General features: G+C 49.9%; 203 protein-coding genes and 3 tRNA genes (1 of these 206 cut by a window edge). 112 read left to right on the plus strand and 94 right to left on the minus strand.

All coding sequences use genetic code 11. The features are described 5' to 3' along the window. Positions 1–100: 100 nt before the first annotated feature. Positions 101–1,462: a chromosomal replication initiator protein DnaA gene (gene dnaA / locus SYK_RS00005; RefSeq protein ID WP_281761578.1), complete on the plus strand. Its 1,362-nt coding sequence runs from the start codon at positions 101–103 to the stop codon at positions 1,460–1,462. Between the two features lie 175 nt (positions 1,463–1,637). On the opposite strand, the gene tsaB is transcribed toward dnaA, so the two are convergent. From tsaB to SYK_RS00060, 11 genes are all read right to left on the minus strand, one after another. Then, entirely contained in the window at positions 1,638–2,426 is a 789-nt protein-coding gene (gene tsaB, locus SYK_RS00010; protein ID WP_281761579.1) for a tRNA (adenosine(37)-N6)-threonylcarbamoyltransferase complex dimerization subunit type 1 TsaB, read from the minus strand. A 14-nt stretch (positions 2,427–2,440) separates the two neighbouring features. Beyond that, positions 2,441–3,499, minus strand: a complete 1,059-nt coding sequence (gene rseP / locus SYK_RS00015; RefSeq protein WP_281761580.1) for an RIP metalloprotease RseP — start codon at positions 3,497–3,499, stop codon at positions 2,441–2,443. Positions 3,500–3,565: 66 nt separating this feature from the next. Beyond that, a complete protein-coding gene (gene dxr, locus SYK_RS00020; protein WP_281761581.1) occupies positions 3,566–4,774 on the minus strand; it encodes a 1-deoxy-D-xylulose-5-phosphate reductoisomerase in 1,209 nt (402 codons plus the stop codon). A 19-nt stretch (positions 4,775–4,793) separates the two neighbouring features. Further along, positions 4,794–5,597, minus strand: a complete 804-nt coding sequence (locus SYK_RS00025; RefSeq protein ID WP_281761582.1) for a phosphatidate cytidylyltransferase — start codon at positions 5,595–5,597, stop codon at positions 4,794–4,796. A 117-nt stretch (positions 5,598–5,714) separates the two neighbouring features. Then, the gene (uppS, locus tag SYK_RS00030; protein WP_281761583.1) at positions 5,715–6,431 is read right to left on the minus strand and encodes an undecaprenyl pyrophosphate synthase; all 717 of its coding nucleotides are present in this window, start codon (positions 6,429–6,431) and stop codon (positions 5,715–5,717) included. A gap of 12 nt (positions 6,432–6,443) precedes the next feature. Next, the gene (frr, locus tag SYK_RS00035; RefSeq protein ID WP_281761584.1) at positions 6,444–6,998 is read right to left on the minus strand and encodes a ribosome recycling factor; all 555 of its coding nucleotides are present in this window, start codon (positions 6,996–6,998) and stop codon (positions 6,444–6,446) included. A gap of 1 nt (position 6,999) precedes the next feature. Next, positions 7,000–7,719 carry a UMP kinase gene (gene pyrH / locus SYK_RS00040; protein WP_281761585.1) on the minus strand — a complete coding sequence of 240 codons (720 nt, stop codon included), beginning with the start codon at positions 7,717–7,719 and terminating at the stop codon, positions 7,000–7,002. 116 nt (positions 7,720–7,835) lie between these two features. Next, a complete protein-coding gene (tsf, locus tag SYK_RS00045; protein WP_281761586.1) occupies positions 7,836–8,645 on the minus strand; it encodes a translation elongation factor Ts in 810 nt (269 codons plus the stop codon). Between the two features lie 2 nt (positions 8,646–8,647). After that, entirely contained in the window at positions 8,648–9,523 is an 876-nt protein-coding gene (gene rpsB / locus SYK_RS00050; RefSeq protein WP_281761587.1) for a 30S ribosomal protein S2, read from the minus strand. A gap of 170 nt (positions 9,524–9,693) precedes the next feature. After that, positions 9,694–10,806 carry an SPL family radical SAM protein gene (locus tag SYK_RS00055; protein ID WP_281761588.1) on the minus strand — a complete coding sequence of 371 codons (1,113 nt, stop codon included), beginning with the start codon at positions 10,804–10,806 and terminating at the stop codon, positions 9,694–9,696. Next, positions 10,799–11,761 (minus strand): ParB/RepB/Spo0J family partition protein, encoded by a 963-nt coding sequence (locus SYK_RS00060; RefSeq protein ID WP_281761589.1) that lies wholly within the window; start codon positions 11,759–11,761, stop codon positions 10,799–10,801. Before SYK_RS00060 ends, SYK_RS00055 begins: the two co-directional genes overlap by 8 nt. A gap of 265 nt (positions 11,762–12,026) precedes the next feature. Between SYK_RS00060 and SYK_RS00065 the strand changes: the two genes are divergently transcribed. From SYK_RS00065 to SYK_RS00085, 5 genes are all read left to right on the plus strand, one after another. Further along, on the plus strand, positions 12,027–14,087 hold the full coding sequence (locus tag SYK_RS00065) for an elongation factor G (protein WP_281761590.1): 2,061 nt from the start codon (positions 12,027–12,029) through the stop codon (positions 14,085–14,087). Positions 14,088–14,203: 116 nt separating this feature from the next. Then, positions 14,204–14,926 (plus strand): lysophospholipid acyltransferase family protein, encoded by a 723-nt coding sequence (locus SYK_RS00070; RefSeq protein WP_281761591.1) that lies wholly within the window; start codon positions 14,204–14,206, stop codon positions 14,924–14,926. A 3-nt stretch (positions 14,927–14,929) separates the two neighbouring features. After that, positions 14,930–16,600 (plus strand): ribonuclease J, encoded by a 1,671-nt coding sequence (locus tag SYK_RS00075; RefSeq protein WP_281761592.1) that lies wholly within the window; start codon positions 14,930–14,932, stop codon positions 16,598–16,600. Positions 16,601–16,674: 74 nt separating this feature from the next. Next, positions 16,675–17,145: an outer membrane protein assembly factor BamD gene (locus SYK_RS00080; protein ID WP_281761593.1), complete on the plus strand. Its 471-nt coding sequence runs from the start codon at positions 16,675–16,677 to the stop codon at positions 17,143–17,145. A 66-nt stretch (positions 17,146–17,211) separates the two neighbouring features. Next, positions 17,212–17,679 carry a hypothetical protein gene (locus SYK_RS00085; RefSeq protein ID WP_281761594.1) on the plus strand — a complete coding sequence of 156 codons (468 nt, stop codon included), beginning with the start codon at positions 17,212–17,214 and terminating at the stop codon, positions 17,677–17,679. Between the two features lie 169 nt (positions 17,680–17,848). Here SYK_RS00085 and SYK_RS00090 read toward each other — a convergent pair whose 3' ends face one another. Both SYK_RS00090 and SYK_RS00095 read right to left on the minus strand, forming a co-directional pair. After that, positions 17,849–19,165, minus strand: coding sequence for an L-cysteine desulfidase family protein (locus SYK_RS00090; RefSeq protein WP_281761595.1), 1,317 nt, complete (start codon positions 19,163–19,165; stop codon positions 17,849–17,851). Positions 19,166–19,170: 5 nt separating this feature from the next. Continuing rightward, the gene (locus SYK_RS00095) at positions 19,171–19,692 is read right to left on the minus strand and encodes a hypothetical protein (RefSeq protein ID WP_281761596.1); all 522 of its coding nucleotides are present in this window, start codon (positions 19,690–19,692) and stop codon (positions 19,171–19,173) included. Positions 19,693–19,879: 187 nt separating this feature from the next. Here SYK_RS00095 and SYK_RS00100 point away from each other — a divergent pair, with 187 nt between their 5' ends. From SYK_RS00100 to SYK_RS00110, 3 genes are all read left to right on the plus strand, one after another. After that, entirely contained in the window at positions 19,880–21,631 is a 1,752-nt protein-coding gene (locus SYK_RS00100) for a chloride channel protein (protein WP_281761597.1), read from the plus strand. 88 nt (positions 21,632–21,719) lie between these two features. Continuing rightward, positions 21,720–22,241: a hypothetical protein gene (locus SYK_RS00105; protein ID WP_281761598.1), complete on the plus strand. Its 522-nt coding sequence runs from the start codon at positions 21,720–21,722 to the stop codon at positions 22,239–22,241. A 266-nt stretch (positions 22,242–22,507) separates the two neighbouring features. Continuing rightward, the gene (locus tag SYK_RS00110; RefSeq protein ID WP_281761599.1) at positions 22,508–23,056 is read left to right on the plus strand and encodes a hypothetical protein; all 549 of its coding nucleotides are present in this window, start codon (positions 22,508–22,510) and stop codon (positions 23,054–23,056) included. Between the two features lie 70 nt (positions 23,057–23,126). On the opposite strand, the gene SYK_RS00115 is transcribed toward SYK_RS00110, so the two are convergent. From SYK_RS00115 to SYK_RS00140, 6 genes are all read right to left on the minus strand, one after another. Next, the gene (locus SYK_RS00115; RefSeq protein ID WP_281761600.1) at positions 23,127–23,573 is read right to left on the minus strand and encodes a NanQ anomerase/TabA/YiaL family protein; all 447 of its coding nucleotides are present in this window, start codon (positions 23,571–23,573) and stop codon (positions 23,127–23,129) included. Further along, a complete protein-coding gene (locus SYK_RS00120) occupies positions 23,570–24,934 on the minus strand; it encodes a dihydrolipoyl dehydrogenase family protein (protein ID WP_281761601.1) in 1,365 nt (454 codons plus the stop codon). Before SYK_RS00120 ends, SYK_RS00115 begins: the two co-directional genes overlap by 4 nt. Further along, positions 24,924–26,366 carry an aminomethyl-transferring glycine dehydrogenase subunit GcvPB gene (gene gcvPB / locus SYK_RS00125; protein ID WP_281761602.1) on the minus strand — a complete coding sequence of 481 codons (1,443 nt, stop codon included), beginning with the start codon at positions 26,364–26,366 and terminating at the stop codon, positions 24,924–24,926. The genes SYK_RS00120 and gcvPB overlap by 11 nt, the downstream gene beginning before the upstream one ends. Continuing rightward, positions 26,363–27,697, minus strand: coding sequence for an aminomethyl-transferring glycine dehydrogenase subunit GcvPA (gene gcvPA / locus SYK_RS00130; protein ID WP_281763293.1), 1,335 nt, complete (start codon positions 27,695–27,697; stop codon positions 26,363–26,365). Before gcvPA ends, gcvPB begins: the two co-directional genes overlap by 4 nt. Positions 27,698–27,772: 75 nt before the next feature. Next, entirely contained in the window at positions 27,773–28,153 is a 381-nt protein-coding gene (gene gcvH / locus SYK_RS00135) for a glycine cleavage system protein GcvH (RefSeq protein ID WP_281761603.1), read from the minus strand. Positions 28,154–28,331: 178 nt separating this feature from the next. After that, the gene (locus SYK_RS00140) at positions 28,332–28,898 is read right to left on the minus strand and encodes a flavodoxin family protein (RefSeq protein ID WP_281761604.1); all 567 of its coding nucleotides are present in this window, start codon (positions 28,896–28,898) and stop codon (positions 28,332–28,334) included. Positions 28,899–29,077: 179 nt separating this feature from the next. Here SYK_RS00140 and SYK_RS00145 point away from each other — a divergent pair, with 179 nt between their 5' ends. The 9 genes from SYK_RS00145 to amrB all read left to right on the plus strand — a co-directional run bounded on the left by SYK_RS00145 (position 29,078) and on the right by amrB (position 39,203). Then, complete coding sequence (locus SYK_RS00145; protein ID WP_281761605.1) at positions 29,078–29,773, plus strand: class I SAM-dependent methyltransferase; 696 nt, start codon at positions 29,078–29,080, stop codon at positions 29,771–29,773. Positions 29,774–29,785: 12 nt separating this feature from the next. Next, positions 29,786–30,205 carry a nickel-responsive transcriptional regulator NikR gene (gene nikR / locus SYK_RS00150; RefSeq protein WP_281761606.1) on the plus strand — a complete coding sequence of 140 codons (420 nt, stop codon included), beginning with the start codon at positions 29,786–29,788 and terminating at the stop codon, positions 30,203–30,205. Between the two features lie 130 nt (positions 30,206–30,335). Continuing rightward, positions 30,336–31,112, plus strand: coding sequence for a GTP cyclohydrolase FolE2 (gene folE2, locus SYK_RS00155; protein ID WP_281761607.1), 777 nt, complete (start codon positions 30,336–30,338; stop codon positions 31,110–31,112). A 23-nt stretch (positions 31,113–31,135) separates the two neighbouring features. Next, positions 31,136–31,510, plus strand: a complete 375-nt coding sequence (locus SYK_RS00160; RefSeq protein ID WP_281761608.1) for a hypothetical protein — start codon at positions 31,136–31,138, stop codon at positions 31,508–31,510. A gap of 76 nt (positions 31,511–31,586) precedes the next feature. After that, positions 31,587–31,913 carry a flagellar basal body rod C-terminal domain-containing protein gene (locus tag SYK_RS00165; protein ID WP_281761609.1) on the plus strand — a complete coding sequence of 109 codons (327 nt, stop codon included), beginning with the start codon at positions 31,587–31,589 and terminating at the stop codon, positions 31,911–31,913. Between the two features lie 358 nt (positions 31,914–32,271). Then, positions 32,272–33,693, plus strand: coding sequence for an NAD(P)/FAD-dependent oxidoreductase (locus SYK_RS00170; protein WP_281763294.1), 1,422 nt, complete (start codon positions 32,272–32,274; stop codon positions 33,691–33,693). Between the two features lie 215 nt (positions 33,694–33,908). Continuing rightward, positions 33,909–34,925, plus strand: a complete 1,017-nt coding sequence (locus tag SYK_RS00175) for a sigma-54 interaction domain-containing protein (protein WP_281761610.1) — start codon at positions 33,909–33,911, stop codon at positions 34,923–34,925. 63 nt (positions 34,926–34,988) lie between these two features. Next, positions 34,989–38,243 (plus strand): tetratricopeptide repeat protein, encoded by a 3,255-nt coding sequence (locus SYK_RS00180; RefSeq protein WP_281761611.1) that lies wholly within the window; start codon positions 34,989–34,991, stop codon positions 38,241–38,243. A 150-nt stretch (positions 38,244–38,393) separates the two neighbouring features. Next, positions 38,394–39,203, plus strand: coding sequence for an AmmeMemoRadiSam system protein B (gene amrB, locus SYK_RS00185; protein ID WP_281761612.1), 810 nt, complete (start codon positions 38,394–38,396; stop codon positions 39,201–39,203). A 191-nt stretch (positions 39,204–39,394) separates the two neighbouring features. Here the strand turns inward: amrB and uxx1 are convergent, their stop codons facing one another. The 12 genes from uxx1 to SYK_RS00245 form a co-directional block, all read right to left on the minus strand. Then, positions 39,395–39,598, minus strand: coding sequence for a UXX-star selenoprotein family 1 (uxx1, locus tag SYK_RS00190; RefSeq protein WP_281761613.1), 204 nt, complete (start codon positions 39,596–39,598; stop codon positions 39,395–39,397). Positions 39,599–39,810: 212 nt separating this feature from the next. Continuing rightward, a complete protein-coding gene (gene pnp, locus SYK_RS00195; RefSeq protein ID WP_281761614.1) occupies positions 39,811–42,045 on the minus strand; it encodes a polyribonucleotide nucleotidyltransferase in 2,235 nt (744 codons plus the stop codon). Positions 42,046–42,288: 243 nt separating this feature from the next. After that, positions 42,289–42,558 carry a 30S ribosomal protein S15 gene (gene rpsO / locus SYK_RS00200; protein ID WP_281761615.1) on the minus strand — a complete coding sequence of 90 codons (270 nt, stop codon included), beginning with the start codon at positions 42,556–42,558 and terminating at the stop codon, positions 42,289–42,291. 62 nt (positions 42,559–42,620) lie between these two features. Next, entirely contained in the window at positions 42,621–43,562 is a 942-nt protein-coding gene (truB, locus tag SYK_RS00205) for a tRNA pseudouridine(55) synthase TruB (RefSeq protein ID WP_281761616.1), read from the minus strand. Next, the gene (locus SYK_RS00210; protein ID WP_281761617.1) at positions 43,563–44,519 is read right to left on the minus strand and encodes a DHH family phosphoesterase; all 957 of its coding nucleotides are present in this window, start codon (positions 44,517–44,519) and stop codon (positions 43,563–43,565) included. Next, on the minus strand, positions 44,512–44,847 hold the full coding sequence (gene rbfA, locus SYK_RS00215) for a 30S ribosome-binding factor RbfA (RefSeq protein WP_281761618.1): 336 nt from the start codon (positions 44,845–44,847) through the stop codon (positions 44,512–44,514). Before rbfA ends, SYK_RS00210 begins: the two co-directional genes overlap by 8 nt. Before the next feature lie 11 nt (positions 44,848–44,858). Continuing rightward, positions 44,859–45,152, minus strand: coding sequence for a DUF503 domain-containing protein (locus SYK_RS00220; RefSeq protein ID WP_281761619.1), 294 nt, complete (start codon positions 45,150–45,152; stop codon positions 44,859–44,861). Between the two features lie 74 nt (positions 45,153–45,226). Then, positions 45,227–48,187 (minus strand): translation initiation factor IF-2, encoded by a 2,961-nt coding sequence (gene infB / locus SYK_RS00225; protein WP_281761620.1) that lies wholly within the window; start codon positions 48,185–48,187, stop codon positions 45,227–45,229. Beyond that, complete coding sequence (locus SYK_RS00230) at positions 48,188–48,439, minus strand: YlxR family protein (protein ID WP_281761621.1); 252 nt, start codon at positions 48,437–48,439, stop codon at positions 48,188–48,190. Between the two features lie 20 nt (positions 48,440–48,459). Beyond that, on the minus strand, positions 48,460–49,881 hold the full coding sequence (gene nusA, locus SYK_RS00235) for a transcription termination factor NusA (protein ID WP_281761622.1): 1,422 nt from the start codon (positions 49,879–49,881) through the stop codon (positions 48,460–48,462). Positions 49,882–49,942: 61 nt separating this feature from the next. After that, positions 49,943–50,401 carry a ribosome maturation factor RimP gene (gene rimP / locus SYK_RS00240; protein ID WP_281761623.1) on the minus strand — a complete coding sequence of 153 codons (459 nt, stop codon included), beginning with the start codon at positions 50,399–50,401 and terminating at the stop codon, positions 49,943–49,945. 116 nt (positions 50,402–50,517) lie between these two features. Beyond that, a tRNA-Gly gene (locus SYK_RS00245) sits at positions 50,518–50,593 on the minus strand. Between the two features lie 136 nt (positions 50,594–50,729). Here SYK_RS00245 and SYK_RS00250 point away from each other — a divergent pair. The 11 genes from SYK_RS00250 (at position 50,730) to fliW (ending at position 61,168) form a co-directional block, all read left to right on the plus strand. Beyond that, complete coding sequence (locus tag SYK_RS00250) at positions 50,730–51,509, plus strand: flagellar hook-basal body protein (protein ID WP_281761624.1); 780 nt, start codon at positions 50,730–50,732, stop codon at positions 51,507–51,509. A gap of 17 nt (positions 51,510–51,526) precedes the next feature. Continuing rightward, complete coding sequence (gene flgG, locus SYK_RS00255; protein WP_281761625.1) at positions 51,527–52,309, plus strand: flagellar basal-body rod protein FlgG; 783 nt, start codon at positions 51,527–51,529, stop codon at positions 52,307–52,309. A 36-nt stretch (positions 52,310–52,345) separates the two neighbouring features. Further along, entirely contained in the window at positions 52,346–53,359 is a 1,014-nt protein-coding gene (gene flgA / locus SYK_RS00260) for a flagellar basal body P-ring formation chaperone FlgA (protein ID WP_281761626.1), read from the plus strand. Positions 53,360–53,374: 15 nt separating this feature from the next. Continuing rightward, positions 53,375–54,070 carry a flagellar basal body L-ring protein FlgH gene (locus tag SYK_RS00265; protein WP_281761627.1) on the plus strand — a complete coding sequence of 232 codons (696 nt, stop codon included), beginning with the start codon at positions 53,375–53,377 and terminating at the stop codon, positions 54,068–54,070. A 47-nt stretch (positions 54,071–54,117) separates the two neighbouring features. Beyond that, positions 54,118–55,275 carry a flagellar basal body P-ring protein FlgI gene (locus SYK_RS00270; RefSeq protein WP_431194117.1) on the plus strand — a complete coding sequence of 386 codons (1,158 nt, stop codon included), beginning with the start codon at positions 54,118–54,120 and terminating at the stop codon, positions 55,273–55,275. 1 nt (position 55,276) lies between these two features. Beyond that, on the plus strand, positions 55,277–56,050 hold the full coding sequence (locus SYK_RS00275; protein ID WP_281761628.1) for a rod-binding protein: 774 nt from the start codon (positions 55,277–55,279) through the stop codon (positions 56,048–56,050). A gap of 72 nt (positions 56,051–56,122) precedes the next feature. Then, positions 56,123–56,605, plus strand: coding sequence for a flagellar export chaperone FlgN (gene flgN / locus SYK_RS00280; protein WP_281761629.1), 483 nt, complete (start codon positions 56,123–56,125; stop codon positions 56,603–56,605). After that, positions 56,606–58,744: a flagellar hook-associated protein FlgK gene (flgK, locus tag SYK_RS00285; protein WP_281761630.1), complete on the plus strand. Its 2,139-nt coding sequence runs from the start codon at positions 56,606–56,608 to the stop codon at positions 58,742–58,744. Positions 58,745–58,759: 15 nt separating this feature from the next. Then, positions 58,760–60,415 carry a flagellar hook-associated protein FlgL gene (flgL, locus tag SYK_RS00290; RefSeq protein ID WP_281761631.1) on the plus strand — a complete coding sequence of 552 codons (1,656 nt, stop codon included), beginning with the start codon at positions 58,760–58,762 and terminating at the stop codon, positions 60,413–60,415. 91 nt (positions 60,416–60,506) lie between these two features. After that, a complete protein-coding gene (csrA, locus tag SYK_RS00295) occupies positions 60,507–60,749 on the plus strand; it encodes a carbon storage regulator CsrA (RefSeq protein ID WP_281761632.1) in 243 nt (80 codons plus the stop codon). After that, positions 60,749–61,168, plus strand: coding sequence for a flagellar assembly protein FliW (gene fliW / locus SYK_RS00300; protein WP_281761633.1), 420 nt, complete (start codon positions 60,749–60,751; stop codon positions 61,166–61,168). Before csrA ends, fliW begins: the two co-directional genes overlap by 1 nt. Before the next feature lie 25 nt (positions 61,169–61,193). On the opposite strand, the gene flgM is transcribed toward fliW, so the two are convergent. Beyond that, complete coding sequence (gene flgM / locus SYK_RS00305) at positions 61,194–61,502, minus strand: flagellar biosynthesis anti-sigma factor FlgM (RefSeq protein WP_281761634.1); 309 nt, start codon at positions 61,500–61,502, stop codon at positions 61,194–61,196. Positions 61,503–61,529: 27 nt separating this feature from the next. After that, entirely contained in the window at positions 61,530–61,940 is a 411-nt protein-coding gene (locus tag SYK_RS00310) for a DVU0524 family FlgM-associated protein (protein WP_281761635.1), read from the minus strand. Between the two features lie 348 nt (positions 61,941–62,288). Between SYK_RS00310 and SYK_RS00315 the strand changes: the two genes are divergently transcribed. The 9 genes from SYK_RS00315 (at position 62,289) to SYK_RS00355 (ending at position 72,664) form a co-directional block, all read left to right on the plus strand. Further along, the gene (locus SYK_RS00315) at positions 62,289–64,052 is read left to right on the plus strand and encodes an ARMT1-like domain-containing protein (protein ID WP_281763296.1); all 1,764 of its coding nucleotides are present in this window, start codon (positions 62,289–62,291) and stop codon (positions 64,050–64,052) included. Positions 64,053–64,086: 34 nt separating this feature from the next. Further along, on the plus strand, positions 64,087–65,436 hold the full coding sequence (locus tag SYK_RS00320) for an MltA domain-containing protein (protein WP_281761636.1): 1,350 nt from the start codon (positions 64,087–64,089) through the stop codon (positions 65,434–65,436). After that, complete coding sequence (locus SYK_RS00325; protein ID WP_281761637.1) at positions 65,429–66,073, plus strand: DUF4254 domain-containing protein; 645 nt, start codon at positions 65,429–65,431, stop codon at positions 66,071–66,073. The genes SYK_RS00320 and SYK_RS00325 overlap by 8 nt, the downstream gene beginning before the upstream one ends. Before the next feature lie 9 nt (positions 66,074–66,082). Continuing rightward, positions 66,083–67,516, plus strand: a complete 1,434-nt coding sequence (gene gatB, locus SYK_RS00330; RefSeq protein ID WP_281761638.1) for an Asp-tRNA(Asn)/Glu-tRNA(Gln) amidotransferase subunit GatB — start codon at positions 66,083–66,085, stop codon at positions 67,514–67,516. Between the two features lie 169 nt (positions 67,517–67,685). Continuing rightward, on the plus strand, positions 67,686–68,738 hold the full coding sequence (mtnA, locus tag SYK_RS00335) for an S-methyl-5-thioribose-1-phosphate isomerase (RefSeq protein ID WP_281761639.1): 1,053 nt from the start codon (positions 67,686–67,688) through the stop codon (positions 68,736–68,738). Between the two features lie 101 nt (positions 68,739–68,839). Next, positions 68,840–70,351, plus strand: a complete 1,512-nt coding sequence (der, locus tag SYK_RS00340) for a ribosome biogenesis GTPase Der (protein WP_281761640.1) — start codon at positions 68,840–68,842, stop codon at positions 70,349–70,351. An 87-nt stretch (positions 70,352–70,438) separates the two neighbouring features. Beyond that, positions 70,439–70,532 (plus strand) — tRNA-Ser (locus SYK_RS00345). 327 nt (positions 70,533–70,859) lie between these two features. Continuing rightward, on the plus strand, positions 70,860–71,720 hold the full coding sequence (locus SYK_RS00350) for a hypothetical protein (protein WP_281761641.1): 861 nt from the start codon (positions 70,860–70,862) through the stop codon (positions 71,718–71,720). A 2-nt stretch (positions 71,721–71,722) separates the two neighbouring features. Further along, complete coding sequence (locus SYK_RS00355) at positions 71,723–72,664, plus strand: DNA-processing protein DprA (protein WP_281761642.1); 942 nt, start codon at positions 71,723–71,725, stop codon at positions 72,662–72,664. Between the two features lie 121 nt (positions 72,665–72,785). Here SYK_RS00355 and SYK_RS00360 read toward each other — a convergent pair whose 3' ends face one another. The 4 genes from SYK_RS00360 to SYK_RS00375 form a co-directional block, all read right to left on the minus strand. Then, a complete protein-coding gene (locus SYK_RS00360; RefSeq protein ID WP_281761643.1) occupies positions 72,786–73,736 on the minus strand; it encodes an ABC transporter substrate-binding protein in 951 nt (316 codons plus the stop codon). A gap of 84 nt (positions 73,737–73,820) precedes the next feature. Continuing rightward, complete coding sequence (gene betB, locus SYK_RS00365) at positions 73,821–75,296, minus strand: betaine-aldehyde dehydrogenase (RefSeq protein ID WP_281761644.1); 1,476 nt, start codon at positions 75,294–75,296, stop codon at positions 73,821–73,823. 15 nt (positions 75,297–75,311) lie between these two features. Next, positions 75,312–76,949, minus strand: a complete 1,638-nt coding sequence (gene betA / locus SYK_RS00370) for a choline dehydrogenase (protein ID WP_281761645.1) — start codon at positions 76,947–76,949, stop codon at positions 75,312–75,314. An 18-nt stretch (positions 76,950–76,967) separates the two neighbouring features. Next, complete coding sequence (locus SYK_RS00375; RefSeq protein WP_281761646.1) at positions 76,968–77,723, minus strand: FadR/GntR family transcriptional regulator; 756 nt, start codon at positions 77,721–77,723, stop codon at positions 76,968–76,970. Positions 77,724–77,980: 257 nt separating this feature from the next. On the opposite strand from SYK_RS00375, the gene SYK_RS00380 reads away from it, so the two are divergent. Together SYK_RS00380 and SYK_RS00385 are read left to right on the plus strand one after the other, a co-directional pair. Next, on the plus strand, positions 77,981–79,534 hold the full coding sequence (locus SYK_RS00380; protein WP_281761647.1) for a sigma-54 interaction domain-containing protein: 1,554 nt from the start codon (positions 77,981–77,983) through the stop codon (positions 79,532–79,534). Between the two features lie 438 nt (positions 79,535–79,972). Next, entirely contained in the window at positions 79,973–80,866 is an 894-nt protein-coding gene (locus SYK_RS00385) for a sugar phosphate isomerase/epimerase family protein (protein WP_281761648.1), read from the plus strand. Positions 80,867–81,003: 137 nt separating this feature from the next. On the opposite strand, the gene SYK_RS00390 is transcribed toward SYK_RS00385, so the two are convergent. From SYK_RS00390 to SYK_RS00420, 7 genes are all read right to left on the minus strand, one after another. Next, positions 81,004–82,731 (minus strand): ABC transporter substrate-binding protein, encoded by a 1,728-nt coding sequence (locus tag SYK_RS00390; protein WP_281761649.1) that lies wholly within the window; start codon positions 82,729–82,731, stop codon positions 81,004–81,006. Positions 82,732–82,834: 103 nt separating this feature from the next. Continuing rightward, positions 82,835–83,113, minus strand: a complete 279-nt coding sequence (locus tag SYK_RS00395) for a DUF2160 domain-containing protein (RefSeq protein WP_281761650.1) — start codon at positions 83,111–83,113, stop codon at positions 82,835–82,837. 15 nt (positions 83,114–83,128) lie between these two features. Beyond that, positions 83,129–83,932: a carbohydrate ABC transporter permease gene (locus SYK_RS00400; RefSeq protein ID WP_281761651.1), complete on the minus strand. Its 804-nt coding sequence runs from the start codon at positions 83,930–83,932 to the stop codon at positions 83,129–83,131. Further along, positions 83,929–84,801 carry a carbohydrate ABC transporter permease gene (locus SYK_RS00405; protein ID WP_281761652.1) on the minus strand — a complete coding sequence of 291 codons (873 nt, stop codon included), beginning with the start codon at positions 84,799–84,801 and terminating at the stop codon, positions 83,929–83,931. The genes SYK_RS00400 and SYK_RS00405 overlap by 4 nt, the downstream gene beginning before the upstream one ends. A 12-nt stretch (positions 84,802–84,813) precedes the next feature. Continuing rightward, entirely contained in the window at positions 84,814–85,899 is a 1,086-nt protein-coding gene (locus tag SYK_RS00410) for an ABC transporter ATP-binding protein (RefSeq protein ID WP_281761653.1), read from the minus strand. A gap of 12 nt (positions 85,900–85,911) precedes the next feature. Continuing rightward, a complete protein-coding gene (locus SYK_RS00415; protein WP_281761654.1) occupies positions 85,912–86,991 on the minus strand; it encodes an ABC transporter ATP-binding protein in 1,080 nt (359 codons plus the stop codon). A 147-nt stretch (positions 86,992–87,138) separates the two neighbouring features. Further along, complete coding sequence (locus SYK_RS00420) at positions 87,139–87,948, minus strand: DeoR family transcriptional regulator (protein WP_281761655.1); 810 nt, start codon at positions 87,946–87,948, stop codon at positions 87,139–87,141. Positions 87,949–88,203: 255 nt separating this feature from the next. Here SYK_RS00420 and glpA point away from each other — a divergent pair, with 255 nt between their 5' ends. The 6 genes from glpA (at position 88,204) to SYK_RS00450 (ending at position 96,370) form a co-directional block, all read left to right on the plus strand. After that, positions 88,204–89,793: an anaerobic glycerol-3-phosphate dehydrogenase subunit GlpA gene (gene glpA / locus SYK_RS00425; RefSeq protein ID WP_281761656.1), complete on the plus strand. Its 1,590-nt coding sequence runs from the start codon at positions 88,204–88,206 to the stop codon at positions 89,791–89,793. Then, positions 89,790–91,058 carry a glycerol-3-phosphate dehydrogenase subunit GlpB gene (glpB, locus tag SYK_RS00430; RefSeq protein WP_281761657.1) on the plus strand — a complete coding sequence of 423 codons (1,269 nt, stop codon included), beginning with the start codon at positions 89,790–89,792 and terminating at the stop codon, positions 91,056–91,058. Before glpA ends, glpB begins: the two co-directional genes overlap by 4 nt. Before the next feature lie 34 nt (positions 91,059–91,092). Next, the gene (locus SYK_RS00435) at positions 91,093–92,736 is read left to right on the plus strand and encodes a 4Fe-4S dicluster domain-containing protein (RefSeq protein ID WP_281761658.1); all 1,644 of its coding nucleotides are present in this window, start codon (positions 91,093–91,095) and stop codon (positions 92,734–92,736) included. Continuing rightward, positions 92,733–93,590 carry a CoB--CoM heterodisulfide reductase iron-sulfur subunit B family protein gene (locus SYK_RS00440; RefSeq protein WP_281761659.1) on the plus strand — a complete coding sequence of 286 codons (858 nt, stop codon included), beginning with the start codon at positions 92,733–92,735 and terminating at the stop codon, positions 93,588–93,590. Before SYK_RS00435 ends, SYK_RS00440 begins: the two co-directional genes overlap by 4 nt. A 72-nt stretch (positions 93,591–93,662) precedes the next feature. After that, positions 93,663–95,174, plus strand: coding sequence for a glycerol kinase GlpK (glpK, locus tag SYK_RS00445; protein WP_281761660.1), 1,512 nt, complete (start codon positions 93,663–93,665; stop codon positions 95,172–95,174). A 77-nt stretch (positions 95,175–95,251) separates the two neighbouring features. After that, positions 95,252–96,370, plus strand: a complete 1,119-nt coding sequence (locus tag SYK_RS00450; protein WP_281761661.1) for an acyltransferase family protein — start codon at positions 95,252–95,254, stop codon at positions 96,368–96,370. Between the two features lie 4 nt (positions 96,371–96,374). Here the strand turns inward: SYK_RS00450 and SYK_RS00455 are convergent, their stop codons facing one another. Together SYK_RS00455 and SYK_RS00460 are read right to left on the minus strand one after the other, a co-directional pair. Then, a complete protein-coding gene (locus SYK_RS00455) occupies positions 96,375–97,529 on the minus strand; it encodes an iron-containing alcohol dehydrogenase (protein ID WP_281761662.1) in 1,155 nt (384 codons plus the stop codon). 312 nt (positions 97,530–97,841) lie between these two features. Further along, entirely contained in the window at positions 97,842–99,152 is a 1,311-nt protein-coding gene (locus tag SYK_RS00460) for a (Fe-S)-binding protein (RefSeq protein ID WP_281761663.1), read from the minus strand. A gap of 457 nt (positions 99,153–99,609) precedes the next feature. Here SYK_RS00460 and SYK_RS00465 point away from each other — a divergent pair, with 457 nt between their 5' ends. From SYK_RS00465 to creD, 15 genes are all read left to right on the plus strand, one after another. After that, positions 99,610–101,280 (plus strand): FmdE family protein, encoded by a 1,671-nt coding sequence (locus SYK_RS00465; RefSeq protein ID WP_281761664.1) that lies wholly within the window; start codon positions 99,610–99,612, stop codon positions 101,278–101,280. 16 nt (positions 101,281–101,296) lie between these two features. Continuing rightward, positions 101,297–103,897, plus strand: coding sequence for a response regulator (locus SYK_RS00470; protein ID WP_281761665.1), 2,601 nt, complete (start codon positions 101,297–101,299; stop codon positions 103,895–103,897). Between the two features lie 10 nt (positions 103,898–103,907). Next, complete coding sequence (locus SYK_RS00475) at positions 103,908–105,326, plus strand: sigma-54-dependent transcriptional regulator (RefSeq protein WP_281761666.1); 1,419 nt, start codon at positions 103,908–103,910, stop codon at positions 105,324–105,326. 204 nt (positions 105,327–105,530) lie between these two features. Then, on the plus strand, positions 105,531–107,969 hold the full coding sequence (locus tag SYK_RS00480) for a DMSO/selenate family reductase complex A subunit (RefSeq protein WP_281761667.1): 2,439 nt from the start codon (positions 105,531–105,533) through the stop codon (positions 107,967–107,969). Between the two features lie 13 nt (positions 107,970–107,982). Next, positions 107,983–108,603 (plus strand): DMSO/selenate family reductase complex B subunit, encoded by a 621-nt coding sequence (locus SYK_RS00485; RefSeq protein ID WP_281761668.1) that lies wholly within the window; start codon positions 107,983–107,985, stop codon positions 108,601–108,603. Between the two features lie 2 nt (positions 108,604–108,605). Further along, a complete protein-coding gene (locus tag SYK_RS00490; protein WP_281761669.1) occupies positions 108,606–109,481 on the plus strand; it encodes a dimethyl sulfoxide reductase anchor subunit family protein in 876 nt (291 codons plus the stop codon). Positions 109,482–109,529: 48 nt separating this feature from the next. After that, entirely contained in the window at positions 109,530–110,168 is a 639-nt protein-coding gene (locus SYK_RS00495) for a TorD/DmsD family molecular chaperone (RefSeq protein ID WP_281761670.1), read from the plus strand. A gap of 82 nt (positions 110,169–110,250) precedes the next feature. Next, positions 110,251–111,210, plus strand: coding sequence for a 4Fe-4S dicluster domain-containing protein (locus SYK_RS00500; RefSeq protein ID WP_281761671.1), 960 nt, complete (start codon positions 110,251–110,253; stop codon positions 111,208–111,210). Positions 111,211–111,504: 294 nt separating this feature from the next. Beyond that, entirely contained in the window at positions 111,505–112,662 is a 1,158-nt protein-coding gene (locus SYK_RS00505; RefSeq protein ID WP_281761672.1) for a NapC/NirT family cytochrome c, read from the plus strand. A gap of 11 nt (positions 112,663–112,673) precedes the next feature. Continuing rightward, entirely contained in the window at positions 112,674–113,336 is a 663-nt protein-coding gene (locus tag SYK_RS00510) for a TorD/DmsD family molecular chaperone (RefSeq protein WP_281761673.1), read from the plus strand. 57 nt (positions 113,337–113,393) lie between these two features. Further along, complete coding sequence (locus SYK_RS00515; protein WP_281761674.1) at positions 113,394–115,811, plus strand: molybdopterin guanine dinucleotide-containing S/N-oxide reductase; 2,418 nt, start codon at positions 113,394–113,396, stop codon at positions 115,809–115,811. A gap of 200 nt (positions 115,812–116,011) precedes the next feature. Next, positions 116,012–116,530: a thiol peroxidase gene (gene tpx / locus SYK_RS00520; RefSeq protein WP_281761675.1), complete on the plus strand. Its 519-nt coding sequence runs from the start codon at positions 116,012–116,014 to the stop codon at positions 116,528–116,530. Between the two features lie 124 nt (positions 116,531–116,654). Further along, positions 116,655–117,359, plus strand: a complete 705-nt coding sequence (gene creB / locus SYK_RS00525; protein ID WP_281761676.1) for a two-component system response regulator CreB — start codon at positions 116,655–116,657, stop codon at positions 117,357–117,359. After that, positions 117,356–118,780, plus strand: a complete 1,425-nt coding sequence (gene creC, locus SYK_RS00530; RefSeq protein ID WP_281761677.1) for a two-component system sensor histidine kinase CreC — start codon at positions 117,356–117,358, stop codon at positions 118,778–118,780. The genes creB and creC overlap by 4 nt, the downstream gene beginning before the upstream one ends. Before the next feature lie 113 nt (positions 118,781–118,893). Beyond that, complete coding sequence (gene creD / locus SYK_RS00535) at positions 118,894–120,276, plus strand: cell envelope integrity protein CreD (protein ID WP_281761678.1); 1,383 nt, start codon at positions 118,894–118,896, stop codon at positions 120,274–120,276. A gap of 81 nt (positions 120,277–120,357) precedes the next feature. Here creD and SYK_RS17735 read toward each other — a convergent pair whose 3' ends face one another. The 4 genes from SYK_RS17735 to SYK_RS00555 all read right to left on the minus strand — a co-directional run bounded on the left by SYK_RS17735 (position 120,358) and on the right by SYK_RS00555 (position 124,720). After that, entirely contained in the window at positions 120,358–120,525 is a 168-nt protein-coding gene (locus SYK_RS17735) for a hypothetical protein (protein ID WP_281761679.1), read from the minus strand. Positions 120,526–120,674: 149 nt separating this feature from the next. Further along, positions 120,675–121,217: a C-GCAxxG-C-C family protein gene (locus SYK_RS00545; protein ID WP_281761680.1), complete on the minus strand. Its 543-nt coding sequence runs from the start codon at positions 121,215–121,217 to the stop codon at positions 120,675–120,677. A 20-nt stretch (positions 121,218–121,237) separates the two neighbouring features. Next, positions 121,238–122,131 carry a glycyl-radical enzyme activating protein gene (locus tag SYK_RS00550; protein ID WP_281761681.1) on the minus strand — a complete coding sequence of 298 codons (894 nt, stop codon included), beginning with the start codon at positions 122,129–122,131 and terminating at the stop codon, positions 121,238–121,240. 135 nt (positions 122,132–122,266) lie between these two features. Beyond that, positions 122,267–124,720 carry a glycyl radical protein gene (locus SYK_RS00555; protein WP_281761682.1) on the minus strand — a complete coding sequence of 818 codons (2,454 nt, stop codon included), beginning with the start codon at positions 124,718–124,720 and terminating at the stop codon, positions 122,267–122,269. 302 nt (positions 124,721–125,022) lie between these two features. Between SYK_RS00555 and SYK_RS00560 the strand changes: the two genes are divergently transcribed. Beyond that, entirely contained in the window at positions 125,023–126,519 is a 1,497-nt protein-coding gene (locus tag SYK_RS00560) for a sigma-54 interaction domain-containing protein (protein WP_281761683.1), read from the plus strand. A gap of 67 nt (positions 126,520–126,586) precedes the next feature. Here the strand turns inward: SYK_RS00560 and SYK_RS00565 are convergent, their stop codons facing one another. The 3 genes from SYK_RS00565 to SYK_RS00575 form a co-directional block, all read right to left on the minus strand. Beyond that, positions 126,587–127,321 carry a sulfite exporter TauE/SafE family protein gene (locus SYK_RS00565; protein ID WP_281761684.1) on the minus strand — a complete coding sequence of 245 codons (735 nt, stop codon included), beginning with the start codon at positions 127,319–127,321 and terminating at the stop codon, positions 126,587–126,589. Further along, on the minus strand, positions 127,314–127,901 hold the full coding sequence (locus SYK_RS00570) for a DUF4125 family protein (protein ID WP_281761685.1): 588 nt from the start codon (positions 127,899–127,901) through the stop codon (positions 127,314–127,316). The genes SYK_RS00565 and SYK_RS00570 overlap by 8 nt, the downstream gene beginning before the upstream one ends. A gap of 575 nt (positions 127,902–128,476) precedes the next feature. Then, on the minus strand, positions 128,477–128,614 hold the full coding sequence (locus SYK_RS00575; protein WP_281761686.1) for a hypothetical protein: 138 nt from the start codon (positions 128,612–128,614) through the stop codon (positions 128,477–128,479). Positions 128,615–128,648: 34 nt separating this feature from the next. Between SYK_RS00575 and SYK_RS00580 the strand changes: the two genes are divergently transcribed. Continuing rightward, positions 128,649–130,172, plus strand: coding sequence for an APC family permease (locus SYK_RS00580; protein ID WP_281761687.1), 1,524 nt, complete (start codon positions 128,649–128,651; stop codon positions 130,170–130,172). 121 nt (positions 130,173–130,293) lie between these two features. On the opposite strand, the gene SYK_RS00585 is transcribed toward SYK_RS00580, so the two are convergent. From SYK_RS00585 to SYK_RS00615, 7 genes are all read right to left on the minus strand, one after another. After that, positions 130,294–132,117 (minus strand): CobW family GTP-binding protein, encoded by a 1,824-nt coding sequence (locus SYK_RS00585; RefSeq protein ID WP_281761688.1) that lies wholly within the window; start codon positions 132,115–132,117, stop codon positions 130,294–130,296. Positions 132,118–132,177: 60 nt separating this feature from the next. Then, positions 132,178–133,335, minus strand: coding sequence for an MBL fold metallo-hydrolase (locus SYK_RS00590; protein ID WP_281761689.1), 1,158 nt, complete (start codon positions 133,333–133,335; stop codon positions 132,178–132,180). Between the two features lie 18 nt (positions 133,336–133,353). Next, complete coding sequence (locus tag SYK_RS00595; RefSeq protein WP_281761690.1) at positions 133,354–134,772, minus strand: hypothetical protein; 1,419 nt, start codon at positions 134,770–134,772, stop codon at positions 133,354–133,356. A 61-nt stretch (positions 134,773–134,833) separates the two neighbouring features. Further along, complete coding sequence (locus tag SYK_RS00600) at positions 134,834–135,112, minus strand: hypothetical protein (protein WP_281761691.1); 279 nt, start codon at positions 135,110–135,112, stop codon at positions 134,834–134,836. Further along, on the minus strand, positions 135,100–135,855 hold the full coding sequence (locus tag SYK_RS00605) for a FadR/GntR family transcriptional regulator (protein WP_281761692.1): 756 nt from the start codon (positions 135,853–135,855) through the stop codon (positions 135,100–135,102). Before SYK_RS00605 ends, SYK_RS00600 begins: the two co-directional genes overlap by 13 nt. 268 nt (positions 135,856–136,123) lie before the next feature. Continuing rightward, a complete protein-coding gene (locus SYK_RS00610; RefSeq protein ID WP_281761693.1) occupies positions 136,124–137,389 on the minus strand; it encodes a PAS domain-containing protein in 1,266 nt (421 codons plus the stop codon). A gap of 159 nt (positions 137,390–137,548) precedes the next feature. Beyond that, positions 137,549–138,217, minus strand: a complete 669-nt coding sequence (locus SYK_RS00615; RefSeq protein WP_281761694.1) for an HAD family hydrolase — start codon at positions 138,215–138,217, stop codon at positions 137,549–137,551. A gap of 372 nt (positions 138,218–138,589) precedes the next feature. Here SYK_RS00615 and SYK_RS00620 point away from each other — a divergent pair, with 372 nt between their 5' ends. Both SYK_RS00620 and SYK_RS00625 read left to right on the plus strand, forming a co-directional pair. Continuing rightward, positions 138,590–139,267 (plus strand): flagellar brake protein, encoded by a 678-nt coding sequence (locus tag SYK_RS00620; protein ID WP_281761695.1) that lies wholly within the window; start codon positions 138,590–138,592, stop codon positions 139,265–139,267. 150 nt (positions 139,268–139,417) lie between these two features. After that, the gene (locus SYK_RS00625) at positions 139,418–140,404 is read left to right on the plus strand and encodes a PilZ domain-containing protein (RefSeq protein ID WP_281761696.1); all 987 of its coding nucleotides are present in this window, start codon (positions 139,418–139,420) and stop codon (positions 140,402–140,404) included. A 21-nt stretch (positions 140,405–140,425) separates the two neighbouring features. Here the strand turns inward: SYK_RS00625 and SYK_RS00630 are convergent, their stop codons facing one another. Further along, a complete protein-coding gene (locus SYK_RS00630) occupies positions 140,426–140,854 on the minus strand; it encodes a Fur family transcriptional regulator (protein ID WP_281761697.1) in 429 nt (142 codons plus the stop codon). A 208-nt stretch (positions 140,855–141,062) separates the two neighbouring features. Between SYK_RS00630 and SYK_RS00635 the strand changes: the two genes are divergently transcribed. Next, a tRNA-Ser gene (locus SYK_RS00635) sits at positions 141,063–141,154 on the plus strand. 114 nt (positions 141,155–141,268) lie between these two features. On the opposite strand, the gene SYK_RS00640 is transcribed toward SYK_RS00635, so the two are convergent. The 3 genes from SYK_RS00640 to SYK_RS00650 all read right to left on the minus strand — a co-directional run bounded on the left by SYK_RS00640 (position 141,269) and on the right by SYK_RS00650 (position 145,506). Then, entirely contained in the window at positions 141,269–141,547 is a 279-nt protein-coding gene (locus SYK_RS00640) for a hypothetical protein (protein ID WP_281761698.1), read from the minus strand. Between the two features lie 61 nt (positions 141,548–141,608). Next, the gene (locus SYK_RS00645) at positions 141,609–141,830 is read right to left on the minus strand and encodes a hypothetical protein (protein ID WP_281761699.1); all 222 of its coding nucleotides are present in this window, start codon (positions 141,828–141,830) and stop codon (positions 141,609–141,611) included. 343 nt (positions 141,831–142,173) lie between these two features. Then, positions 142,174–145,506, minus strand: a complete 3,333-nt coding sequence (locus tag SYK_RS00650) for a response regulator (protein ID WP_281761700.1) — start codon at positions 145,504–145,506, stop codon at positions 142,174–142,176. A gap of 562 nt (positions 145,507–146,068) precedes the next feature. On the opposite strand from SYK_RS00650, the gene SYK_RS00655 reads away from it, so the two are divergent. Further along, positions 146,069–147,649 (plus strand): methyl-accepting chemotaxis protein, encoded by a 1,581-nt coding sequence (locus tag SYK_RS00655; protein WP_281761701.1) that lies wholly within the window; start codon positions 146,069–146,071, stop codon positions 147,647–147,649. Between the two features lie 148 nt (positions 147,650–147,797). Here SYK_RS00655 and SYK_RS00660 read toward each other — a convergent pair whose 3' ends face one another. The 8 genes from SYK_RS00660 to SYK_RS00695 form a co-directional block, all read right to left on the minus strand. After that, entirely contained in the window at positions 147,798–148,277 is a 480-nt protein-coding gene (locus SYK_RS00660; protein WP_281761702.1) for a methylated-DNA--[protein]-cysteine S-methyltransferase, read from the minus strand. Position 148,278: 1 nt separating this feature from the next. Beyond that, positions 148,279–149,724, minus strand: a complete 1,446-nt coding sequence (locus SYK_RS00665; protein ID WP_281761703.1) for a DNA-3-methyladenine glycosylase 2 family protein — start codon at positions 149,722–149,724, stop codon at positions 148,279–148,281. Between the two features lie 98 nt (positions 149,725–149,822). After that, the gene (locus SYK_RS00670) at positions 149,823–151,040 is read right to left on the minus strand and encodes an ROK family protein (protein ID WP_281761704.1); all 1,218 of its coding nucleotides are present in this window, start codon (positions 151,038–151,040) and stop codon (positions 149,823–149,825) included. Between the two features lie 133 nt (positions 151,041–151,173). Then, the gene (locus SYK_RS00675) at positions 151,174–152,253 is read right to left on the minus strand and encodes an ABC transporter ATP-binding protein (protein ID WP_281761705.1); all 1,080 of its coding nucleotides are present in this window, start codon (positions 152,251–152,253) and stop codon (positions 151,174–151,176) included. Between the two features lie 9 nt (positions 152,254–152,262). Beyond that, entirely contained in the window at positions 152,263–153,099 is an 837-nt protein-coding gene (locus tag SYK_RS00680; RefSeq protein WP_281761706.1) for a carbohydrate ABC transporter permease, read from the minus strand. A 9-nt stretch (positions 153,100–153,108) separates the two neighbouring features. Then, a complete protein-coding gene (locus SYK_RS00685; protein ID WP_281761707.1) occupies positions 153,109–154,041 on the minus strand; it encodes a carbohydrate ABC transporter permease in 933 nt (310 codons plus the stop codon). A gap of 64 nt (positions 154,042–154,105) precedes the next feature. Beyond that, positions 154,106–155,365: an ABC transporter substrate-binding protein gene (locus SYK_RS00690; RefSeq protein WP_281761708.1), complete on the minus strand. Its 1,260-nt coding sequence runs from the start codon at positions 155,363–155,365 to the stop codon at positions 154,106–154,108. A gap of 46 nt (positions 155,366–155,411) precedes the next feature. Then, on the minus strand, positions 155,412–156,329 hold the full coding sequence (locus SYK_RS00695) for an N-acetylmuramic acid 6-phosphate etherase (RefSeq protein WP_281761709.1): 918 nt from the start codon (positions 156,327–156,329) through the stop codon (positions 155,412–155,414). Between the two features lie 125 nt (positions 156,330–156,454). Between SYK_RS00695 and SYK_RS00700 the strand changes: the two genes are divergently transcribed. The 16 genes from SYK_RS00700 (at position 156,455) to SYK_RS00775 (ending at position 174,133) form a co-directional block, all read left to right on the plus strand. Further along, positions 156,455–157,339, plus strand: a complete 885-nt coding sequence (locus SYK_RS00700) for a glucosamine kinase nucleotide-binding domain-containing protein (RefSeq protein ID WP_281761710.1) — start codon at positions 156,455–156,457, stop codon at positions 157,337–157,339. A 3-nt stretch (positions 157,340–157,342) separates the two neighbouring features. Continuing rightward, positions 157,343–158,386, plus strand: coding sequence for an SIS domain-containing protein (locus SYK_RS00705; RefSeq protein WP_281761711.1), 1,044 nt, complete (start codon positions 157,343–157,345; stop codon positions 158,384–158,386). Beyond that, the gene (gene nagA / locus SYK_RS00710; protein ID WP_281761712.1) at positions 158,386–159,525 is read left to right on the plus strand and encodes an N-acetylglucosamine-6-phosphate deacetylase; all 1,140 of its coding nucleotides are present in this window, start codon (positions 158,386–158,388) and stop codon (positions 159,523–159,525) included. Before SYK_RS00705 ends, nagA begins: the two co-directional genes overlap by 1 nt. Positions 159,526–159,542: 17 nt before the next feature. Then, complete coding sequence (locus SYK_RS00715) at positions 159,543–160,625, plus strand: Gfo/Idh/MocA family protein (RefSeq protein WP_281761713.1); 1,083 nt, start codon at positions 159,543–159,545, stop codon at positions 160,623–160,625. A 573-nt stretch (positions 160,626–161,198) separates the two neighbouring features. Beyond that, complete coding sequence (gene hmcA / locus SYK_RS00720; protein ID WP_281761714.1) at positions 161,199–162,806, plus strand: sulfate respiration complex hexadecaheme cytochrome HmcA; 1,608 nt, start codon at positions 161,199–161,201, stop codon at positions 162,804–162,806. A 17-nt stretch (positions 162,807–162,823) separates the two neighbouring features. Then, positions 162,824–163,879 (plus strand): sulfate respiration complex iron-sulfur protein HmcB, encoded by a 1,056-nt coding sequence (gene hmcB / locus SYK_RS00725; protein ID WP_281761715.1) that lies wholly within the window; start codon positions 162,824–162,826, stop codon positions 163,877–163,879. Beyond that, a complete protein-coding gene (gene hmcC / locus SYK_RS00730) occupies positions 163,880–165,055 on the plus strand; it encodes a sulfate respiration complex protein HmcC (protein WP_281761716.1) in 1,176 nt (391 codons plus the stop codon). Positions 165,056–165,072: 17 nt separating this feature from the next. Further along, entirely contained in the window at positions 165,073–165,204 is a 132-nt protein-coding gene (gene hmcD, locus SYK_RS00735; protein ID WP_281761717.1) for a sulfate respiration complex protein HmcD, read from the plus strand. Between the two features lie 54 nt (positions 165,205–165,258). Beyond that, positions 165,259–165,936, plus strand: a complete 678-nt coding sequence (gene hmcE / locus SYK_RS00740) for a sulfate respiration complex protein HmcE (RefSeq protein WP_281761718.1) — start codon at positions 165,259–165,261, stop codon at positions 165,934–165,936. 39 nt (positions 165,937–165,975) lie between these two features. Beyond that, positions 165,976–167,367 (plus strand): sulfate respiration complex iron-sulfur protein HmcF, encoded by a 1,392-nt coding sequence (gene hmcF, locus SYK_RS00745; RefSeq protein WP_281761719.1) that lies wholly within the window; start codon positions 165,976–165,978, stop codon positions 167,365–167,367. Between the two features lie 19 nt (positions 167,368–167,386). Further along, complete coding sequence (locus tag SYK_RS00750) at positions 167,387–168,280, plus strand: universal stress protein (RefSeq protein WP_281761720.1); 894 nt, start codon at positions 167,387–167,389, stop codon at positions 168,278–168,280. A 130-nt stretch (positions 168,281–168,410) separates the two neighbouring features. Beyond that, complete coding sequence (divK, locus tag SYK_RS00755; protein WP_281761721.1) at positions 168,411–168,764, plus strand: DVU0259 family response regulator domain-containing protein; 354 nt, start codon at positions 168,411–168,413, stop codon at positions 168,762–168,764. A 139-nt stretch (positions 168,765–168,903) separates the two neighbouring features. Then, positions 168,904–169,266 carry a DVU0259 family response regulator domain-containing protein gene (gene divK, locus SYK_RS00760; RefSeq protein ID WP_281761722.1) on the plus strand — a complete coding sequence of 121 codons (363 nt, stop codon included), beginning with the start codon at positions 168,904–168,906 and terminating at the stop codon, positions 169,264–169,266. A 31-nt stretch (positions 169,267–169,297) separates the two neighbouring features. Next, a complete protein-coding gene (locus tag SYK_RS00765) occupies positions 169,298–171,271 on the plus strand; it encodes a hybrid sensor histidine kinase/response regulator (RefSeq protein ID WP_353618256.1) in 1,974 nt (657 codons plus the stop codon). Between the two features lie 106 nt (positions 171,272–171,377). After that, the gene (locus tag SYK_RS00770; RefSeq protein WP_281761723.1) at positions 171,378–171,818 is read left to right on the plus strand and encodes an RrF2 family transcriptional regulator; all 441 of its coding nucleotides are present in this window, start codon (positions 171,378–171,380) and stop codon (positions 171,816–171,818) included. Between the two features lie 41 nt (positions 171,819–171,859). Continuing rightward, positions 171,860–174,133, plus strand: coding sequence for a PAS domain-containing protein (locus SYK_RS00775; RefSeq protein WP_281761724.1), 2,274 nt, complete (start codon positions 171,860–171,862; stop codon positions 174,131–174,133). Positions 174,134–174,211: 78 nt separating this feature from the next. Here SYK_RS00775 and SYK_RS00780 read toward each other — a convergent pair whose 3' ends face one another. The 3 genes from SYK_RS00780 to SYK_RS00790 form a co-directional block, all read right to left on the minus strand. Then, positions 174,212–174,502, minus strand: a complete 291-nt coding sequence (locus tag SYK_RS00780; RefSeq protein ID WP_281761725.1) for a hypothetical protein — start codon at positions 174,500–174,502, stop codon at positions 174,212–174,214. A 530-nt stretch (positions 174,503–175,032) separates the two neighbouring features. Continuing rightward, positions 175,033–175,839: a nucleoside triphosphate pyrophosphohydrolase gene (mazG, locus tag SYK_RS00785; RefSeq protein WP_281761726.1), complete on the minus strand. Its 807-nt coding sequence runs from the start codon at positions 175,837–175,839 to the stop codon at positions 175,033–175,035. Positions 175,840–175,879: 40 nt separating this feature from the next. Then, complete coding sequence (locus tag SYK_RS00790) at positions 175,880–176,407, minus strand: CvpA family protein (RefSeq protein ID WP_281761727.1); 528 nt, start codon at positions 176,405–176,407, stop codon at positions 175,880–175,882. Between the two features lie 195 nt (positions 176,408–176,602). On the opposite strand from SYK_RS00790, the gene rfbC reads away from it, so the two are divergent. The 6 genes from rfbC to qrcD all read left to right on the plus strand — a co-directional run bounded on the left by rfbC (position 176,603) and on the right by qrcD (position 183,548). Next, positions 176,603–177,172 carry a dTDP-4-dehydrorhamnose 3,5-epimerase gene (gene rfbC, locus SYK_RS00795; RefSeq protein ID WP_281761728.1) on the plus strand — a complete coding sequence of 190 codons (570 nt, stop codon included), beginning with the start codon at positions 176,603–176,605 and terminating at the stop codon, positions 177,170–177,172. A gap of 4 nt (positions 177,173–177,176) precedes the next feature. After that, positions 177,177–178,607 carry a mannose-1-phosphate guanylyltransferase/mannose-6-phosphate isomerase gene (locus SYK_RS00800; protein WP_281761729.1) on the plus strand — a complete coding sequence of 477 codons (1,431 nt, stop codon included), beginning with the start codon at positions 177,177–177,179 and terminating at the stop codon, positions 178,605–178,607. Positions 178,608–178,779: 172 nt separating this feature from the next. Beyond that, the gene (locus tag SYK_RS00805) at positions 178,780–179,529 is read left to right on the plus strand and encodes a cytochrome c3 family protein (protein WP_281761730.1); all 750 of its coding nucleotides are present in this window, start codon (positions 178,780–178,782) and stop codon (positions 179,527–179,529) included. Between the two features lie 13 nt (positions 179,530–179,542). Further along, positions 179,543–181,489: a menaquinone reductase molybdopterin-binding-like subunit QrcB gene (gene qrcB, locus SYK_RS00810; RefSeq protein WP_281761731.1), complete on the plus strand. Its 1,947-nt coding sequence runs from the start codon at positions 179,543–179,545 to the stop codon at positions 181,487–181,489. A gap of 11 nt (positions 181,490–181,500) precedes the next feature. Beyond that, complete coding sequence (qrcC, locus tag SYK_RS00815; RefSeq protein ID WP_281761732.1) at positions 181,501–182,310, plus strand: menaquinone reductase iron-sulfur cluster-binding subunit QrcC; 810 nt, start codon at positions 181,501–181,503, stop codon at positions 182,308–182,310. Between the two features lie 11 nt (positions 182,311–182,321). Further along, on the plus strand, positions 182,322–183,548 hold the full coding sequence (qrcD, locus tag SYK_RS00820) for a menaquinone reductase integral membrane subunit QrcD (protein ID WP_281761733.1): 1,227 nt from the start codon (positions 182,322–182,324) through the stop codon (positions 183,546–183,548). A 464-nt stretch (positions 183,549–184,012) separates the two neighbouring features. Here the strand turns inward: qrcD and SYK_RS00825 are convergent, their stop codons facing one another. The 3 genes from SYK_RS00825 to SYK_RS00835 are packed head-to-tail and all read right to left on the minus strand — an operon-like array spanning position 184,013 to position 188,119. After that, a complete protein-coding gene (locus tag SYK_RS00825; protein WP_281761734.1) occupies positions 184,013–185,167 on the minus strand; it encodes a M20 family metallopeptidase in 1,155 nt (384 codons plus the stop codon). Next, the gene (locus tag SYK_RS00830; protein ID WP_281761735.1) at positions 185,167–186,717 is read right to left on the minus strand and encodes a KamA family radical SAM protein; all 1,551 of its coding nucleotides are present in this window, start codon (positions 186,715–186,717) and stop codon (positions 185,167–185,169) included. The genes SYK_RS00825 and SYK_RS00830 overlap by 1 nt, the downstream gene beginning before the upstream one ends. A 1-nt stretch (position 186,718) precedes the next feature. After that, positions 186,719–188,119 carry an ATP-grasp domain-containing protein gene (locus tag SYK_RS00835; protein ID WP_281761736.1) on the minus strand — a complete coding sequence of 467 codons (1,401 nt, stop codon included), beginning with the start codon at positions 188,117–188,119 and terminating at the stop codon, positions 186,719–186,721. Between the two features lie 304 nt (positions 188,120–188,423). On the opposite strand from SYK_RS00835, the gene SYK_RS00840 reads away from it, so the two are divergent. The 12 genes from SYK_RS00840 (at position 188,424) to SYK_RS00895 (ending at position 199,349) form a co-directional block, all read left to right on the plus strand. Next, positions 188,424–189,392, plus strand: coding sequence for a TAXI family TRAP transporter solute-binding subunit (locus SYK_RS00840; protein ID WP_281761737.1), 969 nt, complete (start codon positions 188,424–188,426; stop codon positions 189,390–189,392). Positions 189,393–189,540: 148 nt separating this feature from the next. Next, positions 189,541–191,622 (plus strand): TRAP transporter permease, encoded by a 2,082-nt coding sequence (locus SYK_RS00845; protein ID WP_281761738.1) that lies wholly within the window; start codon positions 189,541–189,543, stop codon positions 191,620–191,622. A gap of 18 nt (positions 191,623–191,640) precedes the next feature. Next, positions 191,641–192,039 carry a hypothetical protein gene (locus SYK_RS00850; RefSeq protein ID WP_281761739.1) on the plus strand — a complete coding sequence of 133 codons (399 nt, stop codon included), beginning with the start codon at positions 191,641–191,643 and terminating at the stop codon, positions 192,037–192,039. A 257-nt stretch (positions 192,040–192,296) separates the two neighbouring features. Next, positions 192,297–193,025 (plus strand): amino acid ABC transporter ATP-binding protein, encoded by a 729-nt coding sequence (locus tag SYK_RS00855; protein WP_281761740.1) that lies wholly within the window; start codon positions 192,297–192,299, stop codon positions 193,023–193,025. 41 nt (positions 193,026–193,066) lie between these two features. Continuing rightward, a complete protein-coding gene (locus tag SYK_RS00860) occupies positions 193,067–193,873 on the plus strand; it encodes an ABC transporter substrate-binding protein (protein WP_281761741.1) in 807 nt (268 codons plus the stop codon). 81 nt (positions 193,874–193,954) lie between these two features. Beyond that, positions 193,955–194,722, plus strand: coding sequence for an amino acid ABC transporter permease (locus tag SYK_RS00865; protein ID WP_281763298.1), 768 nt, complete (start codon positions 193,955–193,957; stop codon positions 194,720–194,722). Between the two features lie 9 nt (positions 194,723–194,731). After that, on the plus strand, positions 194,732–195,448 hold the full coding sequence (locus SYK_RS00870) for an amino acid ABC transporter permease (RefSeq protein ID WP_281761742.1): 717 nt from the start codon (positions 194,732–194,734) through the stop codon (positions 195,446–195,448). 109 nt (positions 195,449–195,557) lie between these two features. Then, the gene (locus SYK_RS00875) at positions 195,558–196,229 is read left to right on the plus strand and encodes a precorrin-8X methylmutase (RefSeq protein WP_431194138.1); all 672 of its coding nucleotides are present in this window, start codon (positions 195,558–195,560) and stop codon (positions 196,227–196,229) included. A 240-nt stretch (positions 196,230–196,469) separates the two neighbouring features. After that, entirely contained in the window at positions 196,470–196,757 is a 288-nt protein-coding gene (locus SYK_RS00880) for a 4Fe-4S dicluster domain-containing protein (protein ID WP_281761743.1), read from the plus strand. Positions 196,758–196,760: 3 nt separating this feature from the next. Then, a complete protein-coding gene (locus SYK_RS00885) occupies positions 196,761–197,906 on the plus strand; it encodes a 2-oxoacid:acceptor oxidoreductase subunit alpha (RefSeq protein ID WP_281761744.1) in 1,146 nt (381 codons plus the stop codon). A gap of 4 nt (positions 197,907–197,910) precedes the next feature. Next, complete coding sequence (locus tag SYK_RS00890) at positions 197,911–198,762, plus strand: 2-oxoacid:ferredoxin oxidoreductase subunit beta (protein ID WP_281761745.1); 852 nt, start codon at positions 197,911–197,913, stop codon at positions 198,760–198,762. Then, positions 198,762–199,349 (plus strand): 2-oxoacid:acceptor oxidoreductase family protein, encoded by a 588-nt coding sequence (locus SYK_RS00895; RefSeq protein ID WP_281761746.1) that lies wholly within the window; start codon positions 198,762–198,764, stop codon positions 199,347–199,349. The genes SYK_RS00890 and SYK_RS00895 overlap by 1 nt, the downstream gene beginning before the upstream one ends. A 79-nt stretch (positions 199,350–199,428) precedes the next feature. On the opposite strand, the gene SYK_RS00900 is transcribed toward SYK_RS00895, so the two are convergent. Together SYK_RS00900 and SYK_RS00905 are read right to left on the minus strand one after the other, a co-directional pair. Continuing rightward, positions 199,429–200,136 carry a FlgO family outer membrane protein gene (locus tag SYK_RS00900; RefSeq protein WP_281761747.1) on the minus strand — a complete coding sequence of 236 codons (708 nt, stop codon included), beginning with the start codon at positions 200,134–200,136 and terminating at the stop codon, positions 199,429–199,431. Positions 200,137–200,152: 16 nt separating this feature from the next. Continuing rightward, the gene (locus tag SYK_RS00905; RefSeq protein ID WP_281761748.1) at positions 200,153–200,992 is read right to left on the minus strand and encodes a purine-nucleoside phosphorylase; all 840 of its coding nucleotides are present in this window, start codon (positions 200,990–200,992) and stop codon (positions 200,153–200,155) included. A gap of 92 nt (positions 200,993–201,084) precedes the next feature. Between SYK_RS00905 and SYK_RS00910 the strand changes: the two genes are divergently transcribed. The 8 genes from SYK_RS00910 to SYK_RS00945 all read left to right on the plus strand — a co-directional run bounded on the left by SYK_RS00910 (position 201,085) and on the right by SYK_RS00945 (position 208,384). Further along, positions 201,085–201,840 (plus strand): motility protein A, encoded by a 756-nt coding sequence (locus SYK_RS00910; protein ID WP_281761749.1) that lies wholly within the window; start codon positions 201,085–201,087, stop codon positions 201,838–201,840. Further along, the gene (locus SYK_RS00915) at positions 201,837–202,577 is read left to right on the plus strand and encodes an OmpA/MotB family protein (RefSeq protein WP_281761750.1); all 741 of its coding nucleotides are present in this window, start codon (positions 201,837–201,839) and stop codon (positions 202,575–202,577) included. Before SYK_RS00910 ends, SYK_RS00915 begins: the two co-directional genes overlap by 4 nt. A gap of 40 nt (positions 202,578–202,617) precedes the next feature. Next, the gene (locus tag SYK_RS00920) at positions 202,618–202,998 is read left to right on the plus strand and encodes a PilZ domain-containing protein (protein WP_281761751.1); all 381 of its coding nucleotides are present in this window, start codon (positions 202,618–202,620) and stop codon (positions 202,996–202,998) included. 2 nt (positions 202,999–203,000) lie between these two features. Beyond that, a complete protein-coding gene (locus tag SYK_RS00925) occupies positions 203,001–204,428 on the plus strand; it encodes an ATP-binding protein (RefSeq protein ID WP_281761752.1) in 1,428 nt (475 codons plus the stop codon). After that, complete coding sequence (locus SYK_RS00930; RefSeq protein ID WP_281761753.1) at positions 204,429–206,696, plus strand: carboxyl transferase domain-containing protein; 2,268 nt, start codon at positions 204,429–204,431, stop codon at positions 206,694–206,696. Between the two features lie 85 nt (positions 206,697–206,781). After that, positions 206,782–207,432, plus strand: coding sequence for a biotin/lipoyl-containing protein (locus SYK_RS00935; RefSeq protein WP_281761754.1), 651 nt, complete (start codon positions 206,782–206,784; stop codon positions 207,430–207,432). A 6-nt stretch (positions 207,433–207,438) separates the two neighbouring features. Beyond that, positions 207,439–207,780: a hypothetical protein gene (locus SYK_RS00940; protein ID WP_281761755.1), complete on the plus strand. Its 342-nt coding sequence runs from the start codon at positions 207,439–207,441 to the stop codon at positions 207,778–207,780. A 34-nt stretch (positions 207,781–207,814) separates the two neighbouring features. After that, a complete protein-coding gene (locus tag SYK_RS00945; protein ID WP_281761756.1) occupies positions 207,815–208,384 on the plus strand; it encodes a single-stranded DNA-binding protein in 570 nt (189 codons plus the stop codon). Positions 208,385–208,804: 420 nt separating this feature from the next. Here SYK_RS00945 and SYK_RS00950 read toward each other — a convergent pair whose 3' ends face one another. The 7 genes from SYK_RS00950 to SYK_RS00980 form a co-directional block, all read right to left on the minus strand. Further along, complete coding sequence (locus tag SYK_RS00950) at positions 208,805–209,551, minus strand: amino acid ABC transporter ATP-binding protein (RefSeq protein ID WP_281761757.1); 747 nt, start codon at positions 209,549–209,551, stop codon at positions 208,805–208,807. Positions 209,552–209,563: 12 nt separating this feature from the next. Continuing rightward, positions 209,564–210,667, minus strand: coding sequence for an amino acid ABC transporter permease (locus SYK_RS00955; RefSeq protein ID WP_281761758.1), 1,104 nt, complete (start codon positions 210,665–210,667; stop codon positions 209,564–209,566). Beyond that, complete coding sequence (locus tag SYK_RS00960) at positions 210,664–211,818, minus strand: amino acid ABC transporter permease (RefSeq protein ID WP_281761759.1); 1,155 nt, start codon at positions 211,816–211,818, stop codon at positions 210,664–210,666. The genes SYK_RS00955 and SYK_RS00960 overlap by 4 nt, the downstream gene beginning before the upstream one ends. Before the next feature lie 93 nt (positions 211,819–211,911). Then, positions 211,912–212,928: an amino acid ABC transporter substrate-binding protein gene (locus SYK_RS00965; protein ID WP_281761760.1), complete on the minus strand. Its 1,017-nt coding sequence runs from the start codon at positions 212,926–212,928 to the stop codon at positions 211,912–211,914. A gap of 161 nt (positions 212,929–213,089) precedes the next feature. Then, positions 213,090–213,800: an SIMPL domain-containing protein gene (locus SYK_RS00970; RefSeq protein ID WP_281761761.1), complete on the minus strand. Its 711-nt coding sequence runs from the start codon at positions 213,798–213,800 to the stop codon at positions 213,090–213,092. 36 nt (positions 213,801–213,836) lie between these two features. Then, positions 213,837–214,718, minus strand: a complete 882-nt coding sequence (locus tag SYK_RS00975) for a hypothetical protein (protein WP_281761762.1) — start codon at positions 214,716–214,718, stop codon at positions 213,837–213,839. Positions 214,719–214,804: 86 nt separating this feature from the next. Further along, entirely contained in the window at positions 214,805–218,014 is a 3,210-nt protein-coding gene (locus SYK_RS00980) for a DEAD/DEAH box helicase (RefSeq protein ID WP_281761763.1), read from the minus strand. 198 nt (positions 218,015–218,212) lie between these two features. On the opposite strand from SYK_RS00980, the gene SYK_RS00985 reads away from it, so the two are divergent. Beyond that, positions 218,213–219,850 (plus strand): peptide-binding protein, encoded by a 1,638-nt coding sequence (locus tag SYK_RS00985; protein WP_281761764.1) that lies wholly within the window; start codon positions 218,213–218,215, stop codon positions 219,848–219,850. A gap of 15 nt (positions 219,851–219,865) precedes the next feature. Continuing rightward, on the plus strand, positions 219,866–222,034 hold the full coding sequence (locus SYK_RS00990) for a RelA/SpoT family protein (protein ID WP_281761765.1): 2,169 nt from the start codon (positions 219,866–219,868) through the stop codon (positions 222,032–222,034). A gap of 91 nt (positions 222,035–222,125) precedes the next feature. Here the strand turns inward: SYK_RS00990 and SYK_RS00995 are convergent, their stop codons facing one another. The 5 genes from SYK_RS00995 to SYK_RS01015 form a co-directional block, all read right to left on the minus strand. After that, entirely contained in the window at positions 222,126–222,521 is a 396-nt protein-coding gene (locus tag SYK_RS00995; RefSeq protein ID WP_281761766.1) for a cytochrome c3 family protein, read from the minus strand. A gap of 231 nt (positions 222,522–222,752) precedes the next feature. Then, positions 222,753–224,516: an amino acid ABC transporter permease gene (locus tag SYK_RS01000; RefSeq protein ID WP_281761767.1), complete on the minus strand. Its 1,764-nt coding sequence runs from the start codon at positions 224,514–224,516 to the stop codon at positions 222,753–222,755. Positions 224,517–224,587: 71 nt separating this feature from the next. Then, positions 224,588–225,412: an ABC transporter substrate-binding protein gene (locus SYK_RS01005; RefSeq protein ID WP_281761768.1), complete on the minus strand. Its 825-nt coding sequence runs from the start codon at positions 225,410–225,412 to the stop codon at positions 224,588–224,590. Positions 225,413–225,488: 76 nt separating this feature from the next. Further along, entirely contained in the window at positions 225,489–226,217 is a 729-nt protein-coding gene (locus tag SYK_RS01010) for an amino acid ABC transporter ATP-binding protein (RefSeq protein WP_281761769.1), read from the minus strand. Positions 226,218–226,362: 145 nt separating this feature from the next. Beyond that, positions 226,363–227,724 (minus strand): L-serine ammonia-lyase, encoded by a 1,362-nt coding sequence (locus SYK_RS01015; RefSeq protein WP_281761770.1) that lies wholly within the window; start codon positions 227,722–227,724, stop codon positions 226,363–226,365. A 158-nt stretch (positions 227,725–227,882) separates the two neighbouring features. On the opposite strand from SYK_RS01015, the gene SYK_RS01020 reads away from it, so the two are divergent. Further along, positions 227,883–229,511, plus strand: coding sequence for a glycosyltransferase (locus SYK_RS01020; RefSeq protein ID WP_281761771.1), 1,629 nt, complete (start codon positions 227,883–227,885; stop codon positions 229,509–229,511). A 104-nt stretch (positions 229,512–229,615) separates the two neighbouring features. On the opposite strand, the gene SYK_RS01025 is transcribed toward SYK_RS01020, so the two are convergent. After that, positions 229,616–230,647: a peptidoglycan-binding domain-containing protein gene (locus SYK_RS01025; RefSeq protein WP_281761772.1), complete on the minus strand. Its 1,032-nt coding sequence runs from the start codon at positions 230,645–230,647 to the stop codon at positions 229,616–229,618. Between the two features lie 13 nt (positions 230,648–230,660). Then, on the minus strand, positions 230,661–230,686 hold the end of the coding sequence (locus tag SYK_RS01030; RefSeq protein ID WP_281761773.1) for a hypothetical protein. Its footprint extends 472 nt past the window's final position; only the last 26 of its 498 coding nucleotides appear in the window; its start codon lies off the right edge, out of view; the stop codon is at positions 230,661–230,663.

Consider the following 230,686-nt stretch of genomic DNA (forward strand, 5'->3'; position numbering starts at 1 on the left):
ATACGCGTCGGTAGCCTTGTCGATAACCTGAGCCGATCTTCGGCCTCACATAGAATTACGAGAATTGTCTCTCGGACGGTGATAAACTATTTCCATCTGCATGCTCAATACTGCCTGGAAGCAAATTCTGCTCTCTCTTGAAAAGAGCCTTACCTCGAGTCTCTACTCTGTATGGATTAAACCATTACAGGGGAGTGTCGACGGGAGCAGGCTTACCCTGACAGCACCCAACGAATTCGTTGCCAACTGGGTGCGTGACCGCTTGCTTCGGGTCATTAGGGAATCTGCGGCTGAGGTGATGGGCGGAGACCCCCGCATTACCATCAAGGTTGGCGCGAAGAAACCTGTTACCCGAAAACCCCGTTCCGCTGCTCGGAAACCGGGGAAACGAGCCGAGGGTGCTCAGCATCTCGGTTTGCCATTGGATCAGTCGCCGCGTCCTTTGACTGTACCTAGTTGGCGTTTTAATTTTGATGATTTTATTGTCGGTCCTTCCAACGAACTTGCCTGCGCAGCGAGCAAATCCATTGGGCAGACCGCGTTTAATTCCGATCATCTTTTTCTGAGTTCCGGTCCGGGACTCGGAAAGACTCATTTGCTTCAGTCCGTGGGCCAGCATTTGTGTAAGTCGGCTCATCGCAAAAATCTTCGGGTTGCTTGTCTGTCCTCTGAAGAATTTGCTACACGGATGGTTCTGGCTTTCAAGTCTCGCCAGATCGATCAGTTCAAGACGCAATTCCGTGAAGGTCTTGATGTACTCCTGCTTGAGGACGTTCATTTCTTTCAGGGAAAGGAAAAGATGCAGGATGAATTGTTGTGTACCATGACCGCTTTGCGTGAACGTGGTTGCAAGGTTGTCCTGACAAGTTCTTTTATGCCGAAAGAGTTCAAGGGTGTTGATGACCGCTTGGTCTCTCGTTTTTGCTCTGGCTTTTTGGCGCACATCAATCGTCCTGATATGGAAACCCGATTGCGTATTGTGCAGGAAAAGGCGCGTAAGCTTCAGGTGGATGTGCCAGTGGCTGTCACTGAATTATTGGCAGAAAGGATCACCACGGATATTCGCCAGTTGGAAAGTTGCTTGAATAACCTTGTTCTCAAGGCTCGACTGCTCAATCGTGCTGTGACCATGAACTTGGCTTGGGAAGTGCTTGAAAATTACGCTATTCATAATTCTACTCCCGACTTTGCGCATATTATTGAGTTTGTATGCAAGAGTTACAGCTTGTCCGAGGACGAGTTGAAATCCAAAAGTCGTAAACGGCAGGTAGTTTTGGCTCGTAACACAGCCTTTTTTCTGGCCCGCAAACATACGGAGTTGTCGTTGAAAGCTATTGGCGAACGCCTTGGCCGGAGACATTCCACTGTACTCAAGGGAATTACCAAATTGGAGAGAGAAATCTCCATGCAGACACCGCTGGGTCGGCAGATAGAAAATACTGCCCAGAGGCTTACGCCTTAACAACGCCCCCCAATGTTCTCCCGGAATCGTTCAGGCATCAGTCACGTGACGTCCCTCGATTCCGGGAGAAATTTTATGCCGACCTCGTGTCGGTTTTTTTGTGACTGATGAAAGAGTGAGGCAATGCAGACAGCGAGATGTTTCTTGCTGCCGTGGTGGTTTCAGAGCGAATCGACTACTGCTTGCGCAGTTCTTCTAATCTTTTTTTCGCTTCTATCGGGTCCAAGCCGCGTTTTGCCGCTATGGTACCTAAGTTGTCTTCGGCATCCGTAGGACGTACATAAACAGGTTCAATGGACTCCTGCGTGAAGTCTGCCGCGTATGCAGCAGCAAGAAGAACTTCTGGTGACGGAGTATCCCATTCTTTGGCAAGCAGGGTGTAGCCCTGATTGGCAGCGGCGAGGGCTGTGAAAAAATCGGGATTCTTGCGCAGTCCACTCCCCATGAGGTGTGCTGTATCGCCGAACTCAGCCATGCGCGTAGCTGCCTCATCCAGAGAAAGCGATTCAAGCGGAGCATGTTCTTTCAGGCTGGGGGCGTCAAAGGATTGCAGGTACACCAAGCCACGTCGTGCGTAAGTCAACACGTGTAGAGGACCTGAAATGAGTGCACCAGGACCTGAGGCGAGGAGGGGCAGGTAGTCCAGACCGGCCAGAGGAAGTCCTTGCCCGGCTGCCAGACCTTCGGCAGCGGCCAGAATGAGTCTCAGTCCGGTAAAGCTACCAGGACCGCGTACGCAAGCGATTCTGGCGATAATATCGATCCCCAGCCCAAAGCTATCCAACGCTTGTTTGAGGCCGGGAATGAGAAATCGGATGGATTGTCCTGGAACAGTCCATTGGCGGGAGGTCAGCAGGGTGCAACCCTCTAGGCCGGGTTGTCCCAGCACTAGTTGCAAACGTTCTTCCGTCCCGCCTATGGCGAGAAGGAGATCATGCGGTACAATTCTTTTGGGGGCAGCCATACGTCGTCTCCGCTCTATGAAAGCAATCTGCGAACGTCATTGAAGATAGCCAGCCCCATGAGCAACAGCAGAACGAGCAGGCCCATGCGCATGGACATGGCCTTCCACTTTTCGTTAAGCGGGCGGCGGAAGACGATTTCCAGAGTGAAAAACAGAATGTGACCGCCGTCCAATACCGGGATCGGCAGCAGGTTTATGATGGCGAGGTTGATGGAAATAACCGCCATCATGCCGAGCAGATCATATACGCCACTCTGGGCGCTTTTACTGACCATCTGGGCGAGCATGATCGGTCCCCCCACCATTTCCACCGGAATAAGGCGTTCGATGATGGAGACAAAACCTTTGATCACCACTTGAGACATGTTCCAAGTGTGTACGAGAGCTGTTTGGAGACCTATACCTTCCACCGGTTCAAAGCGAACTTGTCCGCTTTGGTTGATTCCAACCATGGGGACGGTCACGGATTCACCAAAAATATTCTTGTGTGTCTGTACTTCGGGGGTGACATGCAGGGTTAGCTGTTCACCACTGCGATCCACACCAATCGTCAGGCTTTTGCCTTCAGCGGCTCGGATGGCATCCACCATCTGGGACCAGGATTTGATGGATTCGGTTTCGATGCTGGTGATCATGTCGTCTTTTTGGAATCCGGCCATAGCAGCAGGGCTATCAGGCATCACGCCGCCGACTAGAGGCAGAATTATAGCCTGTCCTTGAGCCATTGCCAGGAACCAGTAAATGATAAAAGCGAGCAGAAAGTTGAAGAAAGGACCTGCTGCCACGACGCAAAGACGCTGCCATGCCGGTCTATTGGAAAAGAGTTCTTCGTCAGCGAAGTCAGTCTCTTCCTCTCCTTGTTCTCCAGCAAGCGCGACATATCCACCCAAGGGGATGGCCGCGAGTTTGTAATCGGTTTTCCCTGAAGTGAATCCGGCAAGTTTCGGCCCGAAGCCGAGGGAAAAGGCTTTTACCCCCATGCCGAACATTCGGGCAACAGTGAAGTGACCCAGTTCGTGAAAGAATATTAGTCCGCCGAGAACCAGTACGATGGCGATGACGCTTGTAATCATAGTTTCCTCATAGGCCGTATGTTTTGATTACGGCTCGAATCAGTATAAGCATTCTTGGAAATTTGGCTAGAGGCTGGCGTGCGCTTCTTCTCGAATGACGTGGTCCAGAGCAAGGACGGCGTCAGGCGTGGAAACGTCTACCGGTTTGTGTCGGCCCAGAGCTGATTCGATCATGGCTGGGATGTCAAGGAATCGAATCTTTTCGTCGAGGAAAGCAGCCACGGCAACTTCGTTGGCCGCATTGAGCACGATGGGATGGCTGGGGCTGGCATCAAATGCCTCGCGAGCGAGTCGTAGGCAAGGGAAAGCTTTAAGATCAGGTTCGTTGAATGTCAGGCTTCCGACCTGTGCGAGGTTGAGTTGCGGTACATCTACGGTTACGCGGTGCGGAAAACAGAGGCAGTGAGCGATAGGTATTTGCATGTCCGGTGTGCCAAGGTGCGCCAATTGCGAACCGTCCACATATTCTACCAATGAGTGGATAATGGATTGGGGATGGACCACTACGTCCACATTGGACGGCGGTACTCCATAGAGGTGGCAAGCCTCGATCAGTTCCAGCCCTTTGTTCATAAGTGTTGCGGAATCAATAGAAATTTTTGCGCCCATGTCCCAATTGGGGTGATTTAAAGCCTGTTCGCGGGTGACGGTTTCGAGAAACGTGCTGTCCTTGCCGCAAAAAGGACCGCCAGAGGCTGTCAGAATGAGGCGTTTGAGTTCCTGTTCGCAGTTTTTACTATGGCCCATCAATCCTTGGAATAAGGCGTTGTGTTCCGAATCCACCGGCAGAATGGTGGCCCCGGAGGCATGGCATGCGGCACGGATGATGTGGCCGCCGAGAACAAGTGATTCCTTGTTGGCCAAACCGATCATTTTGCCGGCTTTGGCAGCTGCCAGAGTCGGTTCGAAACCGGCGGCTCCGACGATACTGGACAGAACAAGATCGATTTCTTCAATACGGGCAAGTTCAACGTATGCCTTGGGGCCGACAAATATTTCCGGGGTGTAGCCAGCGGGCAGATTGACGGTGAAGTCTTTGAGCGCTGTGTCGTTGAGTACTGCGGCGTATTTCGGTCGAAATTCAGCACAGAGTTGTGCCAGTTTGGCACCGTTGCGTCCACCGGCCAATGCCGTAACAGTGAACATCTCTGGGTGTTTTCGTATAACCTTGAGGGCAGAATCTCCAATTGAACCGGTAGCACCAAGGATGCTTATGGTTCGAGGGAAATCAGGTAAGGCAGCCGTCTCAGGCCAGGGAGAAATATAGGATTTCACGAGAGTCCTCGTTCGACCTTTATTTGAAGAAGGGGTGGAACATAGCGATTAAGCCGTAAGTGGGAATTGCCAACAAGAGGCTGTCCACACGGTCAAGCAGGCCGCCATGACCCGGCAGGATGACACCGGAGTCTTTGATATCTAGGGTACGCTTTAGAGCAGACTCGAAGAAATCGCCGAATTGGGCCGCGATGTTCAAGGCTATACCGAGGAGTATCCATTGCCACCAATGGGCTGAACCCAAACTCATACCATACACTGTTATGGCGATGGTACAGGCTGTTAGACCGGCAAGTGATCCTACCCAAGACTTTTTGGGACTGACGCGGGGCCATATCTTTTTCTTTCCCCACATGGTGCCGGCGTAGAAGGCGGTTGTATCCGATATGGTTGCTGCCCCTAGTACCAGAATGATTTCGAGCGGCTGCATGGTCAGAACAAAGTGAAAATTTAAGGGAATGTAGATCAATCCGGCCAGAAAAATTGCGGCATGGCGATATGAGGCCGTCACGTCTTTGTTGTACCGGAGGAGAAAAACAAATCCTGAAGCCCAGAAGGCAATAAGCAAGACTGCGGCCGGATAGTTCGTGTTCCCTGTGGTGAATGCGCCCAGCAACAAAAAGGTGAAAGCAGCACCAAGGGATTTGAAGGCAGTCATGGACTGCACTGGGCGAAACATGGAGTAGAACTCCCACAGCGTCAGGACGCAGAAAAGGGCGAGAACTGTGAACAGAACCCAACCCTGAAAGATGAGGGCCATGGCTGGAAGGATGGCCAGCCCTATGCTTGTGGCAATTCGTTGTTTGTGTGGGGAGATATCCATAGATGATTTCAATGGTTACATGTGTTGCCGCGTTGAATGCGAGTCCTGCTTATCTACGCTATTTGAAAGACGGGGGCAATAAGTCAAGTAAAACAATCATTGGGATGATCAAATGCTTTATTGGTCAGCGAGTTGATCAGATGTTTTGCCGAAGCGGCGTTGCCGGTGATTCAGTTCTTTAATGGCCTTGTCCAGTTCATCCGGGGTGAAATCCGGCCAGTAAATGTCCGTAAAGTAGAGTTCTGAATAGGCACATTGGAACAGAAGGTAATTGGACAGCCGAAGTTCGCCGCTGGTGCGGATGATTAAATCAGGGTCTGGTTGGCCCGCAGTCCACAACTCATTGGCAAAAGTTTCTTCGTTGATTGCGTCGGGAGCAATCCCTTTGGAAACCATTGCTCGTGTTGCCCGGAGAATGTCTTCTCTTCCCGAATAGTTCAGGGCGAGGTTCAGGGTTATGTTTGTGCAGTTTTTTGTTTGGCGCATGACGTGTTTAAGCAGTTGACGAACTGCCAATGGCATATCGTCAAGTTCACCCAGTACCTTGAGTCGAATCCCCTGTTCCTTGAGACTCTTTTCTTCTTTGGTCAGGAAAGAAGTAAGCAGTTCAAACAGGGTTTTGATCTCAGCTTTTGGGCGCGACCAGTTTTCTTTGGAAAAGGTGTAGAGCGTGAGGTGCTTCACACCCAATTCTCGGCAGCGAGTGACCACGGCGCGAACTGCCTCGGTTCCGGCCTTATGCCCGTTGGTCCGATTCAGTCCGCGCTGTTTGGCCCACCTGCCGTTGCCATCCATTATGATGGCTATATGGGCGGGAATATGTACGTTCTTCAAGTGGATGCCCTACTAAATCTCGAGAATTTCCTTTTCTTTTCCGGCAAGGACTTCCTCAGTCTGCTTGACGAAATCGTCAGTCATTTTCTGGACATTAGTTTCGCCGTGCTTTTTGTCATCTTCGCTGATGTCTTTATCTTTTTCCATTTTCTTAAGTATGTCGTTCATGTCACGACGTACGTTACGGATGGCGATCTTGGCATCTTCAGAATATTTTTTGGCGATTTTGACCAGATCCTTGCGGCGTTCCTCGGTCAAAGGCGGAATGCTGATACGGATGATTTTTCCGTCATTGACCGGGTTGAGGCCGAGGTCGGAGTTTTGGATGGCTTTTTCCACCGCACCGAAAGCTCCTTTGTCCCAAGGCTGAATGGTGAGGGTCTTGGAGTCGGGTACGGACACCGAGGAAAGTTGGTTGATGAGCGTGGGGGTGCCGTAGTAATCCACGATAATTCCGTCCACCAGAGCTGTGGTCGCACGGCCTGTGCGCAGCTTGCTGAATTCCTTATCAAGGGCAGCTATGGCCCCGGCCATTCTTTTTTTCCCATCATCAAGTACGGATTGCATCTTAGTCTCCTTGGACAGTCGTTCCTATGTTTTCGCCGTTGGCGGCCCTGCGAATGTTGCCTTCGGTATGCAGATTGAAGACGATGATCGGCAGATCATTGTCGCGTGCCATGGAAATGGCGGTGGAGTCCATGACGCCGAGCCGTTTTTCCAGGGTTTCCATGTACGAGACCGTTTCGTATTTGACCGCGTCATCGAATTTGGCGGGGTCTTTGTCATACACGCCATCCACCTTGGTGGCCTTGAAAATTGCGTCACACTTGAGTTCAAGTGCACGCAAAGCTGCGGCTGAATCGGTGGTGAAGTAGGGGTTACCGGTTCCGGCTGCACAGATGACCACGCGGCCTTTATCCATGTGCCGGAGTGCGCGTCTGCGAATGTACGGCTCGGCCACATCTGCCATGGAGAGGGCGGTCATGACACGGGTGTCGCAACCATTCTTTTCCAGAGCGTCCTGTACGGCCAAGGCGTTCATGATCGTGGCAAGCATTCCCATGTAATCACCCTGAGCGCGGTCCATGCCCTTGGCACTAGCTGCCATACCGCGGAAGATATTTCCGCCGCCGATGACGAGTGCGATCTGGAGCCCCGTGGATGCCACTTCGGCAATTTCCTTGGCAAACTGACCGATGGCCTCCGGCTGAATACCGAATTGTTGATCCCCGGCCAGAGCTTCGCCACTGAGTTTCAGAAGAATTCGCGAGTACCGCGCTTTTTCCATTGTTACCTCTTCATGTATGGAAAGTTCATAAAATAGTCTCGCCCAAAGGCGATAGCATGTTTTTCAGACAAAAAAAACGGGCCGTGCGGCCCGTTTTCATTTTTTTAGAGCATCAACTACTCGGCCTTTTCTCCAAGGGCGAGTCGCTGGAAGCTGGCGACGGTGGCGTCACCAAGGATCTGTTTGATGGTCTGCTTGTCGTCCTTAATGAAGGCCTGCTCAACGAGACAGACTTCTTTGTAGAACTTATTCAGACGACCTGTAACGATCTTTTCGGCGATGTTTTCGGGCTTGCCTTCGTCCATGGCCTGCTTCAAATAGAGAGCTTTTTCCTTTTCCAGGACGTCCTGAGACAGCTCGTCAGAAGTTTTGCAGGAGGGGTTCATGGCGGCCACGTGCATGGCAATATCTTTGGCCATGTTGACGTCGTCGGTACCGGTCAGCTCGACAATGGAGGCGAGCTTGTTGTTGGAGTGCAGGTAGATGCCCAGCACGCCTTCGGTGGTGATTTTGGCAAAACGGCCAACACCCATGTTTTCGCCAAGCTTGGCGATGAGGTCGGTGACGTCAGCTACTTCGGCAGGCAGATCGTCTGCTGCGCCAGTGGTCACATCCAGGCCGGCGATTTTTTCGGACAGAGCAGATGCAAAGGAAGTGAAGTCATCGCCTTTGGCAACAAAGTCAGTTTCGCAGAGCAGTTCGGCGATGACAGCTGTTTTGCCATCTTCAGAGATATAAGGAGTAACGAGACCTTCTGAAGTAGCGCGTCCAGCCTTTTTGGCGGCTTTGGACAGGCCCTTCTCACGAAGGTACATGACTGCTTTTTCTTCGTCGCCTTCGGATTCAACCAAGGCTTTTTTGCAATCCATCATGCCTGCGCCGGTCTTTTCGCGCAGCTCTTTAACTTGTGCAGCTGTGATAGCCATTGTTATTTCTCCTCCGCGGGAGCCTCAGCAGGAGCTTCAGCCTTCTCTTCGATTTTTACTTCTTTTTTAGGAGCAGCCTTCTGCTTTTTTTCTACCTTGGGGCCGTCTTTCTTGGCCTCTTTCTTGGGAGCCTCGGCGGCTTTTGCAGCCTTGGCAGCTTTGGCTTCAGCTTCAGCTTTAGCAGTGTAGTCCTTCTGCATGGCTGCGCCTTCGAGGCAAGCATCGGCCATGTGGGTAGCAAAAAGCTTGATGGCGCGGATAGCGTCGTCGTTACCGGGGATGATGTAATCAACCATGTCGGGATCGCAGTTGGAGTCGACAACGGCTACTACGGGGATACCGAGTTTGCGGCATTCCTGAATGGCGATCTGCTCGCGCTTGGGATCGATGACGAAAGCGGCGCGGGGTGCTTCGTTCAGGTCTTTGATACCGCCCAGAGCCAGGTTCAGCTTCTTAACCTCGCGGTTCATGCCCACTGCTTCCTTTTTGGTGTAGCGGGAGATGGAACCGTCTTCGAACATCTGTTCGAGGTTCTTGAGGCGATCGATGGAACGTTTGATGGTCTGGAAGTTGGTCAGGGTGCCGCCCATCCAGCGATGAGTGACGAAGAACATGCCAGCACGTTCAGCTTCCGCCTTGACGGATTCCTGAGCCTGACGCTTGGTGCCGATGAACAGCACTTTGCCGCCTTTGGCAACGGTGTCGACAATGAAGTCGTGAGCGGTAGCAAACATTTTGACAGTCTGCTGCAAGTCCATGATGTGGATGCCATTGCGGGCGCCGAAGATGTAAGGGCGCATTTTGGGGTTCCAACGGCGGGTCTGGTGGCCGAAGTGGACACCGGTCTCCAGCATCTGCTTCATAGTAACATAAGCCATGATAATCTCCTGGGTTTTTCGTCCATCCTGCAGTCCATTAAGGAGTCCGTGACATCACGGACCACCCGGAGTTATGGGCAGGATGTGTGAATTTGAAGTCGGGGGTATTTAGCCTGATATAGTATGGTTGGCAAGGGGAAAATGCACAATACTATTAAATGATGTGCAAATTATTCTCCAAATGCCTGAGCCATCAACCGGTTGCCTAATCCGCCGAAATCTTTGGGGGCGTATCCGAAGACTTCGTTCCAGACTTCGGTGGATTCCATGCAGAAGTAAAGTTGCTTATCCATTCCGTGTTTGCGCAGGCGGTCGACCATGAAGGTGAACTGTTCAACACGCAGCGGGCGGAGTAGTCGAGCTTTACCATCAAGGCCGGGGATGAATTCATTATAAATATATGTTGTATCAGGAAAATGGTCCGCAATAATCGGGTTGAGCTGGGGCATACAACGGAACGAACCGAGAGACATATAGGCAATGTTTTCGGGGCGCACATAATCAAAAATCATGTCGATGATTTCGGCGTAACCTTCACGCCAGCCGGGGTAATGGATGATCGGGTCGAAATGGAGGCATACTTTGAATCCGGCCTCGGCACAGGTGCGGGCTGCTTCAAGACGTTCTTTCAGTGTGGAAACGTCGAATTCTTCATGTTCATTGATGAATGGTGCGTTGAGTGACCATGCCGGAAGAACTCGGTCTGTGCGAGTGGTTGCTTCCATCCACGTCAGGTCCACGACTTTGGACTTTAATTCCAGCACTACGTTGTCGTAATCTTGAAGAAATCCAATGAGATTGTTGGAATAGCCGGTCAGATGTTCTAGGGCCAGCGAGTCAGTGAACTCGCCGGTACCAACGCGGTAACGGGTATTTGGATCTGCTCCGAAGGCGTTGCCCAGTTCGGTGAACAGGGCGTCCTGATTGGCCCAGATTTTCAGCACGCGGTCCTGAAAGTATGCCTGCAAAATACAATAGGAGCAGGCCATGGGACAGTTCTCGCCGATGTGAATGATGCGGTATCCGCAGCAATGGTAGGCACGGGTCCCGGGGCAAAATCGGAGGAATTTGCCTTTGTATTCCTTGAGATACAATGCCTGCGTGTCGCCTTCGTCAAACTCTATGCGGTCTTGTTCGGGGGGGACCACAGTCCACGGAATATTTGCCTGATCGGTCCCGGCCAGTTTGTTGCGTACCCGATTCGCGATGGGTGAATTCTGCATGGATTCATCCACGAACACATGACCGATTTTATGAAGATGGGAGGGGAGTTGCTTAGTCATTGCCACTTCCCAGCTTCCAGAGTTTTTCCCATGCCGGGGCGTCGGCGAGGTCTGTCATTTCTGCAACAGCCCGTTTGAGCTGTGCGGCATCCTTGATTTGGACGGTTAATTCGGCTCCGCCTGTTTCAAAATTATTGGGCTGAATCATACGCCAGCGGGTTCCGCCGGTGATTTCTCCGGCTGCGGCAGTGAACCGGTCCTGAAGTTTGGTCAGTTCAGGGTAACGTGCCAGTCGGGCCGCATTGGCGAGACGTGCAATGGTGTCCTTGGGAGAAAGCCCCTGCGAAAGAATTTTGATCATGCCCGCGGTGTGCATGACTTCCTGCACGGATTGATCGTTCATCTTAGCGGTTTCGAACAGCCAGTTCAAGACGTTGACCGCATTGGAGCGAGACCATGAGAATCCGGTGAACAGTGGTTCTGCTGCCTGACGGTCTTCACTGGTCATGCGAGAAAGAGGCGTGGCTGAGGCCAGAGGAATGTTGCCTTGTTTGAGCAGGTCGCGCCATGTTTGATCCATGGTGAGCCAGCCCACCAGAAGTTTGGCGTCCTTGGATTTAGGCTTTATGCCAAGACGGGGCAGGATGTTCGACTTGAGGGATTTTTCTTCCATGAGCGGCGCGAAAAACTCAAGAGCCTTGAGGCGCATGCCATCGTCCATGGGGCGTTGCAGGTTGTCGGTCAGATAAAGCAATCCTTTGTCGGTTTCATTTATATCTTCAACCATTCTGGCAAGAACCGGACGACCAAGGTTATGGAGAGCGCTCACGCGTGCGTGTCCGGCGACGAGATTCAGGCCGTTTTGGGATTCGTAGACTAGTACCGGTGTGGATTGGCCGAATTCTTCAATGGAATCTGCCAATGATGTGTCCGGGGTGTCGGCCCAGAACAGATGTGCGCCTGAATTGTTTATATTGTCGGCAGGGGCCGTGAAGATCTCGTTGGATAGATGCAAAATCCACTCCTGAAAGTTTCTGTCTAAAATGAGGTAACTGGTTGCAATTACGTTTAATCTGTGTTGAAATCACAAGTGTCTATCAAAAATGTTCAACAATTATTGATGGATATGTCGTTGATGTTCATAGCGTAGTAACTTGACAAGCTCGCGTTGGTCTTCCTATAGGACTAAACCTGTGAAAAACCAAGTGCTGTGATTTTCACGGGAGCCTAAGGCTTCCGAGACAATAGGGATAACCTGAAAAAAGTACGTGGAGTGAAGTATGCCTGATTTGAAAACTCAAAGAACTTATGCACTCGTCGGTCATGGCGGTAGCGGGAAAACTTCCGTCGCCGAGATGTTGCTTTTCAATGCCGGAGTTGTAAACCGCCTCGGCAAGGTCGAAGACGGAAGCACCGTTCTCGATTACGAACCCGAGGAAATCAAGCGTCGAGGTTCTGTTCAGCCTGGTTTTGCCAGCTACAAGTGGAAAAAGAACGACCATTTTCTCATCGACACTCCCGGTGATTCCAACTTCGCAGGTGATCTTTCCTACAGCCTGACCGCTACAGATGGCGTGGTCATGGTTATTGACGCTGTTGATGGTGTTAAGCCACTGACTCGCAAGATTTGGGCACGGGTTCAGGAGAAGGGGCTGCCTTCTATGATCGTCATCAACAAGATGGATCGTGATAGGGCCGAATTCGATACCGCATTCAACGGTATTTCCGAGGCTCTCGGTGCTCGTCCTGCTTTGTTGTACTATCCCATCGGCTCCAAAGAAGATTTCAAGGGCGTGGTGGACATGATGTCCGGCAAGGCTTTGATATTCGGCGCTGACGGCGCAGTCGAAGAAGGGGATATTCCCGGCGACATCGCAGATGAAGTCGAAATGTTGCGTGAAACCATGATTGAGAACATCGCTGAAAGTGATGAAGATCTCATGGAAAAATATTTTGAAGACGGAGAATTATCTCCCGAAGATATTACCAAGGGCCTTCAGGGCGGCGTCGCTTCCGGCGAACTCGTTCCCGTGGTCGTATCCGCAGCCCTGAATTGTCAGGGTGGCCAGATGATTCTGGACACTATACAGAATCTGTTGCCCGGTCCTTTGACCCATCCCGTATGGGAAGGCGAAGAAGGCGAACGGGCCAGTTCACCGGACGAGCCTTTGGCTTGTTTCGTGTTTAAGACCCAGGCCGACCCATTTGCCGGTCAGCTTACTGTGGTTCGTGTTTTGTCTGGAGAACTCAAGTCCGATTTCCATCTGCTCAATGCGTCCAATGGCGAAAAAGAGCGTGTGGGACAGTTGTTGGTTATGAACGGCAAGGAACAGGCTCAGGTAAAGGATCCTATGGGTCCCGGTTCTATTGCTGTGCTGGCAAAGCTCAAAAACACCCATACCGGCGACACCTTGGTTGAGAAAGATGATTTCAAGTTGATCAAGCCTGAAATCGCACCACAACTGATCACCTTCGCTTTGGCTCCGGCCGAAAAGGGTGACGAAGACAAGGTATACTCAGCGGTTGCCAAGCTGCTTGAGGAAGATATTACCCTGACTTTGGCTCGAGACGAAGAGTCCGGTGACATCTTGCTGTCAGGTATGGGACAGAATCATATTGAAATCTCGGTTGAGAAGGCCAGACGCCGCTACAAGGCTGATATCGTTTTGAAAACACCCAAGGTCCCGTATCGAGAGACTTTCAAGACCGGTGCCAAGGAAGTGCAGGGGCGTCACAAGAAACAGTCAGGTGGTCGTGGTCAGTTTGGCGATTGCTGGATTAACGTGACTCCCAAAGTGTCCGGTGCAGGCTATGAATTCGAAGACAAGATCGTCGGTGGTTCCATCCCCCGTCAGTTCATTCCCGCTGTTGACAAGGGCGTTCAGGAAGTTGCTGCTCGCGGTGTGTTGGCCGGTTACCCGGTTATCGACTTTCAGGTGACGTTGTATGACGGCAGTTACCATAACGTCGACTCCTCGGAGATGGCGTTCAAAGTCGCAGGTTCCATTGCCTTCAAGAAAGCCTGCGAAAAGGCCAAGATGGCTTTACTGGAGCCGGTCATGCTCGTGACCGTGGCTGTACCTGATTCCTTTATGGGCGACGTTATCGGCGACCTGTCCTCCCGTCGAGGCAAGGTATTGGGTTCCGATTCCCAGACAGGTCTGACTGAGGTCAAGGCGCATGTGCCCATGGCTGAAATGCTTAAGTATGCCCCGGATTTGAACTCCATGACCGGTGGGCAGGGAACTTTCTTCATGGAATTTGCTTCCTACGAGGAATGCCCGCCTCAGGAAACAGAAAAGGTCATTGCCGCCAACAAGAGGGCGGATGAAGCCGTGTAAGTTCCCATCAGATAACTATAAAAGGGCGGCGGGATTACCTGCTGCCCTTTTTCTTTCACTTGTTTGATGGGGCGAATTGGTTTACTCACTGATGAAATAAGCAATAAGGAAAGCGAATGTTTCGACGTATATTTTTTGTCCTTAACCTGTGGATTGTAACTGTCTACTATAGCTGGAAGACCATGAAGGTTGATCCAGCCAACTCCACTCCTGAGGAATATGACCAGTGGGGATTAGCTTGGGGCCATGCCGCGATTAAGTTATCCGGTATGAAGATTGAGGCTGACATGGGGGATGTAGACCCTCAAGGACATTACGTTTTTATCTGCAACCATCAATCAAATCTTGACATTCCCGTGCTGTTCGACGTGCTTAAAGGCAACCGTATTCGTTATGTTGCCAAGAAGAGCCTGTTTGATATTCCCATTTATGGAAAGGCTCTGGCCTATTCCGGGCATATCTGCATTGATCGGGAAAATCGTCGTTCAGCCATGAAGTCTTTGAACGAAGCCGTGGAAATAGCCAAGAACGGGTTTTCTCCAGTTGTTTTCCCTGAAGGGACTCGGAATCTGCATCTTGAAGATCTCATGGAATTTAAGATTGGTGGTATGATCATTGCTCTCAAATCCGGGTTGCCTGTGGTGCCTATCGTCATGACCAATACGGGGCTTGTTATGGGCAAAGGCCAGATGATTATCGATAACCGGCCTGTGGTTCGGGTAAAGGCTTTGCCAATTATTGACCCGTCTGAATATACCATCAAGGATCGTGAAAAGTTCAAGGACGATCTGCGCGCGAAGATGAGCGCGGCATACAAGGAACTGTTGGCGCAAGGATAGATTATGGGAGACGTACCAACACCTACATCCGCATTGAGCCTGTATCCTCTAGGGGGGCTTGGCGAAATTGGTATGAACTGCATGCTGTATAGGACGCAATCATCCATGGTTATGGTAGATTGTGGCCTTATGTTTCCCGAGGATTATCACTTCGGCGTGGACGTGGTCATTCCTTGTTTCGACTATGTGCTCAAGAATAAGCGTATTTTGCACGGTATAGTGCTGACCCATGGCCATGAAGATCACATTGGTGCATTGCCGTGGTTGCTTCAGAATGTTGACGTGCCAGTTTACGGTTCCGAATTTACCCTCGGTTTGGTCGAGAACAAACTCAAGGAACATGATCTGGATCGTTGGGCGGACCTGCGACCCGTCAGACCGTATGATCGTGTTTTGTTGGGTGATTTTCGATTCAATTTTATTCCGGTTTGTCATTCCATCATTGAAGGATTCGGGTTGGGTATTGAGACTCCAGTCGGGCGGGTTGTCCATACTGGTGATTTCAAAATTGATCGAAATCCTTTGGGTGGACATGCCACGGATCTAGCAGCATTTCGTAAGTTTTCCGAAGATGGCGTCCTTCTTATGCTGTCTGATTCCACCAACGTGGAGACCGAAGGGTTCGCCTTGACAGAGCGTGAGATCAAGGTTTCGTTGCGCGAAATATTTTCTAAGGCCAAAGGGCGTATTCTTGTTTCGCTTTTTTCCAGCCATATTCAGCGGATGCAGGAAGTTTTTGATCTTGCAAATGCTGAGGGTCGCAAGGTGGCTGTATCTGGCAAGTCATTACATCGTAATATCGAATTGGCACGAGAATTGGGATATCTGAAGGTACCCAAACGGACGCTTATTGATTTGGACCGTCTTGATGAATATGGTGACTCCGAGCTTGTTTTGCTTGTTACCGGATCGCAGGGTGAACCGTTGGCCGCACTTTCCCGTATGTCTATGGGGGAGCATCGTCAATTGTCCGTGAAGCCTGATGATCTTGTCATTCTTTCTTCTCGATTTATTCCGGGCAACGTCAAGGCGATCAATCGGGTTATCAATAACCTGTACCGACTTGGCGCCGAGGTCCTGTATGAGAAGATGCACGGTATCCATGCGTCGGGACATGCTCATGCTGGTGAATTGACGCTTATGCTGGAGACTGTGCGGCCTGAATATTTTATTCCCGTGCATGGCGAGTATCGTCATCTGGTCAAACACCGTCGTTTGGCTGTGGAGTGCGGGGTCACGGATGAAAAATCTATGGTCGTGGAGAACGGTCAGCCTTTGACGTTTTTTGAAGATGGTTCCATGGTGTTTGAGCCTAGGATCTCCGCTGAGAAAATTTTGGTTGACGGCAAAGGTGTTGGCGACGTGGGGCAGAGCGTTCTCAAGGAACGTCATCTGTTGGCTGGTGAAGGTATGGTCATCGTGGTGATGGTGGTGGATGAAGCTACCGGTGAAATTTCCATGGGCCCAGACATCATGAGCAAGGGATTTGTGTTCGAGCAGCAGTATATGCATCTTCTTGAAGATGCCAAATGCATTATTTTTGACGTGCATGAAAATATTGCTCCCGGTGATACAGCCAAACTCAAGGAACGTATTCGTTCCGCGCTGCGCCGTTTCTTCCGAAAAGTTTTGGGGCGTGATCCGGTTGTGGTCCCGTTGGTTATTTCCATATAGGTGTCTGGACTTCAAGCCGATGTTGCGCTAGTTATTTCGGCACGATGAGAATTTTTTTTGTGAGGATAAATGAGATGAAGAAAATCATGTGTGCATTGGTGATGGTAACCATGACGTTCATGCTGGCCGCGTGTGGAGCGCAGAAGAATGATCTCGACGCCGGGTACGCCCTTATCAAGAAGGGTGATTGCGCTGGTGCCGAGACGTATTTGGATTCGACAATAGCCGCGCCTGATCATCTCATGGATTTGGCTTATGCTTATTTCCTTAAGGGGCAGTGCGCGGAAAAAGCTGGTGACGCCACCGCAGCATATGAAAATTTCTATGCATCCAAGGTCGTGACTTGCTACGCTGTTGGTGAAGAAACGCATGTTAACCTGAATACATATGGGCGCAGTGAATTTTGTGAACGAATTATTCCTGCTCGACTTGCAAAACTGGAACCCGAAGTCGGGGATAAAGCCAAGGTCGAAGCCATTGAGGATAAGGTGGACGGGATATTGACGACTCGCTATCTGCAACGATTTCAGAAACGTCTCAATTAGTTATCATGAACGCCTCGGATTTTCCGGGGCGTTTTTCTTTGTGAACGGTGAACACAGGGAGTGAACATGCCACTGAAAGATTACACCGAAATTGTTGAGCGACTTCAGCAGACATTGGGCAAAGGATTTGCCGAAGAACCATGGGTGCTGAATATGCCGGGCAAGTCCATTGCCTGCAAGATCGATCAACATTATTACCTCGCAGTCATGCCCGCTTTCCTTGAAACCTTGGGCCGATTGGGTGGCATATTCCCGGATCAGGTCCTTGAAGCACTCGTCAAAACCGGGAATCTCATCACCAAAGCCCCTGATCGCAATCCGCTTTTGCCTTTAACTGTCTCCTGGGGCGGCAGAGGTGTAACCATCAAGGGCGCATTCGTGGACGCGGATTTTATTGATCGTGCGGTCAAAACCTATGGCGGTTATTCCTCCATTCTGACCGTCTCCGACCTCAAAATAAGCGAAGAAAACAAACCGCGCATTGAAGAATTTTTTACTGACAAAACACCACCACAAGCTCTTGCCTATTATTAACGACGTTTCAAACGTTATCCTCAATCTAAAAAATAAAAATCTCCTCAATGCACGTTGTGACGTTGGGGAGGTTTTTATTTTTTAGATCGCTATGAGATTTCAAAGGGGGTTGCCCTTTGGCAGGTCCAGGACAGAGTTTAGGTCTCCCCGAAGGGGGGCTTCGCATAGGTTATACGTCGCTGAACTGTTTCTCCAGCATGATGGCCAAAATGGTTTTGTCGGTTTGGATCATGCCGTCCACGGCCAACGTGCCGACGTTGCGCATGGTGTCCTCGGGCGATTGACCTATGATGCCGTCCGTGTGGTGTACGTTGACACCTTGGAGCGAAAATAAAGCGGCTTGAACAGCTGTGCCGGCGGCCGTGGCGAGCTTGAGTGCGCACCCGGTTTTGGCTCCGTCGCAGATGATGCCTGCCAAGTCTTCAAGGAGATTTTTGATAGCCCCGGCAATATGCTTTGCGTCTCCGCCGAGAAGGAATGTGATACCTGCGGTTGCTCCGGCCCCTGCGGCTACAGAACAGCCACAGATGGCGGATAACCGGCCTGTATGTGCTTTGACGTAGGCCGTAATGATATGGGAGAGGGCAATGGCTTCCAGTACAGATTTGATCTCAATGTCGTCCACGTAATCCTTGATGGCCCAAATGGGCAGGATGGCGGTCAAGCCGTGGTTGCCGGAACCGGCAGAACTCATGGCAGGCAATGGTGCGCCGGACATACGAGCGTCGGCAGCGCCGGAAGCGAGAATACGTGCTGCCAGCATCATGTCTTTTTTAATGAGTCCTTGACGCACAAGGCGTTCCAGGGTTTTTCCCACGCCGAGGCCGAGACCATACTTGAGGCCTTGTTCGGCCAGACGCATGTTGACGTCCACGCCTTCCTGTAGAAATGCGAAGTCGTCATCATCCAACTGGTCGGTCATGGCGATGAGGTCGTTGAGAGACAGACCCTTGAGCCATTCTTCCATGGCGGCCACGGGCGATGGAGTGCCTTCGGGGCGAACCTCGATAAGCGGGCTTTCAACGGGGGAGCCGTTGAGGGTTAGCGACGTGATGTTGTCGTGTAATCCTTCAATAACGGATTCAACAACGTTGTTGCCGGATATCACCTTGGTGCGAATGAGTAACCCCTGCTGGTCTCTGAGCAGCGTAACGGTCACCTTGTTGTCGGCAATGGCTTTTTTTGCATCGGCCACGAATTCGTCGTTAATCGGTTGCAGTACTTCCAGACGCAGAGCGGGGTCGCCGCCGACAGCGCCGAGAGCTGCTGCCATATCCAGACCGGAGAGACCTTTGGCTCCCGGGATGGAAACGGCCAGACCGTTTTTATATACATTGGGGTCCACGGCGATTTCGAGGGAATCGAAATCCTTGGACGGGAGCAGGGACATGGCAGAGGCCGCGCCGAGAGCAATGGCGACCGGCTCGGTACAGCCAAGGGCTGGGGCGACTTGAATGCTGAGAACGTCTTTAACCGTGAATTTCATGATGTCTACTTTTTTACAGTGCTTTTGGGACAGGTGTCGCTCATGTAGCAGACTTCGCAGCCACCTGCATATGGGTAAGGAGTGAGAACGGCATATTTACGATTGACGGTGCCTTCATCATTCCAGGTCAGACCAAGTTCCTTGAATGCGCCGAGAACGCCTTCACCCGGACGGGGCAACGGGGCACATTTGCCAGTCTGTAATTCGGGGATGAATCCTTGAGCGGAACTCATGACCATGGTGATGGCCAGTGCATGAAAGAGAAGGCCGTGTGTGGGGGAATCCTGCCAGATTCCTTCGATGTTATCTTCTACCGCTTCATCGAGAAAAATGAGAATGAATTTGCCTTCTCCTTCAGCGTTGGACAATTCGTACGCCTTGAGGCTTTCTGTGGCCCATTTGTCCCAGAAGGTTTCGAAATCTTCAAGGAGGTCGCCTTCGATGCGGGTTTCTCCCGCCACTTCCATGAAATACATCATGTCGAATTCCGGCTGTGGGGTCAGGGGCTTTATGTCGAATTTGGGCATGTATCTTCTCCTGAAAAGGTATCGTTGTTGTGAGGAGGCTCTGATTACCTCTTTTCTCGATTCCTCTCAAGTTTTACGACTATGCGTTGCACTTGGGAGGTAAGTCGGGTTATATATCAATCAACTTGAAGTATATACGGCGCATGCTTTGTCAACACCTCATGAAAACGCGAACACTGGAGATTGAATGCCTGCAGAACGAGGTGAACCGCTCTTTCAGAAGTTGAAAAGACCGAATATCAGGTATCTCCTTCTCGCCATACTTATTGGCGTACTCGCCGGGTACGGCGCAGTCCTTTTTAAGTTCGTCCTCAAATTCATGCAATGGGTGTTTTATCAGGACACCAATGATTTCATGACCTTTGCCAAGACCATTCCGGTTTGGGTGAAAATTGTCATGCCTGCCGCGGGTGGCCTGGTGGTCGGGCTTGTCGTTACAAACTTTGCGGCAGAGGCAAAGGGCCACGGGGTGCCTGAAGTCATGCAGGCTATCGCTCTTCGGGGCGGACGTATTCGAAAGAGGGTCGCAGCGGCCAAGATTTTTGCGTCAGCCGTGACCATTGGTTCAGGTGGCTCTGTGGGCCGAGAAGGTCCCATGGTGCAGATCGGCGCGTCCATCGGGTCTTCTATTGGGCAGATGTTCAAGACACCCAGTGTGCATATGAAAACCATGGTTGGATGTGGTGCGGCAGCCGGTATTGCGGCGACCTTTAATGCGCCCATTGCGGGTGTGTTGTTCGCTCTTGAAATTATTATTGGCGATTTTGGGGTCATGCAGTTTTCCCCGGTGGTTTTGTCATCGGTCACGGCCACGGCCATTTCCAGATATTATTTTGGTGATTTTCCTCATTTCGACATCCCGGAATATTCCATTGTCACTTTGTGGGAATATTTGTTTTATCCCGTGCTCGGTGTTGTTTCGGGGCTTGTCGGTTTGTCGTTCACCAAAATTTTATATTGGTTTGAGGATGGGTTCGACGCCATAGCAATTCCCGAGTGGATTAAGCCTGCTATCGGCGGTGCATTGCTCGGCGTTGTCTTCGCCGTATTTCCGCAGGTTTTTGGCGTCGGATATGGGGCCATGAATGTGGCGCTGGTCAATCAGATGGAATTTCAACTCCTGTTTGTTTTGATTTTTGTGAAGATACTAGCTTCATCAATTACATTAGGATCAGGCGGATCGGGTGGTATCTTCGCACCATCATTGTTTCTTGGGTGCATGACCGGCGGGGCCTTTGGATTCGTGGTTCATTTTTTGTTTCCGGCACATACGGCCATGCCCGGCGCGTACGCTCTTGTTGCCATGGGCGGTGTTGTGGCTGGAACAACCTATGCGCCCATTACCGCTATTTTGATTATTTTCGAGATGACTTCGGATTATTCGATCATCCTTCCGCTTATGCTGACCTGTATTACGGCCACAGTTATGAATTCCACTATTGAGCGGGCGTCTATCTATACGACCAAGTTGCTTCGGCGTGGTATCGATATCGAGGCTGGTCGAGAACGACACCTTCTCGACCATATTGTGGTGAAAGAGGTCATGACGCATGAGTTTGTGACCATTCCGGCGTCGGCTCCCTTGTCTCAGATCATCTGGACCTTCAAGACCGAGAATGCTCCCTATCTGCATGTCGTGGATGGCGAAGGGCGATTGACTGGTATTATTTCCTTCCGTGATATTCGGGCGGTCCTGAATGAAGAGGGGTTGCTTGAATTGATCATCGCCCATGATCTCGCTACCCGTGATTTGGTCACTGTGACCACGGACGATACATTGCAGGAAGCCTTGGACAAGATCACGGACAGAGGGGTGTCTCAGGTGCCTGTGTTGACTTCTGGCAGGGAGCAGAGGTTGGCCGGAACGCTGACTGAATCGGCGATCAACGGAGCCTATAATTCTGCCATCGTCAAAGCAGAGCTTGCCGGGGGACGCTAATCCGGTTTTCATTGAGAGGCAAAAGGGTTTGTGCTAAATCCCGGTCATCGGCCGTGCTGGTCGAAATGATTTTCGAGGAATGACGAATATGAGTGAGATCAGGATATCCGTGACTCTGTCCCTGGATGAAAAACATCCCGAGGACGGTTATATTGACTTCAATCTGTCTGTGGACGGGCAGTATCTGCATGAGGTTGGCGTCTATATCGACCCTGTGAATTTGGTCACCTCAGCCTCTATTTTCGGTGAGTTTTTCATCTACACCTGCGACTGTGGCAACCCTGCCTGTCAGGGCATTGAAGAAGGCGTCAATGTCTCCCATACTCCGGAAACAGTTGTTTGGCGGCTCAAGAATCCTATTTCCTGGCCCCCTGACGAATCTAGACCGGAATGGGCACACGATGCGGAGTTTGTTTTTCCGAAAGATATGTATCTTCAACAGATTTCCATTGCGTTGGATCATGCAAAGCGATTGGCGCGAGGCTTCAATCTTTCCGGCAAACTCTGGGTTGGTCCAGATTTGACTATTGAAGCATTGATGGCTCTGGAAGTTCCCCAGCAAGAGAGCGAATTCTTTGCCATTGAGCCGGAAGGTCGCGCTGTTCACTAAAGATTTGCCTTCGGTCTAAAAGTTCACTATAGTTTTCATACTTGCTCAGGCTGCTTTTCCGGAACCCCGGAGGAGCAGATATGTCTGTTTATATCCCCAATCAGAGTCGTTCAGTTCGTGCTCGCTTTTTGCGTGCACCGCCTTTTTGCGTGGTGCTGCGGGGGGCGCGGCATTGACTTTTGATAGTGTCAGGGCTTGGGTCGTCTTTGCGACCCGCGGGAGGAGTGCCTGGTTTCGCAGTATCTTTTACGAAACAGGTTACACCTATGTTGTATGTACCAATCAAAATCTATCCTAATCGGCGGAGTGTCCGAGGGTGCATCGTGTGTGCAGCCCTGTGGCTGGGACTGGCCTTGGCCGGATTCCATTTCATTAACGTTATTGATGCGAAAGTGGCGGTATATTCTCTCTGTATGGTGGGATTCGCGGTGTGTGTGATTAATGGTATCGCAGCCATGACACATCAGCCCATGATCAAGATACTCGATGACCGTTTCTCGGTGTATACGCCTTTTGGTTACGCCATGATCCGGTTTGGAGAAGTCTTGATTTTTAAGCGAGGGCGGGTGCCTTTTATGGGAACGTTGCGCGTGGAAATCAATAAATCCGCGCGTGCTAAATTCCCTTCGGCGTTCGGTAAACTCTTGTATTCCGTGGTGGGGTTACGATTCACCAATACGGTGTCCATTCCGGGCTTCATGCTTGGGGCAAATCCGGAGTCTGTTGTCCAAATGTTGGAGAAGCGTCGGTTGGCCGCAATTCGATTGGAAGCCATCGGCGATTATAACCCCACGGCATTGACATCAGTCGTCTGATTACAATGGAAAACCGGGAAACCCTTTGTTACAGGGCTTCCCGGTTCTATTTTTGTTGTCGTCAAACGTTCTAAATCTCAATCTTGACGATGACCTTGTGCAGTATACCGTCAGAAATCGTGGGCAGGTGTGCGTCTTCCGGGAAGAAGATGGCAAACATACCGGGTGTAACATCTGCACAGACTGTGGGAGCGTCTTCGTAAAAAGCCAGATCCTTGGTATCATCAGATTCTTCAGTTTTCGAGCCGAGATCTTTACGAGCTTTCCATCCCATGGTGTCCACACCTTCAACTACATATTGAATGTCGATGTGGGTGTCGTGTGTCTCAATGGCAGCCTCGGCAGCCTTGCGGCCCGGGCCTTTTGCAACCCATGCGTAGGAGGCGTCGCCGTCGATGTCATGACGTCCTTCGGGCAGGGAGGCCAAATCTTCCCGGCGTAACAGGGCAAACGCCGCTGCAAAGGCCGGATGAAGGTTAGCGTAGAGGTCCGCGTTTTCCAGTGTATCCAGAATCATTGTATATCCTTTCGTTCTGCCTTGAGAGCCATGAGCAGCGCTTCGTCTAGAGATGGGTGTGAGAAGATGATGGAATGTATGTCTTCGGCAGTCCAGTCTTGCTGGATGATCATGGTTGCCGCCGTGGTCAGTCGGGAGACTTCATGGCCGACAGCGGTGATACCGACGACCTTGCCGCCTGACCAGACTACTTTGACGAACCCCTGAGTGAAGGCGTGGGCTTGTGCCATGGGATTGGCAGCCAACTGGGCACGAGAGGTCTGGCAGGTGTCAAAATCGGTCAGGAAGGCCTCATTTTCCATGGCACCTACACGCATGGCTTCGGGGGCGCCGTATAAGACACTTGGCACCGGGCCGGATGTGTAGGGCGTGTCGATTTTACCAGCAGCGTGTGCGGCGACATAATGCGCCTGATGCGCGGCTGCGTGGGCCAACTGAATCTGGCCGTTGGCATCACCTATGGCGTAGATGTTTGGTGCGGCAATGAAATGCTCGTCCACCTGAATCTGGTTGAACTGCAACGTAATGCCTGCTTCTTCAAGGCCGATATCCTGTGTGACGGGACCTCGTCCGACAGCAACCAAAGCCTTGTCAGCCGTGATTTGTTCGCCGGATTCCAAGGTAAGCAAAGCTTTGCCGTCCACGGTGCGCACACCGGAAACACGTTTTTCCAGCAAGATGTCCCACTTCCACCGTTTGAAGGTGGAACGCAGTGCTTTTGAGACTTCCGGGTCTTCCAACGGAGCAACGCGATCCATGGCATCCACCACGGTGATTTTCGCGCCGAATCGGTGGGCGACTTGAGCCATTTCCAATCCGATGAAGCCAGCGCCAACCACGATGAGAGATTCGGGCATGGTTTCCATGGAAAGAAACATGTCTGAGTCCAGTACGCAGTCATTGTCTGGTTCAAGGCCCGGAAAGAAAATGGGCTTTGAACCGGTTGCGACAACCAGTTTCTTATATTCAATCTTTTGCTCGCCATCGGCTGTTGCGATAGAGACGGTGCCTTCACCGGACAGCGAACCAAGTCCTTCGACAAGGTCGATACCGAGCTTTTTGAGTTGCATACCCATGGCTTTGCGTGTGCCGGTCAGGTGTTTTTGCACCCGGCCCTGCAACGCGGCGAAATCGATATGTATTTCGCCGGTCGCAATTTTCATTTTGGCCTGATTATGCAGTTCCTCGATGGCAGAAGTCGCGCCGAGCCAGAGTTTGGTCGGGATACATCCTCGGTTCAGGCAGGTGCCTCCCAGGAAGTCCTTTTCCACCAGCGCGACCGAAAGTCCGAGACCGGCGGCTTCAACGGCGCAGTCAAACCCTCCGGGGCCTGAGCCGATTACCACGAGATCATAAGTCATCAGTAAGCTCCATGGCGCGTGCGGCCGTGGTTTCATCCAGTCGGGTCACGGGCAGGGTCACGGGTGCGGAGGTCAAGGCCTCGGGGTTGGTGTCTACCAGTTCAGCCAATTCGATGAGATCGTCGATGAATCCGTCAAGCGTTGCCTTGTTCTCGGTTTCAGTCGGTTCGATCATGATTGCTTCCGGCACGATGAGCGGGAAGTATATGGTCGGTGCGTGATGTCCTTTGTCGAGCAGCCCCTTGGCGAAGTCCAGAGCGCGAACGCCTTTCTTGGCCTGCGGGGACGCGCTGGCAACGAATTCATGCATGCAAATGCGGTCGTAGGGGACCTCGAAATGGTCGTCCAGACGTTTTCGCATGTAGTTTGCGGCCAGCACTGCGTTTTCGGAGGCGCGGGTCAGGCCGACACCGCCAAGGCGCAGGATGTAGGCATATGCCTTCAGGTATACGCCAAAGTTGCCGTAAAACGGAGCGACGTAGCCGATGGATTTTGGATAATTGTAATCGAGGAAGAACTGGCCGTCCTCCTGCTTCGCCACGCGGGAGATGGGCAGGAAGGGAACCAGTCGTTCGGAGACGCCGACCGGACCGGAACCGGGACCGCCGCCGCCGTGCGGAGTAGCCATGGTTTTGTGCAGGTTCCAGTGAACGATGTCGAAACCAACATCGCCCACGCGCATTTTGCCCATGATCGCGTTGAGGTTCGCTCCATCGTAGTAGAGGAGTGCGTCCACCTTTCTGAGCATCTTGACGATCTCGGGCAGGTGTTTTTCGAACAGTCCCAATGTGTTGGGACAGGTCATCATCATACCAGCCACTTCGTCGTCCAGTACTGCGGCCAGAGCTTCGGGATCAACAATGCCGTCTTTGGATTCGATGGACACGATTTCGTAACCAGCGATGGTGGCGGATGCCGGATTTGTTCCGTGGGCGGAGTCGGGGATGATGATTTTTGTTTTCTTGTTGCCCTTGTCCTTGTGATAGGCGGCAATGAGCATGACACCTGTTAGCTCGCCGTGGGCGCCAGCCATGGGGTGCATGGTGTAGGCGGCCATGCCGGTGATTTCAGCCAGCATGTTTTCGGTTTCGTACATGACTTCAAGTGCGCCCTGACAGAGTCCGCCCGCGCCTTGCAACTGCGGTAGTACCGGATGCAGACGGGTGAATCCGGGCATGGCGGCTACGACTTCCGTGAATTTGGGGTTGTACTTCATGGTACATGAACCCAAGGGATAGAAGTTGCCGTCCACGCCGTAGTTGCGTTGGGAGAGCTTGGTGAAGTGGCGAACCACATCCAGTTCACTGGCGGAAGGCAGGCCGATGTCGCCATCACGCAGTAGTTCTGAAGGAATGTATGCCTCTTCGGCAACGCCTTCGCAGGGCCAACATCCTTCGCGTCCGGCTACGGATTTTTCGAATATGGTTTTCATTTGAGTGCTCCCTTGAGCATTTCGGCAAAGATGCCAATCTGTTCTTCACTGGTTTTTTCGGTACATGCTACCAGCAGTCCGTTTTCCAGACCGTCGTAGTAACGGCCCAGCGGGAAGCCGGGGACAAAGCCGCGGGCTGTCAGCTTGGCGATGGCATCAAAGGCATTTGTGGGCAGGGAGATGGCAAATTCATTGCCGAAAGGTCCTTGTGTGAGCATGCTGACACCGTCGATGGCGGTGAGGCGCTCTGCGCAGACATGGGCGCGCTCGATGGAAACCCGTGCCGCCCGTTTCATGCCCAATTCTCCCAGAGCACACATGTGCACCAATGCACGCAGGGCGCACAGGGATTGGTTGGAACATATGTTGGACGTGGCCTTCTGGCGGCGAATGTGCTGTTCGCGAGCCTGAAGGGTCAGTACGTAACCGGTGCGGCCTTCGGAGTCCTTGGTGCGGCCAACCATGCGACCAGGCATCTGGCGGACCATTTTCTTGGTGCAGGTCATTATGCCGAGGTACGGGCCGCCGAAAGAGAGTGGCAGGCCAAGGGACTGACCTTCGGCAACAGCGATGTCTGCGCCCATTTCGCCGGGTGTTTTCAGCAAAGTCTGGAGCACTGGGTAGGTGGAAATGATGGAAACGGCTTTCTTGCTCTTGGCCGTTGCGCACAGTTCCGTAAAATCGTTAATGGATCCGAAGAAGTTCGGATTTTGTACCAACAGGGCCGCGGTATCGTCGTCAATGGCACTCTTCAATCCTTCGATGTCGGTCATGCCGTTTTTGTGGGGTACGGTGACCAATTTGACATCAAGATTGGACGTGTATGAGTCGAGCATGACCCTGTAGATGGGGTTCAGTGCTTCGGAAACCACAATCTTGCGGCGTTTTGTTTTGCGCACAGCCATCATCAGGCCTTCATAAAGCGCGGTGCCTCCATCATAGACGGAAGCATTGGCGTATTCCATGCCGAGCAGGCGGGTTACGGCGGTCTGGTATTCGAAGATCGCCTGGAGTGTACCCTGTGATGCTTCGGGCTGGTACGGCGTGTACGCAGTGTAGAATTCGCCACGCATGGTCAGCGCGTCCACTGCCGCCGGAATGTAGTGGTCGTAGAAACCGGCACCCAGAAAACTCACCCTGTCGGTGGCGTTTTTTGTGGCCATGGCTTCAAGTTTGGAGAGAACCTCCATTTCGCTCAACCCCTCGGGCAGATCAAAGCTCTTGGGGCGCATGTCTTCCGTTATCTCGGCAAAAAGATCGTCCACGGAATTCACGCCGATAGTGGCGAGCATCTCCCGGACTTCATCTTCAGTATGAGGAACATACGGCATAGTATTACCTACTGGTGTAATAAATGGTGATAAAGAAGAAGGCCGAGACATGTGCCCCGGCCTTGAAAGTTCCCGTTAGTGGGCTTCGGATTCGACGACCGAGGTATATGCCTCAGCGTCCAGCAACCCCTCAGGGTCGCCCTTTATTTTAAACTTGAGCAGCCAGCCTTCGCCATATGGCTCTTCATTGACTTTTTCGGGGGCGTCTTCGAGGGCCTCGTTGACTTCAACGACTTCGCCAGTCACCGGGGCGTATATTTCGCTGGCGGCCTTGACGGATTCGACAGAACCCATTTCGGAACCGGCTTCAAAGGTGTCGCCGACTTCAGGCAGTTCGATAAAAGTCAGGTCGCCCAGTTGTTCCTGGGCAAACTGAGAGATGCCAACAGTGGCGATGTCACCTTCAACCATGACCCATTCGTGGGATTTGGCGTACAAAAGATCAGTGGGAATCATATCGTGCTCCTTTCTGGAAAAGTGGCTTTATAGTATTTTTAGATGGCTGTCCTTACCATGGGATTCATACTTTGGAAATTGTAAAAAAAATGACACTTTTGCTATTATTATCCCTTGTCACCAGATGAGAACCTCAAATCGCCAAAAAGCTGACGTTTCGGATCGTTTTCATTATTTTTTAACTGACAAGTGAGTGCGCTAAGAATCGTGCTCTTTCAGTGGTTTTATTCGGTAAATCAGAAGGGATAAGGCAATTGCCTACATACAAAGTGCCTGTGTTTTTAGCCTGAAGGAAGTGGGTAAACCGGTCAAAGGCTGTGAAGACGCCTTCGGCATTATTTTCAAAAGAATCTGCGCCTGTCGCCAGCAATCCAATTCGTTTCCCTTGTAAAAGTGATGTGTGCCCCGGTTTGAAGCACTGCGTTACAAAGGCGTTGCTTCGATCAATGAGAGTCTTGATTTGTGCAGAGAATCCCCAAAAGTAGACGGGAGTGGTAAACAGGATGACATCTGCCATAAGCATTTTCTGCATGATTTCATCGGCATCATCCTGCTGCACACAGGCTATTTCATTGGGGTACGCCAAGCACTTAAGACAACCGCGACAGCCTTTGATGGTTTTGTCATGGAGTGTGATTCGTTCGACGGTGTTCTTTAATGTATGCAATTCCTTTTCGATCAGCGTGAGGACAGTCGCCGTATTTCCTTTCTTTCTTGCGCTTCCAAGGAGGGTGAGTACCTTCATTCTTTATCCTTTCTGCATGCGGTTTCAAATGACTCTATTTTAATTTCATACACATTTTGTATGCATTATGAAATAGCAATGAGCCGCAGAACATATCACTTCTTTCTGTGAAAAGGCGTGGATAGTGTTACGAATTTTATTGACGATGCCACTGAGCAGTTGTAACTTGGCTCTCGAATATGAGCACAAACAAGATTATCACTCCGTTGAATAAACAATTTTCTCTCCTTGACCCAGGCTCCCGTGTAGACGTGGAAGTGGAAGGGACTCTCTGGCATCTTGATCGGGCCGCTGATCTGGAGGCCCTGTGGGACCAGATGGACGAGGCCGATCTCGGCGATGACGAACGATTACCGTATTGGGCTGAAGTATGGCCCGCCAGCGTTCTGCTTGGGCGACACATCCAGCGCAACGCGGATCGTTTGTGCGGCAAGGCATGCCTTGACCTCGGTTGTGGCCTCGGCCTGACTGGCATGATCGCCAGCTCCATAGGTGCTCAGGTGGTCGCGTTTGACTATGAATGGCCAGCGGTCCGTTTTGCCCGACATAACGCCGAATTGAATAACGTTCCCCAACCTCTCTGGATGGTCATGGACTGGCGGCAGCTTGCCGTACAACCATCGTCGTTTGATTTTATTTGGGGTGGCGACGTACTTTATGAAAAACGATTTTTTGAGCCTTTGATTCAACTTTTCCGTCACGCGCTCAAGCCCGTCGGCAAAATTTGGATCGGTGAGCCGGTGCGCACGGTATCCCGTCCCGTCTGGGATGAATTGCGAGAACGGGGTTTTGCGCCGGAAAAGTTGACAGTGGAAAAAGTGGCCCTGTGCGGCCAGAACCCGACAGTGAACCTGTGGGAAATTACGATCATTTGATCGGAGGACATTATGGGCAAGACAATACGATTTGGCGTTTCGCTTGATTCGGATTTGTTGGACAAGTTCGACAGTCATTGTGAGGAGCGGAGTTATCAGACGCGGTCCGAGGCCATTCGTGACCTTATCCGTAACACATTGGTACAGCGGGAGTGGGAACAGGCTGAGGGCGACCTCGCCGGGACATTGACTCTGGTCTACGATCATCATAAATCCGGGCTGTCTCAGCGACTGACCGAGATTCAGCACGATCATCACGATGTCATCCAGTCATCTCTGCATGTACATCTGGATCATCACAACTGCCTTGAGGTTATTATTCTCAAGGGTGATGCCGATATCATTAAGGCTCTGGGTCAAAAGTTGATTTCCACAAAGGGCGTCAAGCACGGCAACCTCGCGCTGACAACCACTGGCAAGGACTTGATCTAAGTATTTAATTTCCCCTCTCACAAAAGAGCGGAATATAACTTTCCCCCTCTCCACCCCGCGAAGCGGTAATAAAAAGTCTAGGAAAGGAGATGGGATGGGGGGCTGGGGGAAGGGAAGAGGCATTATCTTTATGGAAGACGTTCAGAAGCAGCAGGCAAAAATAGCCATGCCCATTGACAGGGTAGGAGTTAAAGGCCTGCGTCAGCCTATTATTGTCCGGGATCGTGAATCCGGCATACAACATACTGTTGCCGATGTTTCACTGTCCGTGGATCTGCCAGCCGAATTCAAAGGTACCCATATGAGCCGGTTTGTTGAGGCGCTGGAGCACTGGTCCGGCGATCTTGATTATACCTCATTTCGGACATTGCTTGATGATATCGTCGTGCGACTTCAGGCTCGGAGTGCGCATGTCCGGTTTGTGTTTCCGTATTTTCTGCGTCGTAAATCGCCCAAGAGCGGAGCGTCCTGCCTGATGGATTATACCTGTCGCGTGGATGGCTACCTCAAGGATGGCAAATTGCGTTTTACACTGGGCGCGGATGTGCCAGTGATGACAGTCTGCCCATGTTCGTTGGCCATTTCTGATTACGGCGCACATTCTCAACGTGCCGAGATTCGTATTCGTACGCGTTTTCATGGTTTTTTGTGGTTGGAAGATCTTATTGAGATCGGTGAATCTGCCGGGTCTAGCCCCGTGTACTCCTTGCTGAAACGTGAGGATGAAAAACATGTGACTGAATCTTCTTTTTCCAACCCGACCTTTGTTGAGGACGTGGTTCGTGCGGTGGGTAAAGGTCTTGCCGATCACCCACAGGTGGATTGGTATACGGTTGAGGTGGAGAGTTTTGAATCCATCCATAACCATTCGGCGTTTGCTGTGATGGAAAGTCAGGATATTGAATAAATGTAAGTGGTGAGGATTGACTGATGAAACGCTTTTCTCCAATTCTGTTGGCCTTGATTTTGAGTGTGGTTTGTGTCGCCAATGCGTCTGCTTCGGAGCCTGCGCCTGTCTATGTACACATGGTCGTTGTGTCGGCAACATTGACGGATGGTTCCAGTTCTGCGGACGCAGTGCTCGCTTTTGAGAAGGCTGTTATCGAGATGGCCGGAGGTTTTACGAGACTCGGTTCGTCGAGCGGCGGTATACTGAAGGGTGACACCGTGGAACATCAGCAGAACGTTACTTTCATGGTCGCAGGTCAAAAAGATCTGAGCGAAGAGTTGAAGGCATTGACTTTGAAGTTATTTGGTGGTGATGGCGGTTTTATTCTGGCCTGGCCGGGAACCATGACTTACTAGCCATATTTGCAGAGTCCTGTGAAAGGGCGTAGGATCAGAACTAGCTGCTTCCCTGACTGCAAGGGAGTCTTTATTTATGTCCGATGTTAATATCTCGGCTTTGTCCGCTCTGGGAACTGTTCAGGAAGTCTCGGCTAACAATATTGCAAATGTGAGTAGCGAAGGCTTTAGAGCTAGTTCGGTTGCGCTCGAAACCGGCCCGGAAGGGCAGGGTGTGCAAGTTGCCGCGATTCAAGAATCCACCAACGCCGGGCCTATGATTGAAGGCATGGAAATGTCCAACACGGATATTGGGACTGAGATGGTGGACATGATTAAGACATCCCACGCCTTTTCCGCCAATACCGCCGTCATTCGTGCCTCCGAAGAAATGACCGGTCACCTATTGAATATGATTGCCTGATTCATGTTTCAGCTTTTGATAGCGGGTTATCTGCCTTTTTTAAGGCGGGATAGTCGAATGATTTCGTCTCCGACGACTTAAGGCCGAGGGCCTTAAGGATCCTATGTCGCCTTCGGCGAAGTTGTTTATAAAAAAAATCATTGTTTACGTTCCTCCCTCTTTCGCGAAGCGACACAAAAAGTTTAGGAGAGTCCAGAGAACCCTTTTCAAAGGGTTCTCTGGTCCCGCTGAAAGCGACCTCCGGTAAGGCCGCCGGAGGCATCTTCTAGAGGGGTTGACACCTTCCTAAATCCTATCATACGGTCGATCATGGCCCGTTTGCGCGCGCTCCATTTTGCGGAGTAGCCCAGAGCGGGCCATACTTGCGAGATACAGAGAGGGTATTATGACCAAGACAAAGAAGACCGAATTTGACGTTATCATCGTTGGTGGAGGCCCTGCCGGGCTGTTTGCCGCGTATTATTTGGCTGAACACTCCGATTTGGAGGTGTTGCTGATAGACAAGGGCAAGCTTTCATTGAAACGGGATTGTCCCTTGTCCGGCGATCAGGAATGCATCAAGTGCCGTCCTTGCAACATTTTGTGTGGTGTGGGCGGAGCTGGCTTGTTCTCAGATGGTAAACTGAATTTTATTCATAAGCTCGGTAAGACAGATCTGACACAGTTCGTCGGTATTACCGAAGCACACGCCCTGATCGAAGAGACCGAAGATATATTTAATCGATTCGGTATGGATGGTCAGGTTTTTCCCACTGACATGGATATGGCCAAGGAAATCCGTAAGGATGCTCGTAAACATGGCATCGATCTGCTGGTCATAAAGCAGAAGCATTTGGGCAGCGATAATCTGCCTGGGCATATCGCGGGGATGGCTGATTATATTCAGGATAAGGGAGTCACTTTTCATACGTCCGAGAACGTCAAGGACGTCACTGTGGATAAGGGGCGTGTCACTGGTGTGATCACCAACCGTGGCGAGTATAAGGCCAAGAATGTCATTCTGGCCCCGGGACGTGTCGGCGCGGAATGGGTCGGCCATGTCGTGCAAAGCCATGGCATTGAGGTGTCCCAGCGCGGTATTGAAGTGGGCGTGCGCGTCGAGGTCCATAATGAGATCATGCAGGACCTGTGTTCCGTGATTTATGATCCGACTTTTTTTGTGCGTACCAATAAATATGACGACCAGACCCGCACGTTCTGCACCAATTACGGTGGATTCGTGGCCCTGGAAAATTATCAGGACTTTGTCTGCGTAAACGGTCATGCTCTCATGAATACTAAGTCCGAGAATACCAACTTCGCCTTTTTGTCCAAGGTAGTGCTGAATGATCCTGTCGAGGACAATCAGGCCTATGGTGAATCCATCGGACGACTGGCGACCTTGATTGGTGGTGGCAAGCCCATCCTGCAACGGTTTGGCGATCTGCGTCGCGGACGCCGTTCCACATGGGACCGTATCGGTAATGGCTACATCGAGCCGACCATGAAAAATGTGGTGCCGGGTGATATCGCCATGGCTTTGCCCGAGCGTATTTTGACGAACCTTATGGATGGTTTGGAACAGCTCAATAATGTGGTACCCGGCGTGTCCAACGATGAGACGTTGCTGTATGCACCTGAGATCAAATTCTTTGCTACACAGGTGGATACCCGAGAGCATCTGGAGACAAGCGTTAACGGTTTGTTCGTGGCCGGAGATGGTCCCGGTGTGGCGGGTAATATTGTTGGTGCCTCAGCAACTGCGCTTATTCCTGCCAAGGAAATCATCAAACGTAGCTAAAACGGTTTTGTTTGTATTCATGGCCCGGCATTTGTGTCGGGCTTTTTTTTTAGACTATTCGTCGAATTTTGTGATTTTCTGAATATTTTCCGGTAAATATGATCGAATATATTGACATACTGTCATTTTGTTGACAGGGAAGATGTATATTAAAGAAATAGCTGCGGGTGGTCCATGACCCGTTTGACGCATAGTCATGTGTATTTGGAGGAGAGATGGTACTCAACCTGACCGGTATAATCGGAAACAGTCCTGCCCTTGCCGAAGTGTTCAAGGTACTGGGAAAGGTTGCTCCCACAGATAGTACGGTGTTGGTCACCGGTGAATCCGGTACCGGCAAGGAACTTCTTGTTCGGGCACTGCATCAAAACAGCGATCGCCATAATAAGCCGTTTGTTCCCATCAATTGTGGAGCCATTCCCAAAGAACTGCTCGAATCTGAACTGTTCGGACATGAGAAAGGTGCGTTTACGCACGCAATCCGTTCCCGCCCCGGCCGATTTGAATTGGCTGATGGCGGAACTATTTTTCTCGATGAAATTGGCGAGATGGATTTGTCACTTCAGGTCAAGATTCTTCGTGCGCTTCAGGAGAAGGAAATCGAACGTGTGGGCGGCACCAGTATCAAGAAAGTCGACGTCCGCGTCGTCGCCGCTACGAACCGCGATCTTGAGGGAGAAGTGGCGGCAGGCCGGTTTCGTGAGGACTTATTCTATCGGCTGAACGTCATTCCTCTGCGTTTGCCGGCTCTGAGAAAGCGCGGGAATGATATCCTGCTGCTCGCAGAGCATTTTTTGTGCGATCATTGTTCGAGCAAGGCACGAAAGAAACTCAAACTTTCCGAGAAAGCTCAGGAGATGCTCCTGACGTATTCCTGGCCCGGGAATGTTCGCGAGTTGGAAAATTTTATGGAACGACTTTCCATCCTGTGTGATGGAATGGAAATATTGCCAGAAGATCTTCCTGCCAAGATTTTTGAGGATATCGGTGAGCGACCGTTGCGAAAGGTTGAAGTTATTCAACCAGTCGCACCCATCGGTTTTGCGTGGCCGATGCTTAAGGATATGAAGGACAAGGACCTCAAGCTGAAGGAATTTCTGGAGGCCATTGAAGGTCGTTTGCTGGCCGAGGCTTTGGAACTGGCGGATGGAGTGAAGAATAAAGCTGCGGAATTGGTCGGCATCAAGCGGACTACATTGATCGAGAAGCTGAAAAAACGGAATTTGCTGTAAATCTGGAGTGCCTGGCCTAGTGTTGGCTGGCCGGGTTGCATGACAATTGCATAACTGGCTGACGTGACAGTGAAAAGCGCCAAAAAAATAATTTGGTCCGTTACAGCGACCCTTATCACCGGATTGATTCTCGTCAATCCTGCTCAAGCTTTGCGCGTGAATTTTCAGTCCCTTGGAGATTCGGATAAACTTACTTTTTCATTTGATTCAGGCGCTTTACCAAAGGCATCGGTGACACGTGTCGGTGCGAAAGAGCTGACTATTTCTTTGCCTTCCGGTACCTGGGATAAGGAAGCTAAACCAAGTGCCAAGTCTTTCCCCGGTAAGTTGGTGGAATCCATCACTACCACCGACAAAGGAGTGACACTCAAGACCAGAACCAACGCGTTCGGGTATATCCGTCTCCCCATCCCCGGCAAGTCTGCATTCATGGTGCAACTTTTTCGAGATCCTATCGGAGCTCGCTGGAAACCTGCGGGGGTCAAACCCAAAGTTGCACCAAAACCAGCACCTAAGCCGGCACAGAAATTTGCGCCCGAGCCAAAAACTGTGACAAAACCTAAACCGGTTTCCGCTGCACCCAAGCCGATTGCCACAACTTCCGCGCCAGTTTCCACGGTTGAAGCTTCGCAGGCAATTCCCAATGCGAATGGTGAGAAAAAACCGTTTTTTGCTGTCCCGTATTCCGTAAGAAACGAGGTGGCCGCATCAGATGCGCCAGCCTCTCAAGTCTCAGAGAAGTCTCAAGCCATTACGCCCACCGAGGCCACGCTTCCTGCCGAGCCAATGCAGCGGATTCAGCCTGTTGCGCTTCCTCGTGAAGTTGAGACTGGTGTTTATCCGCCATCCAATGAATTGCGTTTCAAGGTGGCGAATCAGACCGCAGAGCAAGTGAAATTTGCCGAATTGGCTGGTGGCACCGCAGGACGTTCCCCGGTGGTTGGCGAAGGACAGGGGGCAGGGGCTTCGCAACCAGCACAAGTTGGTGGCGCAGTTGCATCGCCTCCGGTTGAAATGTCAGGTCAAGGGCAGACTGGTGGGGCAGTGTCTCCGCCGCCGACACCTGTGCGCCCAGTGGAAGTGTCTGGTCAGGGACAGGCCGGTGGAGCGGTGAGTCCGCCACCGACCGTTGTTGAGGGCGCTCCTCCGCCGGCTCCTACGCCGGAAGAAACCGCTCAGGTTGAGCAGACTTTGGCAGCTTCGCAGGCTGAGATCCAAAAGGTCGAGGAAGCTCCTGTTGAAGCCGCACAGGCTGAACAACCTGTAGCTGAGGTGGAAGAAGAACAGGCTCAGCCCGGTGTTGAAGGTGAACAACAGCCTGAATTAACGCCCGAAGAGCAGGCCAAGGCACATGAAGAAGAGATCAGGAATCAGCTCTATGAAGCGCAGTCCCTGATGTTTAACGGTTCATTGGCCGCAGCTCTGCCCTTGTACGAAGATATTTTAAAGCAACCTGATGTGCCGGATGACGTGCGCGAAGAAACGCTTTATGCCGTGGCCGACATCAAGAAGCAGCTCAATTCCGATAATCTTTCTGGTAAGTTTGATGAGACAGCTCAGGCTTTTATCGAGGCCATGAACGCGAACTTGCGTTCCAATAGAGTGCCTCGTGCGTTACTTAATCTTGGTTTATTGAATTTGCAGGTTGGGAACTTTCCGGAAGCTCGAGCCTATTTTAAAATTTTGCAGGAAAAGTATCCTGACGACGATAATATCCCGTCCATCAGCTACTACTGGGGCGAGTATTTTTATAAGAAAGGCGAGTTTAGAAAAGCCGCTGATCAGTTCCAATATCTCATTCAAACCTACCCTGAACATCAATTGGTGAAACAGGCTGCCTATTATTTAGCAGACTCCCTTAACCGAACCGGATTTCTTGAACAGGCTTTTCAGATCGTCGATTACATCGACAAGAGGTGGCCGGATTACTACATGGAAAACATGGAGTTTCTGCGTCTTGCGGGTTCCGTGGAAATGGAACTCAAGAAGTGGCAGGCTGCCAAGAATCATTATTTCACGTACTATAATCTCAATCCTGACGCTGAAGGTGCCGATGTCGTTCTGGCGCGGATTGGTGATATCTACATTCGTCTTGGGTTGAAGAAGCCTGCCAAGCAGATTTATGAAAAAGTGGTTACCAACTACCCGGAAGAAGAGGGTGGATTGATAGCCAAGATGCGTTTGGCTGAAGAAGGTATTTACGACGATCCGGCCATGCATGAAATGGTGGATGTCTTTGATAGGCCTTACAATCTCAACCCGCAGCGGGTGTATAAAGAGATTGTTGCCAAGCACCCCGACAGTCCTTTGGCACCCATCGCTCAGCTCAAGCTGGCCATGTGGTACGCATTTAACAAAAAGTATCCCGAGGCGTTGACTGCTGCTCAGGATCTTATCGAAAATTACCCGGACAGCCCGCTCGTGGAAAAGACCAAGGTTCTTGGCGATTCCGTGTTTGTTCTGGCCGTTCCAGGTATGATCGGCGAAGAGCGGTATGGTCGTGTGGTCCGGTACTGGGAAACATATGATTTTATCGGCAAGGAAGGTTCCAAGGTTGATGACAAGACCAAGATTGCCATTGCCACCAGCTATTGGAAAATTGGTCAGCCAGAGAAAGCATTGGAATTGATTGAGCCATACCTCCAGAAAAAGCAGGTTCCGGGTGTGTCCGATGATGCCCTTGGTCTTGCTGTGAATATTCATCTCGACCAGTTGAACTGGAAGAAAATTGCGGATCTCGTTTCCATGGCTAAGAAGAATTGGACGCTCAAACCGGCTCAGCAGAAACAACTTGAGTATGCACGGGCCATGTCTTTGCAGAATCTTGGTGATGCCAAGGAAGCTATGCCCATGTGGGCCGAGCTTGCCAAGGATGCTTCCGTGGATCCGGCATTTCGAGCATACGCAATGTATTATATGGCCAAAGACGCTATGCAGCGGCAGGATTTGCGTCGGGTATTCGTCTATGCCCAAGAAGCATTGGCCTTGTTACTTCAGACCAACGGTGATCCTGAAAAGATTAAGGATACCGTGCTGATGTCCATTTATGCCACTGAGCGGTCAGGCCGATATGATGAAGCGCTCAAGTGGGCCAAAGAATATGACCGTTACATTGAAGTGGATAATCCTGAATGGGCATCCACACGGTTCAAGCTTGCTCGTATTTATCGCAAGGCCGGAGCTATGGACGAATGGAAGCAATTGCTCGGTGATATTATCGAGAAGAAGCCTGATACGCTTCAGGCACAGCTCGCCAAGTCCGCTCTTGAGACCTATGCTCTCGAACAAAAAGCTGCTGAATATCAACCCGTACCGTAAAGGTGCCTTTCCCTTTCTTTCTTCAGACTTCCATTTTATCCTTTTTCTAAACTTTTCGTAGGTGTATTTGCGCAGGTGGTAGGTTACCGGATGTGATGCTACAATGCTTATGGTATTGGGGGAGAGTCAATTCGTTGAGGAGTGAATGACATGAAGAGACAGCCAGTTGTTGCGGGGCGATTTTATGATGACCAGCCTGAGAAGTTGTATACCATGGTGGATGCTTTTCTTGGGTTGGGAAAGGATAAGAGTTTAAATCGGACGTTGTTGGCCATGGTGCCCCATGCCGGGTATGTTTTTTCCGGGGCCGTGTGTGGCAAGACGTTGGGCATGGCGAATCTGGAACAGACGGTTCTTTTGCTTGGGCCAAACCATACTGGCCGCGGAGAGCTATTTTCGGTGTGGAATGAAGGGGATTGGAATATTCCTGGCGGCTCAGTGTCATTTGATTCGGACTTAGCGAATGCGATATTGGTTTCGGATGCCAATTTGAAGGCTGATATCGCTGCACATACGGATGAGCATTCTCTTGAGGGTATATTGCCGTTTCTGCACCGTTTGGAGCCTGACACGACCATAGTGCCGATTTCCATCTCCTCGTCGTCCCTCGACTCTCTGAGACAGGTTGGACAGGCTATTGGACAGACGCTTAAGACGTTTGATCGCCCTGTATCTATTGTGGTCAGTTCCGACATGAGTCATTACATTTCACATGATGAGGCCAAGAAGATGGATTTCATGGCCTTGGAGGCAGTGGTTACACTTGATCCGGCAGTTTTGTTTAATACGGTTCGAGAAAATAATATTTCTATGTGTGGGGTCCTGCCCATGACCACTGGCCTTTATGCCGCTCTTGAAATGGGGGCGACTAAAGGAGAACTGGTTGCTTATACCACTTCCGGGGAAGTTTCGGGTGATTTTGATCAGGTGGTGGGGTATGCAGGTGTTTTGGTGAGCTGATTTGGTGAAGAGTGTCGGAAGCCGCTTTCAGCGGCATTTGTCAGGTTATTTTGTTTCTGGCAGCCAAAGGGGAGAGTTCCCTTTGGAACCCCTGTGTCGCCGTTGGTGAGAGTTGTTAAATAAGAATCCCGAAGAAATTTGTTTCTTCGGGATTTATTTTTTTTCGGCAACCTGCCGAGACTCTAAACGTGTCAGGAGCCACGATTATAGCCAATGGTTGTTTGTCCATTTTGAACTATGACCGGGATTTTGCGTATCCCGTCTGTCAATTTGAGCATTGCTTTCAAATCTGCCGGGTTCATCAAAACGTCTACAAATTTTGCTTCCGGGTGCGCATCCAACGCCCGCTTGGTGTGTGGTCAGGTGGATTTCCCATAAATTGTTATATTAGTCATGGCGTAATCTCCTTTCCTATACAATTACATCCACCTATTCTCTCTGTCTATCCTTTCAAACAAAGACGAATCCTTTAATTCGCATAACACTTCGCGAAGTGACTTAAAAAAATTAGGAAAAGAGAGGGATGGGGGGCTGGGGGAGACAAAAAAGAAACCGCCCTGTCCAGCGAAAGCCAGACAGGGCGGTTATTAATGCGTCAGTCTACGATTTAGCGACGTCCGCCACCACGGTTGTCACGGCGTCCGCCGCCACCACGGTTGTCACGACGACCACCATTGCGGTCACCGCCACGCGGTGCAGGGCGCTTGAAGTCTTCCAGGTTTACTTCCTGGCCGGCTTCTTCCATCAGCCATGCCTTGCGGGACAGACGAATGCGTCCACCGGGCTCAAGGGAGATGCACTTGACCCAGACTTCCTGTCCGAGCTGGACGACGTCTTCGACGCGTTCGACGCGCTCGAAGTCGAGCTGGGAGATGTGCAACATGCCTTCCATACCGGGCAGGATTTCGACGAGTGCGCCGACTTCCAGAACTTTACGGACAGTACCGAGGTAGTTCTTACCAGGTTCGGCCTTTTGGTCGTAGTAGAGAACCATTTCCTTGGCCTTTTCCATGGATACCATGGTCGGGGCGAAGATGGAGATTTTACCGGAATCTTCGATGTCGATATCGGCTTCGGTCTCAGCGGTAATGGCTTTGATATTTTTGCCGCCGGGTCCGATGACCGAGCGAATTTTTTCGGGATCGATGTGCACGACAGCCATCTGCGGAGCCAGTTCGGACAGCTCTTCACGAGGAGCTGCCAGCTCTTCACCCATGTGACCGAGGATATGCAGACGAGCGTCTTTGGCCTGATGAAGGGCCTTTTTCAGTACTTCCTGAGGGATACCGGCGATCTTGATGTCCATCTGGATGGCAGTGATGCCGTCCTTGGTACCGGCGACCTTGAAGTCCATATCGCCCAGTGCGTCTTCATCACCGAGGATGTCGGTGAGTACGAAGTATTTGTCGTCTTCTTTGCACAGGCCCATGGCGATACCGGCAACCGGCTCGGAAATGGGAACACCAGCGTCCATGAGGGACAGAGTGGCGCCGCAAACAGAGGCCATGGAGGAGGAACCGTTGGATTCCATGATCTCGGAGACCACACGGATGGTGAACGGGAAGTCGTCCTGGTTCGGCAGAACCGGAGTCAGGGCGCGCTCTGCGAGTGCACCGTGACCGACTTCACGGCGGGAGGTACCACGCAGCATACGGGCTTCACCGACGCAGTACGGCGGGAAGTTGTAATGCAGCATGAAGCGCTTGGTGGCATCGCCGAGCAGAGAGTCGTAACGCTGCTCATCACGGGTGGAGCCGAGAGTGGCAACAGCCAGTGCGGAAGTTTCACCGCGGCGGAACAGTACGGAACCGTGAGTCTGGCTTAGTACACCGGTCTCGATGGAGAGCGGACGAACGGTGGTGGTGTCACGACCGTCGATACGCAAACCTTCGTTGACGATGCGATCGCGCACGAGCTTTTTAGTGATGTCACCGACAATGCCGCTGACAGCTTTGAGTTTTGCTTCGTCTTCGGGGAATTTCTCAGCGACAGCCTCTTTGGCTTTTGCTTTGGCAGCATCTTTGGCAGCGTAGCGAACCATCTTTTCGGGAGTGGTCACTGCGGCCTGAATATCATCAGTGATGAAGTCACCAAGGAAGGAAACGAGTTCTTCGTCCTGCTTGGGTGTTTCGACTTTAAGCTTGGCAACGCCGACCTTTTCGCGGAGCTGATCCTGCAGGTCGAAGAGCGGAGCGACTTGTTCGTGGCCCCAAGCCAGAGCATCGGCAACAAGGTCTTCGGAGACGAACTTGCCGCCACCTTCAACCATGACCATGGCTTCGCGGGTGGCCGCGAAAACGAGGTTCAGGGAGGACTCGTTGTCTGCCTGTGTGTAGGAGGGGTTGAGAACAAACTCGTTGTTGATGAATCCAACGCGAGCTCCCACAATGGGGCCAAGGAAAGGCATCTTGGAGATATGGCAGGCTGCAGAGGCACCAGTCACGGCCAGGACGTCCGGGTTGACATGTTTGTCAGCGGACAGAACCGTGGCAATGATCTGGACTTCGTCAGCGAAGCCTTTCTCAAACAAGGGGCGGATGGGGCGGTCGATGAGGCGGCAGATCAGAGTCTCACGCTCGGACGGGCGGCCTTCACGACGGAAGTAGTTGCCTGGCACACGACCAGCAGCATACGCCATTTCTTGATAGTTGCAGGTGAGAGGGAAGAAGCCGCGATCAATAGCCAGGGGCTGGGTCACGGCGGTGACCAGAACAGTGGTTTTGCCGGACGTAATCGTCACGGCGCCACTGGCTTGGCGGGCATACTTGCCGGTTTCGATTGTGATGTCCATGCCGCCGACCGTCGCGGTCAGGCTTGTGGCATCAAAAGGAATCATTGTCATAGTGATTTCCTACCTTATAACGGTAATAGGTGAACCACTTCCTGCGTATCCCTCGGATTGGGTTAGCCGGCTTGGGAAAGGACTTTTGGTGCCTGATTAAATCAGTGCCAAAAACGCCTTCCGCAGCCAACTAAGCTAAAGCGTGAGGGTGGTTCGGAGCGGAAAAGACGGCTCCGTCGCAGAAAGTGACATAGTATGAGGGGAGGCTGGTGCCTCCCCTCGTAAACTCAATTTTTCAAAGAACTATTTGCGCAGACCAAGGCGACTAATAAGGTCGCGGTAGCGCTGAATGTCTTTGTTAGTCAGGTATTTCAGCAGCTTTCTGCGCTGACCAACCATCTTGAGCAGACCGGTCCGGGAGTGGTGGTCTTTTTTGTGGGCCTTGAAGTGATCGGCCAGGTATTTGATGCGTGCGGTCAGCAGCGCAACCTGAACCTCGGGGGATCCGGTGTCACCTTCACAGGTCTTGTACTCGTCAATAATCTTTTGCTTTTCTTCAGCAGTCATAACCACAGCGCTATCCTCCTAATTTGAGGGTTGATGTATACTTTGCTGTTTGTTCAGTCTTGAAGTGTTCAGTCTTGGTTCCAAAGTCCTCGAAGAATTGACCACTTGGGTTTATTGTCCTGGAGTTTTGCCTCAACAAGTGCCAGCGGAGTATCGTCGGTGTCGAGCAACATGGCTCTATCACCAAGTTCCCCGGCCAGCAGTTCGCCCGGTTGATCATTGACCGGTAGCCAGGCCCCGTTTTTTACGAGTCCTGCCAACGGTTCGGTCAATTGATACCGAGACCAGTGAGGTAGAGTGTCCTTTAAAGGGGTCACTCTGTCCGGAAATGAATCCGGATTTTCCAGAACGTCTTCAAGGTCAAGGGCTTGATCGAGCCGGAAAGGCTCGCTCGATTCCCGGACCAGGCTGATCAGTGTCGCGCCGCACCCCATTCGTGTCCCCAAGCTGTGGACCAGGGAACGTATATAAGTACCGGCGGAGCAACTGACCCTGAATGATGCTTCAGGCATCTGAACGTCTAGCGCTTCCACATGAGAAATAACAATGGGCTTAATTTTGACCGGTGTTTCCTTACCCTCACGGGCTAGGGCATACAACGGCTTACCCTTGTGTTTGGCAGCCGAATAGGCAGGAACTTCCTGCTCTGTCAACTCTTTCCAATATAAAATTTCGCGTTTGACGTCTTCGACAGTGACGTCAACAGGTGTTTCTTTGGTTACTTCCCCTTGAATATCAAGGGTATCAGTGGTTATTCCGAGTCGAAATGTGCCGGAATATGTTTTGGTTCCGCCACTGAGGTACGGAGCAAGCTTGGTGCCGTGTCCGAGAAGAACCAGAAGTACTCCTTGGGCCATGGGATCAAGTGTTCCGCCATGACCAATTTTGTACTGCTTGAGTTGATGTTTGATATCATTCAAGCAGCCGGTCGAAGTAGGGCCGGATGGTTTATTTAAAATCAGCAGTCCATCACGTTGTTCGGGGCTTCTTTTTTTTTGTCTACGACCCATTTATTTGATCCTCAGAGATTCGCCAATAGCGGAAATAAGCATGGCTTTGGCTTGGGCGAGTGGCGCTGTGATGGTGCCGCCGGATGCATTTTTGTGTCCACCGCCACCGAATTGGGCAGCGACTTCCTGAACGTTGTCTTCGCCATAGGAGCGCAGAGAAAATTTGTAGGTGTTCACGTCTTCTTCTCGAAAGGTGACGGCGACTCGTACGGTTTTGAGTCGGCGGAGGAAATTGATGATGTTTTCAGTATCCGCAGAAGTAGTGCCTGTCCGCTTGAACATTTCTTTTGTGATAACGGTTGTCGCGACCAGTTTGTCGTCGGTCAGCTCTACGTTATTCATGGCCTCGGTCCACAAGCGCATTCTGTTTTCAGACCATTGTTTGGTTATGTCCATATTCATGCGGGCGATATTGAGTCCGTCACGAAGCATATTGGCCGCAAGTTCCAGAGATTCCGGCGTAGTAGAGCCATAGGTGAAGAACCCGGTGTCGGTGGCTACAGCCAGATAAATATTTTCGGCCAGAGGACCGGTCAATGGGACATTCAATTCTTGGGCGAGCAGGGCAACCATGGACCCGGCGGCAGGCTGGGTGTGGTCAACCCAGTTTTCAACACCGAATTTGTCATTGCCGAGATGGTGATCGATATTGATGAAATTGGTATCTTCGGAGCGTGCGGATAACATGTTACCCATGCGTTCTTTGGCTCCGCAGTCCAAAACAATGGTCCAATTGGGCATTGTTTTGGGCAGGGTGTCCTGAATGGGGGCAGGCGGAGTGGCGAAGCTATATTGTTTCGGCAGACCGGATTGGTTGAACAGCGAGAATTTTTTCCCGAGTGCCGTGAGTATGTGCCCCATAGCGCAGAGGGAACCAATCGCATCCCCGTCAGGATTGTAATGCGAAGCGATCAGGAAGTCGTCCTGATCCCGAATGATGTCGCTAATCTTATGCACTGGGTTTTCCATAGACAACATCCTCAAGAAAGTCGTCAAAGACAAATCGGAGTTCCGGGATGAATTGCAGTTTGAGATTGCGGCCTAATCGGGAACGCAAAAAACCGGAGGCCTTTTCCAGACCGGTCTGGACTTCCTTTCGATGGTCGGCGTCACCGGAGACGGTGTAGAAAATTTCGGCAATGCGCAGGTTGGCGTTCATCCGAACACCGGACAGGGTGACCAGTTGCAACCGGGGATCGGCTGCTTCTTCCACCAACAGGGTACCTACTTCGCGCATAATCTGGTCGCCCATGCGGACGGCTCTGCGAGAGCTTGATGCCTTCATTGTGTATATCCTTAATCAGAGTCAGAAAAAATTTCAGTGTTGCACCGGATCAATTCCGCCGGTGAGATGGCTTCGATCATTGAGAGCGCCTTGGCAAGTCGGCTTTCGACTCGTTCTGTGGCGTTGGCTGTTGTGACAACTCCCAGTACCAGCTTGTCGTGGACGTCCATGGCCTCAATCTCTGCAACAGAGACATTGAACTTGTTGCGCAATTTTTGTTTCAGACTCACTGCCACTTTGCGTTTCCCTTTGAGGGAATGGTTGCCGTGCAATCTGAATTCGAGGTGTAAGATGCCTATTATCATACTTGCCCCCCCGAATAAATAAATACGGGCGGCCTATTATGCAATAGGCCGCCCGAAGTTTTATATCGATTATGCTAGTCGATGGTACGAGCGACTTCTTTGGTTTCGAAGGCTTCGATGGCATCGCCGACTTTGATGTCGTTGAATTTCTCGAGGCCGATACCGCATTCGTAGCCCTTGGCAACTTCGCGAACATCGTCCTTTTCGCGGCGCAGGGAAGAAACCTGGCCGGTGTAGATGACAACACCGTCGCGGAGCAGGCGAACCTGAGCGCCGCGGGTGATCTTGCCGTCCGGGATGTAGCAACCGGCGATGAGACCGATCTTCGGTACGCTGAAGGTCTGGCGAACTTCCGCCTGACCCAAGTATACTTCTTCGATGTCCGGTGTGAGCATGCCGCTCATAGCGTCTTTCACTTCTTGCACCAACTTGTAGATGATGTCGTAGAAGCGGACTTCAACGCCTTCGTGCTCGGCAATTTCCTTGACCTTCAGATTCGGACGAACGTTGAAGCCGAGAATAATGGCTTCGGACGCACCGGCCAGAAGGATGTCGGATTCAGTGATGGCACCGGCACCGCCGTGGACGACGTCGATCTTGATTTCGTCGGTGGAGAGCTTGTTCAGCGCTTCGGTGACGGCTTCCAATGAACCCTGAACGTCTGCCTTGAGCACGAGGTTCAAAGTCTGACTTTCGTCGTTGGGCTTGCTTGCCAGGAAGGATTCCAAGGTAACCTTGGACTTGGAGGAGAGAATCTTCTCACGTTTCTTCATGGCACGGGAGTTGGCGATGCGGCGGGCGACTTTCTCGTCTGCCACAACAAATAACTCGTCACCGGCTTCGGGCAGGCCGTCAAAGCCTTGGATTTCTATAGGCATGGCCGGTCCGGCGCTTTTGAGTTTCTTGCCTTGATCGTTGAACATGGCCCGGACTTTACCAAAGTGGACACCTGACACAAAGCTGTCGCCCTGATTGATGGTACCTTCGGAGATGAGCATGGTGCCCATGGGACCGCGGCCCTTGTCCAGACGCGCTTCGACAATATGACCGCGAGCGGGTTTGTCCGGGTTGGCCTTGAGTTCCAGAACTTCTGCCTGGAGCAGGACCATCTCGAGCAATTCGTCGAGGCCTTCTTTTTTCTTTGCGGAAACATGAGCGAAAATGGTCTCACCACCCCAGTCTTCAGGGGAGAGGCCCTGTTCGGCCAATTCACGCTTGACGTTATCGGGGTTCGCGCCTTCTTTATCCATCTTGTTGACGGCAACCACGATGGGAACGCCAGCCGCTTTGGAGTGGCTGATGGCCTCACGGGTTTGATCCATGACGCCATCGTCGGCAGCAACAACCAAGATGACGATATCCGTCATTTGTGCGCCACGCATACGCATGGTGGTAAAGGCTTCGTGACCGGGGGTATCAAGGAATACGACTTCGCCGCGAGCTGTATTGACGTGGTATGCGCCGATATGCTGCGTGATGCCGCCAGCCTCGCCGTCAGTCACATGGGACAGACGGATGGCATCCAGCAGTGAGGTCTTACCATGGTCAACGTGACCCATGATGGTAACCACAGGGGGACGCGGTTTGAGATCTTCGTCTTTATCAGCCTCGGTGGGAACAAGGAATTCCTGTTCGTCAAAGGAGACGTTTTCCACTTCGTAACCGAATTCGCTTGCAAGCAGAGTTGCAGTGTCCAGATCAAGGGATTGGTTGATCGTGGCCATGACACCCATTGTGAACAATGCCTTAATGAGGTCCTGAGCCTTGATGCCCATCTGATGAGCCATATCCGCAAGACGGATGGTCTCATCGAATTTGATCTTGCGCTTTGCTGCCTTCATGGGCTGCGCCTGAACCTGCTCGTGCTGAGGAGTTTGGTTCTTACGGCCTTTTTTCTTACGGCCTTTGCGTCCCTGAGGGAAGCCATCGTTGAAGTTTTTGTTGCTACGATCGTTACCGCCAGCACCAAATTCTACGACACGACGTTTCTTACCCTGCTTTTTCTTGCTACGACCATCAGGCAGTGCAGGATTCGGAGCAGGTGCGGTACCGGGACGACCGCCACCAGGACGAGCGCCAGCTGGGCGACCACCACCAGGACGATTATCGGGACGACCGCCACCTGGGCGACCTGCACCAGGACGACCTGCACCAGGACGACCGCCACCTGGGCGACCTCCACCGGGACGACCACCACCAGGACGACCGCCGGGACGACGTTCAGGCTGGGCCATTTTGGCAGCCGCACGAGCCTGGACTTCCGCCTCGGTGGGCATGGAAATGATCTTAACTTTAGGAGCTTCTGGCTCTCTTTTCTTTTTCTTTTTCTTTTTGGGTTCCGCTTTGGCCGCAACCTCATCCTTTGCCGTTTTTTCGGCAGGGGCTTTCTTTTCCGCTTTTTTTGGCTTTTCAGCTTTTTGAGCGGGCTTAGCTTTTTCTACAGGCTCGGCGGGGGCTTCTTCCTTGGCTTCAGCTTTGGGAGCAGCTTCGGTTTTTTCAGGCACGGGTTCGGGGGCGGCCTCTTCAACCACTGCTTCCGGAACCGGGGTTTCTACAACCTCGGCCTTGATCTCCTCAGGCTTTTCCTCCACGGCAGGCTTAATCACCTTGACCTGGGGGGCAGCCTTTTTGGGAGCCTTCTTTTTGGCAGGTTTTTTTTCTGCCTTGGGTTCTTTGGCTTCCTTTACAGGTGCGGCTTCTTCCTTCACAGGAGTTTCTGCCACTTCCTCGACGGGAGTCTCCACCACTTCCTCGACCGTATCCTCGATCGGGGTTGCGGCTTCTTCTTCCTTGGGAGCCTTGGATTTATTGCGTCTGCGTCGAATAATGACACCAGAGTCGCTCACACGACGGACTTCGCGCTTGCCGGAACCGCCTTTCTTCATTTCCGCCTTGAGGCGGTCCACATCTTCGTCTTCCACGACAGTCTTTTGGCTTTTGGCCTGGACGCCGATTTCACGAAGTTGCTGAATGATCTCCTTGTTGCTGAGTTTGAGCTCAACAGCCAAGTCTTCTACCCGAACCTTTGCCGTCATCTAATTACCCCTTTTGCGTTTCTTCATCAGGCCCATGATTACTTTTGGGAATAGTTCCCTGCATCGGGTCTGACCGCATACGTAAATTCCGCGTCCGGGCATTGTGTGCCCCGGATCAAGTACCGGACCGTTGTCAGTCGGTTCGCTTGTTGCTTCCGGACAGACGTACCGCGTCAATTCTCGCTTGGAGAACCGTTCGCGACAGACAGCGCACATTCTGACAGGATCGTGTTTATGCCCTGTGTGGTTCATGCGTTGTCCGTGCCCCAGTGTTATTTCGTCTCCTCGCCTTCGGCGGGAGTTTCTGATTCTTCAGTTTCTGTAGCTTCTTCAGCATTGTTTTCTTCAATCTCAGCGTCAGCTTCAATCTCAGCGTCAGCTTCAATTTCAATTTCAGCTTCCATAACTTCTTCAGTCATTTCTGCTTCGGCTGCATTTGCTTCTTCTTCAGCCAATTCTTCGAAGATACCAGGAGCAAGCATGTTGATAGCTACACGGATGTCACCAATTTTGCTTTCGGTCATGCCTTTGATGTAGAGCAGGTCTTCATCAGTGGCCTTGACGATGGATTCGATAGTTTCGAAGCCTGCGCCAAAGAAGTTTTCCATGCCGATTTCAGCAACAGCTGCGATTTGGTCCATGCCCTTACGTGCGGCGTTCATTTCGCCGTAGCGGGATTCGGTGAAGATGTCGATCTTCCAGCCCAGAAGTTTGGCGGCCAGCTTGACGTTTTGCCCTTTGCGGCCAATGGCCAAGGTGAGCTGATCGTCGGGACAGACCACTTCCAATGCTTCCTCTTCATCGTCCACGGTGATGCGGGTGATGACGGCTGGAGACAGTGCGTGCTGAGCGTACATGGCGATGTCCGGACTCCAGACAACGATGTCGATGCGTTCTCCCTTGAGTTCCTGCACCACATTCTGAATACGGGAGCCACGGATACCGACGCAGGCGCCGACCGGATCAACGTCACGGTCGCGTGACATGACAGCCACCTTGGCGCGTAGGCCGGGATCGCGGGATACGCCCATGATCTTGACGGTGCTGTCTGCTACTTCGGGAACCTCGCGCTTGAACAGTTCGATCATGTAGTCCGGATGGGACCTGGACACGACGACCTGAGGGCCACGGGATTCTTTCAATACATCTATGATATACGCCTGGACGCGATCTCCGCGTTTGTAGCGTTCTCTGGGAATTTGTTCGTCTTTGGGCAACAGAGCTTCGGTTCGTCCGAGGTTGATAATCCAACCTGTACGGTCGCGGCGTTGAATGATGCCGCTGGCGATTTCGGAGACGCGGTCTCTGTATTCTTCAAAAATGATTTCCTGTTCAGCATCTCGCATACGCTGGATGATGACTTGCTTGGCGCTTTGCGCCGCAATGCGGCCAAGGTCTTCGATCTTGAGAGGGAATCCCATCTCGTCATCCAACTGGGCCTTGGGGTCGTGGTCTATGGCATCGTCCAGCGAAATTTCACTGATAGGGTCGTGCACATCGTCCACAACCACCTTGAATTCAAAGACCTCGATTTCGCCGAGTTCTTCATTGAAGGCTACTTCGATGTCCATGGTCTCGCCATACTTGCGGGCCACAGCAGAACGGACGGCCTCCTCAAGAGTGTCGATCAACAGGTCGCGGTCAATGCCCCTGTCTTTGCTTATCTGGTCGATGGCTTTTTTCAGCTCCGACATGATCTAACCTCCGCTTGTGCCGAAATGGTCCGAATCCTTTCGGCGGATAGTGCACTTACAACTAAAATTTGTGTATCAGTTTGGCTTTCTTGATGGAAATCCATATGAAATCCAAGATCTCGTCATCGACATTCATGGTGATAGTTTTGTCTTTCACTCCAGCTAGTGTGCCTTTGAACTTGCGCCTGTCACCGTGAGCTTCAAACAGGGTGACTTGGATTTCTTTGCCGATATAATTGATCATTTGGTCCGGCGAGAAAAATGGGCGTTCCAGTCCAGGCGAGGACACTTCCAGTGTGAAAGCTCCGGGAATGACGTCTTCGACTTCGAGCATCAAACCAACCTGACGGCTGACATGAGCACATTGGTCGATATGTACGCCATCAGGGCCGTCGATGTATATGCGAACAACACGTTTTTTGCCGGACGCAGGAGAAGACAGTCCCCAGAACTGGTAGCCGAGGTTCTCCACCTCTGGCCGGATGATGTCCGACAGCATTTCTTCGAAAGTCTGACGCATTGTATCAATACTCCATGCAAACCGCATAAGCGGCGAAAAACAAATAAAAAAGGTGAGCCCGAGCTCACCTGCGCGAACCCCGCAAGGTTGTTAGAAACCAGCCTTGCGAAAGGCATTGGAGCGGGTGACGGGGGTCGAACCCGCTACTTTCAGCTTGGGAAGCTGACACTCTACCAATTGAGTTACACCCGCTTGGAAACGAGCCTATTTATACATATATAGAACCGTTGTCAACAAGCTTGACCCCTTGGTAAATACCGTCAGTCGTCAGTCTCTACCAATTTGGCATGCATAGTGCAAATCCCTCGCTGAACAGGAGGATCGCTCTATGCGAAATAGTACATACAGTGCATTATTCGGCGCTTTATCCAATGAAATGAGGATGTCATCCATCGCCAATAATTTGGCGAACGTGAATACGTCGGCTTTCAAAAAAGACACGATGGCCTTCCATGACACCTTTACTCGCTTTGCGCATGACTACCTTATAGATGGTAAAAATCATCTTCGAGGCAAGGATATGTTTCCCAAAGCCAACGTTATGGCTAAACCGCGTCTTTCTGCGCAGCAGACCGATTTCTCTCAGGGGAGCCTTCAAAAGACCGGTAACCAACTTGATTTTGCTTTGTCCGGTGAGGGGTTTTTCAAGGTGCAAAGTGGAAACGGTGATGTCCTGTATACCCGTTCCGGTAATTTCCTGCCCGACTCTACAGGAATTCTTCGCACACAGGATGGCAACACTGTTATGGTGGACGGTGGGCCTTTGACGCTCCCTCCGGGAGCGCAAGTAATCGTTGATTCAGCTGGTAATATTTCCGTTAACGGGAATCCCGCGGGGGCCTTCGATCTCGCGTCTTTTGAGGATTTGACGCAAGTCGAACGTCTTGGGGCGAATTATTACACCGTTGCGGACGGTGTCGGGGAAATTCCTCCCGAAGAGATGTCCGTTCAGCAGGGATTTCTTGAGAAGGGCAATGTGGATGTCGTCACCGAGATGGTAGCCATGATCGAAACACAACGCGCCTTTACCATGTATTCAAAGATGATTCAGACTACCAACGAGGCTGACACGAAATTGATCACTCAGGTTGGACGTCCAACCATATAACTTAGGAGGATTCGGCTATGATGCGTTCTCTTTGGACCTCAGCCACCGGCATGGTTGCCATGCAGACTCACATTGACACGTTGTCAAACAACTTGGCCAACGTGAATACCACCGGGTTCAAAAAGAGCCGGGCGGAGTTCGAGGACCTTATGTACCAGACGCTCCAGATCGCGGGTACCCCAAATGCCACAGGCGGTCGAACACCCGTCGGCATGCAGATAGGCATGGGCGTGCGTCCGGTCACGGTGCACAAGTTTTTTACGCAAGGCGACTTCAAAAATACCGGCAACCCCTTGGATATGGCTATCGAAGGCGACGGTTTTTTCCAAGTGTTGCAGAACGGTGAAGAAGTATATACCCGCGCTGGCTCTTTCAAGCTGGATGATGAAGGGCGTGTCGTTACCGCAGGTGGTTGGCCGTTACAACCTGAATTCACCGTACCGCCGGAAACCGTCAGTGTCGTTATTACCGAGAACGGCAACATGGCCGCTCTGGATAAGGATGGTACGGCATTGTCTGAGAGTGATATCGACATTTATCGTTTCCAGAACCCGGCGGGACTGATTGCTACAGGTCGTAATTTCTATCGTGAAAGTGAAGCTTCTGGTGCGGCTGTATCCGGTACTCCAGGTGACGAAAATTACGGCACTATCGCTCAGGGATTCCTTGAAGGATCCAATGTGGAAATGGTGGATGAAATGGTTGGCCTGATCGTGGGACAGAGAGCCTTTGAAATTAACTCAAAAGCTATCACCACATCTGACAGTATGTTGCAGACCGCCATTAATATCAAACGTTAACGGGTTGTTGAGTAACACCTGTTGCAAGGATGGTTCATGCGTATGTCGAGCAGACAGAATAAAAACACACGGTGGTCAGGGATCATTCGGCAGCTGTTTGTCACTTTGGTGGCAGGAGTTGTTTTGGGATTGCCTGTTTTGACCGTGGCCGCCAATGGTTCGGCATGGCAGGCCATGGTGCGTGATGCGGTCTGTGTTGAGGGACCGAATGTTTTGCTCGGTGAAATTGCTGATCCAGTCAACGATATGGCGCAGAGTCAATGGAAGACCCTTTCAACAATCAAGTTGTGGAAGGCTTCCACCAAACCAGGGCGTCCGGTGACGGTATCCCGGGGCAAGCTGAAAAAAGTACTTCATCATTATATGGGCGATTTGGTGAATAATCTGGTTTTGCCGAGCCAGATGACGGTGCAGACCGGGGGACAGGTTATTAGCGGTGAACAACTCAAGGCACGTGTTGTCGCTTTTTTGACGCCTAGGACTAAGGATTTGGGCGGCGAAGTTGATTTTAAGAATTTTCAAATGCCTCGGCAGATATTTTTCCCCAACCAGTATGATTCTTTGTCCATCAGTATGCGTGATGACCTTAAGCCCGGACGGAATCAGATCAAGCTGCACGGCGTGACTCCTGACGGGAAAATCATTTTGCGGAAGAGTTGTGTGGTTTTCGCCAATGTCTGGAAGGCCGTACCTGTGGCGGCTCAGCCGTTGAATCGATTCGAGCGGTTGACCCGTGATAAAGTGTCGTTTCAACGGGTGAATCTGGCATACAAGCGCGATGTATGGGACGGCACAGGTGGTCCATGGCGCATGGCTCGTACCCTTGGTCGGGGACAGCCTTTTACTTTGGCTCATTTGGAGTTGATTCCGCTTATTGAAAAAGGGGAGCACGTTCATCTCATGTACAGAGGCAAGAAGGTGCAGTTGACCGTCAAAGCCGAGGCTCTTGGTGAGGCTGGAATGGGACAGCAGGTTGCGGTCAGGAATTTGCAAAGCAAAAAGACAGTGTTGGCGACCGTGATCAGCGATGACACTGTGCTCGTCAGATAGGCAAGGAGTAGAGTCATGAGGCAATATTTACTAATTATAGTGGCAGGCATCATGCTGATGGCTGGTTGTGCTTCCCGATACGAGGAGCAACCCATGCCCGTCCTGACCCCTCCGGTTTATGAAGAGCAGGATCCGGCTCTTAATCCCGGTTCACTCTATGATACAAATCGGTCCGAATTTCTCTATGACGACAACCGTGCTACCCGCGTTGGTGATATCGTTTTGGTGAGGGTTTCCGAAACCGCCAACACCAAGTTGAAGTCCGAAACCACGGCAGACAAGGAAAACACCATTAATACCGGTGTGACCGCCATGCCGACCACTGGATTGATTGGTGGTATCCCGTTGGCAGGAACTCTTGGGGCCAAAGCTGGTACGAGTATCCAGGCATCCCAGTCTTCCGAGTTCAAGGGGAATGGTGAGACCAAGCAGGAATCGGAATTTGAAGCCATGGTCGCTACCCGCATCGTGCGCAGGTTGCCAGGTAATCTTTTGCAGGTCGAAGGTGCGCGACGTATCCGAGTTAATGCCGAGACGCAGTTTCTCGTCGTTCGGGGCCTTATTCGCCAGCGGGACATTCAGGCAGACAATTCCATTTCGTCTACCAGTTTGGCTGAGGCTCAGATTGAAATTTATGGTCAGGGTGTCTTGGCCGACAAGCAGCGTCCCGGCTGGCTGTCACGTATTTTGGATAACATCTACCCCTTCTAGTGAAGGGGCGTAACAATATTTAAGTAAGAGGTTGAGGAGCGAAAGTCATGAGTTTGAATCAGCAAACGACTCCCATCAATGCCGGTGAAGTGACACGGTCACTGATTCTGGTTGTCCTATTTGGCATTATGCTTGTGTTCGGGGCATCGGTTTTAGTGCCGACCGAGGCTCGGGCTGCCCGTCTGAAGGATATCGCCAGTTTTAGCGGCGTGCGGAATAACGAATTGGTCGGGTACGGCCTGGTTGTCGGTCTGGCCGGAACCGGTGATGGAACCTCATCGTCTTTTACCATGCGTTCCATGGCTAACATGTTGGAAAAGATGGGCGTCGAGGCTGATCCTAACACCTTGAAGCCCAAGAATGTGGCCGCGGTTATGGTAACGGCCAAGATGCCGGTATCTTCAAAGCCTGGTTCCGCCATTGACGTTACAGTCTCTTCACTTGGTGATGCCAAGAGTCTGCTGGGTGGCATCCTCCTTTTGACGCCTCTCAAGGGACTTGATGGACGAGTCTATGCTGTAGGACAGGGAGCTTTGACCATTGGTGGTTTTTCTGTAGGTGGAGAGGCTGCGGATGCTCAGAAGAACATTCCGACTGTGGGACGCATCCCTAATGGTGCTATCGTTGAGCGGGGTGTTCCCTTCCGGTTCAATAATCAGCATTCCATGACTTTGAATCTGACTGTGCGTGATTTTGGCACGACCATGCAGGTGGTTAACAAAATCAATGCCAGCATGGGCGGCGGTTTTGCTTCAGCCACGGATATTTCCACCATCGAACTCGAACTGCCTGATCAGTATCGGGGTAATATGGTTCCCTTGATGGCTTCTCTTGAAAATCTTGATATTTCACCCGATGGCAAGGCTCGTGTGGTCGTGGATGAGAAAACCGGTACAGTCGTGCTCGGTCAGGATGTCCGTCTGAGCAAGGTGGCCGTGGCTCATGGTAATTTGCAGATCGTTGTTTCCGAAACACAGGAAGTGAGTCAGCCTGGACCGTTCTCGGATGGTGTAACAGTGGTTTCTCCTTCTACCGATATTCAGGTGCAGGAGCAGAATAATCAATTGATGCTCATGGAAGGCGCGACATTGCAGGAACTGGTGGATGGTCTGAATTCCATTGGTGCGGCACCGCGTGACCTCATATCCATTATTCGCGCCCTCAAGGTAGCGGGTTCATTGCATGCGGAAGTGGAGGTTATCTAGCATGATCAGCAGTAATATTGATCCTCGTCTGGCTGCCCAACAGGCCGATACCAAAGATCTCATTCGTTTCAAGCAGGAGATGGATGGTCTGAAAAAGCGGCTTTCCGAAGGTGTGGACACCAAGGAACAGCAACTCAAGAAAGCGTGTCAAAATTTTGAGGCCGTGTTTATTGGCAAGCTTTGGCAGCAGATGAAGCAGTCTGTCCCCAAGGAAGGCTACCTGCATTCCAAGCAGGAAGACAGCTACATGGGCATGTTTGATAAAGAATTCTCCGAAAAGATGGCCCAAGCGGGTGGAATAGGTTTGGCAGATGTCATTTTTTCTCAGCTCAGTGAGAAGCTCAAGGAGACCAGTAAGACGACATTGGCCGGTGGTGTGGATATCAAGCCATTGGTGCCGCAACCTATCTCCTTGGGCAAGCACGGCGGTGGAATTGCATTGCAGCAAGAGCCGAAGGGCATGACACTGGAAGATTGGGGTGGAACTGAGGACGTCAGTTCTGCTGGCGGGAATCGTATCGATCCGCAGATGACCAGTGAGCAAATTGCAGCCGGGTTGTTGGGGAAGTTCTCCCGTCCGGTTTTGAGTGATATGGAAGTGCAGGCCAAACTTGATGATTTGGCCCGTCGTCTTGAAGCGGACAGAATCCGTGACGGGCTGCCCAGTGCCGGTAGTGGTGTCAGAAGACCCGGTAGCGTTGGGGATGGTTATGAAATTCAGAGTCGCGATGAGCAGGATGGTAATATTGGCCGGAAACTTGCAGAAATTGGGTGAAGGAAAGTTTCCTGATTGTAAGAAAAGTTAAGATTTGTTTTGATTTAAACAAGTTATGTAAGGGAGAGGGGTATGAAGCTCCGTCTGATAGAGGAAAATTTGGTCCGGCAGAACAAGGCAACGATGCTTTTGCTTATTTTGCTTGAGGAAGAATTTTCCCGTCTTGGTCAACTCAAGCCCCAATCGGTTTCTCAAATCGAGTTGTCCATTCAGGAACTCATGCGGCAAATCGTGGCCGAGCGGTATTCCCTGCGTAAATTGATTGGCGGGGTTGACCCCGAGGCTCAGAAAGTCGCTGAGCTTTATCCTCGTATGGAAGAGGCCATGGCAACGAAGTGTCAGGAATTGATCAAGCGTCTGGATGGGATAGAGCAGAAATGCGCTATTCAGGCTGCCAAGAATAATGAAATGGCCATGGCTTTGTTTGATCAGAGTAAGGGCTTGCTTGATTTTATGCATAATCAGATCAAGCCCAAGAATACTTCTGCGTATGCCCGTTCCGGGCGTTTTGCACAGGCTCCAAGCAGTGCTCGGCTTTTGTCTGGGAGGATGTAAATGTCCTTTGGTGCCAATTCCATTCTCGACATGGGCCGGTGGGCTTTGTTTGCATCGCAGACTCAGCTTCAAGTTACTGGTCAGAATATCGCCAACGTCAATACCGAAGGGTATTCACGTCGGTCTGTCGTGTTGGAAGAAGGCCAGTATATCGATTATTCCCCCGGTCAGCTTGGAACCGGTGTGGTTGCCAAGGAAGTCGTCCGACATTTCGATGACATGGTTGAGGCTATGTATCTTCAGCAGTCTTCTCTCACAGACAAGTGGGGCAACCTGTGGGAACAGCTCAAGTCCGTGGAAAACTTGCTCAATGAATCCAGTGGATCGGGTGTCAGTGATTCCCTGTCAAAATATTTCAATTCATGGAACGAAGTCTCCCAACGTCCTGATAATTATGGCGCACGGCAGACCGTACTGAATGATACCGCCACATTGATTTCTACCTTGAAGCAGGTGGATACCGATCTCACGTTGATGCAGGAACGCATCAATAATGACGTATCCGCCCAGGTCGACGAGGCCAATAAGCTCATGGAAGAGATTGCCTCTCTCAACAAGGAGATTCAGGTCCACAACATTGAGGGGCAGAACAATGCCAACTCCCTGTTTGATGAACGGGCTAGAAAGGTTCGCGATCTGGCCAAGCTGGTGGACGTCAAAACTATCGATAATGGTGGCGGAGAGTTTACAGTCCTGACCCAGGCCGGGCAGACTCTGGTCGATGGCGAAAGCCATTTCTCTTTGGAGTTCAATTCCGCAGTCAAGACAGAGGATTTGCGTCCCGATTCTACTTTTGCAGGCAATGTGTATTTCGATGGCAATGATGACTACGAATATACAATTGAATTCGTGGCTTCCAGTTCCGGTTCCAACTTGGCTGGTCAGGTATCGAGCGGGAGTAATGCCGCACAATTCAAGGTTTCTCTTGATGGTGGTGTGACATGGTTGGCCAATGAAGATGGCAGTGAACGCCATTTTGCTGCTCGTGATTATGACAGTCGTGTTAATGTGGAAGGGCTTCAGATCTGGTTCGGTTCCGACACCAATTCAAAGGGTGCGCCTGCAGGAACGTTCCAGAAGGGTGATCGATATATTATCAGTCCGCATCAGGGGCTGTACTGGGTGCAGAATACATCCAATGTGGAAGAAATCACTCCGCAGCAGCATTTTAACGGTGAAGAAAATTCTCGTCGTCTGACTGGCGGTTCCATTGCGGCACTTTTGACTTTCCGTGATACCTACGTTGGTAAGTACCGTTCCAAGCTGGACGAACTGGCCCGGACCGTTGTGTGGGAAACGAACCGCAGGCACAGTCAGGGTGCTGGCCTTCAGACTTTCACGACCCTCGATGGAACGTATCGGGTGGATTACACGGACAAGGCTTTGGCGAGTGATTCTACTGGCCTTGCTTTTGGCGACAAGCTCCAGTCCGGCAGTTCTTTCGTGTATGTTTATGATGAATCCACCGGATTGTTGGCTTCTTCCGCAGCGCTTGATTTTGATGGCAACGGAGGTACGTTCAACCCGGCTATTCACACATTGGAAGATGTAGTGACGGCCTTCGACAACACGTATGGCGGCAGGATTAATGCCTCCATTGTCAACAACAAGATTCGTTTGGAAGCTGCAGACGGATACTCCTTCGCATTCGGTACTGATTCAGCTGGATTATATGCGGCCCTTGGCATCAATACATTCCTTAAAGGCGAAACGCCCAAGGATATGCTGATAAATGAAAAGGTGTCGGGTGATCTTGATTATCTGGCGACTGGGCATGTCAACGGTTCTGGCGAGATGAATGCCGGTGATAACACTACAGCTTTGTCCATGTATAAATTGCGGGAAGCGCAAGTGACCATGCACACCGCCCATGAAGGGGCAACCACTCAGTCCATTCTGGATTATTACAACGGTATTGTGGGTAATGTTGGTTCTGATACCAATAGGGCAGAATTCAACAAGAATTTTTTTGGCACTTTGTCCAATGATTTGAATGAGCGGCAGCAGCAGGTTTCAGGTGTGAACCTGGATGAGGAAATGAGCGACCTCGTCAAGTACCAGGCTTCATACACAGCGGCTGCCAAGCTTATCTCCACGGCTGATCAGATGCTGCAAACGATTTTGTCACTCAAGCCGTAACGAGAGGGAGCTGGAATGCGCGTAACGCAACAAATGCTTTTTGACAGGTATGTCTTCAACTTGAATTCGTCATTGACGGAGTTGATGGACTTGAACGTCAAGGCCCAGACCCAGAAACGGATTAACAAGCCGAGTGATGACCCCACTGGCATGACCCGGATTCTTGATCATCGTGATACTTTGCGTTCTCTGGAACAGTATAACGAGAATATTTCCACGGCCAAGGGTTGGCTTGGGAGCGCTGATGAATCGTTGATGCAGGTGTCCACCATCCTGACTCGTGCCAAGGAACTTGCCGAGCAGGTGGCAACCGGTACTGTTGACGCGAACAACCGTGAACAGGTCAGTTACGAAATGCGGTCTCTGTTCGAACAGTTGATAGGTCTTGCCAACTCTGACTTCGAAGGCAAATCAATTTTTGCGGGTCACAAGGTGAATGACTCCGCGTTCAAAGAGATTATGTGGCTGACGACCAATGACGAGGATTTTGGCACCAATGCCGATTTCACGGTTAATGGTTCTTCCGAGTCAACGGTTCTTGTACAATATTTTGATACGAGTGGCGCCACGGCTGTTGGTGGCAACATGAATCTGTCTGATCCCAACCTTGGTATTCGATATTCCATCGATGGTGGTGATACCTGGCAGAATGATGGAACCATGACAGGCAATACTTTGAATTTGCCGCAGAGTGGGACCAGTGTGACATTTGCCAATGATCCACAGATCAAGGTTAATCATCAGACTGATCCTTCTATCTCGGACGGGACCTGGATGTGGATACGACCTTCGGTTCAGTACATCGGTGATGATGACGATCCGCCGCCGCAGGTTGATGCCATGGGCCCGGGCTCAAATCAGATTAAGGGGAGTGCTTCCGGTTCATTTCTTGATGCCAACGTGACGGTTCGTATTGATAATACGTCTGCCGTGACAATGGATGAGGACATACAATATTCTTACAGCATGGACGGCGGTATCAATTGGGTGACCGGTAACGTGGCACCAGCTGATTCTACGGCCAGCAACGCTGTACTCAGTGTGGCAAACGGTGGAATCCTCACATTGAGCAACGCCGGATCAAATATTCTTGAGCCGGGACAGCAGTATGTCATTCGTCCTAGAAGCGCGGCCATCAAGCTGGATGTCTCGTCCAGTGAGCAAGTGCAGGTAAACTCTGTGGGTAAGGATATTTTTGGTGGGATCTATATGGATCCTGATAATATCCTCGCATCAAATGGTTCTATTGTCCCTTTGTCCAGCATGACTGGTGGCAGGGTGTTTCATGATTCCAATGGTTCTAAAATGGGATTGACCATTCAGGGCGACGACGAAGTTTCACAAAATCTTTTTGAAGTCATGGGTAATTTGGTGGCTTTTGCCGAAACCAACAACCAAACCGGTTGTCAGCAGTCTCTTGCCAATTTGAAAAAGGTACAAGAGCAGGTCATGAATTCTGTTGCGGAGATTGGCGGGCGAGAGAACCGGTTAACGGTGAGCAAGGGCATTCTGGATGGTTTGAAACTCAATGAAGATTCTTTGATCAGTTCCATCGAGGACGCAGATGTGTCGGAATTGATGACCCAACTGGCCCAACAACAGATCGTGTACGAGTCCGTTTTGCGTTCGACCTCCATGATCATGCAGCTTAATCTGGGCAAGTTTATCTAGGTGAAACACTTTACTAAAGTGCATCCGTAATGTAGTCGGCACAGATGTTTCGCGTGATGCGGACAATTCGAAGGAAAGAATTAGGAATCACATGTTGATACTGACCCGGAGACCGGGAGAAAGCCTTTATTTGGGCGATAATATCAAGCTTAAGATCCTGAGTGTTCAGGGAAAGCAGATAAAAATCGGCCTGGATGTACCCGAAGACATGACTGTCTATCGGGAAGAGGTGTATCTTAAGATCAAGGAACAGAACAAGCAGGCGCTGGAGATTAGTCAGCATGACCTGCTCGCGGCGGCTGCGCTATGGCAAAAGAAAGAACACAAAAAATAATGACGCGACTGGGCGAGCGAGAAGTGAGCTCCGAAGGTATCATTTATTTCCCCCGGGGACTCGTGGGGCTTGAAGACAAACGCGAGTTTGCACTTCTGAGCGTTAAGAGCGATGACTCGCCTTTTCTGCTGTTGCAGTGCATAACCGATTCGGGACTCGGTCTCCTTGTGGCAGACCCTTATTCATTTCTTGATGATTATGATGTGAAGATCGAAAATATCGACCGAAAGGCTCTCAAGGTCGAGAATATTCGTCAGTTGGCGATATTGGTGACGGTGACCATTCCACAAGACAAACCCGAAGACACTACTCTGAACCTTCAGGGGCCGATTGTTATCAACACCGAGGCAAGAATAGGTCTTCAGGTTCCACAGACCGAAGCCGGGTATCCCACGCACTTCAATCCGATTAAGGGCTAAGTAAGTCGATCGGTTTCCTTACAGATTAAACGAGAAGATCGAGGTCGTCACGAATGAGATTCGCGGCGGCCTTTTTCAGGTCCGGCTTGTAAGAACCATCTTGAACCTGCTTTTTGAGCTCATCCACTTTTTTACGGCGGACATCAGGTGCTTCGTTTGCCGTCTGAAGGGCTGCACCCCGCAGTCGACCTTCGGAGGACAGGACTACTCGGTCGGCAACTTCACCGGAACCCTTGGAGGTTTCCTGCGTGTGCTGCGGATCCTTGGCCTGTGGCCGTTCGATCTTCTTGTTTGCGTAAGGGTTCTGATCCCCTACAATATTCTTGATAACCATGACATTCCTCCCGTGTATACGGGGCTATCAAAGCATGGTGTCGTCCACCTTTGACAATGTTATTTCCCACAAGCGGCGCATGACTTTGTTCCTTTCGGAACCCTCGATATCATGCGGACCACTTCGTGTCTCTTTCAATATTTGAACGTCGCCGCCTTCAAGGGGATACTCGAAGATGTACCGGCATCCGAATTCCCGTTCAAGCTGGGCAAGAACAGCTTGAACCACCGGGGACGGTTCGGAGTTGACGATCAAGTTTTCAATGACCTCGTGTGCAATGCGCTCTACTAATTCGCGGCGCTTTGCCTGCTTGGCGATGTCGTCCAGAGGTTCGACATCACCCATTGCCTGCCGGAAACGTGCAAGACGTTTCGCGCTCGTAAGTTGCTTCCCATAGGTTCGCAACATATTTCGAACATTGGCAGACGATACATTCACGGTTTTTTTCCTTTCCTTAATTGTTAGGATCGACTGCTGTAAAAAAAACTTTAGGGTGAAACCGGGAAAAAATCTAGAAAAGTGGTTTTTAAATTCAGGCTGAAAATGGTGAATTTGAGAAAAGGTTGAATGTTTTTGTAAGATTAACTATAAATTTGTTCATACTTTGACTCACAAGAAAAAAAACGATTATTTACAAATTAAATGATTTTTACGTGTTTTTTTCTTCCGCAAAAGGCCCAATTCTCTCTGCGTTGTTTACGTTGGCAAGGAGGGTGACATGTGGGCGGTGGTCAGGCATTGTATCAGGGACTTGAAAAACATGGAAATCCGACCTGCGAGGTGAGCATGGGATTGGCCCGGCATATAGAATCGATTCGTGACATCCAATACGGCCAGGATGCAGCCCTTGATGCGTTGCTACTTCATTTCATGACCGAGAATCATCTTGAGTACTCCATTGATCCTGATAAAAATGCATCGGGTGAACAGATTCGTTTTATGATGGCGCTTGAGGAAGGGGAATTTTATGCCCCGTGTTCGGATTGGATGTTTCGTATGCTCCTTGAGGATGGCCTGCCCGAGCGTCTGCTGGAAGAATATCTTGTCCAGTGGAAGACTTTTATCAGTCTGTCCCGTAATTTTTGTACTGACAGAGAGATTGCGCGGCGTTTTATTCAACTGGCTCGGCACAAGTTTCGGATGGTTCTCGCCTCCCCCATTATCTTACCGTCACGTCTGATGAAGCGATTTATTACTATTTTTATGACTCAGAGCGGTATTGATGACCCGTACAGGGATATTCGCAAGGCCCTGAATCGTAAGGCTTCCGAGATAGTAGAAAGTGATGTCTTTGATGCCATGGTCAATGGTTGTCTGGCGAATGTCGAACAGCCCGGTCGTATTGATGATCTTCGTTTCAAGATAGATATGGTTGAAATTGAACGGCTCATGCGGATTTCCACCATGACGGATCATTGGATGCCCGAGACGTTTACGCCAGAAGCGCTTAAATCGTCTGTTCTGTCTGAAGAGGTCAAGGAAGGCTCCCGACTCTTTCATGATGTGTTTGAACGATTGGGCAAGGATAGAGAAAAGCGTCACCGTATTCTTTATCTTCCCAATCGGGCGGGTGGCATCTTGTTTGACTTGCAGGTGGTCCAGACTCTTTTGCGGTTGGGGCATCGCGTGGTCATGGCCTTGAAAGAAGGGTTTTATTTCGAGCATCCGACATTCTGGGATCGCGATAATGATCCGTTGTTGGCCAAGGCGTTTAGCGGAGCGAAATTTGTTAGCGAAGACAGGCTCTCCAAGAACGAATTGCTGGGAATCATGGCACAGCATCCTTTTGTTGTTATTTCTGACGGTACACGGGAACGTTTTAATCCCTATCGTGCGTCTGTGACTTTTGCTCGTGCTTGGAAAGAGTGTGATTTGGTTTTGGCCAAGGGGCAGGCTGTGCACAATCGGCTTATCAAGAGCAGTCATGATTTTACGCGGGATATAGTGAATTTTTATCGGGACGAGCATGGCGAATTTCATTTGCACTATCGTCCCAGACCTGAATCAATTGTTTCTTTTAGTGAGCAGTATATCGCAGCCAAGGCGGATGAAATCATTGCAGAGATGCGGGTTGCCCGGTCTCTGGGTAAGACTGTTATGTTTTACTCTGGTATCATCGGCTCTGTGCCCGGTCAGACTCAGGCCGCCATCAAGGTTATTACCATATTCGTGGAGCATCTTCGTTCACAACTTGACGATGCCTATATTATCAACCCTGGTGAGCATTTTGAAGAGGGTATGGATGCCGATGATCTGATGTTCATGTGGGAAAAGGTCCAGCGAAGCGGCTACATCAATGTCTGGCGTTTCCAGACGTATTTCGATATTGAGAAGAGCTTTGAGTTGATGGGCCGAAAGGTCCCGCCGGTATGGACCGGCAAAGATGCTACTTATTCGACCGGATGCACCAAGGAAATGCACATTGCTTTGGATGTTCAGAGGGTGCATCCAGAGTTGCAGATAATCGGGCCGAACCCCGAAAAGTTCTTCCGTAGGCGGGAGTACGGGGTGGGTAAATTCTGTGATGTAGCTATTGATTCGTGTGGATAGAGGTTCTAAGTCAGACTTTCAACAAATGTGGAATATGAAAGCACACATACACATTTTTGCATGGCGAACGATGCGGCTTTTGGTCGCAATGTTGTGCATGGCGGCACTCTTTTCCTGCGTGAAGGATGGTTCGTTCTTTCGCGTCAAGGTTGAATCTCCTCCTGCGGTGGAATCTGAGAAGTCTGTGGAATTGGTTGAGGAAGCGTGTTCCGGTAGTCTGTGTGGTTCCCGAGTCACAGATAAATTGACTTTGCGCATGGTTCGTGAACCAGAGTCCGTTCCTGCCTGTGACATGTTTTTCCCGTTATCCAATGTTGAAGGAGCCGAGAGTACTGCTCGGATTGATATCGCTAGTCAGGGGCTTTCGTCATGGACAGCGTTGGAGGGGCCGGTTCAACGCAGCCTTGAATACGCTTTGAATATGGATCAGGATGGCCCTGCACTGGTACGGCCCGGTATGGTTTTGACTTGGGGACAGGTTGTTTGTTCACTGGAAGAATTTCTTGATTTATTGCCACACCTTGATGATGCCCCGGAGTTGCTTGGCCAGCGTTTTGTTTGGTACGGTATGCGGAAAAAACCTGTTATGACAGGGTATTATACGCCGGAGATTCAGGCTAGTCTAACCCGACAGCCCGGATATGAATTCCCGATTTATGGCGTTCCTGAAGATCTTCGTTATGGCAAAGTGCGCGGGTACAAGCAGTTTTATCGAGTGGAAAAGGGCCGTGTTCTGCCCTACTATGAACGTGGCGATATGGATGTACACAAGGTCTTGACTGGGCGTGGATTGGAAATAGCCTGGGCTAAAGATCCCATTGATGTTTTCTACATGCAGGTGGAAGGGTGTGGGCGGCTACGGTTGCCTGATGGCACCACAAGAAATGTGCTGTACGGGGCCAAGAATGGATACGGTTTTAGAAGCCTTGGACGTATTCTTCATTCGCAGGGATTGCTTCCTCAAGGGAAATTGTCCAAAGGACATGTTAAATCCTATTTTGCCAAGAATCCCGAAAAGATGTTTCAATTGATGGCGGAAAATCGGAGCTATGTTTTCTTTCGTTTAGAGAACTCGCCGCCCGAAGGGACCATTGGAAAGCCGTTGACGCCGATGGTCTCACTGGCTACAGACCGAAAGCTCCTGCCGCTTGGCAGTTTGCTCGCCTTTGAAGCCGAGATTCCTGAAGCCAGGGACGGACGACCAATCGGCAAGCGGACAGTGTCTGGCATCGGGCTGGCTCAGGATACAGGAACAGCCATCCGTGGAACGCGGGTGGATTATTACATAGGCGAGGGAAACGCGGTGGAGCCCATTGCCAACAATATAAAAACAGAGGCCACCGTGTATCTCCTTATAAGCAAAGAAGCACTCATCAATGGCTGATATTACCATAGACATTACCAAAGAGACTCTTCAGGACGCAATCGCTCACCAGACCCGGTCTGTGATGGATTGGCATTATGGCGAACCCGTGTATGAGGGAGACCCTGCCGACGACTTGAACGGGGTGCCCGGTTTACGTGAACTCATAGCTCGTCAGCACTGGGCCAATTTTCAGCTCTGGCATGTGGAAGATCGCGCCCGTCGTAAAGACGTGGAAGCCAAGGTCATCGCTGATTGCAAATACGCCATCGATAAGCTTAACCAGAAGCGCAACGATTTGATCGAGCGGGTGGATGAGTGTCTGATCGGTATGCTTTCTCCGTTGTTGCCCGGTGATGCTGCCGAAAGGTACAACACTGAGACCGTAGGGGCCGCTTTGGACAGATTGTCCATTCAGGCACTCAAGATTTTTCATATGAAAGAGCAGTGTAGCCGCAAGGATGTCGATGAAGCCCATGTGGATCAGTGTAATGCTAAAGTCGAAGTCTTGGTGCGCCAACATGGAGATTTGGGGCAGGCCATTTTGGAATTGATTGATGAATACGCTGCAGGCACCAAGAAGCCCAAGGTGTATTTCCAATTCAAGATGTACAATGACCCCAGTCTGAACCCGGAACTCTACAAAAATAAATCATAGGTAAGCGACATGTCCCGCTACGAAACCGTTATCGGCCTTGAGGTGCACGCTCAGCTCAAGACCAAGACCAAGATTTTCTGTTCCTGTTCCACTGAATTTGGAAAGGATCCTAATGAGAATGTGTGTGCAGTCTGTTCCGGTATGCCCGGTGTCTTGCCCGTACTTAACGAAAAGGTGGCCGAGTACGCGACCAAGATGGGGATTGCTACCAATTGCGAGATCAACCTCAAGTCCGTATTTGCGCGTAAGAATTATTTTTATCCCGACTTGCCCAAAGGCTATCAGATTTCCCAGTTTGAACTGCCTATCTGTGAACATGGGCATGTCGATATCGAAGTTGACGACGAAAAGAAACGTATCGGTGTGACTCGTATCCATATGGAAGAGGACGCGGGTAAGAGTATCCATTCTGCGGCTGATAATGCCAGCTTTGTGGACTTGAATCGGACCGGCGTACCGCTCATCGAGATCGTGTCTGAGCCGGATATGCGGAGTGCCGAGGAAGCGATTGCCTATCTCAAGGAAGTTCGGTCCGTCCTCCTTTACCTTGGTATCTGTGACGGCAACATGGAAGAGGGGAGCTTTCGTTGTGATGCGAATATTTCCGTTCGTCCTTATGGACAGGAAGAATTTGGAACCCGTGCGGAGTTGAAGAATCTCAACTCCTTTAAGCATATTCTCAAGGCCATCAAGTATGAAGTGGATCGTCAGATCGATCTCGTAGAAGATGGTGAAAAAGTTGTGCAGGAAACTCGGCTTTTCAACGTGGACAAGGGCATCACTCAGTCCATGCGTGGCAAGGAAGAGGCGCACGATTATCGCTATTTCCCGGATCCGGATCTTGTTCCGTTGGTTCTTGATGAAGCGTGGGTCAAACAGTGGCAGTCTGAATTGCCTGAGTTGCCCCGTGATAAGCGTGAACGGTTCATGGTCGAATATACGTTGGCCGACTATGATGCTGCGTTGATCACAACTGATCGAACTGTTGCTGAATATTTTGAAGCTGCAGTCAAGGCGTACAACGGTGAAGCCAAGAAGGTCACCAACTGGGTGGTCGGCGAATTGCTGCCGTTCTGTCATGAAGTTGAGTCTGAAGCCTGCGATGTAAAGCTTTCGCCTGAAAAGCTGGCAGCTTTGCTTACGTTGGTTGATGACGGGACCATTTCCGTCAAGATCGGTAAGGATATTTTCCGTGATCTCTGTGAGTCCGGTGATGATCCTGCAGAATACGTCAAGGCCAAAGGGCTTGCGCAGATGTCTGATTCCGGTGAACTGGAAGCCATGGTTGATCAGGTTATTGCTGATAATCCTTCTGAAGTGGAAGCATTCAAGGGCGGCAAGAAAAAACTTATGAGCTTTTTCATGGGACAGGTCATGCGCCTTTCTAAAGGCCAGGCCAACCCCGGAATCGTGACCAAGATGATTCAAGAAAAACTCTCATAATCGAGATTTTTAGAATTCCCTTTTTTGATCATGCATTGAATTTTGACTAAAACCCAATCGGCGCATATGGGCCTTTGCTGACCTTGAAACATAGAGCGCCACGATACAAAGTTTTGGAGATTCTTAAGAGCCTTTTTCAAAAGGTTCTTGAGCCGCCGGAGGCAAAAAAATGACTGAACATATTCAATATTCCTCGGAAAAAGACGCTCTTATTCTTCTCGACCAACGATTCTTGCCCAATCGCGAGGATTGGTTCGAATGCAAGACCACGGACGATATTTGTTTCGCTCTGGTGGTTATGGTCGTGCGTGGTGCGCCCGCTATCGGCGTGACCGCTGCCTATGGCTGTTATCTGGCTGGTCGCGAAGTTCAGGGCATGGATGGCGACTGGAAGGTGAATCTTGAGGCCAAGCTCGACCAGATTCATGATGCCCGCCCGACCGCAGTCAACCTGCGTTGGGCCGTGCGCGAGATGCGTCGTATCTGGAAAGAAGCTGGTGATGTTTCTCTTGAGAAGTTGCTGGAAACCTGGCTGGAAAGAGCCAAGGAAATCCATGTCGGCGATATCGAAATGTGCGAGCTTATCGGCAAGTTTGGCGGAGAACTCATGGACGATGGCGATACCATCATGACCCATTGTAATGCCGGTGCGCTGGCTACTGCCGGATACGGCACGGCTCTGGGCGTGGTGCGTGGTGCCATTGATCAGGGCAAGAAAGTGTCTGTCATTGCCAACGAGACCCGTCCGTTTTTGCAGGGCGCACGCCTGACCGCGTATGAACTGCATAAGGATGGTGTCCCGGTAAAGGTCGCCTGCGATAACGCCTGCGCATTGCTCATGAAGCGTGGATTAGTGGACAAAGTGGTGGTCGGCGCTGACCGTATTACTGCTAACGGGGATGCCGTGAACAAGATTGGTACCTTCGGCGTAGCCATTATAGCTGATCGGTTCAACATTCCTTTTTATGTGGCCGCTCCGCAGTATACCATCGATACCGAGACGTTGTCCGGTGACGATGTGCCTATTGAGGACCGCGATCCCAGAGAAGTAACGCATATCGGCGATCATCGTATTCCACCCGAAGGCGTTGAGGTTTATAACCTCGCATTTGATCCGACTCCCAATGATCTTATTGCTGGTATTATCACGGAAAAAGGTGTGTTGTACCCGCCATACACCGAGTCCATCAAAAAACTCTTTGCGGATTACCCGGAAGGATAGACTCGACATTCTTTTAAAGATAGGCTAATCCCGCGCTTCCCCTGTTAACGGAAGTGCGGGATCTTATCGTTCTCGCGTCATTTTTATAATCTGGAGCCAATATGCTGCCAATCGTCGCCCTTGTGGGTCGCCCCAATGTGGGTAAGTCCACACTTTTCAACCGTCTACTCAGGAAAGCGCGGGCCATTACCCACGATTTGCCGGGAGTGACGCGCGACCGCATCTATGGCGAATGCCGGATGGGTGACGTGCGTTTTGATCTCGTCGATACTGGCGGTATGGTGCTTGAATCAGAAGCCACACCCGAATTGTCCAAAGATTTTGAAGACGAGATTTTTGAACAGGCTCAGGAAGCCATTGAAGAGGCTAATGCCATCATCTTCGTGGTGGACGGCAAGGAAGGTCTGACTCCGCTTGATCAGCAAGCTGCAGAATATGTGCGTCGTTCCGGCAAGCCTGTGTTCATGCTTGTGAATAAGGTGGACGGCAGTGAGTTTGCCCCTCAAATGACGGGCGAATTTCATGAGCTTGGTATCGAGTTTATGCCTGTTTCCGCTGCTCATGGTTATAATTTGCATGAAGTGCGTCATCGGGTGAAACAGTTCGTTATTGATCTGAATATCCCTGAAGATGAAGACGACGGTATTGAAAAAGGTTTGCGTCTGACCATGCTCGGCCGTCCCAACGCCGGTAAGTCTTCCATTATCAATGCGGTTATCGGCAAGGATCGGCTTATCGTTTCCGATGTGGCTGGAACCACCCGTGATTCCATTGACGTTACTTTCGAGAAGCGGGATAAGCGGTATACCTTCGTTGACACGGCGGGCGTTCGCAGAAGGGCCAATATTCAGGACCATCTGGAAAAGATCAGCGTTATTCGTGCCCTGAAAAACTCCAGACGATCTGATGTGACCATCCTGACTATTGATATAACCCTCGGGGTTGGGCGGCAGGATAAACGACTCATCGAATTTTTGGCCAAGGAAAAGACCCCGTTTATCGTGGTGGTGAATAAGGCTGATCTGGTCCCTCGTAATGAGACCAATCGGGCTTTGGAAGCATTCAGAAATGAATTGCGTATCATTCCGCACGTCCCCATCGTCATGACGAGTGCACAGAAAGGCGTGGGTATTGGAAAACTCCTTCCCATCGCCGAGGCCATGCGTAAGGAGTGCCAGATTCGTATTGGTACCGGAATCCTTAATAGATCGCTTCAGGCCGTACTGGAGCGCCAACAGCCGCCTGTTGTAAAGCGTCGCAGACCTAAATTTTTCTATGTGACCCAGGCTGACGAGGAAATTCCGACATTCGTGTTCTTCTGTAACGATCACGCCATCGTCAAGACATCCTACGTCCGTTATCTGGAAAACCAGTTCCGCAAGATGCTTGGCATCAAGACCGCGCCTGTGAATATTGTGTTCCGGTCCAGTCATGACAAGAAGGAATGGCAGAAGAGTCGTGGCATTTCCTCTATGGGCAAACGTGGTCCGGGCCGTGAACGCATGGGCGGTGCCAAGACCCGTCGTCATGAGACCAAATACAAGGCTCTCAAGAGCAAGCGGCGCAGAGATGAAAAAGATGAGAAAGAAAAGAGAGGGAAAAGAGGTAAATAACGGTTCTCTTTGTTGACAAGGAACCGTTGAAGAGTGTAGACGATTTTTCCTCGACACGTTGTTGTCACCAACAACAGGTTCGGGATAGGAGAAGTGGCCGAGTTGGCTGAAGGCGCACGCCTGCTAAGCGTGTATGGGGCCTTAAACTCCATCGAGAGTTCAAATCTCTCCTTCTCCGCCATATTTTAAGGGCTTACGATGTAAATCGTAAGCCCTTTTTTGGGTGTGTTTTGGGTGGTGTAAACAGGGGAGTGTGGAACAAAGTGTGAACATTTTGTTTGGGGAATGGTTTTCAGTGATCCCCAAAAAGAGCTAACAGGTAGCGTGCTGGGGGGGGGGCGGTCGTAAAGATAAGAAAAGATGACCACGCGATCGCCTTTTTGATTTGTCGACTTCCATGGTTTTTTATATTGATTTTGCTGGAAATAATATTGAACCGGGAGTAGTGTTAATTTTTGATATCGACGGGTAATTATTTAGTGCGTTCTAAAAAAACTTAGGAGCAGAAATGCCTAGTAATCCTCCTTCTTCTCGTAACACCCTTCAAGGTGAGTCCTTCGAGGAGAACGGAACTGAATACATTCTGTCTTTACCTCCGTATTATGCTGAAATATTTCAGGAGTTAGAGTCAGAGGTTTTTGCAAAAATGGTGGAAGTGCCTCCGCGGTCGTTTATGCAAACCAACAAGGTTTACCAGTTGGCAAAACCTGCCACACAAGAGGCGAAGCGAATTGAGCGGTTTATCAAGATTCATAAGCGTGTAGTTATCATCAAGATAAATCGAAATATAACGGAGCATTTCTCAAACGAATTGGATTCATGCACAGCCATTGAATATATTTTTGATTTTGAGAAAAATGACAAGACTCACTATGGCAAGATGTTTAACAAGGCCAAATACAATCGGCATGAACCCTCGATTCGCGGTTTAATCTCAGCCTTATCTATCATTGCCAAGCAGCTTCCATATGGGCAACATCTGACCGGTATTTTTATATCCTACGTACCGCCATATTCAGGCAAACCATATTATTTGCCGAAGATATTAGCGCATGGTGTGGCTGCGGAGATCAACAGTGCTGGCGGAAAATTGAAGTGTCATGTGCTTGACACATGGTTGAATGTAGAAAAGCCAGAGTTCAAGAGTCTTCCGATAGCTGAGAAGTATGCAAAGTGGGAGGAGTTGCTTGCTGGGCAAGTTGGTAGGCAGACCGATCAGAAACACTGGATGCCAGTCATTGTCATTGAGGATAACTATCAATCTGGCACGACGTTGTGGTCGTATGCAAAATATCTTAAGAGTCTAGGGTGCCCTGAAGTTCACGGACTTTGCTGTGTGAAGCTTATGAGAGATACGGATAATCAATAAGAATGCCGTCAAATACCGAAATCATATTACATTTGCTCCAAACCAAAGGGCTTGGCCCTAAGGGATTGCGAAAGGTTTTTGCTGGTTTGATTGCTAGCAAATCGTCTTTTGCCGATATGTTGGGGATGAGCGTTGAGCAAGTAGTTATGAAACTCGGCCTAGGGCAGAAGCTTGCGGAACGGATTTTAAATTTTAAAGCGAGTGATCTTAGCAAAGCGCTTGAAGATAATGTTGTGTCTGTTTTGCCCATCATTGATGACTCCTATCCTATGCGTTTAAAAATGACCTTGGGGGATGCGGCTCCACCTGTCCTTTTTGCTAAAGGGAATTTAGATATTCTGGATGATAAGTCTGTGGGGTTTTGTGGCGCCAGAAAAGCATCAGAGAAAGGGCTGCTGGTTGCCGCTTTGTGCGCTGAGGCTTTGGTTAAAGAGGGGGTAAACGTTTCAAGCGGTTATGCCAATGGCGTAGACATGAAAGCGCATACTTCTGCTTTAGAGCATGGTGGTACTACAACAATAGTCTTGGCTGAGGGCATCCAGAATTTTCGTATAAAAAAAGAGATCAAAGATTTTTTTGATGAAGACAGGGCCGTAATTGTTTCTGAGTTTTTTCCTACCGGACGTTGGTTCGTATCAAATGCAATGCAAAGAAATAGAACCATTTTAGGGCTGTCCAAGGCCATGATGGTTATCGAGGCTGCCATGAAAGGTGGAACGTTTTCTGCTGCTATGGATGCCATCGAGCATCGAGTTCCGTTATTTTTTGCAGATTACGAAGTTGATAATGTTTCTTCGGAAGGCAATCGCTATTTTCTTTCAAAAGGAGCAAATGCAATTCGGGCAAATCGTCATGGTAAACCTAATATTGATGGTGTTATGCGAGCCGTTAATCGCGCCGAGGAGTTCTGTTCGACCAGCAGCAAACAGTTGCAACTGATTTAGCATTTAGTCTAATGCGTGCTGAGTTCTTTAGATCATTGTTTTTTGTGCAATTGATGAATTCAAAAAAAGGGGAGGGCTGCATATGCAGCCCTCCCCTTAAATCTCAGAATGAGTGTTCTACCTAGATGGAATCCAGGTATGCTTTGAAGGATGCTGTGGCCGGTTTGCCGTCGGCGGTGGTGACGCCTTTGAGCCAATTTTCGTATGTGGCGGGATTGGCCTTGAGCCATTTGAGACCGGCTTTGCTCAGACCGATGGTCTTGTCATTGTGAACGGAAGTCATGATCTGGTTCATCATGGACACAGGGAAGGTCATGTTCTTGAATAGTTTGGCCACGTTGGGGTTGTCTTGTTCCAACCCTTTACGGATATTGGTATAGACCGTTGCGGTGCCATTGTTGCCGCCGAAGGTCTGGTCTGTGCTACCTGTGAGATAGGTCATGTCGATGCGTTCGTTCATGCTGTGCGGAGCCCAGCCGAGGAAGACGATCCACTTATCGTTTTTGGCGTAGGCTTGGGCCTGGGCGAGCATGGCAACTTCGCTGGAAGCAACCAGCTTGAATTTGCCAAGTCCGAACATGTCCTTGTCGATCATATCTTGAATGATCATGTTGCCATCGTTGCCTGGCTCGATGCCATAAATTTTCCAATCGAGCTTGTCGCCGAATTTGGCGATATCGCTAAAGTCTTTGAGGCCTGCTTTTGCGCAGAAGGTCGGTGTGGCGAGGGTATATTTCGCGCCGGGCATGTTCGCGACGTATTTGATGACCTTGCCGGTTTTGAAGAATTTGTCTGCGATGTTGGCCATGGAAGGCATCCAGTTTCCAAAGAACACATCGGCATCGCCGCTGGCAAGAGCAGTGTATGTGATGGGCACCGAGAAGACTTTGTTCTCGGACTCGTAGCCAAGGCTTTCGAGAACGGAAACAGCGATTTCCGATTTAATGGTCACTCCGGTCCATGAGACGCTGGCGACGGTAATTTTTTCAGCTGCGTGTGCAGCGAAGGCGGAGCAGAAAAGGGTTGCGATGATGAACGAAGCGAAGATAATCCGCTTAAGGCCAGAAGACATTAAACCTCCACGGTTAAAATTACTGGGACAGCTGCTGATTAGGGAGCCATTCCCATACGCACGAATGTGCGCGTGGTTTTATGCTCAGCCGCCAAACCAGTTGATGGGTTTGGTGGCATAGTTGCGGTAAATGTGTTTGACCTCGGTATATTCTTCGAGGCCGATTTTTCCGAGTTCACGGCCCAAGCCGGATTGTTTGTAGCCGCCCCAAGGGGCTTGCACGAAGTATACATTGAAGTCGTTTACCCACACCGTTCCAAAACGGAGCGCCTTGGAAACACGTTCGATGCGGTCGACATTGCTGGTCCAGAATCCTGCGGACAGACCGTAAATGGTGTCGTTGGCCCGTTCTATGGCTTCTTCTTCTGTATCAAACCGTTCGATCGTGATGACGGGGCCGAAAACTTCTTCCTGCACAATGCGCATGTCATTCGCGCATTCGGAGAATAAAGTCGGCATGCAGAAATACCCTTTTTGCAGGGCTGGATCAGTCGGGCGTGTTCCACCCAGAAGGAGCTTGGCACCCTCGTTTTTTGCTATTTCAATGTAGTTTTTTACCTTGGCGAGATGGGCGGCGGAGATAAGCGGTCCCATTTGGGTCTTTTCATCGAAACCGTTGCCTACGACAATACGCTCCATGCGCTGACGCAGGGCTTCCACAAAGCGGTCGTGGATGCCGGACTGTACCATGACTCGGGCGCCAGCAGAGCATATCTGACCTGCATGGAAGAAAACGCCGTTGAGGGCGTAGTCCACGGCAAGGTCAAAGTTTGCGTCATCGAAAATGATATTGGGATTTTTGCCGCCCAGCTCCAAGGCCACTTTTTTCACGTTGCCTGTTGCGGCCCGCATGATGGTCTTGCCGGTGGCAATACCGCCAGTAAAGGAAATGAGGTCGACGTCATCACTCTCAGCCAGTTCTGCACCCACTTCCGGGCCGGGGCCGAGCACTGTGTTGATGACACCAGCCGGAAATCCGGCTTCTTCAGCGAGTTCTGTTACCTTGAGGGTGGTCAGCGGGGTGATCTCGCTTGGTTTCATGACGATGGTACATCCTGCGGCCAGCGCTGGGGCCATCTTCCATGAAGCCTGAAGCAGTGGGTAATTCCAAGGGGATACCTGTCCACAGACACCCACCGGCTCACGTATCACTGTGCTGGTCGAGTCCGGGTTGGGTGAGGCGATAACCTCGCCGCCGTCCTTGTCTGCCAGCCCTGCGAAGTAACGGAAAATACCCGCGATATCATCCATATCCCACCGGCTTTCCTCCACAGTCTTTCCTGTGTCGAGACTTTCCAGTCGGGCCATTTCTTCGCGGTCGCGCTCGATGAAGTCGGCTAATTTGAAGAGGAGTTTTGCCCGTTCAGATGCTGGCGTTTGCGGCCAGCCTCCCTGATCGAAGGCATGGCGTGCCGCTTTGATGGCCGCTTTGGTGTCATCGCGATTTCCTTCGGCGACCATCGCAATGGTCGAAGCGTCAAACGGGTTCAGTATGTCGCGTTCCTTGCCGGAGCACGATTCGATCCATTGGCCGTTGATATAGAGTTTGCCTTTGATCATGGTTACTCCGGCAGGTTACTTTTCATGCTTGTAAAAGGGGGCGTTATCAGGAGTTAATGGCGTATTACCAAGAATCAAGTCGGCAGCTTTTTCTGCGATCATCATGGTAGGGGCGTAGATGTTGCCGTTGGTCACGTAGGGCATGACCGAGGCATCAACCACACGCAGCCCTTCAATGCCGTGTACGCGTAATTCCGGATCAGTGACAGCCATGTCGCCGGTGCCCATGGCACAGGTGCAGCTCGGATGGTAGGCTGATTCTCCTTCGTTCGCCACGAAGTCCAGAATTTCCTCGTCTGTCTGGGCCTGTATCCCTGGAGCAAGTTCTTTGCCTCGGAATTCATCGAACGCAGACTGAGTCATGATCTCGCGAGTTTTGCGGATGGCTTCGACCCATTCACGTTTTTCCTGTTCAGTGGAAAGGTAGTTGAACCGGACGCTCGGATATTCTTTCGGGTCCGACGACTTGATTTTTACATGGCCGCGTACATCGGTGTTCATGGGGCCGACGTGGACCTGATATCCATGTCCCTCGTTAGGAGCAGAACCGTCGTAACGGATGGCGATGGGCAGGAAATGATATTGGATATTGGGGTACTTAAGCTGGTCGTTGCTGCGAATGAAGCCGCCCGCCTCGAAGTGGTTCGTTGCCGCTTCGCCTTTGCCCGCAAGGAGCCATTTTAGGCCAATCCACGGTTGGTTATACCATTTGAGCGCAGGGTACATGCTCACCGGTTTTTTGCAGGCATACTGGACGTACAATTCAAGATGATCTTGAAGATTCTCACCAACGCCCGGAAGATCTTGAACCATATTAATACCGAGTGCAGAAAGTTCTTTGCCGTTGCCTATCCCTGAGAGTTGGAGCAACTGGGGGGAGTTGATGGACCCACCGCAGCAAATGATTTCACCGGCGTACGCCTTCATGACCTGTTTGGCGCGAGTGTATTCCACTCCCACGGCGCGTTTCCCTTCGAACAAAATGCGCGTTGTCATTGCCTTGCATTTGACAGTCAGATTGCGACGATTCTTGACAGGATGGACATATGCGCGGGCGGCATTCCAACGGCGGCCTTGGTAGGTGGTACGGTCGAATTTTCCAAAGCCTTCTTGTTGGTAGCCATTAACGTCCTTGGTCAATGGATAGCCTGCTTCCTGCACTGCATTGAAGAAGGCGTTGAAGAGTGGATTATCGCATTCCGGTTCTGTCAGATAGAGTGGGCCGACAGCTCCTTGATATTCATCTGCACCGGCTGTGCGGCCTTCAAAGCGTTTGAAATACGGGAGACAATGGGCATACGACCAGTTTTCCAGTCCATCTTCCTTGGACCACTTTTCGTAATCCATGGCGTTGCCACGGATGTGGATCATGCCGTTGATGCAGCTGGACCCGCCAAGCACTTTACCTCGTGGCTGATAGATGCGGCGATTGTTCATGTGGGGTTCCGGCTCGGATTCGTACCACCAGTTGTAGGTCTTTCCCGTCAGGGGGTATGTCAATGCGGCAGGCATATGAATGCGGAAATCGAATTTGAAGTCAGGCAGGCCTGCTTCAAGGACGAGGACCTTGTTTTTGGGATTGGCACTTAGGCGGTTGGCAAGGACAGAACCTGCGGAGCCGCCACCGACAATTATGTAATCATATCTTTTCATTTGTATCTTCTCTTTTTGCTATTGTTCGTCTTTTTGGAGGAATTCGGCATCCGGCTCATTCGTGAGGGCTGCTTTTTCATCAATGCATTGGCGCAGGAGCACATAGTGGTGCCCGATGAAAGCCAAGGCTCGCATGAGTTCGCCTTCAGCGATTGCACGCGCCGTATCACTCCAGTTGGCTGCTGCCCTTTCGCGGTAGGTCGCGTCTTCGTACAAGGCGTAGTCATGGGAACTGAATCCCATTTGAATGGCGTGCATGATCCACTCGAAAAGCGGGTTGCGGGCCATATGAGCCAACATGATGTTTAATTTCCGATCAAGCTCACTGCTAGCGATAAAGTCTGGCTCGTCTTCCCGAAGCATTGATTCCAAACGAAGTGCTTCTTTGAACAATTCATCCTTTTCGGTTTGATCTGCATGCGCGATGGCGAGTTGCGTAATCGTTCTATCTATGGTCTCGCGAAATTCGATGAGCTTTTCCGGGTTCACAGGATTTTGCTTGAGAAACAAGGCAAGGGATTCTGAAACATTATCGACATCCATTTGTCGTATATAGGCTCCGCCCTTGGCCCCTTTTTTTACCTCAAGGAGTCCTTTTTGTTTTAGGATTTTGATGGCTTCACGAACGACGCCGCGCCCGGTTCCAAATTGTGATTGCATCTCCCTTTCGCTTGGCAAACGTTCGCCGGGCGACAGACGTCCATCCATGATGGCTGCTTCAATTTGGAGAGCGACTTCCTCGCTGGCACGTCCGGCCTGAACGGGAATGAACATGGTTTGAATACTGATATCGTGAGGCAATGGTACTACCTATTCGTGTTTGTATGGCGTAAAAACGAGATTTGAAGCTATTTTCTTCGATGTTTGGTCGGACCATTGTAGGCATGTTAATCCGATTCAGTCAAGAAGGCGTCGGGTAATAGCAGGAGGGCCGGGTATTAAAAATAGATCATTGGGTTATAGGTATTTTCTAATTTTTGATATACTGGTACGCTGATTTCATCTGATAATTCAAATGGTAAAGATGTACGATGAAACCAGCTGCAATACACGATTTGTTCCCGAATATTGACCCCGGCTCCGTTCCTTTTCTTGCCATCCTCGACCAGTTTTATATGGGAGTGGTTATAACGGATACTGTCGGCAAGATTTTGTATTTCAACGATGTTCAGGCGCGTATCGATAATCTTGATCCGAATGATGTGATCGGACAAAAGGTTATGGACTATTACCGCGTGGATGATGACGTTACTCCCATTATGAAATGTGTTGAATCCGGGGAGATTGTCGATAACTTTGCCTGTTATTACCGCACAAGATTAGGGAAGATAGTTAATTCCATACACAATGTTTATCCTCTGTATTCCCATGAAACATTGATCGGTACGATTTGTTTCGTGAGAGATTACAGCATTACTCGGGAGACTTTCGAAACTATTTCCCAACCTCACGCAAGCCGAGAACTACGGACTTTTAATATTCCGGCCACTCCCGCCAAGAGTCGTGATCTGGGAAATGGAACACGATTTTCGTTTAAGGATATCATTGGAAAGTCCTCAGAATTTGTCAAAGCAGTGGAGTCTGCCCGTACGGCGTCGAATTCGCCTTCTTCCATCATGCTCTACGGCGAAACCGGTACCGGGAAAGAGCTTTTGGCTCAGTCCATTCACAACAAAAGCGCGAGAAAAGACAAGCCGTTCACCGCGATCAATTGTGCGGCTATTCCCGAGCATTTGTTGGAAGGAATTCTCTTTGGCACTGCCAAAGGTGCTTTTACCGGAGCCATGGATAAGCAAGGGCTATTCGAACAGGCCGATGGCGGCACGTTGTTTCTTGATGAGATAAACTCAATGTCCATCGGATTGCAGGCCAAGTTGTTGAGGGTGGTTCAAGAGCGAAAGGTGCGCCGTGTTGGTTCTTTGAAAGAAACCGACATGGATATCAGGATCATAAGTTCAGTGAATGAGGACCCTCATCAAGCCGCAGAAAGAGGGGCTCTTCGATACGATCTACTCTACCGCCTAGGCGTTTTGATTATTCGAATTCCTCCTCTTCGGGAGCGGATGGGTGATCTTGAAAAATTGATTCGTCATTTCTTGTACAAATATAGCGTTCTTCTCGATAGAAATATTAACGCTATATCAGCCGATGTGATGGATATATTTCATAACTACTATTGGGCCGGCAATGTTCGAGAATTAGAACATGTCATTGAAGGAGCGGTAAATTTGGTCACAGATGGCGAAGCTATTACCATTCAACATTTGCCAACTCATATTTCTAAAACGATCGTTTCTCCATCTAACGAAGTCGTGTCTCCTTCTCGTCAGACTGGGAGGAGGGACGTTAGCCCCGCCAATTCACTCAATGTTGTTTTCCCGACAGATTCTTCGGTTACAGCATGCCCGCAAGATAAGTCTCTGGCGAAAATTCAAGCTGAAAATGAGAGCCAAACAATTCGTGAGATGTTGACATTCTATCAAGGGAATGTTTCACGATCCGCCAGAAAGCTTGGACTTTCTCCTCAACTGCTCAATTACAAGATGAAAAAACACGACATTCGCAGAAGCGATTTTCTTGTGTAAATACGAGGCGTCATTCAAGACATACTGAACGGTTTTCGAGAATTTTGTGAAAGGGTTTTTGAAATATTTTTGCTTTTTTAAAATGTAGCTTTAAAATAGCACAATCTGATTGTGTATACTTCCTTCCTTTTTTATTTCTTTTTTTATTTCCATCAAATATTTATAAGTTTTATCAAATGGTTGCATTGATTTTCCCCTTTGCCTTCGTATGTGGCATGTCCGTTGCTATCTCTTGATCAAAAGGCTCGGAATTTGATGGGCAAATGTCCATGAAATTGTATCGGAAGGGCTTTGAGAGTGGCGCGACATCTGGGAGATCATGGTTGTCGCCTTGAATACCAACGAATTATGGATTTGGTGCATCCTTTGAAACCGTCTGAGGGTTGCCAAAAGATTGTACGTAGAATTCATAGCAACTTTCATTCAGGAGACCTCGTTATGGGAAAGAAAATGAAATTGGGACTACACACCTATACTTTGCATCTTTGGGGACTCGGTCAAAACTGGGGTATGATAGCGGAACCGCGTCCAAAGGAGATGAATTTGATTCAGCTGATGGATAGAGCTGTGGAATGGGGGCTGGACGGGCTTCATATTACCGGCTGTGATTTGGAAACCAAAGACGATCAGCGTTTGAAAGAAGTCAAGGAAGCCGCTGAAGCCCGAGGTCTCTATCTGGAATATAATTTCTCGTTGGATGAAGAGTTTGATCCCCGTTTGAGCGACAGCGTGGAGGAAGGTATCCATATCGCTGAAAAGATAGGTGCGGATTTGGGCAAGATCAGTCTGGATATACGTCGCCCTCGTCCGCTTTATGGCAGCTGTTTTCATCCCGATGTTATGAAACAGCTTTGCGCTGTCTATGACGAGGTGAAGGCTGCGCTTCCCTTGCTGGAGAAGACCGGTATAAAGTTGGCTTTGGAGAATCATACTGAAACTTTTGCTGATGAGATTCTGTGGTTGATCGAAAGAATTAATCATCCGCTGGTGGGGGCTTGTGTTGATACGGTGAATTCCATGGGTGTTCTGGAGAACCCGGAAACAGCTGTGGCGAAATTGGCACCGTATGCCTTTTCAAATCATTTTTGCGATCACAAACTTGATCGTGATCAGTTCGGTATTCGGTTTCATGGTGTCGCACTTGGTGATGGAGATATCGATTGTTTCAAGACCTATAACACCATAAAAGAGTTGTCTCCGACAGACCGTATCACTTTCGAAATCGAATGGGATATGGGGGAAGATTCTCTTGAGGTCGCACGAGAAAAAGAATTGGATGCCTGCATCAGAAGTATTAAGTACGCCCGTGAAGTTCTCAATATAGGAGCGTAAGAAGATTAACGCCTCTTCGGGAGAAAGCTTTTCGGAGGGGGGTAAGTGCTCATGAATGCTGACGGCGTCATTGTACGCTATAAAAAAGGGGACGTTCTTCAGAACGTCCCCTTGTGTTTCATTGTATGGAGAGTTGGTTACTTAACCTTGCCAGCCTTCCATGCTTCGAGCAGCTTGTCGTAATCGACAGTTTCACCCTTGGGCTTTTCGTTGGCGAGCTTGGCCTTGGGGGAACCCGGCTTGTTCAGCCAGTAGGATTCTTCGCGGGGCTTGTTCAGCTTGGGACCGCAATCACCGAGGATGCCTGCACGTTCGAGGCGCATGAGAATCTTGTCCTGTTCCTTGGCGAGGTTGTCCATGGCGGTGTCGACGGTGACTTCACCGGCAACAGCTTCACCGATGTTCTGCCACCAGAGCTGAGACAGCTTCGGGTAATCAGGAACGTTGGTGCCGGTAGGCGTCCATGCGACGCGGGCCGGGCTGCGATAGAATTCCACCAGACCGCCCAGCTTGGGAGCGCGTTCGGTGAAAGACTTGTCGTGGATGTCAGAGTTACGGATGGGGGTCAGACCAACGTGGGTTTTCTTCAGGGACGTGGTCTTGGCGACGCAGAACTGTGCGAACAGCCATGCAGCCTGACGACGTTTGATCGGAGTGGATTTCAGCAGGGTCCAGGAACCGCAGTCCTGATAACCGAGTTTCTGGCCTTCTTCCCAGTATGGGCCATGCGGGGACGGAGCCATACGCCATTTGGGTGTACCATCAGCGTTGACGACCGGAGTTCCTTCCTGAACCATGGAAGCGGTAAAGGCGGTGTACCAGAATATCTGCTGGGCAACGTTACCCTTGGCAAGGCTGGGGAGAGACTGATAGAAGTCCATGCCCAAAGCGCCCGGAGGGGCGTACTTACGCAGCCAGTCCATGTATTTGCGCAGAGCATACTTGGCAGCGGGGCCGTTGGTGGCGCCACCACGGGCAACAGAAGAACCGACAGGACGGCAACCTTCTACACGGATGCCCCATTCGTCGACGGGCTTACCATTGGGAATACCCTTGTCGCCAGCACCGGCCATGGACAGCCATGCGTCTGTGAAACGCCAGCCGAGGTCCGGGGCTTTCTTACCGTAATCCATGTGGCCGTAAATGGCCTTGCCGTTGATTTCACGGACATCTTCACTGAAGAATTCAGCGATATCTTCGTAAGCGGACCAGTTGACCGGGACGCCCAGATCATAGCCGTATTTGGCTTTGAATGCCTTTTTCAGCTCAGGTTTTTGGAACCAATCGTAGCGGAACCAGTACAGGTTTGCGAACTGTTGGTCAGGCAGCTGATAGAGCTTGCCGTCAGGACCGGTGGTAAAGGATTTACCCATGAAATCGTCGATATCAAGGGTGGGCAGAGTGACGGATTTACCTTCGTTCTCCATCCAGTCGGTCAGGTTGACCACGTGGCCGGAACGGAAGTGGGTACCGATCAGATCGGAGTCGTTGATGTAGGCATCAAAGACGTTTTCGCCTGATTGGAATTGGACCTGGAGTTTTTCAATGACGTCACCTTCCTGAATCAAGTCATGTGTGACCTTGATACCGGTGATTTCATAGAAAGCCTTGGCGAGTACTTTGGATTCGTACTCGTGTGTGGGGATAGTCTCAGAGACAACTTTGATTTCCATGCCTTTGAAGGGGGCGGCGGCTTTGATGAACCACTGCATTTCCTTCATTTGTTCCTCTTTTGTCAAAGTGGATGGCTGGAACTCGTTGTCGATCCATTTTTTGGCAGCCTTGCTGTCGGCAAAACCGACACTTGCGAGGCTGAGGCATGCTACTGTGAGCACGCCTGTCATCAATAAACGCCGCAACTTCATACGTACCTCCGTATGCTGATTAAAATAACACCTCTACCTCTAGTACCTCTTCACAGCCGTAGGTTCTCTCAATACGGGCTTGGTAATGTGTCGTGTGTCGGGGTTATCCCCAACGCATGACCACAATGAGAAAACACACGGATATTACCGTTGCAATCCAAACGCTGAAATCAGTCAGTCCAATCCATGATAAATGTATATATGCGCTGCCCAGCAGCCCGATGAAAAGGCGGTCTCCACGAGTTGTGGTCAGCGGCAGTACACCGCGTCTGGCCACACATGGAGAAACTACTTCCCATATTGTCATCCCGATGAGCATCAAGGCGATGACGCAAAAGAACCCAGCCGTGACCGGTGTCCATGCCATCCATTCCAGATTCATATCCGTATCCTTTTCTTAAACCCGGCCGAGGGCAAAACCCTTGGCGAGGTGGTTACGTACAAACCAGATGACCAGTGCGCCCGGCACAATGGTCAGGATTCCGGCGGCGGCCAGCAGGCCCCAGTCTAGTCCAGTGGCGCTTACTGTGCGCGTCATGGTTGCAGCAATAGGCTTGGCCGCAGTCGTTGTTAGTGTCCTAGCAAGGAGAAGCTCTACCCAGCTAAACATGAAACAGAAGAATGCGGTGACACCGATTCCTGCACGAATGAGCGGAACAAAAACCCGGAGGAAGAATCGTGGGAAGCTGTAGCCGTCAACGAAGGCTGTTTCATCAATTTCTCTTGGGACACCTGACATGAATCCTTCAAGAATCCATACCGAGAGCGGCACATTGAATAGGCAGTGCGCTAAGGCGACAGCGATGTGCGTATCGATCAGGTTGAATGTCGAATATAATTGGAAGAAAGGCAGCAGGAAGACCGCAGGTGGTGCCATGCGGTTGGTCAACAGCCAGAAGAACACCTGCGAATCTCCGATAAAATGGTATCGAGAGAAGGCGTATGCCGCAGGGAGGGCAACCAGTACTGAGATCACCGTGTTGATGGTCACATAAATGATAGAGTTGATGTACCCGGAGTACCATGACGGATCGGTAAAAATCTTCATGTAGTTGGTAAGAGTCGGGTCGCTTGGATACCATGCAAAGGCACCCATAATATCCGCATTGGTGCGAAGAGACATGTTGAGCATCCAGTAAATAGGGAGGAACAACAGTGCCAGATAGATGATTAGTCCGATGGTTCTTTTTTTAATTATCATGACTTTTCTCCTGTCCCGACTGCCTGAAGAGCTTGATAGAACAGCCAGCAGAACAACAGGATGATGAGGAAGTAGATCAACGAGAATGCCGCAGCCGGGCCGAGATCGAACTGACCGACAGCTATTTTGACGAGATAGATAGACAGGAACGTTGTGGAGTTACCGGGCCCGCCGCCGGTGAGGACAAAGGGTTCTGCGTAAATCAGGAAGCTGTCCATGAACCGCAGCAGCAGAGCGATGGTCAGAACTCCACGCATTTTGGGGAGCTGAATAAAACGGAATATGGCCCAGGCCGAGGCACCGTCAATTTTGGCTGCTTGATAATATGCCTCGGGAATGGCCCGAAGCCCTGCGTAGGCCAGCAGGACAACAAGTGGCGTCCAGTGCCAGACTTCCATGAGCATGAGCGTTGTCCATGCGTCAAATGCGTGGGCTGTGTGGTCAAACGAAATACCGGCTTCGTTGACGAGATAGCCGAATAGGCCGATATCCGGTCGGGTGAAAATGATCCAGATTGTTCCGATAACGTTCCAGGGAATCAACAGCGGCAGGGCCAGAATGACCAGACACGCGGAAGCTGCCCATCCCTTTTTGGGCATAGTCAATGCGATGGCGATACCAAGGGGCATTTCAATCAGCAGGACAAGGCCCGAAAACGCCAACTGCCGCCACAAAGCGTCATGGAGTCGTCCATCTTGTAGAATTTCCTTGAACCATTCGACGCCAACGAAGAGTCGTTGTCCTGGCCCGAAGATGTCCTGCACTGAATAGTTGACAACGGTCATCAACGGAATGATCGCACTGAAAGCTACGATGATAAAGACCGGGAGAATGAAAAACCATGCTTTATTATTGTTCCATTTATTCACAGTTGCCTCCCATTATTTAACCAGTCTTTCGTCGCAGTAAATCTTTGTCTTTTCCGGTGGGAAGGTCAGCCAGCACGTGCCATTCGGGATGTTCCGGTTGTCCTTGATTCTGGCTTTAATATCATTGTCACCGAATCGAGCAGTGATAATACGGCAAAATCCCTGGTCTTCAATGCCGATAACCTGAGCGGCAATACTGTTTTCAACTTCCGTGTCGTGAATTCCAACGTACATGGGACGAATGCCTATTTTGAGTTTGCCGCCTTGTTGAGTGGCTTTTTCGGCGTAGGAAGGAATCAGGGGGATGGCAACGTCGTCGACCAGAGCCTTGTTGTCGGTCACTGTACATTCAAGAAAGTTCATGCCTGGACTACCGATGAAATAGCCGACGAATGTGTGATCCGGACTTTCGAAAAGTTCTTCCGGTGTACCTGTCTGGACGATTTCACCTTCGTACATGACCACGATCTGATCTGCGAAGGTCATTGCCTCCACTTGATCGTGGGTAACGTAGATCATGGTCAGTTTGAATTCTTTGTGGATTTCTTTGAGCTTGCGACGAAGATCCCATTTGAGATGCGGATCGATGACGGTGAGCGGCTCATCAAAAAGAATGGCTGCGACATCGCTTCTGACCAGTCCTCGGCCAAGGGAAATTTTCTGTTTTGCGTCAGCGGAAAGTCCTGCGGCACGTTTGTGCAGGTCCTGTTTCAGGTCGAGGGCCTCGGCGATTTCGTCAACGCGCTTGTTGATGTCCGCCTTGGGTACGCCTCTGTTTTTCAGGGGAAATGCGAGGTTCTGATACACTGTCATTGTATCGTATAGGACAGGGAACTGGAAGACTTGGGCAATATTCCGTTGTTCAGGCTGCAAGGCGGATACGTCTTCTCCATCATAGAGGATGCTGCCGTGCGACGGTTTCAGCAATCCGGATATGATATTCAGCATCGTGGTCTTGCCGCAACCTGATGGGCCGAGCAGGGCATAGGCACCTCCATCTTCCCAAACCGTGTGGATTCGCTTGAGCGCGAAGTCGTCTTCGTCCACCGGATCTGGGCGATAGCTATGCTTGATTTCCTTGAGTTCAATGCGCGCCATGAGATCTCCCGGCTAGTCAGTCTCTGGCGAGAGTAAAAGTTCTCCCGCCTTGTTGAATACATAAAAGGCACTCGGGTGGACATATATCGAGACCTGGCTTCCAGTTTTGTGAATGTGGATGCCGTCATCCTGAACGACGAGAGATTCGTCGCCGTGTTTGATGTGAACAAAGGTCTCTGACCCATTGATTTCCGATAAGGCCACTTCGCCAACGATACAAATGTGGTCGTCACTGTCACAGACCATGCTGAGTTGATTGGATCGAATGCCAAAAATGTAGTCGTCTTTAGGCAGGTCGGCCATTGTTGAGGCCTTCTGGAAGGTCAACCCATTGATCATTTCCACTGTGCCGTTATTGATCGATCCATTCATGAAGTTGATGGGCGGATCGCTGAAAACCTGGGCAACCTGAGTCGTGGCGGGATGCTGGTATACTTCAGCTGTTGGTCCTATTTGGAGGACTCGGCCTTCGTGCATGACAATGACGTTGCCACCAAGCATGAGGGCTTCGGTGGGTTCTGTAGTCGTGTAAACGACAACCGAATCACGTTTGATGAAGATTTTCTGTAACTCGTCTCGAAGTTCTTCTCTTAACTTGTAGTCGAGGTTGACAAGGGGTTCATCCAGAAGCAGAAGGTCGACGTTTTTTACCAATGCGCGGGCGATGGCCGTACGCTGTTGCTGCCCACCTGAAAGTTCTGCGGGGAGTCGGTCGAGAAGGTGTTCAATGTGCAGCATGGATGCCGCTTCCATAACACGTCTTTCAATTTCGGCCTTTTTTACGCCATGAATTTTTAAGGGAGAAGCAATGTTTTCGTAGATGGTCTGAGACGGGTAATTGATGAATTGTTGGTAAACCATGGCGATGCTACGTTTGCGAACGGTGACGCCTGTGACATCTTGGCCATCGGCGAAAACGGAGCCTGACGTGGGGCGATCAAGCCCTGCCATGATTCGGAGAAGCGAGGTTTTTCCCGCTAGCGTCCGTCCCAGAACCACGTAGCGAGAGCCCGAATCGAACTCCAGGTTGATCTCGTTGAGATGGACTTCCTGTCCAACCAATTTATTGATGCCTTTGAGCTGTAAACTCATAAATCGTACTCCCGGTGGTCTATTCCGGTCAAAATTTTCACAACATATTCACAATATGACGTAGCATTGTCAGTAAATGTTCGCAAGTGAAAACGATTTTTCCATGACTCCTGAGTTATTTACTTTTTTAAAAAATACCTGTTTGAACTACTCGGCAACATGGAGTTCGACGTCGTTGTGCTTCATTATTTCAACAAGTTCAGCCGGTGGCAGCTTGTTGGTGAACATGGCGTCAACTTCGCGGATATTGCCCAGTCTGACCATGGCGTTTCTACCGAATTTGGTGTGGTCCGTGACAAGAAAGACTTTGCGTGAATTTTCAATGATGGAGCGTGCGGCTGTGACCTCGCGATAATCGAAGTCGAGGAGTGTGCCATCTTTGTCTACACCGCTGATCCCGATGATGCCGTAGTCGACCTTGAATTGGCGTATGAAATCAATGGCTGCCTCTCCTACGATGCCGCAGTCCTTGTGTCGTACGATTCCGCCGGAGACGATGACTTCTATGTCTTTGTTTCCGCTTAATGTCTTGGCAACATTGAGGTTGTTTGTGATGACACGGAGTTTGTCATGGTTAACCAAGACTTTTGCGACTTCTTCGGTGGTCGTTCCCATATTGATAAAGAGCGAAGATCTGGTGGGGATGTTTTGGGCAACCAGTTTGGCGATGACCTGTTTTTCCCGAAGGCAGAGAATTTTGCGATCCGTGTAGTCGACGTTTTCTGTGCTGAGTATGGGGCCGGCCCCCCCATGGTGTCTTTGAAGGAGTCCTTGATCGCAGAGAGTATTGATATCTCGACGGACAGTTTGCGGGGTGACATTGAACTTGGTGGCCAAGTCTCCAATGGCAATAAAGCCTCGTTCTCTGACAAGGTCGACAATTTGTTTGTGGCGTATTTGGACGGAGGCGTGTTTGCCGCCTTTGGTTGTGGAATTGCCTGAATCTTGATCCGACATAACTCTTCCTTAAATATGCAGTATGTTCAATTGTGAAAATAGATACTGGTGTTTTGTTGTTCGAAAGTGAAAAAAATAATGACGCAATCCCTGTTTTTAGGTATGTTAGAGCTGCTTTTTTGCTTTGTTGCGTTTATAATTTTCTTTTTTACTCATAACAGTTTCATTTTTTTGCTACAAGAGAAAATCGAAAGTTGTCGTTTGAATGGTCCATTTTTACTGTTTGCAGTTATTTGGGCATAGGGAGCCGTCATTGTGAAATCATTTCAGACCAGAGTTCTTATATTAGGTGGGGGAGCCACCGGAACCGGTTTGGCCAGAGATTTGGCCCTGCGGGGTGTCTCGTGCCTTTTGGCGGAACGGCGAGATATAAACGCTGGTGCGTCCGGTGGTAATCATGGACTTCTGCACAGCGGTGCACGGTATGTTGCCTCTGATATGGAAGCCGCTGTGGAGTGTCGGGAAGAAGGGGCCATCCTCAAGGCCGTTGCTCCTCAGTGTATTGAAGATACCGGTGGTCTTTTTGTCGCTGTTGAAGGTGATGATGAGCAGTATGTGGCTGACTTTGAGGGCATGTGCAAAAAGAGTCTTATTCCTGCTCGACAGCTTGATCTTGGTGAAGCCCGTGAGCTTGAACCGTTGCTTTCAGAGAAACTTATTTCCGCTTATGCCGTTGAAGACGGTGCTGTTGATCCGTTCATGTTGTCGCTCGACAATATGGCGCATGCAATGACTCATGGGGCTCAATCGATCAGAAATGCCAAGGTGGTTGGTTTTTCCATGGGCGATGGTCGAATCCAACGGGCCTTGTTTCTGGATGAAACTTCGGGCGAGTCCTTTGAGGTAGAAGCGGACCTTATAGTCAATGCGACTGGAGCGTGGGCGGGGCTTATCGCGGCCCTTGCCGGTGCTGAAATTCATATTTTGTATTCCTCCGGCAGTCTGCTCGTGACGCAGGATCGATTGACCAAACGTGTTATCAATCGACTGCGCAAGGCGTCGGATTCGGATATTCTTGTTCCCGGCGGAACCGTGTCTGTTTTGGGGACAACATCGGTGACCATCGACTCTCCTGATGATTGCCGCCCGACAGTGGCAGAGACAGACCAGATTATCGAAGATGCTCAGGCCATGATTCCGGTTTTGGCAACAACTCGCTATATCCGGGCCTATGCTGGTGTACGGCCCCTTGTCCTTTCGGGTGAGAGCGGCGATGCCCGGAGTGTCAGCCGAGGCTTTTCCCTTATCGATCATGCCCGTGACAATGTGGACAATTTTATTACCATCACTGGCGGTAAGCTGACGACATATCGACTCATGGCTGAAAAGACGGCGGATATGGTTTGCAGGAAACTTGGTGTGAAAGCCCCGTGTCTGACGCGAACCGAGTCGCTACCTGCTTCTACTATGGGGCGGTGGACCGAACCGGGGTTGGCTCCAAAATCGTGGGTACGGAATCGGGACGAGGACGATCTTATCTTGTGCGAGTGTGAGATGGTGTCACGCAATTCCATTGATTCCATCATTGAAAACATGCCCGGTATGCGTGGTAATTCCATGCTCAAGGCCATTGGTATGCGCAGTCGAGTAGGCAAGGGCCCGTGTCAGGGGGGCTTTTGTGGATTGCGGATTACGGGACATCTTTACGATCAGGGGCACGTGTCTGAAGCGCAGGGATTGATGGAACTCAAGACATTTGTCGGTCGACGATGGCGCGGTTTTTCACCTGTCTTGTGGGGACTCCCCATGGTGCAGGCAGACTTGCAGGAAGCTTTGTATTGCGGTGCGCTTGATATGGAACTTGATCATAACACGGACGATTTTACCTGCGAGGATGACGAATGACCAAAAATGACGACATATACGATGTCATGGTCATCGGAGCGGGCTTTGCCGGAATGGCTGCTGCTTTATTTGCTTCGGCACAGGGACTTAAGGTTGTTCAGACTGGAGCGACCGGGGGCATCGATTTTAGTACGGGTTTCATTGATCTTATGGGTGTGCATCCCATCGCAGAAGGGAAGCGGTGGAAGAATCCATGGTCGGCCATTGAAGCTGTGGTGCAAGACTGTCCGAATCATCCATATGGATTGCTTTCCTGCGATGAAATTTTCGAATCAGTGGCTTTATTTACCCGATTCCTCGCGGAACAAGGGCTGGAATACATAGGCCATACAGATCGTAATACCTGTTCCCTTACCCCGGCCGGGACAATCAAGCGAACATATCGTGTTCCCAAAACGGCATGGAATGGGTCCGTGGCTCTTGGGAAGAAGGCTCCTACGCTTATTGTTGATTTTTATGGACTCAAGGGATTCAGTGGTGTGCAACTTGTCGAGACGCAGAAGCACCATTGGCCGGAGTTGAAAACCGTTCGGATACAGTTCCCTAGCGGTCGAGGTGAGTTGTATCCCGAGCATATGGCGTGGGCGTTGGCCGACCCGGCTGTTCAGGAAAAAATGATCGCCGCCATTATGCCCCATGCCGTTGATGTCGAGTATATTGGATTCCCTGCGGTCCTCGGTCTCAATGACCCTCAAAAAGTTGTGGATCATCTGGCAGCGTTGTCTGGGAAAAAGATATTTGAAATTCCGACAATGCCGCCATCCATTGCCGGTCCTCGTTTGCGTGCTGTTTTTGATCGCGGACTTCCCGCTCAGGGAGTTCGCACACATTCCCAAAAATTGGTGACGAGTGTGAAGGAACTGGACAGCGGTATGTTCGAGTTCTCAGTGGGCACTGGCGCAGCCATGCTCCCGGTGGTGGCAAAAAAAGCAATATTGGCCACCGGACGTTTTTTTGGCAAAGGGCTTCGTGCCGAGCGAAAGAAGCTTGTTGAGCCGGTGTTTGATCTTCCTGTTGTGCAGCCTGAAACACGTGAACAATGGCATGAACAGGATTTTTTTGCGCCGCAGGGGCATCCGGTGAACAGTGCGGGCATAGAGGTCGATGAAAGGCTGCGGCCCATCGGCCAATCAGGACGCCCTGCGTATGACAATCTTTATGCGGCAGGAGCCATTTTGGCTCATCATGATTGGATGCGTATGAAATGCGGAGCCGGACTTGCCATTGCCACGGCATACAAGGCTGTGAAGGAATTGACGCGATAACGGCGCACCCGATAGCGGGTAGGAAGGAAGGGGTATGATTTTTTTTGATATCGGCCTGACCTTGGCACTCACCATATGCGTGATCGGTATTGTCTACCGTGTTGCACGATGGAACGGGGAGTGGACTTCCCGCAAGCCACAGCTTTCTTCCGGTTTTCTCTTGTGGATCGGTCGTGCAGTCAAATCACTGATTCTTGATGTTGTGCTTTTGGCGCGAAGTGGCAGGACAAGCTTTTTACGGTGGTTGGCACATAGCCTCGTCTTTTTTGGTTTCATGGGGCTTCTTTTATTCCATGCCATGGACGAGACGGTCACGGCGACTTTTTTCCCTTTCTATGAATCCACCCTTGATCCCTGGCAGTTCCTGCGCAACCTGTTTGGAGCCATGACGTTGGTCGGGCTTGTGCTCATGGTGTATCGCCGGGTGCATTCGACCAAACTTCGTTTGTTGACGCATTTTCAGGACTGGGCAGCATTGTTGATTCTCGGTTGTATTATCTTGTCGGGATTCTTTTTGGAGGCATCAAAGATCATGTCTCCAGCGGTTTTTGATCGGATGACCGATGAATATTTCGTTCCGGGAGAGGTCGGTGATCTGACTGCCTTGAAGGCTTATTGGGCTCATGAATACGGTGTTGTTTTTTCTGTGGAGTACCCCATGGATGAAGAAACACTCGAACTCGGGGCAAGTCTTGACGAAGACAGTTGTGTCGACTGCCATGCCAACACAGCCACCGCGTTTGTTTCTCGTCCATTGGCAACAGTCCTTACCCCGGTGGCGTTTGCCTTGAATACGAGCAGGGCGGATCAGGTCTTTTGGTATTTTCATGTCATATTTTGTTTTATCGCGTTGGCTGCCTTACCGTTTGGGAAATTTTTCCATCCGGTGTCCACGCCGATCAATCTGGTTGTGCGACAAGGGCGGCGGGATGATCTTGAAGGATTTCAGCCTTCTGCTGTATGTCGGAGCGTAGGCATGGATGCCTGCACCCGGTGTGGGGAGTGCAGTCTGCATTGCAGTGTGGCTCCGGCTTTTACGGTTCTGGGAAATCAAAATATACTCCCTTCGGAAAAACTTGCTTCCCTCAAGCAGTTTCAGACTGGTGAGCTCATATCTCAAGCCGGTCTGACCGCTTTTTCGGAAGGGAGTCGTATTTGTACGGAATGTCTGCGGTGCACGGATATCTGTCCGGCCGGAATCAATCTTCAGGATTTGTGGATTGCATCCAAAGCCCGGATAACCAAGCTGGCACCGAGTCCCAATGATCTGTTGAGAAACAAAACGGCAACACAGCGAGCGCGTGTTTTTGACGATTTGTGTAAGTCTTCCTCCATTTTGCCAGCCGTGACCGGACTTGCGGATGACTCCGCTTCCTATTGGGCCTGTGTGCAATGCACTACCTGTACGAGTGTCTGCCCAGTGGTTGCGGTTTGCGAAGATCCATCACGCGATCTTGACCTTTTGCCACAACAGATCATGAATCTGCTGCGAATGGGACTCAAGGAAGAAACGCTTGGAGCACGCATGGTTTGGAGTTGTACGACCTGTTATAAATGTCAGGAACATTGTCCACAGAATATCCGTGTGGCCGACGTCCTTTATGAATTGCGAAATACCGTTGCCGCCCGAGTTCGGGATGGCGGTGCCAGTTGCGAAGGAAACGGAGAATCTTTGTGAAGTACGCCTATTTCCCGGGGTGTAAAATCCCTCACCATCTTCCTGAATATGGCGCATCCGTTGAAGCTGTATGCAAAGCTCTTGATATTGAACTGGTGCCGCTTGAATTCAACTGTTGCGGCTGGCCTGTGCGGCATGAAAATGAACTGGCTTCAATTTTTTCGGCTGTACGTAATTTTGCGGTTGCTGAAAAGGCAGGGTTGCCAATTTTTACTCCCTGCAAATGCTGTTTCGGTAATCTGAAATATGCCCAGTCCAGAATGGCGGAAGACGAAAAACTCTCAGGTCAGGTTGAATCCCTTTTGGTTCAAGATGGATTGGCGTTGCCCAAGTCCATGGATGTTTTTCATATGTTGACAATTCTTGACGAACAGGTCGGGGCCGAAATCCTCTACCGACGGACCGCAAATCCTTTGGAGGGAGTGAAGGTGGCTTGCCATTATGGTTGTCATGCACTTCGTCCGGGGAATGTCACTGGGTTTGATGACCCCATGGCCCCGACCGTGTTCGAAAGAATCATGCAGGCCATTGGAGCAGAGCCTGTTGATTGGGATTTACGATTGGAGTGTTGTGGATATCCCTTGCGTGGGCGTGATGACACCATTTCCGAAGCCCTGATGCGTAAGAAACTTGAGGACGCGGCTTCGGTTGGTGCTGATGTCATGGCCACGGCCTGTACGTATTGTCAGCTTCAGTTTGATAAGGAGCGTGACGGGCTTCCGTATAGTGATCCGCTTCGGAAGGCACCGCCTGCAGTGCTCGTCAGTCAGTTGATAGGTATTGCCTTAGGATTGGAGGCGAATGCGCTTGGACTGGAGAGGAATTGTATTCCTTGGCACGGACCTGGTTTTTAGGGATGTATCTTTATGGTATAGACGCAATCATCATCATGAATGTCACGTTTGGGATTGAATAAGGAGAGCGACATGGCGAAATATATCGGAGCCGTTGATTCCGGGACCACGAGCAGCAGATTTATTATTTTTGACGAACGTGGCCGTATTGTCGGTCTTGATCAGAAAGAACATGAACAGATTTATCCCAAACCGGGATGGGTCGAACATAATCCCATGGAGATCTGGAACAATACGCAGGAAGTCATCAAGGGAGCCTTGACCAAGTCCGGTATCAAAGGATCGGAACTGGCTGCCATCGGTATCACTAACCAGCGTGAAACCACAATTGTATGGGATCGATACACCGGGAAACCTTTCTACAACGCCATTGTCTGGCAGTGCACCCGTACCCATAAAATTTGTAAGGAACTTACGGCCGATGGCGGTCAAGATCGTTTTCGCGAGAAGACCGGGTTGCCCATTGCAACATATTTTTCCGGCCCGAAAATCAAGTGGATTCTGGATAATATTCCTGAAGCACGTGCCGCTGCGGAAAAGGGTGATGCCATGTTCGGCACCATTGAAACATGGATTATCTGGTGGCTGACAGGCGGCCCAAGGGGCGGTGCTCATGTCACTGATGTTACCAACGCCAGCCGGACCATGCTCATGGATCTTAAGACGCTTGAGTGGGACGAGGAGATCATGAAAATCATGGGTATTCCTGCCGAGGGCCTTGCTCGCATTGTGCCGTCATCTGATCAGGCGACATGGGGACCGACATCGGAAAGTGGTCCTCTGGGCGCACGTGTTCCAGTTTGTGGCGCCGTGGGCGATCAGCAGGCTGCATTGGTCGGCCAGACGTGTTTTGCGCCGGGGCAGGCAAAGAATACTTATGGCACCGGCTGTTTTTTGCTCATGCACACAGGGCATAAGCCTATTCAGTCCAAGCACGGCTTGATCACGACACTCGCCTATCAGTTCAGCGGACGTAAACCGTCATATTGTCTTGAAGGTTCCATCGCCATTGCCGGTGCGTTGGTCCAATGGTTGCGAGATAATCTCCAGATGTTCGATTCCGCTCCCGAAGTTGAAGCATTGGCAAAAAAGGTGGAAGACACCGGTGGTATGTATATTGTCCCGGCTTTTTCGGGCCTGTATGCACCATACTGGCGACCTGATGCCCGGGGAGTCATGGTCGGCCTGACTCGATATATCAATCGTAACCATATTGCCCGTGCCGTTCTGGAGGCCACCGCCTATCAGACCAAGGACATTGTGGAAGCCATGAATAAGGATTCCGGCGTGGTCTTGGAAACCCTCAAGGCCGATGGTGGCATGGTTTACAATGAATTACTCATGCAGTTTCAGTCTGACATTCTGGATGTCCCGGTTGTTCGGCCCAAGGTGGCTGAGACTACTTGTCTCGGAGCAGCCTATGCGGCAGGCATCGCCGTTGGTTTTTGGTCTGGGCGTGAGGAGTTGTACAACAACTGGGAAGAAGACAAGACGTGGCAGCCTGACATGGATGAGAAGGATCGGTCCGAAGGATATAAAGGATGGAAAAAGGCTGTCGAACGCACGTATGATTGGGTTGATTAGGCCAAATATCTGAAATATGACAGAGCAAGGCGGTCGAGTGTGGCTGCCTTGTTTTTTTAGCGTGAGCGAGGCTCGAAATGCAGATGTACACGTCCCCGTCGAAACGAATTCCCCTGCTCGATATTGCCCGTTTTTTCGGTATGATATTGGTTTATTATGGCCATATTATTGAACGGATAATGTATCTCGAAAATCCAACAGCCACTGCTCAATACAAATTTATTTATTCATTCCACATGCCCTTTTTCTTTCTTCTGGCCGGGTTCACTCTTGCGCCGGAAAAGATGGTGCTACCTGTGGGGAAGTTCTTCAAAAAGGTGTTGGCTTCACGACTTGTTCCCTATTTTGTGTTTACCGTTGTATTGGCAATTTTGAGTCTGCTTTTTGTTGGTCATTTCGTGGTTATCGATCTGTCAACTGCAGACGGGTACCTCAAGGGGATAATCGCGACCCTGTTGGGTTTCCCTGTGTTCAACATCCCTCTTTGGTTTATGGCCTGTCTGGTTTCTGTTGAAATACTCCATTTTTTTGTCGGTCGATTTCTCAACAGTACGTTCAGGATTCTTGGTGCAGCCATTGCCTTTTATGTTGGGGGATACGCCTTGACCGCGACCATTCAGTTTATTCCCGGTCCCAATTTCTGGCTTATTCATGAAGCCCTGGTTGTGTATGCCTTTTATTTGGTAGGTGTATTGTTCCGTCGCAACGGCATTATGCTTGGTAGACAGCCGCGGTGGCGACTTTTACTTGCGACCGCTGTGTGTCTGCTGATTGTGGTGTTTACCTATGATATGAATACAGGACCATTCAGACTCTTTGACGCTGTTGTTATCGTCTTGTCAGGACATGGAAATATTTTGCTTTTCCCGCTCACGGCGTTAACTGGCAGTTTGATGATCCTTTTGCTTGCGCGAAGCTCTGGTGCCAACAAATTTCTGATGTTCATGGGAGAAAATGCTTTGATTCTTTTTTGTCTCAACGGCATTTTTTACCATTTTTTCAACGGGCCGTTTGCCGCATGGTTTGTTGCGACATTCCCCGGTCACTGGATGGCAGTAACAGGCGCGGGAATGGCATTTACCATAATCAGTCTGGCGTGTTGCGTTCCGTGTGTCTGGTTGCTCAACGCCTATGTGCCGCAATTGGTCGGCAAGCCACGGCAGCAAGGGCCGTTTCTTCCCAGATTCCTACGGTAATGCTTTAAAGTGCCAGAGTGAGAATTCCTGTTAGTTCGGTTTTGCTTAAGAGAACAGGATTTCCTTTCATACTGCTGGCAGCGGCGGCTTTATCGGCCAGATCACTGAAATGTGTGGTCTCTACTCCCATGTCTTTGAGCGTGGGGATTCTCATGTCCGTACAGAGTTCCCGTACCCATTTGATGCCATCTTCCGGCGTTGCGTTGACGTTTCCGGTCAGTATGACGGCTGTTTCCGTATATGCATCAAGGCTCGGAGATTTCGGCTCACGTTTCCTGAGAGCGTTGATGTTGATTTCCATTACAGAAGGGAGCAGGGCTGCGCATACAGCACCGTGCGGTGCCTTGAATTCGCCGCCGAGGGGAGCGGCAAAACCATGGACTGCGCCGAGTTTGGCATTGGACAATGCAATGCCGGAAAAAAGGCTGGCAAGGGCCATGTCTTCACGGGCTGAACTGTTTGAACCATCGTCATACGCGACATGCAATGAGCGGGCAGCGCGAAGCATCCCTTCGCGGCACAAGGCATCGGTCATGGGATTTGCCTTGTTGGAAACAAACGCTTCCATGAGTTGAGTCAGGGCATCCATGCCCGTGGCAGCGGTCAGGCTTGGCGGCATATCCTTGGTCAGTTCGGGGTCGACCACCGCAATATTCGGAATCATTTCCGATGAACGCATGCTGACTTTTACGCCATGTTGGGGTGAGAGAATGACGGCGTTAGATGTGACTTCCGAGCCGGTGCCTGACGTTGTGGGAACCGCGATGAGCGGGACAGGAATTTGAGTTAGTGGTTGTCCTTTTCCAATGACTTCAAGGTAATCAAGAAGGTCGGCGTGGTTGGTAAGAAGTGCGGCCAAAGCTTTCCCGGCGTCAAGCACACTCCCGCCGCCAACAGCCACAACGACATCACATCCGGCTTGGCGTGCAGCTACTGCATTTTGTGAGATTGTTTCTACATTCGGTTCGCCGGATATGGAGATGATATGTGGAGTAAGCCCTTTATTTTTCAGGCCGTCGATGGCCCATTGCACTCGTTTGGAGGAACTGCCGATAACAAGGCAGACTGAAGTCCCCAGCGTTGCAGCCAAGTCGGGAATATCTTTTGAGGAGTTGGGGCCGAAAATTATTCGTGGAGCGGTGGCGAATTCAAATTGCATGGGGGTGGTCCTTTGGAATCGGTTCTGAAATACTCATGCCGTTTTGAATATCATTTCGATTCAGCCCCTTCAAGCGTGGGGGGGGCCTCCGGCGGGCCTACCGGCGGTCGCTTTCAGCGGGACCAGAGAACCTTTTGAAAAAGGTTCTCTGGATTCTCCAAAACTTTTTGTGTCGCTTCGCGAAGGCTGCGGCAATAAGAATTTGTTTTTTTATAATAACCTTCGCCAAAGGCGACATGGGATTCTTAAGGCCCTCGGCCTTAAGCCGTCGGAGACGAAATCACCCGTCTATCCCGCCAAAGGCGGTTCCCTTTAATACTCTTGCGAATCAAGATCAACGCCCAAAGCATCCCATTGTGCTGTGGCGTCAGCTTTGGCTTTTTCGATCATGTCATTCGACCATGGCTCGATGACGAGGGCTTCGGCGACGAGCTGCCAGAGGTATTTTACTTCGAATTCACAGTCGTCAAAATATTTTGGAATGCGTCGCATGATTTGGTCGCGACAATTGGAACACCCGACCACAACGACATTGGCACCGCTTTGCTTGATTTGTTCGTTTTTGTATCGAGCGTGCCATGCAGACTGGTCTTCGAAAGGCATAGGCCACATCCCGCCGCCGCCCCCGCAGCAATAGTTCTTTTCTCGGTTAGGCGTCAGTTCGACAAAATTATCCACGCATTGCTGAACGATCCAACGAGGCTCGTCAAAATATCCTTTGCCGAAATTGCGCGCCAGTTCACGACCATGCTTGCAGGAGTCGTGAAACGTGAAGGTCTTTCCGGCATGGGCTGATTTGTCGAGTTTGATCCGGCCAGTTTTGATTAGGTCCATGAGGTAGTCATAAAGATACATGAATCCGATTTCGTTGGCCGGGTCCTGTGCCACGAGTTTTGTCATCCCCTTGCGGAATCCGTAGGAACCGCCACCGCAGTCGGGCATGATCAGAGACGTGATGTCGAATTCTTTCATGTAGGCGATTTTGCGGCGGGCTAACTCGGTGTTACCGGCGTCATTTCCGGTGAACAACGCCCAATCCACGGCTTCCCAATTTTCGGAGGGAACGGTCCAGTTTTCCTTGGCCGCGTAGAAAATCTTCCACCACCAATACTGGTCCTCGAAATCTCCATAGACTTCTTTGGAGTTTGGGAAAAAGAGGATGTCTGCGTCGTGCTTGTCCACCGGTACATGGAAACCGGGGAGTTCCTCGGCCAGTTCTTCGCCAAGTTCTGCCATGCCTTCCAGATAATCTTCTTTGGAAATACCGAGATTGTTGCCGGTCTCAAGGTTGTTGACCATGCCCTTGTGCAGGGAGCCGGGGACATCTTCACGCGGCCTGAGGCTTTTCAGATGAGCCATGATGGAGGTGATGTCGAGGCCTCCGGGGCATGTGCTTGTGCAACGGCCACAGCCGGTACACAACCATGGAAAATTGGAGTCGATGACTTCGTCGACCAAGCCGTTGGCAAGCATCCGCATGACCTTTCTGGCATCCAAGCCATCCAGCGCGGGTGCGCCAGTGGTAGGGCAGCCGTTGGCGCATGCTCCACAGACAAGGCAATTGGAGAAGTCGTAATTGTCAAGAAAGGTCAGTTTGTTGTTGGTGGTATGCGTACTTTGCATGACGGTATCCTGGGCGTTTAAGCCATACCCAGCCAAGGTGGCGGGCTATTTAACTGTGTTGAATGGATGTGTCGTGGAAGGACGTATCAGGACCATTCTGAGGTCGTCTGTCAGTGTTTGAGAATGCTTACTACATAAGAGTTCTGTGTAAGTCAAAGCCTGTGGATTGGGCTTATGGATTCAACGAGTCCTAAAGGTTTTGATGTTTTTCTTATGACCCTTTTGTCGGGATATGTCGGTAGCCATAAATGAAGAGTATTTTTGTTTTCCGATATAACTGGAATGACGGATCTGTTTTTCTTGATGTTTTCCGCTTTTTTTGGAAACCCAGAAAACATGGGTGAAATGATGTTGTCTAATAATTTAGAATAAAAGGAATTTTCTTTGTTTACGGTTGGTATGGTCTTTGTAGTAGCTTGTTCATCATATTAACGAGAATGTTATTAAGAGGTATATCATGGCGAAGAGCAGTGTTTTAGAAAAAGAAGTCTACCGGACAGTTGGTCAACATACATTTGAAGAGTTTATCGAGATGGCCAGCTTGTTTCATAATTATGCTGCTCCCGGGCTGCTCATAGGTGGATATATGGTTGCCGAGGCCCAACAGTATATGCCTGAAGGAACATTGTATGAGGCTATTTCGGAAACATCGTGGTGTTTGCCTGACGCCATTCAGATGATGACACCATGCACGGTTGGCAACGGCTGGATGCGTGTCATGAACTTTGGACTGTACGCCATGAGTCTCTACGACAAGTTTACCAGAGAAGGTGTCAGGGTTTGGCTTGATCTTGAAAAAATTCCACATGATTCCGAAATTTGGACATGGTTCTTGAAGACCAAAGCAAAGCCGGATCAGGATTCTGAATTGCTTCGTCATCAAATAGGTATGGCCGGAGCTGACATTTTGTCTGTCGAAAAAATCACCTTGAATCGAAGCCTGTTGGTCAAGCGGAATAAGGGTAAAATCTCGGTGTGTTCTGTGTGTGGCGAGGCTTATCCTTCCGCCCATGGTCCGATATGTCGTTCATGTCGTGGGGAATCTCCCTACGAAGGGAATCTGAAAGCCGAGTCTACCATCTTGTACCCCCTCCCCAAACAGGTCCGCAAAATAGGCGCAGAAGGGGCGTTGGGTAAAAAAGCGGTTCATGACATGACCCAGATTATTCCCGGTACGGACAAGGGCGCGGCTTTCAGGAATGGACAGACCTTTGATGTCGGCGATCTTTGTCGACTTCAACAGATGGGGAAAAACAATGTTTTTGTGCAGGATGAGGAACTCGACGAACAATGGGTGCACGAAGATGACTGCGCGCGGAGTTTTGCCGAGGCCATGGCTGGAAAGGGCATCGCGCCAAGGGAAGATCCTCATGAGGGCAAAGTGACGCTTAAGGCGGAACATGATGGACTCTTGTTTGTTGATACCCACCGATTGAAGGCGTTTAATTTGGCACCGGGTGTCATGGCAGCGAGTAGGAAAGGGTGGACACTGGTTCGGAAAGGGGCTGAGATTGCAGGGACACGAGCCATTCCATTGTACATGCAGCGCGATCAGTTCGAGTGTGCGCAGGATGTGCTTACGGCTGGACCGATTTTTGAAGTCCTGCCTTTGAAGCAAGCAAAGGTTGGTATTCTGATTACAGGCAATGAGGTCTTTAACGGAACGATCGAAGACCGTTTTGAAGAGATTATTCGTGCCAAATTGACGGCCTTCAATTGCTCGGTATACAAGGCCGTATTGGTACCTGATGATCGTGAAGTCATTCGCGTCGCAGCCTTGGAAATGCTTGAAGGTGGATGCGATTTGATCATTACGACAGCCGGTCTTTCCGTGGACCCGGATGACGTGACTCGTCATGGACTGGTTGATGCCGGAGCTCATTCCCTGACATACGGTGCGCCGGTTCTTCCGGGGGCAATGACCTTGATCGGAAAAATCGGTTCTGCTCGGTTGCTTGGAGTTCCTGCTTGTGCCCTGTTTTTCCAACGGACAAGCCTCGACCTCTTGTTGCCTCGACTGTTGGCAGATGTAGATATTTCGCGAAATGATCTGGCGGAGATGGGCGAGGGCGGTATGTGCCTTGGATGTACCAATTGTACCTTCCCCAAGTGTCCGTTTGGTCGATAGGAAGATTGTACGACGTATGAAACGAGTATTCGGATTTATCCTGTGTGTCTGCATGGTTCTGGTGGCATTTTCCTGCACCCCGCTTGACGGGCAGACTCCACTCACGGCCGAAGAACAGGAATGGATTGAAAAAAACAAGGAGATACCACTCGGTGTCTCCTTGCACTATCCGCCGTATGAAGAGTTCGGTTTAAAGGGTGGATATCAAGGGTTGAGTGCTGATTATATCCGGTTAATCAATGAAAAAACGGGTCTCAAGTTTGTCCCGTTACGGTTTAGAAATCGGGATGAAGTCCTCGCAGGAATCAAGAGGGGCGAAATCTCTGTTGTCGCCGCTCTTGAAATGACGGATGAACGTCGTGATTTTCTCGATTTCACCCAGCCTTATGTGAATGTTCCGGCTGCTATAATAACCCGGAAGGAGTTCAAAGGAGAGCTTTCTCTTGAAAAGCTGGATGGCATGAGAATCGGCGTCACTGTTTCGCCGGAGTTTATCAGTTATTTGGAGAAATATTTTCCGGGAGATTATACCGTCGTCACCATGGCGGGCGGGTATATCGGGGGTTTGCGTTCTTTGGCGGTCGGTGATGTTGATGCCTTGATCTGTGATATGGCGCTTGCTTCCCGGTATATTGCCAATGCTCGTATCAGTAATCTGCGAATAGCCGGTATTTCCAGTTATACGATTGATTTGCGAATAGCCTCGCTCAAGAGTCAACCCATAGTCGGTCAGATTTTGAGGAAAGGTCTCGCGATGATTCTTCCCCATGAACGCAAGACCATTGAAGAAAAATGGTTGACCTTGCACTACCGACCAATCTGGGCCAGTTGGACATTCTGGCTGGGACTGTTGGGTGTACTTGGTCTGGTTTTGGGTGGTATTGTTCTGGTTTTGGGTGGTATTGTTCTGGTTTTGTTCTGGAACCGCAGTCTTAAACGCCAGGTGGCTCAAAGAACCATGGCCTTGAGTTCCATTAATAAGGTTTTGCTTGGAGCATTGGATTGTCACACTGAGCGAGAGGTCATGTTGCGTTGTTTGCAGGAAGCAAAGACGATGTCGTCAAGTGAACGGGCATTTCTTGGCGAGGTCGAGCAAACAGGGGCAATCAAGGTTCTGCTTGCCACGGAAGGTGGTGCAGACTGCCCTGAATGGGATTGCGCCGAGTTTGAAAGTGTCATTCTTGAAGGTGAGCAACTGGACCGTCTGGCTGGTGGCCACGTCGTGAATGTGTCTATTGGTGGAGACAGGAAAGGTCATCCTCATCTGATTGTGGTTCCGCTTCAGATTCTTGCGGGTACCAATATGAAAATCATTGCGGTTGCTCGTAGCGAAAATCGGTATGTATCCAATGAAGTCTTGATTTTGGCGGAAGTCTTGTTTGCTTTTGAAGAAGCTTTGCAGCGTAAACGGACCGAGATATCACTGCATGAAAAGGAACGGCAGCTTCAACGAGTCCAGCGCATGGAAGCTCTTGGGACGCTCGCTGGCGGTATTGCACACGATTTCAACAATATCCTTGGTGTCATTATTGCCAATGGTGAAATGATAGAAATGTTTCATATGGATGTTGATAAAACCATTCATCCAAAAATTCGGGCTATTCTTGCGGCAGCGTATCGAGGTCGTGATCTGGTGAATCAAATTTTGACTTTTACGAGAAAAAGTAACGATGAGGCCGCGGTATTGAATGTCGGTCCTATTCTTAAGGAAACCGTCAAATTCTTGCAATCCTCGCTGCCGGCTTCCATTACAATTGAATATACGATTGATTCGCCGGAATCGACGGTGCTTGTCGATCCTACACAGATGCATCAGGTTTTGATGAATTTATGCACTAACGCAGCCCATGCAATGGAAAGTATGGGCGGGACGCTTTCTCTCTCCCTGCGGTCCGGGCAGGTGAATCCTTCTCAGGTCGGGGCACAGACCCTTGAGCCGGGGTCGTATTTGATTCTCGAAGTGAGGGATACAGGAAGCGGTATCGAACCTGAGTTGATCGAGCGTCTTTTTGATCCGTTTTTTACCACCAAAGAACCGGGCAAGGGAACTGGGCTAGGACTTTCTGTTGTCCAGGGCATTGTGAAATCTTGGGGAGGCGAAGTGCTGGTAAAAAGCATCCATGGACGAGGCTCTCTTTTTCAGGTGTTCATCCCGGCTCGTAGCGAGAGTGGTGAACAGCCTGTGTTGTCGAGTGGCGGCGGAGAAATTTTTAAGGGGACTGGGAGTATTTTGTTTGTGGATGACGAAGAGGAACTGGTCAAATCCTGTTCTGAATTCCTTGCAAACCTTGGGTATAAGGTCCATGCGGAAACAGACAGTCGGGCTGCGTTAGAGTTGTTTAGCAGCGCTCCAGAGAAATTTGACCTTGTCATAACAGATTACAATATGCCTGGATTGAGTGGGGATGATCTTGCTCGGAAAATTCTTGAAGAAAAACCGACTGTTCCGATTATTGTTTGCAGTGGGTATAGTCAGAGCTTCGATGAGAGTACAGCTACGTCCCTCGGCATAACGGAATACCTCAAAAAACCAATCAGTCTGAAAATGCTGGCTTTGGCCGTGCGGAAATACTTGCGGCCCGATCTTGAAGACGAAACGCATGACTTCATGGAATAGGAGCTGATATATGGCCAAGGTACTGGTGATAGATGATGATCGCATGATCTGTGATGCGCTCATGGAGTTGATTCGAAATATTGGGCATGAGGCCGATTACGCATCAAGCGTCCAGGAAGGATTGGAAAAGAATCTGGCTGAAGAATTTGATGTGGTTTTTTTGGATATCAGACTTCCTGATGGCAACGGGCTGGATATTTTGCCACAACTCAGGGAGCTTCCCATTCCCCCTGAAGTCATTATCCTCACAGGTCTTGGTGACCCTGATGGAGCTGAGTTGGCCATACGCAACGGGGCGTGGGACTACTTGCAAAAACCTCTTTCTCCCAAGAAGATTTTGCTCCCGCTGCAACGGGTTCTCAAATATCGGGACACGTTACGTAACGAAGGGAATAATCAACCTCCTTTCAAGCGGTGTGGCATCGTCGGCAATGGGCCTGCCATCACTCATGCCTTGGAACGCTTGGGGGCGGCTGCGCATAGTGACGCCAGTCTTCTTCTGACTGGTGAAACCGGAACGGGTAAGGAACTGTTTGCGCGTGCTCTTCATGAAAACAGCAAGAGGAGTCGAGGTCCTTTCGTGATTGTCGACTGTGCTTCAATTCCGGCCAATCTGTTGGAAAGCACACTGTTCGGTCATGTCAAAGGGGCTTTTACCGGAGCGGATCGTTCAAGCTGTGGGTTGGTCCTTGAGGCGCATGGCGGCACTCTTTTTCTTGATGAAATAGGGGAAATGCCACTCCCCTTGCAGAAGAAACTGCTCAGGGTTTTGCAGGAACGCAAATATCGTCAGGTGGGCGGAAGTCAGGAAGTCAGCAGTAACTTCCGACTGGTCGCAGCCACGCATCGAGATTTGAATGAGATGGTCCAAAAGGGGCTTTTCCGCAATGACCTGCTGTATCGACTGGGGGCCATGACTATCAACCTTCCCGTGTTACGAGACCGTAAGGAGGATTTGGGCGAACTGACTCAGCATTTTGCACGGTATATCTGCGAGAAAAATGCAATTCCTCCCAAGACATTTTCTGATAATTTTATGGAAACTCTTGCCCGGTATGATTGGCCGGGCAACATTCGTGAGCTGGTCAACGTTCTTGAGAATGCAATGATTAGCGCCTACGGCCACACTGAATTATTCGCGAAGCATCTACCGGAGCGGACACGTATCGCGATGTTGAAACATGATCTTGTTTTGAACGAAGACTCATATACCAATACCAATTTTACCGAAACTCAAACAGAAGAGTGCGGTACTTTGCCTTCGTATAAAGAATACCGTGGGCATGTTTTGGAGCAGGCCGACAAGAGTTATTTTACCCGCTTGATGGAAGCTTCGTGTTGGGACATAGAACGTGCCTGTACAATCTCTGGATTGCGGAAAAGCCGGGTATACGATCAGCTCAAGCAGTACGGCATAGAGAAAGAATAGCTTTCCAGACTTTTCGGAGTGGGTTGTCCAAAAGTGTTGGTCTCTTTCCAGATACGTTGGAATAATCTCTTTTCCTATGTGCTCAAATTCACATAATATACTGTTTTTATTTGTATTTTCTCATGGCATAGTTGTTGATATCAAAATTCCCATGATGTTAGATTCACTGTGCCCTCGCGCACAGTCAAACGAGTGAGGATAGTTATGGGTAAGAAGGAATCTGAGAAACCCCCTGTAGAAGGGCGGCTTGGAAGACGTAAATTCCTGAAATGGAGTGCCGCGCTCGGTGGGGTGACAGCCCTGTCGGGAACCGGTTTTTTTTATGGTCTTCGGTCTGTTGAGAGCGCTGAACCATTCGCCGATAAGGTTGTTTGGACATCCTGCAATGTGAATTGCGGCAGCCGATGTGCCTTGCGGGCTTTTGTAAAGGATGGCGTGGTCACCCGTGTCGAAACAGACGACAAGGGTGAAGATATTTATGGCGATCATCAGGTCCGTGCTTGTTTGCGCGGTCGTTCAATGCGCCACCGTATTTATGCGCCGGATCGTTTGAAGTACCCCATGAAGCGTGTGGGCAAACGTGGTGAAGGCAAGTTCGAGCGTATTTCCTGGGACGAGGCTTTGGATGGAATCGCAAAGAGTCTGGGCGATACTATTGAGAAGTGGGGCAACGAGTCCGTATATCTGAATTATGGCACCGGCAACCTTGGCGCAGTCATGTCCAAGTCCTGGCCGACTGGCTCCACTCCTGTTGCCCGTCTCATGAACTGTCTGGGCGGCTACCTCAATCAGTATGGAACGTATAGTGATGCACAGATCGACATGGCGTTGCCGTACACCTTTGGTAAGGGGTGGGTTCGTGGCAACCTCTTGTCTGACATCGTCAACAGCAAGCTGGTGGTGTTGTTCGGCAACAACCCCGCTGCCACACGCATGAGCGGTGGTGGTCTTGTGCATGATGTGATTCAGGCCAGGAAAAAAGGGTATGCGCGGATTATTGTCGTTGATCCTCGTTTTACGGATACAGCCACAACACTGGCTGATGAATGGATTCCCATCCGTCCGGGCACCGATGCAGCGCTAGTTTGTGGTCTGGCCCATGTGATGATTTCCGAAAATCTGGTTGATAATGATTTCATCAAGCGGTGTACCGTCGGCTATGACGAAGATTCCATGCCTGAAGGCGTGCCTGCCGGTAATTCTTACAAATCCTACATTCTGGGCACGGGCAAGGACGGTCAGGCAAAGACACCGGAATGGGCTTCGAAGATTACGGGTATTCCCGTTCGCCGTATTGTCCAGCTGGCCCGTGAAATTGGTCAGGCAGAGCCTTGCTATATCTCTCAAGGGTGGTCCGTACAACGTCAGGCCAACGGTGAAAACAACTGTCGTGCCATCAGCATGTTACCTATTCTTACAGGCAACGTGGGAGTGCAGGGCGGTAACACCGGCGCCCGTGAAAGTGGGTATGGAATCCCGTTTGCTCCTTTCCCGGTTCTTCAGAATCCGGTCAAGACATCCATATCCTGTTTTACCTGGACTGATGCCATTGAACGCGGCACGGAGATGACTGCGAAAAGGGATGGTGTGCAGGGACGTGATCGTCTGGAAGCACCTATCAAGTTTATCTGGAACTATGCTGGCAATTGTCTTGTAAATCAGCATTCAGACAGCAATCGGACATCGGAAATTCTTGCTGACGACAGCAAGTGTGAAACCGTTGTGGTCGTTGATAACTTCATGACGCCAAGCGCTAAATTTGCTGATTATCTTCTTCCTGCGACTTCAAACCTTGAAGAGGATGATTTTGCTCCTCAAGGTTTTTCTTCGGAAATGGGCTACGTTATTTTTGCAGAAAAAGTCATTGAGCCACTTTTTGAAAGTCGTACCATTTTTGATATCTGTGCAGGTGTAGCCAAACGTCTGGGTGCGGAACAGAAATACACTGAGGGACGGACCCGTGCGCAATGGGTTGAATATGTCTATCAGAAGTCTCGCGAAAAATTGCCCGAGCTTCCCGCCAAGCTTGAGGATGCCTTTGCCATGGGATTGTATAAGCGTGAAAAGCCCGGTTTGCCTCCGGTTCCTTACAAGGAATTTCGGGATGATCCTGAAGGCCATCCCTTGAGGAGTCCTTCAGGTAAATTGGAAATCTTTTCCAAGCAACTTTGGGATATCGCTCATGAATGGGAACTCGCCGAAGGCGATGTCATATCCGGTCTTCCGGAATACGCTCCCACTTGGGAAGGCGTTTCTGATCCTTTGAGAAAGGAATTTCCTCTGCAATTGATTGGTCATCATTATAAACAACGCACGCATTCCACCTACGGCAATGTGGACTGGCTGAAAAAAGTCGCGCCACAGGAACTCTGGATCAATCCCATGGATGCCGAAGAACGAGGCATTGTCCACGGCGGAAAGGTCAAGGTCTTCAACGCTCGAGGCGTGGTTTACACCATTGCCAAGGTCACACCCCGCATCATGCCAGGTGTTTTGACCCTGCCTGAGGGGGCATGGTTTGATCCGGGCAAGGATGGAGCTGACCACGGTGGCTGTGTAAACGTTCTGACGACACTTCGTCCTTCACCGTTGGCAAAGGGGAATCCCCAGCATACCAACCTTGTACAGGTCGAAAAGGCGTAAGGGAGACTGATTGATGTTAAAAAGACCTGCATTTTATTTTGATATGGAAGCATGCACGGGATGTAAAACGTGCATGATCGCCTGCATGGATAAGAATGATCTCCCTGATGGCGTTCTTTTCAGGCGTGTTACTGAGTATGCTGGCGGCGATTGGATGAAAGACAAAAACGGTGCATATGAACAGAACGTATTCGCCTATTACCTGTCTGTTTCGTGCAACCATTGCGAGAATCCCATCTGCGTTCGTTCATGTCCGACTACGGCCATGCACAAGGATGAAAATGGTATCGTCAGCGTCGATCACGACAAGTGTGTTGGCTGTCGTTATTGCGAATGGGGTTGTCCCTATTCTGCCCCACAGTATAATGCCAAAAAGGGCAAGATGGAAAAATGCGACTTCTGTCGTGATTATCTGGAGCAGGGCAAGCCACCGGCGTGTGTAGCAGCATGTCCCACTCGTGCTCTTGAGTTTGGAGAATATGAAGATCTGGTCGCCAAACATGGAGCGTCTCAAGTTGTCGCTCCGTTGCCTGACCCGTCTATCACATATCCCAACCTGATTGTTTCGGCCAACCGCAATGCGCAACCGGCTGGATCACGTCTTGGTACAATTCAAAATCCTGAGGAGGTGTAACAATGCTCTTTAATGAATGGAGTCTGGTCATTTTCACCATCCTCGTACAAACCGCAATTGGTATGTTGTTGGTGTCTGAAGTCGCGCGGGTTATTTCGCCGTCTTCTGTTAGCAAGAGCTTCTCGTGGCAGCTTCCGACAATCAGTCTGGTGACAGGTGCTTCCTTGTTGTTTTCCTTAGGACACCTTGGGACCCCTATGCACAGTGTCTATACGATACTCAACGCTGGTTCTTCATGGTTGAGTCGTGAGATCCTTGCCACCGGAGGCTTTTTTGTCTCGGTTGTGGCTTTGGCTGTCATTCGCATGAAATCGCCGGAAGCCAAGGCAACCGGAGTATCTGTGGCCGCCAGTATTCTGGGACTTGTCACTGTGTTCGTCATGTCCAGAGTATACATGCTGCAAACCGTACCCGTCTGGGACAGCATTTCAACCATGCTGGGTTTCTATGGCACCATGTTGATTCTTGGTTCCATTGCGGGCGGCGTACTGTTTGGTATCCAGACCAACAAGGGCGACGAGCTTAAAAAAGGCGATCATATCCGTATTGCTGGTGCATTCATTGTTGCAGCCATACTGGGGTTGGGATTGAAGTTTATCGGCATACCGCTTGATATGATTTCCCTTGATGCAACGAATAATCTGGGCGTTTCCGGTATTGATATACTGACATCGGGAGGAACATTCCTGTTCGTTGCCTGTGTCGCATTGACCTTTTTGGGAACGGCAGTGTTTGCATGGGGTATCTACAAGATCATTGCATCCAATGAAATGAGTGCCATGACCAATCTCAGCCTGTGCGCCTTTGGGCTTGTGCTTGCTGGTGAGATTGTCGCCAGACTCATGTTCTACGGGACCTACCTTCGAATCGGACTGTAATATACAAATATGGCCCGAGGAGTAATTCCCTCGGGCCTTTGGAAAATCATGGAAACATCAGATACATATTTTGCTGCGGCCATAGTATGCGCTTTTTTCGGCAGAGTCTTTTCGCACGACCCAGAAAAAGAATTCATTTCTCAGGTTCGTGATGAAAACCTTTTGGAAGAATGGCCGCTGGAAACATCCGTTGAAGATAAGGCCTCCCTTGACATGCTGATCTCCTGTATTGCCGAGCTTGATGAGCAGGGCATGGCCCTTTTGCAGGATGATTACACTGCGTTGTTTGTCATTCCTGATTCCGCTGTACCTGTGTGGGAGTCCGTCTGGACGACCAAGGAACGGCTCCTTTTTGGTGACCCTACATTTGCAGTACGTGAGGCGTACGCCCGTTACGGAGTTGTTGCGCCCAAGCTGAACAATGAACCGGACGATCATATCGGATTGGAGTTGGATTTCATGGCTCGTTTGTTCGCTTTGTCAGCAGATGCGATGGAGGCGGGCGATACTGTCAAAGCCGATGAGTGCGCTGAAGATGCCAAAGCTTTTTATCAAGATCACATTGGGAAATGGGCAAAGGAATGTCTGGCGGAAATCGAATCAAAATCGGTCACGGAGTATTACACCTCAATGGCCCGACTGTGCATGAGTCTGGTGGATTCTTTGCCCCGGATATTGGCTCAATAATTTTAGCTCGGTAAGCTGTATGCCGTACCAACCGGTTTTTACGGAAAGCACATGTCTCCGGTTTAAGGGGGGAGACTGCTCTTTGTGCGCCGATGTGTGTCCTTCAAAGGCAATTTCTCTTGCTGATATTTCGTGTTTTATCGGAGATATTTGTCTGGCATGTGGCGCCTGTGCTGCGGTTTGTCCTGTTGATGCGGTGACGCATAATGCAGCAGGGCGTCTCCTGAAAAAAATCACCTCTCTCTGTCCAACTGTTACCATTTCTGTGGGGTGTTTTGCCATCCCCTTTGCCCCTGAGGGAATGGTACAGTTGGATGGTTGCCTTTCTGCTTTCGGGATGGATGTCTTGGCAGCTATGGCTCTTGCTAATGTTGAAACCCTTCGATTTGTGCATGGCGATTGTGCGAAATGTACAAAAGGAGATCAATGTCGTCTGTTTGCCAGAAATCTGGATGCCTTTCGTCTGGCATGTCCTGCCGTTTCTGCAAAAATGCACTGTGTTGAGAAAAAGAGTTCTCGCCCAATGAGTGCAAACACCATGTCCCGGCGAGGGCTGTTCAATCTGTTCGGTTCCCGGAAAGAGGCAGTGCCCTCTCAAGTGAAGGCCGATAAGTCGGTGTTTTTACATACCCAGACAACTGGTTTCAAACGACTCAGATTGCATACGGCATTTCGTTTGTTGTCGTGTGCAGAGCATGTGCCCGAACCCGTGCGAATTGCAGAGATGGAAGTTGTCCAGTCATGCACCGGGTGTGGGACTTGCTCCAGAGTTTGTCCGGTGAATGCGCTGGAATTTATTGTCGAGAATAATGAGTTTTCAATCCGATTTACTGCATGGAAATGCGTTGATTGCAACCTGTGTGTCAAATCATGCCTTTCTGAAAGTATACAGCGTCGTCCAGCCGTTTCCGTATCATTGACGGATGAAACTCCTCATATTCTGTATTCAGGCTCGTTTCAAACGTGTAAACGATGCAAGGCTGCGTCAACAACGTTGACCAATGGATATTGCACTGTTTGTGCGCATAAGCTGGGGGTATGATTTACTCGTTCTTTTTATTCTACCAAAGATGCTTCAAGGGCTTACGTTGATACCGTAAGCCTTTTTTTTATGGTGTTTTTTTTGTTCCCATACACATCGGTTTTCCAAAGTCTTTGGAAAACTCTCCGCTCTTGGTGGAACTTTCCAGAAAAAACGTAAATATGAACAAGTTTATTCGAGTGTAACTTACTGGGATAGAAGGGGCTTTTGTTCTTATGCATTATGGTATCCATCTTGCTTTTGCGTTTGAGGATAAGTGAATCGACCATAACAAAAACGTAAAGGAGAATTTGAATGGAAAAGGGATTCGGTGCCAGGATTGGCAAACATCAGTGGCTCCTGCTTGCCGGAATATGTCTGGGAGGGGTGTTACTTATTTCTGCCGCCGTAGGGGCCGGGTCAGAAGGTGATGAGGATGAAGGAAATAGTTTGTGTCTATCGTGTCATGTCATGGAACAAACAGTGTATCCTGAGTTCAAAAAAACAAAACATTTTAACAACTCGTCAGGTGTTCGAGCCAAGTGCTCATCCTGCCATGTGCCGCAACCCCTGATACCCATGTTGGAAAGAAAGGCCGCATCGGTTTCCGAAATATTCAGTTGGATGGCTGGCACCATTGATACTCCTGAAAAATTTGAAGAAAATAGACTGAGACTTGCAAAAAGTGTGTGGGCTGATTTTAAAGAAAGCGATTCTCGCGAATGCAAATCCTGCCACAATGTCACTGCTTTTGATTTTACAGCTTTCAAGAAGCCGGAATCTGCTAAGACGATGCAAAAGGGCTTGCAGGATGGGCAGACGTGTATTGATTGCCATAAAGGTATTGCCCATACCATGCCGGACCTCTCTGCCGGATTTAGAATGTTGTATGAAGAAATCCAAAGTGAGGCCAAGAACGGCGACTTTGATGTCGAGGCAGTTTATCCAATCAGTGTCGCCAGTTGCTTTCTTGAAAAAGATGGCTCCAAAGCTGGCAGACTTCTTCCCCTTACCAAACTTGAAGTACTCGAAACATCCGGTGACTGGGCCAAAGTCCGTGTTCGTGGTTGGCAGCAGATCGGGGCTGAACGCGTCATTTGTGAAGCTCAGGGGCGGCGTGTTTTCGCGGCTGCCCTGAGTAAGAAAGTGCTCGATACAGTCAAAGGCGGAGAACCCATGGTTGACCCTGAAACCGGGCAATCATGGCGTAAGGCTGAATTCGACTGCTGGATAAAGGTTGGAGAATTCGTGGCTGATATTGACCGGTTGAACAACTACGGCAGTGAACTTCATGCGGCAACGTGTGGTGGATGCCATGCACAGACACCGGCCAGTCATTTTACGGCCAATCAGTGGATTGGCGGCATCAAATCGATGGGCAACAGAGTGTCATTGGACAAGAATAATTATCGGCTTTTGCTGAAATATCTCCAGATGAGAGCATCTGATGTCACCGGAGAGACTCATTCATAAAGAGGTTTTGTATGCTGAAAGAAGAAAAGAACACCATGATCAATAGGCCGTTGATTCTGACGTGGATCGCAACATTGTTTGCACGCGAACTCACTCTGGACGATGTCGAAAGTTACAGGAACGGCAAGGGCCGAGTACTTCTCGATACGATTGCAGGTGAGATCCCTGAGGCCGTTGAACTTGAACGTATGCGGTCTATTCTTCAGGGACCCGGAACATACGAGGATACCGTGTTGGATTTGGCGGGTGCATTCTCGTGGCTTTTTCATGGAGTCGGGGGGCCAAAGGCTGCGCCTACGCATTGGCATGACTGGTCGGAGGAGTCCGACGGTTCGCAAATGAATTGTATTGATACCTGTGCGGAACTCATGTCCCGATGCGGACTTGGACCGGCTTTGGAAAGCGATGAGTCTGCTGATCACGTGAGCGTGCAGTTGGAGTTTCTTGGTTATCTGGAAGCGCGGTCAGCGTCTGACCCTGATGGGCCATGGAATGAATATCGTGATCAATTGGTGCGTGATCAAATCAATGCATGGCTTCCTTACTTTTTGACTGCCTGTGAACGCAATGATCGAAACGGTTTCTATGCCGCTTTGGCAAGTTTTACGCGAAGGATCTTATCGGATTCTTTGACGGGCAGTGCAAATTCTACTCATGCAGCACACGCTGCCTAACTACACATTACGGAGGTAATTCTTGTGACACAATCGAATCAGAACAACAGACCAGGAATGTCGCGTCGTCAATTCCTCGGTTATTCCGCAGCCGCTGGTGTTGCGACATCGTTGTTGGGACCATCCATGCTCGGGACAGCCATGGCCGGAAGCCCTGAAATGAACGCAGGTTCCTGTGCTACTTTCTGGGGCATTTTCAAGCTTCAGGCTCAGAATGGCAAGATCGTGAAATCCGAACCTTTCGGCAAGGACAGCTCCGTCAACGAGATGACCACTAATATGCCGGGATACGTTCATTCTCCCGCTCGTATCAAGTACCCCATGGTACGCAAGGGCTTTCTGAAAGATGGTTACAAGTCTGATACTTCTGAACGAGGTAAAGGCGAGTTTGTTCGAGTCAGCTGGGATAAGGCCGGTGAGCTGATTGCCGACAACCTTTATCGTATAACCAAGGAGTATGGACAGGATTCCGTCTATTCCACTCCCAGTGGGTGGTACATGTTGGGTAAGGTTAACTCGGCAGGCGCCTGCATGAGCCGTCTTTCCAACTTGATGGGTGGTTTTGTCCGTGCCGTGGGTGATTATTCAACCGGTGCTTCGCAGGTCATCATGCCGTATGTTGTTGGTAATATGGAAGTCTATAGCCAGCAGACTTCATGGCCCGTGATCGTTGAAAATTCCGATGTGGTTGTCATCTGGGGCGGAAATCCGATGAACACGTTGCGCATCTCCTGGCCAGCTCCGACCCATAAGGGAATCGAGAGTTTTGAGGAGTTGAAGAAGCGCGGCAAGCGTCTCATTTTTATTGATCCGACCCGTAACGAATCCATTCAGGAATTGGGCGGCGAATGGATTGCTCCGCGTCCCAATACCGATGTCGCCATGATGTTGGGCATTGCGTATACGGTTCATGAAAAAGGACTGACAGACAAGTCGTTTATGGAAGAGTATACAAGCGGCTTCGACAAGTTCCTTCCTTATCTGCTTGGTGAATCCGATGGTCAGCCAAAAACACCTGAATGGGCAGAATCCGTCTGCGGTGTGCCCGCCAAGACAATGCGTGAATTGGCCGAAGTTTTTGCCAAGAACCGTACGATTTTGATGAGTGGTTGGGGTATCCAACGTGCCGACCATGGTGAGCAACCTCACTGGATGTTGGTAACTTTGGCGTGCATGCTCGGTCAGATCGGTCTGCCCGGTGGTGGCTTCAGTATTGGTCATTTGTATTCCAATCAGGGAACTCCGTTTGCAAACGCTCCGAGTGTCCCCGGTATGTCCGGCGGCAAGACGCCTGAAGGTGCTCCTACACCGATTCCCACCGCACGGAATATCGATATGCTGCTGAATCCCGGAAAAATTATTGATTATAATGGTCGCAAGGTGAAATATCCCGACATCAAGATGATTTACAACGGTTTTGCCAACTCCCATACCCGTCAGCCGCAACGTGAATCCGCTATCAGGGCATGGCAGAAACCCGAGTGCATTGTTGTTCATGAAATGTTCTGGACACCCACCGCACGGATGGCAGACATCGTGCTGCCTATCTCCACGCCAGCCGAGTGCATGGATATGACGACCAGTGAAGACGGACGTTTCCTGATTCCGTTGAAGCCAGCTATCAAGCCGCAGTACGAATCCAAGCCGACCTTTGATGCTTTTGCCTTTGTCGCAGGCAAGCTCGGTATTGGTTCTCAGTTCACCGAGGGCAAGAGTGGCGCACAATGGCTTGAATCCTTCTATAATCAGGCCATGGCTGATGCAAAACGTAAAGGTTTGACCATGCCTGCCTTCAAGGAGTTCTGGGACAAAGGTGAAATTCTTGAATTCAAGGTGCCCGAATCCGCCAAGACGTGGGTTCGTTATAATGAGTATCGCGAAGATCCGCTTCTTGAGCCGTTGGGAACGCCTTCCGGCAAGATCGAAATCTATTCCAACGCGATTGCCAAAATGGGGTATGATGACTGCAAGGCGTATCCTTCTTGGATTGAGCCGACCGAGTGGCTTGGATGCGAGAAGGCCAAGACCTATCCTTTGCATTTGATGACCTCTCACCCCAGACATCGCCTGCATTCGCAGATGAACCATGTGAAGGCACTCCGCAAACTGTACACTGTACAGGGACGCGAACCTGTGTGGATCAGCGTGGAAGACGCCAAGGCCCGTGGAATCAAGGATGGCGAGGTTGTACGCATCTTCAATGATCGTGGTGCCGTTTTGGCAGGAGCCATGGTAACTGACAACCTTCGTCAGGGAGTCGTTCGTCTTTGTGAAGGCGGTTGGTATGATCCCATCGAACCGGGAAAATCTGGGTCTATGTGCGCTTACGGTAGTGCCAATGTCCTGACTCTGGACAAGGGAAGCTCCAAGTTGGCGCAAGCAGTCAATGCCAACACCAGTCTGGTGCAGATTGAGAAATACAAGGGTAAACTGCCTGAAATAACTGTGTTTGATGCACCCAAGGGTACAATGTAACCGGTTTTCATTCAGTCGGTATCAAAGGCCTTCCTCGATTCCTCCTGAGGAGGGCCTTTTTCTCTGCTATGAAAATACACCCTTTTGAATGAAAAGATCTTTGGCTTGTAGCCGAAGGTCTTTTTTTCTCGTTGACTTATTTCTGCTTCGTAGGTGATAATAGTTACTTGGATAATAACCTTGTTAGCGAAGGAGAAAATATGAGTGAACGAACTGGAGTTATTACTTTTCAAGGGAATCCGTTGACCTTGGTTGGTCCCGAAATCAAAGTTGGGGACATTGCTCCTGATTTTACTGTTGCCGCCAATGATCTGTCTCCTGCCACTTTGGCCGATTATGCAGGTAAAGTGTTGATTATCGCAGCTGTGCCGTCTTTGGATACTCCCGTGTGTGACATGGAAACCCGTCGTTTCAATACCGAGGCTGCAGCCCTTGGCGATGATGTTAAAATTCTGACTGTCAGCATGGATCTGCCGTTTGCACAGGCCCGTTGGTGCGGGGCAGCAGGAGTCGAAGCCGTCCAGACATTGTCTGACCATGCCGGCGCTTCCTTTGGTGAAAACTGGGGGACGCTTATCAAGGAACTGCGCCTTTTGACCCGTGCGGTTTTCGTGGTCGGCAAGGATAGAAAGGTCGAATATGTCGAATATTTGAAGGAAATCACTGAAGAACCAGACTATGCAACAGTCCTTGAGGCCGTACGAAAAGTTATTGGCTAGCAGTTTTGTCTCATTAAAATAGTCCGTCTTTCTTGAAGGAAAGGCGGATTTTTTTTGTTGCATACTTCATCCACTTGTTTTGCTGCTCTGGACCTTGGTTCATGGCTGGGGTATATCGAAACGCATGTCACGACAGACCATTATATTGATCGAAGATGAAGTCGCCATCGCGGATGCTGTTTCGTTTGCATTGCAGCAGGAAGATTTCCTTGTGCGGCATTATACGCTTGGGCGGGAAGGGCTGGCTGATTATCATGCACACGGGGCCGACCTGATTATTTTGGATGTCGGCCTGCCGGATATTAGCGGGCTTGCTGTGTGTCGGGAATTGCGGATTGAGTCTCGTGTTCCGGTGATCTTTTTGACAGCCAAGAGCGATGAGATCGACAGGGTGATGGGGCTGGAGATTGGTGGGGATGACTATGTAACCAAGCCATTCAGCCCGAGGGAGTTGGTCGCTCGCGTGCGGGCCATACTCCGTCGAACCAACGGGGAACCGATGGATGTCGTCACGCCTTTCGTCTCGACTTCAGATGCGCTTTTTCAAGTGAATGAAGAGAGTGGCGTTGTGATTTTTGCCGGGGTCGAGCTTTCATTGACCCGTCATGAATTTTTTGTCCTTGCGACTCTCCTTTCTCAGCCGGGGCGTGTGTTCAGTCGTTCTCAGATTATGGAGCAGGCATGGGAATCTCCTGAGACCAGTTTGGAGCGATCTGTTGATACCCACATAAAGTCATTGCGTGCCAAGTTGCGCGAGGTTCTTCCCGATGTTGACCCTATCGTCACCAAACGAGGCTTTGGGTATACCATTGAGGTGGACCAAACATGAGTTTGCGTTTGCGTCTGTTTATAGCCTTTGCCGTCATGGTCGGGTTGAGTCTGTTTTTTGTGCTCGATATTGTGACCGATGAACTCAAGCCAGCCATGCGTCAGTCCATGGAAGAAACACTCATTGATACCTCCATCATGCTCGCAGAGTTCGCGCGTGAAGACTTTCGTGAGGGAGTCTTCAAGGATGGGCATCTACTTGAGGCTCTTGATCGGTATACCAAAGCCAGTCCTGATGCACTCGTATGGGGTGTGCGCAAACAGAAAACCGACCACAGGATTTATGTCACTGATGCACGCGGCACAGTGCTTTACGATTCGGATGGAGGCAAGGCTGTTGGCCGAGATTATTCCCGGTGGAATGATGTTTATCTGACATTGCGGGGTAAATACGGGGCGCGTTCCACCCCCTCCGGTGAGGATGGAAAGTCGGTCATGTATGTGGCGGCACCAATTTATAATGATGCCAATAAACTGGTTGGTGTTTTGTCCGTTGGCAAGCCTACTGCCAGTATAGAACCGTATTTCATGAAGGCGCGGAACACTATTATTCAGGCGAGTGTCTCATTGTTTCTTGCCGCGCTTGTTGTTGCCCTGTTGTTGGCATGGTGGCACGGGCGAGATGTAACTCGGTTGGTTGCATATACCGATGATCGTGCTCGAGGACGGCAAACACGACAACCACGGCTTGGTGCGTCGGAGATGAAACGCCTTGGTGCAGCCGTGGAAAAGATGCGCGTGGAATTGGAAGGCAAAGAATATGTGGAACAGTATGTTCATTCGTTGACCCATGAGTTGAAATCACCAATCACCGCCATTACCGGGGCCGTTGAAATTCTTGAATCACCTGATTTAAGTGATACGGATCGACGACGTTTTCTGCATCATATCGGCGCGGAAAACAGTCGTATGAGACAGATTATCGAGCGGTTGTTACTTTTGGCTTCTCTTGAGAAGCAGGAGGCTCTGAACAATCCTGCCGAAGTGGATATTGCAACGCAGTTGAACACTCTGCTTGAGGCCCAAGAAGTGCGGTTGTCTGCGTCGAATATTACTCTTGAGCGCCAAATACCTGACTCTCTCCTCTTGCTGGGGGAGGGCTTTCTCATCACTCAGGCATTGGATAATTTGTTGGGTAATGCTTTGGACTTTGTTCCTCAAGGTGGAACCCTTTCGGTGTTGGCGTATAGTGAAAATACGGGTGCCGTTGTTGAAGTGACGAACTCTGGTGATCCCATCCCGGATTACGCCTTCGATAAGATTTTTAATCGGTTTTATTCACTTCCCCGTCCATCAGGCGGTATGAAGAGTACAGGGCTGGGATTGCCTTTTATTCGCGAAGTAGCCGAGTTGCATGGCGGTAGCATCAAGCTTGAGAATATCGAAGGTGGGGTGCGCGCCATATTGCGTCTTGCCGTGTAAAATTCCATTCCACATCAAAAACACATATTCGCTTCACATTTATCCCACAGGCCCGGTGCAGGGTCTCCTTGACGGTAACGAAATGAGAATTCGTCCACAAAAGGAGACGTTTGATGAAAGGGTATCTGGGGAAATTTTTTGTGATTACGGTCCTGTCTCTGTTGTGCCTTATTCCATTGAGCATGGTGGAAGGGGTGATTTATGAACGGGATCAATTGCACCGGGAAGTCGGGCATAAAATAGCATCGCAATATGCGGGATACCAGAGGTTGACTGCGCCGGTGCTGGTGGCAAATTATACAGTGGAAGAGGTCTCCTCCAGAGTTGTCATCGACGAGTTGACCAAGGAACAAAAGAAAGAAGAATTCAAGACCGAGAAGCGAGAGCATCTGTTTTTCGTGCCGAAAAGTACAAGAGTTAAAGGTGTGCTGCGCCCCAATGAGCTGCAACGCGGCATTTTTTCCATTCCGGTGTATACTTCCAAAATTCAGATTAATGGCACTTTTTCTGAAATTAAATTGCCGCAAGTCGGTCAGGTGGTGGATGGAAGACCTGTAATAGCTGTTTCATCCCTGACTCTTCTTATGCCTTTGAAGGAGCCTCGTGGCATTTCGACTCCGCCTTTATTGCAATTGAATGAGCGTGCAATGGACGTTCGCCCCAGCCATGAAAATTCGTTGATAAAGCAGTGGCCCACGGGGTTTTCGGCTTCGGTTGACCCCAGAACGGTGGAAGGACTTGCTTCAGTTTCTTTTTCCATGACACTTGATCTTCATGGTTCTCATGATTTGAGCTTTATTCCTTTGGGCGGTGAATACTCGGTAGATCTCCAATCCATTTGGCCGCATCCTCGATTTGATGGCGAGTATTTGCCTGCTACCCGTGAGGTGACACGGACCGGCTTCAAGGCACATTGGTCTGTTACGGAATTCGCCAACAGTGCCGGGTTGGGTGGCAAGGAATTGTTGAGTTGGGATCGTCCGGCGTTTGGCGTGGAACTGATAGATCCGGTGGATATTTATACTCAGTCTGAGCGGGCTGTGAAATATGGATTCCTGTTTATTTTGTTGACGTTGGAGTTTTTTCTTCTCTTTGAAGTCTTGCGGGGAATGCGAATTCATGTGGCCCAATACCTTTTTGTGGGGGCTGCTTTAACCATTTTTTATCTGCTGCTGATCTCTTTGGCTGAACATATTGGATTTGGGTTTGCCTATCTTGCGGCCAGTGTGGCGTGTGTGTCAGTGCTTACGGTGTATGTCCGCAGTATGGTCGGGAAAATGAAGGTTGCCATCGGATTTGGATGTGCCATTTCAGTTTTGTATGGTGCGCTTTATTTCATCTTGCTTTCGGAACAGTATGCATTGGTGCTTGGTTCCGGGCTGTTGTTCACGATATTGGCTGCGACGATGTTTTTGACCCGTAATGTAGATTGGTACGAACTGGAAGGCTCAGTGGATTATACGAAGATGTTTCGCAAAAAGAAGAAGGTTGAATAGATCGTTTATTGAATAGCAAAGCCCCTTGCCGAGTTGGCAAGGGGCTTTTTATTTTGGTCGCTATGAAATTGATTCTCTGCATCAGGCGTTCAGCGGAGTCAGGACAACTTCCTTGTTTTCGTTGAATTGCAGAGAATACGTTTTCCCATATTTTTCCAGAAAGTCTTCTTCTGCGGTGAACGGAACACCATTTATTTCAATTTGTACATCATCATCTTCATCCGGTTCGTCCATGCCCAGACCGAGCACTATTTTCGCGTGTCAGCCTCCGCCGACTTTGTATTCGCGCAGTCGAATACAGGTTTCCTCATCTTCGTCTTCAAGCATGGCCCGGAGCTTTTCAAGCATTTCTTCCGGGACGGTCAGTTCAAACATATCGTTACCCTCGTTGATTGTGGTTAGAATCTGACGGGCTTGAGCCCGTGTGTGGCAAATGTTCCAGTATGGTAGTTGATGATTTCATCATCGGCGTTCTCTGCCTTTTGCAGTGAGTCGGGGTGGAGAAGCAAATCGGCGCAGATGGCTGTCGCCGATTCCACGTAATCGAGACAGACTCCTTTGGAATCGGAATTTGGATCGCGGTCCTTGCTCAAATCCCGGCAACAGATGCTGCCGTATTGAGTCAAGAAACGATCATATAATGCCTTTGATGCCTTTCGAACTTCATCATCATCGGTGGGCAGGGGGCCTTTTCCGAGAATGAGACTTTGGGCCATGACCGCACCTGCCAATGCGCCGCAAACACATCCCGCATCGCCGATACCACCACAGAATCCTTTGGATATCGCAATGAGAATGTCTTGTGACAAGCCGCCGTCGAATTTCCGGTTGATGACCGTGAGTACTGCCTCGGAGCAGCACATTGAGCCATTGCCGTATAATTCTCTGGCTGTCGTGCCGGATTGTATAATGAGGCGTGTATCCTGGGAGCGGGGTTCCATCGTGTGTCCTCTCTGATTGCCTATACAATCACGGTGTTGAGGCCGTGGTTTGCAAATCGTTCGAGAATGACATCCAGTTGTTCCGGCGTGTATTCGCCAGACATGCGGTAGGCCCACCCGAGAGCGGCGTATTTGTTGCGGCCAAAAGCGTGACACGGCATGACTTCGATTTCAGGGCTATCAAATTCCTTGAAGAATTCTGCCATGGCGGCGATATTTTCGTCTGAATCGTTCATCCCCGGCATCAGGGGCATGCGGAGGCGGACCTGTGTTTTTGAATTCAAGGCGGTTCGCAGATTGCGCAGAATTATTGTATTGTCTTGTCCTGTTAATTTTTTGTGCTGTTCAGGGTCCATGTGTTTGCAGTCAAACAAAAAAAGATCAGCCAATTCAATGGTTCTATCAAAGCGTTCAACGGGACAGAAACCGCAAGTATCCACGGTTACATGAAACCCTTCCTCATGTGCAGCACGTACCATATCCAAAAAGAATTCTCCGCCGGATGTTGGTTCTCCTCCGCCAAAGGTAACTCCGCCGTCAGAGTTTTCATAGAACAGAGCGTCTTTGCGCACGACATCCATGACGTCTTCAACGGTCATTTCCTTACCGGACATTTCACGGGCTTTGCTGGGGCAAACTTCGGCACATTTGCCACAGTCGGTACATTTTTCGAGGTCACGGCCGAATTTTTCGTCCATTGGCATGACGGCTCCGTTGGGGCAGATCTCCATGCAGGCTCCGCATCCGGTGCACAGTGATTCAAAAAACATCATCTGCGGGGAGGATTTTTGAGATTCCGGATTACTGCACCAGAGGCAGGAGAGCGGACAGCCTTTCAAAAAAACCGTGGTTCGTAACCCCGGGCCATCCTGAACAGACATTCGTTGGATATTGTAAACCATTCCCTGACTCATAAGTGTCTCCGCAGATAGTTGTTTTGAGTTTTACCATGGGGGCAGGCGTGTCCCCGTATTGAGTGTGTCGAAAAAGGGGGCAGGGTGGGGCCGATAGTGTGGAGGGCAACCCCACCCTGCGGAGTGCTTTACCCTTTAGGAGTTGTATTCCGTACGTTTGATGATTTCATTCTGTACGCCCATGTCCAAACGAGTGAAGTAGGCGCTGAAACCGGCAACGCGGACAACCAGATCTGAGTATTCTTTCGGGTTGACCTGCGCATCTTTCAGGGTCTTGGAATCCACGCAGTTGAACTGGATGTGGGAGCCGCCGAAGTCGCAGTATGTCTTGATTAGAGACACCAGTGTGCGTGCGCCCTGTGGGCCTTCCATGATAGAGGGAGAGAACTTCACGTTGAAGTGGTTTGCTCCGTAGCGGACTGTGTCGATGGCTTCTGCGCCGGACTTGATGAGAGCGGTGATGCCTTCATGGTCAGTACCGGGCATTGCGGAGACACTGCCGTCAGTCAGTGCGACACCAGCCTTGCGTCCGTTGGGCAGAGCGCCCATGAGTGCGCCGAAGTAGTTGTGGTAGGACAGGGAGTATGCGTCCAGCGGAGTGCGGTAGCCGAAGCAGTCCGGTCCTTGAGCATGGTGGATAGCATCAACATCTTTGTAGTACTGCTGCACAAAGCCTTCTACTTCTGGTTGGTCGTTGCCATGCTTGGGTGCTTCAAAACACATCTTGCGGATGTCTTCGCAGCCTTCGAAGTTTGATTTAATGGCGTCAAGCATCTCTTGCATGGTCAATTTCTTCGTATCGAAGACAAGATGCTTAATGGCGAGCAGGGAGTTCGCGGCATCAATACCAGCAGTCATGATGGGATTGACCTGCGGGAAACGGGTACCGCCGGCTTCTTCGCAGACACCCTTTTCGATGCAGCCGTCGTACATGGCGGAGCGGAAGACGCTCGGAACGACCTGAAGTCTGGCCATTTGGCTCAGATCAGAGTGCTTCCGAGAGATGTTGAAGAGATGGTCGAGCTGTTTCTTGTAGGCATCGTACACCTCGTCAAAGGATGTGAATTCGGCGGGATCGCCGGTCTCAACACCAACTTTCTTTTTGGTGACAGGGCATTTACCGTTGTTCAGCATGACTTCGACGATTTTTGCGAGGCAGGGCTGGTCTTCCTGAGTGATGAAGCTGCCCTTTCCGCAGATACCTGTGGAGACACAACCATAGTTACCGCAGTTTCTGGCGTCTTCCAGAGAGATGCCGCCTTCGTATTGACCGAAGCGGGAGAGGTTACGCTGAATAACCACGTTGTTGTTCAAAATCTGGGGCTGGCCGGAACCGCCGCGGATGCACTCTACAACTTTCTTCAGGTAGGAGTCTTTCATCTTGGGATGATAGAGCAGGGTCAGCGTGGGCTGAATGTTCTTCATTTTGACCTGAGTATCGAGCAACATTTCTTCCAGCTCGGTGCTGGCATCGTTGCCGTCGGCATCCACACCACCGATGGTGATGCTCTGTCCTGTGTGGCCGGAAAGGGTGAGAGCGTATGAATTGCCCTGATATTCAGCCAGTTCAAGGTGCTTGATCCATTGGAATTTGAGCAGAGTGGAGACCTGCTCACGTGTGAGGTTGCCTTCGTCGATGTCTTTTTTGAAGAAGGGGTACATGTACTGACCGTAACGACCGGGGGACGTTGCGCATGCCATCTGTTCGATTTCAATGGCCAGATGGATGAACCAGAAGGATTGGATGGCCTCGCGGAAGTTGCGGGCCGGGAATTCTGGGACGCGGCGGCAAATCTCAGCGATTTCCAACAGCTCTTTTTTGGTCTTGGGATCGCTTTCATCGGCAGCGGTCTTTTCGGCGAGGTCTGCATAGCGGTGAGAGTGGGCGATGACAGCTTCCAAGGTGACGAGCATTGACCGATACAGGTCGTGCTTTTCCTTGTTTTCCAATGTTGTGGGGCAGTCTTCAAAGCGCTTTTTTACATCATCAATGAGCCAGCGCAAACCCTTGTTCAGAGCCATGGGGTAGTCGGCGATACCGGAACCACTCGCGACACTGACATTTTCATAGTACATGCCAGCTTTGGCGTACGGCTTGGGGTTGATGCCGTACTTTTCTTTGAACAATTTGTTGTTCAGATCGATGCAGGTGCGGCCTTTCCACAGTTTGTAGGTCTTTTCCAGCAGTTCCTGTGTCTCGGCGGGAATCTTCATTTCGCCAAGAGAAGCCATTTTGGCCATCTGCATTTCTTCTTTGATCCAGGAAACGTTCCATTCGGGGTATGCATATACACCGGCTCGCACGCCAGTCAGTGTACCAACGATGGGGTTGCCGTCGAGGAAGATGTTCTTTTTGGTCAGAACGCGTTCAAATAATTTTGCGCGGATATAGAAAGTGGATTCTCCCTGATATTCTTTATAAACTTCATTCAGGAATTGCAGACGTTCAGGGTCCATTACCTGCGGAGCGTTCATCAGGAAGTTTTTGAGTTCTTTGACACGGTCTTCAGCGGTGTTCCAGTCGATGCCATATCCCATGGAGGGGGTAGCAGAGGATTCTGAATCTTTTATCATGGAAAGATTGGTCATTGATATCTCCTGTTTGTGTAAGATTTTCCCTGAAGAAAATTGAAAGCGGTGTTCGTTCGCTTGTTCTTTTTGTCACTAGCAGGAGGTGTGCCATGTGGTGATTTGTCTTTTAATTTGTATTTAAATATTTATTATAATAAAGTTTATTCTTATTTTAAGTCTTTTTTGAGATAGTGAAAAAAGTTTTTTTTTGTAAAAAAAACTTTCCTTTTTAATAAAAATTTTTCATTGGAGTCGCGGAAGCGCAGTTGTTAATATTTATATTTCCATTGCCCACACTAAATCTGAAGAGGTCGTGAGATATGTATTTTGACGAAAAAAAGTTCCTTAATGTCAGTCGTGAAAGCGTTTTGACACCTTCCATGAAAGCCATCTGGGATGATATGGGACTTGGGGTCGCCGTTGTAGATGCCAATGGCATTTGCGAATACATGAATCCCATTCAGAGTCAGGTGGACGGTTTTGGACGGATACCTGTGGTTGGGCAACACATAACAAGTCTTTATGTGCCACACGAGTTGGAGTGTATTCCCACCATGGAATGTCTACAGAAGGGGCGACCGCTTCTCAAGAAGAGTTATTTTTACAAGACGACAAATAATTATCTTGCCAGCACGGTTTCTGATTTCTTTCCGCTGTTTGATAACGGAAAAAAGGATGGCGTCATTGCCTTTACTATTTGGACCGGCACGACGTCACTGGTGAAGAGACAAAGGCGTCCTGCCAAGGCGATTGTTCCTGGGCGAAGCTCTTATGAATATTATACATTCGACAGTTTGGTCGGGAAAGATGATGCCCTGATTGAAGTGCTGAACGAAGCACGGACGGCAGCACTGGCGCCGTCTCCAGTGATGATTTGGGGAGAAAGTGGCACGGGTAAGGAATTGTTTGCCCAGGCTATTCATGCCGCGAGTGATCGGTGCGACCATTCTCTTGTCCCGGTGAACTGTGCTGCCATCCCTGAAAATTTGTTGGAGGGTATTCTTTTTGGCACGGCCAAGGGCGCATATACTGATGCTGCTGACAAGCCGGGGCTTTTTGAAGAAGCCGATGGCGGAACATTGCTTCTTGATGAGTTGAATTCCATGCCCATGGGATTGCAAGCCAAACTCCTTCGAGTGCTCCAGGAAAAACGTGTGCGTCGGCTTGGGTCGCGTACAGAAATACCAGTGGACGTGCGAGTTATTAGTATTTTGAACGTCGATCCTCTCTACGCCGTGGAGCAGAATATATTGCGGCGAGATTTGTTTTATCGCCTTGCTGTCGTGGGGCTTGCCGTGCCGTCCTTGAGTCAACGTAAGCAGGATATTCCGTTGTTGGCGCGAACCTTCATTGACCGTTCCGAACAGCGAAAGGGAATGAGAGCGATCAGCATTGATGAAGATGTTCTTCGTATGTTTAGCGATTATGAATGGCCGGGAAATATCCGCGAGTTGCTGCATGTTATTGAGGGAAGTCTCGCTTTGATTGGAGATCGTCTTTCAATCGATTGGGGGTGCCTCCCGCGTCATTTTCGAGATGCTTGCAGAAATGCAGCCGCACCGCGAATTACCGAGCCTTTGCTCTCTGAATCTGGGGTGAAGCAGTCGGTGGAGAAGGCTTTTTATGATTATCATGCCGTTAAAAGGAGTAGTGTGATTCCACTCAAGGGGTGTGTGCAAGAGTATGAGGCAGAATGTATCCGTAATGTGTTGCGGGTAACAGGCGGTAATGTGGCCAAGGCCGCACGGATTATGGAGATCACAGGTGCTGGTTTACGGTACAAGATAAAGCAGCTCAATATTGAAGAAGAGGATTAGGCGGAAAGTGGGACAACGGCATGCGAGCAGGGGAGGTATAAGCCTCCCGCTACTCACGTATGTCTTTTTACAGCAATGAACGTCCCAAACAGACAACGCCTGCCAGTACAATGACGGCCATGAGAACGCGCCTGAATGTCTCGACATTGATATGTTTCACAACAGGGAATGCGCAGAATGTTCCCAAGATGGTGGCTGGAACTCCATACATGACATAGTCGAGTAATGCCGGTGTATACAAGTCGGCTGAAGCTTGTAGAGCGCAGGTCATGGTGCCTCTGATGACGAAGAATACGCCAAGGGTTCCCAGAAAGACCCGAGGTTTCCAGTTGACATATAGTCCATACGCTCCAATGGGCGGGCCATCGAATGAAATGGCTGTTCCCAATAAACCTGCTCCGAATCCAGCCGCTCCACCTCGTCCCCATGATTCCTTATGGATTTTTTTTACATGGAATGTTTGTTGCCAATAAACATAGTAGAGGAGCAAAGCGCCGACGGCTCCCTGTAAGATGGCACCTGAGACAAATTGAAGGATGAACAGCCCAATAATGGCTCCGGGAATGGACCCGACGAGCATGGGCCATAGAGCTGATACACGGCAATGGCGGAAATGCATGCATGCTATGCAGCCATCCATGATGACATTCAGGATACAACTGAGCGGGATGAGGTCATGCATGGGTATGAACATGGCGGCCACAGGGACTGCGACCATGGCTCCACCGATGCCACTGACGCCGGAAACAAAGCCACCGACAAACCATGCACAGAAAACCATGATGTATATTGGATCAGGCATCTGACGGTTTCCCTATCGCGTGTGAATGGTGTGCGGTCAGGTTCGATTCACAGTTTATTAGCGAGCCGTGTCCCAGTTTGACCATCAGGAGCTCATAGCGTTCCTGAACCAGATTTTGTTTTTCCTTTTGGGCGTTTTTCACGCAGATTTCATACGCATTCATGGTCGAAGTGGAGTAAGTCTCAAGCTCACAGCCGAGATAACGACAAAAGCTCTCATGGCCGTCGGGGTGGATTGTTTGGGGAAATTTTTGTGCGACTTCTTTGCGCCATGTGCTTTCTACAGCGACGATTTCCTTGATGCGTGGGTCTGTGCTGATGGACGGAATCAATTGGTCCATCAGCGCATATTTTTCGGTCATGAAGTTGCGTCCATATTCTTTCGCCCGTTGCAAGTCGTTGCGGTAGGAGCGGAGAAAGTCTTCCGAAAGAACTCCGTGAGTGATTTCACGCATGATGCGAAATGATTCAGGCCGCTCTTGGCACATAGAAGTGCCACCTTGATTTTTTACCGCAAGGAACATGTACAATTCGAGGTCTATGATTTCATTAATGAGGTTTTCGTGAGTATTTTCTGACATCGTTTTTCCTTATTCCCCGAAGTTATATGAGCATGATTGTGTGCGGGGGCGTTGGTCTGTTTGCTGTCTGTGTGTTGTGTTTCGATTTAACGCAAGTGCGATGTGGCAAGGAGAGAAAATCTCTTTGCGGCTTTATGAAAAAAAGAACGAGCATCGTTGTGCAAAGCTGATGCCGTTTTTGTTTTTTGATCTTCCGTGTCGTTGGAGTTTTATTGAAAATCTTTAACATACTGAAATTAATGAAAGATACAATATTTTTTTTATTGTATGTGATCTTTTCAATTTCATTTTTTTGCTGGTAGGTGTGTGGAAAAATATTTCGGAAAAGAAAAGATTTTTTTTCAAAAAGATATTTTTTTTTATTTTCGATGAGGAGTACTTAGGCGTGTGCTGCGAAATAGTTAATATTTTTAGGTGTCTAGATAGATGGTGAAGAATTTCACGTAGTGGCATTGTCTTTGCTTATACACAGCAAGCAATTTACAAATTTGCTTTTACCTGAAGATATTGAAAACGCGGAGGACCTGTTCGCCCCTCTGCAATGACACAAAGACCATGGGGTTCGCTCTGGATTTTCAGAGTTCATGGTCGCCAAGTGGCTGGACGTATTTGTCCTTACGTCTCATGGCAGAGGCGTTGCCAGCATCGAGAAGTGTGTTGGCAGTACCGCTCTGAATGCCTGTCTGTATTGATTTGATGATTGATACAGGCATCCACAAAGAACTCCTTAAATTGAAGAGAGTTGACATGTCTCAAGATAAACATTTGAAATTGGAAAAATCGCTTTCCCCGGCTCAAGTCTGGGCGTTGGCGCTTGGATCGATAGTCGGCTGGGGTTGCTTTGTGTTACCCGGCGATATGTTTTTGCCTCAAGCCGGTCCAATGGGAACCTTGATTGGTTTTTTGGTAGGTGCCTGTTTACTGTGCTTTGTCGCGGTCTGCTATAGTTATATGATCAAGTATGCCCCGGTTGCGGGTGGCGCTTTTGCGTATGCCTATGTCGGATTCGGTCCGACTGCGGCATTTATTTGTGGTTGGGCACTCGTGCTCGGATATATAGCCATTATTGGTATTGATATTGCCGCGCTCGCACTTATTTTTCGTTTTCTTTTCCCAGGCGTTTTTGAATTTGGCGCGTTATATTCCATTGCCGGATGGGAAGTTTATACGGGTGAGGCCCTCCTCATGTCTGGCGCGACCTTGCTGTTTGGTTGGCTGAATTATCGAGGTATCAGTTTTGCTGGTAAGTTGCAGGTCGTTCTCGCTTTCCTGCTTACCGTTGGTATCATTAGTCTGTTTTCTGGTGCGGCTTCATTGGAAACCGCCAGCATGAGCAATCTTGTTCCCTTGTTTGCAGAACACCGCTCTGTCCTTTCTTGTGTGCTGGTTATTTTTGCTATTTCTCCCTTTCTTTTTGTGGGGTTTGATACAGTACCGCAGGCGGCTGAGGAATTTTCTTTTGATCCTGCACGTGCCCGTAATATTATGATCATTGCCATTTTGTGTGGTGTCGTTCTCTACAGCCTTGTGACGCTTTCCGTTGCAATCGTTTTGCCGTACCCGGAAATGCTCGCAAAGATGGATGCCCTTCGTGCAAGTGGTGGCACCGCATGGGCAACGGGTGAAGCGGCCACCATGGCCTTCGGAAAGTTCGGTGCCATCGTGTTGGCCTGTGCTGTCATGGGCGCTGTTTGCACCGGTATCAACGGTTTTTATATTGCTACCTCCCGGCTGTTGCTCAGCATGGCTCGTGGTGGAATCCTGCCTTCTTGGTTCGGTGAAATTCATCCCAAGTACCGTTCACCCTACAAGGCCATTCTGTTTACCATCGTCATTGTCTTGCTGACGCCCTTTGCCGGTCGTGCTGTCGTTGTTTGGATCGTTGACATGAGTTCTGTGGGGACGGGTATTGGTTACCTTTTCACTTGTCTTGCTGCTCGTCGTGTCTTGCTTGGTAGTCCTGAGGTGACAGACAGAGCCACCCGCATGTTCTGCTGCGTTGTGGGTACATTGACTGCTGTGATGTGCATTGTCCTGCTGCTTGTCCCCGGTTCTCCGGCCTCCATTGGTGTGGCTTCCCGCTGGTGCCTGGTGGCATGGGTTGGCATGGGCTTTTTCTTCTACTTCTCCAACAAGAGCGCATGGGCAAAGCTGCCTGAAGCGGATTTGCGGGCGCAGATTCTTGGTCGCCGAGATATCCCTGTGTTTTTCAAATCTCGTGAACCGCAGCCCGTGCTGCAGGAGCAAACACAGAGTTCCTCGGCTGAATAGCCAAGGTTTTTGTCCGACAGAGAATACTGTGAGTACGGATTCTCCTTTTGCCCCTGTCTGCAATATGCAGACAGGGGCTTTTCAATGGAGAAGACCGGTTATGGTATGGGGTTGAGAGGTGCTAACCGGTAATGGCCGCTTGAAAATGTTCAGCAATGCTAGGAGAGTTTTGGCCGATGATGACGAGAAAGCACTCATCCAGCGTTTGATCGGCGGGAGTCAGAGTGTGCGACCCCGGGACGTATTGGAATATTTCCGGTTCTTCTGCATCATGAAAACGAACGACGCCTTTGGCTCGGAGGACTTGATTGGAAAGTTTTGCCACGGATTGTTCGAACACGGTGCGGTCAAGAGGATCGCTTAAGTGAATCAATGAACTTTGGATATTGTCATCTTCATGTGTGGCATTGTGGCCCATGGGTGCCAATTGTGGTGTTGGACGGGTGAGCTTTTTTCTGAAATTTACCCCGTACAGCGTGGTGGACGGGATGTCTCCATGGGACATGAAGTACAGGTCGCCTGATGGATTGAGTTCGCGAAGAGTTTGTTTCAGGGAAATCAAAGCCTCGTCATCCACAAGATCGGTTTTGTTGACCAAAAGGATATCAGCCAGCCGGACCTGACTACGTGCGACTTCGAATTCGGTCAGAGTGTGACTCGCACCGACTGCATCAATGACAGTTGTCACCGAGGCGAAGTCCAACATGTCGTCGAGGTCTGCCAGTTCAGAAAGCAGATTAGCTGGGTTGGCCAGTCCGGTTGTCTCCAGCACTACAAAATCCGGTTGGAATTCCGAAAGAATCCCAGAGAGAGCCGAGCGCAAACTGCCAGCGAGTGTGCAGCAGACACATCCCTCATCAACTTCGGTCACTGCATAACTCTGACCGAGAAGTTTTCCATCCAGTCCTTTCTGGCCGATTTCATTTTGAATGACCGCCACAAAGCCGTTTTTTGCCGCCTGATCTTCGATGAAACGGGTCAAGAAAGTTGTTTTGCCTGATCCGAGAAAACCGGTCAGAACGATCAGCCGAGGCCGATCCGTGATACCCATGGTGCGTTTGTCCAGACTGTTGGACGCTCCAGGTAGATCGGCGGACAGCCACGGGGCATCGGCGAATTCATCAGGTATGGAAGTTGGTGGAGACCATGCCAGTTCAGGTGTCCCGAGTTCCGGGTTGTTCGGGACAAGTGCGTTCCAGCCAAGGCCGAGACGCAGGTCTTGTGTGTTTGGTGCTGGTTCGCTGTGAATACCGGTTTCTTTGCCGTATGTTCGCTGCATTCCGGGGCGAGTTTGGCGGGTCAGCGATTGAGGTGCTGTTTCTAGGCAGTATGATGCGGATGCAGCCAGTGCATCGAATAAGGGCATGGCTGTTTTCCATGCTGGAAAATTTTGATCTTTTTCGCCTGGATTGACTGCTTGTATCAGCCCTGCCGGAGTTTCGAGTATGACTCCGTCCAATGCGATCACTGTATCGTTTTCCGGTGCAGTCAAAGTCAGGGCTACACCTGATTCTTCGGATAGAAAGAATGCTTCAAGGACACCAACGCCAAAAAGGGCGCAGAGGTCGGGGTATAGGGTGAATTCTCGAACACGATCAAGATAATCGTCCTGTTGTGCTGCGATTCCCGCTTGTACGCTGAAAGATTCGATCAGGTCTTCGTCCGGGGCGGGAAAGTAGACGATATGAAAAGTTGCCTGTCCCATGCTGTCGGTTTCACTGACATTCAGAAATTTTAGGCCGTAAACGCCTTGCATGCCTGTGACGCGTACGGTCAATCCGCCTTGCCCTTTGGCGCAGTCGCGGACACCACGCCAACCGAGACGGTGGCGAACGCCAGGAATGAAATTGGCTCGTGTCATCAGTGCGCGCGGAAGCTCCATTGCGGCTTGTGCCGGACTGGCCTGCAAGGCCGGAGGGAGCAGAGTGTTAAAGGGAGCAGACATGGGTTCTCCGGTTGTTTGCGGCCGCCCCGGGGGTGGGGCGGCCGCGAGTGATGGGTGGGGTTACCCGAAGGTAATGGTGTCCCCGTTGCCGAGGTATGCTTTATCTTTCGATCTGAACTTGGCGGTTCCTTCCACTACCGGATATCCGGCAGCGATGAACTTTTTGGCGCAGAGTACGCCGGTGCAATGATTGCAACCGATGCGCTCGAAGCCATAGTCGCCAAGTGAGATGACCAGATCGTCATACTTGGGATCCCAGTCATCAAAGGGCGAGATGTGCAATCCGCCGTAGATGCCGTGGCAATTGTCGTTTTCGTATTTGATCTCATTGTACGCGGTCTCGGCGAAACGGATGATGCCCTGATGGCAGCAACCCGTGACGCTGACAAGTCCTTTGTCCGCTACGTTGAAGTACAGGGATTGCTCTCCGTACACGCGGCAGATGATGGGGATGGCGAAGACATAGCTTGCCATGCCGGGGATGACCTTGTTCAGTCCATTTTTGACCGTGATGAGCTTGCCCGTGTGGCCGCAGTCCTTGATGTACTGCAATCCTTCCGGGTAGAAGCCCTCGGGGATATAAATTGTTATATCCGGGTCGTATTTCAAAGCGACAGGGAGTCCCCAGAAGTGATCGAAGTGCTCGTGGGAGAAGAACAGAGCTTCGATTTCCTTGTTCTCCAGCATCTTGTCGATGCCTTCCCGTTTGAAGCATTCGTCACACCATTTATAGGACCAGCCCACGTCGAGGAGGAATTTCCGCTTGTTACCGCTCATTTCCTCAACTTCTACCAGTGCTGCATAACCACCCGCATTTTCGGGATGCACGGAGTTGGCTTCGATGATGTCCCAAGCTTCTTCCAAACGGTTGGGCAGCAGGTGTTTGATTTTGGCGATACCTTCATCATACGATCCTTTTCCAAGCCCCTTGCCGTTGCCGAACGGGGGCCAGTTGTAGTCGTACTGGTTCACAAGCAGTCCACCTGCTCCCTTGATATCACCCATGAGAACACCGTTCTCGAACCAACTTGTTTCCGAGATGTTCGTCACCTTGACGCTTCTACACATCCCGATGTCTGTCATTTTACGTTCTGTTTCAGGGAAGTATCCTTCACGCATGGGGGAGTATGAATACAAGCCCATGGCTCCAAGCAGGCCGACGCCCACACCGGTTGCGGCTCCCTTCAGGAAGTCGCGTCTTTTCATGTTGTCTGACATGCGATTCTTCTTTCCGGGCTATTTGCCGGGGATGATGTTGACGGCTGCATAGACAGAAGGCAATGCCCATACCGTGACGAAGTAGAAGATCACGCCCATGGCAACGCCTGCGCCGAGGCCTACACCGAATCTCGGAGTCCAGCGGACATCTTCAATGGCGGCTTTGTGCGCTTCATGATCAGCATCGATTTCTTCAGCGGTCTTGGGAACCATCTTCCAAGCCGGCCAGTTGTCCATGAACCAGTGGTGGACCAGCCAAATATTGACCAGCCAGATCATCGGAATCATGGGGAATTGTTGCGGATGAGAGAATCCCTTTTGGGTACCGAGGAACATGTGGGACGTCTTGTAGTAGACAATGTACAGCGCTATGGCGCCGATCAGAGTGACCACGGTGCGCAGGAGCACGTTGACGGGCATGGAATACTTCTTGGGCCAGTTGTCGCAGTAGAATGTGACGAATAGAGCCGGGACCAGGAAGAAGATAGCCATTTCACCGACATGCAGCCAACGCCAGTCAGGTGCGAATGCACGGCGGGTTCCTCGAATAGCTTCGCCCCAGGTCAGTTCCTGCGCGAAGTAGAGGAAGAAGTGCATGGCAAGGGCAATGCCGATGATGCCGAAGAAGCATGCAAAGCGACGAGCCCAGTCGTTTTTGATCAGGTTGAAGGGATAGCGTTCCCAGATGGTTTCCACCAGCCAGACAACCACGGTGCAGCACATGATCCATGAGACATGGAAGTTGCCGGATACGGTGTCCGCAAACTGTTCCCAATATGGCGGGGCGATGGAAGTGAAGTATTGCCATGGATGATACAGAATACCCATGTGCGGGTGCATGGTGACAAAGTAGACTATCATGGACAAGAAGAAGGTCAGTATGAGGATGGAGAATCCCTTGGCCGGCTGCTTCATCTTTTGCCACGGAGCCTCTTCAAAGGCGACCACCCATGCGGGCGAAAGCCAACTGGCAATAGCCGCGAACATGAGTACGGCCAGAGCCGAGTATTCGATTGCAAAGAAACTGGTAACGCCGGGGAGCTTTTCGAGCTGTTCCGGGTTGAAGTATGCAAGGCCGTAGTTGCCAAGCAGGCCTTCGAAAAAGCCCTTGATGAGCGCGACCAGAATAACCACCGAGATCGTGGTCAGGATTGCCCCTTTGACCAGTGGATGTGTGGTTTCAAGCCATTTGCGCTTAAATGGCCAGAAGTTAAAGATGTAGACCATCCAAATCATCATGATCAGCCACCAACGGCAGTACATGTACCCCACGTATGGGGTGTACATGCGCATGATGCCGCGCGGGTCTTGAAAAATCCACCATGTGAGATAGAAGATACCGAGCGTCAGTACCAAGCTGACCAGTGCAGGGACAGGCCCTGACCAGCGCTTGACTAGCTTGCGTTCTTCCAAGTAGCCTTCGCCAAACCGTTCCATTCTAGCCTCCTCTTGAGGGGTTCCGGGATATGGGCCCCACCCCATTTCCCCGGTTGTTCGGTTACCTCCCGGATTTTCCCGGACCGTGTGTTCCTGCCATGGCCTCATATACGGCCGTGAGCAGGGCTTCGCGGTCCGGTGAATCCGGGTCCAATCCTAATCGTTCTGCTTCCATAGAAAGCAATTCCGGGGGAAAGTCGCTTGCGATGGAATCCAACTCCATTTTCGGACGTTTTATGTCCGTTGGCGTTGATTGTTCTTCGCCCGTAGCCACGGCAGCTACACGCTGCCCAGCCTTGAAACTTCCCCTGAAAAGTTGTCTGCGTGTCATGTCCGCCATACTGTATTCCCTTCTTCCTGTTCTGCTTTTTCCCTGAGGGAGCGGTACACCAGATCTGTCATGGGCACTTGTTCTCGTTCTTCGAGGATGTCGCACATCCTGAGAAAATAGTTGGCCGTGATGGATCGCGCCCATTCCCCATCACGAGCTTGCAGTGCGTGCAGCAGTTTGATGTGGTCTGCGAATATTGCTTCACGCTCTTCGCGGCGCAGAGTGAAAAAAATGTTGTAGGTCGCCATGTCGGTGGAGCAGACCTGTTCGACCGTGCGCACCAGAAAATCGTTGCCCGTACCGACGGCTACAAGTCGGAAAAACGTCAGGCTTTCGTTCCAAACTCGTTCAGCCGATTTTTGAAAGATGGAACGGGATATGTTGACGCTGCATTGCTTGAGTTCTTCAAGATGACGTGCCCCGATATGATGGGCTGCATGTTCCGCCACTACGGGCAAGAGCATGAATGCCGCTTCAAGTTGGTCGGCCATGGCCTTCTCCGGGCTGAGATTGAGATCGAGTGGATTGTCGTGGGCGGGAGAAATGCCGACGCGAAGATAGCAGCCGCTTCCGGGACGGATGGAAACCAACCCTCGTGCTTCCAGCGAATGCAGAATACCGCGAAGTGTGTTTCGACTGACGTCAAGCAAACTCACAAGCCTGCGTTCCGGGGGGAGCCGGTCGCCGGTCTTGAGTTCCATGTCTTGAATGATCTGACCGAGTTTTTTGAGAGCCAACTCTTTCTTTCTCATGTGACACTTGCCGCCTTTGCGCGTTTTTGTGCGCCTATTGGAGTTACCAATTAGCTGCCTGTACACATTGCAGCCAACAAAAATGTGTAAATTAGAACAAAAAGAACCAATTTATACTAATTACTAAACCAATAGGTGAATTGGTAGAACCAATCAAGTAAGAACGTGCTGCTTTTTGGTATGACCGATTTACAACGGTAGAGCCTCGCTCAATGATGATTTATTGAGCGAGGTCGTAAGGAGGCGTGAGAATTTGGAGGTGTTGGGTCTATTTTTTGCGCTTGGCTGCGATGGCATCATTCAACGGTGTGAGTATGGAGTCGAATGCCTTGGCATCAAAATCAACAAAGCGGTTGGGCTCGGTTGAGCAAAGAATTAGTACGGTCCGTAGAATGTTTTTCTCATAGTATGGTTTGGCATAATAGGAGCGAATGCCTCTCGGGATAAACAGTGCCCAGTCAATGGGCTTGATGCTGTCGAGGGTGTCGTCCACAACGAGATGGTCGATTTTGAAGCGTGCGATATCTTCGGCAATGGTTCCCTTGTAGGAGAATTTTTCGCCAGGGGTCATGTCCGCCAGAGGTGCACCAACACCGGTTACGACAACGGTCTTTCTGCGGGTTTGAATGTCGGAAAGCATGACGGCATTGCACCGCTTACCTATTTCGGACAGTTCAAGGACACGCCTGAGCATGTCGGAAATATTCGTGGCTTCATTGAATATTGCTTGTGTGTTTTCTGATTGTGTATTGGCCGTCTCTTTTTTCCCGATGTAAATAGGCAGTGCGGAAATACGGATCAGAGCGCTTTGTTTCCATGGTACCCATTGTAATTCCACGTTGGCTTTGAGGGGTTCTCCTTGTGTTGAACAGAGATCAAGCGTCCCGTTCCATGGGCGATTAGGCAAGTCCGGCAGAATTGATTCCATGATTTCGTCGTTTGTTTTGGGCGATATCTCTGTAAAATGGGGGAGCAGGCCATTCATGGCTCGCGGTAGAGCGAAAAGTTCACGTGCAGCCGCATTGGCCTGTTTGATTCTGAGTGACTGATGGTTCATCAGGATGACGGGAGTCGGTACATTATCAATGCGGAGCCGTGATTCGGCGTCGGTTTTCTGGATGTCTCGGATAACATCCACGGTGTCATCGACATCCAGAAGATACCCGTAATAATACCGTGGATCGGATGAGTTTACGGCGCCGGTTAGTTTGAGCCACATAATCCCGTCAGCCGGGGTGTGCACTCGAAAGACTGTCGCCATAGTTCGGCCTTCTCGCACGGCTTCAAAGAAAGCATCAAGGAGATGGACGTCTTCAGGTAGAAGCATTTGTTTTCGGAACGAGATGTTTTTTAGAAATAGACGGGCACTGTCTCCAAGTGGGTGCAGGGAGTAGTCGTTGAGGAATTCGATACGCGATCTGGCTATTTCTATTCGCCAGAGGAGAGCAGGGAAATCATCCACAAAACTTCGGAGGTCCTGCATGGGGATTGCGTGGTTGCTGGGGGCGGTTCCTGTGTTTGTATCGCGTGTCATAGTGCCTCCTGTTGACCTAGTAGCAATTACTGTATTTCATGTGCTTGGTCAACGGGGGGAGGTGGTGATTAACAATTGATGTATGCCTTTCAAAATGAATTTCAGCTGTTTGCATTGAGCAATATGCATTGTTTATTCTGTACTCAAGGCCTTAATTCTTTATAGAAAGAGGGTTGTTTGTAGGCTTTTGACAGTCAATCCTTTCAAGCTGCAGAGGCAAATATCGGCTTTAGTAAGTACCTGTCCCGGCGAGTTCGGATTATCGAAACCAACACAGCGCATACCTGCATTTTTAGCGGCCAATACGCCATGGGTTGAGTCTTCGATGACAATGCAGTCCGCAGGAGAAGCTCCGATTTTTTTAGCCGCCAACAGGAATATGTCCGGGGCGGGTTTGGCCTCCTTGACATCGTTGCCGCCCACGATCGTTGTGATGGTTGTGTTCAGACCTATGGCCGTCAATGTGGCTTCGATAACATCCGTTGTATTGGAAGAGGCCAAGGCAAAGGGGATGCTCTGTGCTTTTAGATCATTAAGCAGGGAGACTATGCCGGGAATGGGGAGCAATCCTTTGGTCGCACCGAGGAAAGTCTTGTAATGTTCCATCTTGGCATCAGACATTTCTTGTGGTGTTGCTTTGAGTTGATACTTTTCCTTCATGAATTGCCATTGGCTGACACTGGAAGTGCCAATGAGATGGCGGTATTCTTCTGGTGGACAGACGACGCCAAGTTCTGCGGCATACTCGATGAATATTTTTTCGTGGATAGGTTCGGAGTCGAAGAGAACACCGTCCATGTCAAAAAGGACTGCTCCAGGTTGTTTCATTGTATATTCTTTGACGTTTTGCGTCCGTTAGAAAAATTATCGGGCATGGTCACTCATCAAGGCTCATGCGTCAATGATCGATTGTTCGATGGAAGTATTGATGAGTTCCCGGTTCATATGGTTTTTTTTTGCTCAATCGTTTGTCATGAAAAGGTTTTATCTATCGTATTCGTATAGGATAAAAAATAATGACAATTGTATGGATCTTCGTTGAGAAGGGAGAGTTTTACTCATTACGGAACAAGGGGGCGGTGGTTATACATATGTCGTGATTATTTCCTATGGAGATATACGCTGACGTTTGGTACGAATATCGGGTGGAGTACCCAAAGGGTGTCTTTGGGGTGGGGAGAACCGTTGTGATGGGGGATCATGTCAAATTCAAAGACAGACGGCGCTAAAAAAGACGAGGAATTCAAGGTAAACCGCGAGCACTGGGCAGACCACTCCATTTATTATGGTGCCAGTGTGCATGTGAGCAAGATCTTTGAAGAGGAGAAGCTCAGTGGTCGTATCGTCGGTTTGAGCGAATATAACTATTTGATTCTCGAAATTCCGTTGGTTATCGGGCATCGGGCGCGTTATACTCCTGGGTCTACAGTCATCGTGAAGTTCGTGAATGAAGGGACTGTTTACGGATTTTATTCTGAAATACTTCAGGTTCATTACGATCCTGCCCCGATCATGTATCTCAAATATCCCAGTGAAGTTGAGTCCTTTGAATTCCGTGCATACAAGCGTTTCGCCGGTAGAACGCCTGCTCGCATGTTCAATGATGAAGCCCATTATTATTGTCTTATTGATGACATTAGTTCCGGAGGATGCAGCCTTTCCGTGCATCAGGCCAGTCTCAAGGATAAAGAACATATTTCCCTGGATGAAAAGGCCCAACTTGTTTTCAGCCTGTCTGGTCTCGGAGAGATTGAGCTTACGTGTGTAGTTAAAAGCATGTCGCAAGAAGACGATACACTTTGCTATGGCGTAGAATTTGATACCACCGGAGAATCTTTTGAGCAGATAAGGCAATACCTTGAAATGTTGTCACGTTGAATTGATATAAATTGTGCGGATAGAATGAGCTTGCGGCCATAGATTGGTTTCAGGCTTTTTTTTGTCAGGCACTGTGGAGGTATTGAATTTGCAATAACTTATGCTTACGGTATATTCACGTCAATTTGTTGAAAAGCTTTCGGTAGGATGATGATTAATTATATGGTCCGATCTAATTATCTGCATGAGGTGCAGCGCACCTTTGGCGGAACCGGTAACCTGGATGTCATGGGGTTCTTTACTCAGGCATTGTCGGTACTTGTGCCGATGATTTTGGTTATTATTTTATGGCGGTGCCGTAGGAAAATTATTTTTTTGGCTGCTCGATTGGTCACGCGGACTTTGTTTTCGCGACATCGCAAGATTATTGAGAATTATTTTGTCTCACGAGGTGTTGTTCTTGAAATTTGTCTGTATTCCGGTGGTGGCGTCGGCCGTCGGTTGTGTAGTGCCCGTGTTACACGTGTGGTTGGTGGTAAGATGGAATTGCAGTTGCTCGATACCAATCCTGTGGTTGCCAAGCTAAAGAGTGCCCGTGTCATTTGCTTGATGAAGCCTTTTGCGTATTCAGGCAAACGGATCAATGCTTTTGTCTCATTTATCAGCCACATGGAACGTCGTGGGATTGTGATCAAGGAATTGTCGGTGATGACACCTATTCGCTATAAGCGCATCATCCGTCGACAACATGCCCGGCAGCGCGTAGCTCGTGAAGGAACTGTTCGCGTCAAGGTGTGGAGTGGACGCAAGGCGAGTACATTTTGGATGATGCGCCCGGATTTGCAAACGGTGAACAACCCTGCGCGTTATGGAGAGTATACACGTTTGGCCGTAGAGAATATCTCGGCTGGGGGTATGCGTATGTACGTGGTGAATCCTAAAGGGCCTCTGCCGCCGTTACAAAAGGGAAGTCAATTGGTGCTTCGGGTCAGTATTTGGAATCCGAAAACCAAGAAGTATACGTATTTTACAGCATTAGGAACTATTCGTAGCCGTTTTTCAGGCAGGGGTGGGGCTATCGGTCTGGGGATACAGTTCACCTCAGAAGGCGAACCTGTCGGTAGCCGCTATAGTTGGCACACTGTTAATGGCGGTATCCAGTCGCTTGGGAAATTCCTTTCTCAGCTTCAAGATTAATAATACGAATCTGGCACGTTTCTATTTCTTGCAATCAGAACATAGACCATACAAGTACATCTTGTGGCGAAGCAAGGTAAAGCCATGTTTTTTGGCAAGCTGTTCCTGACGCTGTTCAATGACATTGTCCAGAATTTCAATATTTTTTCCACATTTTTCACAGATGAGATGGTCGTGATGGTCTTTGCCGTAGCTCGCTTCATATCTGGTGACACCATCCGCAAAGTCCAGCGGTTCGACCAGGCCCGAGTCACTCAAAAGTTTGAGTGTTCGATAGACCGTGGCTTGACCGACGGAATTGTCTCTTTTTTTGACTTTGGCGTAGAGTTCTTCTGACGACAAATGATTGTCATGTTTCAGAAGGGTGTCCAGAATGAGCCTGCGTTGCGGCGTCATCTTGAGATTTTCATTGGTCAGATATTCTGCAAAAACATCTTGCGGGGCTTTCATTGTATATCCCGTCGGTTTGTTTGAATTTCGATACAATCTCTCAATACGGGAAGCAATAAAGGGTGTCAAACAGTCCGTCATACTTTTTTTTGTAGTTATTAAATCGTCATCTTTTGATCAATTTTCTTTTCAGCCTTGACATTCAAGGGCGTGGTTTCTACAACCTGTTTCCTGCAAAGCGATGTTGCCAGACAATATCGCCCCATGCGGAGAGGTGGCAGAGCTCGGTTTAATGCGCTGGTCTTGAAAACCAGAGACGGGGCAACTCGTCCGGAGGTTCGAATCCTCTCCTCTCCGCCATATAACAATATTACTTCGTATCAAGAAGTGTCATAAGTCCTCGTCATGAGGGCTTTTTTTGTTCCTTGTCGCATCTGAAAGACTGAGGAGTGGAGATGCTGGATATGTCAGGAGTTATTTTTGGGTGTAGATAAATAAAATTGTTGGTTCGGTTCCGTATTCATCATCCGCCATAAGCCCCATGCCGAGTAGCCAGGACATTGTGAGTTTGGCTTCGTCTTCGGAGGGGACTTCGTAACGGACAGGGTGAAGGTTGTTGTCATCATTTCGATCTGAACCTTCGTCTTCGATGCCTACGTACCAATCTTCGTGTATGCCACCGTGATGTGTAATGTAGCGAAGTACTTTTTCTACCACGGCTTCGTTGACTTTGGGGGGAGTTGTGTTGGGCATGTTTTTGTCTCTAAGTATCACTGCCTCAACCTGTTTTATTTGGTTGAGGGCCTGTGAAAGTTTATATTTCTTGTCCTACCGGACCGAGTAGTTTCACAATGTCGTCAGCCTTTACGCTCTCGAATTTTTGATGGAATTCATCGCGTTCGCGACAGAAGAGCCTTTCACTTTTTACTGGCCGGTACAGAATCATTTCTTGGTCGTCTTGCGCATTGGTGGCGTTGGTTACATTGTCCAAGGCAAAGTAGATATTGCCATTTTTTTTATTTCGGAAAAGAGCCATATTTGATCTCCATGTGATGGGTGCGAAGTTGCTTTTTGGGGAAGTAGAAGCTGTGTTGCGTGGACACTTGTAGCGTATTGATTGAAGTTTGGGCAAGTTGCTCAACGATGCTCAATATGGCTCTACACAATCGGTTTTTTTGGGTGTGTCATAAGGGAATATAATCTTAAATGATTGTATTATTGGGGTTTGTATTGTTTTTTGGCTTGAAGTTAAGAAGGCTTCTTTGCTTTTTATGAAGTGAAGCAGAGGCTATGAGATTCGTCTGGTTTTGTCATTGGACAGAACCATTAAAAAATTTATCTTTGTTGCGGCCGAATATTACAAGAAAGGTATTGTTCTTTTATTTGCTCTTTTTTTCTAGTGATTCATATTCTTGCATGAATTTTTTAACTTTCTCATGCCCATTTTTAAAGTCGAACCTGTCAAGCAGGGCACCAAGTTCTTTTGCGAAGAGTGGGGCCGAGTGTGTTAATTCGAGTTCGATGGATTGGTAAACCCCTCGGGCTTCAACGTCGTGTTTCTTTAAGAGTGAAGAAAGTTTTGTGAGGTATGGTGTTATTGATTTGATTTCTTTAAGAAGTTTTTTGTCTGTTTTATACCCATTTATATTCTGCTCCTTTTGGGGGAATGTTTTAAAGATGCCTCTTTCAACCCGTTTTCTTTCCATTTCAAATGTGCGCAGTTGGCTTTGAATTGTTTCAGAATTATTCAGTAGCGCTATTTCCATTTCCAAAGCGGATTGGTGCAGAACATTTGCTCCAACGTTGCCCGCGACACCCTTTATGCTGTGGACCAAGTGTTGTGCTTCATCAAGTTTATTCATGGAAATCAAAGTCGGAAGTTGTGAGTACGATTCTTTGCAATCATACGCGAAATTAATGAGGAGCCTTTTGAGAAGCACTGTGTTGCCTCGGACCCTTGCGAGAGCCTGTGCCGCGTCTATGCCGGGGATGCCCTCAAAAGCATGAAGAGGAGTTTCTTCGGTTGAGGGAGGACTGGGTGTGCTTTTTTTTACCTTTGAACAGTTGCGGAGCCATTTTGAAAGGACTTCCATGAGTATATCTGGATCAATCGGCTTAGTAACATGGTCGTCCATGCCAGCAAGGAGACTCTTTTCCCTATCGCCGACGAGAGCATGTGCCGTCATTGCAATAATCGGGATCGATTGGAATTTTTCGTCGGCTCGGATATTTTTTACGGCCTTGAAGCCATCCATAATCGGCATTTGAATGTCCATGAGTACAGCATCGTACGTGTTGACCTTGACCATTTCGACCGCTTCCTGTCCATTGTTGGCAATGGATACAATGATATCTGCACCTTCAAGAATTTCCCGTGCAACTTGTTGATTGATTTCATTGTCTTCAGCCAACAAAATATGGGCTCCGGCCACATTGGGTGGTATTCCTATTCGTGTTTTTTCAGCGGTGATTTTGTTCATTCGGAATTTGTCGTTGGTGATGGTTTCCATGATGGTGTCAAATAGAATTGATCGATTGAATGGTTTGAGCATGAAGCCGTCCAGATCAACTTGTTCAGCACGATGTCGAATTTCATCTTGGCCATATGCCGTGAGCATAATGACTTTAGGAATATTTTTAAGTCGTGTGGTCCTTTTGATTTTTTGTACCAATTCGATACCATCAATATCCGGCATCCTCCAATCCGTTATAACGAGTTTGAATGGGGACGATTCATCGTTTTTATACAGTAATTCAAGAGCCTGCCCTCCGTTCTTCGCGGTTTCCACATCGAAGGTGAAAGAGCGCAAAACCTTGTCGAGAACCATTCTTGACATTTTACTGTCGTCCACGGCCAAAACTCGCATCCCTTTGACTTCATTTGGATATATGTGATGTGCACCTGTATGTTTGGCTTGTAGTCCGAACGGGAGGGTAAAAATGAATTCACTTCCTTCTCCTATGTCACTTTTTAGTTCCATGGCGCCGCCCATCAATTCCACGAGTCTTTTACTGATGGTCAGACCGAGTCCCGTTCCTCCGAATTGGCGAGAAATGGAACCATCAGCCTGACTGAAGGGTTGAAATAGTTTGGCGGCCTGTTCAGGAGAAATCCCTATGCCTGTATCTTTGACGGAAAATTGAATCAAAGCAGTGTCATTCGTTTCCTCAATGAGTCTTGCTGCAATGATGATCTCACCGGATTCCGTGAATTTTATGGCATTTCCGGTCAGATTGAGAAGCACCTGCCCCAGTCTAAGCCGATCACCGATAAGGAGATTGGGAACAGTACTTTTTACCATCAGCAGGAATTCGATCCCTTTTTGTTCTGCCTGAAGGCCGAGCATGTTGACTATGTCGTTGAGCACATCGTCCAGAATGAAATCAACTTCTCCAACTTCCAGTTTACCAGCTTCGATTTTGGAGAAATCAAGTATATCGTTGATGATTCCAAGTAATGATTTTGCTGATATATCGACCTTGGTGAGATAGTCGGACTGTTTGGAGGTCAATTCCGTTTTGAGAGCAAGGTGTGTTAAACCAATAACTGCATTCATCGGGGTGCGTATTTCATGGCTCATTCGAGCTAGGAAATCACTTTTGGCCCGGTTGGCGTCTTCAGCTTCCAGTTTGGCTTTTTCAAGTCTTCTTCGGCCTTGTGCCCGTACGCCGATGAATCTGGCTCTGGTGAGGCCTCCAAAAAGAATAATAAGAAATACATATGTGTAAATGATTGTGTAATTATTGAATATTTGCGCATAAGATGTCGCAATGGTTGATGCCCGAGTAAGGCATACGACTTTCCATCGGCGTGTATCTTCGTTGAGTTCGTTGCTCCTAGCATTTGGGGCAACAACGATGGTTGAATAAGTATATAATCCTTCCGTCGCGGAAAATTGTCCTTCTTTGGATGAGGTCATTTGTTTCCATGCATGAGGGTTTATCGTGCCGAAACCAACGGGTTTTCGATCTTTATACATGAATGACCATTCTTGACTTTTGTCTGGAGATAAAAGCCAATATCCCTCGTCGTTCAGGAGCATGGAGAGTTCTCGATCACTACTTTTGTTCGCAGCAATACTATCCAGTATTTTTTGGCCAAGATAGTTGAGGATTACAATGCCGAGTTGTTGCCTTGAATCGTCATAAATGGGCATGGATACCCTAATCATGGGCTTGAGCGGTTGTTCGATTTTTCCATTTTCTATATTGAGATCAAATGGTGATACATAAACTTCACCCTGTTTGAGATTCTGTGATTCCTTAAAGTAATAGCGGTCACTTTTGTCTTGGAGCTTTTGCGAAGGGACTGCCTTTGGGTGTCCATTGTTGTAATTGACCCGGACGAGTTCCATTCCGTTATTGTCGAGGATCCTCACTTGATCATATGATTTGTTGATCCGGCACAATGCTATGAATTCCGATTCCAAATTTGATTGAGTCGTGGGATTTCTGTCCTTCAGAAAGCGTTTTACTTCGACGTGGTTGCCTGCCAGTTCAAGATCGTTAAACAGACTTTTCAAATCAAGACTGATCGTACGAGACAGCAGATTGTTGTGCATTCTTTCGTTGATTTTAATGACATTTTCTATGGATTCAGTTTCCATGAGATACATATAATAGCAACCAGTGGCAGCCAAAGCCCCAAGGATGATGGTTGTAATAAGGAAACTTCGAATGATAATAAAGGATTCAGCGTGTTTCTTCTTCACATTTGCCTTCTTCTTAATCTGTTGAGGTAAAGAAAATTGCATATGTAATTTGTTATCAGATCATAGAGCCTTGGCGCATTATTATTTTGTTCTATGCGATTTCTTTTGAGCCTCTTGAAAGGGTGATTTTATTATTAGCATGTTGTGTAATGGTGAGAATGTTTGGAATATTGTGAGTCCTGATGGTTTTTTTTGAAAGGGCAAATTCTTGCTATAGGGTCATTCGTTCTTCGATGGGAAAGAAAAATGGGTTCAGCTGATGAAACAGTTGAACCCATTTTATTGCGTTGTGAGTTTCTTTGAAAATGGAGTGAGCGGGGATTCTGTCAACGTTTTGTTTGAACCGTCTGGAGTGAGTTGTGGCCGCTGTCAGGGTTGTTTCTGATACTTAGGGCGTCCCTGATACTGTGTAAATGGAACAGTTCTTTTGATGGTACAAATTATGAGGCAAAATATTCATATCAGATTATAATACTCAATTAGATATTGAGGCGTAGATTGTACTATCTGGGTAGGATGAATTGAGGGGAACTGTATTGTGAATGGATAGGAGGTGTTAAGGATGAATATATCCCTTAACAATAAGGTGAGAATTAATTTGGCGGTGTGCATTGGGGTCATTCTGATTTCTTTGCCGCTTATGTTCAGGGCTTTGGATGAGGTTAATCGTGATTGGAATGCGTACACATCCAACGCGGTTGCAAGACAGAAGTTGCTCACTCAGATCAAGGAGCAATTTGGTTACGGTGGGATTATTCATAATTTTAAAAATTATGTTCTTCGTGGTCAGCCCAAATTTAAAGAACGGATTACGAAGAACCAAACACAGATTCTCGGATATCTCGATGAATATAGGAAGCTAGGGGTGACCCCAGCCGAAGAACAGGCTTTGGATAAGATCAAGGGGGTCATGCAGAATTATTTTTCGAATGTCGTTCTTGTCGAAAAGTTGTGGGCCGAAGGGAAAACGCCCAAAGAGGTGGATGGAGTTGTCAAGATTAGTGACAAACCGGCTTTTGAAGGATTTTTGGTTCTCAATGAACGCTTCAACGTGATGGAAGCCGGATTAATCTCGGGCATGGAGAGTTGTATTTCCCAAGTGACGTGGGTCAGTGCAATTTCAATGTTGTTATTGATTTGTCTCGTTTTGATGGCAAATTTTCTTCTTCGTAGTGTGGTCAGGGATACCGGTTTGATTTCCAATTGGGCATCGGCGGTTGATAAGGACATCTACCATTCAGGCGAACTTGAGTTTAAGCGTTCTGACGAGTTGGGGCTTTTGGCTGATTCCGTGCGGGCTATGACGACCAAATTGACGAGTGTGATTCGTGAGATCGTATCCGTATCAGAAAAGGTCAGTTCCTGTAGTGACACTTTGTCCATCTCAACGGATGAAATTTCAAGAGGAGCCTCCCAACAAGCCGCCAGCGTAGAGGAAATTTCAGCTTCCATGGAGCAGATGGCGAGCAATATCGGGCAGAATGCGGAAAATGCCCGGAGTACAGATACGATTGCCAGAGATTCGGGCGCGCGGGCCACTGAATGCGGCAAGGCTGTAGCGCATACTGTCGATGCTATGAAAGAAATTGCTGAAAAAATATCCATTATTGAAGAAATCGCCCGACAGACCAATTTGTTGGCACTCAATGCAGCTATTGAAGCAGCAAGGGCGGGTGAACATGGTAAAGGGTTTGCCGTGGTCGCAGCCGAGGTCCGTCGATTGGCAGAACGAAGCGGCATCGCAGCCACTGAGATTAGCGAACTTTCAACCACCAGTGTGGATGTGGCTGACAAAGCAGGAATTATGCTGTCGGAGCTTGTTCCTGATATTGAAAAGACTGCGGAGTTGGTTCAGGAAATCAACGTGTCCAGCAACGAGCAAAATACCGGCGCTTCACAGGTTAACACGTCTATTCAGATACTTGATGAAGTTATACAGCGTAATGCTACGGTTTCGGAACAGACTGCCGGAACAGCTCAGGAGCTTTCATCTCAGGCGGAATATCTTACTGGGATTCTGAATAGGTTCGGGGGGAACGATGGTGTGAGTTTTTCTCCGCCCACCGTGGTCACGACTGTACGGAAGTCTCCGGGAACCTTGAGCGAGGGGGGTGTCTCAAGAGGGTTCGAGTTGGATATGTAGGCGACGAGTAGAAGTTGTGCCGGAAAAGAAATTGTGTCGATTTTTGTAATGTTTCTTGTTTTTATTAAGCCTACGGTCCTTACAGATGCATTGTGAGGACCGTGGGTTTTGAATGTTTCGGATTCCATTGTTGTCTTTGTTGATTTTTTCATATCGCTTTTTCGAGATTCAGGAGCTTCATCTTTGCATCCAATCCATGAGCGAAGCCAATGAGTTTCCCGTTGGAACCAATGACCCTGTGACATGGCACGATGATTGGGATGGGGTTTTTCGAATTTGCCATACCGATGGCACGTGAAGCGTTTGGATTGCCTACGGCTATGGCTATTTCTTTGTAGCTTCGTACTTCGCCGTAGGGGATGTCGCTGAGTGCATTCCATACGTCTTTTTGGAATTCTGTTCCGTGTGGAGTTAGGTTCACAGTGAAGTCTTTTCTTTTTCCTGCACAATATTCGAGTATTTGTGTTTTGGCTTTATCAAAGATTACGTCGTTTTTTGTCCACGCTGGGTCGATGATGAATTCGCGCTTTCCTGTGCCGGTGACCATGTGCAGGTTGGTGATTCCCTGGTCTGTGCCAACGAGGATAATTTTCCACAGAGGGGTGTCGAATGTCGTATACTGAAGCATATTATTTCTCCTTCGAAGAGTTCCATAGGCAGAGCGCTGCATATGCCCTGTATGGACGCCATTTTTCGCTCTGTTTCAAAATATTATGTACGGTTGGTTTTTTGTCGTCGAGCATCATTGCCTTGATGATTCCGAGGTCGCTGGCCGGGAAGCTGTCGATTATGCCCAGTCCTCGCATTCCTACATAGTTGACCGTCCACGGCCCTATGCCTTTGAGTGCAGAAAATTGTTGGTTGAACGTTTCAAGGCTTTGGTTTGGTGACAAGGAAATTTTTTTATCGATGACCGCCTGTATGGCTGTTTGAAGGGTTTGTTGTCGGGTTTTGGTAATTCCCAATTTATCGAGGTTCATAGTCATGAATTCTTTTGGCTGTGGGAAAAAAAAGTGAAGTCCATGTGGGAAAGAGTCGTCTGTTTGAAGATTACTTCTCTTTGCAATACGCCCGGCAAGGGTGGTGGCTGCTTTGACCGTGATCTGTTGACCGAGGATCGCTCGAATGATGAATTCGAATGGGTCAAAAGCGACGGGAAGTCTCGGCACGTGGCTATTGTCCATGCCTTTTGAAAGCAGAGGGTCATTGATGAAGCGTTTATTGATGTCGGAAAAATCCGTATCCAGATCAAACATTCGTCGCACTTGATTGTGTATTTGCATGAAGCATTTGATGTCGTCACAGACAATGGACAATGCAAGAGCCGATTGGGCCGGGTGGTCACATACTGTGAAATATCCGCGTGTGTTTCGAGTGCGGAAAGTCCGGCTGTAGCTTGTATGTGTAACCAGCTCTACGCCTTCTATGGCGCGAATCCTGAGGAATGTGAGGATTTGCTTGAAGTCGAAGGGTGGAGAATAGCGTAAGAGCAGTGTGGTGTTGTCCTGAATATGTGCTTGCTGCGAAAGGTTTCTTGCTTCGGTTGGCGTTTTCCCGAAGGTCGCTTTGAATGCCTCATTGAATTGTTTGATGGAGTTGAATCCAGAAGCAAAGGCAATGTCTGTCACGGGTTTGTTGGAGGAGATCAGGAGCTTTTTTGCAAACAGAGTTTTGTGATAGCGGGCGATTTTGATCGGCGGCACACCGAGGTTGTCTACAAAGAGTTTGCGCAAATGGCGTTCGGAGATCATGAGGTCTGCGGCTAGCTCGGCGAGAGTATGGTCGTTGAGATAGCCGTCAAAGATGTTTTTAAGAGCCGTGTCGACGACTGATGTACCATTTGCATTGCCGTTGTAATAATCGATTTCAATATCTGGACGACATCGAAGACATGGGCGGAATCCTTTTTCCAGGGCGGCGAATATGGTGTCGAAATATTCGACGTTCTCTTCTTTGGCTGTGGGGGCTGGACAGGAAGGGCGACAGAATATCCCTGTTGTTTTGACGCCGAAAAAAAAATTCCCATCAAAATTCTTGTCTTTTCTTTGCCGTGCCCTGCTGAATTTCGTATCCATGATGCTATCCTGCGCTTGAAGTCATTCAATATCATGTTTTTGGCCGAATTTTTCGCCAGTGACTAGCGGTTTTCGGTCCGGGCATCATTTTATTATGGCTACAGTGCGCAGTTTTGATGCAATTTTTGTAGAACCAATGCCCCGGCTCCCCGTGCGTAGTTTTCTTCGCGCCAAGGGCGGATGACAAGGCGTGGCATGGGGCCAAATACTTTGGAATTGCATGCGTCCATGGCTTGGGACAGCGGGGCGAAAAGCATGTCTTCAGCTAGATTGTTTTTGCCTGTGATAATGATAGTTTCCGGATTCAGGATGCGGGTCAGATCTGTAATACGCTTGCCGAGAATAGTACCCGCACGGGTGAAAATATCAAGCAGAGCCTGTTCGCCATTTTTCGCAGCATCAATGACGATTTCTAACGTGATGTTTTTTGATTCAGGGTGCCACAATCCCTTTTGAGCTGCTTTGTGTGCTTCTTTGAGAATGGCGTGAGGCGACGCGACCGCCTCAAGACAGCCAGTCATACCGCAACGACATATTGAATCATGGCAGTTGCCTCTGACGTGACCGAATTCTCCGGCCATTCCTTGCCAGCCACGCACCAGAGCACCGTTGGCGTAAAGTCCCAGGCCGACGCCGTGTTCTAGAGTGGTGACGACAAAATTATCGATTCCTTGTGCTGCGCCGAACCAATGTTCGAATATGGCCAATGTGTTGGAGCTGTTTTCGATAAAAGTTTGGAAGCCGGTCCGTTTTTCCACCAGATCCTTGAATGGGACATCTGACCAGTCAAATCCCTTGTTAAAACCGGGATGGAAATGGATCATGCCGTTATCGGAATTGACCAATCCTGGTATGCCGAGACCTAGGCCAGAGATATCCTCCGGTATGAAACCGTTTCGCTGACAGCACGTTCTGACGGTTTCAGCAACGAGGTCAGCAATTTTTTCGGGAGTTGTGGCATTTTTATCCAGAAGTCGTGCATGAGATCCAATGATCTGCGCTTCCAGATTGATGACCACCACGCTGATTTGTCGTGATGTGATATATGCTCCGGCGACGAAGGTTCCGTCTGGATTCAGGGAAAGCAGGATGGGCGGACGTCCTGTGTGGTTACCCGGAGTCGATTTTTCCAACAGCAGGTTTTCTTGAAGCAGAGCCGCAGTGATGTCTGTAACTGTTGATTGTCCCAGTCCGGTCTGGGCGGCTATGTGTGTGCGCGAGATTTCGCCCTGCAACCGGATTGTTTTGAGCACGCTGTCACGGTTAATGGCGCGCATGAGTTCCCTGTTGGCCGTTTGCACTCGATCTCTTTGCACTCGATCCCTCCCCTCTGAATTCGTTCGATGTATAGTCGTCAGCGAGAATTTTTACAATAAGGGAGATGAGATCATGCAAAAAGGGTCGCCGAAAACTCGGCGACCCTTTTTGATTTTTGTTTGTGAGTAGGGGCTATTTCCAAGCCGTCCCGTTCGGTCCAAATACGTGAACCTTTTCAGTACGGGCTGTCAGGTGGATGACATCGCCGGTAGTTGCTTCGCTGGTGCCGGGTGTGCTGGCAATGATCGCAGTGCCGTCGGACAGTGTACAGTAGAGATAACTGACATCGCCCAACCGTTCGACTACATCCACTTCTGCCTTGAGCAGACCGTTTTTCGGCTCAGATAAGAGCAGGTGTTCCGGCCTGATTCCCACGGTGGCCTGTGTGTTTTTATTTCCGGGTGTATCATGCTGGATGGTGATGGTCTTACTGTCCGGCAAGGCTATTTCAACCGTCGAACCTTTGACCGAGGCTACATTACCTTTGAGGAAATTCATTTTGGGCGATCCTATGAAACCGGCGACGAATAAATTGGCCGGGGTGTTGTACAATTCGAGCGGTGCTCCGACTTGTTCTACACGACCATCGTGAAGCACGACTATTTTGTCGGCGAGGGTCATGGCTTCAACCTGATCATGAGTGACATAAATGATGGTCGTGTCGAGTTTTTTGTGCAATTTGGCAATTTCTATGCGGGTTTGCACTCTGAGCGCCGCGTCCAGATTGGACAGAGGCTCGTCGAAAAGAAAGACTTTTGGATTGCGGACAATGGCTCGGCCGATTGCCACACGCTGTCTTTGACCACCAGATAGTTCCGCCGGACGGCGGTTCAGATACTTGGTTAGTTGCAGGGTCTCGGCTGCATGGCGGACACGCTGGTCGATTTCCTGCTTGTTGTGCTTTTTAAGTCTTAGGCCAAAGGACATATTTTTATAGACCGTCATGTGCGGATACAGTGCGTAGGACTGGAAGACCATGGCGATACCGCGTTCACGGGGCTGGACCTCGTTAACCAGTTTGTTGTCAATGTGAATTTCACCTGCCGTGACTTTTTCCAGTCCGGCAATGACACGCAACAGTGTGGATTTTCCGCAACCGGACGGGCCGACAAACACGACGAACTCACCGTCTTTGACGTCCATATTTACGTCATGGAGGACTTCGGTTTTGCCGAAGGCTTTATCGATATTTTTCAGTTTGATATCAGACATGTCTTTCCTCTATTTGACAGCACCGGCGGTAATGCCGCGGATCAGGTGTCTGGACAACAGAATGTAAATGATCAGGATCGGGACGATAGCCAGCGTCAATGATGCTAAAACAGCATTCCAGTCGGTGACATATTGGCCGATGAACTGCTGGACGCCTAAGGTGATGGTCTGTGTCTGTTCGCTTGGAGCCAGAATCAGCGGGAACCAGAGATCATTCCAAACCGGGACCAGCGTGAAAACGCCGACAGTGGCGATGGCCGGGCGGGTTAACGGCAGAATGACCTTGAAGAAAATAGTGTATTCACTCACACCGTCACAGCGTGCGGCCTCTTTCAGGTCCTTTGGTATTTGCTGCATGAATTCCGATAGAATGAATATGGCCAGTGGAATACTCTGGGCTACGTAGACCAGCACCAGTGCGGTCAATGTGTTCGTGAGGTTCATGTCCACGATGAGTTGAAGCAGGCTGACCGAGCCGAGGCGGATGGGAATCATGATTCCGATTGCCAGATAGAGGCCGAGCCATTTGTTGCCCTTGAATTCGTATTCGGACAAGGCCCATGCTGCCATGGCTCCAAGGATAAGGACCAACGTCAGTGTTGCCACCGTGATGATGATGGAGTTCATGAAATAGATTTCGAAATCCGAACGGACCAACACCTTGATGAATCCCTTGAGGCTGAATGTATCGATTCCTGGCAGACTCATGGGGCTGTTGAAGATGGCTCTACGTGATTTGAACGAGTTGATGATCGTCAGAAAAATGGGCCACAGGGCGATGAGCGTGTATGTGAGCAGAATTATATGAATGCCCAGCGTGCTGACGGTTTTCTTGGTTTTGTGCATGACAGTTTCCTACAGTGCGTACCGGCGCAGTTTGCGTTGCAGGATGAAGAGATACAGCAGGACGCCGAGCAGGATGACCATGAACATCATGGTCGCGATGGTGGCACCCATTGTCGGGTTGCCCAATTGGAGTTGGAATCCGAAGAAGGTACGGTAAAAAAGAGTGCCCATGATGTCACTGGAGAAGTTTGGTCCGGCCAAAGCCCCTTTGACCGCGTAAATAAGGTCGAAGGCGTTGAAGTTCGCCACAAAGGTCAGAATGGAGACCATGGCAATGGTGGGCAGGATGAGTGGCAGTTTGATGTGCCAGAAAATTTCCCAGTGTGTGGCGCCGTCAATGATGGCTCCTTCCACCAGATCATGCGGGATGTTTAGCATGGCCGCGTAGATCAGCATCATGGGAATGCCTACGAACTGCCAGACCGAGATGAGTGACAGGGTGACAAGAGTCGTGCCCTCTTGTCCCAGCCATGGCTGGAACCAGTCTGTTAGGCCGATGAAGCTAAGAAGGGTTTCACTGACGCCCCAGAGTGGACTGAGGATGAGTTGCCAGATGAAGCCGATGATAACCACTGACAACATGGTGGGTATGAAAATCAGTGTGCGGTACGTGGTGCGTCCCGTGAGTTTCGGCAGGCTGAGCAGGGCTGCCAGCATTATACCGATTGGATTTTGTACAAACATGTGGACGCAGAAAAATTTAAAGTTGTTCAGAAGTGCGTTCCAGAACGGTTTGGACCATTGGGGGTCGGTGATCAGTGCGATGTAGTTGGCCAACCCTGAGAAAGATAAAGCGTCATTGCCGTCAGTTGCATAGAGGCTTAATCGGATGGAATCGAGCAAAGGGTAGATCATGAACAATGTGTAGATGATCGTTGCCGGAGCTAGGAATAGCACGATGTGGTGTGGGAAACGGGCGAACCTACCGCCTGATGCGCTCATTCTGATACCTTCGGAAAAACGTGAAAAGGGACCCCCGTATGGGAGTCCCTTTGTTGTTGGATTGCTATTGTTGGGGCTTGTACCATTTTTCGAGACCGGCCTGCGTTTCCTTGGCAGCGTCCTCGGGAGTCATGGTGCCGTTGATGACCTGAGAGCTGACATTCCACAGCTGGTTCTCAAGGTTCGGGTTGCCACGTGAGAGGATCTGGTAGGAGTTACGGATGGTGGACTCATGCGTGTTGCGCCAGTTGATGAATTCCTGGGCAACCGGGTCTTTCAGAGAAACCTTGTGGTTGGACAGGGGGAAGAAACCGGGCAGGGAATTTGCGTACAGTTCAGCAAATTCGGGAGTGGATAACCATTCCAGGAACAGGCGAGCGGCTTCCTTGTTCGGAGAGGCGGCATTCAGGCCTAGTGCTATGTCGGTATGATCGGATATGTACCCTTTGGTAGCGCCTTCTGGCAGCGGCGGGGGAAATGCACCGAATTTGAAATCGGCTTGAGTGTTGAATGTGGTGATGTCCCAGGAACCGGCGGGATAGATAACGGCACGGCCAAGGGTGAACAGGTTCTGGCTGTCAGGATACTTCTGCGCCTTGAACCCTTTACCCATGTATGGTGCCCACTTAGCGAGCTGTTTCCATGTATTGACATAGGGGGCATCGGTCAGCTTGGCGGTTCCGGCGATCAGCGCTTTGCGGCCTTCTTCGCCTTTCCAGTAGTTGGGACCGATGTTTTGGAAACCCATGGTGGCAGCTTCCCACTGGTCGGCTGTGCCCAGTGACAGGGGCGTATAGTTACCGTCGGCTTTGATCTTTTCGAGAACCGTGAAGAATTCTGTTTCGGTTGTAGGAATGGACAGACCAAGTTCTTCGAAGATTTCCTTGTTGTATATGAAGCCGTGGATGACGGACGCCATTGGAACCGCAAAGGTGGAATTACCGTCATCGGTTTGCCATGCGGATTTGGCGACGTCGGAAAATTCTTTCATGCCTGCAAGATCGTTCAGATCAACAATATAGCCTTTGTTGAACATTTCGAGGGAGGCGTCGAAGGGACGGCAGGTGATCAAGTCGCCTGCTGTTCCGCCAGCCAGTTTGGCATTGAGGCCTGCATTGTACTCTGCTGGAGGCATGGGAGTGAAGATGATTTTGATATCCGGGTGTTTCTTGCTAAATGCCGGAATGATGGTGTCGGTCCAGATGTCGCTGTCGTCATTGCGCCAGCTTTCGATTTTCAACGTAGTTGCGGCAAAGGCACCGGTCGCGAGCATGCTGACGATCAGCAGCGCAGCCAGCGTGAATTCTGTAAGTCTTTTCAGCATCGGTTCCTCCCTGTTTAGGATTTTGATGAACAATATACATCTCCATTCAGACTTGAGCAATGTGAATCAGGGCTTCTCTCAGATTCTGTCCTGATTTATTCAATGCTTCCTGCGCCTGAGTCGGAGTCATTCCCTTGGCGACAAGCACGGCGGGCTTGACGGTGTAATGGGTTTGTTCGAGTGCATTTTCAGCAATTTCAAGAGATACATCGGCTATGGAGGCGACCACTCGGGCCGCTCTTTTTCGCAGTTTGGCATTATCCGGTTCAACATCAATCAACAGACCGTCATGAACATGTCCCAATCGGGTCATGACCAGTGTTGAAAACATGCCGAGAGCTGTTTTTTGTGAGGTCCCGGCCTTGAGACGGGTTGATCCGGCAATGACTTCCGGCCCTGTATCGAGCAGGATTGGGTGATCGGCAATGCTGAGCAGACGGGATTCGGGGTTGTTCGCGAATCCGATGACCAGTGCGCCGTTATGTCTGGCTTGTTCAGCGAACAGGCAGGTGTAGGGAGTGTTGCCGCTGGCAGAGACCGTGACTACGACATCTTTGTCGAAAATTTTACTTTTTTTGAAGTCATTTAGCGCAGCGTTTTCGTCGTCATCGCCCGGAGTTGTGATGGTCAGGATGTTGTCGGAATCGTCAGCACGGTAAACGGCCAGACGATTTTTCGGCCATCCGAAAGTGCATGGCAGTTCAATACCATCCAGCCCGGCCAGAACGCCGGAAGACCCTGCTCCCACATATATGAGTCGGCTTTTTTGGTTTTTCAGGCGAGCAACTGCACCAAGCGCAGCGGATTCGAGTTGTCCCATGGCGGCTCTGACCGCAGATACTCCATTGATCTGGTCTTGCCACAGGTGGGTGAGGACGTCACGGGATGGCCATGTGTCGATACCGATGGAACGGGGTGAAGTGCGCTCTGTGGTGGCGCGTGGAGAATCCTTTTTTGTTGGCATAGATAAGTGGGTAGCACAGAGACCTGTGTCGGGAAAGAAATTCGATTTACTTCGGTCACCGATTTTAAAGTATATGTTTGCCGTTGTCGCGTTAATTGAGTAGGCCCTCTAAAGGAGCGTAAACCATGCAAGATGCCAAGTTTTTGGTTGGAGTAGACGGTGGCGGCACCAGATGCCGCGCTCGTATTTCCGATATGGATGGGAATATCCTGGGTGAAGGGCGAGGCGGACCAGCCAATACTCGTTTGGGTTTGGATGTTGCGTTTGGGAGCATTATCGCTGCCACGGACATTGCCTTGGCCTCGGCAGGACTGAGTCTGGACAGGAAAAAAGACCTGCATGCCGGGCTTGGACTGGCTGGGGTTTCGCTACAGAGAGAGCGAACTTTGCTGGCCTCATACGATCATCCCTTTAAATCCATGACGATTGAATCCGATGCGTATATCGCGTGTCTTGGCGCACATAACGGTCAGGATGGCGGGATATTGATTCTCGGCACGGGTAGTTGCGGCTGTGCCATCCTCGGCGGAAGAGAACACACCGTCGGGGGTTGGGGGTTCGAAATTTCCGATCATGGGAGTGGTGCATTTATCGGGCATCAGGCGGTGCGTGGTTCCTTGCTCGCTTTTGAGGGGGTTATTCCCATGGGAGGGCTGGCGATTGAAGTCATGGATCGCCTTGGTAATTCTCCGGAAAGGGCCGTTCCATGGGCCGAACAAGCTACTCCCGCCAAATATGGTGCGTTTGCGCCTTTGGTTTCCCAATGGGCAGATGATGGCGATGAAATGGCCGAAGATATCATGCGTCAGGCTGGCCGGGATACAGCGTTGTTACTTCGTGCGTTGGCGGCAAAAGGGACTGACCGTGTCGTCATGATTGGTGGCGTGGCAAAGCCTATCAACAAATGGTTGCCAGAGGATGTCAGGCAGAGTCTCGTTTCTCCTCAGGGAGATTCTTTGGCTGGCGGGTTGCTTTTGGCACGAAAACACTGTGAAAAGACAGCTGTTTGAGGAATGGACGTTGTGATCGAACGGACTTCGACGTTGATGTACCGCGAAACTTGTGAAGCTCCTGCGGTGGTTGCTCTTCAGAAAGAGAAAAATGACTCTATCTGCGCTGAATTGGCATCTCGATACATGAAGACTCCTCCGCGTTTTGTGGCAACTTGTGCGCGTGGTAGTTCCGATCATGCCGCCAGTTATGCCAAATATCTCATGGAAGTTTATCTTGGTTTACCGGTCATGTCCGCCGCGCCGTCGGTGGGGTCCATTTATGGCAACCCGATGAACCTGCAAGGCTGTTTGTTTATTCTTATTTCTCAGTCCGGCAAAAGTCCCGACCTGCTTGCCAGTGCTCAGTGGGCGCGGGAGAACGGGGCATTCATTCTTGCTTTGGTCAATCAGGAAGAGTCCCCTGCTGCCGATATGGCTGATGCTGTTATCCCGTTGTTGGCTGGGCCGGAAAAGAGTGTGGCCGCTACCAAGTCATATATCGCTTCTTTGAGCACATTACTTCATTTTACTGCCGCCATGTCTGGAGATATGGCCTTGGGTAATGCTTTCAATCGGTTGCCGGACAATCTGGACAAGGCTCTTTCGCTGTCTTGGGACGAAGCCGTGGAGCCGTTGGCCGATGCTGATAATCTTTTCGTGGTTGGACGTGGTTTGAGTTATGGCGTTGCCCTAGAGGCGGCGCTTAAGCTTAAGGAGACCTCTTCACTGCACGGAGAAGGTATCAGTGGTGCTGAAATTATGCACGGCCCATTGGCCTTGATCCGTCGTCGTTCCCGGATTTTGATGTTTAGTCAGGAAGATGCGACCCGCCCGGGTTTGTTGGAGTTGGCCGAGGTCCTGCGTGGCAAGGGAGCTAAACTGTTCATGGCAGAGGAGGGCGCTCCTGCGTCCGGTCGTTTGCCCGTGGTTCCCGGCATGCATCCGGCAGCCGCACCCATTGCCATGATTCAATCTTTTTACACTATGGCCAACCAACTTTCATTGGCGCGTGGCATGAACCCGGATAATCCACCTTCTCTTAAAAAGGTGACGGAGACGCTGTAATGCGCAGATATTTTACCAACGGCAGAATCTTTACGGGCGATGCCATCTATGACGGCTTGAGCGTTGAAGTAGAGGATGGAAAGGTCGTTGCTCTAATTACTGAGGGAGGTATGGCCTGTGGCGTCGAGGTCGTTGACCTTGGTGGTAATCTACTCACTCCCGGTTTCATCGACGTACAGGTCAATGGTGGTGGCGGCGTTTTGTTCAATGATAGCCTCACCCCGGACGGTCTCAGGATTATTATCAACGCACACCGTCAATTCGGGACTACCGGATTGATGCCCACGCTTATTTCTGACGGATGGGAAACCATGCTCAACGCTGCCGATGCTGTTCGGCAAGGATTGCAGCAAGGGATATCCGGTCTGTTGGGAATCCATTTTGAAGGGCCGTATATCAACCCCGAGCGCAAGGGAATTCATCAGGAGAATTTTGTTCGTGATGTGGACACAGGCGCATTGGAATTATTGTCTGCCGATGATCTGGGTGTCGTCATGACTACGGTGGCCCCGGAGCGTGTGCCTAATGAGTATATTCGCTCTTTGGCTGATGTCGGGGTCAAGGTGTGCATCGGACATACCGCGGCAACCTATGATCAGGCTCGTGCAGGGCTGAGCGTCGGTGCGACCGGAGTTACCCATCTGTTCAATGCAATGTCGCCGTTGACCAGCCGTGAACCAGGCGTAGTAGGTGCTGCGCTGGAAGATCTTGAGAGCTGGGTAGGTGTCATCGCGGACGGACATCATATCCATTTTGCATCGTTGCGGGTGGCGGTTGCCGCCAAGAAACGGGGCAAGGTTATGCTGGTGACGGACGCTATGCCGAGTGTCGGGGCTAAGGATAAAAATTTTGTTTTGCAAGGGCAGCCTATTTTGGGGGACGATGGTCGTTGTCAGTCAGCAGAGGGTACCCTTGCAGGGTCCGATCTCAATATGGCTGCCGCTGTTCGGAATGCTGTTGAGCAATTGCATCTGCCTGTGGAAGAGGCGTTACGTATGGCGTCTTTGTACCCGGCGACCTTCCTTGGTTTGGAAGATCGTATGGGACGCATCGCTCTTGGTTGTCAGGCTGATTTTGTTTTGTTGGATGACGATTTTCGTGTGCTTGATACTTGGATTGCCGGAGATAATTCTTTATAAATGGGCAAGGTTGAATAATGCAGGAACGAGTCAGAATATTGGTTGTCGGTCTGGGCAATATGGGACGTTCTCATGCCAAGGCGTATCATGCGTTAGATGGTTTCGAAATTGTGGGGTTGTGCAGTCGTCACGCCACGACCCTGAATGATCTTCCGCCTGAATTGATCGATTATCCACGGTTTGATGAGTATAACGAAGCGCTGGAATCGGTGAAGCCCGACGCGGTAAGTATCAACACCTATTCCGATACCCATGCAGAATTTGCGTGCAGTGCTTTTGAGGCAGGCGCGCATGTCTTTTTGGAAAAGCCGATGGCTCCCACGGTTGAAGATTCCCAGCGGGTTGTTGATGCAGCCAACAAGGCAAATCGCAAATTGGTTGTCGGATATATTCTACGTCATCATCCGTCATGGGAGAAATTTGTTGAGCTGGCACAAGGATTGGGCAAGCCGTTGGTTATGCGCATGAACCTGAATCAGCAGTCCAGCGGCAGCGAGTGGGGTGTGCATAAGCAACTCATGCAGTCCATGTCTCCCATTGTTGATTGCGGTGTGCACTATGTGGACATCATGTGCCTCATGAGCGGCGCAAAACCTGTGAAGGTCAATGCCATGGGAGTGCGACTGACAGATGAAATCGCGCCAGACATGTACAATTATGGTCAGTTGCAGGTCTATTTTGATGATGGTTCCGTGGGTTGGTATGAAGCCGGATGGGGCCCTATGATGAGCGAAACTGCTTTTTTCGTGAAGGATGTTGTCGGTCCGGAAGGGTGTGTCAGTATTGTTGCCGCAGAACAAGCGGGGCAGGGGCCCGGGTCGTCGACTGTAGAAGGGCATACGCAGGCGAGTCGTTTGCGGTTGCATCACTCCCAAACCACTGCAGATGGGGCTTTTGTCAAAGAGGATGAATTGATTCAAGTGGAAGACGAACCCGATCACGATGGTTTGTGTTTTCGTGAGCAGGTTTATTTTCTTAAGGCAATTCAGGAAGATATAAATTTGACAGAACACATGCGAGATGCAGTCAATAGTTTGCGTATTGTTTTGGCCGCGGATAAATCAGTTCGTGAAGGCCAGCCTGTTTCTCTTGTAGAATAGTTTAAAAATACAATTGTTTTTTGATGAATTAAAAAGGGCTCACTCAATCGAGTGCGCCCTTTTTGTGTTTGTGAAGAGTCTTGTTTGGTCATCTTCTAAGTTTAAAAAACAGGGGCTGAAGTCTTGCCATAAAAATTATAAAAATGTGGTGAAAATGTGTTCGGACGAATAAATTATATACTTTTTTGACGGGAAATAATTCTCTATCAAAAAAGTATGAAATCCTTGTGCCAGTTGGGTCAATGTGGTGAGTTGAGAACGAATTTCAAAATACCTCCTAAAAAGGTTCCTCAATGTTTTTAGTGTTTTAATCTGTTTATAATAATAATTACTAACAATTGAAAACAGCTTGACGATTGTGATGGAATTAACATACCGGCTCGGTATGGATAAAAACCTCGCGAATAGGTGGGTTATTAAATCTACCCATCCAGGAGGAGTTTTTTGACAAGTTTTAGGGCGCTGCCGGATGGCTGCGTCAGGGGGCCGGAAGAGGACCCGGAAACGGGACCTGAAGAACGGGCTGAAAGGTCGGTTCGTTGCCATCAACGCTTTTGAGGAAAGGGATCACACATGGCAAACGGTAAAAGGATGTTGCGATTTGCTGCAATCATGATCGCGCTGGTCGGCGTGCTTGGTTTCCAGATGGAAGCTATGGGCATGCTCGACACAGTGGAGAAGGCCACGGGTACGCCTGACGTGATCATGATCGACACCATCGCCAAACTAGAGTCACTTGAACAGTCTGCGGCAGTGTTTGAACATGACGCACACACAAAAGCCCTGAAAGAACAGGGCATGAGCTGCAATTCCTGTCATAAGAAGGATGCGGAAGGGAACATGACCCTGACCTTCAATCGACTGGAAGGCGAAGGACAGCCCGAATTGTCCGCGTCAGAGCTCAAAGACATTTATCATGACGGCTGTATTTCCTGTCACGTCGAAAGCGGCGACAAGGGATTCAAGACCGGCCCCATGGTGGGCGAGTGTCGTAGCTGTCACCAGGCCAAGCCTGAAATCGTCGCAGAACGCGTCGAGGCTGGCATGGACAACACGCTTCACTTCATTCACTGGGATTCCAAGATTATTCCGGCTGACGCGGGTGAGCAAACCAACTGTGGTGCTTGCCACACCGTCTACGACGAGACCGCCAAGAAAGAAGTCTACAAGAAGGGCGAGGAAGACAGCTGGCGTTATGCGACTGTGTACTCTCCTGAAGAAATGGCGAATCTTTCCACCAGGGAAGTCTTCCACAATCAATGTGTGACCTGTCATCAGACGCTCATTGAGAAGAAGGCCGAACGTAGTGGCCCCGTTGATTGCGCAAGTTGTCATGAAGCCAAGAAAGTCGATGCCCGCGAAGCAGAGAACGCCAAGACCGTGAAGGCCATGGGCGAACTGCCGCGTTTGCCGCGCAAACAGCCTGACGCCGTTCTGATGATGGCCAAGGTTGAAGGCCCGGCACCTGAAAAGGCTACCGGTATGGCTCCTGTCGCGTTCAATCACAAACTTCACGAATCCGAAGTCGACACATGTAACGTGTGTCACGTTCAGGGTGTCAATGCTCCTGTCGACACGAGTTTCAAGGCCATGCACGACGTGACCTTGGATAGCTCCTGTGTTGGGTGTCATGCCAAGGAACAGAAAAAGCCCGAATGTGCTGGTTGTCATGCAGCTCGTCCCGTTTCCAAGGCCAACTCCGAAGCCACATGCAAGAGCTGCCATAATGCAGCCCAGCCCGCGCCCGGAGCAACCAAGGAAGTCATGCAGACCGAAGCTGTGAATTTGATTGCTTCCCGTCCTGCAAGTCAGGCCATGGTCGCAATCGAGGACATTCCGGAAACTGTGACCATCGGTGTCATCTCCGACAAGTTCGAGCCGAGCAAAATGCCTCACCGCAAGATTGTGCTCTCCATGGCGAAAGGCATGAAGGATAGCCCACTGGCTAATACCTTCCACGCTACGCCTGAGGCCATGTGTGCTGGTTGTCACCACAACGCTCCGGCATCTGTCACTCCGCCCAAGTGCGCGAGCTGTCACGCCAAGCCGTTTGAGACTGATGGCAAGCCCGGTTTGAAGGCTGCGTATCATGCCCAGTGCATGAGCTGCCATACCGAAATGAAGCTCGAGAAGCCCGCTGCCACGAATTGTGTCGCGTGCCACGAGAAAAAAGCCAACTAACCGAAGGAGAACGTTAGATGTTACGTAGAACATTCCTCGGACTGTTGGGCGCCGCTGGCGCGAGTGTCGCGCTTCCCACGTCGGCAAAGGCCGGAGGTAAATCCTTTGGTCCGCATCCCGACACGCAGGCCGTGCTCTTTGATGCCACTCGTTGCATTGGTTGCCGCAAATGCGAGCTGGCCTGCAACGAGGTGAACCAACTGCCCGCACCCGACAAGAAGTTCGACGACCTGACGGTCCTCGACACCAAACGTCGGACCGATGAAAAAACTTATACTGTCGTCAACAAGTTCCAGGGAAAGACCGGACCGGTCTTTGTTAAGAAGCAGTGTAATCACTGTCTGGAACCTGCCTGTGCCTCCGCCTGTTTTGTCAAGGCGTTCAAGAAGGAACCAAACGGAGCGGTCAGTTATGACGCTTCGGTCTGTGTCGGCTGCCGCTATTGCATGGTCGCCTGTCCCTTCGAAATCCCGGCATACGAATATGATGAGCCTCTGACTCCCAGAGTCATGAAGTGCACCTTGTGCGCACCCCGTCTGGCCGAAGGCAAGTTGCCCGGTTGTGTGGAGCGTTGCCCCAAGGAGGCACTGACCTTTGGCCCTCGCGATGAGATTATCAAGATCGCCCGTGCGCGCATCGCCGCTTACCCTGATCGTTACGTGGACCATGTCTACGGCGAAAGAGAAATGGGCGGCACCAGCTGGATGTATATCTCTGGCGAGCCGTTCACCGAGATTGGCATGCGTGAAGATTTGGGTACTGCCTCCGCACCTGAGCTGACTGCTGGTGCATTGGCTGCGGTTCCCATTGTGGTTGGTCTGTGGCCTGTGCTGCTGGGCGGTATTTATGCCGTGAGCAAGCGCAAGGATAAGATTGCCAACGACGAGCGCGTCGCGGCTGTCAAGGATGCCCTGACCCGAGCCGGTGAAGAAGCCGAGAAGAAGTTGCATGAGCAGCTGTCCAAGGCTGAAGTCGCCAACCAGCGTCGCATCGAGGTCGAGGTCAAGAAAGCCGTTGAAGAGGCTCTTGCTCCTAAGGAAGAAGAAGCCGAAACCGGTGAGGAGGAATCCTAAATGTCTGTCGACACCATTGCGGCTGAAAAGAAATCCTTATTCACGCCGTTCAATATTATTGCTGGAGTCATTCTCATTGCCGGACTCATCGTCACGGTGATGCGTTTTACCGGCGGCCTCGGAGCCGTTACCAACCTTGACCAGAACAATCCGTGGGGCATCTGGATCGGTTTCGATCTGATGTGCGGCGTTGCCTTGGCAGCCGGTGGATACACCACCTCTGCAGCCTGCTACGTGTTCGGTCTCAAGAAATTCCATGCCGGTGTCCGTCCGGCCATCCTGACCGCATTCCTCGGCTATGCCCTCGTGGTTTTTGCTTTGGGATACGACGTCGGTCGTCCTTGGCGTTTGCCGTACCCCCTCTTTGTTCAGCAGGGAACAACGTCTCTGCTTTTTGAAGTGGGTTTGTGCGTCATGCTGTACCTGACCGTGCTGTTCATCGAATTCACACCGGCCCTGTTCGAATGGCTCGGTATGAAGAAGATCCGCAACACCGTGGTTAAATTGACTCTGGTCCTGACCATCTTCGGTGTGGTCCTGTCCACCTTGCATCAGTCCTCTCTGGGCGCGTTGTTCACCATCGTGCCATCGAAGCTGCATCCGCTCTGGTATTCGCAATACCTGCCGGTATTCTTCTTCGTGTCGAGCATTTGTGCCGGGTTGTCCATGGTCATCTTCGAAGGAACTCTCTCTCATAAGCCCATGCACCACTTGATGGACAAGGAGTACCTGAATAACCACGATGGTCTTATCCTTGGATTCGGAAAGACCGCTTCCCTCGTGCTGTTCGGGTACTTCTCCATCAAGGTTATTGGCTTGGCATACGACAACAACTGGCACTACCTGACCACCGGCTACGGCGCGTGGTATCTGGTTGAGATGCTCGGTTGCGTAGCCCTGCCATCTTTCCTGTATGCCATCGGCGTTCGGGACAGGAATATCACTGTCATCAAATGGGCCGCTGGACTGACTGTCCTCGGCATTATCGTCAACCGATTCAATATCTCCATGGTTGCCTTCAACTACCACCTGCCTTCCGCAGAGCGGTATTTCCCGAGCTGGGGCGAGATCACCATCTCCCTGTTCGTAGTCACCATCGGTGTGGTTGTTTTCCGGTTCATCAGCACCAGGATGCCCATTTTCTACGAGCACCCTGATTACAAGGGCGAACACTAGCCTCGGGAGGTATTGAGATGGAATTCTTTAATTTACAGGATTACTACACCTTCACCAAAGGCACAGTGTATCTGATCATGGGAGCAATTCTGGTAGGGGTCACCCTCTATTGGCAGTTCCTCATGGGCGGAAATAAAAAGGACGACTAGGCGCTTAGGCCATCGTTTTATAACTAACGATATGACAATCAAGGAGAAGCGGAAATGTACGATTTCCTGACAGGGCCCATGCTCTGGGTGACGTTTCTCGTCAGCTTTGGCGGCCTGATCGTTCGCGCCGTCATGTATGTCAGGGGCCTGAGTTGGCAGCTTGACAGAGTGGCCTATCGCCCCAACATGAGTTACGGACTGCGCGGTGGATTCCGTTCCATTCTGGCCTTTATCATTCCGTTTAAGGCCCGTTTGTGGAGAGTTCGCCCCGGTTTTACCATCATCTTCTTTGCCTTCCATATCGGATTGCTCGTCACTCCGATCTTTTTGGAAGCACATAATGTGATGCTGCAAGATGCATTCGGATTCAGCCTGCCTGCGCTGCCCACCTTTGTGGCAGACACGCTGGCCTGGATATGCCTGGTCGGCGGCCTGTTCATGGTTCTGCGCCGTATTGCATTCCCTGAAGTGCGCATCATCACCACCTTCTACGATTACCTGCTGCTGGTCATTACGGTGATGCCTTTTGTCACCGGTTTGATCGCACGCTACGAGATGGGCGATTACAACTTCTGGTTGATGGCACATATCATCAGCGCGGAAATCTGGTTGCTTTGTCTGCCTTTCACCAAGCTGAGTCACGCCATTCTGTTCTTCATGTCCCGCATGCAGCTGGGAATGGATTACGGCATCAAGCGTGGTGGCATGAAAGGCTCGGACATGTCCTGGTAATCGGGATTGAGACACAGCCCAAGATAATGGAGAATCACAATGCCTGAAGGAAAACTTTGCAACAGGACGCCCATCAAGACCGATGAACAGCTCAAGCTGACTCTCGGCGATAAGGGCGGAAAGCAATATTACGAAGAAATGAACCACCTGGATGTGGATTCGGAAAAGCTGTGGGCAACCATACAGAAGACCATGAAGTCTAGGCTCAAGACCTGGCTGGAAATCTGTGCTCACTGCGGCCTGTGCGCCGAATCCTGCTTTTTGTACCAGGTTAACGGACGTGTGCCGGAACAAGTTCCGTCCTATAAGATCCAGTCCACACTTGGCCAGATCGTCAAGAAGAAGGGCAAGGTCGACAACGAATTCATGCAGATGTGCATGGAGACCGCTTGGTCCAAATGCACCTGCTGTAACCGTTGCGGCATGTACTGTCCGCACGGCATCGACATGGGTATCATGTTCGGCTACCTGCGCGGTCTGCTGTACTCTCAGGGGTTCGTGCCGTGGGAACTCAAAATTGGTTCCGGTATGCACCGTGTGTATCGTGCTCAGATGGATGTTACCACTGAAGACTGGGTCGAGACATGCGAATGGATGGCCGAAGAGACCGAAGAGGAATGGCCGGGCCTTGAAATTCCAGTCGACAAGGTCGGCGCGGATATCATGTACACCTGCAACGCTCGTGAACCCAAGCACTACCCGGAAGACATTGCCGAAGCGGCTATTCTTTTCCATGTGGCTGGTGAAAACTGGACCGTCCCTTCGGAAGGGTGGGAGCAGACCTCTCTGTCCATGTTTGCCGGTGACTGGGAATGCTGCAAGGACAACGTTCAGAATGTCTACGACGCCATTGAGCGTTTGAAGCCCAAACGTGCAACCGGCACCGAGTGTGGTCACGCACATCGAGCCACTGTCATCGAAGGCCCTTACTGGGTTGGTCGTGAAGATGGTCAGCCGCCTGTTCCTTACGTTCATTACGTGGAATGGTTGGCAGAAGCGCTGCGCACCGGCAAGCTCAAGATTGATCCTTCAAAGAGGATCAAGGAGCCGGTTACCTTGCAGGATTCCTGCAACTATGTGCGTAACCAGGGCCTCAAGGATGTCACCCGTGAGATCATCAGCTACATAGTGGAGCCCGGTTATTTCGTCGAAATGGCCCCCACTAAGGAGCACAACTACTGCTGCGGCGGCGGTGGTGGTTTTAACGGCATCGGCAAGTATCGTGAACAGCGCAACATGGCTCTTCGCAAGAAGATGGATCAGATTCTCGATACGGGTTGCAAGCTCGTCATCGCTCCGTGTCATAACTGCTGGGACGCCATTCGTGACCTTGAGGAAGAGTATGAAATCGGCATCCGCTGGTCCTTCCTCAAACCGTTGGTAATCAAGATGCTGGATGTTCCCGAACATCTGCTGCCCAAGGACGAGTAACCAAAGGACGAGGTGAAATATGTTCAAAAAGATTCTACTGGCTACCAGCGGTGCTCCGTCCACCTTCGGCGCCGCCCGTGTCGCTTTCGACATGGCCAAGCGTTACAACGCAGAGGTCATAGTCTTTAACGTCATGGGTGTACCCACCAAGGCCTTCTCCCAGGAAGTCAACGACGTCCGTACCGGTGAGAAGATTGAGGTTGACGACGAATACCGTTCCTGGGTTGAGGAGGAGTTGAAAAACACCTTCGCAAAGCAGATTGAGAGCGTGGAATTCTCCAAGATGATCCTGACCACCGGCGTGCCGCATCGCGAGATTCTTCGTGCTGCTCGCGACGAAGATGTGGATTTGATCGTCATGGGTGCAAGTTCCGGTGAATCTTCTGCCTACCGCAAAGGTTACCCTGGTTCCACCTTGCAACGTGTTGCTAAAGCAGCCCGTTGTCCGGTGATGACCGTGCACCGCGAGACCGCGTCCTACTGGGGCGGTTTCGGTAATATTGTCTTTGCTACTGACTTCTCCAAGCAGGCGGAGAACGCGTTTAAGTTCGCTTTGGCTTCTGCCAAGGAGTTGGACTGCGACCTGACGCTTCTGCATGCGCTGGATATCAGCGGTAAGGTGCTGGATCAGAACTCCATTGAAGACGATCTCATCGCAACGCGTAAGCGTATCCGCGATACGTATGTTTCGCAGATGGGCGATTTCAAGAACTTCGACGTCGAGGTTTGGGAAGGTGTCCCTTATGTGGAGATCGTCAAGATGGCTCGTGAGCGGTCTGCCGACCTTATTGTTATGGCACACCACAGCCGAGAACTGGACCCTGAAAAGGCTCGTATCGGTTCCACCATGGAGCAGGTTATCCTGCGCGCTGGTTGCCCTGTGGTCAGCGTCAGCAAACCTGACAAAGTATAAGAGTGTGAAATGCGTCCGGCTCTTGCTGGGCCGGACGCTCAAATATTAATGCCGCAGTCGGCCTTGGCGGGAGCGACTGCGGCAAAGTCAAGAATCAAAATAATGATTCATGCGTACCAGGAGGGTTGTTATGTCCAAGAAGATTCTCATCGTTGATGACGACAAGGAAATCCGTTCTTATTTGTCCGAACTTCTCAGCGACAACGGTTATGAAACCGTGACTGCCGTTGATGGTTCCGAGGCTGTTGAGATTGCTCAGCAGGAAAAGCCTGATCTCATCACTCTTGATTTGGAAATGCCCAACGAGTGGGGTCCCAGATTTTACCGCAAGATTAGCCAGGACGAGGCACTCAAGCGTACTCCCGTTGTCGTAATCAGCGGGCTCAACTCAATTAAATACGCTATTCCCAAGGCGATCGCAAGCCTTACAAAACCTTTTGAACCTGCTCAGTTGCTGAAAATCGTCAAGGACGCAATCGGCTAAATTGTAGGCATGGGGGCATGCCGACCCACGGATTTCCATAGTCCGTGGGTCGGATATTCATGCTTGAACAAGTGTGCGGGTTGAGTGTACGTTCAAAGGGTTGCGGGAAACTCAATACCTTGAACAATGGGTAGAATGAATGCCAAAGAAAATTATGGTGGTGGATGATGATCCAGATATCGTCGATTACCTCATCAACGTGTTCGAAGATCACGGATACGACACCTGCCGCGCCTCCGACGGGATATCTGCATATGACGTAGCGAAGGCTGAAAAGCCGGACCTCATAACGCTTGATATCGAAATGCCTCACGAGTGGGGGCCAAGGTTTTATCGTCGGTTGACAAGCGAAGAGGAGTTTTCGGATATTCCGGTGATAGTTATCAGCGGATTGTCCGGGATACATCTGGCCATTCGGCGGGCTGTGGCGACCATCAAGAAGCCTTTTGATCCAGCCGATGTGATTCAGATTGTGCACGAGGCGTTGGGTGACGATTTCTGACAATGATAGCTGACGGTTCAAGGGTGCCGTAATGATTGCATACAGCCGGGGGTGGCTGGATTGTGATCGGCATACCGGGGGTATGATGGACTTCAGGAAATTGATGCTCGTGGATGATGAAGAGGGAGTTCGACGCTTCCTTGGCCTTTCTTTCGAGGAGCTTGGATACGAGGTTAAAACGGCCGCCAATGGTCGAGAGGCTCTGGATCTTTTTGAAGAATTCAGGCCTGATATCGTTTTTACAGATATAAAAATGCCTGTCATGGATGGCATTCAGTTGCTTAAGAGCATTAAGATGCAGTCCCCGGATACCGAGGTGATTATGATCACCGGTCATGGCGATCTGGATTTGGCGATTGAATCGCTTAAATTTGATGCTTCGGATTTTATAACCAAGCCCATTAATAACGGTGTTCTTGAAGTTTCGCTTGAACGTGCTCGTGCTCGTTTCAACATGAAGTTGCAGTTGCGGGAACACACGGAAAATCTGGAAAAATTGGTCGAAGAAAAGACTCGTCGTATCATTGAGCTGGAACGGCAGAATGCTGCTTCGCAGGTGGTGGAGGGGTTGTCCTCGGCCTTGTCCAATGCGGCCCAGGAAGTGGAAACCGGTTCCGGTTTGTTCAATGAACTTCCCTGTCTTGTTTCCATCCATAATAGATATCTCGAAATTGTGGCCCACAATACCTTGTTTGAGGAACGGCTGGGCAATCAGGTTGGCAACAACAGCTTCGATATCTATTCTGATCGGGATTCTCCGGGGAACGCCTGTCCCGTGCAGAAGACTTTCGATACCGGGAAGGGCCAGCGGAGTAAGGAGAATTTTCTTGGCAAGGACGGGGAGGAAATTCCTGTCACGGTCTATACCGCTCCTTTGCCCAACAATGACGGTGATATTGAATTGGTGCTGGATATCTCGGTAGACATGACTGAATTGAAGCGCCTCAAGGATGAGTTGCTCACCACTCAATACAAATATCAGCGCGTGTTCAATGACGCTCCTTGTTACATTACTGTGCAGAATTCTGATCTTTCTATTGCCGAGGCGAATCATCTTTTCAAGAGGGACTTCGGGCAGTCTGTCGGCAGGCATTGCTTTGACAGCTATAAGCATCGTAGTGAACCATGTTCTGATTGTTTGGTTCGTAAAACGTTCGCCGACGGCAAGACTCGTCAGCGAGAGACCGTTGTCACTACGTTGTCCGGTGAGCAAAAGAACATGCTTGTTCAGTCCGCGCCTATTTATGATGCAGCCGGAGAGATTGTGCAGGCCATGGAAATGTCCACTGATATTACAGAGATCCGTCGGTTACAGGATCATTTGACCTCGCTTGGTATCATGCTTGGTTCCATGTCGCATGGTGTCAAGGGGATGCTGACGTCACTTGATGGTGGCATTTATAGATTGGAATCCGGTCTGATAAGAAATGATGAAGTGCGCGTCAAAGATGCAACTCGCGTACTCAAGTCCATGATCGGCAGGGTTAAGAAAATGGTTCTCGATATTCTGTACTATGCCAAGTCTCGAGAGTTGGAGACGGAAGTGCTGGATGCTTCTGATTTTCTGAAGGAAACGGCAGATATTGCCGAGGCTAAGTCCTTGGCTGCCGGAGTAGAGTTTGTCTGTAATGTGCCGGACGGTTTGGGCGAACTCAAACTTGATAGTGCAGCCATGTCTGCGGCACTCGTTAATTTTCTCGAAAACGGCGTTGATGCCTGTGAAGGGCGAAATGTTGACGGAGGCGGGCGACTTGAGTTTTTCGCTGTTCGCAATGGTGACAATCTGATTATTTCCGTGGCCGATAACGGTATGGGGATGGATCAGGAGACCCGGGAAAAGATATTTACCCTGTTCTTTTCGTCCAAAGGCAAGCGCGGGACCGGCATCGGGCTGTTTATTTCAAACCAGACTATCGAGCAGCATGGCGGTTCCATTGAAGTGGATTCTTCTCCTGATAAGGGATCGAAATTTATTGTCACACTGCCGTTGAAAACAGAGGGCTGATTCACCGGGGTCCCCCATATCTGGGGCGTTTAATTGTCTGATGGATTCTGCTATGTTTTTTAGGCGTTCCAGCGCACAACACGCATTCGCCATGAGATAAATATTTATGAAATTGACCACACGCAGCAGATACGGCACACGATTGCTACTGGATATTGCTTTGCATTCCAGAGAAGGAAGACCTGTGCCGAGTAAGGACACCGCAGCACGCGAAGGATTATCCCTCAAATATCTAGAAAAGCTTATCAAGATGCTGAAGCAAGAGGGATATGTTGTGGGGAAACGTGGGCCGAACGGTGGTAATGTTCTGGTTCGGAAGCCCGAAGATATTTCCATTGGTGAAGTCGCACGTATCCTCGATGGCGAAGAGCAGGTTCTCGGATGTGATGGAGATGTCTCCACCTGTCCGCGTGCGGCGGTTTGTTTGAAGCGGTCTATATGGGACGATGCCAGCATGGCCATGTACAAGATGCTCGACTCTTTTTCTCTGGCTGATCTCATGAAGGACGCATATTTGTGTCCGCAAAATCCCCCCCCGAAAGAATAGCCGTTAAGGCGACAAAAACGGCATGCCATGAGGGAGGCGTAGTGCTGTTCAAGAGATTTCGCGAAAGTCTGATTGCCAAGCTGATACTTTTTGGAGGTGTCACGCTGCTTTTGTGCGTTATTCTCTGGTCGTGCTTCAATATCTATCATTTTAAACGGCATGTTGTGTCCAACGCCATGTCCGATATCGAGTTGGTGTCCGATACCATCATGCTTGCCCTTCACTATGCCATGATGCTGGATTCCGAAGAAGATATCGAAGAAAATATTAAGAATATCAGCCGTCAGGAAGATATTCGCAGCATCCGTGTATACAATAAGGCTGGCAAGATAGTTTTTTCCAATATCCCGGAAGAAATTGGGACTGTCATTGAGGTCGAGTCGCCTTCATGCTGGACGTGCCATCAATATACACCGACACCGCCGACCATGCCTTTGAAGCAGCGGACGCGGATGATTGATGGCGAGGGCGAGCAGCTCATGTCCATTATGACGCCTATTCCTAATTCAGAAGGGTGTTCTCCTGGACCGTGTCATGTCCACAAAGCTGAGGAGCAGGTGCTTGGTCTGCTGGACGTGACTGTGACCATGGACAAGAAGAACTCCACCATCGCTATGTTTGAGCGGGCTAATATTATTATTTCCGTGGTCGTATTTATTGCCACATTCATTGCCCTGTTCTTCTTTACTTATCGATTTATTTTCAGACCCATTAAGCGGTTTATCGTTGCCACACGTGGTTATAAGTCCTATGAGACTTTTACCGCCATCGAGATTGAGCAAGTAGACGAAATCGGTACTTTGGGCGAGGCATTCAATCTGATGGGGAAACGCGTTTCCGACAAGCACCGGGAACTCATGGAACAGCGTGAGGAATTCCGCAATCTGTTCGATAATGTTCCCTGTTTGGTCAGTGTTGTTGATCTTGATTATCGGGTTGTTCGTCATAACAACGAATACGAGCGGCACTTTGGATTGCCTATGGGCAAACGGTGTTGGCAGATCAACAAGGGCCGGCTTGAAAAGTGCGAAGAGTGTCCCGTTGATCGAACTTTTATCGACGGATTTTCTCACATGAGCGAGGAAGAGGGATTGTCCAAGGAAGGCAAGCCCATTCATTGGATTGTGTATACTTCGCCAGTGCGGGATAAGCAGGGAAAAGTGGTGGCTGCCATGGAAATGATGATCGACATCACTCGGCGCAAGGAGCTGGAGCACAAGCTGGCTGCATCCGAACATCGTTATCATGCCATTTTCGATTCTATTCCCAATGCCGTATTCGTGTTGGATCGTGACAACCTTGAAATTCTCAATTGCAATGAGGCGGCAGAGGCCGTGTACGGTTGGAGTCGAGAGGAGATGACCGGGCGATCATTCATGCAGTTTTTCCGAGAGGAAGAGGCAACGGATTGGGAACCCGCGCTGCGGACGTGGTCGGAGATTGAGTTGTGTACGCATGTGACCAAGTCAGATCAGCCTATTTTTGCATCTTTGCGTATTTCTCCGGCTCGGTTTGAGGAGATTGATACGCTTATCATTACTTGTACTGACGTGACCAAGAAGATGGAGGCTGAACAACAGCTTATTCAGGCGAGCAAAATGACAACGTTGGGTGAGATGTCCACCGGCGTGGCTCATGAATTGAATCAGCCGCTTACTATTTTGAAGGCCATTAGCAACTTGTTGTCTCGGAAGGCGACCAATGGATCGACATTTGATTCTGAAATAATGGAAGAAATGGCTGAAGGAATCTCTACTCATGTAGATCGTGCCAGCAAGATAATTGAGCATATGCGGGAGTTTGGTCGCAAGTCTGATCTGAAAACCATGCCGGTCCAGATCAATGAGGTTTTGGAACGAGGTTTTGAATTTTTCAGTCAACAACTTAGCATCCACAACATTCAGGTTATTTGGGAGTTGGAAGACGATTTGCCGATGATTATGGCAGATTCCAACAGATTGGAGCAAGTGGTTATTAACCTGCTCCTTAACTCACGGGACGCCATCGAGGATCGCTGGAATAGCCAGGGGTTGGACGCAGATAAACGTATTCATATTCGATCTTTCAGCACTGATGAGACAGTACATTTTAAGGTGTGTGATACCGGTTCCGGTATTCCGACATCTATTCGCGAACGATTGTTCGAGCCATTTTTTACAACTAAGAATGTGGGCAAGGGGACTGGGCTTGGGTTGTCCATCTCATACGGCATCGTGAGTGATTATGGTGGGGATATCTCAGCCAAGTCGTGGGAGTCTACAGGTGCCTGTTTCGAAATCTTCTTTCCGAGAGCTGAGTGTGAACTCTGCATTTAATTGAAGTGTCAGAAAAAGTAGCCCCGCTCTTCCCTATGGGAAGAGCGGGGTTCCTTTCGTGGCGTTATCTCCATTGAGTCAGATAATGGCGTCGACGACCACGCCTTTGGCGTGAGCGCCGAGGACGCTGGTTTGGAAGTCGTAACTTTGGGCCATGCCGGTTTTGTCTGCCGACGAGGACCCGGAATTCATGTAATCCAAGGTTTTGGAAACAAGTGACGCTTCGGCGGACATCTTGTCCACTGGAGCGAAGCTTGAGCCGCTGCTGGTATCATTCATGTAGTCCAGGGTCTCGGAAACCACGGCTGCGCCGAATGTCTGCTGATCATAAGGCGAGGAGCCTCCAAGACCGCCGATTGCCATGGTCATAAGCGTACCCTCCATAGTCGTTAGGTCGGAAATAACGCCTATCTGTCGTATCGGTGCTTTGCTTCATGTCTTTAGGTCTGAGAGAAAATAAACTTGTTGCCCATAGAAAGAACGCAGGGGTATAGTGATTATGTGGAGGGATTATGCAAATCGAAATCGGATGGCTTGTTCTCGCCGCAGTGATTACGGCATGCATCGGCTTTGTATTGTATCGTTGGCAAAGGCCTAGACTTTCAAAGCCGTACCTTGTGGTGGCCGCTGTTGCGATGCTCTTTGCAGTGTATTACATATTAAATGTGGTGTTTGGAAGCGGTAGAACCGGGTGGCCTTGAGCCGCGAAGGAAGTTGAATCTATGAATGAAACTGTCAGAATTATTATTGCACTTGTGGCCGCAGGCGGAGCGGGAGGTCTGTTGGTTTGGAAGTTCAAGAAGAACTGCCTTCCGTGAATGCTTACATATGCATCCATCGGCGTAGGTGTCGCCGTATTTTATCTTTTGAAGATTTTTTTGGGTTAGATTGAGTGGACATTATTTTTCTTCCCAGTCTTTTACTTCGTCCCAGAGGGCATTCATTTCATCCAAATTTAATTCAGAGAAAGTGAGATTACGCATTTCAGCTAATTCTTCCATTTTGCCAAATCGTCCCAGGAATTTTTGGTTGGCAAAATCTAGTGCACTGTTGGCTTTGATGCCTTTTCGTCTTCCCAATTCAACCAACGTGAAAAGGTAGTCGCCGAATTCTTGTTCCGAGGCCTCTTGATCGTCCTTGGCCAAGGCATCCTGCCATTCCTGCCATTCTTCTTTGAGTTGGATTTCTACGGCTTCGTCGGAGTCCCAAGTAAAATTGTTGCGGGCGGACTTGGAATTGATACGGTATGCCTTGAGTAACGGCGGGAGGCCTTTGGGCAGGGAGTCGAAAACCCGTTTTCTGCCGGTTTTTTTGTTTTCTTCCCGTTTGACGTTTTCCCAGTTGTCCCAGAGTTCTTTGATGTCTTTGAAATTCTTGTCGCCGAAAACGTGCGGGTGACGACGAATCATCTTGGCTGCACCGTAATTGATCGAGTCGGCCAGAGTGTGGGCACCTTCTCTTTCATAGAGTGTGGCTATGAACAGGAGAATGAACATGACGTCACCCAACTCTTCCATGGCTTCGGCTTTATCTTTGTTGCGAATGCCTTCGATGAGTTCGAACGCTTCTTCCGCCAAATAGTCGCACATGGAGCGTGGGGTCTGTTCTTTATCCCAAGGACAGCCGTCCGGGGCGATCAGGGCATCTATGATACCAAGCAGTTCTTTCATGGCCTGTGCTGAGGCTTCATGATTCTTTTCGCTCATGGCGAATGCTCCTTCGAAATGGTTTGGGAAAACCGGTTGACTATTGTACGGTTTCGTTTGCTATGCCCAATGCGTTTTTGGCATTGTCCAGCGCTTCTTGGGGTGAAGGCATATCGATGTGTTCGCTCAGAGCGTTGACCAAGTGTTGCGCGTGTGGCGCCAGATATGATTCTTTCAGAATCTCGGCATCAGGAGCGAAGGTTTGCAGGAACATCAGGCCGACAAGGCAGATGAGAATGCCCTCGATGAGCCCAAAGATGCCGCCAGCCGTACGGTCGATCCAGCCGAGTAGAGAAAGTTCCAGTACAGAGCGAATGAGTTTCGTCAGTAACCAGAACACGATCAGCGTACCTATGAAAATCAGGGCGTATGAGAGCGCACTGACCGTGATGCTGTTTTCGATGTACAGTTCCAGGTGAGGTGCGATCAGATGATCGAAGTGTGAGGCCAGAAAAAGGGCCAAGACGATGGCGATAAGTGAGAGGACCTCTTGAACCAGTCCTCGGAAGAAACCGCGCAAGAGAAAAAGGGCAATAATGCAGATGAGAATGATGTCCAGAAAATTCATGCAACCATATCCTTGATCCGCTAAAGTTGTGTCCTGAAAAAAGGCCTAGCAAACTGAGCAGCAAATGTGAACCGAGGAGTTCCTTTTTTTTCTTTTATGTCAATTGAAAAGAGGGTTGGACTTGTGTCTGCATGCGATCTCAGCTACATGAACACGAATAAGGCCTTACGGAGTAAAGAGAACAAGGAGAGGTGGATGCAGGTCCATGAAACAGGATTTCCCGGCCTTCTCGTTTTGACACCGAAAGTGTTTCAGGACGAGCGGGGTTTTTTTTTGGAAAGCTACAATTACGATGCGTTCAAACGTATCGGTATTTCATGTGATTTTGTTCAGGATAATCACGCCTATTCCAAAGATGTTGGAGTGTTGCGTGGTTTACATTTTCAAACACCTCCAAGAGCTCAAGCCAAATTGGTCTGGGTTACCCGTGGTGCAGTGATGGATGTGGTTGTTGATTTGCGCAAAGGCTCTCCCACTTTTGGGAAGTGGCAACATGTTATTCTCAGTAGTGTGAATTTCAAGCGTATGTTCATTCCTGCGGGTTTTGCTCATGGGTATGTCACCATTATGCCTGACACTGAATTTCAATATAAGGTTGATGCTCCCTACTCTGCTGAACACGACGGCGGTATCGTCTGGGATGATCCAGACACTGGTGTGGATTGGGCTTCGGCCTTGGATGGACGAACGCCAGTCCTTTCTGAAAGAGACAAACGGTTGCCCCGTTTGGTGAATTTTAATTCTCCCTTCAACTTTGAGGGTTAATAATATGTCAAATATCGAACGATCCCAAGTCAACTTTGCCCACCCCTGTCACGCTATTATTCTTGCGGGTGGTTCCGGGACTCGATTGTGGCCTCTCAGCAGGAATTTACTTCCTAAGCAGTTGTTGGTGCTGGGCGGCAAGAGCACACTTTTGCAGCAGACTGTTTCTAGAGTGCTTGAAGCGTTTGATCCGGCTAACATCTGGATTGTGACCAACGAAGAACATGTTTTTGAAGTGCGCAAACAGGTGGGAGCCATCGATACTGACCTGAAAGGGCAGGTGTTGGCCGAACCGTTGGGCAGGAATACGCTGCCAGCGATCATGTTGGGGCTGGATAAGGTCGTTGACGCTGATCCGACAGCTTTGGCTGCGGTTTTTCCGTCTGATCATCTTGTTAGTGACGACGAGGCATGGGTGCGCGATCTGGTTAAGGCTTCGTTTCTGGCGGTGGACAATCGTTTTGTCACTTTCGGGGTCAAGCCGCGCAAGCCTGAGACCGGGTATGGATATATCGCGCTTGGTGATAAACTGGACACCGGCGTTCATACCGTGGACGGGTTTGTGGAAAAGCCTGAATACAGTATGGCCGAGAAATTTGTGCAGGAAAACAGTCATTACTGGAATAGTGGTATGTTCCTGTTTTCTGCCAAGCATTTTTTGACACAGGTTGCGAAATGCGAACCTGTTCTCTGGGATTGGTGGATGGAACGAGATACGGCTCCGCTTGTACAGGGATATAGGGAGATTCCCAATATTTCAGTCGATTATGGTGTTGTCGAAAAGATTGACAATATTGCTGTGATCCGTGCCAATTTTGATTGGGACGACCTCGGTAGTTGGGAAGCCATGTATCGCCTTGGCGACAAGGATGAAGATGGGAATGTTATTCAGGGTGATGTTTTGGCCATGGATTGCAAAAAATCCTTGCTGATCAGTGAGGGGGGCAAGCTCGCGGTTGTCGGTGTTTCTGATATGATTATGATCCAGACTCGAGATGCCACTTTGACTTGTACAATGGAGCGGGTCCAAGCCGTGCGCGATGTCGTGGATACTCTCAAGGCCGAAGGGAGCCAGCTTGTTGAGAGCCATCCCACAGTGTATCGACCATGGGGTAATTATATCGTGCTGGAAGAAGGGTCCCATTACAAGATCAAACGCATTCAGGTGAATCCGGGGGCAAGGTTGAGTTCTCAGATGCATCATCACCGCAGTGAACATTGGGTTGTGGTGGATGGGACTGCGGAGGTTGAAGTGAACAATGAACCGCGTGTTCTGGTGGAAAATCAATCGGTTGACATCCCTAAAGCTTCTCAGCATCGCTTGGCCAATCCCGGCAAAGTGCCACTTAATATTATAGAAATTCAAAGCGGACCGTATCTGGAAGAGGATGATATAGTTCGGTTTGACGACGTTTACGGTAGGGTTAAGAAATAAATATATACAGAGGGCGTTGTTGTTTAGCCATTTGAATTATTTGTTTTTTTTAGTGCAAGGGAGATCGTGAAAATTTTCATATTCTCTTGACACGAAATCGATCCGTGCCGTATGGGAATATAGTTCAATTGGTGTGATTTTCACATTAACTTTAGAGTGATGGGGCGAGGTTATGGAGGAGAGAAAAGCATCGAAACGGTGTGGAGGGGCACTTCCCTTTATCATCGGCTTCCTGGCCACCTGTGTGTTGGGCTGGGCTGTAATCCCTGGTATGTTCTACGAAAAAGAAGAACAACCGATTTGGTTCAGCCATGCTATACACGTGGATGGTGAGGGAATGGATTGCGAAAGCTGCCACTATTTCCGGGATGATGGCTCTTATGCCGGTTTCCCGACCAACGAAGTATGTGCTGAATGTCATGCGGTTGATCCTGAAGAAGCAATGGAAGCCATTGCTGAAGAAGGCATCGACCCGACCGACTATGAAGCCATCATGAAAGCAGAATTGGATGCCATTGAGGACAATCTGGCTGCTTCGGATGATGACAAAAGACAAGCTGAACGTGAGTACGTGGTGAAGTATTTGATTCAGGGGAAAGAAGTTCCCTGGTTGAATTACCAAGACCAGCCGGACAACGTTTACTTCTCTCACAAGGCTCACGCTGAGCTGAGTGTTGCCGATTTGGCAGAGATGAAGAAAGAATTGTCTGATGTCGTTGACCCCGCAGTGTTTGAGGGCGAAGCCCCCGAACAGAACTGCAACCTGTGTCATGTAAAGGATATCAGCACTAACGATGTGCCTCCGGCTTTCGAGCGGAACATCCTTTCTGGCTACAGCAAGATGACCATGAAGATGTGGAAGTGCGAACGGTGTCACGCCCTTAAGGGTCAGCCGAACGCCTGCTACACCTGCCATAAGTAAAGGGGTACTGAGAATGAGCGTAGCACGCAGAGCTTTTATTCAGATGAGTGTGGGCGCCACCGTCGGTATCCTTTTTACACCGACGGTATGGAAAGCTCTTGATGATGTCTCCATCTGGACGCAGAACTGGCCCTGGATTCCCACGTTGAAATACGGGGAAGTCAAAGGGACGCCAACCGTGTCCAAGATGTGTGAATCCGGATGTGCCGTGAAGGTTCGCACCGTTGCCGGTGAAGCCTTCGGTGTTGAAGGAAACATGGAAAACCCGCTTTCCGGCGGTGGTGTCTGTCCTCTGTGCGCAAATGGCGTACAGGTTATGAACAGCCCGTCCCGGATCAAGGCTCCCATGTTGGATGGCGAAGAAATCTCCTGGGAAAAAGCCCAGGAAGTCGTGGCCGAGAAGTTGGAAGCCGCCGGCAGCAACGTTGCTGTCATTTCCGGCGACCAGACCGGCACCGTCAATGAGGTCTTCTCCGCGTTGCTGACTGACAAGGGCAGCGACGCATTTTATACCATGCCATGTGACATGCAGGCCGCCGATAAGGCTTGGTCCAGTCTCATGGGTGGGTCCGGTCAGGTCGGTTACGACCTGGAAAATGCGGATGTAGTCCTGCTGGCTGGTGCCGATGCCCTAGAATCCTGGGGTCCGACTGTCGCCAACCTTAAGGCTTTTGCTGCCAATGAGTCCGGTAAGTTCTATTTCGCCGGTCCTATGCAGACTAAAACCGCTTCCGTGACCGATAAATGGGTACCTGTCCCGGCTGAAGGCATGGCTGCTTTCACCCTGGGTATTGCATATTATGTATTGCAGTCTGGCAAGACCACGTCTGTCGCTGACTTTGGTCAGTTCAAGGCCATGGTCATGAACGACTACAGCCCTGCCAAGGTTGAAGCAGCCACCGGTGTTAAAGCCGATATAATGGCCGCTATCGCCAAGGACCTGTTGGCTGCCAGCAACCCCGTGGTTGTTCCCGGTGGTTCTGTTGCCGCACACGGTGCAGCGTTTGCATTGAACCTGCTGCTTGGCGGCGGTATGAAGGCATTGCCTGAATTTGGCAAGGCCGTCGGTACTGCCATGAGCCGTAGCGAAATGCTGAAAGCGGACATTTTGGAAGGTGTTTCCACCGACCTACTGTTCGTTTACGAAGCCAATCCCGCTTACGCTCTGCCTGAGCAGGTCAAGGCTGGATTCACCGTTGCATTCGACTCGGTTAACACTGAGACCACGTCTGCCGCGAATCTGGTTTTGCCGACCCCGCACTGCTATGAGCGGTTCGAGGATCTGGCATCTCCGTATGGTGTCGCAGCTGGTACGTATTCCTTGGGTGCTCCGGTTTCCAAGGCAACTCTGAATGTCAAGAATGCCGCCGACTTTATCCTCGGTTTGGCTGATCTCGGATTTGAGACCTACGAAGAAGTTCTCGAAGCCAAGGTTGAAGCCATTGGCGCAGATATGGATGAGTTGGTCGAAGGCGGCGCATTTGTCGCTGAAGGCGAGGCTCCGGTGGCCGTCAGCATGGCTGCAAGCGAATTGAGCAAGGCTGCCGTACCCGTCAAGGGTTCCGGTGCTGTGGGACTTGCTCCCTATACTTTGCTCAATGTTGGTACCGCCAATCAGGCGACTACCCCCAACGCTCCTTGCACCATCAGCAACAATCAGTTGGTCGGCGACTATTTGGTTGTCATGATGGCATCTGCCACTGCCAAACAGCTTGGCGTGGACGTTGGTACCAAGGTGAAGCTTTCCGGTGGTACCGGTGAGTGTGAAGCTTTGGTCCAGATCTTCGAAGGCGTCCTGCCCGGCGTTGTGGCCGCTCCTTTGGGAATGGGTCATACTGTCGGCGACGAGTTCTCGAAGGGTAAGGGCGATAACGTTTACAAGATCCTCACGGTGAGCTCCGAGGCCGCCGCTGGCGCCTCTACATGGGCCGGTTCCACTGTGAATGTCGCCAAAATCTAGGGGGAACCGACATGCAAACAAAAGAATTCAAAATCAAATGGGGCATGGTCATTGATATTGACAAATGCACCGGCTGCGGCGCCTGTATGGTCGGCTGCCAGGTGGAGAACAATATCGCTCCCATGACTAAGAAAGACCCCTATAATTATGTTCAGGCTTTGACCAAGGATCGCGACGACGCATCCAATAAGCTCAAGACCCTGACTTGGCTGAATGTTTACGAACTGTCCAATGGCAAAGCCTTCCCGGAACATGAGACGGCTTATTTGCCCAGGCCTTGTATGCAGTGCGGCAATCCCGCTTGTGTGCCTGTTTGCCCGGTTGTTGCCACAGAAAAGAACGAAGAGGGCGGCATTGTCTCCCAGATCTACCCCCGTTGTATCGGATGTAGGTACTGCATGGCTGCATGCCCATACCATGCCCGCTATTTTAACTGGTGGGATCCGCTTTGGCCTGAAGGCATGGACAAGGGCTTGAGCCCGGCCGTGTCTCCTCGTCCTCGTGGCGTGGTTGAGAAGTGTAACTTCTGCCACACCCGTTATATGGACGCCAAGGATAAAGCTCGCCAGAATGGCGAGGACCCGATGAATCTGCCGGATGGCGCATATGTGACCGCTTGCGCAGAAATCTGCCCGACCAAGGCTATCACCTTCGGCGATTTGAATAATCCCGAACATAAGGTGCATGAGCTCGCCAAGAGCCCCAGCGCATTCCGTTTGCTTGAGAAACTTGGCCTGGCTCCCCAGGTCTATTACATGAGCAATCGTGAATGGGTCCGTAAGCAGGGTGATAACTACAACGCCGATGGCGGCGGTCACTAGGAGGCTGAACAATGGATAGCAAACTCTTCCCGGAAGGGGTGCAGCGGTGCTCGTTTGGCAAGTTCCTTATCTGGATAGCTGTCATAATGGGCGTTTTCCTCTGGGGGCTCTATGCCGCAGTACTCGTACTGTATAATGGCATTGGCACCACCGGCCTCGATAACTACTTCGGGTTCGGTGCCTGGATTACCTTTGACCTTGCTGTGATCGCTCTTGGCGCTGGTGCTTTTTTCACCGGTCTGCTCAAGTATATCCTTAAGATCAAACAGCTTGAAAAAATCATTAACCTGACGGTCGTCGTCGGTTTCTGCTGTTATGCAGGTGCGATGCTGGTTCTGGTCCTTGATGTTGGTCAGCCGACCCGTGCATGGTTCGGTTACTGGCATCCTAACGTCCACTCCATGCTGACAGAAGTTATCTTCTGTATCACCTGTTACCTTACTGTTTTGATCATCGAGTTCGTCCCGTTGGTCTTGGAACAGAAGCAGCTGAACAAGATTCCCTTCATTCATGCACTGGCTCACAACATGCACGTTAACATGGCGTTGTTTGCCGGTATTGGTGCATTCTTGTCCACATTCCACCAAGGATCTTTGGGTGGTATGTATGGTGTCCTGATCGGTCGTCCTTACGCTTTCCGCGAAGGGTTCTTCATCTGGCCGTGGACTTTCTTCCTGTTCGTACTTTCCGCAGTTGGTTCTGGTCCGGTTTTTACCGTTCTGATTGCCACGCTCATGGAGAAGCTTACAGGTAAGAAATTGGTCGACTTTAAGACCAAGGCTTTGATGGGTAAGATTGCTGGTACGATGCTGTGTGTTTACATGTTCTTCAAGATTCTCGACACTTGGGCATGGGCTTATGGCTATCTGCCTACCGTCGGTTTGACCTTTGACGACATGTTCTACGGCGTTATCTACGGTAAGTGGTTGATGTTCTCTGAAATTGTGTTGTGTGGTGTTGTTCCGGCTATTATGTTGATTGTTCCGGCCATCCGTAATAATCCGACATTGCTGTACACCGCAGCCATTTTGGACTGCATTGGCGTGTCCCTGAACCGTTATCTCTTTACGGTCCAGACAATCGCTTTCCCGGTTATGCCATTTGACGAATGGCAAGTGTACTACCCGAACTGGGTTGAGTACGCCACGTCCATCATGATCATAGCTTTTGGCTTCTTGGTCCTGTCGTTCGTGTACCGCTACCTCCCTCTGTTTCCGCAAGAGCGTAAATTGAATTAGGGCGTAGCACCCATTACAAAAAATAGACCCGCTCTTCGTGAGCGGGTCTTTTTTTTGTGGTAGCCCCGGCTTTCGATAGCGGCGCGTCTCCGTCGTTTGGAAGGTTGAGTCTGGCCTCACTGTACTAAGGTACAGTTGCGGGAATTCAAATTTTTCCGCCTAGAACCTACACTACTCTCGAAAGCCTCACGGCATGGTGAGATCGGATAAGTTTTTTGTGTGAAGGAGTCAGGACGCTACGCTGCTGATTTTAGGGGAAGGGCTGGATGACGTCAGAAAGAAAGATAAGAAATTGTATTTTGTTCAGAAATGGAGTGGTTTGTTTGAGAAAATAGAGCGAGCTAGTGGGAATATAAACCGTTTCGAGCGGAGCGAGCTATTAAAGTTTGGGAGAGTCCAGAGAACCCTTTTCAAAGGATTCTCTGGTCCCGCCGAAGGCGCCCACCGGGAGGGTCACCCGAGGCTTATGTCAATTTTTCGAATGCCCTACGCATGGAGACCGCAGCCAAAATGGTACGCTCTGTCAGCGAGGCGGTGACCATGTACTCATTGTGCGAGTGGTCCTTGCCGCCAGTGGGGCCGAGACCGTCGATAACCGGAGTTCCTGCATTGGCGATGAAGTTGGCGTCTGAAACACCACCTCGTGCGCTTTCCTGAACCGGGATATCTAAATCGGTACCGGCGGAAGCCACTATTTCGTAGAGGCTGGCTATAGCCGGACTGTTCTCCATGGTCGGCCTTCCCGGTATCACTTCCAGTTGGCAGTTTGTGCCGGGAATGGTCGGGGATGCCGCTGATTTTTCAATGGCCTCACGGAGGATTACGCCTTCTAGCTCATTCCAGTACCTACATTCGATCTTGGCTTTGGCCGAGGGAGCGATAGTGTTCGGCCCTACCCCGCCTTCAACTAAACCGACGTTGACCGACACGCCTTTGGCGGCATTATTAAGCGTTTCAAGGGCAATGGTTTGATGCGCCATTTCAAGAATGGCACTGGGTTTCGGGCCGGTCAGATTACCGGAATGACCTGCTTGACCAAGGATTTTCAAGGAAAATGATACTTTCCCTTTTCGTGCCGTGACGATTTTTCCGCCAGGGCTGGAGCATTCGAAGACAAAGGCCATGGCCGCTTTTTTTGCTTCTTCGATGATGAGGTCCTGCGAATGTGGTGAACCTATTTCTTCGTCTGAGTTAAAGACAAAAGTGATCGGCATATCACCAAGAAGGCCTGCTGCATCAAGAGCTTTGAGCGCATAAATACCGACGACCAGCCCTCCTTTCATATCCACCACGCCGGGGCCGATGATGGTATCGCCATCCGGGCGGAAACAATCGAATCCATCTTCGGGTGGAAAGACTGTGTCCATGTGACCACAGAGTAGAAGGCCGCGCTTTTCAGATTGGGCTGCGTTTTGCGTGACTAGATTGTCGCCAACAACGTCTCGTTTTTCGCGGTGCACAATGAATCCCATGTCGGTCATCACGCTTTCAAGGACCGTGGCTACGGCATCAGTCCCCAGTTTATTGGGCGTGTAGCTGTTTATGCATACGATCTTTTTGAGCAGGTCCATCATTTCCTGCTCGTGATTCGTGATGTATGTGCGAATGGTATTGAGCATTATTTCTTGCCGTACTGGTTGAAGGCAAAATTGGTATCATTGCCATAACCTTCTGGATCGGCGTCAGGATAACGGACTTCGCCTCCCCACGGCTTTTGGAGAATGACAGCTCCGTCTTCGCGTCCTTGAACATTGTCGCGGTGGAGTGGAATTTTTCCGCCAGCCGCTGCGATATAACGAGGGATGGCATCGCCAGAAATATTGCCGTACATGCCTTCCACAATATCCCGACCTTTTTGGATGGGGACGCGCATATGGTAGTACTGAGGGTTTCGGTAGGAGCAGTTAAAGATGTAGTATGGGCGTATGTATGCTTCCTGAATAGTCTCGCACAGGTGCCACATTTTGACTTTGGAATCATTGATGCCGCGCAGTAGGACTGCCTGATTGAGCACGGCGGAGACTCGTTTGGAAATGTCTTTGAACGCTTGTCGGGAAACGGGGGTGATTTCTTGAGCCGTGTTGATTTGTGTAACCACGCGCACGGGCTTCTTGTCATTGCTTTCTTCCAGAATGTCGAGAAGCTCGGCATCAATGCGCTGCGGGGTGGTGACTGGTACACGGGTACCGAGGCGTTTCATCTTGATGTGGTCGATGTCATCCAGTTTGCCGAGCAGCCAACGCAGGGAACTGTTGGACAACATGAAGGCGTCACCACCGGTAATCAACACGTCACGAATGGCCGGTTTTGAAGCGATGTAGTCTAAGGCTTCCTGATAGGCGGCCTTGGAGAATGTACGGTCAGATCCGCCGATGTGGGCAATGCGTAAACAGTGTGTGCAGTACATGGCGCAAATGTTGGTAGATTTGAGGGCCACCACACGCGGGTAAAATTGGTCAACAAGGCGGACTGGAGAGTGGTCTGATGCTACGGGTGGAATTTCTTCACCTACAGTGTCGACCATTTCTGCGGTGGGAACCGCCTGAAGGATGACGGGGTCATTGGGTACAGGCTGAATCAGACTGGCATAATACGGCGTCATGCGCATCCGATATTTCTCGGTGATGCGGGCAACATCTTGAATACAGTCGTCAGGAAGGTCGAGGCATTTTTGCAAGGTTTCGGTATTGTCGATGCAGTTGCCAAGTTGTCCAGAAAAGGAATTCCAGTCGTCGTTTGTCATGCCCAAAACTGATTTGATACGGGTCTGGTTTTCGAGAATTTTGTCCCAGAGTTGAATACCGCTTGGGGCTTCAGTGTCCTTGCGTGCCAAGTAGTCTTTCACACGCAGGCCTGCGTCAGTGATGATCTCAAGGGCGCGGCCTACGCGGCCACCGATGGTCACGGAGTGCTCATCGATCTCGACATGCTTGGCACACAGTTCGACAAGGTTTTCACGGGTCAGGCCGTAGGCTTCGTAGCCGGGACCGCCTGCTGTTTTGGCATTTTTGAGAGCGTGGAACAGGGCCACGATAGGCGCTGTGCCATCACTCGCTGTGGCGTCGGCGTAAAGCTGTTGCATGTTGGTGGAATCGACATCGGTTGCAGTACCGTTGCCGGAAATCTGTTCAAGCAAGTCCGTAGTAAAACCATCCAATTGAAAAGCCATGTCAGTACCTATTTGTTTCCCGGTTGACGATGGATTCCGCCAACCTGTTTGTTCCTTTTTTCAGCTCTTGAAGCATATCCTTGCGTGTGGCTGCAACAGCGGCCACGCGTCCTAGAAATGTTCCGGCTTTGACCAGAACATTTTCTCCTGTGTGTTCAAGGACGATGTGCCCGTGTAGCCCGTCAACGGCCGTTTGAGCGAAAAGAGTGCGCTCCGGCAGGCTTTGTTTGATTTCGCTGGTGGTAACAACATCCGTTTCTACCTTGTGATTGAAAGTCCCCCAGTGAAGATTGCCGTTGATAATGGCGTCAAAGTCCGGTTCTTTTTTGTCTGTGGGGAGTTTGTCATGGAGGACAGCGTGTGCTTCCATGTCGAACAGGCTGGGTGCTCCTTTAGGGAGCAATTGCTCCAAAGCGCTGCAAAACTCCATGGTTGTTCCCTGTTTGCGCGCGTTGACTTCGATGAAAAATATATCTTCGTTTTGGGTAACGATATAATCGCATCCATAGATGCCCCGGAATCCAAGTTTGCCGAGTTCTCGGCCAATTGCTGCGGTGTAATCGCGCAGGTCTGTTTGTACGCTTGCAGGTAGTACGGATGGAAACGTGGAGCCACGGAATTTGTTGCCATCCACTATGTTCATGTCCGCGACACCGGCTACGTATACTTCGCTGTCATTGCCGACAACGGCCAAGACTGTCGGGTCGTGTGTGTGCGGCGTGTATCCACTTATAAGGTAATGTGTCTCTGGGCAGGTGAAGCGGCCGAGTGCATCGTCAGCACATTGGCAAACCATGCTTTGGGCGCCACCGGCACTGTGGCTGGCCGAAACGAACATACCGTGAGGAGAGCGTTCTCCAAGTTCTTTGAGCCCTTGCTCCAATGCCTCGGAGCCGCAGCAGATCATGAAGTCGACCACTGGGGCCACCTTGGAAAAAGTTTCGTACTGCCATGTTTTGTCATTAAGGTGTTCGATCAGATCAGCTTTTGGGCCGAGTAGGGTGACCATGTCCTTGTGTCCAAGGTTCAACTCTGGACGGCTTTCAAACATCCATACAAAAACGTGATCCTGTTGTTCAAGCAGGGTTTTTAGCAGGGAGTTGATATATGCCGATTTTGATAGTTTGTCAGAAAAAATAGACATGGGAGTTCGGTAGGCGACTTTTCGCCCGGCAGCTTCTATTTCGGCTTTTGCGGTTGGATTGAATACCGCGAGATTGTTGAATGCCGTGGTGTCGATAAGGTCGGGGGCGATTGATATGGCTTTGAAGGGGGTGTTGAACTCCCGTTCAAGGGCTTTGGCGACAAATTTATTAAGTCCGTACGCCTTCAATTCACCAATAAAAAGGAAATATGTGACGGTGGGGTCCAGATGAATATTCGTAAAGTGGAGTTCGTCCATGTCTGGTCAGTGCTTTTTAAAATGTTCTATAGGTTCATTCTGCCAATTTTAACTACAAAAGCTGATAAGCGATTAGCAGAAATCAATCGGCCTGTCTCTAATTTTGGAATAACCCGTTGCGAAAAAAAACGTTTTTTGGTAAATCGTTATGTCAGCTAGTAATCTTATGCGTCTTGTTTGACGGAAGTGGTAAACTGGCTGTTATTGTGTTTTTGTTGAATCCTTTGTGGCTTTCATTATGGATCGGGCTTTGAGAGGGGCTTGATCGATTGGGTTAACTGATTTTGTTCTGGAGGAACTGAGAATGAAAAAACTTCTGTACGTGGCCATGCTGTTTTGCTTGGGTTACATGCTCACCGTTGTCCCCGCGTCGGCTGGTAAAACTAAATTTGTGACCATCGGTACCGGCGGTATCACCGGTGTTTATTATCCGACTGGTGGCGCTATCGCCAAGATTGTGAACAAAAAAAAAGATGTCTACGGTATCCGTGCTACGGTTGAGTCCACCGGCGGTTCTGTGTTCAACGTCAACGCCGTTATGGCTGGCGACCTCGAATTTGGTGTTGTTCAGTCCGATCGTCAGTACCAGGCCTTTGAAGGTATTGCAGAATGGGATGGCAAGCCTCAGAAGAAGCTGCGTGCAGTTTTCTCCATTCACCCTGAGTCCGTGACCTTGGTTGCTGGTGCTGACACTGGTATCAAAGGTATCAAGGACCTTAAGGGCAAGAAAGTTAATATCGGTAACCCCGGTTCCGGTCAGCTTCAGAACTCCATTGATGCTTTGGCTGCTGCTGGTTTGACCCTTGATGACATCGATGCTGAAAAAGTCAAAGCTGCTGAGGCCCCTGGCCTGTTGCAGGATGGCCGTATCGATGCATTCTTTTACACTGTTGGTCATCCCTCCGGTGCGATCAAGGAAGCATGTGCTGGTGCTCGTAAGGTTAATATCATACCTATCACTGGCGTGGATTCCCTGTACGAAAAGTTCTCTTACTATGCTCCTTCCGTTATCCCCATGAAGAATTACCCCAGCGCAGCCAATGCCGGTGCCGATGTGCCTAGCTTTGGTGTGAAGGCTACTTTTGTGACCTCCTCTGATGTTCCTGATGATATCGTTTACGCCATCACTAAGGAAGTCTTTGAGAATTTTGAAGAATTCAAGAAACTGCATCCCGCATATGCTGTCCTGACCAAGGAAGGCATGTTGCAGGGGCTGTCTGCTCCGATTCACCCCGGCGCAATGAAGTACTACAAGGAAGCCGGCCTCAAATAAGGTCGCTCTTCTTACGCATTATCGTGACCGGACGGCTTGCCGTCCGGTCGCATCTTGCGCAGGCCGAACCCGGCCGTGCTGCCGCCGTTTGCAGGGGAGCTTGCAAGCGGCTCTTTGATTTTTCGCCACAATAGCGACCGAGGGAGAAATGGTAGATAAGACTTTAGACGACAACAATGTAAAAGGGGTGGAATACGCCCGCGAACTGGCCGAAGCCGAGCACGGCTTGCAAGGCGATAGCGTTGGTGTCACCAGAACATTGACCATTGCCATTGCTATCATGTGGTCGTTGTTCCAGCTTTCCATAGCCAGTTGGTTGATTATGGATACCCTCTACATCAGGGCATTCCATTTGGCGTTTGCTATTCTGCTTGTCTTTTTGAATGTGCCCATGATGAAGGGGAATCCCAAGTGGCGGCCTGACCTCAGGTTCCTCATGATCATGAATCGCGTGACTATTCTAGATTACATTTTGGGTATACTGGCGGCCTTTGCTGCCTTGTATATATTTATTGATTACGATGGAATCTCCATGCGCTACGGAGCTCCTACCACCAGAGATATCCTCTTCGGACTCATGCTGGTCGGTCTATTGCTTGAAGCTACTCGGCGTGTCATTGGGCCTGCATTGCCTGTGATTGCCATTTTGTTTTGTATGTATGCGTTTCTTGGACCGTATATGCCTGATGTCATCGCCTTCAAGGGTGTCTCCTTGAACCGTTTTATTGGACAGATGTCCATGAGTTCAGAAGGTATTTACGGGATTCCGTTGGATGTGTCTGCGACAATAGTTTTTCTGTTTGTGTTGTTCGGGACCATGCTTGAGAAGGCAGGGGCAGGGCATTTCTTCATTCAGTTGGCTTTGTGTATTCTTGGAGGATTCAAGGGCGGACCAGCCAAGGCTGCAATTCTTGGTTCCGGTTTGACTGGTATGGTTTCCGGTTCTTCCATTGCCAACATCGTGACTACTGGTACTTTTACCATCCCATTGATGAAGAAGGTCGGTTATCCGGCGACCAAAGCTGGCGCCATCGAAGTCGCCGCATCCACAGATGGTCAACTTGCACCGCCTATTATGGGGGCTGCGGCCTTTATCATAGCCGAGTATGTCAACGTGCCATATATTGAAGTCGTCAAGGCGGCTGCGGTTCCGGCTTTTGCTTCGTACGCGGCCCTTCTTTATATCTCGCACATTGAGGCATCCAAGCTCGGTTTGTCCGGCATACCGCGTGCGGAACTGCCGAAATTCATCCCGACGCTTATGTCCGGTTTACATTTTCTCTTACCGCTCGGCATGCTGCTGTACGAATTGATCGCCTTGCGTCATTCTCCGGAATTGGCTGCTTTCCGGGCTATTCTCGTGCTTATGGGTATCATGCTGCTGCAAAAGCCGATCAGGGCGAAGCTTGCGGGGCAGCCTCTTTTGCCGGCTATCCTGCAAAGTGTGAAGGATATCTTCCTTTCCATGGCTGAAGGTGCGCGGAATATGGCCGGTGTTGCCATGGCAACTGCTGCTGCCGGTATTATTGTGGGCGTTGTGGCTCTTGGGCTAGGCGGATTGATCACACAGATCATCGACGTCCTATCCGGTGGCAACATCTTCCTGATGCTTGTCATTACGGCCATGGCGAGTCTGCTTATCGGAATGGGATTGCCTACTACGGCTACTTATATTGTCATGGCTTCGCTTACTGCGCCTGCCATTGTCAGTATTGGTGGTTTGCAGGGCTTTCTTGTACCGCTCATGGCAGCACATTTGTTCTGTTTTTACTTTGGTATTTTGGCGGACGATACTCCGCCAGTCGGCTTGGCTGCGTATGCGGCTGCGGCGATTGCCGAAGCTCCACCCATACAAACGGGCCTGCAGGGTTTTATGTATGATATTCGTACGGCTATTTTACCGTTCATGTTCATATTCAACCATGACTTGATTCTGCATAACGTCGATAGCTGGCCTCAAGGCTTGCTGATTTTTGGTATGGCGTGCGTTGGTAACTTTGCGTTTGCTTCGGCCACACAGGGGTGGTTTATTGCCAAGAACAGATTCTACGAGATACCGATTCTGCTTACTATTACCATGGTTATGTTCAGGCCGGACCTTATTTCCCGCCTGGTTGGTCTGCCATATGATATGCGTTATTGGGTCTATCCGGTTGGCTTAATTCTGTGGGGTGTGATGTGGGTGATACAGCGACCGAGACAACAGAAGGCCGACGCCGCCCTGGCGTAAGCGTGCAAGGAGACTCTTATGCCTGAATTCAATGACTACAGGAAAATGGTTCAATGCGAGCGATGCCGTGAAACCTTCTCGGATGATTTGGAAAAATGCCCTGTGTGCGGATGTGACGATCTGACAGGATATAAGGTTCCAAATCCGTTTTCCAGATTGCCTATGGAGCGGGTACTTACCGCTACCGGACATCTGATGTGGGTTGTGGGGCTGCTTGCCTGTTTCGTTCTGTTGTGGAACACCAATTCGGACGACGCGGCGCGGAACTGGATGTTTGCTTTGGCCGGGTTTGGCGTACTGCTGCTCAGTATGGTTATTTCGGTCACTCTGTTTGGACTTGGTGAATTGCTCAAACGGGTAATTCGTATTCAACGCAGGGTTCGTGCATTTATGCAGGATCAAGCAAACCACGAATAACTCTTAATCAAGCGTTAACGAAAGGGAGTCCTTGGGGCTCCCTTTTTTTTGTGGATAAGCGAAATGAGTGAAAGTGACAAAGATGTGAGAGGGTGCTGGAGTAAGTGTCGTGAAAGCAACTGCATCTTGACTTTTTTCGTTTTTTGGACAATATTTCCTTTCTGTTCAAGAAGCTCGCCCGACTGTCGGGAATGTGACATGTCGGTGGGCTTTTTTTGTTTTTTCTTCCAAAATTTACTCTGAGGAGCAATCTTCAAATGGCAATGATAGAAGTGCAGAAACTGCACAAGTGGTATGGTGATTTTCATGTATTACAGGGGATTACCGAATCCGTGAATAAAGGAGAGGTGCTTGTCATCTGTGGTCCTTCCGGTTCCGGTAAATCCACGTTTATTCGCTGTATCAATCGGTTGGAGGAGTATCAGAAAGGTCAAATCCTTTTTGACGGCAAAGATATCTTGGATAAGGATGTCAACGTCAACGATTTGCGAGCCGAGATTGGTATCGTGTTTCAGCAGTTCAATCTGTACCCCCATCTGACAGTCCTGAAAAATGTGACCTTGGCACCCATCAAGGTTAAAAATGTTCCCAAGGAAGAGGCCGAAAAAGTCGCCCTCAGCCTGCTTGAACGCGTTGGTATTCACGATCAGGCGCACAAATATCCTGCCGAACTTTCCGGTGGTCAGCAGCAGCGAGTGGCTATCGCCCGCTCTTTGGCAATGAAACCCAAGGTTATGCTTTTTGACGAGCCGACTTCTGCCTTGGATCCGGAAATGATCAACGAAGTCCTCAACGTCATGAAGGATCTGGCCCGTGAAGGCATGACTATGTTGTGTGTTACTCACGAAATGGGCTTTGCCCGTGAAGTATGCGACCGAGTTCTGTTCATGGACGGTGGTGTTGTGGTGGAGCAGGCTCCGCCGGATGAATTCTTTAAGAATCCCAAACACGAGCGTACGAAGAACTTCCTGAAGGAAATTCTTTAATCGGTATATACATTGAAACTCTAAGAGAGAGGAGAGGGTTAATGAAACGGTTGGTAATTATTTTGGCTTTGGTGCTGTCGTTCATGTTTGCCGCGAGTATTGCTTCCGCTGGTAAGATCGAAGACGTGAAGGCAAAAGGCGTGCTGACGTGCGGCGTCAAGGATTCCGTTAACCTGTTCGGCTTCATTGATGCCGATTCCAAGGAACTGGTCGGTTTTGACATCGACATTTGCAAGTATATTGCTTCCAAGCTCGGCGTGAAGACTGAGTTTAAGGTCGTCACCTCCAAGAACCGTATTCCGATGCTGGTTCAGGGTTCCGTGGACATGGTTGCCGCTACCATGACTCACAAGTTCTCTCGTGATGAGCAGATCGACTTCTCCATTACCTATTTTATGGATGGTCAGAAGATTCTCGTGAAGAAAGGCTCCGGCATTGCTTCGGCTGCTGATCTCGCGAATAAGAAGGTTGGTACTGTTAAGGGTTCCACTTCTGAAAAGAACATCAAGAATGCACAGCCCAAGGCACACGTCATTTCCTATGACGAATACCCCCAGGCTTTCATGGCCCTGAAGCAGGGCAAGGTCAAAGCTGTGACCACCGATTCCGGTATTCTTGCTGGCCTCAAGGCCGGCGATGATAATCCTGAGAAGTGGGAAATCGCTGGCGAATTTATCGCCTCTGAGCCTTACGGTCTTGGTTTGCCTCAGAACGATTCCGCTTTCCGTGATTTCGTCAACAAGTGTCTCAACGAGATGTGGTTAGACGGCACCTACCAGAAGCTGTTCAAGAAGTGGATGGGTTACGATCTTCCTGAAGGTTGGACCATCGAACTTTGGCCTATGTAAGGCTTAGATCGATTGATATGCCGGGGACGCCAAGTGCGTCCCCGGCTTTCCCTTCTTCCAACAGCAACCATGGATGGAATTTTGGATTACAATTTTCAATGGGCCAAAATGTTTTCCGGCGAGCCAGCCTTGTGGATGTGGGAGGGCTTTACCACGACTTTGCAAATCTCTGCGATAGCTTTAGTCGGGGCGATGTTGCTTGGTATTTTTATATGCATTCTGCGGATGACTCCTTTTAAGCCTTTGCGGTGGTTTGCTCTGGCTTACACAGAATTTTTTAGGAACACTCCGCTGCTAGTGCAGATATTCTTCTGGTACAATGCGTCGCACTTTGTCATTCCCGCTGGTATCAACGAGTGGATGAATGATCTTTATTATTGGTTTCCCGGACCGTTTGCCGTACTCGGTCATGAATTTGTTGGCGAGTGGGTTCTGTTCAACGTGGAGTTGATCACAGGCGTTATCGCTTTAACCGTCTACACTTCGGCTTTTATTGCGGAAGAGATTCGGGCAGGTATTTTTTCCATTCCCAAGAATCAGCTTGAGGCGTCCCGTGCTGTTGGCCTTTCTTTTTTGCAGGGCTATCGTTATGTGATTATGCCCCAGGCTCTGCGTATCGTTATTCCGCCGCTCATTTCACAAGCACTTAACCTGATCAAAAATTCATCCTTGTGTATGGTTATCGGTGTGACCGAGATGATGTTTCAGGCGACTCAAATCGAGTCGTATCATGCCATTCCGTTCGAGGCGTTTTCCGTAGCCCTGATGATCTATCTGGCTATCTCCCTGGTGGTTTCGTTCTGTATCACCATGTATAACAAGCATTTCATGATTCAGGTCATGTACTAGGGGGCGGGCATGCATTGGGATATCGTCATTGACAACTTTGATTACTTTTTGTGGGGGCAGACCAAGTTTGATTTAGTTTTTCCTTTTATTCATAATGTGGGCGGTATGTTGTCCGCTATCATCATGGCCGGTTTGGGAATCTTTGGCGCGTTCTGGATTGGCATGGCCGCAGGGCTTATGCGTCTTTCCAAACGTTGGTGGCTCAAAATTCCCGCAGTTCTGTATGTTGAAATGGTTCGTGGCATGCCGTTGTTGCTGCTTATTTTTTGGTTCTTTTTTCTGGCTCCAGTTCTTATTGGTCAGTCTTTGCCCGCATTTTCGACGACCGTATTTTGTTTCATGATTTTTACCGGTGCCTATGTTGGTGAAATTGTGCGCGCTGGTGTGTTGGCTTTACCGAAAGGGCAGCTTGAGGCTGCACGTGGTTCCGGGTTGTCACAGGTACAGGCAATGTGTTTTGTTATTTTGCCCCAGGCGCTTAGAAATATGATTCCTTCTTTTGTGAATCAGTTTGTTTCTTTGACCAAGGATACGTCTTTGGCGGCCATTCTGGGCGTTAACGAGTTGACTCGTACCGGTGTTCAGGTGGATAATCGGGAAATGGTCGCTTCATTTGAAGTCTGGATTACCATTGCCGGTTTGTACTTTTTGTTGTGTTTCCTTTTGACTTCCTACAGTCGACGCCTGGAAGCTCAACTGTCTCGATATCAGGCAAGGGATCGCTAGACTGTAAGGGTGATCGTCCGAAAATTTGTAATAGTCGTACCGAGGCGGTCCGGGAATTGTGTGAAGTATGTTCCTGACCGTCTCTTTTTTCGATAAAAATGTTTTAAGAATGAATAAAAAATGTACCTCGAAGGAGGTCCTTTTGGCAGAAATAACAATTCAGAATTTTAAAAAACCTGAGGATATTGAAGCGGAATCTTTTCGAATTATCGATTCTGAGGTTCCTGAACCACGTCTATTCTCTGGTGCGAAGTGGGAAATTGTACGTAGAATGATCCATACTACAGCTGATTTTGAGCTTCTTGGATTAGTCAGATTTCAGGAAGGTGCAGTAGAATCAGGTATTGCGGCAGTGAAAAAAGGTGCCACGATTGTTACTGACACCGAGATGGCCAAACGGGGCATGCCTGTTCGTCGACTGGATCCATTGGGCTGCACCGTCCATTGTCTTATTAATGACACACGGGTGGTAGAGCGCGCTCAACGTGAAGGGATTACCCGAGCAAAAGCTGCGGTTGATGTTGCCGTGGTTGAAGTCAAACCGGAAATATATGTTGTTGGGAATGCGCCGACTGCGCTCATCCGACTTGTGGAACACGTTGATAATGGGACTGTGTCACCAGCATTAGTGGTTGGGATGCCCGTTGGATTTGTGAATGCTGCAGAATCAAAGGCCTTGCTAATGAGCCGGAATATTCCTTATATTTCTATCGAAGGACGGAAAGGCGGGAGTGCCTTAGCGGCCTGTGTTATTAATGCAATGGCGGTTATGGCGTTGTAGCTTTTTCGATTTTTAGCTGACAAAAAAAGTGTTTTGGATGAATTTCCAAGACGCTTTTTTTTGTTTTTTCATTTTAAGTTTGTAAAGGGTACCCAAAATTTTTTGAAAAACGCTGGACACGCGGGGAAATCCTGTTAGGAGTTCAATTGAGTATCTTGAAAAAGTGACATGTACGAGAGTGACATTTTTGTAAATTCAGGAATGCGACCTGAAAGAATCTTTCACGAGTTGGAAGGAGCTATGGCTAGAAAAAACAAAGGGAAGAACAAGGTTACCGTGTACCCGGACTGGTGCAAAGGCTGCGGCATCTGTGTCGAGTTTTGTCCGGGCAAGGTGCTTGAGTTGAATGATCAAGGGAAATCCTCGGTTGTTCACGAAGAGAACTGTATCCGTTGCGGCTTTTGCGAGTTGCACTGTCCCGATTTTGCTATCGTGGTCAAAGACAAGGATCCCGAGAGCGGCAAAAAGGCTGCCAAGGAAGCGGAATTCAAGGCTGCCAAAAAGAACATAACCGGGAAGGGGGCGTAAACGATGCCCAGACGCAAGAAACGTAAGGAAATTTTCGCCCTTGGCAATGAGGCTGTTGTCGAAGGAGCTTTGTTGGCCGGGTGTTCGTTTTTCGGTGGGTATCCCATCACTCCGTCTTCCGAGATTATGGAAATAATGGCTGCTCGCCTACCCAAGATCGAAGATGGTGTCTTTATTCAACTTGAAGACGAGATCGCCAGCATGGGGGCCATTATCGGTGGCTCTCTGGCCGGTCGAAAAACCATGACTGCCACAAGTGGGCCGGGCTTTTCGCTTATGCAGGAGAATCTCGGGTATGCGATTATGGCTGAAGCCCCTTTGGTTTTGGTGAATGTCATGCGCGGTGGCCCTTCAACCGGTTTACCGACCTGTCCGGCGCAGGGTGATGTTCAGCAGGCCCGTTGGGGAACACACGGTGATCATCCGATTATCGTGTTGTCGGCCTCCAATGTGCAAGAGTGTCTTGATATGACAATTACTGCATTCAATATGGCTGAAAAATACCGGACTCCCGTTATTTTGTTGTTGGATGAAGTGACTGCGCATACTCGTGAAAAAATCGAATTGCCTAATGAGGGCGAGTACGAAGTGTTTTCTCGGACTGTGCCGTCTATGCCGCCGGAATGGTATAAGCCGTATGAAGAGACCGTACGCGGTGTCCCGCCTATGCCTGCCATTGGGGCCGGCTATCGTTTTCATGTGACTGGTTTGACGCATGATCGTAATGGATTTCCTACGCAGCGTCCTGAAGAGGTCATTGAGCTTATGGATCGTATCCATCGCAAGATTGACCAGTTCTTCTACGACATTCAGTTGGTGGAAGAAGTTCAGACAGAGGACGCAGAGGTCGTGGTTATCGCTTACGGCTGTGTGGCTCGTTCCGCTGAACTGGCCGTGCAGCAGGCACGTGAAAACGGGGTGAAAGCCGGACTGCTCAAATTGAAAACCCTGTTCCCGTATCCCAGACGGCATACCGAAAAGGTGCTTGCCAAAGCCAAGACACTGGTGGTGCCTGAAATGAATATGGGTCAGATGTCTCGCGAGGTGAAGCGTGTAAATATGGGCCAGGCTGCAGTCAGGACCATCAATCGCGTGGACGGACAGATCGTCACTCCCGCGGAAATCCTCAAGGTCATCATGCAGGGGTAGTGACATGAGTAATTTTACCGGAAATGAAATAATCCATCAGTATCTGAGGCATAACAAGAAATTCCCGCATGTTCTGTGCGCTGGTTGCGGTCACGGTATCGTGCTGGGAACCTTGATTCGTTCAATTCACGCTTTGGAAATACCCAAGGACGACGTGGTTGTTGTGGCTGGTATCGGCTGCTCAGGTCGCCTAGCCGTATATGTGGACTTTAATACTGTCCATACTACTCACGGTCGCGCTTTGAGTTTTGCCACGGGCATCAAGATGGCTAATCCGAAGCTTAACGTCATCACCATTATGGGGGACGGCGATGCGCTGTCTATCGGCGGCAACCATCTTATCCATGCGGCTCGTCGAAATATCGGTGTCACCGCATTGGTTTTGAACAATAATATCTACGGCATGACCGGCGGGCAAAGTTCTCCGGCTACGCCTGTCGGGTCCACGACCATGACCAACCCATATGGGCAGCTCGATAATAGCTTTGATACCGTGGAATTGGCTAAGGGCGCGGGTGCCAACTATGTGGCACGCGGGACGGTTTTTCATGTGAACAAGCTGGAAAAGATTATGACCGAGGCCATTAAACGTCCCGGTTTCAGTGTGGTGGAAGCCATCACGCCGTGCCACACCCAGTATGGTCGCAAGAACAAGTACAAGAGCCCTGTGGATATGTATAAGTGGATGAAGAAGAATGCCATTCCGATTGAACGCTACAACGAACTCTCTGAAGACAAGCGTAAAGATCGGATGCCCATTGGCGTATTTGTCGAACGGGATCGCCCCGGCTTTGAGGAGAGTTACCAGAAGTTGCAGTCGAACTTTCTGGCGCAGGCCGCCAAGGGAGGCAAATAATGAAACCGCAGCAAGAACTTGAGCGTTTCGAGATTCGGTTTTCCGGTCTGGGCGGTCAGGGTATCATTACTTTGGGCAAGATCATGGGACAGGGACTGGCTCTCGGCCATGGCTACAACGTCACCCAGACCCAGAGCTATGGTCCTGAGGCGCGTGGCGGGTCCAGTAAGTGCGATCTGGTCATAAGCTCAGGGCCCATCAGCTATCCCAAAGCCGAAAATTTGGACTTGCTGGTGGCATTGTCTCAGGAAGCCTGCAACACATATTATCCCTATCTGAAACCGGGCGGGGTGTTGGTGCTGGAATCTGATCTGGTTAAGCAGCCGCCTACCAATCAGTTCCTTGGCTTGCCGTACACCGCGCTTGCCAAGGATAAAGTTGGTATCCTTCAGGCCATGAATACTGTGGTTCTGGGGTCTCTGTCCTTCCTGCTTCCCTTTGTCAATCAGGGGGCCATGCGCAAGAGTTTGGAGTCCGTACTGCCACCCAAGATCAAGGCCATCAACACCAAGGCTTTCAACCTGGGCCATCGCCTCGCCAAGAAAGAATGGGGTGATGACGTCGGCGAAGCATGGCGTGATGAATAGCCTGTAAATGTACGTCTTTTATAATAGATAAGAAAGGGGTGCCGGTTGTCCGGCACCCCTTTTCTTTATTGATATTTGTTTAGTCGAATTTGTTTTTGACTGTGGGAACCATGCCATCGTCACTCTTGAGTTGAGGCAGCATTTCTCGGATGTTGTCGGAGATGGGCAATGTCCAGTTGTGAGCTGAGACGACGGCGGAGTCTACCAGTCGTATGACTTTGGAGGACATATAGACATAATTGTCGCCGATTACGTAGTTGCCGGTGAGCATCCCGGATCTGGGTGGAAACTTGCCAGACATGGTGTCGGTGAGACTTTTGTAATCCTCGGCACTGACTCCCTTTCCGTAAAGATAGTCGGTAGCATTGGGGGTGCCGTCGGTGATAAGTACGCCACGTTGGACTAGTCGGTCCGCTATTTGTTGAGTTATGACTGAACCGAAAATGGCATTGTCGCCGGGGTCTTTTTGATTGGTGAACCGTTTGACGAACACGGCGGATTTTAGAGTTAATTCCCCTTTGCCCACGTTGGAGTACAGCACATCAGCTGCTCTGTAGTTCAGTTCGATAAGAGGAATTGACGAAGTCTCATGGTAAGATTTCGCTGTGGGGGCGGTATCAAAGACATAGTTGTATGTTTCGGAGGCAGTATCCTTGCCGTCTTTCCACATGCGGTTACCACACCCAGTCATAAGGAGGGTGGTGGAGATCATCAGTAATATCAGTACAGGCTTGGTCATCTGTTGCCGTCCCGGAGTCGCAGTTAAGCCGTCTGACGAACCGTGCATATGGCTCGCCTAGGGTCTATTCGGCTGTTTGTGGGATTTCCTTTAGTATTGCGCGGATAAGATTTGTCATTGTTGCCGAAGATTTTTCTGCCTGAGCAATGACGGTATCCAGCGATGCTTCCTTCATGCAGTCAGGGAGATTCTTATTGGTCAAGCAGGATATGCCGAGGATACGGATACCCATGTGATGAGCTGCGATGGCCTCCATGCACGTGGACATGCCGATGGCGTCAGCGCCCAGCCGTCGGTACATGCGGGTTTCTGCCGGTGTTTCCATATTTGGTCCCATGATTTGCATGAATACGCCACGTTCCAATCGGATACCTAGTTCTAAAGCCTTGTTTACGGCTAACTTTCGTAAAGCAGGATCATACACAACACACATATCCGGGAACCGTTCTCCCCAGGAGTCGACGTTTTCGCCGCGAAGAGGTGTGTGTCCGGTCATATTGATGTGATCTTCTATGATCATGGGGGAGCCGGTTTCAAACGAAGGGTTGAGTGCGCCTACAGCATTAGTCAGGATCAGTTTTTTTACGCCGAGTTCGCCCAAGACGCGAATATTATGCGTCGCTTCCTGTGCCGTGAATCCTTCATACAGGTGGAATCGACCTTGCAAAGCCAACACGGGCACGCCATCAATCGTGCCGGAAATCAGTTGTCCGACATGGCTCTTGACTGTTGATACAGGGAACTCGTCAATTTCTTCATAGGGGAGCAAAATTGGGTTTTCAATAGCGTCAGTCAGGCCACCAAGTCCGGTGCCGGTGACAAATGCGACAGTATCAGCTTGAACTTTGCCTAATTTTTCCTGTATGTATGCGACAGAATGTTGTATCTTTTTACGGTATTCCATGTTGACTCCTTGGTTTCGCAGCCGCGATTGTCTCCGGGGGAGGCTGAATTGTGAACGGAATAAATTGAACTCAGTAAGGACAGGTTCGTTTTATGGATATTGTGACACTACTTGGTCTCACTGTTGGTTTTGCGCTCATTATCGGTGCAATTGTCATAGGTGGGGCTGTTGATGTTTTTATCAATGTTCCTGGGATGATGATTGTTGTTGGCGGCACTCTGGCGTCCATTATGGTCGCCTTTCCTTTTGAAGAGGTTATACAGGCCTTTAAGGCTGCCTTCAAGATTTTCGTATCACGCAAAACCAAAGTGCGTGATGTTGTGAACATTATGGTTAAAGTGGCGGAAATCAGTCGTCGTGAAGGGCTTATCGCTCTGGAAAACGTCCAGACTGAAAATATGGTCCTCAAGAAATCCTGCCAGCTTATCGCGGATAATGCGGATCCAGATCTTATCCGTTCCACTCTTGCCATTGAAATTACTTCCATGCGCCGCCGCCATCAGGTCGGACAGGACGTGTTCAAGCGATTGGCGGCACTCGCTCCTGCATTTGGTATGATGGGGACGCTCATTGGTCTTGTCCAAATGCTTTCTCGATTGGATAATCCAAAGTCCATTGGTCCGGCTATGGCCGTTGCTTTGTTGACGACATTTTATGGTTCGGCAATGTCCACGCTGTTTTTCATTCCTATGGCAGCCAAGCTCAAGGCAAGGACGCTTCAGGAACAGTTGCATCTCGAAGTTATTTTCGAAGGTGCAAAGTCTATTTTGGAAAACAACAACCCGAGGCTTGTTTACGAAAAATTGTCCTCCTTCTTGGCCCCTGCAGAACGGGATACGCAACGATGAAAGACGATGATCGGTTAATTTTTTTGCCCGACGAAGAAGAGGAAGGCGGCAATGAGTGGCTGACCACGTTTGCCGATCTTTCCATGCTTCTGCTGGTCTTTTTTGTGCTTCTCTATTCCATGTCCACCATTGATACGGAGAAGTTTTCCAAGACATTCTCTTCGGTGACTAAAGCCTTACAAGGTAAAATGCAGAAGGTTGCTACCAGTCGGATTACTCGTGAAGAGGCTGGTGTGCTTATTGACCAAGCACTTATGCGACGTCAGATCATTGAGTCTCAGCGTAAAGTGTATGCCGAGGTCAAGACTTTGCAGACCAAAAAGGGCGTGGAAGGATTGGTCAGTGCGAATTTTGAGGATGGAGTTATTACCATCCGGGTTCCGGGCGACGTCATGTTTCCTTCAGGCAGAGTTAATCTTACGCCGAAAGGAGTACGGTTGGTTGCCACGCTCAAGGATTTCTTTATCAAACATAAAGATCAGAACATCAAAATTGTCGGATACACGGATAACGTGCGTCCCAGTCAAAGATCTCGTTTCAAGGATAATTGGGAAATTTCTGCTCTCCGAGCCGTCAATGTTTTGAGGGAATTGCTCAAAATGGGGCTTGAGTCCACTCGGTTGACCGCCACTGGGCTTGCGTATTTGAACCCCTTATTTCCGAACTCTTCAGCTGAGTATCGGGCCAAGAATCGTCGCGTTGAATTCATACTTGAAAAACGGGTGTCCGGTCAGTAGTGTCACCCGGCGGTTTTATTGAATTCTATTTGGGGGAGTCATGGATTTTGAAATAAGTATACCTGAAGACGAAGAACAGTTGCGCAAGGCTTTTCGCACCAAGGTCCCCGGCCTCAAGGCTCGGTTCCCGGAACAAAAGCGTGTGTTGGATGTCATGGATTTGAGTGCCACCGGATTTGCCGTGCTTGATGTTGAAAAGAGTTTTTCGGAAAAGCAGGCAGTTGAGGTGGAGTTGTTAATCAACAAGAAGCTTTTTTTGAGCGGCATCTCCGCGTTGGTCATGCGAGTCCTTGATAATGGTATCGTTGGATTGAATTTCGTCGATTTGGAACGGCAGAAACAGATCAAGCTGGATAAGCTTGTGCTTGAAGTCCAGAAGCGACTTATTGCCCTGCGCAAGAAAAAACGGGAGCAAGGCTGATAGTGTTTTCAACGAACGGTGATCGGCACAAGGTCCTCATAGCCAATCGCGGCGAAATCGCCATGCGGGTGATGAGGGCCTGTCAGCGTCTGGGGTTAGATTTCGTCTGTGTCTGTACGCCGGAAGATGAGGCGTCCGGGCATGTTGTACTTGCCCGAGAATTGGCTGGCGAGAGTGCTGTTTATACGATTACATCGTATCTGGATGCAAACGAACTGTTTTCGGTGGCCGATGCCAGCGGAGCGACAGCGGTGCATCCCGGGTATGGTTTTTTTGCCGAAGATTTTCGGTTTGCCCGTCGTGTGGTGCGCCGAGATCGGCCCATGGAATTTATCGGGCCATCCTGGTGGGTCATTCGAGATCTGGGCGACAAGATCAATACCAAGCGTATTGCTCGGAGTCTCCATGTTCCAACGGTGCCGGGGTCTGATCGTCCGGTTTACAGTGAGCTTGAAGCAGATGAGATTGCGTCCAGTTTGTTTGATTTTCAGGCGAGTCAGGGTATCCTTAATGGCGTGATCATGGTCAAGGCTTCGGCTGGCGGCGGTGGCATGGGCATTGAGGAAGTCGGTGACCTTGATGAATTTCGTTCCGTTTTTCGTCGTATTCGTAATTATGCCAAACGGAATTTTGGCGATGAGGGTGTCCTCATCGAACAGCGTATTTTTGATTTCAACCACTTGGAAGTGCAAGTGGTCAGCGAACGCAGCGGCAAGCACCATGTGCATTTCGGTACCCGTAATTGTTCTGTGCAGTCCACAGGTAAGCAGAAACGTATTGAAGTCGCACCAGGCTTTGCTCCGGGTGTTGTGCCATATACTTTTGACGCAGAAAAAGTGCTTGAGGAAATTACTCAGCATTCGTTGTCCATGGCTTGTGAGTCCGGATACGACAATGTTGGAACATGGGAATGGATCATTACTCCGAAAGGAGAGCCGTTCCTTATGGAAGTGAACACCCGAATTCAGGTGGAAAACGGTGTCTCCGCAATTATTTCCAAGGCCGATGGCAATTCGGTGGATATTATCACCGAACAGATTCGTTTGGCACTGGGGCAACCGCTTGGGTACAGTCAGGAAGATATCGAACTCGATGGTGTTGGGATTGAGTACCGTCTTGTGGCCGAAAATACGGACAATTGGTTTACGCCGTGTGCAGGCCGAATTACTCGGTTTGAATGGGCAGAGCAGGACTGGTTGGACGTGTATACCCAAGTCCCTGTTGATACAACATACGAAATCCCCATGGAATTCGATCCGAACCTGGCCCTGGCTATTATTTGGGGCAAGGACCTTGAAGAAGCCAAAGCCCGAGGTGTTCAGTTCCTTGATTCTTTGGTTTTGGAGGGGGACATCAGTGGTAAATCTGAAGATTTTCACACCAATATTAAGTATTTGAAAGCCAAGACCGACAGACTTCTGGAGTTTTAGATGGATACGACAAAAAAAGTCCAGAATCTTAAAGATCGTTTGAGTTATATTCGGGATATCTTCGCGGGTAAGGAAGAGGAATCCATTCGTTTACTTTCTGCAAAATTGAGTGAGTTGTTGGAACGGCATCAGTCGCAACCCGGTGGTGTATCCAGCAGTCAACTCGCACGGCTTGAAGATCTGTTTGATTTTTCCGAGCGAAAACTTGATCTTGCTCTTACGCCCATGGATCGGGTGCGTATTGTTCGACATCCACAACGTATTTGTCTCAAAGATATACTTGAGAATGTCTACGATAATTACACTGAGATTGGTGGGCGTGGCGAATTCAATATTGATCCGTCCATGTTGATTGCCAGAGCCGTTTTTTCTCGCAGAGTAGGTGACAAGGTCATCAATCAGATGGTCATGGTTATCGGTCAGGAAAAAGGCCATGGCGAGGCTTTTCGTAATGGCGGGTCGGTTAAGCCTTCAGGGAATGCCAAGGCCTTGCATTATATGAAGGTCGCTGAAACTGAAAATATTCCGGTGCATACTTTTGTGTTTACGCCCGGAGCGTACCCTGTGGAAGACTGGCCGGGGGCTGCCCAGCAGATTGCCAAAAATTTATATGAATTATCTGCACTTAAAGTGCCGGTTGTTTCTATTTTTTCCGAAGGTGGTTCGGGTGGAGCCGAGGCGGTTGGCTTGGCAGACCGACGTATCATGCTTTCTCACGGGTACTATTCTGTTATTTCACCCGAAGGGGCGGCAGCCATCGAAGGTGGTTTACGTGGCGGAACGCGGGCAACGCCTGAACTGATTGAAAAGTGTGCCAGACAACTGTGCATTACAGCCGAGGATAATCTTCAAAATGGGTATATCGACCGCATATTGCAGGAACCTCCTTTGGGTGCCAGACCCAATCATTATGATTTTTTCCGGGAATTGCGGCGCGAATTGATTCAAACCACCAATGAGGTGGTCAGTGGTGTCAAATCCATGAAGTTGTACCGAGCCATGGCAGTTCGCGGTAGCAAAACCGATGACGCTGAATCCATCTACATGCGGTGGACCCTGTCAAAGTCCGCTTTGAATCGTTTGGTTGACCAACGGCAACGTAAATTCCGGAATTTGAGTCGCCATGCTCGTTTGGATGGTACGGGGGTCGTTAACCGGGCTGTGACCGCGACCAAAGGGGCGGTCTGGGCGATACATTCTTTTTTGCGATATGATGTTTTGGGACGGCAGAAAAAACGTCTTGATGCCATGTTTGAGGATCTTGGTGCCGAAGCACATCTGGTCCGCCACAAGCTTCTTATGCCGCTGAAAAAAACCGTGGATAAGGTGCTGCCGGGTAACGGCTCAGGTCGTCCCGTTGTGGGCGAAGAGGTCATGAACAGGTTAACTCGGCTGTCCTGTCCGGAAGACGGAGCATGTCTGGTCGGCAGTGAATGGGCCTGGACAAGTCCTCGCAGTCATGAGGATAGGACCATCACTTGTCCCAATGTGCGAACACAGCATTGCCCTGATTTGTGGGTGCCTGATCTTTTTGGTGATTTTGCTGGCGTATGTCCTTCCTGTGGTCACCATTTCCCTATGGAATATCGATGGTATCTAGAAAATGTTTTTGATTACAGCGAGTCCAAGGAATTCAATCAGCAATTGGAATCCGTGAATCCGTTGGGGTATGAGAAGTTTGATTTCAAGCTTGACAAGGCCAAGGAAAAGACCGGGTTGAAATCAGCCTGCATCACCTTTGAGACTTCTATTGAAGAGGTCGATACCGTAGTCGCGGTTTTGTGTGCTCCTTTCCGGGGGGGTAGTGTTGGCGCGGCCGAAGGTGAGAAGTTTATTCGTGCGGCGGAACGTGCTGGACGCAAACGGCAGCCGTTTATCGCCTATGTACACGGAACAGCGGGTATTCGCATTCAGGAAGGCGTTAACGGCGTTATTCAGATGCCTCGGTGTACTATCGCCGTTCGCCGGTATATCGATGCTGGCGGACTGTATCTTGTATTGTATGACACCAATTCCTATGCTGGCCCCGTGGCCAGTTTCCTTGGGTGTTCTCCATATCAATTTGCCGTACAGTCCTCGAACATTGGTTTTGCCGGTCCCGGCGTCATTACTGAAACTACGGGCATTACGATTCCGCCGGATTATCACCGCGCTTATCATGCTCTTTCGCGAGGGCATATCCACGGCATATGGGACAGACGAGAGGTCAAAAAAAACCTCCATCAGTCGCTCTTGACCATGGGTGGTCGCAACCTATACTATCGTTAGTCCAGAGTTCGTTACAGACGGACCATATCTTTTGGACCTCCGGCGTCGGAGGCAGAAAGCAAAAACGAGAATACAAGGAAAGATAGTGCTGAATATCAAAGAGTTACTTGATAAGGTTAAAGCGTCTCCCTACCGTGAAATTGTGATTCGTGCTCCGCATACCGGCGTTGTTGAGTTTGCTGGTTTGAAACAGGGCGACACTGTTCGTGGTCCTGGAGGCGATTATAAAGAAAAACCTGGTACGCTGTTGGCGAATTTGACCAGAGAAAAGAACAAGAAGCCCATTCCGGCACCGGAGAAGGGCGTGATTGAGGCTGTCCATCTGGAACATGAAGGCCAGTTTGTGGAAGCCGGTGAGCCTTTGGTGACCATCAAGCATTATTTGACCCGTAAGGAAGTTATTGAGCTGATTCTTCAGGAGGCATTGTACCTGTTCCGTGCACCTGAGCGTGCTAAGTACTATTTTGTTCCCGAAGTCGATCAAAAACTTAAGGTGTCCGGCAAGCGCTCCGTCAAAGTGCATGATGGGATGGAAATCCTTATTGTTTCTCGCATGAAGCGTGAGACTCCTTTGGCCTATACCGGTCCTGATGGCATTATCTATTCCGTATATTTCGGTCGTGGCGACAATGTGGACGAGGGTGGCCCGTTGATCGGTGTTTGCCCTGAAGATCAATTGACCGTCATTCAGGATGTGGTTGCTCGTATCCAGAGTGAATGGGAAGAAGAAGAGTAGGACACTATGGGTAGACTCCTTCAGGTACGCGTTACAGCTTGGACTTTCAGTGAAGATGATGTCGAAAAGGCGTATCCTTCACTGTGGAAACTTGTTTGGCAAGATCCTAAAGTTATTCAGAAAAAGGGCGTACTTGAACTGACAGGAGCCATATTCGATGCGGTCCGAGTCGGATTGATCGACGGCGATAAGGTCGAAGCTCTGAAAGACGGAGCAGAAAAAGCCGAAGAAATGCGGCTTGAGATCGAGAAGTTGCTGGGTGAATGGAAGCCCGGAGAAGCGGACAAGATTATCTACCAATTGGAAGACCTGCTGGATAAACTTGAAGATATTGCAGACAAATTTTAAAGATTGAAGAATATAAAGAGCGTAAGGAGATAATATGGCTGGCAGCATGAACAAAGTTATTCTTATCGGCAGGTTGGGGCGTGATCCCGAGTTGTCTTATACGCCCGCCGGACAGGCCCGGGCGAAATTTTCCATTGCCACGGATGAAGGTTACCGTGACAGGCAGACCGGCCAGAAGGTCGAAAAAACAGAGTGGCACAATATTGTTGCTTGGAGACAGACCGCTGAATTTTGTGGCAACTACCTTGGCAAGGGCCGTCTGGTCATGGTCGAAGGAAAGTTGCAGACACGGAAATGGCAGGATCAGAATACCGGCCAGGATCGTTACATGACCGAGATCGTCGCTGACAGAGTTCAAGGACTTGATCGAGCGGCTGATGGTGCCGGTGCTCAGGCCGGTGGCGGATATCAAAAACAGCAGGGCGGCTACCAGCAGCAACAGCAGGGTGGTTACCAACAGCAGCAACAGTCTCAGGGTGGTTATCAACAGCAGGCTCCTCAGCAGGGGCAGGCAGCTCAGCAGGGTCAACCCCAGGAGCAGGAGGAAGACCTCGGTCCCGCCTTTCCGTCTGAAGCCAGTGGTATGGACGACGTACCGTTTTAGGCAATATTTGAGTAAAAAAAGGGTGGCTTTTGCCACCCTTTTTTTTTGCTCAAATATTGTTACCCGGCTCGCGATAGCGGCGCATCTGCACATTTTTCGGGCTTCGTTTTATTCTCAACGTAGCTAGGCTACGCCTCCGGTGAAACTGCGTCCGAGAAAATGCACATCTGCACCACTCTCTCAAGCTTCAAGGTGGTGGAGAGTGTGTGGGGAGTGATGAATGGACGGGGCGTTATGCCGCCATCTCTCAAAGGAACTTGGTGATTAATGAGAAAGAGAAGGTGAGAAGGATTGTCATGGACAAAACATTTCGCCGAAGGCGACATAAAAAGTTTTGGAGAGTCCAGAGAACTTTTTTTAAAAGGTTCTCTGGTCCCGCTGAAAGCGGCCCCCGGCAGGGTGCCAGAGGCCTTTCGAGAATTAGTGTTGCAGGATTTGGCTCAGGAAGAGCTTTGTCCTGTCATACTGAGGATTGCTGAAGAACTCTTCCGGTGAATTCTGTTCCACTATTTCGCCGTAATCCATAAAGATCACACGGTCGGCTACGGTACGGGCAAAACCCATTTCATGGGTGACGCAGACCATGGTCATGTTTTCTTCGGCAAGCTCAATCATGACATCCAGCACTTCCTTGATCATTTCTGGGTCAAGGGCGGATGTTGGCTCGTCAAAGAGCAGAATGTTCGGGCTCATGCACAGGGCGCGGGCAATGGCAACACGCTGTTGCTGACCACCGGAAAGCTGGCCTGGATATTTTTTGGCCTGTTCGGCGATGCGGACACGGTCGAGATAGTGCATGGCAATTTTTTCTGCTTCCTTTTTGGGCATTTTACGTACCCAGACTGGAGCAAGAGTCAAGTTTTCAAGAACCGTCATGTGCGGGAACAGATTGAAGTTCTGGAAGACCATACCGACTTCTTTACGGATCTTTTCGAGACCCTTGAGATTGCCAGTCAGTTCAGTGCCATCTACGATGATGGTTCCTTCCTGATGGTGTTCCAGACGGTTCATACACCGGATGAGGGTGGATTTTCCTGAACCGGACGGACCGCAGATGACGATGCGTTCGCCTTTGCGTACCTGAAGATCAATATTTTTGAGAACGTGAAAGTCGTCGTACCACTTGTTCAGTCCTTTGACGTCGATCACAACTTTCTGAGATTCCATAATTCAGCCTTATCAGTTGTTTTTCTTGGGGCCGCTTTTTTCCAGCGAACGGCCATAGCGGCTCATGCCGAAACAGATGCACCAGTATACGATGGCACAGAAGGCATAGCCTTCGGCATCGTGACCGAGCCATACTTGATCCTGTGAGGCGGCTTTTGTCATGCCGAGGAAATCGAGCAGGCCGACGATAATGACCAGTGACGTATCTTTAAACAGTGCGATGCACCGACCTATCAAAGCCGGTAGAACATGTCTGAGAGCCTGCGGCAGAACGATGAACAGAGTGACCATCCATTTACTGAGTCCTAGAGCTTTGGCTGCATCGGTTTGTCCAGAGGAGACGGCTTGTAAACCACCACGTACCACTTCCGCGATGTATGCGGAGGAGAATAGGATTATACCGATTTGTACTCGGAGCAGGTTATTGATCTGCATATCCTCGGGGAGGAACAGTGGCATCATGACCGAAGCCATGAACAGGATCGTGATGAGCGGTACTCCGCGGATGAGTTCGATGAATCCGATGCACGGGGTGCTGATGCCTATCATTTTTGACTGCCTGCCGAGAGCCAGCAGAATGCCGAAGGGTATGGAGAGCAGAATGCCTACCGCAGCCAATCCAAGACTGAGCATGAGTCCGCCCCACATTGATTGGTCAACTTTGGCCAGCCCGGCACCTCCGCCGATGAGCCAGAGCGCGATGACGAAGAGCAGGGGCCACAGGCCGATGAGATACCGGTTCTTGCAACACCCAGAAACTGTGGCCGCGATGACACCGACAAAGAGAAATGCCGAGGCAACGGGACGCCAGATAAGTTCAGGAGGATAGGTTCCGACGAGCAATATCCTGTATTTTGCGCCAATAAAGGTCCAACAGGCTCCACCATCGTTGGTGCATATTTCAGGACCACCAGTCCAGACCGCGTCGATAAACGCCCATGAAATGAGGGGTGGAATTCCCTTTGCAAGGAGTGCCATGCAGAGGATGGTCAGGATTGAGTTGGTCCAGTTGGAAAAGAGATTCTTGCGTAGCCAGTGAATCACACCCGTGGCCGCAATAGGCGCAGGTGCGGCTGGGGTGGGCGTGAAGACCAGTATTTTTTGTTCTTGGTTCATCGTTCCACCATTTGTACCTTGGAGTTGAACCAGTTCATGCCTAGAGAAATGATCAGGTTGATGGTTAGGTACACCGCCATCCACAGCCCGATGATTTCGATAGCTTGGTCATTCTGGCCGATGATTGTGCCACCGACCGAAACCATGTCTGGGTAACCGATGGCGACAGCCAACGAACTGTTTTTTACCAAACTGGCGTAATCGTTGGTGGTGGCCGGGATGCAGACACGCAGGGTTTGCGGCAGGATCACCTTCCGCATGATCAGACTTGGCTTGAGTCCTAACGCCTTGGCAGCGTCGAGCTGTCCTTTGTCCACGGATTGGATACCACTGCGTACGTTTTCGCCAATGAAGGCCGCTGTATACATAATCAGACCGAGAAGCAGGGCAGAAAATTCAGGGCGCAGAACCATGCCGCCTTTGAAGTTGAATCCTTTCAGTATTGGCGTATCAAAGGCGATAGGCTGGCCGGTCAGGAGAAAGACCAAACCTGGTAGGCCTATGCATAGAGCGAGCGAAATCCATCCAGTGTGTAAGCCTTTACCTGTGGTATCTCGTAAGTGTTTGGACTTGCGGAAAAGGAAGATGGAACCGGCAATAGCAACAGCCAGAGCGATAAAGACCCATGCCATGCCATCTTGGAATTCCGGGCGGGGTAAGAAAATACCACGATTATTAATGAAGATGTCCTTGAAGGGAACCAGGCTTTTCCGAGGATGTGGAAGTGAAACCAGAACCACGGAATAGCAGAAGAAAAGTGTGAGCAACAAAGGAATGTTGCGCAGTATTTCCACGTAGACGGCACCGAGTTTGGCCACGAGCCAGTTGCCTGATACGCGGGCGCAGCCCACGATTACGCCGAGAATTGTGGACAGAACAATGGCGATAATCGAGACGAAAATCGTGTTCAATGCTCCCATGAGAAATGCGTAACCGTATGTGTCGGCAGGCTCATAGGAGAGAAGAGTGTCGTTGATGGGCAGCCCTCCTTCTACTGACAGGAATCTGAAGCCTGAGGCAATATTGCGCGCTTCAAGGTTGGCCTGCGTGTTGTAGAAGAGCTGCAACGCGACATAAATGACTACCCCGATCACGAGCGTTTGCATCAAGATGACGGGGAGCTGTTTTTTTAGGTCGGAAGTCAGTGACATTGCACGCTACTAAAGTTGGATGTGAAAGATGGAACCGCACCAGACGGGAATTCCCGGCCGGTGCGGTTGTTTGTTTGTAATTCTGTATAAGGACTAGCGAATGGGCATTGCGTAGAGCATACCGCCGCGGGTCCACAGGTCGTTATGACCACGGGGGATATTCATGGCGGTGTCGGGACCGAAATGGCGGTTATAAATTTCGCCGTAGTTGCCGACAGCCTGGATGGCGCGAATGAGCCAGTCATTGTCCAGATTGATGAAGGAACCGATGTCGCCGGATGCACCGAGCATACGTTTGACGACAGGGTCGTTGGAATTTTTCTTCATTTCAAGGACGTTAGCCTGAGTGATGCCTTTTTCTTCAGCTTCGATGAGGCCGTAGAGAACCCAAGTGACCAAGTCCTTCCATTGGTTATCACCGTGGCGGACGTAAGGAGCCAACGGTTCCTTGGAGAAGGTTTCGGACAGGATGACGTGATCGGCAGGATTCGGGGCGCTTGTGCGCAGGGAAGCGAGCTGGCTGACGTCGGTGGTGAAAGCATCGGTACGACCGGCAATATAGGCGTTGAAGGCCTCTTTTTTGCTGTCGAAGACAACTGTTTCCAGCTTGATATTGTTCATACGGGCGAAGTCGGCCACGTTCAGTTCACTGGTAGTACCGGAAACAACGGCAACGGATGCGCCGTCAAGTTCTGCACCCTTGGTGACTCCCAAGTCCTTTTTCACCATGAAACCCTGGCCATCATAGAAAACGACGACTGTGAAGTCGACGCCCTGTTTGCCGTCGCGTTTCATGGTCCATGTGGTGGTACGGGATACAAGGTCAACTTGACCGGAAGAAACGGCTACGATCTTCTGTTTGGAGGCCAGAGGAACAAACTTGATGGCATCCTGATCCTTGAGAACCGCAGCGGCTACTGCGCGGCCCATGTCGACATCGAAGCCGGTCCAGCGGCCATTGGAATCAGGGGCGGAAAAACCGGCAACACCTTCGCTGACACCCAGTGTCAGAATGCCGTTTTCCTGAATGCGCTCCAAGGAGCCGGCCATAGCAGTGGAAGCCATGGTGAGCAGCAGAGCCGTCAGCAGCAATTTGCCAAAAAGTTTCATCCTTTCTCTCCTTTGAAAAATGATAATGTGATTGATGCACGAATTTTGAGTATTCGCCTAGGCGAATGTTACGGGTGTGTTACAAACAGGCGGTAACAGTGTCAACGAAAGGGGAAAAAAATAATGCCCGCACATGAAGTGTCATGGTGGGCATTATTGGGTTAATCTTCCAGGAAGTAGTCTACAGTTGTCACGACGCGGATTCGTTTGATTTCAGGCGTGTACCTATCGCGGTCCTGAAGACTAAAATAGCCTTGTGTGGCGCGGCGGATGGTTCCTACATGGGAGCCGGAGTCTTCTGCAAACTGTTTGGCCGCTTTTCGGGCGTCCTGTGTGGCTTCAGCAATCATGTCGGGTTTGATGCTATTGAGGCCTGTGTAGGTAAAAGTTGGGCGGAACTCGTAGTTTTGGACTAGCATGACGCCGCGAGATACGAGTTCTCCGGCAACAGACATACCCTTTTTAACGGTTGTGATATCTTTTGTACGGACTGTCAGCACAGCTTCTGCCCGATATCTCTGTGCAGGTTGGCGGTCTCCCATCATTGATTGATTGTCCTGAATGCGCGGGGCGGCAGTCATGACTTCGGCATCGCCAAGTCCTTGTTCTTTGAGAAAGATCATGATGGCTGAACGGGAACGGTCAAGTTCGGCATCAAGTTCGGGCAAGGTATTGGCCCCGGCGCTGTAGCTGATAGGCCACATGGCGAGATCGGCAGCGACTTCTCGTTCAGCCAGTCCTTTGACTGTGACATATCGGTCCATGGCTTTGAAATCGACCAGTGCACTTCCGAGCACCCAGCAACCAGCTATGATGCCAAGGGCAAGGACGACACCCGCGAGAATCGTATGAAATGTATGTTTTTGTTCCATGAAGTACCTCTGCTTTTAGTGGTTGTTCGTCTGAGATCACCTGATGCGGACGTAGCGTGACGAACTGGAGTAAAAGACATTGTAGACGAGGGTTAGCAGGCAGGCAAAGACTGCCGAACCAATTCCTATCAACACATTGTAATAGGGCGGAGCAGTCAAGGCAAGACGTATGAGTAGCGTGGCCAAGGCAAATCCTGAGTTACGGAAGACAGCCCGGAATTCAGGGAGGAATCGCTGAGCAATGAGTACCAGCATGATATCGCTGAAAATTAGGACAGTGTAAAAACTTTGGAAAAAGTGGAATGTTTCGTGTCCGTAGATAAACAGGAGTCCATTTTTGACGCCCATGCCAATGAATATGGCGAGCATGACGAGCGCAACAATTTTTTTGGCAGCAACAAATTTGAACAGCCGTTCCCCACCTTTGATGGTCTCATCAAGTTGGCGTTGTAGCAGAGTATAGACACCAAGGAGTGCGAAAATGGCGATTGCGCCGCCGCCATCGGAAAGGAGAATCCACAATTCCTTTTCGTGGCCGGTGATAGTGATCGGTTCAGGGAAATCCGCCAGAGCTTTGAATGCACTTCTGAGCAGAATAAGTGCAAGAATTTCAAATTGTTTGCCAACCGCCTTCGAGATGGAGCATGGCAACGTAAAAATAAGGCTGATGACTTCCAGAATAAGAACTAGAGTAAAGGCGAGGTTGATGGCCATGTAATGGCTTGCGGGGATCAGGCCGGCTACGTGTCCGGTAATGATGCCTTGTCGTTTTAATTCGATGGTACCCAGTCCCAAAATAAAGACGACAACAAGTATACCGGCAACCGTCCGCTGGGTGCTATCCTTTTCCCAGAAATGATGGAGCGGATCAAATACGTATGTCGCCCAGGAATAGATCGTGTTCATGGGGTTTTTCATGATGCACCCTGTATGCGATTTCAGTAGTTTGTGTCATTACGAATCGGCAACAATGGAAAGCCAGTGAGAGATTCCTTCACGGCGTGTTATATTTCAAACAACATTTCCAGATCGTCACGGGTCAAGCTCTTGAGTGCAGATTGACCGGGGATGATCGCTTCGGCAACGCTCTTCTTTTGTTCTTGCAACTTGAGAATACGTTCTTCCACTGTGTTCTGGCAGATCATCTTGTAAGCGAATACCTGACGTTTCTGGCCGATACGATGCGTACGGTCGGTGGCCTGATTCTCCACGGCCGGGTTCCACCACGGGTCATAGTGGATGACGTAGTCTGCACTGGTCAGGTTCAGACCGGTACCGCCAGCCTTGAGGGAAATAAGGAAGATCGGGATGTCCGGGCTGTCGTTGAATTTGTCCACCTGATCGAAGCGATCTTTGGAGGAACCATCCAGATAGGCGAAGGGAATCTCTCGAATTTGTAACCAGTTACGGATGACATGAAGCATCTGCACGAACTGGGAGAATACGAGCACCTTGTGACCGCCTTCGATGATATCCACGACAAGATCCTTGAAGGCGTCGAATTTGCCTGAAGGCAGGTTAGTGGAGACTCCGGGGATGTCGAGCTTAAGTAAGCGCGGGTGACAACAGATCTGGCGGAGTTTGAGCAGGGCATCGAGAATGGACATTTGGCTCTTGGCCATGCCTTTCTCTTCGACGTCTCGAAGGACCTGATCCTTGAGCTTTTTAGCCAGGGCATTGTAGAGATCACGCTGTTCATCCACCAATTCGCAATAGTGCGTTGTCTCGATTTTGGGCGGCAGATCTTTGGCAACTTCAGCCTTGGTACGCCGCAGAATGAACGGTTTTACGCGGGTGCGTAGATAATCCAGAGTTTCTTCGTCGCCGTCTTTGATAGGCTTGACGATGCCACGCTGGAAAGAGTGCTGCGATCCGAGGAATCCGGGCATGAGAAATTCAAAGAGGGACCACAATTCGAACAGGTTGTTTTCGATAGGCGTACCCGACAGACAGACGCGCAGGCCAGCCTCGAGTTTGCGTACGGAACGTGCCGTGATCGTATTGGGGTTTTTAATATTTTGTGCTTCGTCAAGAATGACACTGACATATTCGTATTTGAGCAGTTCGTCGAGATCGCGTCGAAGCAGTGCATATGTAGTGATGACCAGTTGCGAGCCTTTGATATGCTGGAATAGGCTTTCACGTTTTGCGCCATAAATAGTCAAGCATTTGAGGGTCGGGACGAATTTTTTTGCTTCTCGTTCCCAGTTGGGCAGAACAGATGTCGGCACGATGATCAGGTTTGGACCGTCAATGCCTCTGTCTTTCAGCGATTGGAGATAAGCCAGAGTCTGGATAGTTTTTCCAAGACCCATTTCATCTGCCAGAATTCCACCAAAGCCATACTCGCGTAGGAAATTCATATAACTGAGCCCTTGAGCCTGATATGGCCTGAGTGTGGCCTGCAAAGCTTCGGGCTGCTCAATCATCTTGATTTCATCGAAGTTGTTAATCTTCTCTTTGAGCTTGACGAAAAATTCATCGGTCTGGGCCTGTGGTAGGTCTTCCAGAATCTTTTCGAGTACCGGGGCTTCAAACTGGTTGAACTGTTGCTTGGGAGCTTTTTCCGGGTCAAACCCGAGAGCCTTGAGTTTGTGGCCCAGTTTATTGAGCCAGGATTCAGGCAGACTGGTGTATGATCCATCCTTGAGCTGGACGTATCGTTTACCCTTGGTCCATGCTTCCCAAATGACCTCAATGGGTACACGTTGATCATCGTATTCCACGGACAGTTCGAGGTTGAACCATTTTTCTTCTTCGTCGGTTTCTACTTCGGCTACGACTTGTGGTTGCGTTGTACGCACCTTGTAGCGGGTCAGATTTTGCTCACCATATACACGGTAGGCTTCAACCAATTGTGGGTAGAAATCGAGCAGGAAGGTGATCGCTTCTTCTTGCTCCATGAACCAGATATGGTTGTTTCTGGGTTGGAAACTCATTGCCTGCAGTTCGGCGAAAAGACGGGCTTCTTCGTCTTGAGCACGTCGGATAAGATATGATTTGCCCCCATCGTGATAACTGCCGGTCTGAAGGTCCGGGTTGGGACCAGCCATGACGTGTTCGCCGTGTTCGTTTTCGTAGATGTTTTGAATCTTGAGAACGAGCAGGCTGCCTTCTTCGTCGAGGTACAGCTTGGGGTTGTAATCCGCATCCTGAAAGATAGGGCCGATACGTTCAAGGAAATCTTCTTGACCATAGAGGTCGGAGACGGGAATCTGTGTCCAAACCCGGTCAAGGAACTCGGAAACGTCGGCGTGGGGAACGATGGGCTTCTTTTCCACCATGGATTGGACCAGCTTGGGATCAAGTCCGGTCTGCACTGGGTAGAATGAATTTTTGTAATACACCCAGAGAGGCAGTCTGCCGTAGAAATATATTTCTTCCTCATCAGTAATGGGGAAGGGCAAAGTGTCCTCGCGTGCCAGCAAGATGTCGAAATCCAGACCGTCTTCGCTCAAAGCCGGGGACAATTTGAGCTGCATGGTCTTAGACTCAATGGTCACGGGCTTGTCGCTTTCACGCAGGTACAGATAATATTCGCCTTTAACCGCTCGGAAGAACCACGAGTGCAGGCCTGCCGGTATTTCAACCTTATGTCCCCAGTAATCGAGATAATGTCCGATTTGTTCTGCTACGCCGGGCAGGGCCGGAGTTGTGTCGCACCATTCGGGGTTTTCAACAATTTGGGTCAATGTGATTTCGTTTTGAACTTGGGAAATGCCGGATTTATTCTGTCGTGCCCGGAAAAAAGCAACCTGCAGGCGGCCAGGTTCGGGGTATATACGATATATAATATAATGACGGCCAGCTTCCGGCTCCAGTTCAGTCGCAAAGAATGGACGAAAAGTTTGACGCCAATCCGTTCTGGGAATGGGCATTTTCTCGCTGGAATCCGTATCAAGAGATTTTTTGAGTTTGATGACCGTTGCTGTGACGTGACGACAGACGCCGGAAAAGGAATCCGGGCAGTTGCAGTAATAATTGATGGTCTTGTCAATGAGACTTAGCCCGACTTCCGAGGTGTAATTCTCGAAATCGTCACCCTCAACTTGACCGTCAACATCCCAGTACTGGTCGCGTTTCTTGAGGTCGAGTTTCTTAACTCCACCGTCGGCAACAATGCCTTGTGCACTTTCCAGGATATAATCCGGAACGCTGTCACCCAGGAATTTCTGCAATATGGATTTTACTATTTGTTCTTCGCCGGTACTCATTCAAAACTCGTAAAAAAGATGGTTTCTATTAAACAGGACAGGCCTATTTACATATATCTATTACAATGGGCAAGTGTGATATATTTCACCAGAGGCTCTTTGGCCTCTTGGCTTTTCAAGATCATTGGTCCATACTGATCACACCATGCCACGCTCGTACCATTATATGATCCAACCTTCTTAGTTTTGCAAGGAAAAATGAGACGCTCTAATCTGTTTGTCTTTATCTTGTGCCTGATTCTTCTGGCGGGATGTTCTGAAGGTGGCGGCCCCGCTACTCCTGTCAGGCCTGTTGCTCCTCGGGATATTCCTGTTTTGCCGGAAGAGGGCGGGACCATCGTCGAATCTATGATTGGCGAGCCAAGTAATTTGATTTCAGCGTTGTCATCGGACAGCGCGTCCCACGCTGTGGCGACTCAAATTTATGTCAGTTTATTTAAATATGATAAAGATATCAATTTGGTACCCTACGCTGCAGAGTCTTACGAAGTATTGAATGATGGTATGCTTTTCAAGTTTAAAGTGCGTCAGGATATTTTTTGGTTTGATGGCGTTCAACTGACTGCTGAAGATGTTGAATTTACCTATAAAATGATGATTGATCCCAAGACGCCCACGGCTTATGCCGGGAATTTCAAACTGGTCAAGGCCTTTCGTCGGACAGGGAAATTTTCTTTTGAAGTTGAGTATGATCAACCTTTTGCCAAAGCATTAGTGACGTGGGCCATGGATATCATGCCCAAGCATCTTCTGGAGGGAGAGGACCTTCTCAATACGAAGTATAGTCGGGAGCCAGTTGGAGCTGGACCATATATGCTCAAGGAGTGGGTGCCGGGGAGTCAGATTGTTCTCAAGGCCAACCCGAACTTTTTCGAAGGGAAGCCTCGTATTGACGAAGTCGTGTATCGCATCATCCCAGACATGGGCACACAGTTTTTGGAACTCAAGGCCGGGAATCTGGATGCGATGGATCTGACCCCGTTGCAGTATTTGTATCAGACTTCGGGATCTGGATGGGATGGAAGTTTCAATAAATTCGAGTATCTGGCTTTCGGGTACTCTTTTCTGGGATTCAATTTCAACCATCCGTTCTTTAAAGACGTTCGGGTTCGTAAAGCCATTGATTTCGCCATTGATCGTCGCGAAATAGTCAAGGGCGTTCTTTTTGGACTCGGTGAGCCAGCGAATGGCCCATATAAGCCTGGTACATGGCAGTACAATGGTGCGATCAAACCCAGAAAGCACGATTTGGCCAAAGCACGACAACTTATGGCCGAAGCTGGATGGACTGATTCCGACGGCGATGGACTGCTTGACAAGGATGGCGTGCCGTTTTCTTTTTCCATTATTACCAATCAAGGAAATACTCAGCGCATCAAATCCGGGGTGATTATTCAGCAACGACTCAAGGATATAGGGATCGAAGTTGATCTCCGTACCGTTGAATGGGCTGCTTTTATCAAGGAATTTGTGGACAAAGGACGTTTTGACGCTATTATTTTGGGATGGAATATTTTACAAGACCCTGATATCTATAACGTCTGGCATTCGAGTATGGCGGTTAATGGTGGTTTGAATTTTACCAGATATATTAACCCTGAACTGGATGATTTGTTGGAACGTGGTAGACATCTTGTAAAACAGGAAGATCGTAAGCCCATTTATGATAAGGTCCAGCAAATATTGTTTGACGAAGTGCCGTATTGTTTCTTGTACGTTCCCAAGTCCCTGCCCATTGTTCAGGCGCGGGTGCAGAATATAAAAGCGGCTCCGGCCGGAATCTCCTATAATTTCGAAAAGTGGTGGATACCCCGGTCTTTGCAGCGACAGCCCTAGGAAGTATTGATTGATATGATTCGCATCAACCAGATCACCGACAAGGTGGCCTCATACATTGACAATCCCGACCTGGATTTGATTCAGCGGGCGTATGTCTTTTCTGCGCAGGCCCATGACGGTGTGGTGCGCCGTTCCGGTGAACCGTATATATCCCATCCTATGAATGTGGCTAATTTGTTGGCTGACATGCAGCTTGATGAAGCCACTGTGGCCGCGGGGCTTTTGCATGATACCGTGGAGGATACCGATACCACTGTCGATGAGATCGAAGATCTGTTCGGTGCGGATGTGGCTGATATTGTGGATGGTGTCACCAAGATCAGTAAGATGGACTTTGAGTCCAAGGCTGTTCAGCAGGCAGAAAATATTCGTAAGCTCATTCTGGCTATGGCCGAGGATATCCGGGTGCTCATGGTCAAATTGGCTGACAGACTGCATAATATGCGCACTCTGGAGTTTATGAAGCCGGTCAAGCAGCGGCTCATAGCTCAGGAAACCCAGGATATTTATGCACCGCTTGCCAACCGTCTTGGTTTGCACCGGGTCAAGACCGAGCTGGAAGATTTGTGTCTGCGATATCTCAAGCCAGATGTTTTTTCTCAGCTCAGTGAAGCTGTCTCTGAACATCGTGCCGCTGGTGAACCGTATATCGAGAAAGTTATTGAGCTGATCAATGAAATGCTCAAAAAAAACAAGATGAAGGGCGTGGTCAACGGTCGGACAAAACATTTGCATTCCATCCACGTAAAGATGGAACAGCAGGGACTGACATTTGACGAAATTTATGACCTGATTGCATTCCGTATCATTTTGAAGTCCTTGAAGGACTGTTATGCTGTTCTTGGACTTATCCATGCGGTGTGGCGACCTGTGGCGGGTCGTTTTAAAGATTATATTTCCATCCCCAAGGCGAATATGTACCAGTCGCTTCATTCCACGGTCATTGGGCCGGATGGGGAGCGCATTGAGTTTCAGATTCGTACTGATGAGATGAACCAGATTGCCGAATATGGTGTGGCCGCTCATTGGCAGTACAAGGAAGTTGGTAAAGGCGGCAAGAAGGGCAGGGCAACCGGAACGCGTGATGCGGAGCGGTATACTTGGCTCAAGCAGATTATGGATTGGCAGCGGGAGCTGTCCGATCCCCGTGAATTCATGTCTTCCCTGCGTTTGGAAATGTTTCAGGAAGAAGTGTACGTTTTTACGCCTAACGGTGACATCAAGGAATTACCGGACGGAGCTACGCCTGTGGATTTCGCATATGCCATTCACTCCGAGGTGGGTGATAAGTGTGCCGGAGCCAAGATCAATGGCCGGATCGTACCGCTGCATACCGCGCTCAAGAATGGTGATTCCGTTGAGGTCATCACTGACAAGAATCGGATGCCGAGCCGAGATTGGCTCAAGTTTGTCAAGACGGCCAAGGCACGGACTCGTATCAAGCAATATATTCGTACCGTGGAGCGAGAACGGTCCATCGCTCTTGCCAAGGAGTTGCTTGAGAAGGAAGGTCGTCGGGTCGGCATTAACGTGCAGAAGGCGATGAAGGACGGTGAGTTTCTCAAGCTGGCTGAGGAATTCAACTGTGGGAGTGTGGATGATCTTTTAAGTCAGGTCGGCTTTTCCCGTTTTACGCCTCGCAAGGTTGTGAAGCGTTTGTATGCGCTTATGAACGGCGAGACGCTGGACGAACGTAAGGTCAAGGATAAGGCTGTTGAAGAAGGGGGCAAGAAGAAGCCCAAGACCGATGGTCTACAAATTTCTGGCGTGGACAATGTGCTTGTTCGTTTTGCCAGTTGTTGCACTCCTTTGCCGGGTGAACCTATTATTGGCTACATCACCCGGGGGCGTGGTGTGACCGTGCACCGTATTGATTGCCACAATGTCAAGAATTTTGAAGATGAACGTTTGTTGCAAGTCACTTGGGAAGGCGTTGACGAGAAACCTTATCCGGCCAAGATTAAGATCAAGTGTCTTAATAAGCCCGGTATGCTTGGCAAGATATGCTCCATGTTGGCTGAGATGGAGGTCAACATTGACTCCGGTAATTTCGAATCTAATGTGGATGGAACGTCCAAGTTGCATTTTACGGTGGAGGTCAAAGACCTCAATCAATTGTATTCCGCATTGGCGCAGGTCAAGAAGCTCAAGGCCGTGCAAGAGGCTTTGCGTGTTTCCTGATTTTATTTCTTCTTCTTTTGTCTATTTACAGAAAAGGCCCGCAAATGAGCGGGCCTTTTCATTTTGAGGAGGTGAAGGGGGTATGGTTTGTTTACTTTGGGTGACAGGACTTGCAACTGACCGGAACAGGCTTGCCGTCGCGCTTCTTCACGATCTTGTGGCAGCCGAGACAGCTCTTGTCCGACTTCTTGGCGTGGAAAGCTGTGTAAAAGGCGGTTGCGCCCTTCTTGCCGGACTGGTCGTGACAGCCGGGGGTTGCACAGGACTGGATATCGCTCGTACCGTCCCATGTGTGGTGACAGCTTGCACAGTCAATCTTGGCCGCGTCGTGTTTGGCGTGAGAAAAAGCGACTATTGTCTTGGTGGTCTTGATGCCTTCAGGCGGACCAAGCTTTAGGTCGCCCGGGGCCTCGGTTGCGGCAAAGCCTATGGCGGACGTCAAAGCCAGGACACAGAGTGTCGTTGCGATCATGATAAAACGGTACATGCGTTCCTCCAGCGGTTTGTGATCATTGACGCTGTTTTATTTGCAATAGACGTGCCGTTTTATAATTGTCTGCAATGATAGTATTTTTAAATTTTGTGTTTTGTCTCCGCGTACGCTTTTTGCGCACGTGCGCATGGTATTTTCTTCGGTTTATGAACCGTTGTTTGTATTCAAGCCATAAAAAAAGGGGAAGCAATATGCTTCCCCTTTTTTATGGCTTGAATGATGGATTTACATTGAAATGCGAACGCTTTCAGGGCTGAGTTTCCTTTCCAGGCGTTTGGCATAGAGGCTCATGACGTAGCTGAATATGAAGTATAGCACGATAACGGTCGTGTAGATTTCAAAAGGATAAATCATTGTCCGGTTGTTGACGGCATAGGCTGCGCGAGTCAGGTCCATGACACCGATGATGTACACCAGCGCCGTATCCTTGAAGGCCGCGATGAACATGCCGACAAGGGCCGGGAGCATCTGTTTGAGGGCCTGAGGCAGGACAATCTTTCGCATGGTCTGGAAATAGCTGAGACCTGATGCCTTGGCTGCTTCCACCTGACCGGCAGGGATGTTCTCGATACCGCCACGGACTGTTTCGGCGATATATGCACCGAAGAAGAATGTCAGTGCGATGGTACCAGCCCAGAAGGCATGGATTTCAAGTTTGAACACGAAATCGAGAATGACTTGGTAGAACCAGAGGATGACCAGGACAAGAGGGACACCACGGACCAATTCAATGTAAAGTGTGCAAGGAATTTTAATGGCGTTATTTCTAGCCGTACGGCCCATGCCAATAATTAGTCCGATAAAAAAGCTGCCGGTGATGGAAATAATCGCCATGAGCAGGGAGCCGGACAGGCCGCCCAGTCCCATGAAGAACTCGGAGCTGTCCCCATTGGGGAATCGCCAGATGAGCAGGGCGGGCAGGTTGGCCCAAATGATTTCGTAATTGAAGTGTGTAAGGGCTGTGCCTAGCATGAATAGCAGGTAGGCTAGAGCCGCTAAAAATATAACTTTGGCTCCCAGAATGAGTGCCTTCGTGGAAGATTTTAAAATTCGGGCGATTGGAGATACCGTTTTTTGATCCGGGGATTTTCGGAGATACCAGAATACGTATTCCAACCCGTTTCCGATGATGTCTACGGGCAGAAATAGGGTATCAGCAATCCTGCGAAGCACCGTGATCCTGTCGCGCGGCATGATCTTAAGTCGTTCGTTCACGATGTTCATGATGCAGGCTATGATCAGAGAAAGCATCACGTATATGGCTGTGGCCACGATGAATGATTCAAAGGTACGGTATGTCAGTGAAAGCACTTCCTGCATGGACCAGAATAGTTCGGTTACACCGATGGTCATGGCCAGAGAAGTGTTTTTCATGTTGTTGAGAAATTCACTACCCAGAGGCGGGATGATTTCACGGAAGGCCAGCGGCAGGATGACTTTACGTAGGGTCTGGGTGAAGCTGAGGCCGGAAGAGTATGATGCTTCCAGCAAGCCTTTAGGAATGGATTGAATACCCGCGCGGATGATTTCCGCCATGAAAGCGCCAGTAAAAATACCGCAACCGATGGTGGCACACCAGAATTCGAAATCCATTTCAAAGAGCTTGAATCGAATTTCTTCGGGAAATGCGTATGGAAGAGCAAAGTTCCAGAAAAAGAGCTGGATGAGCAAGGGGGTATTGCGGAACAGTTCTACATAGCAGGTGGCAAGCCAATAGACCGGTTTAAAGGAAGAGAGTCTGGCCAGACCGAAAATTGTACCGAATGCCAAGGCGATGACAGCGGAATAAAGGGTGATAGTAATGGTCGAATTGAGACCGTTGACCATTAAATCGCCCATGTGACCGTACTGTCCTTCTACGAAGAAAACAGCCCAGTCAAAATCATATTTGAATTCGAATATGAAGGTGAAGTAATAGGTCAACGCGCCGACCATGGCCAGCAGCGCAAGATTCTGGACCCAGACTTTCTCGAAATACCGTTTTATCATTGTACTCTTTTAAGGAAGAAGGTCCCGGAGCTTAGGTGCTCCGGGACCAGTTTTAGGCTTTAGCTCGCAGCTTAGGGCCACATTTCGATCTTGGAAGTCAGCGGGAATGGGTACTTGGAATCCGGGCCGAACCACTTGTCGTAGATCTTCTGGTAGGTACCGTCTCTCCAAATATCCTGAATGGCGAAGTTGACAGCGTCGCGCCATGCAGAGTCGTCCTGGGGCAGGCCGATGCCGTAAGGTTCGTCAGAAATGAATTCACCAACCAGTTCGAACTGGCCGGGGACCTTGGCAGCATAGCCGAGCAGCAAGGTGGAGTCTGTGGAGATAGCCTGTACACGACCGGAGCGCAGGGCTTCGAACATGGCGACTTCACCGTCGTAACCGACGACCTTAGGGTTGGCGTTGCCCAGAGACTTCAGGTAGGCGGTGGCGTTGACGATGGAGGTGGTTCCCTGCATGGAGCCGACCTTCATATTGGCCAGATCGTTGACGTCTTTGACAGTGTCTTTCTTGGCCAGGAATTTCTGACCATCGAAGAAGTAAGTGATGGAGAAATCAATCTTCTCGTCGCGTACGCGTTTGTGAGTCATGTTTGCCAGAACCATGTCGACCTTGGACGGGTTGGTCTGCACAAAGGAAATACGGGTGTTGTTGTTCACAACGGTTTTTTCGAGCTTGCAGTCGAGACGCTTTGCAATTTCAGCTGCCATATCGACGTCGAAACCGACCCACTCATTTTTGTCATCAATGAAGCCGAAGGGGATACCCTGGTTGGACAAACCGGCTTTGACGACCTTTGTGGACATAACGCGATCGTAGGTCGGACCTGCGAAAGCAACGGAAGCTGCCATGACCAGCAATGCTGCCATGACGGCGATTTTGAGAACTCTCATTTACCTCTCCTAATGGTTGAGTCCATAAAAAAGCCTTTGGCGGACACTGTGTCCGACAAAGGCAGATATTCTATGCCTAGTGGCTGAGAATCTTACTCAGGAAATCTTTGGTCCGATCACTCTGTGGATTATTGAAGAATTCCTCAGGCGTGTTTTCTTCGACGAGATTCCCTTCGTCCATAAAGATGACCCGGTCCGCCACTTCTCGGGCAAAGCCCATTTCGTGGGTGACGCAGATCATGGTCATGCCTTCTCGGGCAAGCGATTTCATGACATCCAGAACTTCGTTGATCATTTCCGGGTCAAGTGCGGATGTCGGTTCGTCAAAAAGCATGATTTTGGGTTGCATCGCCAGACCTCGAGCAATGGCGACGCGCTGCTGCTGGCCGCCGGAAAGCTGGGATGGATACGCTCCGGCCTTGTCGGGAATGTCTACCTTCTTGAGAAGGTCCATGCCGATGGTTGTGGCTTCGCCACGGCTCATGCCGCGAACCATGGTAGGCGCCAGCGTGATGTTCTCAATAACCGTCATGTGCGGATAGAGATTGAACTGCTGGAATACAAAACCGACTTCTGCCCGGAGCAGAGTCATGTTTGTGCACGGGTCGGATACATTCATTCCGTCGACTGTAATGTCGCCTTCTTGAATCGGCTCCAACCGGTTGATACACCGAATCATGGTGGATTTGCCGGACCCGGATGGGCCGCAAACGACGACGACTTCGCCTTTGGCAATGTTCAGGTTGATATTTTTGAGGACCTGAAAGTCCCCATACCACTTGTTAACGCCTTTGAAAGAAATCACATGTATCTCCAAGAATGGATTATGCTTAAAAGCCAAGGCGTTTTGTAGCAAAATATGGGGCGCTAGGCAAACAATTTTCGGTTTTGGTTCTATGTCGCCGAAAGATTCTTTGTTTGAAACACGCAGATTTACAATAATGTGAGTCCTAGCATTCAGTGACACTCTGTGCCAGGCCTGCCAATGACGTTTCCTTATATTTGCGGGACATGTCTCGGCCCGTTTGGGCCATGGCCTCGATGGCCTTGTCCAGATCGACTCTCTGGTACGATTCGTCTAAGGTCGTAGCAATGAGATAGGCGTTGTATGCTTTTATGGCGCCCATGGCATTTCGTTCAATGCAGGGGATCTGCACATAACCACCGACCGGATCACAGGTCAGGCCAAGATGGTGTTCCATGGCGATTTCTGCGGCGTTTTCTGTAACTTGAAAGCGGTACCCACGTGCATAAGCAAGGAGGGCTGCAGCCATGGCTGAGGCTACGCCAACTTCGCCCTGACATCCGACTTCGGCACCGGAGATGGATGCGTTGTGTTTGCAGAGAAAGCCGATAGCTATAGCGGCAAGAAGACCTTCGTGGAGTTCTTTTTGCAAGGCTCCCATGTGTCGCTTAAGCATGAATATAATGGAAGGGATGACCCCCGCCGCGCCACATGTTGGAGCCGTGACTACGCAATGGCCGGAGGCGTTTTCTTCGGAGGCGGCCATGGCGTATGCGTTGAAAGCTTTAACGAATCCCGGTCCTTGAAAATGTTCAGCTTTGGCCTGTTCATACATGACGGCGGCTTTTCGTTGTAGCCCTATGGGGCCGGGAAGTGCGCCTTTGCTTTGAATTCCCATTTCAACGGCGCGTTCCATAACTTCGACGATGTGATCCAGGCCAGCATATATTTCTTCTTCACTCATACCGGTGATGGCTTTTTCATTGGCCAGAATGAGTTCGTGAAGTCGCATGGAGTTGTTTCTCAGATGCTCTTTGAGTTGAGCCATGGTTTTATATGGATACATAGGCTCACCACGTTTGGGCTCTTTTCTGCCTTCCCAGTGCAGAAATCCTCCACCAATGGAATAGTAAGTGCGTTCAAGTAGTGTCTTGTCTCCTGCCTTGAGCGAAAATATCATGGTGTTTGAATGTGGGTAATCATGCTGAACGGCATCAAAAATCATGTCACGGGGACAATAGGCGAGAGCTTTGCCATCGAGGTCCAATTCAAATTCCTGATCCTTGTTGTCAAATTCTTCCAATACATTAGGATGACATGTATCGGGGAGAAAACCGAGCAGGCCGGACATGATTGCCCGGCGTGTGCCGTGACCTTCACCCGTGGCTGACAGGGAACCGAATAATCGGATGGTCAGTTTATCCGCGCGTAATCTGTCTTCGTTTGGAAGATTGCGGACAAGTTTCATAAAGTAATAGCCCGCCTTCATAGGACCAATGGTGTGAGAACTGGATGGGCCGGGGCCGATCTTTAAAAGCTGGAATATGGATGTCTTGACTGGTGGCATAATAGTTCCGTTTGTTGTGTTCTGATTTTGACGATGGTTAGAATACGATAAGACGGAAAAGAGGAGAAGTCTTTTTCGTTGGAATAAATATTGTATTCATGTCAGTTCAACAGACTGTATTTTGACATATGTATTTTTATAGCACGAGAGGGCACGATTTGAAGGATTATCTGCTTTTTGGGACACGAGGCCATAACCATCTGCTTGCTGCTGCACAGAAAGCCTTTGCCTTGGCCAATGGAGCCGGTGCTGAAGCTCCTTCATTGATAGAACTCGGGTCTCGACTTTTCTGCATGGCTTGGGCGGAGTTCCCTCTGAACGCGCCGTTAGCAGGTGAAGTCGTAAAGCTTTATGAAGGAATTCCTGCTGTCAGGCAAATTTTGACGCCTCATTCCGTGGCGGTTGCCAAACGTATTGCTTTGTCAGGTCATGGAGAAGGTAGCCTCGAAGCTCCTGTCCTTTTTGCCCAAGGGCAATATACAGCGCTTGATGAGTGTCTGATGAACTCGGCCTTTGAGGGTATGGTGTTGCCTGTTGTCCGACAGGCGATGTTGTATCAGGGGCTTCTTTCAAAGTGGGGCTGGCTGGAAGGTTTTATTCAGCGAGTTCTCGTATCGGTGGAGCCGGACCTTGCACAGTTGTTGCTGGCAGAATCTCTGTTGGCGCACGGGAAATGCAAAGGGGCGGTCAGGGCGTATGAACCGTTGTTGGAAAAGTTTGGGCTGACGATTGTCGGGTTTAATCTTGCTACGGCCTATGCCAACATCGGTCAAAAAGAAAAGGCCATGACTTTGCTTCGGGACTTGTTGGAAGAATTCCCTCAACACACGTCCGCCTTGTTGTTTATGGACAGGTTGGCCTTTCCTGCGAAAAGAGATGTTCGTTTGGATGGGAAGTGTGTGGTGTGTATCTATTCATATAATAAAGCGGATGAACTTGGCCGAACGCTTGAAAGCGTACTGGCTTCCGATTTGAGCAAGAATGTCGGAGATATTTCCGTGCGAGTGCTTGTGAATGGCAGCCAAGACGAGAGTCTGGAAATTGTCAAAGCGGTTCAGTCCCGTTTTGATGGTGAGTTGGATATCGTTGACCTTCCTGTAAATGTGGGAGCGCCTGCGGCACGCAACTGGCTGATAGATGCTGCCGGGAAAGATGGGGCCGAGTGGGTTGTTTTTCTCGATGATGATGTCATCGTTCCGCACGATTGGCTGCTTGGTCTCGCGGCTGGAACAAAAGAATTCCCTGATGCCGGTGTTTGGGGATGCAGAGTTCACGACGCTGTTTCCCCCTGTATTACACAGCATGCGGACGGTTTTGTCTTGAGTCGTGAAGATGCCGCGAAACAGGACAGGCGGGTCGTGCTTCATGAACCTTCGACAGAGTGTTTGATTCCGTCACAGTTGAGTTATCGACGGTATGCGTCTTCAGTGACTGGATGTTGTCATCTCTTTAGGGTTGAGGAATTGCAAAAGAGAAAGGGGTTCAACCTGCTTTTTTCTCCTAGTCAGTTCGATGATCTGGATATGGATTTGCGAATGCTTTGTGATGGCAAACCGGCTGCATATCTCGGAGATGTTGATATTACTCATTTACGTGTTTCAAACCATCTTCAGGCGTTGTCCGAAGCGGCAGAGCGGCAGAGCTGCAATCATCGACAGCTGTTGGAAGACAGGCACGAAAGTCATCTTGACTTCATACTCACCACGCAGTTTACATACCTTCAGGCGGATATTGCTACCAAAAGGGCACGGCTTCAGAAAGCCGGATTGCTCCCCGATGATTCGTGATGTTTTTTTTGATTGAGTCGTATGAAAGTAGCGTGATTATTAATGCCAAGAAAAAGGGTTTGCGTCTTATTGACGCAAACCCTTTTTCTTTTTGAGTTCTGTTTCTATTTTAATTTTGTTGTTCCGGCTATTTTCCCACTGATCAACACATGAGCGTATAGTTTGGAGTTGACTTTTTTTAAACTGAATGGCGCGACGACAACAGGCCAATCCCGTCCTGTGGCGTACATCGGTTTCATAGTGGCTTTTCTGTCATTGTCTTTTCTGGTGCTGAACTCTGAGAGTCCAATCTGGATCGGGGTGTCTTTCGGGAGTTGATCCATAAAGTAAATCAGAGCGAGATATTTTCCACCGCTTTTTGCTCTAGCAGCGAATTGGGCAGCAGGAATTGCTTTGATTCTTACTGTTTCCAAGCTGTTGAATCCTTTAAGATATGTGTCCGGTGCACTTTTCGCCACGACTTCATCAATGAAGTATATTTCAAATCGTGGGGTTGTTGAATATATCGGAGCAGATATCAATCCAGTGAATTCCTGGAATTCCATCCCTTGTGCCATTGCCATGGCTGTTTGCGGGCCGAGGACACCATCTGGAGTGAGTCCTGCTGAAGTCTGGAAAGTCTTGATAGATTCCATGGTTTGTTGTTGCATTTCCGGTGTGCAGTTTTCCATGGTGGTCTTATATTCGGCGACCATATTTTTAGACACTGTTGTTGCTTCCTGTCCCGTGGGGTGGCGAAGGGTGTACGTCACCATATCAAGCATGGAGGCTTTTCGACCCAGCGAGTCTTGGTATTCGCATAAGACTTCCACGGCAATGTCGCCGTTTTGAAGCTGGCGAATACCAGTGACGCCTTCCTGAGTAACGGAAAATCCAGATGCGGGTTGGGCGAGTGTCACTGTCGCATCTGGAGCCATGGAGATAACGCCGTTTTGTGGAAGAATTCCTTTTTTTGCCAATGCCAGCGTCGTCACAGCTACTTGTTCATCTGGATAAAGGGATTTTTCGCCAGTTATTTGCGGTTGATAAGCCGGTGTAGCCGGAGCCTTTGTTGATGAACCGCTAGTAACACATCCTGAGGTGAAGCCTAGGATTACCAAAAGCGCAATGAAGAGAAAGATGGATTTGATGTTCATTATGATCTCCTCATTAATATCGCCGGTTGGAGCGGCTCG

The sequence above is a fragment of the Pseudodesulfovibrio nedwellii genome, assembly GCF_027923765.1.
Classification (GTDB): Bacteria; Desulfobacterota; Desulfovibrionia; order Desulfovibrionales; family Desulfovibrionaceae; genus Pseudodesulfovibrio; species Pseudodesulfovibrio nedwellii.

Coding starts and splice junctions, on each gene's coding strand:
- SYK_RS00945 (WP_281761756.1), top strand. CDS start 207,815: ATGGCTGGCAGCATGAACAAAGTTATTCTTATCGGCAGGTTGGGGCGT.
- SYK_RS00075 (WP_281761592.1), top strand. CDS start 14,930: ATGGGAGACGTACCAACACCTACATCCGCATTGAGCCTGTATCCTCTA.
- SYK_RS00390 (WP_281761649.1), bottom strand. CDS start 82,731: ATGAAGTTGCGGCGTTTATTGATGACAGGCGTGCTCACAGTAGCATGC.
- SYK_RS00665 (WP_281761703.1), bottom strand. CDS start 149,724: ATGGATACGAAATTCAGCAGGGCACGGCAAAGAAAAGACAAGAATTTT.
- SYK_RS00560 (WP_281761683.1), top strand. CDS start 125,023: ATGTATTTTGACGAAAAAAAGTTCCTTAATGTCAGTCGTGAAAGCGTT.
- rbfA (WP_281761618.1), bottom strand. CDS start 44,847: ATGAAGGCATCAAGCTCTCGCAGAGCCGTCCGCATGGGCGACCAGATT.
- divK (WP_281761722.1), top strand. CDS start 168,904: ATGCCAAAGAAAATTATGGTGGTGGATGATGATCCAGATATCGTCGAT.
- SYK_RS00975 (WP_281761762.1), bottom strand. CDS start 214,718: ATGAAAAACCCCATGAACACGATCTATTCCTGGGCGACATACGTATTT.
- SYK_RS00950 (WP_281761757.1), bottom strand. CDS start 209,551: ATGGAATCTCAGAAAGTTGTGATCGACGTCAAAGGACTGAACAAGTGG.
- SYK_RS00095 (WP_281761596.1), bottom strand. CDS start 19,692: ATGCCCAAATTCGACATAAAGCCCCTGACCCCACAGCCGGAATTCGAC.
- SYK_RS00610 (WP_281761693.1), bottom strand. CDS start 137,389: ATGACACGCGATACAAACACAGGAACCGCCCCCAGCAACCACGCAATC.
- SYK_RS00825 (WP_281761734.1), bottom strand. CDS start 185,167: ATGCTCAATACCATTCGCACATACATCACGAATCACGAGCAGGAAATG.
- rfbC (WP_281761728.1), top strand. CDS start 176,603: ATGCAGGTCCATGAAACAGGATTTCCCGGCCTTCTCGTTTTGACACCG.
- SYK_RS00515 (WP_281761674.1), top strand. CDS start 113,394: ATGTCGCGTCGTCAATTCCTCGGTTATTCCGCAGCCGCTGGTGTTGCG.
- SYK_RS00840 (WP_281761737.1), top strand. CDS start 188,424: ATGAAAAAACTTCTGTACGTGGCCATGCTGTTTTGCTTGGGTTACATG.
- rimP (WP_281761623.1), bottom strand. CDS start 50,401: ATGCGTCAGACTTTCGAAGAAATGCTGTCGGACATCATCCGGCCAGAG.
- SYK_RS00175 (WP_281761610.1), top strand. CDS start 33,909: ATGGTACTCAACCTGACCGGTATAATCGGAAACAGTCCTGCCCTTGCC.
- SYK_RS00910 (WP_281761749.1), top strand. CDS start 201,085: ATGGATATTGTGACACTACTTGGTCTCACTGTTGGTTTTGCGCTCATT.
- SYK_RS01015 (WP_281761770.1), bottom strand. CDS start 227,724: ATGCCACCAGTCAAGACATCCATATTCCAGCTTTTAAAGATCGGCCCC.
- SYK_RS00090 (WP_281761595.1), bottom strand. CDS start 19,165: ATGAAATTCACGGTTAAAGACGTTCTCAGCATTCAAGTCGCCCCAGCC.
- rseP (WP_281761580.1), bottom strand. CDS start 3,499: ATGATTACAAGCGTCATCGCCATCGTACTGGTTCTCGGCGGACTAATA.
- SYK_RS00690 (WP_281761708.1), bottom strand. CDS start 155,365: ATGCTGAAAAGACTTACAGAATTCACGCTGGCTGCGCTGCTGATCGTC.
- SYK_RS00890 (WP_281761745.1), top strand. CDS start 197,911: ATGAGTAATTTTACCGGAAATGAAATAATCCATCAGTATCTGAGGCAT.
- SYK_RS00675 (WP_281761705.1), bottom strand. CDS start 152,253: ATGTCTGATATCAAACTGAAAAATATCGATAAAGCCTTCGGCAAAACC.
- tpx (WP_281761675.1), top strand. CDS start 116,012: ATGAGTGAACGAACTGGAGTTATTACTTTTCAAGGGAATCCGTTGACC.
- SYK_RS00615 (WP_281761694.1), bottom strand. CDS start 138,217: ATGAAACAACCTGGAGCAGTCCTTTTTGACATGGACGGTGTTCTCTTC.
- mtnA (WP_281761639.1), top strand. CDS start 67,686: ATGACTGAACATATTCAATATTCCTCGGAAAAAGACGCTCTTATTCTT.
- SYK_RS00460 (WP_281761663.1), bottom strand. CDS start 99,152: ATGCAAAGTACGCATACCACCAACAACAAACTGACCTTTCTTGACAAT.
- fliW (WP_281761633.1), top strand. CDS start 60,749: ATGACGCGACTGGGCGAGCGAGAAGTGAGCTCCGAAGGTATCATTTAT.
- truB (WP_281761616.1), bottom strand. CDS start 43,562: ATGGGTCGTAGACAAAAAAAAAGAAGCCCCGAACAACGTGATGGACTG.
- SYK_RS00270 (WP_431194117.1), top strand. CDS start 54,118: ATGAGTTTGAATCAGCAAACGACTCCCATCAATGCCGGTGAAGTGACA.
- SYK_RS00465 (WP_281761664.1), top strand. CDS start 99,610: ATGGCGAAGAGCAGTGTTTTAGAAAAAGAAGTCTACCGGACAGTTGGT.
- qrcB (WP_281761731.1), top strand. CDS start 179,543: ATGAGCGTAGCACGCAGAGCTTTTATTCAGATGAGTGTGGGCGCCACC.
- tsf (WP_281761586.1), bottom strand. CDS start 8,645: ATGGCTATCACAGCTGCACAAGTTAAAGAGCTGCGCGAAAAGACCGGC.
- SYK_RS00250 (WP_281761624.1), top strand. CDS start 50,730: ATGCGAAATAGTACATACAGTGCATTATTCGGCGCTTTATCCAATGAA.
- SYK_RS00590 (WP_281761689.1), bottom strand. CDS start 133,335: ATGTCAGACAACATGAAAAGACGCGACTTCCTGAAGGGAGCCGCAACC.
- SYK_RS00680 (WP_281761706.1), bottom strand. CDS start 153,099: ATGCACAAAACCAAGAAAACCGTCAGCACGCTGGGCATTCATATAATT.
- SYK_RS00120 (WP_281761601.1), bottom strand. CDS start 24,934: ATGACTTATGATCTCGTGGTAATCGGCTCAGGCCCCGGAGGGTTTGAC.
- SYK_RS00395 (WP_281761650.1), bottom strand. CDS start 83,113: ATGAATCTGGAATGGATGGCATGGACACCGGTCACGGCTGGGTTCTTT.
- SYK_RS00920 (WP_281761751.1), top strand. CDS start 202,618: ATGGATTTTGAAATAAGTATACCTGAAGACGAAGAACAGTTGCGCAAG.
- SYK_RS00875 (WP_431194138.1), top strand. CDS start 195,558: ATGAATAAAAAATGTACCTCGAAGGAGGTCCTTTTGGCAGAAATAACA.
- hmcE (WP_281761718.1), top strand. CDS start 165,259: ATGTACGATTTCCTGACAGGGCCCATGCTCTGGGTGACGTTTCTCGTC.
- SYK_RS00415 (WP_281761654.1), bottom strand. CDS start 86,991: ATGAGTTTACAGCTCAAAGGCATCAATAAATTGGTTGGACAGGAAGTC.
- qrcC (WP_281761732.1), top strand. CDS start 181,501: ATGCAAACAAAAGAATTCAAAATCAAATGGGGCATGGTCATTGATATT.
- SYK_RS00375 (WP_281761646.1), bottom strand. CDS start 77,723: ATGTTCATTCCCGTTCAGGCCGGACGTGCCAGCGAGGAAGTCGCTCTC.
- SYK_RS00480 (WP_281761667.1), top strand. CDS start 105,531: ATGGGTAAGAAGGAATCTGAGAAACCCCCTGTAGAAGGGCGGCTTGGA.
- frr (WP_281761584.1), bottom strand. CDS start 6,998: ATGCAATCCGTACTTGATGATGGGAAAAAAAGAATGGCCGGGGCCATA.
- SYK_RS00575 (WP_281761686.1), bottom strand. CDS start 128,614: ATGCCTGTATCAATCATCAAATCAATACAGACAGGCATTCAGAGCGGT.
- SYK_RS00880 (WP_281761743.1), top strand. CDS start 196,470: ATGGCTAGAAAAAACAAAGGGAAGAACAAGGTTACCGTGTACCCGGAC.
- der (WP_281761640.1), top strand. CDS start 68,840: ATGCTGCCAATCGTCGCCCTTGTGGGTCGCCCCAATGTGGGTAAGTCC.
- flgN (WP_281761629.1), top strand. CDS start 56,123: ATGAAGCTCCGTCTGATAGAGGAAAATTTGGTCCGGCAGAACAAGGCA.
- SYK_RS00860 (WP_281761741.1), top strand. CDS start 193,067: ATGAAACGGTTGGTAATTATTTTGGCTTTGGTGCTGTCGTTCATGTTT.
- SYK_RS00065 (WP_281761590.1), top strand. CDS start 12,027: ATGCCTGATTTGAAAACTCAAAGAACTTATGCACTCGTCGGTCATGGC.
- SYK_RS00845 (WP_281761738.1), top strand. CDS start 189,541: ATGGTAGATAAGACTTTAGACGACAACAATGTAAAAGGGGTGGAATAC.
- SYK_RS00700 (WP_281761710.1), top strand. CDS start 156,455: ATGCAAGATGCCAAGTTTTTGGTTGGAGTAGACGGTGGCGGCACCAGA.
- SYK_RS01000 (WP_281761767.1), bottom strand. CDS start 224,516: ATGATAAAACGGTATTTCGAGAAAGTCTGGGTCCAGAATCTTGCGCTG.
- SYK_RS00420 (WP_281761655.1), bottom strand. CDS start 87,948: ATGTCGGATCAAGATTCAGGCAATTCCACAACCAAAGGCGGCAAACAC.
- mazG (WP_281761726.1), bottom strand. CDS start 175,839: ATGAGCGAAAAGAATCATGAAGCCTCAGCACAGGCCATGAAAGAACTG.
- betA (WP_281761645.1), bottom strand. CDS start 76,949: ATGAAAAGATATGATTACATAATTGTCGGTGGCGGCTCCGCAGGTTCT.
- SYK_RS00470 (WP_281761665.1), top strand. CDS start 101,297: ATGAAACGAGTATTCGGATTTATCCTGTGTGTCTGCATGGTTCTGGTG.
- flgG (WP_281761625.1), top strand. CDS start 51,527: ATGATGCGTTCTCTTTGGACCTCAGCCACCGGCATGGTTGCCATGCAG.
- glpK (WP_281761660.1), top strand. CDS start 93,663: ATGGCGAAATATATCGGAGCCGTTGATTCCGGGACCACGAGCAGCAGA.
- SYK_RS00955 (WP_281761758.1), bottom strand. CDS start 210,667: ATGAACCAAGAACAAAAAATACTGGTCTTCACGCCCACCCCAGCCGCA.
- SYK_RS00435 (WP_281761658.1), top strand. CDS start 91,093: ATGATTTTTTTTGATATCGGCCTGACCTTGGCACTCACCATATGCGTG.
- SYK_RS00485 (WP_281761668.1), top strand. CDS start 107,983: ATGTTAAAAAGACCTGCATTTTATTTTGATATGGAAGCATGCACGGGA.
- SYK_RS00570 (WP_281761685.1), bottom strand. CDS start 127,901: ATGTCAGAAAATACTCACGAAAACCTCATTAATGAAATCATAGACCTC.
- SYK_RS00850 (WP_281761739.1), top strand. CDS start 191,641: ATGCCTGAATTCAATGACTACAGGAAAATGGTTCAATGCGAGCGATGC.
- SYK_RS00940 (WP_281761755.1), top strand. CDS start 207,439: ATGGGTAGACTCCTTCAGGTACGCGTTACAGCTTGGACTTTCAGTGAA.
- SYK_RS00070 (WP_281761591.1), top strand. CDS start 14,204: ATGTTTCGACGTATATTTTTTGTCCTTAACCTGTGGATTGTAACTGTC.
- SYK_RS00655 (WP_281761701.1), top strand. CDS start 146,069: ATGAATATATCCCTTAACAATAAGGTGAGAATTAATTTGGCGGTGTGC.
- qrcD (WP_281761733.1), top strand. CDS start 182,322: ATGGATAGCAAACTCTTCCCGGAAGGGGTGCAGCGGTGCTCGTTTGGC.
- nusA (WP_281761622.1), bottom strand. CDS start 49,881: ATGTCGGAGCTGAAAAAAGCCATCGACCAGATAAGCAAAGACAGGGGC.
- SYK_RS00265 (WP_281761627.1), top strand. CDS start 53,375: ATGAGGCAATATTTACTAATTATAGTGGCAGGCATCATGCTGATGGCT.
- infB (WP_281761620.1), bottom strand. CDS start 48,187: ATGACGGCAAAGGTTCGGGTAGAAGACTTGGCTGTTGAGCTCAAACTC.
- SYK_RS01005 (WP_281761768.1), bottom strand. CDS start 225,412: ATGAGAGTTCTCAAAATCGCCGTCATGGCAGCATTGCTGGTCATGGCA.
- SYK_RS00685 (WP_281761707.1), bottom strand. CDS start 154,041: ATGAGCGCATCAGGCGGTAGGTTCGCCCGTTTCCCACACCACATCGTG.
- flgA (WP_281761626.1), top strand. CDS start 52,346: ATGCGTATGTCGAGCAGACAGAATAAAAACACACGGTGGTCAGGGATC.
- nagA (WP_281761712.1), top strand. CDS start 158,386: ATGCGCAGATATTTTACCAACGGCAGAATCTTTACGGGCGATGCCATC.
- nikR (WP_281761606.1), top strand. CDS start 29,786: ATGGGCAAGACAATACGATTTGGCGTTTCGCTTGATTCGGATTTGTTG.
- SYK_RS00545 (WP_281761680.1), bottom strand. CDS start 121,217: ATGGAACCCCGCTCCCAGGATACACGCCTCATTATACAATCCGGCACG.
- SYK_RS00930 (WP_281761753.1), top strand. CDS start 204,429: ATGGATACGACAAAAAAAGTCCAGAATCTTAAAGATCGTTTGAGTTAT.
- SYK_RS00360 (WP_281761643.1), bottom strand. CDS start 73,736: ATGTCTTCTGGCCTTAAGCGGATTATCTTCGCTTCGTTCATCATCGCA.
- SYK_RS00900 (WP_281761747.1), bottom strand. CDS start 200,136: ATGCACGGTTCGTCAGACGGCTTAACTGCGACTCCGGGACGGCAACAG.
- SYK_RS00605 (WP_281761692.1), bottom strand. CDS start 135,855: ATGAGAAAGAAAGAGTTGGCTCTCAAAAAACTCGGTCAGATCATTCAA.
- SYK_RS00275 (WP_281761628.1), top strand. CDS start 55,277: ATGATCAGCAGTAATATTGATCCTCGTCTGGCTGCCCAACAGGCCGAT.
- SYK_RS00805 (WP_281761730.1), top strand. CDS start 178,780: ATGGAGGAGAGAAAAGCATCGAAACGGTGTGGAGGGGCACTTCCCTTT.
- creD (WP_281761678.1), top strand. CDS start 118,894: ATGAAAGGGTATCTGGGGAAATTTTTTGTGATTACGGTCCTGTCTCTG.
- SYK_RS00640 (WP_281761698.1), bottom strand. CDS start 141,547: ATGCCCAACACAACTCCCCCCAAAGTCAACGAAGCCGTGGTAGAAAAA.
- flgM (WP_281761634.1), bottom strand. CDS start 61,502: ATGGTTATCAAGAATATTGTAGGGGATCAGAACCCTTACGCAAACAAG.
- SYK_RS00325 (WP_281761637.1), top strand. CDS start 65,429: ATGGCTGATATTACCATAGACATTACCAAAGAGACTCTTCAGGACGCA.
- SYK_RS00080 (WP_281761593.1), top strand. CDS start 16,675: ATGAAGAAAATCATGTGTGCATTGGTGATGGTAACCATGACGTTCATG.
- SYK_RS00585 (WP_281761688.1), bottom strand. CDS start 132,117: ATGTCTGCTCCCTTTAACACTCTGCTCCCTCCGGCCTTGCAGGCCAGT.
- SYK_RS00380 (WP_281761647.1), top strand. CDS start 77,981: ATGAAACCAGCTGCAATACACGATTTGTTCCCGAATATTGACCCCGGC.
- SYK_RS00800 (WP_281761729.1), top strand. CDS start 177,177: ATGTCAAATATCGAACGATCCCAAGTCAACTTTGCCCACCCCTGTCAC.
- SYK_RS00835 (WP_281761736.1), bottom strand. CDS start 188,119: ATGGACGAACTCCACTTTACGAATATTCATCTGGACCCCACCGTCACA.
- hmcB (WP_281761715.1), top strand. CDS start 162,824: ATGTTACGTAGAACATTCCTCGGACTGTTGGGCGCCGCTGGCGCGAGT.
- gcvPB (WP_281761602.1), bottom strand. CDS start 26,366: ATGAAAACCATATTCGAAAAATCCGTAGCCGGACGCGAAGGATGTTGG.
- SYK_RS00160 (WP_281761608.1), top strand. CDS start 31,136: ATGAAACGCTTTTCTCCAATTCTGTTGGCCTTGATTTTGAGTGTGGTT.
- SYK_RS00145 (WP_281761605.1), top strand. CDS start 29,078: ATGAGCACAAACAAGATTATCACTCCGTTGAATAAACAATTTTCTCTC.
- pnp (WP_281761614.1), bottom strand. CDS start 42,045: ATGACAATGATTCCTTTTGATGCCACAAGCCTGACCGCGACGGTCGGC.
- SYK_RS00495 (WP_281761670.1), top strand. CDS start 109,530: ATGGAAACATCAGATACATATTTTGCTGCGGCCATAGTATGCGCTTTT.
- gcvPA (WP_281763293.1), bottom strand. CDS start 27,697: ATGCCGTATGTTCCTCATACTGAAGATGAAGTCCGGGAGATGCTCGCC.
- SYK_RS00905 (WP_281761748.1), bottom strand. CDS start 200,992: ATGGAATACCGTAAAAAGATACAACATTCTGTCGCATACATACAGGAA.
- creB (WP_281761676.1), top strand. CDS start 116,655: ATGTCACGACAGACCATTATATTGATCGAAGATGAAGTCGCCATCGCG.
- SYK_RS00660 (WP_281761702.1), bottom strand. CDS start 148,277: ATGCTTCAGTATACGACATTCGACACCCCTCTGTGGAAAATTATCCTC.
- SYK_RS00355 (WP_281761642.1), top strand. CDS start 71,723: ATGCCGTCAAATACCGAAATCATATTACATTTGCTCCAAACCAAAGGG.
- SYK_RS00385 (WP_281761648.1), top strand. CDS start 79,973: ATGGGAAAGAAAATGAAATTGGGACTACACACCTATACTTTGCATCTT.
- SYK_RS00630 (WP_281761697.1), bottom strand. CDS start 140,854: ATGAAAGCCCCGCAAGATGTTTTTGCAGAATATCTGACCAATGAAAAT.
- SYK_RS00400 (WP_281761651.1), bottom strand. CDS start 83,932: ATGATAATTAAAAAAAGAACCATCGGACTAATCATCTATCTGGCACTG.
- hmcC (WP_281761716.1), top strand. CDS start 163,880: ATGTCTGTCGACACCATTGCGGCTGAAAAGAAATCCTTATTCACGCCG.
- pyrH (WP_281761585.1), bottom strand. CDS start 7,719: ATGGAAAAAGCGCGGTACTCGCGAATTCTTCTGAAACTCAGTGGCGAA.
- SYK_RS00315 (WP_281763296.1), top strand. CDS start 62,289: ATGGGATTGGCCCGGCATATAGAATCGATTCGTGACATCCAATACGGC.
- SYK_RS00025 (WP_281761582.1), bottom strand. CDS start 5,597: ATGGATATCTCCCCACACAAACAACGAATTGCCACAAGCATAGGGCTG.
- SYK_RS00115 (WP_281761600.1), bottom strand. CDS start 23,573: ATGATTCTGGATACACTGGAAAACGCGGACCTCTACGCTAACCTTCAT.
- SYK_RS00490 (WP_281761669.1), top strand. CDS start 108,606: ATGCTCTTTAATGAATGGAGTCTGGTCATTTTCACCATCCTCGTACAA.
- SYK_RS00915 (WP_281761750.1), top strand. CDS start 201,837: ATGAAAGACGATGATCGGTTAATTTTTTTGCCCGACGAAGAAGAGGAA.
- SYK_RS00855 (WP_281761740.1), top strand. CDS start 192,297: ATGGCAATGATAGAAGTGCAGAAACTGCACAAGTGGTATGGTGATTTT.
- SYK_RS00450 (WP_281761661.1), top strand. CDS start 95,252: ATGCAGATGTACACGTCCCCGTCGAAACGAATTCCCCTGCTCGATATT.
- flgL (WP_281761631.1), top strand. CDS start 58,760: ATGCGCGTAACGCAACAAATGCTTTTTGACAGGTATGTCTTCAACTTG.
- SYK_RS00870 (WP_281761742.1), top strand. CDS start 194,732: ATGCATTGGGATATCGTCATTGACAACTTTGATTACTTTTTGTGGGGG.
- SYK_RS00165 (WP_281761609.1), top strand. CDS start 31,587: ATGTCCGATGTTAATATCTCGGCTTTGTCCGCTCTGGGAACTGTTCAG.
- SYK_RS00220 (WP_281761619.1), bottom strand. CDS start 45,152: ATGATAATAGGCATCTTACACCTCGAATTCAGATTGCACGGCAACCAT.
- SYK_RS00600 (WP_281761691.1), bottom strand. CDS start 135,112: ATGGCGGACATGACACGCAGACAACTTTTCAGGGGAAGTTTCAAGGCT.
- hmcD (WP_281761717.1), top strand. CDS start 165,073: ATGGAATTCTTTAATTTACAGGATTACTACACCTTCACCAAAGGCACA.
- SYK_RS00965 (WP_281761760.1), bottom strand. CDS start 212,928: ATGAAACTTTTTGGCAAATTGCTGCTGACGGCTCTGCTGCTCACCATG.
- SYK_RS00780 (WP_281761725.1), bottom strand. CDS start 174,502: ATGACCATGGCAATCGGCGGTCTTGGAGGCTCCTCGCCTTATGATCAG.
- flgK (WP_281761630.1), top strand. CDS start 56,606: ATGTCCTTTGGTGCCAATTCCATTCTCGACATGGGCCGGTGGGCTTTG.
- SYK_RS00320 (WP_281761636.1), top strand. CDS start 64,087: ATGAAAGCACACATACACATTTTTGCATGGCGAACGATGCGGCTTTTG.
- gatB (WP_281761638.1), top strand. CDS start 66,083: ATGTCCCGCTACGAAACCGTTATCGGCCTTGAGGTGCACGCTCAGCTC.
- SYK_RS00475 (WP_281761666.1), top strand. CDS start 103,908: ATGGCCAAGGTACTGGTGATAGATGATGATCGCATGATCTGTGATGCG.
- SYK_RS00140 (WP_281761604.1), bottom strand. CDS start 28,898: ATGAAGGTACTCACCCTCCTTGGAAGCGCAAGAAAGAAAGGAAATACG.
- gcvH (WP_281761603.1), bottom strand. CDS start 28,153: ATGATTCCCACTGATCTTTTGTACGCCAAATCCCACGAATGGGTCATG.
- amrB (WP_281761612.1), top strand. CDS start 38,394: ATGAAGAGACAGCCAGTTGTTGCGGGGCGATTTTATGATGACCAGCCT.
- creC (WP_281761677.1), top strand. CDS start 117,356: ATGAGTTTGCGTTTGCGTCTGTTTATAGCCTTTGCCGTCATGGTCGGG.
- glpB (WP_281761657.1), top strand. CDS start 89,790: ATGACCAAAAATGACGACATATACGATGTCATGGTCATCGGAGCGGGC.
- SYK_RS00550 (WP_281761681.1), bottom strand. CDS start 122,131: ATGAGTCAGGGAATGGTTTACAATATCCAACGAATGTCTGTTCAGGAT.
- SYK_RS00985 (WP_281761764.1), top strand. CDS start 218,213: ATGAGACGCTCTAATCTGTTTGTCTTTATCTTGTGCCTGATTCTTCTG.
- SYK_RS00230 (WP_281761621.1), bottom strand. CDS start 48,439: ATGAACCACACAGGGCATAAACACGATCCTGTCAGAATGTGCGCTGTC.
- SYK_RS00830 (WP_281761735.1), bottom strand. CDS start 186,717: ATGGCTTTTCAATTGGATGGTTTTACTACGGACTTGCTTGAACAGATT.
- SYK_RS00995 (WP_281761766.1), bottom strand. CDS start 222,521: ATGTACCGTTTTATCATGATCGCAACGACACTCTGTGTCCTGGCTTTG.
- SYK_RS00620 (WP_281761695.1), top strand. CDS start 138,590: ATGTCAAATTCAAAGACAGACGGCGCTAAAAAAGACGAGGAATTCAAG.
- SYK_RS00770 (WP_281761723.1), top strand. CDS start 171,378: ATGAAATTGACCACACGCAGCAGATACGGCACACGATTGCTACTGGAT.
- SYK_RS00960 (WP_281761759.1), bottom strand. CDS start 211,818: ATGTCACTGACTTCCGACCTAAAAAAACAGCTCCCCGTCATCTTGATG.
- tsaB (WP_281761579.1), bottom strand. CDS start 2,426: ATGGCTGCCCCCAAAAGAATTGTACCGCATGATCTCCTTCTCGCCATA.
- SYK_RS00750 (WP_281761720.1), top strand. CDS start 167,387: ATGTTCAAAAAGATTCTACTGGCTACCAGCGGTGCTCCGTCCACCTTC.
- SYK_RS00055 (WP_281761588.1), bottom strand. CDS start 10,806: ATGACTAAGCAACTCCCCTCCCATCTTCATAAAATCGGTCATGTGTTC.
- folE2 (WP_281761607.1), top strand. CDS start 30,336: ATGGAAGACGTTCAGAAGCAGCAGGCAAAAATAGCCATGCCCATTGAC.
- SYK_RS00580 (WP_281761687.1), top strand. CDS start 128,649: ATGTCTCAAGATAAACATTTGAAATTGGAAAAATCGCTTTCCCCGGCT.
- SYK_RS00765 (WP_353618256.1), top strand. CDS start 169,298: ATGATTGCATACAGCCGGGGGTGGCTGGATTGTGATCGGCATACCGGG.
- SYK_RS00790 (WP_281761727.1), bottom strand. CDS start 176,407: ATGAATTTTCTGGACATCATTCTCATCTGCATTATTGCCCTTTTTCTC.
- hmcF (WP_281761719.1), top strand. CDS start 165,976: ATGCCTGAAGGAAAACTTTGCAACAGGACGCCCATCAAGACCGATGAA.
- SYK_RS00595 (WP_281761690.1), bottom strand. CDS start 134,772: ATGGAACGGTTTGGCGAAGGCTACTTGGAAGAACGCAAGCTAGTCAAG.
- SYK_RS00105 (WP_281761598.1), top strand. CDS start 21,720: ATGAGTGAGATCAGGATATCCGTGACTCTGTCCCTGGATGAAAAACAT.
- SYK_RS00410 (WP_281761653.1), bottom strand. CDS start 85,899: ATGGCGCGCATTGAACTCAAGGAAATCAAGCATAGCTATCGCCCAGAT.
- csrA (WP_281761632.1), top strand. CDS start 60,507: ATGTTGATACTGACCCGGAGACCGGGAGAAAGCCTTTATTTGGGCGAT.
- SYK_RS00565 (WP_281761684.1), bottom strand. CDS start 127,321: ATGCCTGATCCAATATACATCATGGTTTTCTGTGCATGGTTTGTCGGT.
- SYK_RS00085 (WP_281761594.1), top strand. CDS start 17,212: ATGCCACTGAAAGATTACACCGAAATTGTTGAGCGACTTCAGCAGACA.
- SYK_RS00715 (WP_281761713.1), top strand. CDS start 159,543: ATGCAGGAACGAGTCAGAATATTGGTTGTCGGTCTGGGCAATATGGGA.
- SYK_RS00895 (WP_281761746.1), top strand. CDS start 198,762: ATGAAACCGCAGCAAGAACTTGAGCGTTTCGAGATTCGGTTTTCCGGT.
- dnaA (WP_281761578.1), top strand. CDS start 101: ATGCTCAATACTGCCTGGAAGCAAATTCTGCTCTCTCTTGAAAAGAGC.
- SYK_RS00555 (WP_281761682.1), bottom strand. CDS start 124,720: ATGACCAATCTTTCCATGATAAAAGATTCAGAATCCTCTGCTACCCCC.
- SYK_RS01025 (WP_281761772.1), bottom strand. CDS start 230,647: ATGAACATCAAATCCATCTTTCTCTTCATTGCGCTTTTGGTAATCCTA.
- SYK_RS00625 (WP_281761696.1), top strand. CDS start 139,418: ATGATTAATTATATGGTCCGATCTAATTATCTGCATGAGGTGCAGCGC.
- SYK_RS00505 (WP_281761672.1), top strand. CDS start 111,505: ATGGAAAAGGGATTCGGTGCCAGGATTGGCAAACATCAGTGGCTCCTG.
- SYK_RS00970 (WP_281761761.1), bottom strand. CDS start 213,800: ATGGAACAAAAACATACATTTCATACGATTCTCGCGGGTGTCGTCCTT.
- SYK_RS00110 (WP_281761599.1), top strand. CDS start 22,508: ATGTTGTATGTACCAATCAAAATCTATCCTAATCGGCGGAGTGTCCGA.
- hmcA (WP_281761714.1), top strand. CDS start 161,199: ATGGCAAACGGTAAAAGGATGTTGCGATTTGCTGCAATCATGATCGCG.
- betB (WP_281761644.1), bottom strand. CDS start 75,296: ATGATCAAAGGCAAACTCTATATCAACGGCCAATGGATCGAATCGTGC.
- SYK_RS00990 (WP_281761765.1), top strand. CDS start 219,866: ATGATTCGCATCAACCAGATCACCGACAAGGTGGCCTCATACATTGAC.
- SYK_RS00885 (WP_281761744.1), top strand. CDS start 196,761: ATGCCCAGACGCAAGAAACGTAAGGAAATTTTCGCCCTTGGCAATGAG.
- divK (WP_281761721.1), top strand. CDS start 168,411: ATGTCCAAGAAGATTCTCATCGTTGATGACGACAAGGAAATCCGTTCT.
- SYK_RS00455 (WP_281761662.1), bottom strand. CDS start 97,529: ATGCAATTTGAATTCGCCACCGCTCCACGAATAATTTTCGGCCCCAAC.
- SYK_RS00980 (WP_281761763.1), bottom strand. CDS start 218,014: ATGAGTACCGGCGAAGAACAAATAGTAAAATCCATATTGCAGAAATTC.
- SYK_RS00510 (WP_281761673.1), top strand. CDS start 112,674: ATGCTGAAAGAAGAAAAGAACACCATGATCAATAGGCCGTTGATTCTG.
- SYK_RS00645 (WP_281761699.1), bottom strand. CDS start 141,830: ATGGCTCTTTTCCGAAATAAAAAAAATGGCAATATCTACTTTGCCTTG.
- SYK_RS00695 (WP_281761709.1), bottom strand. CDS start 156,329: ATGCCAACAAAAAAGGATTCTCCACGCGCCACCACAGAGCGCACTTCA.
- rpsB (WP_281761587.1), bottom strand. CDS start 9,523: ATGGCTTATGTTACTATGAAGCAGATGCTGGAGACCGGTGTCCACTTC.
- SYK_RS00100 (WP_281761597.1), top strand. CDS start 19,880: ATGCCTGCAGAACGAGGTGAACCGCTCTTTCAGAAGTTGAAAAGACCG.
- SYK_RS00350 (WP_281761641.1), top strand. CDS start 70,860: ATGCCTAGTAATCCTCCTTCTTCTCGTAACACCCTTCAAGGTGAGTCC.
- SYK_RS00705 (WP_281761711.1), top strand. CDS start 157,343: ATGGACGTTGTGATCGAACGGACTTCGACGTTGATGTACCGCGAAACT.